The 223,342-nt window shown below is 61.4% G+C and carries 229 protein-coding genes, 2 tRNA genes, 1 other RNA gene and 3 pseudogenes (2 of these 235 only partly in view); 141 read left to right on the top strand and 94 right to left on the bottom strand.

Annotation, left to right across the window (positions count from 1 at the left end; translation table 11 throughout):
- The 3 genes in view from RWJ89_RS14245 to RWJ89_RS14235 are tightly spaced (at most 4 nt apart) and all read left to right on the top strand, a layout consistent with a single transcriptional unit that may run on beyond the window.
- On the top strand, positions 1-178 hold the 3' portion of the coding sequence (locus RWJ89_RS14245; RefSeq protein WP_206116858.1) for a di-heme oxidoreductase family protein. It extends 1,580 nt beyond the left edge of the window; only the last 178 of its 1,758 coding nucleotides appear in the window; the start codon falls outside the window, past its left edge; it ends in the stop codon at positions 176-178.
- Positions 178-1,278 carry an imelysin family protein gene (locus tag RWJ89_RS14240; RefSeq protein ID WP_077977309.1) on the top strand — a complete coding sequence of 367 codons (1,101 nt, stop codon included), beginning with the start codon at positions 178-180 and terminating at the stop codon, positions 1,276-1,278. Before RWJ89_RS14245 ends, RWJ89_RS14240 begins: the two co-directional genes overlap by 1 nt.
- A gap of 4 nt (positions 1,279-1,282) precedes the next feature.
- Entirely contained in the window at positions 1,283-2,362 is a 1,080-nt protein-coding gene (locus tag RWJ89_RS14235; RefSeq protein ID WP_168283980.1) for a DUF1513 domain-containing protein, read from the top strand.
- A 17-nt stretch (positions 2,363-2,379) separates the two neighbouring features.
- On the opposite strand, the gene RWJ89_RS14230 is transcribed toward RWJ89_RS14235, so the two are convergent.
- Complete coding sequence (locus RWJ89_RS14230) at positions 2,380-3,456, bottom strand: DUF2252 family protein (RefSeq protein ID WP_168283981.1); 1,077 nt, start codon at positions 3,454-3,456, stop codon at positions 2,380-2,382.
- Positions 3,457-3,726: 270 nt separating this feature from the next.
- Between RWJ89_RS14230 and RWJ89_RS14225 the strand changes: the two genes are divergently transcribed.
- Complete coding sequence (locus RWJ89_RS14225; protein ID WP_003544704.1) at positions 3,727-4,176, top strand: PaaI family thioesterase; 450 nt, start codon at positions 3,727-3,729, stop codon at positions 4,174-4,176.
- Positions 4,173-4,811, top strand: coding sequence for a 5'-methylthioadenosine/S-adenosylhomocysteine nucleosidase (locus RWJ89_RS14220; RefSeq protein ID WP_064248221.1), 639 nt, complete (start codon positions 4,173-4,175; stop codon positions 4,809-4,811). The genes RWJ89_RS14225 and RWJ89_RS14220 overlap by 4 nt, the downstream gene beginning before the upstream one ends.
- A gap of 334 nt (positions 4,812-5,145) precedes the next feature.
- Here the strand turns inward: RWJ89_RS14220 and RWJ89_RS14215 are convergent, their stop codons facing one another.
- From RWJ89_RS14215 to RWJ89_RS14205, 3 genes are all read right to left on the bottom strand, one after another.
- Positions 5,146-5,928, bottom strand: a complete 783-nt coding sequence (locus tag RWJ89_RS14215) for an ATP-binding cassette domain-containing protein (protein ID WP_020052552.1) — start codon at positions 5,926-5,928, stop codon at positions 5,146-5,148.
- Positions 5,921-8,176, bottom strand: a complete 2,256-nt coding sequence (locus RWJ89_RS14210) for an ABC transporter permease (protein ID WP_168283982.1) — start codon at positions 8,174-8,176, stop codon at positions 5,921-5,923. Before RWJ89_RS14210 ends, RWJ89_RS14215 begins: the two co-directional genes overlap by 8 nt.
- A 116-nt stretch (positions 8,177-8,292) precedes the next feature.
- On the bottom strand, positions 8,293-9,375 hold the full coding sequence (locus RWJ89_RS14205; protein WP_026265552.1) for a substrate-binding domain-containing protein: 1,083 nt from the start codon (positions 9,373-9,375) through the stop codon (positions 8,293-8,295).
- A gap of 284 nt (positions 9,376-9,659) precedes the next feature.
- On the opposite strand from RWJ89_RS14205, the gene guaA reads away from it, so the two are divergent.
- The gene (gene guaA, locus RWJ89_RS14200; RefSeq protein ID WP_020052549.1) at positions 9,660-11,222 is read left to right on the top strand and encodes a glutamine-hydrolyzing GMP synthase; all 1,563 of its coding nucleotides are present in this window, start codon (positions 9,660-9,662) and stop codon (positions 11,220-11,222) included.
- Positions 11,223-11,283: 61 nt separating this feature from the next.
- On the opposite strand, the pseudogene RWJ89_RS14195 reads toward guaA, so the two are convergent.
- Positions 11,284-11,561, bottom strand: a pseudogene (locus RWJ89_RS14195) (helix-turn-helix transcriptional regulator).
- An 873-nt stretch (positions 11,562-12,434) separates the two neighbouring features.
- Between RWJ89_RS14195 and RWJ89_RS14190 the strand changes: the two are divergent.
- From RWJ89_RS14190 to RWJ89_RS14170, 5 genes are all read left to right on the top strand, one after another.
- Positions 12,435-13,244: an alpha/beta hydrolase family esterase gene (locus RWJ89_RS14190; protein WP_316031059.1), complete on the top strand. Its 810-nt coding sequence runs from the start codon at positions 12,435-12,437 to the stop codon at positions 13,242-13,244.
- A gap of 132 nt (positions 13,245-13,376) precedes the next feature.
- Positions 13,377-13,919 (top strand): hypothetical protein, encoded by a 543-nt coding sequence (locus RWJ89_RS14185; protein WP_316031058.1) that lies wholly within the window; start codon positions 13,377-13,379, stop codon positions 13,917-13,919.
- A 65-nt stretch (positions 13,920-13,984) separates the two neighbouring features.
- On the top strand, positions 13,985-14,440 hold the full coding sequence (locus RWJ89_RS14180) for a DoxX family protein (RefSeq protein WP_316031057.1): 456 nt from the start codon (positions 13,985-13,987) through the stop codon (positions 14,438-14,440).
- A 72-nt stretch (positions 14,441-14,512) separates the two neighbouring features.
- Entirely contained in the window at positions 14,513-15,142 is a 630-nt protein-coding gene (locus RWJ89_RS14175; protein WP_316031056.1) for a hypothetical protein, read from the top strand.
- Positions 15,143-15,216: 74 nt separating this feature from the next.
- The gene (locus RWJ89_RS14170; RefSeq protein ID WP_131662901.1) at positions 15,217-15,675 is read left to right on the top strand and encodes a YHS domain-containing (seleno)protein; all 459 of its coding nucleotides are present in this window, start codon (positions 15,217-15,219) and stop codon (positions 15,673-15,675) included.
- A 256-nt stretch (positions 15,676-15,931) separates the two neighbouring features.
- Here the strand turns inward: RWJ89_RS14170 and RWJ89_RS14165 are convergent, their stop codons facing one another.
- The 5 genes from RWJ89_RS14165 to RWJ89_RS14145 form a co-directional block, all read right to left on the bottom strand.
- On the bottom strand, positions 15,932-17,143 hold the full coding sequence (locus tag RWJ89_RS14165; RefSeq protein ID WP_316031055.1) for a CaiB/BaiF CoA transferase family protein: 1,212 nt from the start codon (positions 17,141-17,143) through the stop codon (positions 15,932-15,934).
- A 9-nt stretch (positions 17,144-17,152) separates the two neighbouring features.
- Positions 17,153-18,310 (bottom strand): OpgC family protein, encoded by a 1,158-nt coding sequence (locus tag RWJ89_RS14160; protein ID WP_025398393.1) that lies wholly within the window; start codon positions 18,308-18,310, stop codon positions 17,153-17,155.
- Positions 18,282-19,913, bottom strand: coding sequence for a thiamine pyrophosphate-binding protein (locus tag RWJ89_RS14155; RefSeq protein ID WP_316031054.1), 1,632 nt, complete (start codon positions 19,911-19,913; stop codon positions 18,282-18,284). Before RWJ89_RS14155 ends, RWJ89_RS14160 begins: the two co-directional genes overlap by 29 nt.
- 108 nt (positions 19,914-20,021) lie before the next feature.
- A complete protein-coding gene (locus RWJ89_RS14150) occupies positions 20,022-20,504 on the bottom strand; it encodes a hypothetical protein (RefSeq protein ID WP_020052531.1) in 483 nt (160 codons plus the stop codon).
- Between the two features lie 26 nt (positions 20,505-20,530).
- Positions 20,531-21,859 (bottom strand): tetratricopeptide repeat protein, encoded by a 1,329-nt coding sequence (locus RWJ89_RS14145; protein ID WP_316031053.1) that lies wholly within the window; start codon positions 21,857-21,859, stop codon positions 20,531-20,533.
- 254 nt (positions 21,860-22,113) lie between these two features.
- On the opposite strand from RWJ89_RS14145, the gene RWJ89_RS14140 reads away from it, so the two are divergent.
- From RWJ89_RS14140 to RWJ89_RS14090, 11 genes are all read left to right on the top strand, one after another.
- The gene (locus RWJ89_RS14140) at positions 22,114-22,833 is read left to right on the top strand and encodes an SDR family NAD(P)-dependent oxidoreductase (RefSeq protein WP_316031052.1); all 720 of its coding nucleotides are present in this window, start codon (positions 22,114-22,116) and stop codon (positions 22,831-22,833) included.
- 7 nt (positions 22,834-22,840) lie between these two features.
- Complete coding sequence (locus RWJ89_RS14135) at positions 22,841-23,056, top strand: hypothetical protein (RefSeq protein WP_020052528.1); 216 nt, start codon at positions 22,841-22,843, stop codon at positions 23,054-23,056.
- A 1-nt stretch (position 23,057) separates the two neighbouring features.
- Positions 23,058-23,222, top strand: coding sequence for a hypothetical protein (locus RWJ89_RS14130; protein ID WP_168306317.1), 165 nt, complete (start codon positions 23,058-23,060; stop codon positions 23,220-23,222).
- Positions 23,219-24,316, top strand: a complete 1,098-nt coding sequence (locus RWJ89_RS14125) for a Rieske 2Fe-2S domain-containing protein (protein WP_316031051.1) — start codon at positions 23,219-23,221, stop codon at positions 24,314-24,316. The genes RWJ89_RS14130 and RWJ89_RS14125 overlap by 4 nt, the downstream gene beginning before the upstream one ends.
- Positions 24,316-25,086 carry a hypothetical protein gene (locus RWJ89_RS14120; protein WP_020052525.1) on the top strand — a complete coding sequence of 257 codons (771 nt, stop codon included), beginning with the start codon at positions 24,316-24,318 and terminating at the stop codon, positions 25,084-25,086. Before RWJ89_RS14125 ends, RWJ89_RS14120 begins: the two co-directional genes overlap by 1 nt.
- Entirely contained in the window at positions 25,083-25,292 is a 210-nt protein-coding gene (locus RWJ89_RS14115) for a hypothetical protein (protein ID WP_131661997.1), read from the top strand. Before RWJ89_RS14120 ends, RWJ89_RS14115 begins: the two co-directional genes overlap by 4 nt.
- Before the next feature lie 117 nt (positions 25,293-25,409).
- Positions 25,410-26,018: a TetR/AcrR family transcriptional regulator gene (locus tag RWJ89_RS14110; RefSeq protein WP_316031050.1), complete on the top strand. Its 609-nt coding sequence runs from the start codon at positions 25,410-25,412 to the stop codon at positions 26,016-26,018.
- A 115-nt stretch (positions 26,019-26,133) separates the two neighbouring features.
- Complete coding sequence (locus RWJ89_RS14105; protein WP_025398402.1) at positions 26,134-26,688, top strand: sigma-70 family RNA polymerase sigma factor; 555 nt, start codon at positions 26,134-26,136, stop codon at positions 26,686-26,688.
- Entirely contained in the window at positions 26,685-27,320 is a 636-nt protein-coding gene (locus tag RWJ89_RS14100) for an NrsF family protein (protein ID WP_020052521.1), read from the top strand. The genes RWJ89_RS14105 and RWJ89_RS14100 overlap by 4 nt, the downstream gene beginning before the upstream one ends.
- 6 nt (positions 27,321-27,326) lie before the next feature.
- Positions 27,327-27,884, top strand: coding sequence for a chlorite dismutase family protein (locus RWJ89_RS14095; RefSeq protein ID WP_231285027.1), 558 nt, complete (start codon positions 27,327-27,329; stop codon positions 27,882-27,884).
- 75 nt (positions 27,885-27,959) lie between these two features.
- Positions 27,960-28,595: an NrsF family protein gene (locus tag RWJ89_RS14090; RefSeq protein WP_316031049.1), complete on the top strand. Its 636-nt coding sequence runs from the start codon at positions 27,960-27,962 to the stop codon at positions 28,593-28,595.
- Positions 28,596-29,146: 551 nt separating this feature from the next.
- On the opposite strand, the gene RWJ89_RS14085 is transcribed toward RWJ89_RS14090, so the two are convergent.
- Both RWJ89_RS14085 and RWJ89_RS14080 read right to left on the bottom strand, forming a co-directional pair.
- Entirely contained in the window at positions 29,147-29,608 is a 462-nt protein-coding gene (locus RWJ89_RS14085) for a GFA family protein (RefSeq protein ID WP_316031048.1), read from the bottom strand.
- Between the two features lie 41 nt (positions 29,609-29,649).
- On the bottom strand, positions 29,650-31,077 hold the full coding sequence (locus RWJ89_RS14080) for a coniferyl aldehyde dehydrogenase (protein ID WP_316031047.1): 1,428 nt from the start codon (positions 31,075-31,077) through the stop codon (positions 29,650-29,652).
- 97 nt (positions 31,078-31,174) lie between these two features.
- Here RWJ89_RS14080 and RWJ89_RS14075 point away from each other — a divergent pair, with 97 nt between their 5' ends.
- Entirely contained in the window at positions 31,175-31,786 is a 612-nt protein-coding gene (locus RWJ89_RS14075) for a TetR/AcrR family transcriptional regulator (protein ID WP_222011055.1), read from the top strand.
- Positions 31,787-31,940: 154 nt separating this feature from the next.
- On the opposite strand, the gene RWJ89_RS14070 is transcribed toward RWJ89_RS14075, so the two are convergent.
- Positions 31,941-32,330 carry a nuclear transport factor 2 family protein gene (locus RWJ89_RS14070; RefSeq protein ID WP_316031046.1) on the bottom strand — a complete coding sequence of 130 codons (390 nt, stop codon included), beginning with the start codon at positions 32,328-32,330 and terminating at the stop codon, positions 31,941-31,943.
- Between the two features lie 154 nt (positions 32,331-32,484).
- Between RWJ89_RS14070 and RWJ89_RS14065 the strand changes: the two genes are divergently transcribed.
- Positions 32,485-33,369, top strand: a complete 885-nt coding sequence (locus RWJ89_RS14065) for a helix-turn-helix domain-containing protein (RefSeq protein ID WP_316031045.1) — start codon at positions 32,485-32,487, stop codon at positions 33,367-33,369.
- A gap of 72 nt (positions 33,370-33,441) precedes the next feature.
- Here RWJ89_RS14065 and RWJ89_RS14060 read toward each other — a convergent pair whose 3' ends face one another.
- Entirely contained in the window at positions 33,442-34,041 is a 600-nt protein-coding gene (locus RWJ89_RS14060; protein ID WP_221959034.1) for an NADPH-dependent F420 reductase, read from the bottom strand.
- Between the two features lie 117 nt (positions 34,042-34,158).
- A complete protein-coding gene (locus RWJ89_RS14055) occupies positions 34,159-34,893 on the bottom strand; it encodes an SDR family NAD(P)-dependent oxidoreductase (protein ID WP_316031044.1) in 735 nt (244 codons plus the stop codon).
- Positions 34,894-35,157: 264 nt separating this feature from the next.
- Between RWJ89_RS14055 and RWJ89_RS14050 the strand changes: the two genes are divergently transcribed.
- Positions 35,158-36,054: a LysR family transcriptional regulator gene (locus tag RWJ89_RS14050; protein WP_131662886.1), complete on the top strand. Its 897-nt coding sequence runs from the start codon at positions 35,158-35,160 to the stop codon at positions 36,052-36,054.
- Between the two features lie 105 nt (positions 36,055-36,159).
- Here the strand turns inward: RWJ89_RS14050 and RWJ89_RS14045 are convergent, their stop codons facing one another.
- Positions 36,160-37,053: a LysR family transcriptional regulator gene (locus RWJ89_RS14045; RefSeq protein WP_316029066.1), complete on the bottom strand. Its 894-nt coding sequence runs from the start codon at positions 37,051-37,053 to the stop codon at positions 36,160-36,162.
- Positions 37,054-37,206: 153 nt separating this feature from the next.
- Here RWJ89_RS14045 and RWJ89_RS14040 point away from each other — a divergent pair, with 153 nt between their 5' ends.
- On the top strand, positions 37,207-37,854 hold the full coding sequence (locus RWJ89_RS14040; RefSeq protein WP_221949599.1) for a hydrolase: 648 nt from the start codon (positions 37,207-37,209) through the stop codon (positions 37,852-37,854).
- A gap of 306 nt (positions 37,855-38,160) precedes the next feature.
- On the opposite strand, the gene RWJ89_RS14035 is transcribed toward RWJ89_RS14040, so the two are convergent.
- Together RWJ89_RS14035 and RWJ89_RS14030 are read right to left on the bottom strand one after the other, a co-directional pair.
- Positions 38,161-38,691, bottom strand: coding sequence for a dihydrofolate reductase family protein (locus tag RWJ89_RS14035; protein ID WP_316029065.1), 531 nt, complete (start codon positions 38,689-38,691; stop codon positions 38,161-38,163).
- Positions 38,692-38,910: 219 nt separating this feature from the next.
- Positions 38,911-39,791: pseudogene (locus RWJ89_RS14030) on the bottom strand (AraC family transcriptional regulator).
- 288 nt (positions 39,792-40,079) lie between these two features.
- On the opposite strand from RWJ89_RS14030, the gene RWJ89_RS14025 reads away from it, so the two are divergent.
- Complete coding sequence (locus RWJ89_RS14025; protein ID WP_077977282.1) at positions 40,080-40,571, top strand: GNAT family N-acetyltransferase; 492 nt, start codon at positions 40,080-40,082, stop codon at positions 40,569-40,571.
- A gap of 103 nt (positions 40,572-40,674) precedes the next feature.
- On the opposite strand, the gene RWJ89_RS14020 is transcribed toward RWJ89_RS14025, so the two are convergent.
- The 3 genes from RWJ89_RS14020 to RWJ89_RS14010 all read right to left on the bottom strand — a co-directional run bounded on the left by RWJ89_RS14020 (position 40,675) and on the right by RWJ89_RS14010 (position 43,210).
- Positions 40,675-41,220: a YbhB/YbcL family Raf kinase inhibitor-like protein gene (locus tag RWJ89_RS14020; protein WP_316031043.1), complete on the bottom strand. Its 546-nt coding sequence runs from the start codon at positions 41,218-41,220 to the stop codon at positions 40,675-40,677.
- A gap of 38 nt (positions 41,221-41,258) precedes the next feature.
- Positions 41,259-42,113, bottom strand: coding sequence for a helix-turn-helix transcriptional regulator (locus RWJ89_RS14015; RefSeq protein ID WP_316031042.1), 855 nt, complete (start codon positions 42,111-42,113; stop codon positions 41,259-41,261).
- A gap of 200 nt (positions 42,114-42,313) precedes the next feature.
- Complete coding sequence (locus tag RWJ89_RS14010; RefSeq protein WP_316031041.1) at positions 42,314-43,210, bottom strand: LysR family transcriptional regulator; 897 nt, start codon at positions 43,208-43,210, stop codon at positions 42,314-42,316.
- A gap of 105 nt (positions 43,211-43,315) precedes the next feature.
- Here RWJ89_RS14010 and RWJ89_RS14005 point away from each other — a divergent pair, with 105 nt between their 5' ends.
- The 3 genes from RWJ89_RS14005 to RWJ89_RS13995 are packed head-to-tail and all read left to right on the top strand — an operon-like array spanning position 43,316 to position 45,390.
- The gene (locus tag RWJ89_RS14005) at positions 43,316-43,690 is read left to right on the top strand and encodes an Atu4866 domain-containing protein (RefSeq protein ID WP_316031040.1); all 375 of its coding nucleotides are present in this window, start codon (positions 43,316-43,318) and stop codon (positions 43,688-43,690) included.
- 58 nt (positions 43,691-43,748) lie between these two features.
- Positions 43,749-44,600 carry an oxidoreductase gene (locus RWJ89_RS14000; protein ID WP_316031039.1) on the top strand — a complete coding sequence of 284 codons (852 nt, stop codon included), beginning with the start codon at positions 43,749-43,751 and terminating at the stop codon, positions 44,598-44,600.
- A gap of 55 nt (positions 44,601-44,655) precedes the next feature.
- Positions 44,656-45,390, top strand: a complete 735-nt coding sequence (locus RWJ89_RS13995; protein ID WP_221998415.1) for an SDR family oxidoreductase — start codon at positions 44,656-44,658, stop codon at positions 45,388-45,390.
- A 35-nt stretch (positions 45,391-45,425) separates the two neighbouring features.
- On the opposite strand, the gene RWJ89_RS13990 is transcribed toward RWJ89_RS13995, so the two are convergent.
- A complete protein-coding gene (locus tag RWJ89_RS13990; RefSeq protein ID WP_221998414.1) occupies positions 45,426-45,989 on the bottom strand; it encodes a methylated-DNA--[protein]-cysteine S-methyltransferase in 564 nt (187 codons plus the stop codon).
- Between the two features lie 261 nt (positions 45,990-46,250).
- On the opposite strand from RWJ89_RS13990, the gene RWJ89_RS13985 reads away from it, so the two are divergent.
- The 4 genes from RWJ89_RS13985 (at position 46,251) to ybaK (ending at position 48,994) form a co-directional block, all read left to right on the top strand.
- On the top strand, positions 46,251-46,859 hold the full coding sequence (locus RWJ89_RS13985) for a 2'-5' RNA ligase family protein (RefSeq protein WP_131662877.1): 609 nt from the start codon (positions 46,251-46,253) through the stop codon (positions 46,857-46,859).
- Between the two features lie 98 nt (positions 46,860-46,957).
- Positions 46,958-48,019 (top strand): succinylglutamate desuccinylase/aspartoacylase domain-containing protein, encoded by a 1,062-nt coding sequence (locus tag RWJ89_RS13980; RefSeq protein WP_221944766.1) that lies wholly within the window; start codon positions 46,958-46,960, stop codon positions 48,017-48,019.
- A 119-nt stretch (positions 48,020-48,138) separates the two neighbouring features.
- Positions 48,139-48,489 carry an ArsC family reductase gene (locus RWJ89_RS13975; RefSeq protein WP_077977275.1) on the top strand — a complete coding sequence of 117 codons (351 nt, stop codon included), beginning with the start codon at positions 48,139-48,141 and terminating at the stop codon, positions 48,487-48,489.
- A gap of 31 nt (positions 48,490-48,520) precedes the next feature.
- Positions 48,521-48,994, top strand: coding sequence for a Cys-tRNA(Pro) deacylase (gene ybaK / locus RWJ89_RS13970; protein ID WP_221944768.1), 474 nt, complete (start codon positions 48,521-48,523; stop codon positions 48,992-48,994).
- Between the two features lie 63 nt (positions 48,995-49,057).
- Here ybaK and RWJ89_RS13965 read toward each other — a convergent pair whose 3' ends face one another.
- A complete protein-coding gene (locus RWJ89_RS13965; protein WP_131662873.1) occupies positions 49,058-49,501 on the bottom strand; it encodes a MarR family winged helix-turn-helix transcriptional regulator in 444 nt (147 codons plus the stop codon).
- An 82-nt stretch (positions 49,502-49,583) separates the two neighbouring features.
- Between RWJ89_RS13965 and RWJ89_RS13960 the strand changes: the two genes are divergently transcribed.
- Both RWJ89_RS13960 and RWJ89_RS13955 read left to right on the top strand, forming a co-directional pair.
- A complete protein-coding gene (locus RWJ89_RS13960) occupies positions 49,584-50,264 on the top strand; it encodes a glutathione S-transferase family protein (protein WP_131662872.1) in 681 nt (226 codons plus the stop codon).
- A 127-nt stretch (positions 50,265-50,391) separates the two neighbouring features.
- Positions 50,392-51,645, top strand: coding sequence for an aminopeptidase (locus tag RWJ89_RS13955; protein ID WP_221944770.1), 1,254 nt, complete (start codon positions 50,392-50,394; stop codon positions 51,643-51,645).
- On the opposite strand, the gene RWJ89_RS13950 is transcribed toward RWJ89_RS13955, so the two are convergent.
- Positions 51,593-52,504, bottom strand: coding sequence for an EamA family transporter (locus tag RWJ89_RS13950; protein ID WP_221944772.1), 912 nt, complete (start codon positions 52,502-52,504; stop codon positions 51,593-51,595). The two genes, RWJ89_RS13955 and RWJ89_RS13950, sit on opposite strands and share 53 nt — an antisense overlap.
- Before the next feature lie 81 nt (positions 52,505-52,585).
- Between RWJ89_RS13950 and RWJ89_RS13945 the strand changes: the two genes are divergently transcribed.
- Positions 52,586-53,086, top strand: coding sequence for a MarR family winged helix-turn-helix transcriptional regulator (locus RWJ89_RS13945; protein ID WP_221944774.1), 501 nt, complete (start codon positions 52,586-52,588; stop codon positions 53,084-53,086).
- Between the two features lie 3 nt (positions 53,087-53,089).
- Here the strand turns inward: RWJ89_RS13945 and RWJ89_RS13940 are convergent, their stop codons facing one another.
- Together RWJ89_RS13940 and xseA are read right to left on the bottom strand one after the other, a co-directional pair.
- Complete coding sequence (locus RWJ89_RS13940; protein ID WP_316031038.1) at positions 53,090-53,683, bottom strand: NAD(P)H-dependent oxidoreductase; 594 nt, start codon at positions 53,681-53,683, stop codon at positions 53,090-53,092.
- Between the two features lie 2 nt (positions 53,684-53,685).
- Positions 53,686-55,266 carry an exodeoxyribonuclease VII large subunit gene (gene xseA, locus RWJ89_RS13935; RefSeq protein ID WP_316031037.1) on the bottom strand — a complete coding sequence of 527 codons (1,581 nt, stop codon included), beginning with the start codon at positions 55,264-55,266 and terminating at the stop codon, positions 53,686-53,688.
- A gap of 341 nt (positions 55,267-55,607) precedes the next feature.
- Between xseA and RWJ89_RS13930 the strand changes: the two genes are divergently transcribed.
- Complete coding sequence (locus tag RWJ89_RS13930) at positions 55,608-55,853, top strand: hypothetical protein (RefSeq protein WP_131662867.1); 246 nt, start codon at positions 55,608-55,610, stop codon at positions 55,851-55,853.
- Between the two features lie 119 nt (positions 55,854-55,972).
- Here RWJ89_RS13930 and RWJ89_RS13925 read toward each other — a convergent pair whose 3' ends face one another.
- Complete coding sequence (locus tag RWJ89_RS13925) at positions 55,973-57,841, bottom strand: hypothetical protein (protein ID WP_316031036.1); 1,869 nt, start codon at positions 57,839-57,841, stop codon at positions 55,973-55,975.
- Positions 57,842-58,001: 160 nt separating this feature from the next.
- Here RWJ89_RS13925 and RWJ89_RS13920 point away from each other — a divergent pair, with 160 nt between their 5' ends.
- Positions 58,002-59,009: a glycosyltransferase gene (locus RWJ89_RS13920; RefSeq protein WP_131662865.1), complete on the top strand. Its 1,008-nt coding sequence runs from the start codon at positions 58,002-58,004 to the stop codon at positions 59,007-59,009.
- Positions 59,006-59,383, top strand: coding sequence for a GtrA family protein (locus tag RWJ89_RS13915; RefSeq protein ID WP_131662864.1), 378 nt, complete (start codon positions 59,006-59,008; stop codon positions 59,381-59,383). Before RWJ89_RS13920 ends, RWJ89_RS13915 begins: the two co-directional genes overlap by 4 nt.
- 102 nt (positions 59,384-59,485) lie before the next feature.
- Here the strand turns inward: RWJ89_RS13915 and RWJ89_RS13910 are convergent, their stop codons facing one another.
- The gene (locus RWJ89_RS13910) at positions 59,486-60,472 is read right to left on the bottom strand and encodes a Gfo/Idh/MocA family protein (RefSeq protein ID WP_168285029.1); all 987 of its coding nucleotides are present in this window, start codon (positions 60,470-60,472) and stop codon (positions 59,486-59,488) included.
- A 178-nt stretch (positions 60,473-60,650) separates the two neighbouring features.
- On the opposite strand from RWJ89_RS13910, the gene RWJ89_RS13905 reads away from it, so the two are divergent.
- Positions 60,651-61,598 (top strand): aldo/keto reductase, encoded by a 948-nt coding sequence (locus RWJ89_RS13905; protein WP_168285030.1) that lies wholly within the window; start codon positions 60,651-60,653, stop codon positions 61,596-61,598.
- 14 nt (positions 61,599-61,612) lie between these two features.
- The gene (locus RWJ89_RS13900) at positions 61,613-62,056 is read left to right on the top strand and encodes a GNAT family N-acetyltransferase (RefSeq protein WP_077977262.1); all 444 of its coding nucleotides are present in this window, start codon (positions 61,613-61,615) and stop codon (positions 62,054-62,056) included.
- Here RWJ89_RS13900 and RWJ89_RS13895 read toward each other — a convergent pair.
- On the bottom strand, positions 62,046-62,663 hold the full coding sequence (locus RWJ89_RS13895) for a hypothetical protein (RefSeq protein ID WP_168285031.1): 618 nt from the start codon (positions 62,661-62,663) through the stop codon (positions 62,046-62,048). The two genes, RWJ89_RS13900 and RWJ89_RS13895, sit on opposite strands and share 11 nt — an antisense overlap.
- A gap of 146 nt (positions 62,664-62,809) precedes the next feature.
- Here RWJ89_RS13895 and RWJ89_RS13890 point away from each other — a divergent pair, with 146 nt between their 5' ends.
- On the top strand, positions 62,810-63,307 hold the full coding sequence (locus RWJ89_RS13890; RefSeq protein WP_221944794.1) for a YciE/YciF ferroxidase family protein: 498 nt from the start codon (positions 62,810-62,812) through the stop codon (positions 63,305-63,307).
- Positions 63,308-63,351: 44 nt separating this feature from the next.
- Here the strand turns inward: RWJ89_RS13890 and RWJ89_RS13885 are convergent, their stop codons facing one another.
- Positions 63,352-64,260 (bottom strand): LysR family transcriptional regulator, encoded by a 909-nt coding sequence (locus RWJ89_RS13885; protein WP_316031035.1) that lies wholly within the window; start codon positions 64,258-64,260, stop codon positions 63,352-63,354.
- 234 nt (positions 64,261-64,494) lie between these two features.
- On the opposite strand from RWJ89_RS13885, the gene RWJ89_RS13880 reads away from it, so the two are divergent.
- Complete coding sequence (locus tag RWJ89_RS13880) at positions 64,495-65,490, top strand: aldo/keto reductase (protein WP_316031034.1); 996 nt, start codon at positions 64,495-64,497, stop codon at positions 65,488-65,490.
- Positions 65,491-65,581: 91 nt separating this feature from the next.
- Positions 65,582-65,941: a nuclear transport factor 2 family protein gene (locus tag RWJ89_RS13875; RefSeq protein ID WP_017962862.1), complete on the top strand. Its 360-nt coding sequence runs from the start codon at positions 65,582-65,584 to the stop codon at positions 65,939-65,941.
- A gap of 54 nt (positions 65,942-65,995) precedes the next feature.
- Here the strand turns inward: RWJ89_RS13875 and pheT are convergent, their stop codons facing one another.
- The 5 genes from pheT to infC form a co-directional block, all read right to left on the bottom strand.
- Entirely contained in the window at positions 65,996-68,419 is a 2,424-nt protein-coding gene (pheT, locus tag RWJ89_RS13870) for a phenylalanine--tRNA ligase subunit beta (protein ID WP_316031033.1), read from the bottom strand.
- Between the two features lie 16 nt (positions 68,420-68,435).
- Positions 68,436-69,518, bottom strand: coding sequence for a phenylalanine--tRNA ligase subunit alpha (gene pheS, locus RWJ89_RS13865; RefSeq protein ID WP_017962860.1), 1,083 nt, complete (start codon positions 69,516-69,518; stop codon positions 68,436-68,438).
- 149 nt (positions 69,519-69,667) lie between these two features.
- Positions 69,668-70,072, bottom strand: a complete 405-nt coding sequence (rplT, locus tag RWJ89_RS13860) for a 50S ribosomal protein L20 (RefSeq protein ID WP_003544622.1) — start codon at positions 70,070-70,072, stop codon at positions 69,668-69,670.
- A 38-nt stretch (positions 70,073-70,110) separates the two neighbouring features.
- Positions 70,111-70,314, bottom strand: coding sequence for a 50S ribosomal protein L35 (gene rpmI, locus RWJ89_RS13855; RefSeq protein WP_003544621.1), 204 nt, complete (start codon positions 70,312-70,314; stop codon positions 70,111-70,113).
- Positions 70,315-70,625: 311 nt separating this feature from the next.
- Positions 70,626-71,162 carry a translation initiation factor IF-3 gene (infC, locus tag RWJ89_RS13850; protein WP_072640862.1) on the bottom strand — a complete coding sequence of 179 codons (537 nt, stop codon included), beginning with the start codon at positions 71,160-71,162 and terminating at the stop codon, positions 70,626-70,628.
- A 177-nt stretch (positions 71,163-71,339) separates the two neighbouring features.
- Here infC and RWJ89_RS13845 point away from each other — a divergent pair, with 177 nt between their 5' ends.
- Both RWJ89_RS13845 and RWJ89_RS13840 read left to right on the top strand, forming a co-directional pair.
- Positions 71,340-72,179, top strand: a complete 840-nt coding sequence (locus tag RWJ89_RS13845; protein WP_025396749.1) for an alpha/beta hydrolase — start codon at positions 71,340-71,342, stop codon at positions 72,177-72,179.
- Positions 72,180-72,344: 165 nt separating this feature from the next.
- Complete coding sequence (locus RWJ89_RS13840; RefSeq protein ID WP_316031032.1) at positions 72,345-72,944, top strand: transglutaminase-like cysteine peptidase; 600 nt, start codon at positions 72,345-72,347, stop codon at positions 72,942-72,944.
- A gap of 447 nt (positions 72,945-73,391) precedes the next feature.
- Here the strand turns inward: RWJ89_RS13840 and mbfA are convergent, their stop codons facing one another.
- On the bottom strand, positions 73,392-74,375 hold the full coding sequence (gene mbfA, locus RWJ89_RS13835) for an iron exporter MbfA (protein ID WP_316031031.1): 984 nt from the start codon (positions 74,373-74,375) through the stop codon (positions 73,392-73,394).
- A gap of 171 nt (positions 74,376-74,546) precedes the next feature.
- On the opposite strand from mbfA, the gene RWJ89_RS13830 reads away from it, so the two are divergent.
- Positions 74,547-75,014: a group III truncated hemoglobin gene (locus RWJ89_RS13830; RefSeq protein WP_020052469.1), complete on the top strand. Its 468-nt coding sequence runs from the start codon at positions 74,547-74,549 to the stop codon at positions 75,012-75,014.
- Positions 75,015-75,020: 6 nt separating this feature from the next.
- On the opposite strand, the gene RWJ89_RS13825 is transcribed toward RWJ89_RS13830, so the two are convergent.
- From RWJ89_RS13825 to RWJ89_RS13815, 3 genes are all read right to left on the bottom strand, one after another.
- Positions 75,021-75,929 (bottom strand): EamA family transporter, encoded by a 909-nt coding sequence (locus tag RWJ89_RS13825; protein ID WP_131639998.1) that lies wholly within the window; start codon positions 75,927-75,929, stop codon positions 75,021-75,023.
- Positions 75,930-76,001: 72 nt separating this feature from the next.
- On the bottom strand, positions 76,002-76,577 hold the full coding sequence (recX, locus tag RWJ89_RS13820) for a recombination regulator RecX (protein WP_131639999.1): 576 nt from the start codon (positions 76,575-76,577) through the stop codon (positions 76,002-76,004).
- Between the two features lie 9 nt (positions 76,578-76,586).
- On the bottom strand, positions 76,587-77,612 hold the full coding sequence (locus tag RWJ89_RS13815) for a histone deacetylase family protein (protein WP_222037363.1): 1,026 nt from the start codon (positions 77,610-77,612) through the stop codon (positions 76,587-76,589).
- Positions 77,613-77,745: 133 nt separating this feature from the next.
- On the opposite strand from RWJ89_RS13815, the gene RWJ89_RS13810 reads away from it, so the two are divergent.
- On the top strand, positions 77,746-78,357 hold the full coding sequence (locus RWJ89_RS13810; RefSeq protein WP_316031030.1) for an HAD family hydrolase: 612 nt from the start codon (positions 77,746-77,748) through the stop codon (positions 78,355-78,357).
- A 15-nt stretch (positions 78,358-78,372) separates the two neighbouring features.
- Here RWJ89_RS13810 and RWJ89_RS13805 read toward each other — a convergent pair whose 3' ends face one another.
- Together RWJ89_RS13805 and RWJ89_RS13800 are read right to left on the bottom strand one after the other, a co-directional pair.
- Positions 78,373-78,891 (bottom strand): GNAT family N-acetyltransferase, encoded by a 519-nt coding sequence (locus RWJ89_RS13805; protein ID WP_132610969.1) that lies wholly within the window; start codon positions 78,889-78,891, stop codon positions 78,373-78,375.
- Between the two features lie 24 nt (positions 78,892-78,915).
- On the bottom strand, positions 78,916-79,482 hold the full coding sequence (locus RWJ89_RS13800; RefSeq protein ID WP_316031029.1) for a helix-turn-helix domain-containing protein: 567 nt from the start codon (positions 79,480-79,482) through the stop codon (positions 78,916-78,918).
- A gap of 137 nt (positions 79,483-79,619) precedes the next feature.
- Between RWJ89_RS13800 and tenA the strand changes: the two genes are divergently transcribed.
- The 5 genes from tenA (at position 79,620) to RWJ89_RS13775 (ending at position 83,237) form a co-directional block, all read left to right on the top strand.
- Complete coding sequence (gene tenA, locus RWJ89_RS13795) at positions 79,620-80,318, top strand: thiaminase II (RefSeq protein WP_168328993.1); 699 nt, start codon at positions 79,620-79,622, stop codon at positions 80,316-80,318.
- A 76-nt stretch (positions 80,319-80,394) separates the two neighbouring features.
- Positions 80,395-82,227 carry a translation elongation factor 4 gene (lepA, locus tag RWJ89_RS13790; RefSeq protein WP_168306280.1) on the top strand — a complete coding sequence of 611 codons (1,833 nt, stop codon included), beginning with the start codon at positions 80,395-80,397 and terminating at the stop codon, positions 82,225-82,227.
- 58 nt (positions 82,228-82,285) lie between these two features.
- Positions 82,286-82,516, top strand: coding sequence for a type II toxin-antitoxin system CcdA family antitoxin (locus tag RWJ89_RS13785; RefSeq protein ID WP_131666811.1), 231 nt, complete (start codon positions 82,286-82,288; stop codon positions 82,514-82,516).
- A 191-nt stretch (positions 82,517-82,707) separates the two neighbouring features.
- Positions 82,708-82,938 carry a type II toxin-antitoxin system CcdA family antitoxin gene (locus RWJ89_RS13780; protein ID WP_131666812.1) on the top strand — a complete coding sequence of 77 codons (231 nt, stop codon included), beginning with the start codon at positions 82,708-82,710 and terminating at the stop codon, positions 82,936-82,938.
- Complete coding sequence (locus RWJ89_RS13775; protein WP_112905724.1) at positions 82,938-83,237, top strand: CcdB family protein; 300 nt, start codon at positions 82,938-82,940, stop codon at positions 83,235-83,237. Before RWJ89_RS13780 ends, RWJ89_RS13775 begins: the two co-directional genes overlap by 1 nt.
- A 2-nt stretch (positions 83,238-83,239) precedes the next feature.
- On the opposite strand, the gene RWJ89_RS13770 is transcribed toward RWJ89_RS13775, so the two are convergent.
- The 3 genes from RWJ89_RS13770 to RWJ89_RS13760 form a co-directional block, all read right to left on the bottom strand.
- Entirely contained in the window at positions 83,240-83,692 is a 453-nt protein-coding gene (locus tag RWJ89_RS13770; RefSeq protein WP_131666813.1) for a GFA family protein, read from the bottom strand.
- Positions 83,693-83,781: 89 nt separating this feature from the next.
- Positions 83,782-84,330 carry a sugar O-acetyltransferase gene (locus tag RWJ89_RS13765; RefSeq protein WP_131666814.1) on the bottom strand — a complete coding sequence of 183 codons (549 nt, stop codon included), beginning with the start codon at positions 84,328-84,330 and terminating at the stop codon, positions 83,782-83,784.
- 11 nt (positions 84,331-84,341) lie between these two features.
- Complete coding sequence (locus RWJ89_RS13760) at positions 84,342-85,079, bottom strand: type 1 glutamine amidotransferase (protein ID WP_131666815.1); 738 nt, start codon at positions 85,077-85,079, stop codon at positions 84,342-84,344.
- Between the two features lie 128 nt (positions 85,080-85,207).
- Here RWJ89_RS13760 and RWJ89_RS13755 point away from each other — a divergent pair, with 128 nt between their 5' ends.
- On the top strand, positions 85,208-85,501 hold the full coding sequence (locus RWJ89_RS13755) for a SelT/SelW/SelH family protein (RefSeq protein WP_131666816.1): 294 nt from the start codon (positions 85,208-85,210) through the stop codon (positions 85,499-85,501).
- A 4-nt stretch (positions 85,502-85,505) separates the two neighbouring features.
- Here RWJ89_RS13755 and RWJ89_RS13750 read toward each other — a convergent pair whose 3' ends face one another.
- Positions 85,506-85,928 carry a BA14K family protein gene (locus tag RWJ89_RS13750; RefSeq protein WP_131666817.1) on the bottom strand — a complete coding sequence of 141 codons (423 nt, stop codon included), beginning with the start codon at positions 85,926-85,928 and terminating at the stop codon, positions 85,506-85,508.
- A 168-nt stretch (positions 85,929-86,096) separates the two neighbouring features.
- On the opposite strand from RWJ89_RS13750, the gene RWJ89_RS13745 reads away from it, so the two are divergent.
- A tRNA-Leu gene (locus RWJ89_RS13745) sits at positions 86,097-86,183 on the top strand.
- A 138-nt stretch (positions 86,184-86,321) separates the two neighbouring features.
- Here the strand turns inward: RWJ89_RS13745 and RWJ89_RS13740 are convergent.
- Positions 86,322-86,528 carry a hypothetical protein gene (locus tag RWJ89_RS13740; protein WP_206105953.1) on the bottom strand — a complete coding sequence of 69 codons (207 nt, stop codon included), beginning with the start codon at positions 86,526-86,528 and terminating at the stop codon, positions 86,322-86,324.
- On the opposite strand from RWJ89_RS13740, the gene RWJ89_RS13735 reads away from it, so the two are divergent.
- From RWJ89_RS13735 to RWJ89_RS13685, 11 genes are all read left to right on the top strand, one after another.
- Positions 86,479-86,730 carry a poly(hydroxyalkanoate) granule-associated protein gene (locus RWJ89_RS13735; RefSeq protein WP_316031063.1) on the top strand — a complete coding sequence of 84 codons (252 nt, stop codon included), beginning with the start codon at positions 86,479-86,481 and terminating at the stop codon, positions 86,728-86,730. The two genes, RWJ89_RS13740 and RWJ89_RS13735, sit on opposite strands and share 50 nt — an antisense overlap.
- 517 nt (positions 86,731-87,247) lie before the next feature.
- On the top strand, positions 87,248-88,021 hold the full coding sequence (gene rfbF, locus RWJ89_RS13730) for a glucose-1-phosphate cytidylyltransferase (RefSeq protein WP_020052449.1): 774 nt from the start codon (positions 87,248-87,250) through the stop codon (positions 88,019-88,021).
- Positions 88,012-89,076 (top strand): CDP-glucose 4,6-dehydratase, encoded by a 1,065-nt coding sequence (gene rfbG / locus RWJ89_RS13725; RefSeq protein ID WP_131666835.1) that lies wholly within the window; start codon positions 88,012-88,014, stop codon positions 89,074-89,076. The genes rfbF and rfbG overlap by 10 nt, the downstream gene beginning before the upstream one ends.
- A complete protein-coding gene (locus RWJ89_RS13720) occupies positions 89,073-90,308 on the top strand; it encodes a class I SAM-dependent methyltransferase (RefSeq protein ID WP_168283174.1) in 1,236 nt (411 codons plus the stop codon). The genes rfbG and RWJ89_RS13720 overlap by 4 nt, the downstream gene beginning before the upstream one ends.
- Positions 90,305-90,847, top strand: a complete 543-nt coding sequence (rfbC, locus tag RWJ89_RS13715) for a dTDP-4-dehydrorhamnose 3,5-epimerase (RefSeq protein WP_168283175.1) — start codon at positions 90,305-90,307, stop codon at positions 90,845-90,847. The genes RWJ89_RS13720 and rfbC overlap by 4 nt, the downstream gene beginning before the upstream one ends.
- Entirely contained in the window at positions 90,844-92,091 is a 1,248-nt protein-coding gene (locus RWJ89_RS13710) for a glycosyltransferase family 2 protein (protein WP_020052445.1), read from the top strand. Before rfbC ends, RWJ89_RS13710 begins: the two co-directional genes overlap by 4 nt.
- A gap of 103 nt (positions 92,092-92,194) precedes the next feature.
- A complete protein-coding gene (locus RWJ89_RS13705) occupies positions 92,195-93,328 on the top strand; it encodes a DegT/DnrJ/EryC1/StrS family aminotransferase (RefSeq protein ID WP_131666830.1) in 1,134 nt (377 codons plus the stop codon).
- 43 nt (positions 93,329-93,371) lie between these two features.
- A complete protein-coding gene (locus tag RWJ89_RS13700) occupies positions 93,372-93,911 on the top strand; it encodes a GNAT family N-acetyltransferase (RefSeq protein ID WP_245503951.1) in 540 nt (179 codons plus the stop codon).
- A 1-nt stretch (position 93,912) separates the two neighbouring features.
- On the top strand, positions 93,913-94,638 hold the full coding sequence (locus tag RWJ89_RS13695; RefSeq protein ID WP_316028975.1) for a WbqC family protein: 726 nt from the start codon (positions 93,913-93,915) through the stop codon (positions 94,636-94,638).
- Complete coding sequence (locus RWJ89_RS13690) at positions 94,635-95,495, top strand: phytanoyl-CoA dioxygenase family protein (RefSeq protein WP_020052441.1); 861 nt, start codon at positions 94,635-94,637, stop codon at positions 95,493-95,495. Before RWJ89_RS13695 ends, RWJ89_RS13690 begins: the two co-directional genes overlap by 4 nt.
- The gene (locus RWJ89_RS13685) at positions 95,492-96,649 is read left to right on the top strand and encodes a methyltransferase domain-containing protein (RefSeq protein WP_316028976.1); all 1,158 of its coding nucleotides are present in this window, start codon (positions 95,492-95,494) and stop codon (positions 96,647-96,649) included. Before RWJ89_RS13690 ends, RWJ89_RS13685 begins: the two co-directional genes overlap by 4 nt.
- A gap of 43 nt (positions 96,650-96,692) precedes the next feature.
- Here the strand turns inward: RWJ89_RS13685 and RWJ89_RS13680 are convergent, their stop codons facing one another.
- Positions 96,693-97,025, bottom strand: coding sequence for a hypothetical protein (locus RWJ89_RS13680; protein WP_168328980.1), 333 nt, complete (start codon positions 97,023-97,025; stop codon positions 96,693-96,695).
- Positions 97,026-97,184: 159 nt separating this feature from the next.
- On the bottom strand, positions 97,185-98,795 hold the full coding sequence (locus tag RWJ89_RS13675) for a GumC family protein (RefSeq protein WP_222062312.1): 1,611 nt from the start codon (positions 98,793-98,795) through the stop codon (positions 97,185-97,187).
- A gap of 135 nt (positions 98,796-98,930) precedes the next feature.
- Here RWJ89_RS13675 and RWJ89_RS13670 point away from each other — a divergent pair, with 135 nt between their 5' ends.
- From RWJ89_RS13670 to RWJ89_RS13615, 12 genes are all read left to right on the top strand, one after another.
- Complete coding sequence (locus tag RWJ89_RS13670; protein ID WP_316031028.1) at positions 98,931-99,980, top strand: glycoside hydrolase family 5 protein; 1,050 nt, start codon at positions 98,931-98,933, stop codon at positions 99,978-99,980.
- A gap of 2 nt (positions 99,981-99,982) precedes the next feature.
- A complete protein-coding gene (locus RWJ89_RS13665) occupies positions 99,983-101,275 on the top strand; it encodes a hypothetical protein (protein WP_222062309.1) in 1,293 nt (430 codons plus the stop codon).
- A gap of 40 nt (positions 101,276-101,315) precedes the next feature.
- The gene (locus RWJ89_RS13660; protein ID WP_131666556.1) at positions 101,316-102,335 is read left to right on the top strand and encodes an acyltransferase family protein; all 1,020 of its coding nucleotides are present in this window, start codon (positions 101,316-101,318) and stop codon (positions 102,333-102,335) included.
- Positions 102,336-102,551: 216 nt separating this feature from the next.
- Complete coding sequence (purU, locus tag RWJ89_RS13655; protein WP_168283180.1) at positions 102,552-103,436, top strand: formyltetrahydrofolate deformylase; 885 nt, start codon at positions 102,552-102,554, stop codon at positions 103,434-103,436.
- A 113-nt stretch (positions 103,437-103,549) separates the two neighbouring features.
- The gene (locus RWJ89_RS13650) at positions 103,550-106,471 is read left to right on the top strand and encodes an aminotransferase (protein ID WP_316031027.1); all 2,922 of its coding nucleotides are present in this window, start codon (positions 103,550-103,552) and stop codon (positions 106,469-106,471) included.
- Positions 106,472-106,992: 521 nt separating this feature from the next.
- Positions 106,993-107,187, top strand: coding sequence for a hypothetical protein (locus tag RWJ89_RS13645; RefSeq protein WP_003544544.1), 195 nt, complete (start codon positions 106,993-106,995; stop codon positions 107,185-107,187).
- Between the two features lie 233 nt (positions 107,188-107,420).
- Positions 107,421-108,416 carry a P1 family peptidase gene (locus RWJ89_RS13640; protein ID WP_168268060.1) on the top strand — a complete coding sequence of 332 codons (996 nt, stop codon included), beginning with the start codon at positions 107,421-107,423 and terminating at the stop codon, positions 108,414-108,416.
- Between the two features lie 56 nt (positions 108,417-108,472).
- Positions 108,473-109,393 (top strand): LysR family transcriptional regulator, encoded by a 921-nt coding sequence (locus RWJ89_RS13635; RefSeq protein WP_131666559.1) that lies wholly within the window; start codon positions 108,473-108,475, stop codon positions 109,391-109,393.
- Positions 109,394-109,544: 151 nt separating this feature from the next.
- Positions 109,545-111,074: an ABC transporter substrate-binding protein gene (locus RWJ89_RS13630; protein WP_206105945.1), complete on the top strand. Its 1,530-nt coding sequence runs from the start codon at positions 109,545-109,547 to the stop codon at positions 111,072-111,074.
- Positions 111,075-111,370: 296 nt separating this feature from the next.
- Positions 111,371-112,318, top strand: coding sequence for an ABC transporter permease (locus RWJ89_RS13625; RefSeq protein ID WP_131666561.1), 948 nt, complete (start codon positions 111,371-111,373; stop codon positions 112,316-112,318).
- Between the two features lie 3 nt (positions 112,319-112,321).
- Positions 112,322-113,185, top strand: coding sequence for an ABC transporter permease (locus RWJ89_RS13620; protein WP_316031026.1), 864 nt, complete (start codon positions 112,322-112,324; stop codon positions 113,183-113,185).
- Positions 113,186-113,221: 36 nt separating this feature from the next.
- Positions 113,222-114,613, top strand: a complete 1,392-nt coding sequence (locus RWJ89_RS13615) for an amidase (protein ID WP_131666563.1) — start codon at positions 113,222-113,224, stop codon at positions 114,611-114,613.
- On the opposite strand, the gene RWJ89_RS13610 is transcribed toward RWJ89_RS13615, so the two are convergent.
- From RWJ89_RS13610 to RWJ89_RS13600, 3 genes are all read right to left on the bottom strand, one after another.
- Entirely contained in the window at positions 114,614-115,471 is an 858-nt protein-coding gene (locus RWJ89_RS13610; RefSeq protein ID WP_131666564.1) for a C40 family peptidase, read from the bottom strand.
- 11 nt (positions 115,472-115,482) lie between these two features.
- Positions 115,483-115,833 (bottom strand): MarR family transcriptional regulator, encoded by a 351-nt coding sequence (locus RWJ89_RS13605; protein ID WP_131666565.1) that lies wholly within the window; start codon positions 115,831-115,833, stop codon positions 115,483-115,485.
- Between the two features lie 141 nt (positions 115,834-115,974).
- Positions 115,975-117,366: a leucyl aminopeptidase family protein gene (locus RWJ89_RS13600; protein WP_131640026.1), complete on the bottom strand. Its 1,392-nt coding sequence runs from the start codon at positions 117,364-117,366 to the stop codon at positions 115,975-115,977.
- A gap of 144 nt (positions 117,367-117,510) precedes the next feature.
- Here RWJ89_RS13600 and RWJ89_RS13595 point away from each other — a divergent pair, with 144 nt between their 5' ends.
- A complete protein-coding gene (locus RWJ89_RS13595; RefSeq protein ID WP_131666566.1) occupies positions 117,511-118,338 on the top strand; it encodes a tetratricopeptide repeat protein in 828 nt (275 codons plus the stop codon).
- Between the two features lie 51 nt (positions 118,339-118,389).
- On the opposite strand, the gene RWJ89_RS13590 is transcribed toward RWJ89_RS13595, so the two are convergent.
- The 9 genes from RWJ89_RS13590 to RWJ89_RS13550 form a co-directional block, all read right to left on the bottom strand.
- A complete protein-coding gene (locus tag RWJ89_RS13590) occupies positions 118,390-119,022 on the bottom strand; it encodes a LysE family translocator (RefSeq protein ID WP_168283185.1) in 633 nt (210 codons plus the stop codon).
- A 200-nt stretch (positions 119,023-119,222) separates the two neighbouring features.
- A complete protein-coding gene (locus RWJ89_RS13585; protein WP_168283186.1) occupies positions 119,223-120,209 on the bottom strand; it encodes a type II secretion system F family protein in 987 nt (328 codons plus the stop codon).
- Between the two features lie 15 nt (positions 120,210-120,224).
- On the bottom strand, positions 120,225-121,232 hold the full coding sequence (locus RWJ89_RS13580; RefSeq protein WP_168283187.1) for a type II secretion system F family protein: 1,008 nt from the start codon (positions 121,230-121,232) through the stop codon (positions 120,225-120,227).
- A 5-nt stretch (positions 121,233-121,237) separates the two neighbouring features.
- Positions 121,238-122,713, bottom strand: a complete 1,476-nt coding sequence (locus RWJ89_RS13575) for a CpaF family protein (RefSeq protein WP_168283188.1) — start codon at positions 122,711-122,713, stop codon at positions 121,238-121,240.
- Between the two features lie 132 nt (positions 122,714-122,845).
- Positions 122,846-124,123, bottom strand: a complete 1,278-nt coding sequence (locus tag RWJ89_RS13570) for an AAA family ATPase (RefSeq protein WP_168283189.1) — start codon at positions 124,121-124,123, stop codon at positions 122,846-122,848.
- A gap of 14 nt (positions 124,124-124,137) precedes the next feature.
- A complete protein-coding gene (locus RWJ89_RS13565; RefSeq protein WP_168283190.1) occupies positions 124,138-124,893 on the bottom strand; it encodes a CpaD family pilus assembly protein in 756 nt (251 codons plus the stop codon).
- Positions 124,890-126,389, bottom strand: a complete 1,500-nt coding sequence (locus tag RWJ89_RS13560; protein WP_168283191.1) for a type II and III secretion system protein family protein — start codon at positions 126,387-126,389, stop codon at positions 124,890-124,892. The genes RWJ89_RS13565 and RWJ89_RS13560 overlap by 4 nt, the downstream gene beginning before the upstream one ends.
- Before the next feature lie 11 nt (positions 126,390-126,400).
- Positions 126,401-127,216: a Flp pilus assembly protein CpaB gene (gene cpaB / locus RWJ89_RS13555; protein WP_168283192.1), complete on the bottom strand. Its 816-nt coding sequence runs from the start codon at positions 127,214-127,216 to the stop codon at positions 126,401-126,403.
- A 110-nt stretch (positions 127,217-127,326) separates the two neighbouring features.
- On the bottom strand, positions 127,327-127,785 hold the full coding sequence (locus tag RWJ89_RS13550) for an A24 family peptidase (RefSeq protein ID WP_313903537.1): 459 nt from the start codon (positions 127,783-127,785) through the stop codon (positions 127,327-127,329).
- Between RWJ89_RS13550 and RWJ89_RS13545 the strand changes: the two genes are divergently transcribed.
- Positions 127,736-127,903, top strand: coding sequence for a hypothetical protein (locus RWJ89_RS13545; protein WP_313903538.1), 168 nt, complete (start codon positions 127,736-127,738; stop codon positions 127,901-127,903). The genes RWJ89_RS13550 and RWJ89_RS13545 overlap by 50 nt on opposite strands.
- 34 nt (positions 127,904-127,937) lie before the next feature.
- On the opposite strand, the gene RWJ89_RS13540 is transcribed toward RWJ89_RS13545, so the two are convergent.
- Entirely contained in the window at positions 127,938-128,117 is a 180-nt protein-coding gene (locus tag RWJ89_RS13540; RefSeq protein WP_017962804.1) for a Flp family type IVb pilin, read from the bottom strand.
- 380 nt (positions 128,118-128,497) lie between these two features.
- On the opposite strand from RWJ89_RS13540, the gene RWJ89_RS13535 reads away from it, so the two are divergent.
- The 7 genes from RWJ89_RS13535 to RWJ89_RS13505 all read left to right on the top strand — a co-directional run bounded on the left by RWJ89_RS13535 (position 128,498) and on the right by RWJ89_RS13505 (position 134,061).
- Positions 128,498-128,908: a pilus assembly protein N-terminal domain-containing protein gene (locus tag RWJ89_RS13535; protein WP_222062296.1), complete on the top strand. Its 411-nt coding sequence runs from the start codon at positions 128,498-128,500 to the stop codon at positions 128,906-128,908.
- Between the two features lie 115 nt (positions 128,909-129,023).
- Complete coding sequence (locus RWJ89_RS13530) at positions 129,024-129,659, top strand: TadE/TadG family type IV pilus assembly protein (protein ID WP_222062295.1); 636 nt, start codon at positions 129,024-129,026, stop codon at positions 129,657-129,659.
- Positions 129,659-130,240, top strand: coding sequence for a TadE/TadG family type IV pilus assembly protein (locus RWJ89_RS13525; RefSeq protein WP_020052409.1), 582 nt, complete (start codon positions 129,659-129,661; stop codon positions 130,238-130,240). Before RWJ89_RS13530 ends, RWJ89_RS13525 begins: the two co-directional genes overlap by 1 nt.
- Before the next feature lie 205 nt (positions 130,241-130,445).
- Complete coding sequence (locus RWJ89_RS13520; protein ID WP_168283196.1) at positions 130,446-131,666, top strand: phosphopentomutase; 1,221 nt, start codon at positions 130,446-130,448, stop codon at positions 131,664-131,666.
- Positions 131,663-132,631, top strand: coding sequence for an adenosine deaminase (locus RWJ89_RS13515; protein ID WP_316031025.1), 969 nt, complete (start codon positions 131,663-131,665; stop codon positions 132,629-132,631). The genes RWJ89_RS13520 and RWJ89_RS13515 overlap by 4 nt, the downstream gene beginning before the upstream one ends.
- 105 nt (positions 132,632-132,736) lie before the next feature.
- Complete coding sequence (gene upp, locus RWJ89_RS13510; protein WP_003544477.1) at positions 132,737-133,366, top strand: uracil phosphoribosyltransferase; 630 nt, start codon at positions 132,737-132,739, stop codon at positions 133,364-133,366.
- A 125-nt stretch (positions 133,367-133,491) separates the two neighbouring features.
- Positions 133,492-134,061 (top strand): TIGR02281 family clan AA aspartic protease, encoded by a 570-nt coding sequence (locus RWJ89_RS13505; RefSeq protein WP_316031024.1) that lies wholly within the window; start codon positions 133,492-133,494, stop codon positions 134,059-134,061.
- 6 nt (positions 134,062-134,067) lie between these two features.
- Here the strand turns inward: RWJ89_RS13505 and deoA are convergent, their stop codons facing one another.
- The 9 genes from deoA to RWJ89_RS13460 all read right to left on the bottom strand — a co-directional run bounded on the left by deoA (position 134,068) and on the right by RWJ89_RS13460 (position 142,764).
- On the bottom strand, positions 134,068-135,375 hold the full coding sequence (gene deoA / locus RWJ89_RS13500) for a thymidine phosphorylase (protein ID WP_222062292.1): 1,308 nt from the start codon (positions 135,373-135,375) through the stop codon (positions 134,068-134,070).
- Position 135,376: 1 nt separating this feature from the next.
- Positions 135,377-136,153, bottom strand: coding sequence for a deoxyribose-phosphate aldolase (gene deoC, locus RWJ89_RS13495; RefSeq protein WP_025396691.1), 777 nt, complete (start codon positions 136,151-136,153; stop codon positions 135,377-135,379).
- A 103-nt stretch (positions 136,154-136,256) separates the two neighbouring features.
- The gene (locus RWJ89_RS13490) at positions 136,257-137,057 is read right to left on the bottom strand and encodes a purine-nucleoside phosphorylase (protein ID WP_168283201.1); all 801 of its coding nucleotides are present in this window, start codon (positions 137,055-137,057) and stop codon (positions 136,257-136,259) included.
- A complete protein-coding gene (locus tag RWJ89_RS13485; RefSeq protein ID WP_003544464.1) occupies positions 137,054-137,443 on the bottom strand; it encodes a cytidine deaminase in 390 nt (129 codons plus the stop codon). The genes RWJ89_RS13490 and RWJ89_RS13485 overlap by 4 nt, the downstream gene beginning before the upstream one ends.
- A gap of 1 nt (position 137,444) precedes the next feature.
- On the bottom strand, positions 137,445-138,416 hold the full coding sequence (locus RWJ89_RS13480; RefSeq protein ID WP_222062289.1) for an ABC transporter permease: 972 nt from the start codon (positions 138,414-138,416) through the stop codon (positions 137,445-137,447).
- Between the two features lie 10 nt (positions 138,417-138,426).
- The gene (locus RWJ89_RS13475; protein ID WP_222062286.1) at positions 138,427-139,530 is read right to left on the bottom strand and encodes an ABC transporter permease; all 1,104 of its coding nucleotides are present in this window, start codon (positions 139,528-139,530) and stop codon (positions 138,427-138,429) included.
- A gap of 7 nt (positions 139,531-139,537) precedes the next feature.
- Positions 139,538-141,049 (bottom strand): ABC transporter ATP-binding protein, encoded by a 1,512-nt coding sequence (locus RWJ89_RS13470; RefSeq protein ID WP_131666582.1) that lies wholly within the window; start codon positions 141,047-141,049, stop codon positions 139,538-139,540.
- Between the two features lie 88 nt (positions 141,050-141,137).
- Positions 141,138-142,130: a BMP family lipoprotein gene (locus RWJ89_RS13465; protein ID WP_017962791.1), complete on the bottom strand. Its 993-nt coding sequence runs from the start codon at positions 142,128-142,130 to the stop codon at positions 141,138-141,140.
- Between the two features lie 316 nt (positions 142,131-142,446).
- Positions 142,447-142,764, bottom strand: a complete 318-nt coding sequence (locus tag RWJ89_RS13460) for a hypothetical protein (protein WP_003544459.1) — start codon at positions 142,762-142,764, stop codon at positions 142,447-142,449.
- A 229-nt stretch (positions 142,765-142,993) separates the two neighbouring features.
- Here RWJ89_RS13460 and RWJ89_RS13455 point away from each other — a divergent pair.
- A tRNA-Ser gene (locus RWJ89_RS13455) sits at positions 142,994-143,083 on the top strand.
- 253 nt (positions 143,084-143,336) lie between these two features.
- Here RWJ89_RS13455 and RWJ89_RS13450 read toward each other — a convergent pair.
- The gene (locus RWJ89_RS13450; protein ID WP_231285013.1) at positions 143,337-144,149 is read right to left on the bottom strand and encodes a hypothetical protein; all 813 of its coding nucleotides are present in this window, start codon (positions 144,147-144,149) and stop codon (positions 143,337-143,339) included.
- A gap of 206 nt (positions 144,150-144,355) precedes the next feature.
- Between RWJ89_RS13450 and RWJ89_RS13445 the strand changes: the two genes are divergently transcribed.
- On the top strand, positions 144,356-144,565 hold the full coding sequence (locus RWJ89_RS13445) for a KTSC domain-containing protein (RefSeq protein WP_003555857.1): 210 nt from the start codon (positions 144,356-144,358) through the stop codon (positions 144,563-144,565).
- Positions 144,566-144,998: 433 nt separating this feature from the next.
- Positions 144,999-145,238 carry a CrpP-related protein gene (locus tag RWJ89_RS13440; RefSeq protein WP_131666597.1) on the top strand — a complete coding sequence of 80 codons (240 nt, stop codon included), beginning with the start codon at positions 144,999-145,001 and terminating at the stop codon, positions 145,236-145,238.
- Here RWJ89_RS13440 and pncB read toward each other — a convergent pair.
- The 7 genes from pncB to RWJ89_RS13405 all read right to left on the bottom strand — a co-directional run bounded on the left by pncB (position 145,220) and on the right by RWJ89_RS13405 (position 154,080).
- On the bottom strand, positions 145,220-146,524 hold the full coding sequence (gene pncB, locus RWJ89_RS13435) for a nicotinate phosphoribosyltransferase (RefSeq protein WP_168337785.1): 1,305 nt from the start codon (positions 146,522-146,524) through the stop codon (positions 145,220-145,222). The genes RWJ89_RS13440 and pncB overlap by 19 nt on opposite strands.
- Positions 146,525-146,711: 187 nt before the next feature.
- Positions 146,712-147,059: a hypothetical protein gene (locus RWJ89_RS13430; RefSeq protein WP_221999953.1), complete on the bottom strand. Its 348-nt coding sequence runs from the start codon at positions 147,057-147,059 to the stop codon at positions 146,712-146,714.
- A gap of 197 nt (positions 147,060-147,256) precedes the next feature.
- Entirely contained in the window at positions 147,257-148,216 is a 960-nt protein-coding gene (locus tag RWJ89_RS13425; RefSeq protein WP_131666583.1) for a 2-hydroxyacid dehydrogenase, read from the bottom strand.
- A 9-nt stretch (positions 148,217-148,225) separates the two neighbouring features.
- Positions 148,226-149,863 carry an ABC transporter ATP-binding protein gene (locus RWJ89_RS13420; protein WP_131666584.1) on the bottom strand — a complete coding sequence of 546 codons (1,638 nt, stop codon included), beginning with the start codon at positions 149,861-149,863 and terminating at the stop codon, positions 148,226-148,228.
- Complete coding sequence (locus RWJ89_RS13415; RefSeq protein ID WP_131666585.1) at positions 149,860-151,008, bottom strand: ABC transporter permease; 1,149 nt, start codon at positions 151,006-151,008, stop codon at positions 149,860-149,862. Before RWJ89_RS13415 ends, RWJ89_RS13420 begins: the two co-directional genes overlap by 4 nt.
- A complete protein-coding gene (locus RWJ89_RS13410; RefSeq protein ID WP_017962784.1) occupies positions 151,008-152,096 on the bottom strand; it encodes a microcin C ABC transporter permease YejB in 1,089 nt (362 codons plus the stop codon). The genes RWJ89_RS13415 and RWJ89_RS13410 overlap by 1 nt, the downstream gene beginning before the upstream one ends.
- Positions 152,097-152,247: 151 nt before the next feature.
- On the bottom strand, positions 152,248-154,080 hold the full coding sequence (locus tag RWJ89_RS13405) for an extracellular solute-binding protein (RefSeq protein WP_131666586.1): 1,833 nt from the start codon (positions 154,078-154,080) through the stop codon (positions 152,248-152,250).
- Between the two features lie 247 nt (positions 154,081-154,327).
- Between RWJ89_RS13405 and mepA the strand changes: the two genes are divergently transcribed.
- The 6 genes from mepA to RWJ89_RS13375 all read left to right on the top strand — a co-directional run bounded on the left by mepA (position 154,328) and on the right by RWJ89_RS13375 (position 160,346).
- Entirely contained in the window at positions 154,328-155,404 is a 1,077-nt protein-coding gene (gene mepA / locus RWJ89_RS13400; RefSeq protein WP_131666587.1) for a penicillin-insensitive murein endopeptidase, read from the top strand.
- 86 nt (positions 155,405-155,490) lie between these two features.
- Positions 155,491-155,871, top strand: a complete 381-nt coding sequence (locus RWJ89_RS13395) for a methylglyoxal synthase (RefSeq protein ID WP_131666588.1) — start codon at positions 155,491-155,493, stop codon at positions 155,869-155,871.
- 17 nt (positions 155,872-155,888) lie between these two features.
- A complete protein-coding gene (locus RWJ89_RS13390) occupies positions 155,889-156,914 on the top strand; it encodes a glucokinase (RefSeq protein WP_131640045.1) in 1,026 nt (341 codons plus the stop codon).
- A gap of 147 nt (positions 156,915-157,061) precedes the next feature.
- Entirely contained in the window at positions 157,062-158,849 is a 1,788-nt protein-coding gene (locus RWJ89_RS13385; protein WP_017962779.1) for an ABC transporter ATP-binding protein, read from the top strand.
- A 15-nt stretch (positions 158,850-158,864) separates the two neighbouring features.
- On the top strand, positions 158,865-159,689 hold the full coding sequence (gene dapB / locus RWJ89_RS13380) for a 4-hydroxy-tetrahydrodipicolinate reductase (protein WP_316028992.1): 825 nt from the start codon (positions 158,865-158,867) through the stop codon (positions 159,687-159,689).
- Between the two features lie 21 nt (positions 159,690-159,710).
- Positions 159,711-160,346: a 2,3-bisphosphoglycerate-dependent phosphoglycerate mutase gene (locus RWJ89_RS13375; protein WP_316028993.1), complete on the top strand. Its 636-nt coding sequence runs from the start codon at positions 159,711-159,713 to the stop codon at positions 160,344-160,346.
- Positions 160,347-160,385: 39 nt separating this feature from the next.
- Here the strand turns inward: RWJ89_RS13375 and phnF are convergent, their stop codons facing one another.
- Positions 160,386-161,123 (bottom strand): phosphonate metabolism transcriptional regulator PhnF, encoded by a 738-nt coding sequence (gene phnF / locus RWJ89_RS13370; protein WP_131640048.1) that lies wholly within the window; start codon positions 161,121-161,123, stop codon positions 160,386-160,388.
- 117 nt (positions 161,124-161,240) lie between these two features.
- Between phnF and phnG the strand changes: the two genes are divergently transcribed.
- The 15 genes and pseudogenes from phnG (at position 161,241) to RWJ89_RS13295 (ending at position 173,861) form a co-directional block, all read left to right on the top strand.
- Positions 161,241-161,717 (top strand): phosphonate C-P lyase system protein PhnG, encoded by a 477-nt coding sequence (phnG, locus tag RWJ89_RS13365; RefSeq protein ID WP_168268146.1) that lies wholly within the window; start codon positions 161,241-161,243, stop codon positions 161,715-161,717.
- Positions 161,717-162,325, top strand: coding sequence for a phosphonate C-P lyase system protein PhnH (gene phnH / locus RWJ89_RS13360; RefSeq protein WP_316028994.1), 609 nt, complete (start codon positions 161,717-161,719; stop codon positions 162,323-162,325). The genes phnG and phnH overlap by 1 nt, the downstream gene beginning before the upstream one ends.
- A gap of 4 nt (positions 162,326-162,329) precedes the next feature.
- Positions 162,330-163,436, top strand: a complete 1,107-nt coding sequence (locus RWJ89_RS13355; RefSeq protein WP_131666592.1) for a carbon-phosphorus lyase complex subunit PhnI — start codon at positions 162,330-162,332, stop codon at positions 163,434-163,436.
- The gene (locus RWJ89_RS13350) at positions 163,433-164,308 is read left to right on the top strand and encodes an alpha-D-ribose 1-methylphosphonate 5-phosphate C-P-lyase PhnJ (RefSeq protein WP_131640051.1); all 876 of its coding nucleotides are present in this window, start codon (positions 163,433-163,435) and stop codon (positions 164,306-164,308) included. Before RWJ89_RS13355 ends, RWJ89_RS13350 begins: the two co-directional genes overlap by 4 nt.
- Entirely contained in the window at positions 164,305-165,081 is a 777-nt protein-coding gene (phnK, locus tag RWJ89_RS13345) for a phosphonate C-P lyase system protein PhnK (RefSeq protein ID WP_003544413.1), read from the top strand. The genes RWJ89_RS13350 and phnK overlap by 4 nt, the downstream gene beginning before the upstream one ends.
- A 24-nt stretch (positions 165,082-165,105) precedes the next feature.
- The gene (gene phnL / locus RWJ89_RS13340) at positions 165,106-165,813 is read left to right on the top strand and encodes a phosphonate C-P lyase system protein PhnL (RefSeq protein ID WP_020052374.1); all 708 of its coding nucleotides are present in this window, start codon (positions 165,106-165,108) and stop codon (positions 165,811-165,813) included.
- The gene (locus RWJ89_RS13335) at positions 165,810-166,427 is read left to right on the top strand and encodes a DapH/DapD/GlmU-related protein (protein WP_131662149.1); all 618 of its coding nucleotides are present in this window, start codon (positions 165,810-165,812) and stop codon (positions 166,425-166,427) included. Before phnL ends, RWJ89_RS13335 begins: the two co-directional genes overlap by 4 nt.
- A gap of 119 nt (positions 166,428-166,546) precedes the next feature.
- The gene (phnC, locus tag RWJ89_RS13330; RefSeq protein ID WP_221944894.1) at positions 166,547-167,389 is read left to right on the top strand and encodes a phosphonate ABC transporter ATP-binding protein; all 843 of its coding nucleotides are present in this window, start codon (positions 166,547-166,549) and stop codon (positions 167,387-167,389) included.
- Between the two features lie 72 nt (positions 167,390-167,461).
- Positions 167,462-168,373, top strand: coding sequence for a phosphonate ABC transporter substrate-binding protein (gene phnD, locus RWJ89_RS13325; protein WP_131662148.1), 912 nt, complete (start codon positions 167,462-167,464; stop codon positions 168,371-168,373).
- 69 nt (positions 168,374-168,442) lie between these two features.
- Positions 168,443-169,423 (top strand): phosphonate ABC transporter, permease protein PhnE, encoded by a 981-nt coding sequence (gene phnE, locus RWJ89_RS13320; RefSeq protein WP_077977170.1) that lies wholly within the window; start codon positions 168,443-168,445, stop codon positions 169,421-169,423.
- Positions 169,423-170,775: a phosphonate ABC transporter, permease protein PhnE gene (gene phnE / locus RWJ89_RS13315; RefSeq protein WP_221999947.1), complete on the top strand. Its 1,353-nt coding sequence runs from the start codon at positions 169,423-169,425 to the stop codon at positions 170,773-170,775. Before phnE (RWJ89_RS13320) ends, phnE (RWJ89_RS13315) begins: the two co-directional genes overlap by 1 nt.
- Positions 170,776-170,895: 120 nt before the next feature.
- Positions 170,896-171,591: a DUF1045 domain-containing protein gene (locus tag RWJ89_RS13310; protein WP_168330627.1), complete on the top strand. Its 696-nt coding sequence runs from the start codon at positions 170,896-170,898 to the stop codon at positions 171,589-171,591.
- A 13-nt stretch (positions 171,592-171,604) separates the two neighbouring features.
- A complete protein-coding gene (locus tag RWJ89_RS13305) occupies positions 171,605-172,744 on the top strand; it encodes an alpha-D-ribose 1-methylphosphonate 5-triphosphate diphosphatase (protein WP_221999946.1) in 1,140 nt (379 codons plus the stop codon).
- Complete coding sequence (gene phnN, locus RWJ89_RS13300; protein ID WP_221999945.1) at positions 172,741-173,337, top strand: phosphonate metabolism protein/1,5-bisphosphokinase (PRPP-forming) PhnN; 597 nt, start codon at positions 172,741-172,743, stop codon at positions 173,335-173,337. Before RWJ89_RS13305 ends, phnN begins: the two co-directional genes overlap by 4 nt.
- A gap of 19 nt (positions 173,338-173,356) precedes the next feature.
- Positions 173,357-173,861: pseudogene (locus RWJ89_RS13295) on the top strand (GrpB family protein).
- Between the two features lie 35 nt (positions 173,862-173,896).
- Here RWJ89_RS13295 and RWJ89_RS13290 read toward each other — a convergent pair.
- Both RWJ89_RS13290 and polA read right to left on the bottom strand, forming a co-directional pair.
- Positions 173,897-176,224 (bottom strand): DNA translocase FtsK, encoded by a 2,328-nt coding sequence (locus RWJ89_RS13290; protein WP_316031023.1) that lies wholly within the window; start codon positions 176,222-176,224, stop codon positions 173,897-173,899.
- A 275-nt stretch (positions 176,225-176,499) separates the two neighbouring features.
- Positions 176,500-179,499, bottom strand: a complete 3,000-nt coding sequence (gene polA / locus RWJ89_RS13285; RefSeq protein WP_316029003.1) for a DNA polymerase I — start codon at positions 179,497-179,499, stop codon at positions 176,500-176,502.
- A 543-nt stretch (positions 179,500-180,042) separates the two neighbouring features.
- Between polA and RWJ89_RS13280 the strand changes: the two genes are divergently transcribed.
- Positions 180,043-180,459 (top strand): MarR family winged helix-turn-helix transcriptional regulator, encoded by a 417-nt coding sequence (locus RWJ89_RS13280; RefSeq protein WP_003544385.1) that lies wholly within the window; start codon positions 180,043-180,045, stop codon positions 180,457-180,459.
- A 123-nt stretch (positions 180,460-180,582) separates the two neighbouring features.
- On the opposite strand, the gene RWJ89_RS13275 is transcribed toward RWJ89_RS13280, so the two are convergent.
- Positions 180,583-182,967, bottom strand: a complete 2,385-nt coding sequence (locus RWJ89_RS13275; protein ID WP_316031022.1) for a bifunctional diguanylate cyclase/phosphodiesterase — start codon at positions 182,965-182,967, stop codon at positions 180,583-180,585.
- A gap of 214 nt (positions 182,968-183,181) precedes the next feature.
- Here RWJ89_RS13275 and RWJ89_RS13270 point away from each other — a divergent pair, with 214 nt between their 5' ends.
- The 7 genes from RWJ89_RS13270 to RWJ89_RS13240 all read left to right on the top strand — a co-directional run bounded on the left by RWJ89_RS13270 (position 183,182) and on the right by RWJ89_RS13240 (position 192,933).
- Positions 183,182-184,570, top strand: a complete 1,389-nt coding sequence (locus RWJ89_RS13270) for a dipeptidase (protein WP_221944905.1) — start codon at positions 183,182-183,184, stop codon at positions 184,568-184,570.
- 398 nt (positions 184,571-184,968) lie between these two features.
- Positions 184,969-185,610 carry an SH3 domain-containing protein gene (locus RWJ89_RS13265; protein ID WP_316031021.1) on the top strand — a complete coding sequence of 214 codons (642 nt, stop codon included), beginning with the start codon at positions 184,969-184,971 and terminating at the stop codon, positions 185,608-185,610.
- A 539-nt stretch (positions 185,611-186,149) separates the two neighbouring features.
- Positions 186,150-186,371, top strand: coding sequence for a hypothetical protein (locus RWJ89_RS13260; RefSeq protein ID WP_316031020.1), 222 nt, complete (start codon positions 186,150-186,152; stop codon positions 186,369-186,371).
- Positions 186,372-186,569: 198 nt separating this feature from the next.
- On the top strand, positions 186,570-188,906 hold the full coding sequence (locus RWJ89_RS13255; RefSeq protein ID WP_316031019.1) for a transglycosylase domain-containing protein: 2,337 nt from the start codon (positions 186,570-186,572) through the stop codon (positions 188,904-188,906).
- A gap of 384 nt (positions 188,907-189,290) precedes the next feature.
- Positions 189,291-191,207 carry a molecular chaperone DnaK gene (gene dnaK / locus RWJ89_RS13250; protein ID WP_027669117.1) on the top strand — a complete coding sequence of 639 codons (1,917 nt, stop codon included), beginning with the start codon at positions 189,291-189,293 and terminating at the stop codon, positions 191,205-191,207.
- Positions 191,208-191,292: 85 nt separating this feature from the next.
- Positions 191,293-192,420, top strand: coding sequence for a molecular chaperone DnaJ (gene dnaJ / locus RWJ89_RS13245; RefSeq protein ID WP_017962754.1), 1,128 nt, complete (start codon positions 191,293-191,295; stop codon positions 192,418-192,420).
- A 312-nt stretch (positions 192,421-192,732) separates the two neighbouring features.
- Entirely contained in the window at positions 192,733-192,933 is a 201-nt protein-coding gene (locus RWJ89_RS13240) for a hypothetical protein (RefSeq protein WP_003544370.1), read from the top strand.
- A gap of 159 nt (positions 192,934-193,092) precedes the next feature.
- Here the strand turns inward: RWJ89_RS13240 and RWJ89_RS13235 are convergent, their stop codons facing one another.
- Positions 193,093-193,458 carry a helix-turn-helix domain-containing protein gene (locus RWJ89_RS13235; protein WP_017962753.1) on the bottom strand — a complete coding sequence of 122 codons (366 nt, stop codon included), beginning with the start codon at positions 193,456-193,458 and terminating at the stop codon, positions 193,093-193,095.
- Between the two features lie 449 nt (positions 193,459-193,907).
- On the opposite strand from RWJ89_RS13235, the gene recF reads away from it, so the two are divergent.
- From recF to RWJ89_RS13220, 3 genes are read left to right on the top strand one after another with little or no spacing between them, the layout of a single operon-like run.
- Positions 193,908-195,032 carry a DNA replication/repair protein RecF gene (recF, locus tag RWJ89_RS13230; protein WP_020052354.1) on the top strand — a complete coding sequence of 375 codons (1,125 nt, stop codon included), beginning with the start codon at positions 193,908-193,910 and terminating at the stop codon, positions 195,030-195,032.
- On the top strand, positions 195,029-195,853 hold the full coding sequence (locus RWJ89_RS13225; protein ID WP_316031018.1) for a molybdopterin-synthase adenylyltransferase MoeB: 825 nt from the start codon (positions 195,029-195,031) through the stop codon (positions 195,851-195,853). Before recF ends, RWJ89_RS13225 begins: the two co-directional genes overlap by 4 nt.
- A complete protein-coding gene (locus RWJ89_RS13220) occupies positions 195,850-196,323 on the top strand; it encodes a GNAT family N-acetyltransferase (protein WP_222062269.1) in 474 nt (157 codons plus the stop codon). Before RWJ89_RS13225 ends, RWJ89_RS13220 begins: the two co-directional genes overlap by 4 nt.
- Before the next feature lie 33 nt (positions 196,324-196,356).
- Here RWJ89_RS13220 and RWJ89_RS13215 read toward each other — a convergent pair whose 3' ends face one another.
- Positions 196,357-197,358 (bottom strand): 2-hydroxyacid dehydrogenase, encoded by a 1,002-nt coding sequence (locus tag RWJ89_RS13215; RefSeq protein ID WP_011649963.1) that lies wholly within the window; start codon positions 197,356-197,358, stop codon positions 196,357-196,359.
- 185 nt (positions 197,359-197,543) lie between these two features.
- Between RWJ89_RS13215 and RWJ89_RS13210 the strand changes: the two genes are divergently transcribed.
- Positions 197,544-198,083 carry an SH3 domain-containing protein gene (locus tag RWJ89_RS13210; RefSeq protein ID WP_011649962.1) on the top strand — a complete coding sequence of 180 codons (540 nt, stop codon included), beginning with the start codon at positions 197,544-197,546 and terminating at the stop codon, positions 198,081-198,083.
- On the opposite strand, the gene RWJ89_RS13205 is transcribed toward RWJ89_RS13210, so the two are convergent.
- Positions 198,076-199,068, bottom strand: a complete 993-nt coding sequence (locus tag RWJ89_RS13205; protein ID WP_020052350.1) for an adenosine kinase — start codon at positions 199,066-199,068, stop codon at positions 198,076-198,078. The genes RWJ89_RS13210 and RWJ89_RS13205 overlap by 8 nt on opposite strands.
- A 490-nt stretch (positions 199,069-199,558) precedes the next feature.
- Between RWJ89_RS13205 and RWJ89_RS13200 the strand changes: the two genes are divergently transcribed.
- Positions 199,559-200,506: an AEC family transporter gene (locus tag RWJ89_RS13200; RefSeq protein ID WP_131665373.1), complete on the top strand. Its 948-nt coding sequence runs from the start codon at positions 199,559-199,561 to the stop codon at positions 200,504-200,506.
- A gap of 72 nt (positions 200,507-200,578) precedes the next feature.
- On the opposite strand, the gene RWJ89_RS13195 is transcribed toward RWJ89_RS13200, so the two are convergent.
- Positions 200,579-201,142, bottom strand: a complete 564-nt coding sequence (locus RWJ89_RS13195; RefSeq protein ID WP_131665456.1) for a c-type cytochrome — start codon at positions 201,140-201,142, stop codon at positions 200,579-200,581.
- 154 nt (positions 201,143-201,296) lie between these two features.
- Here RWJ89_RS13195 and RWJ89_RS13190 point away from each other — a divergent pair, with 154 nt between their 5' ends.
- Positions 201,297-202,052: a 3-deoxy-manno-octulosonate cytidylyltransferase gene (locus tag RWJ89_RS13190; RefSeq protein ID WP_316031017.1), complete on the top strand. Its 756-nt coding sequence runs from the start codon at positions 201,297-201,299 to the stop codon at positions 202,050-202,052.
- A gap of 10 nt (positions 202,053-202,062) precedes the next feature.
- The gene (locus tag RWJ89_RS13185) at positions 202,063-202,917 is read left to right on the top strand and encodes a prephenate dehydratase (RefSeq protein WP_168338041.1); all 855 of its coding nucleotides are present in this window, start codon (positions 202,063-202,065) and stop codon (positions 202,915-202,917) included.
- A gap of 252 nt (positions 202,918-203,169) precedes the next feature.
- On the opposite strand, the gene RWJ89_RS13180 is transcribed toward RWJ89_RS13185, so the two are convergent.
- The 5 genes from RWJ89_RS13180 to RWJ89_RS13160 all read right to left on the bottom strand — a co-directional run bounded on the left by RWJ89_RS13180 (position 203,170) and on the right by RWJ89_RS13160 (position 206,073).
- Positions 203,170-203,538 carry a VOC family protein gene (locus tag RWJ89_RS13180; protein ID WP_003555800.1) on the bottom strand — a complete coding sequence of 123 codons (369 nt, stop codon included), beginning with the start codon at positions 203,536-203,538 and terminating at the stop codon, positions 203,170-203,172.
- 136 nt (positions 203,539-203,674) lie between these two features.
- Entirely contained in the window at positions 203,675-203,935 is a 261-nt protein-coding gene (locus RWJ89_RS13175; RefSeq protein WP_131665375.1) for a hypothetical protein, read from the bottom strand.
- A gap of 71 nt (positions 203,936-204,006) precedes the next feature.
- Positions 204,007-204,702, bottom strand: a complete 696-nt coding sequence (locus tag RWJ89_RS13170) for a helix-turn-helix transcriptional regulator (protein WP_011649958.1) — start codon at positions 204,700-204,702, stop codon at positions 204,007-204,009.
- Between the two features lie 4 nt (positions 204,703-204,706).
- Positions 204,707-205,666: an NAD(+) diphosphatase gene (gene nudC, locus RWJ89_RS13165; protein ID WP_131665376.1), complete on the bottom strand. Its 960-nt coding sequence runs from the start codon at positions 205,664-205,666 to the stop codon at positions 204,707-204,709.
- Entirely contained in the window at positions 205,663-206,073 is a 411-nt protein-coding gene (locus RWJ89_RS13160; protein WP_131640071.1) for an HIT domain-containing protein, read from the bottom strand. The genes nudC and RWJ89_RS13160 overlap by 4 nt, the downstream gene beginning before the upstream one ends.
- Positions 206,074-206,162: 89 nt before the next feature.
- Between RWJ89_RS13160 and ffs the strand changes: the two genes are divergently transcribed.
- The 3 genes from ffs (at position 206,163) to RWJ89_RS13145 (ending at position 208,528) form a co-directional block, all read left to right on the top strand.
- Positions 206,163-206,259, top strand: an RNA gene (gene ffs / locus RWJ89_RS13155) — signal recognition particle sRNA small type.
- Between the two features lie 45 nt (positions 206,260-206,304).
- A complete protein-coding gene (locus tag RWJ89_RS13150; protein ID WP_131665377.1) occupies positions 206,305-208,182 on the top strand; it encodes a DNA polymerase III subunit gamma/tau in 1,878 nt (625 codons plus the stop codon).
- Between the two features lie 22 nt (positions 208,183-208,204).
- Complete coding sequence (locus tag RWJ89_RS13145) at positions 208,205-208,528, top strand: YbaB/EbfC family nucleoid-associated protein (RefSeq protein ID WP_003544342.1); 324 nt, start codon at positions 208,205-208,207, stop codon at positions 208,526-208,528.
- Positions 208,529-208,550: 22 nt separating this feature from the next.
- Here the strand turns inward: RWJ89_RS13145 and RWJ89_RS13140 are convergent, their stop codons facing one another.
- Positions 208,551-209,180 carry an MOSC domain-containing protein gene (locus RWJ89_RS13140; protein ID WP_131665378.1) on the bottom strand — a complete coding sequence of 210 codons (630 nt, stop codon included), beginning with the start codon at positions 209,178-209,180 and terminating at the stop codon, positions 208,551-208,553.
- Positions 209,181-209,237: 57 nt separating this feature from the next.
- On the opposite strand from RWJ89_RS13140, the gene recR reads away from it, so the two are divergent.
- A complete protein-coding gene (gene recR, locus RWJ89_RS13135; RefSeq protein ID WP_077977148.1) occupies positions 209,238-209,843 on the top strand; it encodes a recombination mediator RecR in 606 nt (201 codons plus the stop codon).
- A 174-nt stretch (positions 209,844-210,017) separates the two neighbouring features.
- Positions 210,018-211,289 carry a lytic murein transglycosylase gene (locus RWJ89_RS13130; RefSeq protein WP_316031016.1) on the top strand — a complete coding sequence of 424 codons (1,272 nt, stop codon included), beginning with the start codon at positions 210,018-210,020 and terminating at the stop codon, positions 211,287-211,289.
- 108 nt (positions 211,290-211,397) lie between these two features.
- On the opposite strand, the gene RWJ89_RS13125 is transcribed toward RWJ89_RS13130, so the two are convergent.
- Together RWJ89_RS13125 and RWJ89_RS13120 are read right to left on the bottom strand one after the other, a co-directional pair.
- Positions 211,398-211,853, bottom strand: coding sequence for a GNAT family N-acetyltransferase (locus RWJ89_RS13125; RefSeq protein ID WP_168283226.1), 456 nt, complete (start codon positions 211,851-211,853; stop codon positions 211,398-211,400).
- Positions 211,854-211,862: 9 nt separating this feature from the next.
- The gene (locus RWJ89_RS13120; protein WP_316031015.1) at positions 211,863-213,542 is read right to left on the bottom strand and encodes an MFS transporter; all 1,680 of its coding nucleotides are present in this window, start codon (positions 213,540-213,542) and stop codon (positions 211,863-211,865) included.
- Between the two features lie 198 nt (positions 213,543-213,740).
- Between RWJ89_RS13120 and rimP the strand changes: the two genes are divergently transcribed.
- From rimP to pnp, 9 genes are all read left to right on the top strand, one after another.
- Positions 213,741-214,346, top strand: a complete 606-nt coding sequence (rimP, locus tag RWJ89_RS13115; RefSeq protein ID WP_316031014.1) for a ribosome maturation factor RimP — start codon at positions 213,741-213,743, stop codon at positions 214,344-214,346.
- 59 nt (positions 214,347-214,405) lie between these two features.
- The gene (nusA, locus tag RWJ89_RS13110; RefSeq protein ID WP_003555785.1) at positions 214,406-216,007 is read left to right on the top strand and encodes a transcription termination factor NusA; all 1,602 of its coding nucleotides are present in this window, start codon (positions 214,406-214,408) and stop codon (positions 216,005-216,007) included.
- Complete coding sequence (locus tag RWJ89_RS13105; protein WP_017966459.1) at positions 216,004-216,696, top strand: RNA-binding protein; 693 nt, start codon at positions 216,004-216,006, stop codon at positions 216,694-216,696. Before nusA ends, RWJ89_RS13105 begins: the two co-directional genes overlap by 4 nt.
- Before the next feature lie 101 nt (positions 216,697-216,797).
- A complete protein-coding gene (gene infB, locus RWJ89_RS13100; RefSeq protein ID WP_168283228.1) occupies positions 216,798-219,551 on the top strand; it encodes a translation initiation factor IF-2 in 2,754 nt (917 codons plus the stop codon).
- 150 nt (positions 219,552-219,701) lie between these two features.
- On the top strand, positions 219,702-220,106 hold the full coding sequence (rbfA, locus tag RWJ89_RS13095; RefSeq protein WP_020052333.1) for a 30S ribosome-binding factor RbfA: 405 nt from the start codon (positions 219,702-219,704) through the stop codon (positions 220,104-220,106).
- A 13-nt stretch (positions 220,107-220,119) separates the two neighbouring features.
- The gene (truB, locus tag RWJ89_RS13090) at positions 220,120-221,052 is read left to right on the top strand and encodes a tRNA pseudouridine(55) synthase TruB (protein ID WP_131665383.1); all 933 of its coding nucleotides are present in this window, start codon (positions 220,120-220,122) and stop codon (positions 221,050-221,052) included.
- Positions 221,053-221,148: 96 nt separating this feature from the next.
- Positions 221,149-222,000, top strand: coding sequence for an alpha/beta fold hydrolase (locus RWJ89_RS13085; RefSeq protein WP_131665384.1), 852 nt, complete (start codon positions 221,149-221,151; stop codon positions 221,998-222,000).
- 153 nt (positions 222,001-222,153) lie between these two features.
- Entirely contained in the window at positions 222,154-222,423 is a 270-nt protein-coding gene (gene rpsO, locus RWJ89_RS13080) for a 30S ribosomal protein S15 (protein WP_003544317.1), read from the top strand.
- Positions 222,424-222,771: 348 nt separating this feature from the next.
- Positions 222,772-223,342, top strand: the 5' end (the start) of a protein-coding gene (gene pnp / locus RWJ89_RS13075) for a polyribonucleotide nucleotidyltransferase (protein WP_026265531.1). 1,568 nt of this gene lie beyond the right edge of the window; the window shows 571 of its 2,139 coding nt (coding positions 1-571); it begins with the start codon at positions 222,772-222,774; the stop codon falls past the right edge of the window.

Below are 223,342 nucleotides of genomic sequence, written 5' to 3'. Positions count from 1 at the left end.
TATAGGACTGACCCGGACTGTCAGCGGACACAGCTTTTTCCTGCATGACGGCCGTGCGCGGAGCCTCACCGAAGCGATCCTCTGGCACGGCGGCGAAGCTGAAAAGGCCCGCAACGCTTTCTCCTCCCTGCCGAAAGACGACAGGGCGGCCCTGATTACATTCCTGGAGTCACTTTGATGCGCCTTTGGCACCCCCTGCTCTGCCTTACTCTGATCGGCCTCGCGACATCCGCGGCCGCCCAGACTGTTGCTCCCCCGGCAGGGCTGAACGAGGATGCCGTTCCCGCCGTCATGCAGCGCGCCGTCGACGAGGTGATCCGTCCCGGCTATCGCAACATGCAGCAATCGGCTGCCCGGTTGACGACGGCGATGAAGGATCTATGCGCTGACGGTACGCAGCAGACGCTCGACAAGGCGAAATCCGCCTTCGACGATACGATCCGCTACTGGTCGATCATCGAGATCGTCCAGACCGGACCTGTCATCCAGGACAATCTCTTCGAGCACATCCTGTTTTATCCCGACCGCAAGGGCGTCGGCCTCAAGCAGGTGCAGGCGCTGATCGCCAAGGCCGATCCAAAGGATGCGACTGTCGATGCGATCGCCGGCAAGAGTGTTGCGCTGCAAGGCCTGACGGCGCTGGAATACGTGCTCTACGGCAATGGCTCCAACGATCTCGTCGGGCAGAAAAACGGCTTCCGTTGCCTTTACGGCGAGGCGGTCGCCGGCAATATCCAGCGTGAGGCCGGCGAAGTCGTCGCCGCCTGGGAAAAGCCCGACGGCGTGCAGGCGAGCTGGAAACATCCAGGCCCGCAGAGCAACGATTTCATGGATAACAAGGAAGCGGTGACCGCGCTGCTCGGCATTCTCGTCCATGGCGCGGAGAATGTCCGCGACCAGCGGCTGGAGCAATTCTACAAGGGCAAGGACACCGCGCCGCGGCCGCGCATGGCGATCTACTGGCGTTCCAAGAACACCTGGAAATCGATGGCCGCCAATCTGGAAGGCCTGCGCACGCTCTGGCAGAAGGCCGGCATGGCCGAACTTCTGCCGCCGGACAAACAGCCGATCGCCGCCTCGATCGACGAGGATTTCAAATCACTGCTCGACAGCGTGCCGAAGCTCAACCCCGACATCGACGTCGCCACAAGCGATGCGGAGAAGGCCAAGCTCGATACGCTGCTTGCCGAAAGCCGCGACCTGATCACCCGGATCAGCGACGAATATGGCGCAGCCATCGGCCTTTCGGCCGGCTTTTCCTTTTCGGACGGAGACTGAGACGATGATGCAAAGTGCCGCGATCAACCGACGCAGCTTCGTCAAGGCGGCGGGGCTCGGCTTCCTTGCCACCTTGACGCCAAGATCGCTGATGGCGCTGGAGGGGACTGATGTGGTCTATGCCTCGGGCATTCGGGCAGCCGACGGCTCCTTTGCCATTGCGACCGTGACCGAGCGCGGCGAGATCGTCGATCAGGTGGCGCTTCCCGCCCGCGCCCACGGCATGGCCTTCAGCGCCAGTACCGGCAAGACTGTCGCCTTCGCGCGCCGGCCGGGCACTTATGCGATGATCTTCGATCCCTGGAACAAAAGCGAGCCGATCGTCATCAGCTCCAGGGAAGACCGGCATTTCTACGGCCACGGCGCCTTCTCTCCCGACGGCCGTCTGCTCTACGCCAGCGAGAACGACTTCGACGGCAATCGCGGCATGATCGGCCTCTACGACGCCACCGACCGCTTCACCCGCATCGGCGAATTCGAAACCTACGGCATTGGTCCGCACGACATGACCGTTTCCGACGACGGACGCCTGCTCATCGTCGCCAATGGCGGCATCGAGACGCATCCGGATTTCGGCCGCACCAAGCTCAATCTCGGAGAGATGCAGCCGTCGCTGGCGCTGATCGATGCGGCAACCGGTGCGCTGGTCGAAAAACATGTGCTGCCGGCAGAATGGGCAGAACTCTCCACTCGCCATGTCGATCTCGATGGCGCGGGCCGCATCTGGTTCGCCTGCCAGTATGAAGGCCACCGCAAGGATTTGCCGCCGCTTGTCGGCCATTTCGCCAAGGGGGAGGATCTTACCTTCATCGACCTGCCGGAGGAGACGACGCGCAGGCTTGCCAATTACGTCGGGGCGATCGCCGTCAATCGCAGCGAAGGTCTCGTCGGCATAACCTCGCCGAAGGGCGGCGCCTCGGTGACCATCGACGCTAGGACGGGCAAGATGCTGGCCGAGACTTCCGTACCGGATGCGGCGGGCATCGCGCCGGCTAGAAGCGGCTTTGCCGTCTCCTCCTATGACGGCGATTTCCTGTCGACCCGCAGCGACGTCGCCTGGGATCAGCACATCGTGCGGATCTAGATCAGGGAAGGCAGGGCTTAACCGGAACGCGCATAGGCTTTCTGCTCGGCGCTGACGCTTGATGCCGCGGCTCTTGCCGCCTCGTGCAGCCATTCGTTTCCCCGCGCCGCCAAATCCTTCAGGATCGCTGCAACCGCAGCCGCATCGTCAGAATGGCAATTGGCGATCTCGAATCCCATCAATTCGAGCATCGTCGGCGAAAGCAGGATCTCGGGGTGCCGGTCGATTTCGATCTTGCAGCTGTTCGGCGAGAGCCGGCGCACGAGGGTGCGGCCGGAGACCCGGTAATGCGGATCGGCAGAGCGCGCCCGCCCATTGGCGATCTCGCTTGCATGAATCGCCAGGTCCCGCGGGTTGTAGCGAAGCGACCAGGCGGACGGCACCAGCGCCTTTGCCTCGCGCAGCACCGGCCCACCCTGCCATTCGGCATAGGCGACGAAACGCGGCCGGCCGAGGCTGCCGGTGCCGCCGCTGCGCGGCTTCGCCGCGAAGGGTCCTGCCCCCAACGGCAGCGCGTCTGCGAGCGCCTCGACGTAGGCTGCCGGTGGCGGCTTCTTGCCGGGCTGCAGCATTTCGTATTTCTCCCAGAATTCCCGGCGTTCGGAATTCGGCAGCAGCAGCGCCTTGCGCAGCCATTTGTGGTCGCGCTCGAGGATAACAGGCAGCGGATTTTCAAGGCCCCGGCGATAACCGCTCAAGATCAATTCGCCGATCATGCGAACCGACGGACCGTCGCCGCCGCGGGCCAGCACAGCGCTTGCCGCAAGGCGAACGAGATCCAGCGCATAGGGCATCACCGCCGCGTCGTCGAAATCATTGACGCCCCAGACGAGCCGGCCCTCGACATCGCGCCAGGTGCCGAAATTCTCCAGATGCGTGTCACCGATCGCCAGTACCTGAGGCGCGCCCGTCAGTTCCGGGCAGATATCGAGGATGATCTCGCACCAGCGCCAATAGGTGGCGCGCAGGAAGACGAAATCGTCGCTCCGCATCTTCTCATGCTTCTCGCGCAGATCCTCCTTGACGAGATCGTTGCCGAGTTCGCCGGCCAGCCATGTCTCGAAATTCCGGACCGATTGCGATATCGTCGTCATGCCGCCGGCGCTCCATCATTTCGCGACCCGGTGCGGAGAATACGCGCACCGCGCGAAGCTGCAATCGTCTTCGCATCGGAACGCCACAATCCAGCGGTACTGGCGAGCGGTGCCGGCCAGCTGTGCCGGCTTGCACGGCGACGGAAAGGTGAAGGGTTGCCGCGGCGACACGGTCTCGGGTTTCCATCGGCGCCCGGACCGATTTCAGCAATGTCCAGCTTGTCGAATGCGGCGCGCCATGCCACTTTCGCGGCTGCAAGAGGGGCAGACATGAGCGAGACTGACAGGGGCGATTTCCGCGCGCGAATCCGCCGCAATTTTGCGCGGCAGGCGGCGATGGAGACGATCGGCGCGGAGCTGACGCGCGTCGAGCACGGCGTCGTCGAGATCGAGCTTCCCTTCGACGTCAAACTGACACAACAGCACGGCATCCTGCATGCGGGCATCATTTCCGCAGCGCTCGATTCGGCCTGCGGCTTTGCCGCCTACAGCGTCATCGACCCGGAAGCCTCGATCCTGACGATCGAGTTCAAGGTCAACCTCATGTCGCCCGGGCGCGGCGATCGTTTCCTGTTTCGCGGGGAAATCACCAAACCCGGCTCCACCATCATCGTCGCCGACGGACGAGGCTACGCGATCAGCGACGGGCCGGCGAAACTCATCGCCTCCATGACCGGAACGATGATGGTGATCCGCGGTAGAGAGGGCATTACGGGATGAAGTTCGAACTGAAATCGGTCGCGGGGAAATCCATTCTTTTCGTCATGGCGGCGGAGGCCGAATACGGTCCCTTCCTGCGTTCGCGCATCGAACCGCTGATGACCGGCGTCGGCCCGGTCGAGGCAGCCATCGCGCTGAGCAAGACATTGGCGCGGCTGGACGCCGTCGACGACCTCCCCGATCTCGTCGTCTCCCTCGGATCGGCCGGCTCCGCGAAACTGGAGCAGACCGAAATCTATCAGGTGACCTCGGTTTCTTACCGCGACATGGACGCCTCGCCGCTCGGCTTCGAAAAGGGCAAGACACCCTTTCTCGACCTGCCGGCAACGCTCGAGCTGCCGCTGCGCATTCCCGGCATTGCCGAAGCAAGCCTTTCCACCGGCGGCAACATCATCTCGGGCACCGCTTATACCGGCATCGACGCCGACATGGTCGATATGGAGACCTATGCGGTGCTGCGGGCCTGCCAGGGCTACAAGCTGCCGCTGATCGGCCTGCGCGGCATTTCCGACGGCGCCGTCGAGCTGCAGCATATTTCGGGCTGGACCGAATATCTGCACATCGTCGACCGCAAGCTCTCCTATGGCGTCGACAGCCTGTTCACGGCGCTGGAGGACGGGGTTTTCTGGTTCTGAGCCCCTGAATGGATCGTGTCCCGGCAGGTGGCCATCGATGGCTGAACGCGTCATCGTGGCGCTGCAGTCCAGTAGGAAGGCTTGAGATCGGTGCGATGTTACCCTGGGCGTTCGCCAGCCACGCCTTTCCGAAACAAACCGTTTCTGACCGGCGCTTGCTCAGGAACGTGTTTGCACTGTGAACCTCTTCAGGGCCGCGAGCGTTTCCAGGCTGACATGATGCTCCATCGGCGCCGGTCGTGACCCCACCTGCGCGTCGAATTACGATTGACAATCAACATGATGCGTTTCACCAGACCGGTGTCAACCTTCGCTTCTGATTCACAGTGGCTATTCAAATGGATCTTGCCTCATCGGCTGTCAGCGCATTCTCTCGCGTGCCGGAAACGATAATCTCCAGCACTTCATGCTCGTCCGTGTTCCTGATGTAGCGATCGCCGACATATTCGCCGCGCTTGAGGACCATGACGCGATCGCCCACGGCAAAAATATCGATAAGGCGGTGTGAGATGATGATCTGGGCAACGCCTTGCTTCTTCAGCTCCAGCATGGTTTCGAGCAGCCGTTCGGTCGCCATCACGGAAAGGTTGGCGGTCGGCTCGTCGAGGATCACGACGCGCGGCTCGAACGAGATTGCGCGGGCGATCGCGACCGACTGCTGGCGGCCGCCCGACAGGCTTTCGACCTTCTGATAGACGGAGTTCACGTCGACCTTGAGCCGTTTCAGCACGCTGTCGGCTTCCGCATACATCTTCCGCCTGTTAACGAAAGGGCCTTTGAGCGGCCAGCGGCCAAGGAAGATATTCTGGCCGACATCCATGTTGCCGCAGAGCGCGAAATCCTGGTAGATCATCTCGATGCCGACGTCGCGGCTCTCGTGCGGGCTCTTGAACCGCACCGGTTGCCCGGCAACGAGGATATCACCCGCATCGCGCTGATAAGCACCGGTCAGGATCTTCATAAGCGTCGATTTGCCGGCCGAGTTGTCGCCGACCAGGCCGAGAATCTCGCCGGGATAAAGCGTCAGATCGACCTTGCGAAGCGCCTGCACGGCCCCGAAGGCTTTTTCGATGCCCCGCATTTCCACGATCGGCGCGGATGGTGTCGCGTCAGCCATGACTGCTGTCCCCTGTTGGCGCACCTCTTCTCAGCCGGGTGCGCAGGCGCCCGAAAATATTGGCCTGGCGCACCCATATATCGATCAGCACCGCGACGATGAGGATGACGCCGATAAAGACGTTGATCCAGTGCTGCGGCATGCTGAACCCCTGAACGTTGAGTTGAAGCAGCGCCCGCACGAGCGTGATGACGGCGGCGCCCGCAAGCGAGCCGATCATCGTGCCGTAACCGCCGAAGATCGATCCGCCGCCGATGATGACGGAAGCGATCGCATCGAGCTCGCGAAACTGGCCGGCAACCGGGTTGAAGCTGCGAAAATAGGCGACGTTGATGATCCCGGCCATGGTGGCGCAGAGCGCCGACAGCATGAGCGCGATGAAGCGCACGCGGTTGGTGTTGATGCCGGCATAAGCGGCGGCGCGCACGTTGCCGCCCGCCGCGCAGACCTTCAGCCCGAACGGCGTATAGGCAAGCACGATACCGGCGATCACGGCAACGAAAAACATCCAGATCGTCTGGACGCTGACGACCTCGGCCACCGAGCGAATGATCCCCGGCGGCAATGCAAGGCCGAAATGCAGGAGAACGTCATTCACCTTGCGCCCGAGCAGGTTATAGCCCTCTGACCAGCCGGTCAGCTGCTGTCCCGCGACGAACCAGGCGGCGAGCCCGCGGGCAATGTAGAACATGCCGAGCGTGGCGATGAAGGCAGGTAGTTTGAAGCCGACGACGACCATGGCGTTGACGGCTCCGGCGGTCATCCCCGCAAACAGGCCCATCGTCACGGCAGTGAGCGGATCGGCGCCGAGCACCTTCAGGAAATAGGCCGCGGTGCTGCCGGCAAGGGCAAGCACCGCGCCGACGGAGAGATCGATATCGCCGGCTGCGATGACATAGGTGAGCCCGACGGTGATGAGGGCCAATTCCGTGTAATTGAGCAGGATGGCAAAGGTGTTGGGCAGGTTCCACCAGTAGTCCGGCCTGAGCACGAGGCCCGTCAGCCACAACACGACGGTCAGGATGATGGCCAGTGCGTCGCGGCGGGCGAGAAACTTGCCGAGCCCGGTGGCAGACAGCGCCATGTCGGCCGCCATCGCCCCCTTGGTCTGCACACCTTCGATCGCCACGCCGCCGATCTCATAGGCCGGCGGCGGTGGCCGGCCGCGCAGCCATGCCCATAGCCGGGCCGCGACCTGGCGCCGAATGAGTAAGGGCTCGATCAGCACGGCGATGACGAGAAGCAGACCCAGGAAAACCAGAACGGCGCCTGCCGGCAACGTGAACTTGGCGCCGACCGAGACGTTTTCACCGTCGATCACGACGATGCGCGTGATCGGCCATCCCTCGCGCAGCACCTTATCGATCAGCACGACGACCGCAGCCCCCAGGCAAGACCCGATCACGCGCCCGCGCCCGCCAAGGATCGATGCTCCGCCGATGACGACCGATGCGATGACGGTGAGTTCCCAGCTGACACCATAGAGAGGGGTGACGCCCTTGTCCTGCGCGGCCGACAGGAGAGCTGCAAGGGTCGCGCAAAGCGAGGAGAGCAGATAGGCGCGAATGCGCACCCAGCGCGTGCGAATGCCGGCATAGGCCGCCGCCTGCTCGTTTCCGCCGGTGGCGAAAGTCTCATAGCCCCAGCGGGTCTTGGCAAGCACATAGGCCCCAACCATGGCGATGAGGAAGAAGATCGCGATCTGGTTGTTGAAGCCGAGGATATTCGTCTCGCCCAGGTGGAAGAACAGCGGATGGTCTTTCGCCTTGTCGGAGTAATAGATTGCCTGGCCATGCGTCAGCGCCAGCACGAAACCGCGGCCGATGAAGAGGATCGTCAGCGTCGCGATGAAGGCCGGCACTTTCAGGACGGTGACGAGCACGCCGTTGATCAGGCCGATCGCCGTGCCCAGCAGCACGCAGAGGATCGCCGACTGGATCACGCCGAAATCGAGAAAGCTCGGGGCAAAAAGCCTGGCGAAGACCACCGCGATCAGGCCGTAGGTCGAACCGACCGAAAGATCGAGATCCCTGTTGACGATGACGAAAGTCATCCCGACCGCGATGATGCCCACACGGGACGTATCGCGCAGAAGCGCGTGAAGGGCCTCCGTCGATCCGAAAAAGGCCGGATTGACGATTGCGCCGCCGAAATAGAGCAGCGCAAGGAACACGAGGAGCCCCGCCTCCCAGCCGCCGACGAGCTGGGGCGGCGCACGGCCGAGCGATGTCGTCGTGGCGGGCTCCATCAGTTTCTACCGAAAATGAATTTCTACCGAATGAGTTTCTACCGACCGATGCTTGCCTTCGCGTGGCGGGATGGCTCGCACCCTCCCGCCTTGATTTCAGACGTTTCGAACGGCAGTCAGTTCTCGAAGCGCTTGCCGACGTTGGCGACCGTTTCCTTCGTCACAAGCTGGGCACGCGTGTCGAGATTGGCAGCCGCGATACCGCGATCGATCTGCAGATAAAGCTGCATGACGGGCCAGAAGCCCTGCAGGAAGGGCTGCTGGCCGAGCGAGCCGGTCAGGTTCCCCGCTGCGATGCCTTCCTGCTGCGCCGGGCCGAGATCGAAACCATAAGCGCACAACTTGCCTGTCCGCCCCATCTGGGCAACCGCCTTGACGAGCGGCGGCGTAAAGACGTTGTTGGCTGTGAAGGCGCCGACCACGTCTCCACGGGACTCGAAGAGCGAAACAAGTGCGTTGACAGGGTCGTTCGGGTTCGTGTCGATGCCGACGTTCTCCGGACCGGCGTCAACCTTGAAGGCATCGAGCTTGCCGGCGTCCTTCAACGTCTTGACGATGGCATTGAAGGCGGCGGTGACTCGGTTGTTCACCTCGATGTTGCCCATCGCGGTGGAGGACGGCAGCACGATCGAGCCGCTGGTCGCGCCACTGGCAAGCACGCAAGTCGCGAGCGCCTCGCCGCCGATTGCCGCGGCCGACGCGTCCTGGCCGGTATGGCTGATCGCGCTCCGGTGCAGTATGGTGCCGTCGAACGAGTTGGTCGTCGCGATCGGGATGCCGGCCGCCTCGGCAGCCTTGACGATGTCGTTATAGGCGCCGACCTGCGGCGTCGTCATGATGATGCCGTCGATCGTCGGGTCCTGAACGATCTGGTTCAGGATCTCGATCTCGCGGGCGGGGTCGTCCACCGGCGATTCCGAACCGAGCAGCAATATCTTGGCACCGATCATATTGCCGGCGACGGTCGCGCCGACATAGACAGGGTCAAAGAAGCCATTGCCTGCCGTGTGCGTCACGATCGCGAAGGTCAAATGACCGTCAGCCGAATGGAAATCCTTCGTGCCGGGGGCCTCTTTTGCCGCTTCCTCGAAGTTATAGCCGCCAACCGCTTTCTCGACGCCGCCCGACTGCGCAAATGCATGCGAGACACCGAGCGACAGTATCGCGGCCGATGCCGCGTAGAACAATACCCGCCTCATGATTGGTCCTCCCTTGAAACCAAGGGAGGAAAGCCGTTCCGGCGCAATGTATCGAGAGTGGGCCGAAGGCTTATCCTCCCATTTGCTAATATTCCGCGCAATTCTGGTTCAAGTAAACCGCAAACCCATCCTACTTGTGAATTTTTTGCTTTTGGAAGCGTCCGATAACCGTTTTTGAATGGCAGGTGACAGGTTGGTGGGGTCGGGACAATTGGAACAATAAAAACCCGATGCCTTCGATTTCCCGGATTGCCAGGCGAAGCGCTTTTCATTAAAGCCTCGCCATGACCCAGACAGCACATCCCGACTCCGTTCTCATCGTCGATTTCGGCAGCCAGGTGACCCAGCTCATCGCACGACGCGTGCGCGAGGCCGGCGTCTATTGCGAGATCGTCCCCTTCCAATCGGCCGAAGAAGGCTTCCACCGCCTGCAGCCGAAGGCCGTGATCCTGTCCGGCAGCCCGGCTTCCACGGTGGACGAGGGATCGCCGCGAGCGCCTCAGATCATCTTCGACAGCGGCCTGCCGGTGTTCGGCATCTGCTACGGCCAGCAGACGATGTGCATGCAGCTCGGCGGCAAGGTCGAGAGCGGCCATCATCGCGAATTCGGCCGCGCCTTCCTCGATGTCGACAGGGACTGCCAGCTGTTCGAGGGCCTCTGGTCCTCCGGCTCGCGCCATCAGGTTTGGATGAGCCATGGCGACCGCGTCACCGCGCTGCCGGATGGTTTCGAGGTGGTCGCCACCTCCTCCAACGCGCCCTATGCCTTCATCGCTGACGAGAAGCGCAAATATTACGGCGTGCAGTTCCACCCGGAAGTCGTGCATACGCCTGACGGCGCCAAGCTGATCGGCAATTTCATTCACAACATTGCCGGCATCAAGGGCGACTGGTCGATGTCGGCCTATCGCCAGAAGGCGGTCGAGCAGATCCGTGCGCAGGTGGGCGACAAACGCGTCATCTGCGCGCTTTCGGGCGGCGTCGACAGCTCCGTCGCAGCCCTCCTGATCCACGAAGCCGTCGGCGACCAGCTGACCTGCATCCTCGTCGACCACGGGTTGATGCGCAAGGACGAGGCGGCCGGCGTCGTCGCCATGTTCCGCGAGCACTACAATCTGCATCTGCTGCACGTCGATGCCGCCGATCGTTTCATCGGCGAACTCGAGGGCGTCAGCGACCCGGAAACCAAGCGCAAGATCATCGGCAGGCTGTTCATCGAGACCTTCGAGGAAGAGGCAAAGAAGCTCGGCGGCGCCGACTTCCTCGGCCAGGGCACGCTCTATCCCGACGTGATCGAAAGCGTTTCCTTCACCGGCGGCCCGTCGGTGACGATCAAATCGCACCATAATGTCGGCGGTCTGCCGGAGCGCATGAAGATGCAGCTCGTGGAACCCTTGCGCGAGCTCTTCAAGGACGAAGTGCGCGCGCTTGGCCGCGAGCTCGGCCTGCCCGACAGCTTCATCGGCCGCCACCCCTTCCCCGGCCCGGGCCTTGCCATCCGCTGCCCCGGCGGCATCACCCGCGAAAAGCTGGAGATCCTGCGCGAGGCCGATGCGATCTATCTCGATGAAATCCGCAAGGCCGGCCTCTACGACGCCATCTGGCAGGCCTTCGCCGTGCTGCTGCCCGTCCAGACCGTCGGCGTCATGGGCGACGGGCGCACCTATGAATTCGTCTGCGCACTACGCGCCGTCACCTCCGTCGACGGCATGACGGCCGATTTCTACCACTACGACATGGAATTCCTCGGCCGCGCCGCCACCCGCATCATCAACGAGGTGCGCGGCATCAACCGCGTGGTCTACGATGTTACGTCGAAACCGCCCGGTACGATCGAGTGGGAATAATCGGACATCATTGACGCGTGGGTGGCGGGACGTAAACACACACCCGGGCTCTTGCCGCCGGCTATGCCTCTGATGGAGCTTGATCCCGCCCTTTGACTGGCCGCGTTTTACGCTTTGAAACGTCCGGCTGCTGAGCGCGTCGGCGCGGCGCGCCAGCAGCCAGGCCTCAACTTCAGCTAAGTCCCAGACGATGCATCTAGGCGATAGTGCAAAACGGCGCGGAAATTCACCACGCTGCTCCATTTCGTAGATGGTGCTGTCAGCGAGTGGGATCATCTCGCGCAGCTGATGGCGCCGTATAGTCCGGCGTAGTGCATCGTCGGCATTTGCCTTGGCCATGCTTTGCCTCCTGCTGCTCGGGGGGCCCGAGATAGAAAGCAATAGGTCGAGGAAGATGGAAGGCCCCACAGCGCTGCGTGCGGGAATATCGCATCATAGCGTGCAAATCGGACGGGCGGTCTCAAGGGGCAGGCGTCGTCTAGGACATCCAACCACGGCACGCCCGAGAGAAGATCGCCATACCGATCGGTAAAGATCTTTGAAGATTAGCCTTGCCTAATCTTTACTGACCGGTAATTGAGCGGATGCGGTCCACATAGCCAAGCTGCTTTCAACCAACGCCTCAAGCTCACGTTGGTTTGCGCCGGCCCCTCCCTGCATGAGGATGCCGTGCATCAGGGATTGGAGGACGTCGCCAAGGCAGAAGCGCAGGTTGCACCAGATTTTCGATATGGTTGTCAGAGCAGCGCATGCGTCGATAGGAACGAGCGAACGCGACGATACCGCATGGCCGCGGCGTCGCCGTTCAGCCCATCGACCAAAATTCCGCCCGAACGTCCTCATTATTTTTACGGTCCGATGTAACAATCAGAGACCCGAGTGCGAAATATCTGCTGTGACTCGGTCTTCCTACCTCCTTCCCGATCACCGGGGGGCCGGAACCTTTTTGGGCCGTGCGCAGATTCACCGCAACTTGAAGGAATAACTTATGGGCACCAATCTCGCTGCGCTCGCCCACAGGACAGGTCGAAGCGTCCTTACTCCCCTATGCAAAAAGGAGCGTATTTCCCTTCCGGCAACGTCCAAAAAAAATTCCCAGACGTGACCCCGTCTGCTGCGCTCGCACGCTATTGCAATATGCCTTGCGCAAACTGCTCACCACCCACCAGGACTCTGGCAGACTTCTCATTATAAACACCGGTGATACCCTTCATGCGCACATGCCCACTCGCTCCTCTCCTCCTCATCGCCGTCATGCCTCTTACTGTTTCTTCCGCAATGCTCTGCGGAGTGCAGACTGCTTGTACGGTCAAGGACGGAAACTATCGGATCGAGTTGCCGCAAGATGGCGACATTCGCGGCGTCTTTGTCTATTTCCATGGTTTCAAAAGTTCCGCCAGGTTGCAGATGCAGCAACGCTCCCTGGTCGAGATGACGCTCGCGCATCATCTGGCCTATGTAGCCGTCGATGGCATCGACGGGAGTTGGTCTTTTGCCCACGGTCCCAACCAGGGTCGCGATGAAAAGGCGTTCATCACGAATGTCTTTGATGACCTGCGGCAACGTTACGGTTTTACCCCGGACCGGACGGTGATCGGTGGTTTTTCCATCGGCGCATCGATGGCTTGGTACACCGCCTGCCAGCAGGGGGAGAAAACCGCGGCGATGGTGACTTTCTCCGGCGTGTTCTGGAATCCTCTTCCAAAACCGGAGGACTGCGTTGCCGATCTTCCTCCAATGGCACATTTTCATGGGACCGCGGATCAGACATTTCCGCTCGCCGGTCGGGCGATTGGCACCGAATTCCATCAGGGCGATGCTCTCAAGAGCTTGGCCATTCTGCGTGAGCGCGCCAAATGCGACATGAAGGCTGCGAAGAAAGTCACGCTGGATAGCATCGAGTGCGACGATGTACCGGACTGCATTCGGGGCGACAGTATCATGTGCATCCACAACGGTGGCCACGAGGCCCGGTCCGATATGCTCGACGCTGGCCTGACAGCGATGGGTTTTCCCAAGTGAGCCGGGCTGCAAATAAAGAAGATCCTTTGTAACAACCGCCTGCATTCCCACGAATTAGCAGGCAGCAAGGTCGCAAAACCTGGTCCGACGCGATGCTGACGGATCGTTCGAGGATTACAAAGGAACACCCTCATGCTGCAGTCAATCACATGTCCAAATATCGGCCATGATATCGTTCATCACTTCGGAGAGGGCGCGGCCGTCTGGGGGCAGACAATTACTCCGAGCATTGCTCATCTGGTTCAGGCGCAGCGGGAGTTGGCGATCGATTATTCCCGGATACGCCCCGGGATTGTGTTCGAGACCGTATCGAGTGTTGCGATGCTTCCCCATGTCATCGATGGATCCACGTTTCGCGCGCACGTCGAAAGCACGGCGTTTCGCCGAACCGTTGTTCGACGCGAAGCGGCGGTGGAAGCCTTCATCCGCTGCGATGCAGGCGCCGAATGCACTCTCAAGCTTTGGGGACGCGTCGCATCGCAGCGGTCAGATCACTTGCTAGCTACCGACGATAAAGATGCCGCCACCGTACCTGTGATTTTCACCGTGGCCTTCTGGGAGATCTCGCGCGCACCTGACGCCCGCATGGAGCAAATGATCAGGGAAGCTTCCGAGAAAGATCGCAAAATCCGGGAGCTGGAAGGGAAGGCGGCGCTCTCAATGTGTTCGCAATGAACCCGATGTTCAGACAGATGCGTACGCAGTCGTAGAATTGATTGTTCCATATGAGGGAGTTTACCATGCAGAATTCAGACAGGCCGACGATAAAGAATGAGGCGGAATCAACCTGGATCCCCCGGGCAGAGCAGTCCGCACCGCGCTGGCGTCAAATCGGACTGTGGAGCGTCAAGCTTCTCCTTGCTGCGACCTTCATCGCCGCCGGCAGCGCCAACCTCTACGGCCTGCCGATGTTGGTTCAGAACTTCGAGCAGATCGGGCTCGGGCAGTGGTTTCGGTATTTCACCGGAACACTCGAGCTGATCGGCGCGGCCGCGCTACTCGTCCCGGCTGTGGCCTCGCTCGGTGCGCTTCTTCTCGCCGCGATCATGGTCGGCGCCACCTTGACCCATCTCTTCGTGCTGCCGGGCTCGCCCGTCCCCGCGATCGTGCTCTTCGCGCTGAGCGTGATGGTAGCCTGGGCGCATCGCGACCAGAACGCGGCGCTGGCCAGCAAGATCCTCGTCGACCGCGACTGAGGACACGAAGGTCGTCAACGCTCTCCCCTTCACGTTCTCAGGCTCATGTCATGTCACGGCTTGGACGTGCAGATGCTCGCCTTGGAGGATGAAGGTTTTGACGCGACTTTCTCGCTGATTGGCGCCAGCATCTTTCCTGACTGGCGGCGAGGGCTTGCGGAACAAGTTCGCGTGACCCGCACGGGCGGCAAAGCATGCGTCGCGACGTGGCGCAAGCTGCCTGGCGGTGGCCCCTTCCTTGTTATGGCGGAAGCGCTTCGTGCCGTTTATCCGAATATGGCGCCGCCGGCGCCGCCCGAAGGGTTCACAACGTTTGCGGACCCGGACCGACTGGGCGCGGAACTCAAGGGAGCAGGCCTCTCTGCGCCCGAGATCGAAGAGATCGAGGTCGTCTGGGAAATGCCTGCTGGCCAGTCCTACTTTGACGACGTTCGGGAATTGCACGGCTACATGGGTGCTTATGCCACGCTCGATGACAATGAACGTCGCCGGGTGGAGTGGCGCGATCTTAACGGTGGTCGACCGGATTGCAACGGACAACCGGCTTGTGCTGAGCTCGACTACGGTTCTGGCCGTGGGAACGAGACAGTGATCACTCATTCGAATTTGTCGCAAAGGTTGCGCAGACTGTTTCAAACCCTGGCGCGTAAGGCCTGCGCTTCGTTCTGCAATCGGTTTATCCCTCTCCACACAAAAGTGTGAACAACCTGAATGTAACGTCTACGCATCCCATGACGAAGAAGGCAGATCGCTTTCGTTCAACAAAGGATAAGACCATGACGATCTCATTACGCCCCATTCTGCCGCTTGCAACGGCTCTCACACTTTCCTTCGCCTCTGTCGGCTATTCCGCGGAGATTTTTACGACGAATGGTGTGGCCATCAACGGCTATGATCCCGTCGCCTATTTCACCGACCACAAGCCTGTGAAAGGGTCGGACAAATACGCGGCAACTTACCAAGGGGCGACGTTCCACTTTGCATCCGCCGCACATCGCGATGCGTTCACCGCCAACCCCCGGCATTTTGCTCCGCAGTATGGCGGCTATTGCGCCTTTGGAACGGCGCAGGGCCACAAGGCGTCAACCGAACCCCAGGCCTTTACCGTGGTCAATAAGAAGCTCTACCTCAATTACAATGACAGCGTCCTCAAGACGTGGAGGCAGGACGTCAGCGGGTATATCAAAAAGGCCAACGCAAACTGGGGTAAGGTCAGAGTACAACCTGATCCGTAAGTCCCGATGCCGACATGAATCACCTATTCGACCCATTGCGGATAGGTACCTTTTCAGGTTGATGACGACGACGCCGGCCGCCCAGAGCGAAGGTGACGCCAGGCTCAGCGAGATCGCGAATACAGTGCGTCACAAGCGAGATTACAATCAAACGCTCGCCCTCAACTTTGTCGGCACGTCGCCCTTGTCATCGGCAAGACGACCCATTCCAGCGTCCTTGGCAAAAACCATTTGCGCGACGCGATCAAGCGACAGTTTAAGTCCGGCGAGCAGCTTCGAGCATCGTGAGTTCGCGAAGGATGGCGTCCTTATCCTGATCGACATGCGGCGGCGCCCGATCGAAACGAACCGGGGTTGCGGACATTTTGAGCGGGTTGCCGAGCAGGTGGACGGTTTGTCCGTCCGCTGTTTCCATGGGCATGATCATTTCACGCGCCAAGGTATGCGGATTGGTCATGACCTGATCGATCGTGGCGACCCGGCCCGCAGGGATTTCGGCATGGACAAGGCGCTGCTCCCAGTTTTCGGCGGTGTCGGCTCGTAGAGCCTCGGTCACAAGCCGGTCCAGTGCATCGACATTGACAACGCGATCACGGTTGCGGCGAAACCGCTCGTCGCCCGCCAGATCGGGACAGCCGATCGCCGTACAGAAGCGGGCGAACTGCTGATCGTTTCCGACTGCGATGGCGATTTCACCGGCAGCCGTTGCAAAGGTCTGGTAGGGGGCAATGTTGGGATGCCGGTTGCCGATCCGATTTGGCACCTTTCCCGAAACCAGATGGTTCGTCGCGGCATTGATAAGCCAGGCAACTTGCGTGTCATAAAGCGCCAGATCGATATACTGGCCTTCGCCCGTGCGGTCGCGATGGCGGAGAGCGGCGAGGATGCCGACGGTCGCATACATGCCGCACATGACATCGGCGATGCCGAGGCCGACCTTGAGGGGCCGGCCACCGGCCGTATCGCTTTCGCCGGTGATGCTCATGATGCCGCCCATCGCCTGGACGAGAAAATCATAGCCGGTTCGCTCGGCATAGGGTCCGGTTTGACCAAAGCCGGAAATCGCACACCAGACGATATTCGGTTTGATCTTGCGAATATCCTCATAGCCCAGTCCGCGCCGGTCGAGATCGCCCGGCTTGTAGTTTTCGATCACCACGTCCGAGATAGCCACCAGCCGCTCGACAAGCGCAACACCTTCATCGCTGGCGAGATCGATGGCTATCGATCGCTTGTTGCGGTTGGCGGACAGGAAATAGGCGCTGAGATCACTGTCGCCGCCATCGGCATCCGGCACGAAGGGCGGTCCCCAGCTGCGCGTGTCGTCGCCAGTATCAGGCCGCTCGACCTTGATGACATCGGCCCCGAGATCGGCGAGCAGCTGCGTGCAGGTCGGTCCGGCGAGAATCCGCGACAGATCGAGGATGCGCAGACCGTCCAGGCTGGCGGGTTTTTGATGGTCAGACATTAGGGATTCTCACGATTTCCAGGGGGAACTCTTGAACCAGCGTACGAGATAGGCGGTTCCTACGAGAACGCCGAAGCCAATCAGGTTTCCAACTGCCTCTGCAGAAGTGGTGCGACCGGCATGATCAAGCGCAATACCGATCGGCTGAGCAATCACGATACCGGTGATGAAGACGGCGAGCGATTGCTGGCCTACCACCGTCAGAACGCGCACGGCAGGGCCGCGCAGCCGGAAACCCTTCTTGCCGACGAGATGTACGGCGATGTAGCAGAGCGCCATGAAATGAACGAAGCGCAACAGGCCGAAGTCGGTCTTGTCGGTGAGGGGAAAAAGCGTGGTAGCGGCCATTTGGAAGGCTGGATGCGCATCGTGGAACCGTACCCAGGCAAACGGCACAGTCAGGATCACGACGGCAATCGCGAGCGCCATCAACCTGCGATCGAAGCCGGGCGCTGGAAGGCTGCCGCGCATCAGGAAGAAACCCGTGAAAAACAGCAACTGCCATCCGAAGGGGTTAAAGAACCACGGACGATCCGACCAGGGCTCGGCGGGCAGCCCCGTAAAGCCGAACTGCGTCGCCAGCCACAACGCTGTCATGAGCGCAAACGGCAGGAATCGCTGGATTTTCGACGCGAAGATCATCACCGGCATCAGCGCCAGGATGACGATGTACATCGGCAGGATATCGAAATAATTCGGCACGTAAGTCAGCGTCAGCAAACCGACGAGGAGGTTGCCGGGGTCCTCCATGAAAGGCACGAGGTTCAGGCTGTCGACATAGGTGACGCCGTCATAACGGGTTCCGGCAACAACCATGATGGCGGCGACGACAATGAAGACAACAATGTGGGCCCAGAAGATTTGCCAGATCCGCTGTGCAACGCGGGCGATGAGGGCAAGTGCGCCGCTGCGGTCGAAGGTCGAGCCGAAGGCGATGGCCGAGGCCATTCCCGATTGGAAGACGAACATTTCCGTGGCGTCGGAAAAACCGAAGCGCGCCGGAATCCACAGCGCCCATCCGTTGTTTGGGATATGGGCCAAAAGAATGATCAGCATGCCGACACCACGGAAAAAGTCGAGCCGCGGATCACGGGCGCGCTTGACCTTCTGAGGGGCTGAACCTGCCGCCTGGTTGGCCTCAGAAGGCGCCGTCGTAGGCGCTTGCATCGAATTTGCAGGCGATGAGGGTGAAGCCTTCGCGCTCGCGGGCTGCCTCAAGCTCGTTACGGAAGTCATCACAATTCTCCACATTGAAACCATAACCGCCGAAACCTCGCGCGACGGCGGCAAAGTCAGTTTCGCCGAGCGTGACGCCGGCCGGTTTCAGACCGGCGGATGCCTGCTTCAGAGCAATCAACGCCAGGCTGCGATCCTGAAAAAGCACGATGGTGATAGGCAGATTAAGATCGCGTAGCGTAGCCAGTTCGCCGATTCCCATCTCAAGACCGCCGTCGCCCATCACGGCGAAAACCGGACGTGATGGATCGGCGACCTTGGCGCCGATCGCAAGCGGCAAGGCCGCGTTCATGGTGCAAAAGCCCGCCGATTGCAGCAATGACATGGCCCGTGGCGCAACCCATTTCTGCGACAGGAGAATGCGATGCGCTCCGCTGTCGACGGTGACGATTGCTTCCTGACCGGCGACGGCATTGAGGGCCTCGATTATTGCGTGCGGTCCCCAACTGCCATTGCTTGCGAATAAACGGGCAAGTTCGTTTTTCGCGGCGGCGGGTTGGCCAGCCGTCCAGGTCTTGGGCCCCGCGTGAGTATCGGCCAGCGCCTGTAGAAAAAAGCGAGGTGCAGCCTGGATTCTGGTTCCGGCATGATGCATGCCGTGGTCCGGGGCAGTATCGGAAATCTCCACCAGCTTTGCTGGATCTCCGACGAAATCCAGCCAGCCGAGCCGCATTTCGATTGGGTCATACCCAATTGACAGGACCAGATCAGAATCCCGGACCAGGTTCAGAAGAATTTGATCCGCCAGCGGCGACAATCCGGCAGCGCCAACCGACAGAGGGTGGTTCTCGGGGATGATGCCCTTGGCCTTATAGGTTGTGATAACCGGTGCGCCAATTTTTTCGACCAGGTGCTGAAGTGCCGGACCGGCATGATCTCGCACGGCGTCAAGACCAGCGATAAAAAGCGGTCGTTGCGCCCGGCCAATCCTCTCGGCAAGTGTATGAACGGCCGGATCCGTCATTGTTACCGAGGGTTTCAGAAGCTTCGGAGGCGAAATGACATTCAAGGTTGGCGAGACCGCGGCAGCCGTCGCCGGAGACAGGTCGAGATGGACGGGACCCATCGGCTCCGTCATGGCAAGCGCGAGTGCACGAGCGACCGCGGAGGCAGCGCTCTCAGGCTCGATTTCGAAAGAAGCCTTGACCAGCGGTCGCAGCAACTGCGCATGGTCGATCACCTGATGGGTGTAACGCGCGCGGGTCGGACGGTCGACAATGCCGGATATGACGATCAAGGGGACGCGCTCCTGGGCAGCATCGGCGATGCCGTTGACCGCATTGGCAAGGCCCGGGCCCACGGTCGTCACGAGAAGTTCCGGGTTTTGCGTCATCGCGCTCGCGCCTGCCGCCATGATCGCTGCCGCGGTTTCGTGGCGTGCAAGGTGAAAGGCGATGCCTGAGGCCTCCAGGCCGTCTATCAGCGTGACCACTTCTCCGCCCGGCATGCCGAAAGCATGACGGACGCCATGGGCATGAAGCGTCCTGGCGACGATGTCGGCAACTCTCGGCGTTACGAAGCTTTCGGTGGTCACGATCAATCTCTCGAATCTGGTGAAGTGGGCTGTGCTCAGCGTTCACTGGAAAAACCTTGCACAGTTAGGAAACCTGCCCGATGGGGCAGGCCTAGTCTCACAACGGGTCTAGCGTTCCAGGCGGCGGACGACGAACGCGACAACCGTACCAAACAGCATGTGGCCGATCAGAGATGCCCAGGTGAGGGTGACAAAACCGAGAAATGCCGGTTGGCCGCCAAACAGGTGTGCCATGACGTAAAGGGCGAAGATCCAAAGACCGATGCCGAAGCCGATACCCGTCAATAGTAATGGCAGCTTGGGGATGATCAGCCGCTGCAACGGCCGGGCGATGAACAGGTAGCCGATCGGATAAAAAACGATGCCCACGATCGCGTGGATCGCTTCGGCCAGCAACAAATTGTTGAACCCGAACACCGATTGAACGAGAGCAGCGGGCTCCAGCGGTCCGCCAACCCACAGTGGCGTGATCAGCCGTGCCCAGATCTCCCAGGTAATATTGGCGGCAAGGCCGGAAAGAATAATCGTCCGGCCGAGGCTCGGTTGAATTTCAGGGAAGACGCTTGTCTTTTGCATTTCCATCATGGACATCGTGTTTTCCTTTCTTTGAGGTGAGATCAGGCGGATAAACTCATGCCAACCGAATGTTCGATGGATTTGAATAATCGGTCGTCGGCCTTCAGCCGCTGGCGAATCTGGCCGATACGCGAAACACCGACATTATTGCCGTCGGTCGCCATCGCCCTGGCGAGCGCGAGGACGAAAAAGTCGCGCTGTGCGTTGCTGCCGCCGATCTTCGGCAGGTTCGCCACCATGCGTTCGAGCATGTAGCGGTCCGCCGGAGCATGGAGACCCGTGAGAACGCGCGCCATCGGTACACCGATCTCGGCGGCGACGCGGCCCTGGTCATCCATACGAAGCGCCTTGGCTTCTATATGCGATACAAGCTCCACAGCCCCATCGCGGTCGCCAACGGCAACCATGGCGGCAAGATTATGCAGAGCTGCAAAAATCAAGGTCGTGTCCGCCTTTCGACGATGGGCTATTTCTGCCAGATCGGTCCAGCGATCACCGACATGAGCTCCCGATTGCTCCATCCGCCACAGGAGCGAGACAGCATTCGCCATGTCTCGGAAATCGTCGGTTTGCTGTGGGCGAACGTCGTCGTCGTAGATCTGCAGCACCCGATCATGATCGCCGCGTTCCAGGTGTAGCAGACCGAGATGCCAGGCCATATGGAAGGAGAAATTGTTGCAGCGCGACCAGGCCTTGCGGTTCGCCTCGAGCCAGTCAATGCCTTCTTCCGTATCGCCACGCATCTCGAAGACATGCGAGACGGCGTGAAGGCCCCAGGAATCATCGGGCTGCAGAGTAACCGCAAGCTGTCCCGCGGCAAGCGCCTCGGCATACCGACCATGCTCTTCAAGCGAAAACGCGTGGCAACCAAGAATAAAGCCCTTCGCCGTCGTGCTGGTGTCAAGGCGGGCGACTGCACGCGTGCTGGCCCGTAGCATGCCGCGGGCATCTCCAAGCATGAAACGCAGAGCCTGCGAAATCTTAAAGGGCAGGAACGTCACCGACCGATCCTCGAAACCATCGTCGAGAATATCCGTCGCACGCGAAAACGAGCCTTCGACGGCGGCCTCCAGTGCTTTCACAAGGGTGCGCTCGTCACCGGTTCCTCCGTCTCTGACCACCAGCGCTGCTTGCGCATCAACAAGTGCCTTGGCAGCCGGTTCGTCGAGCTCCGACCGCGCCAATATCAGATTTGCAAAGCCCTTCAGCGCATGGCCGGCAACATGATGCGGGTCGGCTGCCAAGGTTGACTGGATGGCCACACCAGTACTTGGCCGATGCGCTGCCAGACCAAAGACGGCATTCTCGAATGCCCGTTGTGCCTCGTTGCTGTCAGTGCTGGTCATGAGACCGTAAGCATCGCGCTTCATTCGTTTGCTCCTTCAGGAGGACGCCGATCGGAACCTTCGAGATCCCATTTACCCTTCGTCCGACAGAGACCTTTACGGTCGCGTCAGGTGGTTCGTTACAGCCGGTCCCGAATTTTTTCGCAGCCACAGCAAAATTTCCTGGCGTCGCATAGCGGGCGGGAATTTTTTAAGAACGTGTGTAACAAAACCATGTGCTGCCGCGAATTACGGGCGAGCCTTTGCAGGCGGCCTCAACTCGAAAGGGCGGGACCATCATGAGTGAAGCAACAGGAACAAGCACCGTTGTCATGGTTACGGGTGCTGCAGGAAACCTTGGAAGCGCCGTCGTCAGGGAGCTTGCGGCGAACGGTGCGCGGCTCGTCTGCGTTGAGCACAATTCGGAAGCCTTGGAAAAATTGGCAGATAGCCTGCCCGACAGCAGCGAAATCCTGCTGATCGGCGGCATGGATCTCGCCGATTTGACCTCATGCCAGGAAGCGGTCCAAAAAACGCTCGCGAGATTTGGCCGGCTCGATGCGCTCGCCAATACCGTCGGCGGCTTCCAGACAGGACCGGTCGACGAGACGGGCGTGCACCAGTGGGACCAGTTGTTTCAGATGAACGCCAGAACGGCTTATGCAATTAGTGCGGCGGTCCTGAAACCGATGCAGCAGGCAGGCTACGGCCGCATCGTCCATGTCGCGGCAGCGCCGGGACTAAAGGCCGGCGCCAATCAAGCCGCCTACGCCGCATCGAAAGGGGCGGTGATCCGGCTTACGGAAGCGATCGCCGCGGAAAACCGCGACAAGCGCATTACCGCCAACTGTATTTTGCCGGGCACGATCGACACGCCGCAAAACCGGTCGGCGATGCCGAATGCGAAGACGAACAGCTGGGTTCAGCCGACGGATATCGCCAAGCTTATCGGGTTCCTGATTTCGCCTGCAGCAGGCATCGTCACCGGTGCGGCCATACCGGCGACCGGCCGCATCTGAGGGTCCCATGGTTTCGATCTCCGATCCCGTCTCCGCAGGATTGATGCTTTGGGCCGGCATCGGTCTTGCCGTCGCCGTCGCCTTTCTGCTGTTCGGATTCGACAAGGTCGATCCGGGAGCACGTGACGCCTATGCGGTCCGGCCGCTCCTTATCCCCGGGCTCGTTCTTCTCTGGCCGCTGGTCGTCTGGCGGTGGACCAGACTTTCCAGGGGAGAGTCCTAGCATGCAGCGCCGTCACCGTCGCGCTCACACAGTGATCTGGACAGGCCTTGCGGTCGTTATCCCGATCATGCTTGTCGTCATCTTCGCGAGCGTCCCGAAACTGCCGGCCGATGCGCCGGCTGTGCGCCTTGATGCCACTGCAGCACAGGGGGATAAGCAACCGTGAGCGTGTCCTACAAGCCGGTCATCTGGAACAAGACCAAGATCATCTATGACGCGGTCATGCTGGCCGGGATCTTCATCTACATCCTCATTTTCCTGCGGCTGGGCCCAGTCATGTCCTCTGCGCTGCGGGATACCGACCTGCCGATCCAGCGGATGCGCGCCTTCGGGTCTCTGGCCCTGCTGATGCTGACCATCGTCCTCGCAATCGGGCCACTGGCGCGGATCGATGCCCGTTTCGTTCCGCTCCTCTACAATCGCCGCCATTTTGGCGTGATGACCGCGATCATCGCAGCCACGCACGCCTACTATGTGCTCGGATGGTATTTCTCCTTTAGTCCAACACCACAGCTCACGGCGCTCTTCACCAGCAATACCAGCTTCACGAGCATCGCCGGCTTTCCTTTCGAACTCTTCGGCGTCTTCGCGCTCGTCATTCTGGCGGTCCTTGCGGTAACGAGCCACGATTTCTGGCTTTCCTTCCTGACGCCGCCGGTGTGGAAGGCGATCCACATGAGCGTCTACTTCGCCTACGCTGCGGTCATCCTGCATGTGGCGCTCGGCGCTCTGATCGATCGCCGGGATCTTGCTTTGGCATTTTTGTCGCTCGGCGGATTGGCGACACTGTGCGTCCTGCACCTTGTCACAGGTCGGCGGGAGACATCGGCTGACGCGGCCGCGGCGCGAAAGGCCACCGAGGCGCCCTGGGTGATCGTCGGCGATGTCAGCGAGATTGCCGAAGGCAGGGCGATCATCGGGGTGGCACCGGGCGGCGAGCGCATCGCCGTCTTCCGTTCAAAGGGTGGTCTTTCAGCCGTATCCAATATCTGCTCGCACCAGAACGGCCCCATCGGCGAAGGCAAGGTCGTCATCGGCTTTATCACCTGCCCCTGGCATGGCTATCAGTATGGCCCCGAGGACGGTTGTTCGCCACCGCCGTTCCGGGAGCGGATCCGCAAATATCGCCTTCGCCTGGAGGGATCGAGCATTCTGGTTGATCCGGAACCTTTGCCTCTTGGTACAAAGCTGGAGCCGTTGGCCATCCCCGCGGAGTTGCTTCCCGCGGCTGCCGCGCCGAAGAATGGAGGAACAGTTTGATGCTGAGGCCCGTCGAACGCGGATTTTTTGTCGGTTACTTCAAGAAAGTCCCAGCCGATGTCAGGGTGCTGATGATCGGGTTCATCGTGTTCTTCATTGCCGCTATGGCGACGACTTCGGCGTTGCTGTCCCTGAATACCGAAAGTCCAGGCGCGGGCAGCTATGCCGACGAGCTCTCCGGCGAGCATTTGATCGGCACCATGGAGGTAAAGCCCTATCCGATTCTTCGTGTTCCCTCCGACGGCAAAAAGCCCGCGCGCGCTGTCATGCTGGCGGGCTCGGGCAAGTTCGGGGTGGACGACAGGGCGCTGACACTTGCGGGCAAAACCACACAGGCCGGTGGCATCTTCGTTAAGCGTGGAGACCTGGTCATGCTGCTGATCGGCGGCGAAGACGACCTGAAAGCAGCCGATCCGCAAATGCCGGCCCTGCCGGTCACGTCCGTGCCGGACAATCTCGGTCGGTGGCGTTTGACGGGCGAGATCTGTGATGGAAAATGCAGTGCTGGCGCCATGAAGCCGGGGACGGGCCTCGCGCACAAGGCCTGCGCCAATCTGTGTATTTCTGGAGGTGTTCCACCCGTCTTCGTTTCCACTGCACCCGTGGACGGCCACATCTTCTTTCTTCTCGCTTCCAAGGACGGAGGACCGATGCCGGCGGCCTTGCTCGACAAGACCGGTTTACCGGTGGTGCTTGAAGGCAATATCGAACGCCGCGACGATCTGCTGATTTTCAAGATCGACAGTTTCCGCGAGGTGGCGGGAGCATGACCCAGAATGGGGGAGGCTTCTGGCGCCATCTGTTCGGTCTATTGCTGGCGCTGATTGCTACGATCGTGATCGTCCTCGCATGGCAATATGGTCTGGACTATCTGAGCGGCACCCCGTTCGAAGAACTGCGCTACGTGATCTTCGGGGTTGCCGTTATCGGACTGCTCTCCGCCCTTAACAGCCTGACGCTGAGATTGATGAAGTAGAAAGCTGTCAAAGGTTGAACCACACAGGGTTGAATTTTAGATCGTATGTTCTAAAATAAATTGGCAATAAACCTTGGGCAGTCGCCCGTTCGATCCATGTTCTGGGAGACAGGATGCATGGCCAGACCCAGAGAATTTGATGAAGAAAAAGTATTGCTGCTGGCTGTAGAACGGTTTTGGGAACACGGCTACGAGGCAACGTCAATCCGCGATCTGGCCCAGGCAATCGGGCTGACCACCGCAAGCATCTACAATACCTTTGGCGACAAGCACGCATTTTATCGCAAAGCGCTCGATTTTTACGTCGAACGAAGCTTCGGCGACCGTGTCGGCCGGTTTGAGACGAAGCCGCCGCGTGAGGCGATCGGCGCATTCTTCAACGAGATCATTGAGCGGTCGTTGAGCGATACAAAGCGAAAAGGCTGCATGTTGGTCAATTCCGCGCTCGAGGTAGCACCACATGATGATGAGTTTCAGCGGGTGGTTGCACAAGTCCTGGTGCAGGTTGAGGCTTTCTTCAAGCGCTGCGTCGAAAGAGGCCAGAAAGACGGATCGATCAATCGTTGGCAAAAAGCATCGGACATGGCCGGCACGCTCCTCGGCACACTGCTTGGTATTCGTGTGCTAGCGCGCACGCGTCCAGAAAGAGACCTTCTGGAAGGTCTTATCCGGCCCATTTTTGCACTGCTGGAACCCCAATCACAGTCAGACAATCTTATCTCATGATCGATGACATGAACGTTCAAACGCTTGCACGTTTCGGCCCGATATCCCACACGCAAAAAAATGCGGCTGGTCTCTGTAACAATTGCACGAGAACCGCCGAAGAGGGATATGTCGGATGAAAGATCTGGCGCGTGAAAAGGAATGGGCATCCTGGCTGCGTTCCGCGATTGCGGGCGACAGCCATGCCTATCACAAATTCCTGACGGCCCTCACACCACATTTACGGGTGATGGCGCGGAAGCGTTGTGACCAGTTCGGTGCGCCGGCCAGCGAGGCTGAGGACGTGGTTCAGGAAGTGCTGCTTACTATCCATCTCAAGCGGGGGACATGGGATCCGTCACGGCCTTTGGGGCCATGGCTATCGGCAATCGTTCGCAACAAGGTGGTCGATAGCCTGCGGCGCCGTGGCAGTCAGTCAGTACCACTCGAGGACGTCGTTGCTACACTTAAAGCAGACGAACGCATCGCAGCCTCCGATCGCATCGATATCGAACAGATTCTAGGCAAGCTCAAGGATCCGCAACGAACGATCGTTCAATCGATATCGATTGAAGGGTCGAGTGTTCGGGAAACCGCCGATCGGCTGGAAATGACAGAGGTGGCGGTACGTGTTTCCCTGCATAGGGCATTGAAGGGGTTGGCTGCTCTCTATTCGGGGCGGGTGACATGAAAACTGATGAGTTGATCGAACTGCTCGTGCAGGATACCCCGGTTCGACTGAATCTTGATCATGCCCTGATGCATGCTGCCACTGCCGCTACATTGATCGCCGCCATTTTGTTCTTCGCGGTCATCGGCTTGCGTGCGGACTTCGTCACGGCCATCGAGACCGGCCGCTTCCTGTTCAAATTCGTGATCACGGGATCTCTCAGCTTGACCGGTGGGATGGTCATGTTCCGGATTGGAAGACCGGGCGTCCCGGTTCGGTTGACGGCATTGGGCTTAACGGTTCCAGCTCTGTTGATGAGTGCAGCGGCGATCTTTGAACTGTTGGTCATGCCGTCGGAGACATGGGTGACGCGCATGATCGGGCGCAATTCCAGCCTCTGCCTGACGATTATCCCTTTCTTATCGGTGGGTCCTCTTGCCTGTTTTCTCTACGCGCTTCGATCCGCTGCCCCCACCCGACCCGCGGTCGCCGGAGCTGTTGCCGGGCTCGTAGCGGCAGGGATTGCGGCGACATTCTACGCAGCCAATTGCGATGACGACAGCCCGCTCTTTGTAATGCTGTGGTATCCCATTGCCATTTCGATAGTTGCCGGAACCGGTGCTTTGCTTGGCCACAGACTGTTGCGCTGGTAGGTCACGATGGTGAAACCGACATACTTCGTGGCTGGTGAGAGTGGCCAATGGCAGGTCGAGGCAACGCGCGCCATTATTGGCAAGGGTCTGGATGTTGCGCCTCGTCTTAGTGTCATGGACACCGATCAGGTCATATTACCCGATTCGGCGGCCTGGGTTCTGCGCGGAACGGCCGGCAGCGCGCGATACACGACCCGTGTCGAACTCGATCAGCTTGGAGAACGCCAACCACCGTTGGGCCGCGCAACGGCCTGCCTTGCGGTCTTGATCCCGATCCGCAAGTCGGATCTTTGGTGGTCTCTTGCGCAGGACGAACGCCGGGCTATCATTCAGGAGAGGTCGGCGCATTTTCAGATTGGGATGGACTATTTGCCTGCTGTCGCTCGACGGCTCTATCACAGCCGTGATCTTGGCGAGCCTTTCGATTTTCTCACCTGGTTCGAATTCGCGGAGGAAAGTGCCCCTCAATTTGAGGCCATGCTCTTTCGATTGCGTGCGACCGAAGAATGGCGTTATGTCGAACGTGAGGTCGAGATCCGCTTGCGGATATGGCAAGATGAATAATGTTGTCAGACAGCCAATCTTTGCACAACGAAACGGGACGGTTCTCATCGGACCAGCCGCAAACGGAGTACTTGAGTGAACACGGAAGACCTGATCAATCTGATATCAGAGGACACACGGCGGCCCGTCAACCTCTCGAGGGCGCTTGCTCTGGCGACAGCTGCTGGCGCATTGGTAGCGGGATTGGTGTTCTTTTCGGTCCTGGGTGTTCGACCTGATTTTGCTCAAGCCATCCTGACTGCGCGCTTCGCATTCAAGTTCATTGCCACCTCGGCGCTGTTTTTTGTGGCGGCATCGCTGATGGAGAGCCTTATTCGTCCAGGAGAGAGCGCAACGGCCCGGCGCTGGTTACTGCTGCTGGCACCAGCGCTGTTGATCGCCGCCGCCACCATCGAGATGATCGTCACCCCGGCCGATCTTTGGGGAACCAGACTGTTGGGCCACAATGCGTTGCATTGCCTGACGGTTATCCCGATCCTCTCATTAGCGCCGGCCGTGTTCCTCTTTCTGGTGATGCGCCATGGTGCGCCGGATCACCCCGGTCAGGCTGGGGCAATCGCGGCATTGGCTTCCGCCGGTATTGCCGCTACGCTTTACGCCTCCAATTGCCCCGACGACAGTCCGTTGTTCGTCGCAACCTGGTATCCAATCGCCATACTCATTGTGGCCGTTGCGGGCTATTTTGCAGGCCGACGCTTTCTAAGGTGGTAGCTGCGACGAAGCAGTTGCAGTGCCAGGCCCTATCCGTCCGGCGAAAGTCGATGGCGTTCATTATGAACAATCGTCTGGAAGGGGGCGCTGATTGCAAGCCGACAGCTTTGGCTATTCCTGTTCGTAAAGCTGTTCGCGAGAAACCGTCACCATCCTTTGACGGTACTTTGTTGGCGGGCTAGATTCGACCTTCGCCGCCTACGGCACGCCGCGAAATGGTCGATTTCGTCAATAAAAACAGATGCTTGGTGTAGAAAAAATAATAGAGTGGAAGTAGGGGAATAGCGCAGCCTGGCGTAGGAAATCGTATTCTGTCATTGACAATACAACGATTTTCGAACTGTGCCGCGCACTATCCGATGCATCATAAACTGAACCGCTGATGTGCTTAAGCAACTGATTTGGTTAGAGTCGTCCGACGGCGATCGCGGGCGGCGAAAGTGTGGCGGATCTGTCTGACGGTACCTTTTTGCAATCACGGCCTTTGAGATCCAATGTGAAAGCTGCCCTTCACGTGGCTCTTCCGCGCGAACGGTCCTTTGGCTGGAGCCCTACAAACCACCCATGATCAGTCTCCCGACCGCGAACTCGCTCGCGAAATAACCGCTGTACTTGGGCAAACTGTCTGCCATGTCCATCACACGACGGTGATAGAAGATGTCCATCCGTACCGGCGGCAGCCGGGTTTCCGGGCCGAAGTTGCTGGTCGGAATGAACATCACCTTGAGTGGCCCCGCCCCCATCACCTCTACGACGGGATTGCCGCAAGTGCGGCAGAGCCCGCGATCGAAGTTCGGCGGTGAACGATACTTCTTGAACGAGATATTATCGGCACCTTTCAGTGTCACATCCTTGGCGCGAACAGCGACAACATCGGCGAACAGTTTGCCGTTGAATGCCTGGCAGATCAGGCAGTGGCACCGGAACCTGGCTTTCGGCGAGGTATGCACCTCGAACGAGCAAGCGCCGCATTCGCATGCGCCGCGTAGCCGCGACGACGTGTCCGTGGTCATGTGCTGATACTCCTGAGCTTGATTTGATGACGGCATGCTGATCACCGGAGCATCATTTTGAGGATGATATCGATCGGCTGTCTGAACGGGGCATGGAGCAGGTTGGAGAGGTTCCAATGGCCCTGCTCATAGATCCCCTTGGCATGGCTGAGGGTGCGGAAGCCTTCGATGCCATGGTATGCGCCCATGCCGCTGGCCCCGACGCCGCCGAAGGGCAAGTCATCCTGAGCGATGTGCATGATCGTGCCGTTCACGGTGACGTTGCCTGAGATTGTTCGGCTCAGCACCATGCGTCGGTCTTCATCATCGGCACCGAAGTAGTAGAGCGCGAGCGGCCGTGGCCGGGCGTTCACGTAGGCGATCGCTTCTTCAACGTCGCTGTAGGGAAAAATCGGTAGGACCGGGCCGAAGATTTCCTCGTGAGCGATGCGCATGTCGTCTGTGACGCCAAGCACCACGGTTGGCGCCAGCGTGTTGGGGCGACGGGATGCATCGCCGGGCCGGTTGCCGACCTCGATGATCCGCGCTCCTTTGGAGCGAGCATCGTCGATAAGGCTCCGGAGCCGGGAATAGTGCCGCTCGTTGATGATCGAGGTGAAGTGTTCACTCGTCGGACCGTCAGCATAAAGCGACGCCGCTTTCCGGTCATACGCCTTGACGAATGCGTCAACGTCGCTTTCGTGGACCAGTGCGTAGTCCGGGGCAATGCAGGTTTGTCCGGCGCTGAGCAGCTTCCCGTAGGCAATTGACGCCGCCGCCTGGTCGAGGGTGTGGCCCTTGGCGACGATGACCGGTGATTTGCCCCCGAGTTCGAGGGTAACCGGAACGAGGTTCTCGCTTGCGGCCTTCATCACCGATCGCCCTACTGCGGTGCTCCCGGTGAAGACGAGATGGTCAAACGGGAGGGCAGTGAATGCCGCCCCCACGACCGCATCGCCGGTGACGACCGCGAACTGATCTTCGGAGAAGATCTCGCCGAACATTTTTGCGAGCAGCGCATTGGTGACGGGCGTGAACTCCGAGGGTTTCAGCATCACCCGGTTTCCGGCGGCGATGGCGGTCGCGACCGGCATCAGCGCGAGGTTCACCGGATAGTTCCACGGCGACATCACGCCGACGACGCCAAGCGGCTGATATTCAATGCGGGCCTTGCCCATCCGCATGTGCAGAGCAACGTGGCGGCGGGTCGGCGTCATGAATTTGCGAAGGTTGCGGATCAGATACTTTGTACCCTCGGCGACCCCTCCAACCTCCATGATCGCCGTCTCGTACCTCGATCGATGCCCGAAATCGGCATTGATGGCATCTTCGATCGCTTTGCGGTGCCCGATGAGCGCGGCCCTCAACTTGGCCAGATCAGCGCGTCGCTGCGCCAACGAAGGCGCTCCCTCGCGCAGGAAGGCAGCGCGCTGGCCTGCGAGGAGACTGCCCAGCCGATTAGCCTCGGTGATATTTGCGGTTGCGTTCATGGTCCGCTCCAATGTAGACAAGAGAAACTTACGCCCTTGACATAAGCGCTTAAGTAGTCACTGTCAACAATGTAATCACAAGAAACTTTGAGGTATCATGCCGGACACATCCAGCCGCCCTTACCATCATGGTGATCTCCGTCGTGCGCTTATCGAGACGGCGTTGGATATGCTTGCCGAGGAAAAGGGCTGGCAGTTCACGCTGCGGGAAGTCGCGCGCCGGGCTGGCGTCAGCCACGGGGCACCCTACAAGCACTTTCCAGACAAAGGCGCGCTGCTCGCGGAACTCGCAATGATTGGCTTCGACCGCCTGCGGAAGTCCCTTTCGGCTGCGAAGCCCAAGGCGCCCAATTCTCTGCGCGACGAAATCACTCCGATAGCTCGTGCCTACGTCGCGTTCGGAACGGACAACCCGGCTCTCTACCGCCTGATGTTCAGCGCAGGGGAGGAGAAAGCCGCAGGGGTGCATCTCAACGAGCGGGCGCTCGCGGTCTTCGATGTGGCGCTCGAAATCCTCCAGCGCGGCCAGGCCGCGGGGAGCATACGCAAGCGGCCGATAGAAGGTCAGGCGGCAGCCTGGTGGGGGCTCATCCACGGCATGACCATGCTTGCGATCGATGGGCTCCTAGTGCCCGAGAAAGTCGGATCGGCCCCCTTGGATGCGGCTTTGAGCACGCTGGTGGAAGGGCTGGCGAGCCCGGCAACATGACACGACCTGCGCATGGTTGACCTCTTCTTCGTGAAGGTGAGCCGGCGTCGCAAGTAGTCCTTCGGCAGATCGTGATACGCGTTGGTGACGATACTTTCGAAGTGCGTCGCGTTGAGCAGGGTCGCTTTCGTTCCGCTGCTCCAGATGCGGTGACTTATTTACCCCAGAACCGGTCCTCTTCTTCCGGATCGGAGGAGAACAGCCAGACTTCGACGATCTTGCCATCCTGCACGCGCAGCAGATCGATACCGGGCTGGTCGACCTTGGCGCCTTCACGCTGACCGGCGAACTCGATCTCGATGTCAACCAGGTCGCCGTTGGCGAGATAGCGATGGGCATGGGTGATGGCGAAACTACCACCAGACTTTGCCATCATGGCGCCCATCATGGCACCAAATTCGGCAATGCCGTTCTTGGTGCCCGAGAACTGGTTATTGCCCGGCTGATGCCAAATGACCTGGGGCGAAAGCAGTTCGCCAAGCGTGGCCTGATCGCCGGTCTGGACGGCTTTGATATAAGCTTTTCCGATGTCGATAGTGGTCATTTCGGTCTCTCATTTGCAGATGTTGGAACCTGCTGCGAAGTGCCCTTCGCAGTTCATAAGAGTGATAATAATGGGTAGCATCCCATTCTGTCGTTCATAATCGCCGAAATATGATACTTATCGGACATGTCCGACCGGAACTGGCGCAACGCGAATGACAAAGAGCCGAGCGAAGCTGGATCAACTCAATTACCGTCCGAGTGGGCGCGATCTGGATGTTGAGATATTTCATTTTTCGGACTTGCGGCGCCGCGTGACCTCCGAGCAAATCCTGGCGCTGTACCATAATTCCTTCCACACGCTGATCTGCGTGACCGAGGGTGCGGTGACCCAGATCGTGGACTTCCAGCCGATCAATTGCGCGGCCGGATCCCTCCTCGTGTTGAGGCCCGGACAGGTTCACAGTTTCGGCAGTGATAAAGGCTGGGACGGGTGGATGGTCCTGTTCCGCGCAGAATTCCTCCCCTCGGAGACGCAAACGACTGCCGATCTGCTGCCTGTCCTGGGTCTGGATCGGCTACCCGATCACCTATCCCTATTCACTGCCGATTTCGGCGCTGTGAATGAGGCGATCGCCAGGATGCAGCAGGACGCAGGGAGCCCCGCCCCGCCCAAGGATGTACACGCGCTCTTGCGATACGAACTTTGTGCGCTGCTTCTGCGCCTTGCCATCCTGCAGGATAAGCACATGGGCATTGACGTCGCACAAAGCCCGGGGGTGCAGCGTTATGCCAGGTTTCGCAGGCTACTCGAACAAAACTATGCTGGCTGGCATCAGGTATCCGCCTATGCGGCAGCTCTAGGCTGTACCGAGAAAAGCCTGACGCGAGCGGCGTTGGAGGCGACCGGGCAAAGCGCCAAAAACGCCATCACGGCTCGTATCGCCTTGGAAGCCAAACGGCTCCTGGTCCATACCGACAGGCCCATCTACCTCATCGCAGAGGGCCTCGGTTTCGCGGAGGCAACCAATTTCGCTAAGTTTTTCAGCCGCGAAACCGGTTTCACCCCGATTAAGTTTCGCAAGCAATACAAGAACTGAACGCCTTAGGGATAGCACCTCAACCGCCACGGATAGCTTGGGGACGGCGTCGATCACACGGTTGTAGATCGATTACTGCTCCTTCTTGTACAAATCCTGGAAGATGAGCCGGCCCCAAGTGCGGCCGCGTGCGTGCACCAGCGCGCCACCCTCGTTGAGCTTTCCCAGCTTGACGGGTGCGAACCCGAGTTGTTTGGCCAAGGCCGCCACGGGAGTGATCGCGTCCTCGTCGTCGCTCGACAGAAAGACGACCCGGTGGCCGCCCTCAACGGCCGGATCGGCAGCCAGGGTGGCCGCAATCAGGTGATTGAACCCTTTCACGAGCTTGGCGCCGGAGAACGATTTCGCTACGAAGGCGGAGGACGGGAGGCCGTCCAGCTCTTCAGGGACGGGAAATGCGTTCATCGCATCGATGACTGTCTTGCCTTCCCAGCTCGGCAGAGCCTTCGCAACATCGCGATGCTCTCCGAACGGGACCGCCAGGATGATCGTGTCGGCCTCGAGTGCATCCCGCAGCGACTTGGCGACGACCGTGGGTCCAATAGCCCGAGCCTGCGGCGCCAACGCCTCGGGCGGCCGGCGGCTCGCGACGGCCACCTCGATGTTTTTACGCGCGAAGGCGTGGGCGAGGGCCTGGCCTATCTTGCCGAATCCTACAATTGCGTAGCTCATAATGCTTCTCCGATATTGTGTTGATATTGATTTCCCGGCCCTGGACGGCGCTGGGTTATCTGCCGAGCCCCACAGAGCTCCGAATAAGTGAACGGGCGCCTGGCCGGGTGCAGGGCGTCAGAGTTGGGCTAGGCCGCCGTCGACGGCTACCTCGCTGGCGGTCATGAAGCTGCTGTCCGGCGAGGCGAGGAAGGCCGCCGCCGCCCCGATCTCTGCCGGATCGCCCATGCGCTGAAACGCCGTCATTGAGCCGTAGGCCTTCAGGCCGTCCTCGCCGAGCGCTTCGGTCGCGAGTTCGGTCGCGATGGCCCCAGGCGACAGGACGTTTACCCGGATGCCGGTGCCCTTGAGATCCTCTGCCCAGGTTCGCGCGAGGTTGCGCACTGCCGCCTTGCTCGCGCTGTAGGCGGTGAATGCCGGGGCGCCCGTGGTACCGGCGCTCGATCCGGTCAGAATAATCGAGCCACCTTCGCCCATCAGCGGTAGCGCCTTCTGGACCGTGAAGATCGTACCCTTCACATTGACGTCGAAGGTTTCGTCGATGTGCTCGGCGGTGATCTCGCCGAGCTTAAGCTGGCTTCCTACCCCAGCATTGGCGAAGACGATGTCGAGGGTTCCGCGCTCGGTCTTCACCGCCGCGTAAAGTCGGTCGAGATCGGCCTCATCGGAAACCGAGCCCTGCACCGCGCGGGCATTGGATCCGACCTCGGCGACGGCGGCGGCGAGCGCATCCTGCCGGCGGCCGAAGATGAAGACGAAAGCGCCCTCCTCGATGAAGCGCTTTGCAGCGGCGAGGCCGATGCCGGTGGCGCCACCGGTGATCACGGCCGTCTTTCCATTCAGTCTGTTCATGTCATGCATCCTTTGATTGTCCAGGGACTCCTCCCGAGGCCCTCAAAATAGGTCCGCCGGAGTCAGGCGTTGAGTGCGGAAGCGCGCACATCGGTGGTGCAAAATCGATCCGGCTGGACGACTGACGCCAGCCGCGACGAGCGGTGCCCGCGTTCGGAATTGGGCCGTGCTCGTCGACATAAGCTATGATGACCGCCCGTTCTGCTGTACGAATGCGTTCGATACGGGCTTTGGAAGGCGCACCGAGCGGTGCCGGATTGCACCATGATCGACTGGGATGACATTCGCTACTTTCTTGCCGTGGCGCGCGGAGGCTCGGTGCGGGCTGCCGCCGAGGGCCTCGGGGTGTATCACTCGACCGTGCTGCGACGCATCGCCCAGCTCGAGGAACGCCTCGGGGCGCAGATGTTCGAAAAGCTGCCTTCGGGCTACCGCCTGACGGCTGCGGGCGACGAGGTCCTCGAACTCGCTAACCAGATGGAAGCGTCGTCGCACCAGCTGGAGACGCGTGTCTTCGGGCGCGACCAGAGCGTGCGCGGGCAGCTGCGGGTGACGTTGGCTCCAACCCTTGCGACGCACCTGCTCATGCCGGACCTCGCCGATTTCGCGCGTCAGCATCCTGATATCGAGATGGACATCTTGTCGTCCGGCGAGCTGGCAAATCTGACCAACCGAGAGGCCGATGTCGCGATCCGCGTCGTTTACGACCGCAAAACCCTGCCGCTCAATCTTCACGCCCTGAAGGGACCGGAGCTGTTCGGCGGCGTCTACATGTCCTGCGATCGACTGGCCGCGTGGCGCGCGGGCGCGCCGGATCCCATCCGGTGGATCGTCATAAGCATGTTTGGTATCCCGGACTGGGCCAGCGAGGGTGAGGTTCGCACCACGGGGGTTCCGTTCAGGACCACGGACGGCGAGGCGCAGATCGTTGCAGTACGGCAAGGGCTCGGGATCACAACACTGCCGTGCTTCGTCGGAGATGCCGACCCCCTGCTGGTGAGAGTGCCGGGCACCGACCTGCACATGCATGGAACGCTCTGGCTTCTCACGCAGGGGGAGACACGCAAGACGAAGCGCGTGCGGCTCTTCACGGAGTTCGTATCCCGCAGGCTCGCCGCGTACGCTCCGCTTCTCGCCGGGCTGTCCATATCGCGCGACTGACGTCCGGCAGGTCGCCGGCGGCGCTTGCCGTCATCCGGCCGGAAGCCGAGCTGCGATCGCTTGAAGCGGCGTCGTTCAATCCGCGAATGTTGCGCCGTTTGCGCTTTAGCGACCGACACCTGCAAAGTGCGGAGCCGGTTCGCAATACTCAATCAGCAATTCGGTGAGGACCCGTATCTTCCGTGCGGGATGCTGACCTGGCGGGCGGATGACATATGCACCTGCCGGGGGTGGTGGATAATGCGTCATGACCGGCACAAGCGCGCCGGAGGCTATAAATTCATGGGTAAGGCAATCGGGCAGGTAAGCGATCCCTAATCCTGCTGCCGCGGCGGCGACTAGAGCGGTGCCGTTGTCGGCTTTAAAGCGCCCCTGCGGACGAACCGTGATGATCTTGTCGCCATCCATGAGTTGCCAGGCTTCGGTGCCCTGCATGAGGGCCTCGTGAGCGACGAGCGCGTCCGGCGTCTCGGGAGATCCATGCACCTTGATGTAGTCCGGGCTCGCGACGAACTTCCCATAGATCGGTCCGACGCGTCTTGCGATCAAGTTGGAGTCCTGAAGATAGCCAACCCGGATCGCACAATCATAACCCTCTGTGATGAGATCGACGAAGCGATCACTGTAGCAGGTGTGGATGTGGAGCTGGGGGTGGCGGCGCGCCATTTCCGCGAGGATGGGAGCGAAGTGAGTCTGGCCGAAGGAAAGCGGCACGGCAACTCGCAAGCGGCCGCGAAGGTCACCGGCGGGTAGGATCGTTTCCTTGGCCACGTCGATCTCGGCGCAAACTCTCGCTGCATAATCTCGGAACGTGGCCCCTGCTTCCGTGAGAGCGGCGCCCCGAGTGGTCCGTGCAAGAAGCTGGACACCAAGTTCCGCTTCAAGCCGGGAGAGCCGCCGACTGACGATCGACTTGGAGACGCCGAGCCGGAGCGCAGCCGGCGAAACTCCCCCGGCATCAGCCACTTCCACGAAGGTTTGCAGTTCTTCGATGTCCATTTGGCGTTCCCCTTTTCGCGACATAGCTTGCCATAAAAGGGTGCTACCGCATCTCGAGTAGGAACGGCAATACTGCTTCCGGGCAACGTCGCCCCTGGCGCATGTCTCCCGCAAAACCAATGCCGCTCATGGGCGGCAGCAAAGGAAGTAATAATGACCTTTCGTAATGGCCTTGCTTCGCTTCTTCGTCCCGAAGATTCGGTACTCGTTCTGATCGACCACCAGCCTTACCAGCTCACGAACCTGAACAGCCACGATCCGCAGGCGGTGGTCAACAATTCGACGGCCCTGGCGAAGGCCGCGAGGGCTTTCGGTGTTCCCACCATCCTGACGAGCGTGATCGCCGATCGGGGCGGTCTGATCTTCCCGCAAATCACCGATGTCTTCCCGGGCCAGGAGGTGATCGACCGGACGTTCATCAATACCTGGGAAGACAGGAAGGTCGTGGACGCGGTCAGGGCGACCGGCCGCAAGCAGCTGATCATCGCCGGCCTGTGGACCGAGATATGCGTCGCGATGCCGGTGATCCAGGCGCTCGGCGAAGGCTGGGATGTGACTGTTATCACCGACGCGTCGGGGGGCACGTCGGTCGAGGCCCACGAGGTCGCCATCCAGCGCATGATCGCGGCTGGCGCGAACATGATGACCTGGCTGGCGCTGGCGTCCGAATGGCAGCGCGACTGGGCTCGGACCGAGCACGCTGCAGAGTTGACGGAGGTTCTCAAGCAGCACGCCGCTGGTAGCGGTATCGCGTACCTGTGGGAGCAGCAGCTGCTCAACACGCCTGTACCTAGAGCATGATGCCGAAAAGTGTCAGCGGTTTTCGGACGACATCATGCTCTAACTTTTAGAACAGGATTCAGATTTTAGGCCAATCTGGCCTAAAATCATCCCGTTCTGGCAACGCAGGCTGATCTGCACCCGGATCAGGCGCCCGTCCGCTATCGCAGGCATCACCTTTGCGACGGGCGCCCCTATGAATTCGTAGGCTGCGCGCCGTCACCTCCGTCGACGGCACGACGGCGCCGCCAAGCGGGCTGTTTCCGTCGCTTTGACCCAACCCAAGACCAGACTTTCGCGGCGATTTCCATCTGGCGAGTCCCGAGATCAAGCCGGAACGTAGGTCAACCTGATCACATCCTCGCCAATCCGGTCATGAGCCATCAGGCGGAGCGGCGGCCGGGGTCCGGCGAAATATGGCTTGCCGTAACCGAGCACGACGGGGTGCAGGTAGATGCGATACTCATCGATCAGGCCAAGTTCGGTGAGGCTTTGCGCCAAATGGGGGCCGGCAACTTCGATCTCCCCGTCACGTTCCGCCTTAAGCTCGCGGATCGCGGCCTCAAGGTCTTCCCCAACAAGCCTGGCGTTGGGACCGACCGACTTCAACGAGCGCGAGACGACCCATTTCGGCTGATTCCGCCACGCCGCCGCGAAAGCCCGTCGCTCTGCATCCCATTCAGGATGTTCGTCGTCCCAGTAACGCATGACCTCATACATCTGGCGACCGTACACACTGCCCGCCTGCCGCTCTGCCTCCTCGATGAAGTGGCGGAAGAGCGTCGGGCTTGGCCCAAACGCCATATGATCGACGTAGCCGTCCAGGGACTGGTTCATTCCGAATACGAGCTTAGCCATCCTCACTTCCTTTCCTTAAACGGCATATCCGTATATCTGATTGCATTATGCAATCGGTTGCGATTTAACTCAACTGGTTTTAAATCGCAATTTGTTTTTGGAGCAGCCTGAACGCCCACGCTCAGGCTGCCGACTAGTCTGCCTGTCAAGGCTACCTGGGTGGACAACGGCCTGTCCGCTTCCAGCGATCCGAAATGGACAAGCCATCGTCAGAGGGCGCTATTTCAGCGGCAGAAACAACTCCGCCACCGCCTCATGCTCCGGCACTTCGGGGAAGAAGCTCAGCCGCTGGCAATAGATCGGGAAGTCGCGTGCTTCCTCGCCGCTGGCCGGAAGCCAGTCGCGATAAAGGTAGAGCGCGGCGGGCTCCAGATTGTCGGTGTTGCCGACGACGCGCAGCACCGCGCAGCGTCCGCCAGGGATCTCGCCGGCTTTGATCTCTTCGCCGTTCGCCTGGATCGGTTGGTCGGTCCCGACACAAAGGTCGACGCTATAATCGGCAGGCGACTGAGGACGCCGCTCGGAACGCCAGACGTTAAAAGTCGGATTTGTCCTGGGGTGCAGGCCAGCGGCCTTGCGCCAGGCGATGAACCGCTGGATGGTGGCACCGAGCGTCGCCGGGTCGCCCCGATGCTCCATGATCGCCACCGGCGTGGCAGGGCACATTGCGAATTATCACGTCGTCAGTGGTAAAAGTCTTCTGCATGAGCTTGCTCCTTGCATTGTCGAGAGGCCCGAAGGCGGCAAGCCACAGCTCCCAGTCGGGAGACTTCCGAAACGACGAAGGCGATTGACCGAACCGTTGCCGAAAGGCGCGGGCGAAGGCATCCGGCGCATCGTAGCCGGCATCCATCGCTATATCGGTGACGCGTTCTTCGTCCCTGTAAGCCAGCCGGTATGAAGCGCGCTTCATGCGGGCAAGCTGGATATAGCGATGCACGGACAATCCGAAGGTCGCCGTGAACTGCCGGTGGAAATGAAACTTCGAGAAGGCTGCGACACTGCTCAAAACATCAAGAGAGATCGTCATCGAGGTGCCGGTCGATATAATCCAGCACTCGCTGCATCCGCTCATGATAGTTCCGAACCGCTGCGGTCATTCGTCTTGGTCTCCGTGGCAGCTCAAACTAGATCCCTCAGGCAACGCAGCGCTCGACCGATCTTGCGGTTTGGCATGCATCAGCAGGCGTGCCGCCCGATCGGCGCATCTTGCGATCCTCGCCCGACGCTGTTATTCGCATTTCCGTCTTAGAGGAGAATGCCTTTGTTTGCCGTCGCAACGATCCATAACTCACCGGCTGCGGCGGTAGGGATAAAGGCGCTCGGCATCGTGACCGAGCGCTGATCCTCGCTCTATCGCTCGGCCTTTAGCGCGCCAGTGCTGGCGCATGTCTAATGTCGAGAAGACTATGATTATCGAACTAACGTCTCATGATTTTGAAGCGCTGCTGAAGGGCATCGCGCCACGTCATCTGCGCCTTGTCCAAGACAGCGCCATTGCGCCTCCTGAAGTGCTGGCGATGTTGAACCGCCTCGCGGCTGACATCGGCGCGGAATTTTCGCCGTCGGCCTGGATGATCGTGGAGGATGACGAGATCGTCGGCCTTTGCTCTGTCCTCAAGGTTCCTCAGGATGGAAGGATGCATATCGGCTATGGGGTTGCGCCCACCCGCCAAAGCCGCGGATGCACCACGCGAGCCATAGGGCAGTTGCTCGCGTGGGCGCGGAACGACTCTCGCGTCGCCCTGGTCTCTGCGGAGACCGGAGTCGACAACATCGCGTCCCAGCGCGTTCTTAAGCGCAATGGCTTTATCCGGATCGGCGAGCGTATCGATGCCGAAGACGGTCCGCTGATCTGCTGGGAAGCAATGACCGTTTAGGTTGCAGGCGAGGGAGCCCAAACAGGAAACGGCCGGCGAGGTTCAGTCACCTCGGCCGGCCGTTGTCATGAAGGAAATGACGACTGCGGATCTGAAGCCGGCTTCAGCGGCCGTAGGTGACCTCGACGGAGGCCTTGGCAAGCGTATTGGCCCTTACATAGAAGCCAACCATGGCGGCCGGGACGGTCTCGGGAAGCGGGAACTTGTCCACCGAGAGCGCGTAGACCGTGAACTGGTAGTGGTGCGGCTGATCACCCGCCGGCGGGCATGCGCCGTCATATCCAGACATGCCAAAATCCGTGCGACCTTCGACAGCGCCTGCGGGAAGCTTTTTGTCACCGCTTGCGCCAGTGGCAACTTTCGAGGCATCCGCGGGAATGTTGAACACCGACCAGTGCCACCAGCCCGAGCCTGTGGGAGCATCCGGATCGTAAGCCATGATGGCGAAGCTCTTGGTCGCCTCCGGAGCACCCGACCAGGTCAGTTCCGGCGAGATGTTCTCGCCGGCGCAGCCGAAGCTGTTGAAGACCTGCGCGTCGGCCATGGACTTGCCGGCGGCCAGATCCTTCGAGGTGAGCTTCATTTCGGCCTGTGCGGCCGTCGCGCCGAAGACGGACGCGGCGAAAAGTACTGCTGTGATGAAACGCATGCTGTTTTCCTGCGGTTGATAATGCCGGAAAACTATCGTCACTGCGCAAGCGCATCTGCCCCACTACGCTCAACTTCTGCCCCGATCCGCTCAAAACGCTCGGAGCCGCCCCGCACATGGCGCGGATTGACGCCAAACCGGTCCTTGAACCGCGCCGCGAATTGAGAAGGGGAGTCGTAACCGACTTCAAGCGCAACCTGTGCCATCGGCAAGGTTGTGGTTTGAATGAGCCCCAAGGCGCGGTTCATCCTTGTATCGCTCAGGATCTCACTAAAGCCGGTATTCTCGGCGCCGAGCTTACGCCTCAGCGTCGCTTCGCTCATGTTGAACGAGCGCGCCGCGTGCCCCAGCGTCCAATCAAAGGCCGTATCACTTTCGATCATCTGCCGCAGCCGGTCCTCGAACCGAGGGCTTTGGCATTGGCCCAGCACCGCTCCGCAGAGCGCAAACCAGGTGATCAGCTCCATCAAACGAGCCTTGGCAATGGCGCCGGGAAGCCTCGTCAGATTGCCGGGCTGACAGCAATAGTCAAACAGCACCGCGGCTTCCTCCGGCAGCTTCGAGGTGCCTGCGGGGACAGGCCTTGATGGAACGGCGATCGATCCCATCCTGATATCGGCCTCCTCGAAGAGCTGTCGCGGAACAGGAAGCGCCAGGGTTTGATACTTCTGCGGCGCCTTGGGAATGTTCTCCATCGTCAGCGGTCGATAGTCGGGCAGCAAGCCATAGGCGCCGGCTTCGAGGCGCAAAGCCTTGTCATCGGCCATGACGATCTTCGTTCCCGATTGCACCTGTATCAACAGGGGGCTCGTATTGACCAGGCGATAGAAACAGGCTCGCCCGCCCTGACGGATTAAGGCCCTGGCCGGAACGGGAAAGACGTCGTCGAGCATATGTTCTCCGGCAAAAGGATGGACGCGCGGCAACCGATGGACCTTTATTGAACGCCCTGGCTCGCTGGCCTCGATGATCGGGGATATCAAAACCGAATGTCAGCGGCAACATTCAGCCCAAGCGGCAGGCTTTGAGCCCGTCCGACAGGCCTGAAATCGCCGTCATGGCTTACAAGCGGCAGGCCTGAGCCAAAGCAGCATTAGCGCCTGCCGGACCTCCTGACATAGTCGACCAATGCGCGCAGCTTCAACGGCTGCCTCTGGCGCCTGGGATAGTAGAGATAGAAGCCCGGGAAGGGCGGACAGAAATCCTCCAGCAGCAGTACGAGTTCCCCGCGGTCGATATAGGGCTGGAAGGTCTCCACCATGCCGAAGGTGATGCCGGCTCCGGCGCAGGCCATGCGGATCATCATGCCCATGTCGTTGGTCGTAACGGCGGGATCAACCGCGACGTCGAAGTCGCGGTCGTTTTCGGTGAACTCCCAGCGATAGGGTGCCGTATCCGGGCGTGGCCGCCATCCGATGCAGGCGTGGTTCTGCAACTCGCCGGGATGACGGGGATGACCGCGGCGCTCGAGATAGCTGCGGGATGCGGCCGCGCATTGTCGCTGCTCTTCGGAGACTGAAATCGCGATCATGTCCTTTTCGATCACTTCGCCGAGCCGGACACCCGCATCGAAGCCCGCCTCGACGATATCGAATTCGTCATCGGTGATGGTGATATCGAGTTTGATATCAGGGCAGGCTTCCATGAAGCCGGCCAGCAAGGTGCCGGACAGGAAGTTCTCGGCGATCGAGGAAACGGTGATCCGCAGCAGGCCGCTTGGGCGCGCCTGCATTTCCCGCACCGTCTGCATCGCATCCTTTACCTGGCGGACCGATGGACGAACCGCGTTGAAGAACACTTCGCCGGCTTCGGTCAGGCTGACGCTGCGCGTCGTGCGCTGGACCAAGGCGACGCCGACCCGATCCTCCAGGCGCTGCAGGGCCTGGCTGACGGCTGAGCGGGTGACGCCGAGCCGCTCGCCGGCGAGCCGGAAGTTGCGCGCCTCCGCCACCGCAAGAAAAACCGAAATGCCTTCGAGATCGTCGACCATTGGTTAGTCGTTCTAACCAAGGCATCCTGGATTGGCAACTTAATCACTCGAGTTCTCCGTACTATCTTTCAGTCGAAGTCAACGAAGGCTTCGAAAGGCAAGGCAATGCGAAGGATTTTCACAAGCCCCCTCCTGCGGTTTTTCACGGCGGTCACCCTGGCTGGCGTGGCGACCAGTTTGTCCGCCGCCGATACCGTGAACGACCGAGAAACTCAGCAACAACAAACAAGCGAGAGCACTATGCAGCAACATCCCTATGTCGGCATGTGGGTTACGAATGATGGCCGCGTCCGCCACGAACTTCTGCCCAATGGCCGCTACGACGAGGCCCGCGGCAGCCGGGAAAGCGCCTATCGGGGACGCTACGAAGTCACCGGAAGCCACATCGAATATTGGGATGACACGGGCTTCACCGCCGACGGCGATTTCGTCGACGGCAATACCCTCCATCATGGCGGCATGGTGCTTCGGCGCAAATGACGTGCCGCCCGAAAGGCAACACCACACAGAAGAAGGCCGCGTTTGCCGGCCGGAAAGGATGACGATCATGTCTTTCCCAACCCCCATCTGGTTCATCACAGGCGCATCGTCCGGCCTCGGCCGGGCACTTGCCGTAGCCGTCCTCTCCCGCGGCTGGCGCGCCGCCATGACGGCACGCAGACCCGAGACCCTGGCAGATCTCACGGCAGAGCACGGAGACCGCGCGCTTGCCCTTGCACTGGATGTGACGAACAGCCGCTCCATCGCCAGCGCGGTTCGTGACGCCGAAACGCATTTCGGTGCGATCGACGTCCTCGTCAACAATGCCGGCTACGGCTATCTCTCGGCGATCGAAGAGGGTAACGATGCGGAGATACGCGCCCAGTTCGAGACCAATGTCTTCGGACTGATCGATGTCACCAAGCAGGTTCTGCCGGGCATGCGCCGACGCCGGCAAGGGCATATCTTCAACGTCTCCTCGCTTGGCGGGCTCGTCGCTTTTGCCGCAACCGGCTACTATCACGCCACCAAGTTCGCGGTCGAAGCCTTGTCGGAATCGCTTTTCCATGAGGTCAAACCGCTCGGCATCGATGTGACGATCCTCGAACCCGGCGCCTTCCGCACGGATTGGGCCGGCCGGTCGATGGTCGAATCCAGCACGATCATCGAAGACTATGCGGAAACATCCGGCAAGCGGCGCCGGGCCACCCGCTCGATCTCCGGCAACCAGCCGGGCGATCCCGCGCGCGCGGCAACCGCGATCATATCGGCGTTCGAAACGGACGAACCGCCGCTGCGCCTGCTGCTCGGCGCACCGGCCCTGAAGATCGCCCGCGAACGGCTCGATGCGCTAAGCGCAAACTTCGACGCGTGGGCGGAAACAACGCTCAGCGCCGATTTTCCCACCTGACTACCAAAAACCCTCAGCCGCATCGCCAGGTGAGCGGCGTATAAAGGAGCTTGAAATGCCTGATATCAAAGGAAAAGTCATTGCCATCACCGGCGCCAGCAGCGGCATCGGAGAGGCGGCGGCAAAGGTGCTGGCTGCCGCAGGCGCCCATATCGTGATCGGCGCCCGCCGCACCGAGCGCCTCGAGGAACTCGCCGGCGAAATCGCCGCAAAGGGCGGGACGGTGCGCCTGCGACAGCTTGATGTCACCGACCGTTCCCAGGTGGAAGCCTTTGCAGGCTTTGCCTGCTCCGAATTCGGCCGACTGGATGTCATCGTCAACAATGCCGGCGTGATGCCGCTGTCGCCGCTCGATGCCCTCAAGGTCGACGAATGGGACCGGATGGTCGACGTCAACATCAAGGGCGTTCTCTACGGCATCGCGGCAGCGCTCCCGATCATGAAGGCGCAGGGATCAGGGCAGGTCATCAACCTGTCTTCGATCGGCGGCCACAGCGTCTCGCCGACGGCGGCCGTCTATTGCGCGACAAAATTTGCAGTGCGTGCCATCTCGGACGGATTGCGGCAGGAGACCGATCGTATCCGGGTGACTGTCATCTCTCCCGGCACGACGACATCGGAGCTGGCCGACACGATCACCGATCCGACGGCGCGGGACGCCATGAAGGCTTTCAGGGCGATCACGATCAGCCCCGAGACCATCGCCAATTCGATCCTCTACGCCGTCAGCCAGCCTGATGACGTCGATGTCAGCGAGATCATCATCCGGCCGACAGCCAGCCCTTATTGAGCGGCTGAGACTCAGTCAAAAAGCACCTCCGCCGCCTAAAATCCCAGCGACTGCTGGGCAGGCGGCGGCGGGGCGAGGTTGACGCCCTCGAGCTCCAGCATGCGGGTCTTCGATGACGAACCGCCGGGCGCGGAGAAGCCGCCGATCTTGCCGCCGGCCGCAAGCACCCGATGGCAGGGAATGATCAGAGCCACCGGGTTCTTCGCCATCGCCTGGCCAACGTCGCGGGCGGCTTCCGGCCCGACGCCGAGCTCCTTGGCCAGCGCACCGTAAGTGGTCGTGTGGCCCCAGCCGACACGCCTTGCCGCCGCATAAATATCCCGGAAGAAGGTATCCTGGCCGGCAAGGTCGAGTTCGACGCCGGAAAAATCCGTCTCCTCACCCTGGAAGTAACGTTTCACTGCAGCGACCGTCTCCAGTACGGCAGGCGTCGGCGCGCCGGGTTCGGCATCCGGCAGGCGGCGCAGCAGGAGCCGTTCGGTGGCCTCTGCTGACTTGGTCGGCAGCTGGAAACGGGTGATGCCGGCGTCGCTCCAGGCGATGCCGCAGAAACCGCCCGCGGTTTCGAAGATGAGATAGTGGTGCGTTGTCTCAGCCATGACACAGCCTCCGTGTTTTCGATGACCCTCAAAATCGTATGAGACGGCCGCTGTTTCAACCCGTTTCTTGCGCGCGTAAGGCGTCCGGGAAATATCGCGATGCGTCCCTCGCAATGTCGATCGAACATCCAAGTCATCCGTTCAGAGCGGATTGTATCGGAAGCTTATGTTCCCTTTCTGTTCTTGCCATCAATCCCACCGGAGTATCCTTCGCCGCGTTTTTGGAAACGACGAGGCGGGTCATGACGACCCTGAGAGCCGATGAACCAGATTTCCTTCGACTTCGAGGGTGGGCGAAGTCGGAGCGGGCGACCGCGCGAACACCATAGCGGCGGACACCGGCTTTTCTTCGCTCTCTGTCCACCTGGGGCGGTTGAGCGGCAGGCGGCTTCGATCTCCTGTGATTATGGCAAGGCTTTCTCCCTTTCGGCAAAGCCGCGGCTGAAGACGCTGCATTTGACGATCATCGGCATCGACGATTATCAGGAATTGCCGGAGGACGCGGTGTTTGCGGCGCGGCAAGCCGGCGCCACGGTGGAGGGCGCGCCGATTGCGATCACTTTCGACAGGATTATGAGCTTCAGGCGGGAAGGCAAGGCGCGACCGCTCGTGCTTTGCGGCGAAGGCGGGCGGAAGGCGCTCACCCGGCTGCATGTCCAGCTCGGCGTCGGCATGCACAATGCCGGACTGCGCCACAATATCCGCCGCGATTTCACGCCGCATATGACGCTACTCTACGACCGCAAGACCGTGCCGCCGACGAGCCTCGACGCACCCGTTTCATGGACGGCATCCGAATTCCTGCTCGTCCACAGTCTTCTCGGAAAAACCGAACATCGAATCATCGATCGCTGGCCGTTGCTCGGCTGAGGCAACGATGTCCTCCCTACTCCGGCTTGCGCTTGGCTGATTTACGCGCATAAAGCTCGGGAAACCTGTTCGGATTGCAGCCGGGGAGCGAAGACAAAATGGACGTTTCAGAGATCATCATCCCTGGAGATACGCCGGGAACGGAGTGGCGGTTGCCGGTACTGCGCTTTAAAGGCCACGATCCGAAGGCGCCGAAGACCTATATCCAGGCGGCACTGCATGCCGGCGAGCTGCCGGGAACGGTGCTGCTGCATTTCCTCTGCGAGCGGCTGCGGCGGTCGGAAAGCCAAGGCGGGATCGCCGGCGATATCACCATCGTGCCGCAGGCCAATCCGATCGGTGCGGCGCAATCGCATTTCGGCGAGCTGCAGGGCCGTTTCGACCTGGGCTCACGCACCAATTTCAACCGGGATTTCCCGCTGATCTCGATTGTCGATCGCGCCACGCTGATCGAAGATCTCGACGATTACCCGGCTACCGACAGATTGAAGCGGCAGCTGCTGCATATGGCGCTTGGCGCCGATCTGGTGCTCGACCTGCATTGCGACGATGAATCCCTGCAATATGCCTATATCGACGAGGCCTTCTGGCCGGAAGCCGCCGATCTTGCCGCTGCACTCGAGATGGAGGCCGTGCTGCTTTCGGATGGCGAAAGCTCGGCCTTCGAGGAGGCCGTCGGCTTTGCATGGAAATATGAAGTTCCCGGCGAGCGTCGGGCCCGGCTGCCCGGCAAACTCTCCGTCACAGTCGAGCTGCGCGGCAAACGCGACGTCGATCCGGTGCTGGCGAAAAAGGATGCGGACGGGCTCTGGCACTTCCTTGCGGCACGGGGGATCGTTGGCGATGGGAAGCCGGCGGCAACGGTATTTTCCGGTCCGGCCGTACCGCTCGACAATGTCGAGATCATCCGTACGCCAGAAGGCGGAGCCGTACTCTTCTATCGCGATATCGGCGAGAGGGTTGCGGAAGGCGATCTTCTGGCGACGATTGTCACCCGGCCGGGGCAGCCTGGCGGCACCATCGAGCTTACCGCGCCGCAGGACGGGCTGATCCTCACCCGAACCTCCGACCGGCTGGTGCGGCGGCGCGGCGACCTGATGAAGATCGCCTGCGACGAACCCAGCAAGGCTTCGCGCAAGGCCGGCACGCTGGAGAATTGAACGGGACCGGTTTTGTCCTGCTGCGATTGTCGAAGCGCTGGGGGATAAAAGGTCGCACGGCGTTTGCGCCGGCCTTCGTGCATGTTATCTCGCTGTCATCACAGGGAGATCGATCGGGCATGGCCGTCACCATCTATGGCATCAAGAATTGCGACACGATGAAGAAGGCCCGCAGCTGGCTGGAAGAACATCGCGTCGCCTATGAGTTTCACGACTACAAGGCGCTCGGTATCGACCGCGCCCATCTCGAAACCTGGATCGACCAAGCCGGCCTCGATACCGTGCTCAACCGCGCCGGCACCACCTTCCGCAAATTGCCCGATGCCCAGCGCGAGAACCTGACCCGGGAGAAGGCAATCCAGCTGATGCTCGATCAGCCGTCGATGATCAAGCGGCCCGTGCTGGAGGCGAAGGGCAAGCTGCTGGTCGGCTTCAAGCCGGAGATTTACGCCGGTGCATTCGGCGGCTGACGGCGGGCCGCTGAACTCACGAGGGAAAGAGATGTCCAAGGCCACGCGCGCGACACAGCTTCTTTCGCAGGCAGGCGTCGCCTTCACTGTCCATGTCTATGACTACGACCCCAATGCCGAGCGCGTTGGGTTGCAGGCGGCCGAAGCACTCGGCGAGGCGCCGCATCGGGTGCTGAAGACGCTGATGGCGGAGGTGGACGGCAAGCCGGTCTGCGTCGTCGTGCCATCGGATCGTGAAGTCAGCATGAAAAAACTTGCCAGCGCCTTTCGCGGCAAATCGGCCAACATGATGAAGCCTGCCGATGCCGAGCGGCTGACAGGTTATCATGTCGGCGGCATCAGCCCTTTCGGCCAGAAGAAGACCGTGCCGACGGCGATCGAGGAGGCCGCGCTTGGCGAACCGCTGGTCTACATCAATGGCGGGCAGCGCGGGCTGCAGGTGCGGCTCGATCCGAAGCATGCGTTGAAGGCGCTGAAGGCCGTCGCCGCGCCGCTGATTGCCTGATCGGAGCATGATGCCGAAAAGTGTGAGCGGTTTTCGGACGACATCATGCTCTTACTATTGAATCTAGAGGAAGCGGTCGAGCAGCCGGGCGATCGTCTTCGCCTCGTTTTCGGCAAGCTTGCAACCGATATGGGTCTCGATCGATTTGGCATAGACGGTCCACATGCGCTCGCGAAGCTTTCGGCCGGCATCAGTGATCACCACCCAACGGCCGCGCCCATCTTCAGCGAAGGCCTCGCGCCGGACCAGGCCCTCTTTTTCCAGCCGATCGATCAGCCGGGAAAGATTATACTGGGCCAGCAATGTCCGCTCTTCGATTTCGTAGGGGCGCAGCCTGCCGTCTTGCGAGCGCGCCAATTCCCACAGCACGTCATACCAGGCAAGCGGCGGCATGCCGGCCGCCTTCAGGTCGGCTTCGATGGCGCCAAGCAACCGCTCGCGGGCGCGCATGATGCTCGTCCAGGCAGAGGTGACCGCTTCGCTCGGATTCGACGGTTTTTCAGACATAAATGCAGTTACATCTATCTTGAATTCTGTTACAACCGATATTAGATGCATTTACATCTATCATATTGCCAAGGAGAGCGCCATGAGCAAGCTTACCCTCGTCAGCCATCATCTCTGCCCCTATGTGCAGCGCGCCGCGATCGCGCTGCTCGAAAAGGGCGTGCCCTTCGAGCGAATCAATATTGATCTTGCCGACAAGCCGGACTGGGTCCTGAAGATCTCGCCGCTCGGCAAGGTGCCGCTGCTGCGGATCGAGGAGGACGGCAGTCAGGCCGTGCTGTTCGAAAGCAGCGTCATCTGCGAATATCTGGAGGAAACGCAGCCAGGTGTGGCGCTGCATCCAAAAGACCCACTGACACGTGCCCGCCATCGCGGCTGGATGGAATTCGGCTCATCCGTGCTTTCCGATCTCTGGGGCTATGAGACGGCGCAGGTTGCGGACCAGCTGGACGCCAAGCGCACGGCGCTCATCTCCAAATTCGCAACGCTCGAGAACGTATTGACGGACGGCCCCTATTTCGCCGGCAACGACTTCAGCCTCGTCGACGCCGTCTTCGCGCCGGTCTTTCGGTATTTCGATCTCTTCGAGACGCTCGGCGACGGCGACATCTTCGAAGGGCTTGAGCGTGTAAAGCGCTGGCGCAAGGCGCTCTCCGAACGGGCGAGCGTCAAGGCCGCCGTTGGCGAAGACTACCCGCAGTGGCTGATGGAATTCCTCGAAAAACATAACTCGATCCTGCTCAGGCTGCCTGCCGCCGCCTGAAGCGCGCCCGGCGGCCGGACCTCTCATCCGGCCGCTTGCAATTCGGCGGCAATACGCTTCATTTTCGCCGCAAACGGGTCTAAGTCTTCCAGCCTCCCACCGTCGATGACAGAAGGCAGGTTGAATCATGACTTTCATGCCCCAGAGCCAGAGCACCGTTGATCCCGTCAAGCTGGAAAAGCTTGCGGAAGTCGCCGTCAAGGTTGGGCTACAGCTGCAGAAGGGTCAGGACCTGGTGATCACCGCGCCTGTCGTGGCGCTGCCGCTCGTTCGACTGATCACCAAACACGCCTATCTGGCCGGCGCCGGGCTGGTCTCCGCCTTCTATTCCGACGAGGAAACGACGCTGGCGCGCTATCAGTATGGCAGCGACGAGAGCTTCGACCGCGCCTCCGCTTGGCTCTACGAGGGCATGGCCAAGGCCTATGCCAACGGGGCGGCCCGTCTTGCGGTTGCCGGCGACAATCCGATGCTGCTCTCCGAGCAGGATGCCGGCAAGGTCGGCCGTGCCAATCGCGCCAACTCCACCGCCTACAAGCCGGCACTGGAGAAGATCTCGAATTTCGACATCAACTGGAACATCGTCTCCTACCCGAACCCCTCCTGGGCCAAGGTGGTCTTCCCCGACGATCCGGAACCGATTGGGATCGCCAAGCTCGCCAAGGCGATCTTTGCCGCCTCGCGTGTCGATGTCAGCGATCCGGTCGCCGCCTGGGCCGAGCACAATGCCAATCTTGGCAAGCGCAGCGCCTGGCTGAACGGCGAGCGCTTCGCCTCGCTGCATTTCCAGGGACCGGGCACCGACCTGACGGTCGGCCTTGCCGACGGACATGAATGGCATGGCGGCGCTTCCACTGCCAAGAACGGCATCACCTGCAATCCGAACATCCCGACCGAGGAAGTGTTCACCACGCCGCATGCGCTGCGCGTCGAAGGCCATGTTTCGAGCACCAAGCCGCTTTCGCACCAGGGCACGCTGATCGACAATATCCAGGTGCGCTTCGAGGGCGGGCGCATTGTCGAGGCCAAGGCCTCGCGCGGCGAAGAGGTGTTGAACAAGGTGCTCGATACCGACGATGGCGCGCGCCGGCTCGGCGAAGTGGCGCTGGTGCCGCATTCCTCGCCGATCTCGGCGAGCGGCATCCTGTTCTACAACACGCTGTTCGACGAAAACGCCTCGTGCCACATTGCGCTCGGCCAGTGCTATTCCAAATGCTTCCTCGATGGCGCGACACTGAGCCAGGAGCAGATCAAGGCACAGGGCGGCAATTCCAGCCTTATCCATATCGACTGGATGATCGGCTCCGACAAGGTCGATATCGACGGCATCAAGCCGGATGGTTCACGGGTTCCGGTGATACGGCAGGGCGAATGGGCCTGAGTGGCATCATCGTGCGCTGACTGAGCCAGACGCTGGCAAGCACCATGGCGAAACCGCCGATCTGCACTGGCGTGAGGCTCTGGCCGAGCGCCAGCCAGCCGAGCAGGGTCGCGACCAGCGGGCTCAAAAAGCCGAGCGAGGCAACCGCCGAGGGCTCGATGCGCGACAGGCCGCGGAACCAGAGCAGATAGGTGAAGGCTGCGCCGATCAGCCCGAGATAGGCGATGCCGGCGATGTTTGCAGCGGTCGGCATCGGCAGCGCCGGTTCCAGGAAAAGGGCGAAAGGCACCAGCAGCATGCCGCCCGCTGTCAATTGCCAAGCGGTGAAGGTGAGGTTTGAGACCGGCGGCGCCCAGCGGCGCGTCAGCACAGTGCCGAAGGCCATCGAGACGGCGCCGGCCAGACCGGCAGCGACACCTATCGGATCGAGCCCCGCCTTCGGCGTCAGCACCAGAAGTCCGACGCCGGCCATGCCGACGAGACCGGCCAGCACGGCCAGCGGCCGGATCGGGTTGCCGAGAAAAAGCCGCGACAAAGCGATGACGATCAGCGGCTGCACCGCGCCGACCGTTGCGGCAACGCCCCCCGGCAGCCTGTAGGCCGAGACGAAGAGCATCGCCCAGAAGAACGAGAAGTTCAGCGCGCCGAGAACGAAAGCCCTTCCCCACCAGATGCCGACAGGCAGCTTTCTGACCAGGAAGAGAAGCAGCAGGCCGGCCGGCAGGGCGCGCAGCATCGCAACCGTCAGCGGATATCCGGCCGGCAGGAAAGCGGTGGTGACGATATAGGTGCTTCCCCAGATCGCGGGTGCGAGCGCGGTTGCCATAAGATCGGCGACATAGCGTGAATTTGTCTTCATATCAAGAATCTCTATTTCAAGATAAATTCATCCTACACCTTCTTATCTTGACGTCAAGATAATGAATGGTATCGATGGAGCATGAGCGAAGAGGGCAAGATGGACCATGTCGACAAGATCCTGACGCAATGGCGGCGCGAGCGGCCGGACCTCGACGTCGAACCGATGGGCATCCTCGGACGTCTGAAACGCTTAAGTACCCATCTCGGCCGCGAAGTGGAGGCCGTGCTCATGCAGCAGGGGCTTTCGTCCTCCGCCTTCGACGTGTTGGCGACGCTGCGCCGCGCCGGGGCGCCCCACCGGCTTTCGCCGGGGGAGCTTCTGGAGATGACCATGGTCAGCTCCGGCACGATGACGAACCGCATCGACCAGTTGGAGAAGGCAGGTTACGTCGAGCGTATCCTCAATCCGGAGGATCGCAGGAGCGTGCTCATCGCGCTGACAGAAAAAGGGCTTGCGACGGTGGAGACCGCCGTCGATGCGCATGTCGCCAATCAGCACCGGTTGTCGAAAAATCTGAGCGCGGCCGACAAGGCGGAACTCGACAGGCTGCTGCGCAAGTTCCTTGCGGACTTCGAATAGCGGCTATCGAATTGCCGATAGCAGCTTGCGCACGCGATTGAGATGCGCCCTGCGCTTGGCATCGGTGGCCCGGTCCACGTCGTGCAGGCTGAGCATGCGGAAATTCAATCCCTTCGAGCAGAAGGCGGCGATGCCACGCTTCAACAGCCGGCGCACCGGATCGCCCATATAGAGACGCACCAGCCACCAGGGCGAGCCTGTCGTCGTCAGCGCATAGAGCAGCCTGATATTGGTCAGTTGCGGCACGATACGGCCGCCGGCGGCATCATGGCTGAAGGCAACGCCGGGAGCGAAAACACGGTCGAAGAAACCCTTCAGGATGGCGGGGAAATTGAACCACCATTGCGGAAAGACGAAGATCAGGCCTTCGGCAGCCTTCAGGCGGGCGACGATATCGGCAACGGCTGAGGTATCGTAGGGCTGATCGAAATAACCGCTGCGCTCGGCCTTCGAAAGGCGTGGATCGAAATTTTCGGCATAGAGATCGAGCAGGTCGACCGTATGGCCTGCTGCTTCCAGCGCCTCACGCGCAGTCCTTGCCACGGCGGCGGCGAAACTGTCCTCCAACGGATGGGCAAGCACCAGCAGGATTCGCATCGTCAGAACAGGCTTCCCTGCTTCGGCGGTTCGGCGGGTTTTGCGCTGCGCTTCTTGGCACCGGCCGGCGGTGTGCCACCTTCCGTGGTCATCGCGCCGACACGGCCGTCGGCGAATTCGATGGCGATGCCCATGCCGGCGGAGAGGTGAGCAGCCTGCGAGACCGGCCTGTTATCCTCATCGCGAATGACGGCGTAACCGCGCTTCAGCACATTCTTATAGGAGAGCGACTGGAGCACGCGGTCCTGCGCGGAAAGCTCGGCGCGCGCGCGGGTCAGCTGGTGGCGGACCGCCGTATCGGCATGGCGCGAAAGATTGCCGATGCGTTCGCGACCGCGGTCGGTCTGGGTCTTCAGCCGGGCTGGCAGCGAGGCGAGGATGGCTTCGGCGCGGTCGACGCGTGATTTCGAGCGGTCGATCAGCCGTTCGACCATGCGCTCGGCCCGGGCCATGCGCTCGTTCAGCGTCTGGCGGCGCTCGGCGATGCGATTGGACAGCACATCAGGACGCAGATGCGCGGCAACACGCTCGAAGCCGCGACGCTTGTTGATGGTGTTGAGCTCCAGTCCGCGGCCGAGGCCGATTGCCGCCTCGTCGAAACGGCGGCGCGGCAAGGCGAGAAGCTGATCGAGCGACGGCAATGCCCGCATCAGAGCACGCACCGACTGGCGGCGCTGATCCATCTGCCGGTTCATGCAACCCTGCAAGCGCGCGGCAAGAGCGGCGGCTTGCGCCTCCAGCTCCGCCTTGACGGGAACCGCCATTTCCGCGGCCCCCGTCGGCGTCGGCGCACGGATATCGGCGGCATAGTCGATCAGCGTCCAGTCGGTCTCATGGCCGACGGCCGAGATCAGCGGTATTGCGCTTTCGGCGGCGGCACGCACGACGATTTCGTCGTTGAAGCTCCAGAGGTCTTCCAGGCTGCCGCCGCCGCGCGCGACGATCAGCACATCCGGGCGCGGGATGGCGCCTGAGGGTTCCAGCGCGTTGAAGCCGCGAATGGCGTTTGCCACCTCCTCGCCGGAGCCCTCGCCCTGGACCTTCACCGGCCAGACGAGGACATGCACGGGAAAACGATCGGAGATGCGGTGAAGGATATCGCGGATCACGGCGCCGGTCGGTGAGGTGACGACGCCGATGACGCCGGGCATGAAGGGCAGCCGCTTCTTGCGGGCGGCATCGAACAGGCCCTCGGCGCCGAGCTTGCGCTTGCGCTCCTCGATCAGCGCCATCAGAGCGCCGGCGCCGGCCGGTTCCAGCGTCTCGATGACGATCTGATATTTCGAGGAGCCCGGAAAGGTAGTGACCTTGCCGGTAGCGATGACTTCCATGCCCTCTTCCGGGCGGAATTTCAGCCGTGAGAAGGTGCCCTTCCAGATGACGGCGTCGATGCGGGCGCGGTCGTCCTTCAGCGCGAAATAGGCATGGCCCGAGGAGTGCGGCCCGCGATAGCCGGAGATTTCGCCACGCACGCGAACCTGGTCGAAGGCGGTTTCGACGGTGCGCTTGATCGAGCCGGAAAGTTCCGAAACCGAATATTCGGCAAGGTTGGTCGGCGAATCGCCGTCGAAGACGTTGCTCATCCCTCTTTCTATGTCCATCCGCTGGAAACAGGAAGGGTGGCACGGGCTTTGGGATCGGTTTTCCCAGCCGTTGAAATCGTTGTGAGGAGGGGTTCGTCGCCATTGCATCAAGCACGCTCATCTCCTGGCATCCTGCACATGCATGCGTTGCGGCCAGGTGGACAAACAACAAAATCGTGTAAATATGTTTTGGTGCGGAACGGATAGTTAGAATACGCGTTTTACCCGAAAGGGATTGCTAACCACCGCAATACAAAGGCTTTTCGGCGAAGATCGCCGGTAAATCTTTGTTAGTTGGCGCTTCCTATGCTTCCCCTCGTTCTCTCTGGGAAGGTGCTGAAATGATTATTCTCACAGCAGCAGCATTGGGCGTCAGCGCCGGGCAGACGCGTTCGGCTGGCGTGATCGCGCTGGTCGCCGCGCTGATCGGAATGACATTCGCGTTGGCGGCGATCACCTCGCCCGGGCCGGTGTCTATTCTCGCATTCGTCTATGCCGTGCTCGGCTATAATGGCGGCCTCATGCTCTTCGTGCTCGGGCTCTATGCCAATCAGCGCCTTCGTCGCGCCATGCGCGTTTCAAACTGACAGCGCGTTTTCACACTGATAAGGGCGTCGCGATCCTTCAGATTGGCTTCCCGCGCTTGCTTTGTTTTTACGCATGTCGTTGTCGCGACATGGTTATCCCATCCTGAAGATTGCCGGCGTCAATTCGTCGCCGGCCGATAGCGGAAGAACTGAACGCCCACGTCCGCCGCCTTCGGAAGCGGTTCCAGATAGGGCGGGATATTGCCCTTGCCGAGCTCAGCATAGAGCCCATCCGGCTTCAGTTTGGTGATCTCGCGGGTCTGCAGATCGCCGAGGCAGAAGGCAAGCACCGTCACGCCGGTCCCCTTCAGGAAGGCTTCCGCCTCCCGCGGCTCCGCCATGCCGATATGCAGCTCCGTCAGCATGCCGCCCTGATTGCGATGATAGGGCGCGGAGAGAACCCGGTTCGCGGTGAAGCGGAGGATCGGCACGCCCATTTCTGAAGGCGCCGAGACCAGTCCGGCCGGTAGCCCGGCGAGCGGCGCCAGCGCCGCTTGCGATGTGCAGGAAATCTTCTTTGCCGGCTCTGCCGCCTTTTTCTGTGCAGCATTCTGCATCTGCAGCGAGATAAACCCGCCACCGACGGCCCAGGCGGCCGGAGCACTGGCGAGCACGGTGACGATATAGATGAAGGCGGCGGCGACATTCTCGCTGTCGCTGTTGGAGATGCGCCTGATATCGATGATCAGCAGAGCAAGCGGCAGGATCGAGATCAGGTTCGAGAACGTCGAACCGCGCACCTGGACCAGCGCGATAGCCCAGCTCGTCATCAGCAGGAAGAGCAGGACCAGGTGGATTTGCACGCGGTCACGCTGGACGACGCGGAAGATGCAGACGGCGATGCCGAACAGGCCGGCCGCATAGAAGGCACCGATCGAGAAGGGATCGGTGCGTGCGAGAGCAAAAATCGACTGCGCTTCCGAAACATTTCTGAGCCAGAGCTCGACCAGCATCGGGTCGAGACCGACCAGCGGATCGCTCAGGCATTGCGGTGCGATCACGATCGCCGAACCGAGAACGCCGGCGCCGACGACGGCGAGTGCGGCAAAGCGCAAGGGCCGGCGCAAGCGGCTGGCAAAAACCGCCGAAAACAACAGCAACCCGCCGCCGATCGCCGCCAGGCTGTAATAGCCGAGCGAGAGATTGTCGCAGGTGACCGTCGAATAAAGCCGGGGCGGCACCGTTGCGAAGAAAAGGATGCTGATCGCAATCGTGAGCGCCAGCCCGAAGGCCTTGGCGGCGGCGGCGAAATTTTCGCCCTCCCACGCCCAGAGCAAGGCAATGGTCAGGCAGACGGCGGCGACGAAGGGGGTCGTCTCGGCGCCGATGGCGATGGCAACGGCTGCCGCGATGCCGGCGACCGCGTAACTCCAGGCGCGACGCTCTGGATCCAGCAGCATCGCGATCATCGTCGCGACCAGCGCCAGCTGCGCATTGTGGTGATCGATGGCGCCCGGCGCGAAACGGTTTCCGGTGTAGATCGCAAGACCGGTCAAGCCGAGACTGATATGCATGGCGGCAACCCCGCCGATGCGCCGGCCGGCGACCGCCATGGCGAGCATGGCGGGCAGGATGAGCGATACCGGCCAGGCGGCGAGCGCCAGCGCTTCGGCCGTCTCGCGGGGCGCAAGCAGGCCGAAGAACCAGATGAGCGAGGCGATCGGCATATCGATCAGCCGCGACCAATGCATCAGCGTGCCGCCATCGAGGCCGAGACGGTATTGCATCAGATCGAACCAGCCCTGCCCGGCCAGAAAATCGCGAACCTCGACGAGACGCATTCCGTCATCATTGTCGGGGCCGACGTAATCGGTGGCGACGGAAAGCTTGGTGATGAGGATGGCGGCAGCAAGGATGACGCTATAGGCGATGACGGTTGGCCAGAGACGCGTCAGCAGGTCGCGCAGCCCGCCCCTGGGAGCGGGCAGCCCGCCCCTGGGAGCGTCGATCGCGGAGGATGCATGGGGGATCGGCTGCACAGCGTTCATTGTGGTTAGCGGTTCGTTTCGATACCCGAACTTTAGCCGTCGCCGATCAAGAAAGTGTAAAGCCGTTTGTGGCAGCCGCCGATTTTGCCTGCGTCATAGGGTCTTATTAACGGCGCATGATTTAGGCTGAGCGCGGCTTTCAAGTGTAACGAGTAGAGTCATGGCCCGATCGCGTACCGATAATCTGAATATTGCCGTCCTGCTCCCCTGCTATAATGAAGCGGCGACGATCGGCCCTGTCGTGCAGGGTTTCCGGGCGACGCTGCCCTATGCTGCGATCCACGTCTACGACAACAATTCCACCGACGGCACCGCGCTGCAGGCAATGCTTGCCGGCGCGCATGTCGTGCGCGAGCGGCGTCAGGGCAAGGGTCATGTCGTGCGCCGCATGTTTGCCGATATCGACGCCGACATCTACATCATCGCCGACGGCGATGGCACCTATGCGCCTGAGGATGCCGAGGAACTGGTGCGCACGCTTCTGACCGAGCGCGCCGACATGGTGGTCGGCACCAGGCGCGGCGTGCACGCCGATGCCGGCCGTCAGGGACATGCGCTCGGCAACCGGCTTTTCAACCTGCTCTACCGGATGATCTTCGGCCCCGACTTCACCGATATCTTTTCCGGCTACCGCGCGTTTTCGCGCCGCTTCGTCAAGAGTTTCCCGGCGGTATCTGGCGGCTTCGAGATCGAAACCGAGATGTCCGTGCATGCCTCGCGGCTGAAGCTGCCGGTCAGCGAACTGGAGCTCGACTACGGCCGCCGGCCGGAAGGCTCGCAGTCCAAACTTTCGACATTCCGCGACGGCGCCAAGATCCTCTGGATGTTTGCGATGCTGATGAAGGAAACCCGGCCCTTCGCCTTTTTCAGCGTGATCAGCCTCGCCTTCATGCTGGCCAGCCTCGGCTTCATGACGCCGGTGCTGGCGGAATATTTCGAGACGGGTCTCGTCAGCCGCATGCCGACCTGGGTGCTGTCGACGGCGCTGATGATGATCTCCTTCATGCTGTTCACCGCCGGCGTCATCCTGGATTCCGTTGCGCGCGCCCGCGCCGAACAGCTGCGTATCCATTATATGGGTCTGGAAACGCCGAACACCTTGAAGGCGCCGCTCAGTGCCGCAGGGCCGGTATCGCGTCCGCGTTCCGGCAAGGCGGATGCGGCATGAGGAAGATCGTCCGCTTCACCATCGCCGGCGGCATCGGCTTCCTCGTCGATGCCGGCATCCTGTCGGCGCTGCTCCATCTGACGTCGCTCGGGCCGTTTCTGGCGCGGCTCGTGGCGATCGTCTTCGCCATGGCCGCGACCTGGGCTTTCAACCGCAGCTTCACCTTCGATCGCTCCGGCCGTTCGCTTGCCGCCGAAGGCTTCCGCTATGGCTCGGTCGGGGTGACGGCAGCGCTCGTCAACTACGGGCTCTATTCCGCGCTGCTGTTGTCGCTGCCGCCGCTTCAGCCGCTGGCGGCCATGGTGATCGCCAGCATCGCCTCGATGATCTTCAGCTTCTTCGGCTATTCGCGCTTCGTCTTCCGCGCCGAGTGATTAGAGCGCCGCGCGTCCAATAGGACGCGCTAAGGACGCTCTAACCCTCTGAAGTGGCGCATAATCCTTTCCGAAAATCGATTCCTATTTTCGGGTTATGCGCTAGACTGCCTCCCAGCCGTCCTTCTCGCTGGCCCGGTAGATCGCATCGATCACCTTCTGGTTCAGCTTCGAATTTTCGAGCGTGACGATCTCTTCCTTGCCGTTCGTCACCGCCCGGGCGAAGGCCTCGACCTGCCGCTTGTACTGGCGGCTGTCCTGGAAGCGGAAGATGCGCGATTCAGTGTGGCTGCGGTCGGCAAGCTCGATCTCTTCCGGCCCCCAGCGATTGGCGTTGAAGGGCGACTTGACCTCGATGTACCCTTCGGTGCCGTGGAAGACCATGACCTGGCGGTTGGCCATCTGCGTCGAGATATAGAAGCTCAGCTCGAAATCGCCGAAATCGGCCTTGACGCTCGAATAGATATCCGTGCCGAAATCCGGATCGCGCTCGGTGATCGCCTGGATCCAGAGCGGCTCCTTGCCGGTGGAAAAACGCGTGCCCATAACGGGATAGACGCCGATATCGGGAAGGCCGCCGCCGCCGAGCTCGGGGACGTTGCGCATATTGGCGGGGTCGCGATTGAAATACGTGAAGGCGCCCTGTACATGCCGGAGCGAACCGATGGCGCCCTCGTCGATCAACGAGCGCACCTTCTGCCAGACCGGGGAATAGGTGATCATATAGGCTTCGGTGACAACCACCCGGTTGCGGTCGCGGGCGGCGATCAGATCGTCGATATCGCCTGATTTCAGCGCTAAGGGCTTTTCGCAGAGCACGTGTTTACCCGCATCTGCCGCCTTGATCGACCATTCGATATGCTGCGAGGTCGGCAGCGGGATGTAGACGGCGTCGATAAGGTCGGAGGCCAGCATCTCCTCGTAGGAGCCGAAGGCATGCGGCACCGAGAAGCGGTCGGCCATCTCTCTTGCGCGCCTGAGATCACGGCTGGCAATCGCCGTGACGACGCAATTCTCTGCATCCTGGATCGCCGGAACGACATTGTCGCGGCCGATTTTCGCCGTTGAAATGATACCGAAACGCAGCATGATCCAAGTCTCCCGAACTGATTTCCGCGAACCATATTCAGGCCTTAGCTGCGGCGCAATGGCGCGGCCCAAAATCACGGAAGTTTGCCTTCCCGGATGCGCGGATCGCACTAAGTTGCGCAAGGCGGCATCCTGCCGTATCCGCGATTTCAATTCCTTCACACTTCTGGAGAGCGTCATGGAAATGCGCCGACTTGGAAAAACTGGTCTTTCGATCGCGCCGATCGTCATCGGCGGCAATGTCTTCGGCTGGACGGCCGACGAAAAAACATCCTTCGCCATTCTCGATGCCTTCTTCGACGCGGGCCTGAACACGATCGATACGGCCGATGTCTATTCCTCGTGGGTTCCGGGCAACAAGGGCGGCGATTCCGAGGAGATCATCGGGCGCTGGCTGAGCCAAGCCAAGGTCTCCCGCGACAAGGCCGTTATCGTCACCAAGGTCGGCTCCGACATGGGGCAGGGAAAGACGCTGAAGGAGACCTATATCCTGAAGGCGGTCGAGGATTCGCTCAGCCGGCTGCAGACCGACTATATCGACCTCTATCTCTCGCACTGGCCGGATGAAGATACGCCGCACGAGGAAACGCTCGGCGCCTATGCCAAGCTGAAGCAGCAGGGCAAGATCCGCGCCATCGGCTGCTCAAACTATGATGCGACACTGCTTCAGGCTTCCTTCGCCGCTGCCGAGAAGGCCGGCCTGCCGCGGTACGATGTGCTGCAGCCGGAATATAATCTCTATGAGCGCGCAAGCTTCGAGGGGCCGCTTGCCGATCTCTGCGTCAAAGAAGACATCGGCGTCATCACCTATTTCAGCCTCGCCGCCGGCTTCCTCACCGGCAAATACCGCAGCAAGTCCGATACGCAGGGCCGCGCACGCGAGGGCCGAGTTTCGCAATATCTCGACGACAAAGGCCTGCGCATCCTGGCCGCGCTCGACACGGTTTCAAGCGAGACCGGTGCAGCGCCGGCAGAAATTTCGCTCGCCTGGCTGCTGCGCAAGAAGGGCGTGACGGCGCCGATCGCCAGCGCGACCAGTCTTTCGCAGCTTGAAAGCCTGGCGAAATCGGCGACACTGGCGCTTTCCGATGAGGCGATGGCGCTGCTCGACGAAGCCGGCGCCTGAAAGAAAGAGACGCCATGACCGTGACGATACGTGATGCCCGCCCCGAGGACGAAGCCCGCTGGCGCGAACTGTGGGCGGCCTATCTCGCCTTTTATGACGTCACGGTCGATGCCGATATCACGGATTCCACATGGCGCCGGGTCTTCGATCCGGAGTCGGCAATCGCGATGCGTGTCGCCGACGTCGACGGCAGGATCATGGGATTTGCGCTCTATCTCACCCATGAGGGCACGTGGATCCACGGCAGGGACTGCTATCTCGAAGACCTGTTCGTCGATGCCGATGCGCGTGGCAAAGGCGTCGGGCGGGCGCTGATGGACGATCTCGTTTCGACCTGCAGAGCCAAGGGCTGGTCGCGGCTCTACTGGCATACGAGCGAGCAGAACAGAACCGCGCGAGCGCTCTATGACAGCTATGTCGAGAGCGACGGCCATATCCGCTATAGGATCACCTTTTGAGCGATGGAAAATTCCCATACCATTCGGAATGATCGCCTTTCCAATTGGCCATACCCGGTTTGGTGAGTATGCCGCGCGGGCTGATATAGCTCTGGATCACCCGCTTCGGCCGTTCGTGCCACTGAATATTGAAGGCCCAGAGCTTGGGGAAAAAGCAGAGCGAGGCATAAGGCAGGTGGTCGTGAATCCACCAGGCGAGCCGCTGCCAGTCGCTTTCATCGTGGTAGTGGTCGATCATCCATGGCACGGCGATGCAGACGGCAGCACCCATGCAGCCGTCAAAATCCCTCATATCCCAGATGTGATGCGCTGATGTGGCGGCATTGGTCGAACAGTTCAGCTTGTTCTCGTTGCCGAACCTGTTGACCGTGGGCGAACGATAACCGGAACGGATGTGCAGGCGCCCGAACGTCGCTTCCAGTGGCTCCAGCAATTCCTCGCAAAGCCTCTTGCCCGCGTCGATCGCTAGATCGGGATCTTCGGGGATATTGGGGATGCGATGGAAATCGGCGATTTCGGAATGCAGGAAATCGCGGAGGAAGAAGTTTTGCGACAGCCGCACGCGGCCGAGATCCTCCAGACCTTTCATCGAACCCGGCTTTCGCATGACTTTACCTCCCATGTCGACGGTAAGAATCGTCGCCCCGCACCAATTTTCAGTCCACCCGAAATCGATCGGGAACAATTGGCGCGATCCTCGCTTCTTAATGTGTCGCCGCATTCGCGGTTTTTCCCAGAACAAGGATTGAGAAAATGGCCAAGGAAAAGACGTTGGAAGATCTCTTCTACGACACGCTGAAGGACATCTACTTCGCCGAACGGCAGATTTTGCGCGCCCTGCCGAAGATGGCGCGTGCTGCCCAATCCCCCGATTTGAAGGCGGGCCTTGAAAAGCACCGCGAGCAGACCGAAGGACATGTCGAGCGCCTGCAGCAGGTCTTCGAACTGATGGGCAAACGCGCGCAGGGCAAGACCTGCGAGGCGATCCAGGGCATCATCGCCGAGGGCGAGGAAATCATGGAGGAATTCAAGGGCACCCCGGCTCTCGACGCCGGCCTGATTTCGGCCGCCCAATCCGTCGAGCATTATGAAATCGCCCGTTACGGCACGCTGAAGACCTGGGCCGCGACCCTCGGCCTCAAGGATGCCGTCAGCCTGCTAGACCAGACGCTGCAGGAGGAAACGGCCACCGACAAGATCCTCTCTCAGCTCGCCACCACGGCGGCAAACCAGAAGGCAAAGGCTGCCTGATGGAAACGGCGCTCTGATGGTACGGGCGGCCCGGCTTCCATTCCTTACCGGCCGCCCGTATCCTGCTCGCTGTATCTGAAGAAATCGATGAAGGCGCGTAGCGCCGGCCGCATCTGCCGCCGGCTGGGGTAATAGAGAAACGGCCCGGAATAGGGCGCGCACCAATCCTCCAGCACCCGCACAAGTGTGCCGCCCGCCAGTTCGTCGTAGACCCGCATGTCGAACAGATAGGCAAGGCCGGCGCCGTTCAGCGCCGCAAGCAGGGCCAGCCGGTCCTCGCTGACGATCAGCGGTCCATCGACCGAAACGACGAGTTCCTGCCCGTCCTTTTCGAATTCCCAGCGATAGATCGAGCCATTGGTGAAGCGCCGCTTGATACAGCGGTGATGGACGAGATTGCGCGGATGCTCGGGCTTTGGATGATGCTCGAAATATTCGGGCGAAGCGGCGATCACCGTCGTCAGATTGGGCGAGACCCTGACGGCGATCATATCGGCCTCGAGGCTCTCTTCCAGCCGGATGCCGGCATCGAAACCCTCCTTGACGATATCGGTGAACCCATCCTCATTGGCGATCTCCAGGGTGATATCGGGATAGAGGTTGAGAAAGTCGCCGAGCCGGGGAGCGAGCAGCAGATCGGAGGCGAAGCGCGGGGCGGTGATGCGCAGGTTTCCGGCCGGCTTGGCGCGCGTATCGCGGACGGCCTCCAAGGCGATATCGATCTCCTCGAGTGCGGGACGAAGTCTTTCAAGTAGCAGGCGGCCCTCTTCCGTCGGCGCGACGCTGCGGGTGGTGCGCGCCAGAAGCCGCACCCCCAGACTTTCCTCGAGGCTCGATATCGCATGGCTGATGGCCGAGGGCGCGACGAGGAGTTCCTTCGCCGCCGCCCGGAAGCTGCGATGCTCCGAGACGGCGGCGAGAACGGCGAGTTGTGAAAGCTGTGTTCTGTTCATTGATCGAAATGATAGAACAACCTGTTAGAAACTGCATGTATTTTCTGATTGATAGCGCAGCGATATGGTCTGTCGGTACCGCAAGCATCCAGAACAGCGTGATTTCAGGCCGGTCGGCCTAAAATCTGAATCCTATTCTGAATTAAATAGTTAGAGCATAATGTCGTCCGAAAATCGCTCACACTTTTCGGCATCATGCTCTGGCGGCTCAAAATCAGCTCAGAGGAGCACATCATGAAAATCCGGAAACTCGGAAACGATCTGACCGTCTCTGCCGTCGGCCTTGGCTGCATGGGCATGAGCTTTGCCTATGGCGCCAGCGACGATGCGGAATCGATCAGGACGCTGCATCGCGCCATCGATCTCGGCGTCACCTTCTTCGACACCGCCGAAGTCTATGGTCCCTTTACCAACGAGGTTCTGCTCGGCAAAGCGCTGAAGCCGTTCCGCGACCGCGTGGTAATCGCCACCAAATTCGGCTTCAAGATCGATGCCAGCAAGCCGGGCGCTGCCGCCATCGCCGGCGTCGACAGCCGCCCCGAGCATGTGCGAGTCGTGGCCGAGGCCTCGCTGAAACGCCTCGGCATCGAGACCATCGACCTCTTCTACCAGCACCGGGTCGATCCCAACGTGCCGATCGAAGAGACCGTCGGCGCCATGTCGGAACTGGTGAAGGAAGGCAAAGTCCGGGCGCTCGGGCTTTCGGAAGCCGGTAGCGCCACCATTCGCCGCGCCCATGCGGTCCATCCGATCGCAGCCCTGCAGAGTGAATATTCGCTCTGGACGCGCGATCCCGAAGAGGAGGTGCTTGCCACCTGCCGCGAACTCGGCATCGGCTTCGTGCCCTACAGCCCGCTCGGCCGCGGCTTCCTGACCGGGGCGATCCGCAAAGTGGAGGATCTCGCTGCCGACGATTTCCGTCGGCAGGTGCCGCGGTTCCAGGCGGAAAATTTCGACGCCAATGCCGCCCTCGTCTCGACGCTCGAGCGGCTTGCCGCCGAGAAGGGCGTAACGGCGGCGCAGCTCGCGCTCGCCTGGGTATTGAGCCAGGGCGACGACATCGTGCCGATCCCCGGCGCCCGCAAGCTTCACCATCTCGAACAGAATGCGGCCGCTGCCGATATCGTGCTGAGCCGGGCGGAACTCGAGCAGCTCAGCGAAGCGATCCCCGCCGGACAGGTAGCCGGCAAGCGCTATTCGGACGCCTCGCTTGCCATGACGAATATCTGACCTGGAAAAGCCCGGTCGATCACAACCGGCCGGGCTTGCCTTCGGGGCTGGCGAAACTATCTAACGCCATCTCTGAGAACGGGATGACAATATGTCGGACAGGCAGGCAGTCGAACAGACGGTTCATCTCTATGTCGAAGGCATGGCCTTCGCCAATGAGGCAGCCTTGAAAAAGGCCTTTCATCCGAAAAGCTCGATCATCGGCCATTACGAAAATGCGGTCGAATGGCTGACGCGGGACGAATTCATCGCCGCGATCCTGCAGGAGGAGCCGGCGCCGCCCGGCACGCAGCCCTACATGGACATTCAGAGTGTCGATGTCGAGGGTGAGGCGGCAAGCGTCAAGGTCACCGACGATTTCGCCGGAATGCGCTTTACCGACTATCTCTCGCTGCTGAAGATCGACGGCCGCTGGACGATCGTCAGCAAACTCTTCCATCTGCATCGGTGAAAAGACCGGCCGCCATTCGCGACCGGTCCATTATCTGGCGACGTTGGATGAAGCTCAGCTTCTGAGAACACCGCCGGTAAATTTCATCACGCTGGCGACGATCTTCTGCGTCAGCGCCTCGAAATCCTCGTCCGTCAGCGTGCGCTCGACCGGCTGGATCTGAACCTCGATCGCCACCGATTTCTTGCCGTCGCCAACCGATGCGCCCTCGAAGATATCGAAGACGTTGACACCGGTCACCAGCTTGCGGTCTGCGCCAGTTGCGGCCTTGACGATGGCGCCGGCTTCCACCGTCTTGTCGACGACGAAGGCGAAGTCGCGCCGCACCAGCTGGAAGGGTGACAGCTCGAGCGCCGGCTTGGTGCGTGTCGCCTTGCGCTTGGCCTCCGGCATGGCGTCGACATAGACCTCGAAGCCGCATAGAGCGCCGGAGACATCAAGCGATTCCAGCGTCAGCGGATGGAATTCGCCGAAATAGCCGAGGACGACCTTCGGTCCCATCTTGATCGTGCCGGAGCGGCCGGGGTGATACCATTCCGGTCCACCCTGCTCGATCTGGATATTGCCCATCGGCAGGCCGCAGGCTTCGATGACGGCGAGCGCATCGGCCTTGGCGTCGAAGACGTCGACCGGCTTGCCACCGCCCTTGGCGGCGTTCGACCAGGCGCGACCGGCGCCGGCAAGCGAGGCCGTGCCGCGGCGGATGCCGCCGGCGACGCGGCGCTGACCGTCCGGCCTGTCGTTCTCATAAGTGCCGGAGACCTCGAAAAGCGCGACGTCGCCATAACCCTTATCGGCATTGCGCTGGGCAGCGGTCAGCAGGCCAGGCAGCAGCGACGGCCGCATATCCGACATTTCGGCGGCGATCGGGTTGGCGAGCTTGAGGGCGGGCGAGCCACCGCCGAAGAGCTTTGCCTGGTCTTCCGGAATGAAGGACCAGGTAACGGCTTCGAGCATGCCGCGCGCGGCGAGCGCGCGCTTGGCGAGGCGGCTGCGGATCTGCAGCGTCGTCAGAATCTTGCCGTTGACGGCCGCATGGCTTTCAAGCGGCGCCGGCTTGATATTGTCGACGCCGTGAATGCGCATGACCTCCTCGACGAGATCGGCCTTGCCGTCGATATCGGGACGCCAGGAGGGGACAGAGACGGAGACGCGCTCGCCGGAACCGGAGACAGTGAAGCCGAGGCGCGTCAGAATCGTGGCGCTTTCCTCATTCGAGACGTCGAGGCCGGTCAGACGCTTGACTTCCGAATAGAGGAAATCGACGATCTTCGGTTCGTAACCCTTGTAGCCGACGACCTCTGCCCTAGCAGCCGTCCCACCGCAAAGCTCCAGCACCAGCTCCGTCGTGCGCTCAAGACCCGGAACCATATATTCCGGATCGACGCCGCGTTCGAAGCGGTAGCGGGCATCGGTGATGATGCCGAGCGCACGGCCGGACTTGGCGATGTTCATTGGATCCCAGAGGGCGGATTCGATCAGCACGTCGACGGTGTTCTCGTCGCAGCCGGAATGTTCGCCGCCCATAATGCCGCCGATCGATTCGATACCATTCTCGTCGGCGATGACGACGTTGTTCGGGCCGAGCTTATATTCGCGCTGATCGAGCGCCATCACCGTTTCGCCTTCCTTGGCGCGGCGCACAGTCAGGTTGCCCTTGACCTTGGCGGCGTCGAAGACGTGCATCGGCCGGCCCTGATCGAAGGTCATGTAATTGGTGATGTCGACGAGCGCATTGATCGGGCGCAGGCCGATGGCGAGCAGCCGCTGCTGCATCCAGCGCGGGCTCGGGCCGTTCCTGACGCCGCGCACGAGGCGCAACGCAAAGCCCGGGCAGAGCTTCGGATCGTCGAGACCGAGCGTCAGCTTCACCGGCGTCTCGCCTTCGGCGGCGAAGGACGGGGCAGCCTGAGTCTTCAGCGTGCCGAGGCCGGAGGCGGCGAGGTCGCGGGCGATGCCGTGGATCGAGGTGCAGTCCGGCCGATTGGGCGTCAGGTTGATCTCGATGAGAGGATCGTCAAGATGAGCATAGGCGGCATAACTCTGGCCGACCGGCGCATCCTCGGGCAGATCGATGATGCCGTCGTGGCTGTCGGAGATCTGCAGCTCCTTTTCGGAGCACATCATGCCATGGCTTTCGACACCGCGGATATTGCCGACGGCAAGCGTCACGTCGATACCGGGAACATATGTTCCGGGCGCCGCGAAGGCGCCGACGAGGCCGGCGCGCGCATTCGGGGCGCCGCAGACGACCTGGACCGGTGCTCCGGAACCGGTGTCGACCATCAACACCTTCAGGCGATCGGCCTGCGGATGTTTTTCGGCCGAGACGACCCTGGCGATGACGAAGGGCTTGAATGCCGCCTTATCGTCGACATCCTCGACCTCCAGCCCGATTTCGGTGAGGCGCGTGCAGATTTCATCGAGGCCGGCATCCGTTTCCAGATGCTCTTTCAGCCAGGAGAGCGTGAATTTCATCGTCCCAATTCTCCGTTCAAGCGCTGAGGCCGCCGAACAGCGTCGGCATGTCGAGCGGGCGGAAGCCGTAATGCGTCATCCAGCGGACATCGGCGTTGAAGAAGTCGCGCAGGTCGGGCATGCCGTATTTCAGCATGGCGATGCGGTCGAGGCCCATGCCCCAGGCAAAACCCTGATATTCGTCCGGATCGAGCCCGCCGTAACGCAACACGTTCGGGTGAACCATGCCGCAACCGAGGATCTCCATCCAGTCGGTGCCTTCACCGAACTTGACGATCGGGCCGGAGCGGTCGCACTGGATATCGACCTCGAAGGAGGGCTCGGTGAAGGGAAAGAAGGACGGGCGGAAGCGCATCGTCACGCTGTCGACCTCGAAGAAGGTCTTGCAGAATTCTTCCAGCACCCAGCGGAGGTTGGCGACATTGGCCTTCTTGTCGACGACCAGGCCTTCGACCTGATGGAACATCGGCGAATGGGTAGCGTCCGAGTCCTGGCGGTAGGTCTTGCCGGGAATGATGATACGGATCGGCGGCGTCTGCGCCTCCATGGTGCGCACCTGCACCGGCGAGGTGTGGGTGCGCAGCACCTTGCGCTCACCATTCTCATCCGGGTTGAAGAAGAAGGTGTCGTGCATCTCGCGGGCCGGATGGCCCTCGGGGAAATTCAGCGCGGTGAAATTGTAATAATCGGTCTCGATGTCGGGACCTTCGGCGATCGAGAAGCCCATGTCGGCGAAGATCGCAGTGATCTCGTCGACGATCTGGCTGATCGGATGGATACGGCCGCGCTCGGCCGGCGAAGAGCGCACCGGCAGGCTGACATCAACCGTCTCGGCCTTCAGCCGCGCATCGATCGCCGCTTGCCGGAGCGTCGTCTTGCGGGCGGTGAGCGCCTCGGTCACCGCGTTCTTCAGGACGTTGATTGCCGCACCCTTGCTTTGGCGCTCTTCCGGCGTCATGGCGCCGAGCGTCTTCAACAGTTCGGAGACGGAGCCCTTCTTGCCAAGGGCGGAAACGCGCACGGCTTCGAGCGCCGTCTCGTCATCGGCGGCGGCGATTTCGGCGAGCAGCGATGCGTTGAGCTGGTCGATATCTGACATTGTCACTTCTTTCCGTCCAGTATCAGGCGGGCGATCGGGAGGTAGGCGTCGCCGGCCGGCGCCAGGAATATAAAGAAAGAAAAACCCGCGCTAGCCCAAACCAGCGCGGGTTTCCCAAATCATAAATTCAAAAGCTTGGGAAGCGCTGGTTACTTGACCGCGCCTTCAAACTCGTTCGCCGTGCCGGCTTCCTTGAGGTATTCAAGAGCCTTCTTGGCAGCGCTGACAAGCGCGCCGAATGCTTCCGGCTCGTGGATCGCCATGTCGGAGAGAACCTTGCGGTCGACTTCGATGCCAGCCTTGTTCAGGCCGTCGATGAAGCGGCCGTAGGTCAGGCCGAATTCACGCACAGCGGCGTTGATGCGCTGGATCCAAAGCGCACGGAAGTTGCGCTTGTTGACCTTGCGGTCGCGGTAGGCGTACTGCTTCGAACGATCGACAGCAGCCTTGGCGGTACGGATGGTGTTCTTACGGCGGCCGTAAAAGCCCTTTGCGGCCTTCAGAACCTTCTTGTGCTTGGCGTGAGAGGTGACGCCTCTTTTTACACGTGCCATATCATGATCTCCTTAAATCTAGCGTTCGCGGACGAGTCTCAGAGACCGTTCGGCAGGTAATTCTTGATAACCTTGCGGCCATCCGGTTCTGCGAGAACCATGGTGCCACGTGCATCGCGAATGAACTTGTTGGAACGCTTGATCATGCCATGGCGCTTGCCGGCAGCGGCAGCCTTGACCTTGCCGGTTGCGGTGATCTTGAACCGCTTCTTGGCAGAGGACTTCGTCTTCATCTTGGGCATTTTGCTACTCCTTCTGTCCTCCCTGCGCGCTTTATCAAAAAAGCCCTTCTCGCGAAGTCCGGTTCTCCGGCCGTCGCAACAAGGTGCGGGAGCGTTTGTTGTTGATCTGCGGCATCGGCGACGAACCGTTCCGCAAGCATTCGAAACTGCCACGGCATGCCCTGCCGGTCAGTTCGGACGCGCGCTTATAACCGCAGCGTCATGAAAGTGCAACGGGGCGGCGGAGGAATCTTCGCTGCTCCCAAAATACAGTGACAGAAAGCACAAAAGCCGCCCTTGCGGACGGCCCTGGGCGAAAAACTGCCTGGCGCTTATTTCGGCGCCAGCACCATCATCATCTGGCGGCCTTCGAGCTTGGGCTCGGCTTCGACCTTGGCGAACTCGATCGTATCGGCCTTGACCTGCTGCAGAAGCTTCATGCCGAGTTCCTGGTGGGCCATTTCACGGCCGCGGAACTTCAGCGTCACCTTGACCTTGTCGCCTTCGTCGAAAAAGCGACCCATCGCCTTCATCTTCACCTCATAATCATGGGTGTCGATGTTCGGGCGCATCTTGATTTCTTTAACTTCGACGATCTTCTGCTTCTTGCGCGCCTCGGCAGCCTTCTTCTGGTTGGCATATTTCAGCTTGCCCAGATCGAGGATCTTGCACACCGGCGGTTCGACATTGGGGGAAATTTCGACGAGATCGAGGCCGGCTTCTTCCGCCATTTTCAAAGCCTGGTCGGTGGGCACGATGCCGACATTCTGTCCATCAGCTCCGATCAGCTGAACTTTGGGAATGCGGATTTCACGGTTCGAGCGCGGTCCGTCCTTCACGGGCGCATCGGTTTTAAAAGGTCTGCGAATGGTCGTATTCTCCTCGCGTTGTTTTCGGAACGTTGCAGCCTCGCGCTCCCGATCAGGGGCACAAACGTGTCGCGTCATCGCTGCAACGGAGTCAATATCATCCTTTAGCGGAAAAATCACCCGCTGTCAGCCTGCCAAGAATCTGTTTTATAGGCCAAAACAACAGGAGTTTCGCCGATGTCCGATCAGATGCCCGATTCCGCGCCGCAGTTCCTGACGGTCGGCGAGGGCGAGGCGGCGCGTGAGATCGCCATGCTCGTCCGCCCGGCGCAAGCCGGCAATGGCGCGCCGACGCTTGTCTGGCTGTCCGGCTACCGCTCCGACATGAGCGGCACCAAGGCGGTTGAACTCGATGGGCTGGCGGCGGAGCTTGGGCTCGCCTGCATCCGCCTCGACTATTCCGGCCACGGACTTTCCGGCGGCAGCTTCGGCGACGGCACGATCTCGCGCTGGCTGGAGGAGGCGCTTGCCGTCATCCGCCATGTCGCGCCCGATCGGGTGATCCTCGTCGGCTCGTCGATGGGCGGCTGGATCGCGCTCAGGCTGGCGCAGGAGCTTGCGCGGCAGGGCGGCGTGACGCTCGAAGGCCCAAAGCTCGAAGGGATGGTGCTGATCGCACCCGCCCCCGATTTCACCTCGGAGCTGATCGAGCCGAACCTCAAGGCGAAAGAGCGCAAATCGCTGGCCGAGCGCGGCTATTTCGAAGAGCGTTCGCAATATAGCCCGGAACCCAACATCTATACGCGGGCGCTGATCGAGGACGGCCGAAAGAACCGGGTGCTCGACGGCATCATCGAAACCGGCTGCCCGGTGCACATTCTCCAGGGCATGAAAGACGCCGACGTGCCGCATGCGCATGCGATGAAACTGGTCGAACATCTTCCCGCCGACGACGTTGTGCTGACCTTCGTCCGCGACGGCGACCACCGCCTTTCCCGCCCCGGCGATATCGCGCTTCTCCTGAGTGCCGTCAAAGGCATCATCCGTTCATCAACAAATAGGCAGATGCCCGCTTGAACGGCAGAGGCGAATAAATTCGCCTGATGCAGGTCCCCCAACCCGTTGCATTTTAACCATATCGGCGGGTCGTAAGGTCCTCCCAAGAAGTAACGATTGACTCTTTTGGGCCCTCTCCATTAACACTTTGTTAATAAATAAGGGCGATGCAAGGAAAGAGCGGGCGTGCGGATCAAGGGTATCTTTGTGGCCATGATGGCCATGTTTGCGATGGCGACGGCCGCCATACCAGCCCCCAGCAGAAATGCTTCCATGGTGACAGGCAATGCCACCTCACAGCCGATCGGGCACTATGATTTCTGTCAGATTCACCGCATTGAATGCGGCGCAAATCGCAACGCCGGCCCCGTTGCCATGACCCCGGGGAAGTGGTCGCTGGTGCGTTCGCTCAACGCCACGGTCAACCGCACGATCACGCCGATGACCGACAAGGAAATCTACGGCAAGGATGAGGTCTGGGCCTATCCGACCACCGTCGGCGACTGCGAGGATTTCGCGCTGCTGAAGCGCCGCATGCTGATCCAGCGCGGCTTTCCGGCTGCCGATCTGCTGATGACCGTCGTGCGCAAGCCGGATGGTGAAGGCCATGCCGTGCTGACGTTGCGCACCGCCGAGGGCGATTTCGTGCTCGACAACCTCGCCGCCGACGTCAAGCCCTGGTTCGGGACCCCCTATTCCTTCGTCAAGCGCCAGTCGAGCTACAATGCCGGCCGCTGGGTCACCATCGAAAACGGCCGCGACGTCCTGGTCGGCGCGCTGCGGTAGGGGTTGCAATAGAGAATTTGGAAAAGGCCGGCGATTTTGCCGGCCTTTTTATTTTTGGGCGGTTCTTTATACAGGGAGGGCTGCCTTTCGCTTACGCTCAAGGCGTTCGTCGCTTACGCTCCTCACCCCCCTCATCTGCCCTGACGGGCATCTTCTCCCCGCTGGGGAGAAGGGGGAGCAATCCGCACGGGTGTCATTCCCAGACCAATGCCGCAAGGGGAACGAGGCGCCGCCACGAATCCGCTTCTCCCCAGCGGGGAGAAGATGCCGGCAGGCAGATGAGGGGGTGAGCGGCGAAGCCGCGAGTGCACTGAGCGCAAGCGAAGACAAGGAGCGCTTTGATGCCGAGGATGACGCACCGTCTCCCGGCCCTTCGCTTTGGCTCAGGGCGTTCGTCGCTGCAATCGATTCACTGGATCGATTGCTCGGGCTGTGCCCGACTGCAACTCACCCATTGCCGATCAGGATACCCGCTCCGAGCACCAGGCCGCCGCCCAGCACCACCTGGAAGGCGGCGCGCAGGAAGGGGGTTTCCATGTAGCGGTTCTGGATGAAGGCGATAGCCCAGAGTTCGAAGAAGACGACGATGGCGGCGGTGATCGTCGCCGTCCAGAAATGCGGGATCAGATAGGGCAGTGCGTGGCCGAGGCCGCCGAGCGCCGTCATGATGCCGCAGGCAAGGCCGCGTTTGACCGGCGAGCCTCTGCCGGAGATCTTGCCATCGTCATGGGCGGCCTCGGTGAAGCCCATCGAGATGCCGGCGCCGACGGAGGCCGAAAGACCGACGAGAAAGGTCTGCCAGGTATCCTGCGTGGCGAAGGCGGCGGCGAAGATCGGCGCCAGCGTCGAGACCGAGCCGTCCATCAGCCCGGCAAGACCCGGTTGCACGTACGTCAGCACGAATTGCCGATGCACCGTCGCGTCCTCGTCATGCTTGACGTCTTCGGGCGTATGTTTGTTGCCCAGTATGCGGGCGATATCCTCATGCCCCTGTTCGGCAAGGGCGAGATCGCCGAGAAGCTCACGCGTCGAGGCGTCCGAGGTTCGTTTTGCCGCCTCGACATAGAAACGATAGGCCTGCTCCTCCATCGCCTCGGTTTCTTCCCGCATCGCACCCAATGAAAGGTTTGCCCTGAGCCAGTCGGGCTTGCGCTCGTAGAAGCCCTGCACATGCTCGCGCCGGATCAGCGGGATGCGCTCGCCGAAACGCTGGCGATGGATCTCGATCAGCGATTTGCGATGCGTATCCTCGACCTCGGCCATATCCTCGAAGACCTTGGCCGAGGCGGGGAATTCGCGGCGCAGCCTGTCGGCATAGGCAAGATAGATGCGGGCATCGTCTTCCTCGGAAGCAATCGCCAGGGCTAGAATCTCCTGCTCGGACAGCGACTCGAAAGATCGTTTCGAGGATCTGAAAAATCGCGCCAGCATGATTTTCTCCAAGATTTAGAATTATTCTAAATCTAAAGAACGTGGTGATAGCGGTCAAGTGTGCGTGCAAGCCAACTGACAGATTGCCGCAAGCGGCACGGAGGACTTTGGCACGCTGCGATAAACACCTATATGGGAGGGCGCCGCATCACGCGGCGCCGGGGTTTTGGAATGGATAATGAGATTCAGGGCCGCCCTGCCCATGTCGCGGCGATCCGCGAAAGGGCGGAGGCGGAGATGCGGGAGATGGGCGTCGACGCAGCCTTCATCGACAGGCTGGTCGAGACCTTTTACGGGCGCGTGCTGACGCATCCCGATCTCGGCCCGGTGTTCGACGCCAGGTTGTCCGGCCGCTGGCCGGAGCATATGGCGAAGATGAAGAGCTTCTGGTCGGCCGTCGCCTTCCGCAGCGGCGCCTATGGCGGCAAGCCGGTGCAGGCGCACACGGGTGTCCAGAACCTGACGCCCGATCTCTTTCCGAAATGGCTGTCGCTGTTTGCCGCGACGCTCGACGATATCGCCCCAACGCCGGAAGCCAAGGCGTGGTTCATGGCAACGGCGGAGCGGATCGCCAAAAGCCTGACACTGTCGCTCTTCTACAATCCGGCACTCGACGATCCCGCGCGGAAACTCGCCTAAGAAATCTTAGGCCTTTTCCGCCGAGGCGGTGGCGCCGGCGCTGGCCGCCACGACGAGCGCCGTTCCCAGCATCTGCAGCGCGGTCATCGGCTGGGCGAGGATCAGAAAACCGGCGAGAGCGCCGAGCGCCGGTTCGAGGCTCATCAGGATGCCGAAGGATGCCGACGGCATGCGCCGCAGCGCCACCATCTCCAGCGCATAGGGCAAAAGCGGCACGAGGATGGCAAGGCCGAGAACTTCGACCAGTCCCTTCAGCGTGAAGGCGCCCCCTGTCTCGGCAAGACCGAAGGGAGTTGCGACGAGGCCGGCGACGATCAGCGACATCGACAGGCCTTCCAGCCCCTTGAAGGCAGCGCCGACCTTCTTCGTCAGCAGGATATACACCGCCCATCCCACAGCCGAGCCGAGGGCGAAGAGGACACCAGGGAGATTGCCGACCCAGCCTTCGCCGTCATGGGCGAGGAAGAGAATGCCGGCCGCAGCGATCAATGGCCATGTGAGCCGCCAGGTCAGGCCATAACCGAAGACGGCGACCGAGAGCGGCCCGAGGAAATCAATGGCGATCGCCAGTCCGAGCGGCAGCCGCTGGATCGCCGCGAAGAAACACAGCGTCATGGCAGCCGTCGTCGTTCCGAGCAGCAATGTCGCCCGCCATTGGGCGCCGCTATAACGCAGCACCGAAGGCCTGACGATAGCGGCAAGGATGATCGCCGCGAAAGCAAGCCGCAGCCAAGTGGCGCCGGCAACGCCATAAGTCGCAATGGCTGACGAAGATAGTGCCGCGCCGAACTGGATCGACGACATCGACATCAGGCACATCACGACACCGGCCGCCAAGCCGCCCGAAGCCGGCGATACACCCGGCTGCGCGATCAAGGCTGCGCCGTCCGTGTTCTCGAAGTTCTTGATATCCATGTGGCCCCCGATCCTGGCTCGGTTCTAGGCCGAAGACGTGTGAGAACCAAATTCAATCTTTTCATGCCGGGATCAAGAGCGCTGATGCTGAAGCGCCAAGGATCGGCCGGCAAGGATGATCTCTTCGGCGTCTTCGAAGCTCATGTCGAAGACCTTCCTGCCGATGTCGAAGCTGAAGCCGTTGCGGGCAAAAGCCGAGAGCTCTTTCGCCTTTCGCTTTTCGTCAAGCTCGACCCGGCGGAAGGGACCGAAGGCGCGCTTGCGGGCGAATATCGCTGCGGCATAGAGATCGTCAGCCTCTTCAAGTGCTGCCTCGACCCTGTCGCTGGAGACGCCCTTGGCAGCAAGCTTCTGGGCGATCGCGCGCTTCGATTTACCGCCGCGCACGGCAGAGCGCGTGCTGATCTCCGCATAGGCGCTGTCGTCGAGCACTTTGTTATCATAGGCAAATTTGACCGCGAAATCGGCAACGGCCTTCAGTTGTGCCGGGCTGATACCTTCGAATTTCTCCTTCGCCTTGCGGGTGATGGCGTCAAAGAGCTGCTTTTCCGTCATCATCCGCCGCTCGAGGCGATAGATAGCGGAATTGCGCGCCCAGCTCAGCATGCGTGATGTCGGGATATCGGATGGAACGGTCTCGTCGGTCATCGGCGGTGATCAGGCTTCCAGACCCTTGAGGACATTGGCAACGTTGAGGCCGATCTCCGGCACACCGTAGCCCCCCTCCATGCAGGCGAGCACCGGCAGCCCGGACGCTGATATCATCGCGCCCATGCGGGTGAAATCGTCGGAGGTGAGGCTGAAGAAGGAGATCGGATCGCGCTCGAAGGTATCGACGCCGAGCGCCAGGACGATCGCCTCGGCGCCGAAGGTCTTGATGCGGGCCAGTGCATCGGCAAGGGCCGAAGACCAGATATCCCAAGCCGTGTCCGGCGGCATCGGATAGTTGCGGTTGGCGCCGGCACCCTCCCCCTCGCCTTCCTCGTCGGCATGGCCGAGGAAATAGGGAAAGGCGTGCATAGGATCGCCATGCAGCGAGGCGGTGAAGACATCGCCTCTGTGATAGAAGAGATCCTGCGTGCCGTTGCCATGATGGAAATCGACATCCAGCACCGCGACTTTCCTCGCACCATGATCGAGCAGCCGCTGTGCGGCGACGCCCGAATTGTTGATGAAGCAATAGCCGCCGAAGAGATCGATGCCGGCATGGTGGCCGGGCGGGCGGCAGAGCGCGAAGGCGAAACGATTGTCTTCTGCCAGCCAGTCGGCGCCGCTGACGGCACAGCGCATGGAAGCGATCGCTGCCTCGTAGGAACCCTTGGTGATCGAGGTGTCGGCGGCATTGGCATAGTGGCCGATCGCACCGACGATATTGTCGGGCACGCGCTGGCTGGTGCGGCGAACGGCGAAGGAATTGGAGATCGCCTCGCCGGTAAAACCGGCCGCTACCCAGCGGTCCCAGACGGTGGCGAGAAAGTCCAGATAGGCGGGATCATGCACTTTTCGCGCCGTTCCCAACCCGTGCGCATCCGGTGCCACCACGTCGGTAAAGCCCGCCTCCTTGACCGCCGCGAGGATCCATTCGGCGCGGAACGGCGCCTCGAAGGGCGTCACCAGCTGGCCGGCGTGCAGCTCGGTCCTGGCATCGCGCAGCTTGTGATCTTCGGAATAGATGACGCGCATTTCAGATCCTGTCCTTGATTGACAATGGAGATTTACACGGCTCGGCCCTGACAAAAAAGCGGCGCGGGCCCTTGATCGTCTGGAATAATGACGCCACCTTCGCCGGTGTTTTGAGAACGAGGAAATTTTCCGCATGAAAGTGCTGATGGTCGATGTCGACGGCGTGCTCGTTCATGGTCGCCCGACTGATGGCCTGCCTCTCTTCACCTATCTGGAGCGCGATCTCGGCCTGCGCCTCGACCTGCTGCAGCAGGAATTCTTCCGGACGCACTGGGGCGATATCATCATCGGCCGCGAGGCACTGGAGCCGAAGCTCGCCGGCGTTCTCGTAAAGATCGCGCCCCACCTCAGCGCCGAAGCACTGATCGATTACTGGTTCGAGAACGATTCGCGCCTCGATCTCAATCTGCTGGAAGAACTCGCGCCTCTCAGGCAAAGCGGCATCACTCTCTTGCTGGCGACCAACCAGGAACATAGGCGGGCACGCTACCTTATGGAGCAGATCGGCCTTAACGCACATTTCGACGACATCATCTATTCCGCAGCACTCGGGCACAGCAAACCTTCGCCCGACTTCTTCCGGCTGGCGACCGAACGGGCCGGCGTGCTGCCCGGCGAGATCGCCTTCATCGACGATATGGCGGTAAATATCGAAGCGGCGCGGCAGTTCGGCTGGAACGCCGCGCAATGGACGGCGGGCGCGACGCTTGGCGGCGCGTTTCCGGTCTTCGCCAGGCCGGCCTGAGCGGGGCCGGCGCAATCAGGCGAGCCGCTTGTAGAACAGCGTGGTGGCGCAGAAGCCGCCTTCCGGCCACAGCGCATAATCCGGAATGACGCCGACGCGCTGCCAGCCCAGGCGCGGATAGATCGCCTCGGCATCGCTGCCGGTTGCCGTGTCGAGCACGAGCAGGGTCTTGCCGCGGCTTGCCGCCTCGCGCTCGGCGGCATCCATCAGCAGCCGCGCGAGCCCCTTGCCGCGGGCGGAGCGATGCACCAGCAACTTCTTCAGATCGCCGCGATGCGGCTGGTTCGGCATCTGCGCGGCACCCACCTGCACCGTGCCGACGATCCTGCCGTCGAGTTCTGCGACCAGCAGCAGATTGCCGCCGGTGGCAACGGCATCGGCGACATCGCGCCAATAGGGCTCGGCATCTTCAGGCCCATAGGGCTGCATGAAGCCGACGGAGGCGCCGCCCGCGACGCAATCAACAAGCACTTCCGATAGAGCCGGAATGGCGGCGCGGGCCTCCTCGACGGAAAGGGTACGAATAGCGGGCATGCTGTTCTCCTGAAATGAAAGCTGTTATCGGCCGCCGCGATCGAGCACGACGCAGTAACGCGCCGGCGCGTGGCCCGGATTGTGGAAGACGTGACCCTCTCCGACCGGCATGAAGAGGCAATCGCCCGGGCGCAGCCGGTAGACGATCTCAGCCGCCGTCATCTCCAGCTCGCCGTCGAACAGCCAGATATGCTGCGTCATGCCATGGGCGCTGGCATGCGGGGGGAAGCTGACGCGGGCGCCAGGGGGGAATTCGACCTCGACGATATCGACATCGGAAGCCGTGCCCGGGGGTGAAACAGAGCGTCTGAGATAACCGGTCTCCGGATCGCGCCAGACCTGCTGTTCCTGCCGACGGGCGAGCGGCGAGGCCCGCCCCTCCTCCGCAAAGAAGGCCGACAGCGACAGGCCGAGCGCGGCGCAGATCCTTGCCAGCAGCGAGGCGGTCGGGCTCGCCTCCGCCCGCTCGATGCGCGAGATCATCGCCCGGCTGACGCCGGAGGCCGCAGCAAGATCATCAAGCGTTAGAGCCTTTTCCTGCCGCAGCGTGCGGATGCGGATACCGATCGCCTGTTCGAGTTCCGGTTCCATTTTCCCGCTCCATGATTCCACTATAAGAGAAATACATTATCCGATGATGGAATCAAGGGCTACGAAAAGCGGCCAAACGCGCCTTGCTTTCGCCGCTGCGCCGTCCATATATGGCGGCGTAATCCGAGGAGAGAGTGATGGACGCCAGCACACAGAGCACGGACACGACGGGAAGCTTCACGGCTGCCGCCTGGGACAGGATCGCGCCGATCATGGCTGAAATCGAGGCGTTGCCGCTGCTGCAGCGGCTTTCGGACGGCACGCTGCCGCCGGAGGTCTTCCGGCATTACATCTTGCAGGATGCGCTCTATCTGAAGCATTATGCGCGATGCCTTGCGATCGTCGCGGCCAAGGCGCCCGACAATGCGCAGGTCCTGCGCTTCCTCGGTTCGGCGCAGAAGGCAATCACCGTCGAGCAGGGGCTGCATGCCGGCTTCCTCACCCAGTTCGGCATCACCTCCGCCGATGTCACATCAGCTGAGCCCTCGCCTGCCGGCTTTGCCTATACGAACTTCCTGCTTGCCACCGCCTATCACAGCTCCTACGCGGTGGCGCTGTCCTCGATCCTTCCCTGCTTCTGGATCTACTGGCATGTCGGCGAAGCGATCAAGAACCGGTCTGTTATCGAAGGCAATGCCTTCCAGGCCTGGATCAACACCTATGGCGATCCGCAATTTGCTGCCGGTGCCCGCGAAGTGATCGCGTTGACCGACATCGCCGCCCGCGCCGCGTCGCCGGTTGAGCGCGCGCAAATGACCGATGTCTTCGTACGCGCCTCGCAATATGAATGGATGTTCTGGGATTCGGCCTGGCGGCAGGAGACGTGGCCGGTCTGATACGCGTCCGACACAGGACGAAATAGCGTAAACAGCGGGATAATTACCGCTTTGCGGCAGGGGGCGGCGCTGCTATATGGCGCGCATGAGCACCAATTCCACCACTCCGCTGTCCCATATCCGCAACTTTTCGATCGTGGCCCATATCGACCACGGCAAATCGACACTGGCCGACCGCCTGATCCAAACGACGGGCGGCCTTGCCGAGCGCGAAATGTCCGAGCAGGTGCTCGACAATATGGATATCGAGCGCGAGCGCGGCATCACCATCAAGGCCCAGACCGTGCGCCTGCATTACCAGGCTGATAACGGCGAGAAATACATTCTCAACCTGATCGACACGCCCGGCCACGTCGACTTCGCCTATGAAGTCTCGCGGTCGCTATCGGCCTGCGAGGGCTCGCTGCTCGTCGTCGATGCCAGCCAGGGCGTCGAAGCGCAGACGCTCGCCAACGTCTACCAGGCGATCGACAACAATCACGAGATCGTCACCGTCCTCAACAAGATCGACCTGCCGGCCGCCGAACCCGACCGCATCAAGGAACAGATCGAGGAAGTGATCGGCATCGACGCTTCGGAGGCGGTGCTGATCTCGGCAAAGACCGGCCTCGGCATTCCCGACGTGCTGGAAGCGATCGTCCACAAGCTGCCGGCGCCGAAGAGCCCCGGCGGCGAGAAGGCGCCACTGAAGGCGCTGCTCGTTGACAGCTGGTACGACGCCTATCTCGGAGTCATGGTTCTCGTCCGCGTCATCGACGGCGTGCTGACCAAGGGCCAGACGGTGCGGATGATGGGCACCGATGCGAAATACCAGGTGGAGCGCGTCGGCGTGCTGACGCCGAAGATGGTCAATATCGACCGCCTCGGCCCCGGCGAGATCGGCTTCATCACTGCTTCGATCAAGGAAGTGGCCGATACCCGCGTCGGCGACACGATCACCGAGGATAAGCGGCCGACAGCGCAAGCGCTGCCGGGCTTCAAGCCGGCCCAGCCGGTTGTGTTCTGCGGCCTCTTCCCGGTCGATGCCGCCGATTTCGAGGATCTGCGCGCCGCCATGGGCAAGCTTCGCCTCAACGACGCCTCCTTCTCCTTCGAAATGGAATCGTCGGCGGCCCTCGGCTTCGGCTTCCGCTGCGGCTTCCTCGGCCTGCTGCATCTCGAAATCATCCAGGAACGGCTGGAGCGCGAGTTCGACCTCGACCTCATCGCCACCGCACCTTCCGTCGTCTACAAAATGTACATGACCGACGGCACGGAGCGCGAGCTGCACAACCCGGCCGACATGCCCGATGTCGTCAAGATCTCGGAAATCCACGAGCCGTGGATCCGCGCGACGATCCTGACGCCCGACGACTATCTCGGCGGCATCCTGAAGCTCTGCCAGGACCGGCGCGGCATCCAGATCGAGCTCACCTATGTCGGCACGCGCGCAATGCTGACCTACGACCTGCCGCTCAACGAAGTCGTCTTCGATTTCTACGACCGGCTGAAGTCGATCTCGAAGGGTTATGCCTCCTTCGACTATACGCTGACCGACCACCGCGAGGGCAACCTCGTGAAGATGTCGATCCTCGTCAATGGCGAACCGGTCGACGCGCTGTCGATGATGGTGCACCGGACGGCGGCCGAAAAGCGTGGCCGCGACATGTGCGAGAAGCTCAAGGAGCTGATCCCGAAGCACATGTTCAAGATCCCGATCCAGGCGGCGATCGGCGGCAACGTCATTGCCCGCGAGACGATCTCGGCGCTGCGCAAGGACGTGACCGCGAAATGCTACGGCGGCGATGCCACCCGCAAGCGCAAGCTGCTCGACAAGCAGAAGGCCGGCAAGAAGCGCATGCGCCAGTTCGGCAAGGTGGAGATTCCCCAGGAAGCCTTCATCGCAGCGCTGAAGATGGGCGACGAATAACGCTTCTCAACGTCATCTTATGCGCATATCATCTGCGCATAAGATTGAGGAGATTGTTATGGCTCAGCAGACGAGAACAGCAGCGAACCTGTCTCTTGACGAAGGTCTCGTCTCCCAGGCGCGCGAGCTCCAGATCAACATATCCCGGGCGGCGGAGGACGGTATTGCAAAGGCCATAAAGGCGGAGCGCGAGCGGCTTTGGCGTAGCGAGAACGCCGAGGCTATCCGTCTGGGAAACGAATATGTTGAAAAGCACGGCTTGCCCTTCGCCAAATACCGTCAGTTTTAGAGCGTTTCAACGTTCACGGAAGCGCAAGCTGCTGCACAGGTAGAGGGCCGGCAAGAAGCACCTGCGCCAGTTCGGCAAGATGGAGATCCCGCAGGTGGCCATCATCGCAGTGTCCAAGATGGGCGACGAATACCGCTTCTCAACGGCATCTTATGCGCATACGATGTGTGCATAAGAGCATGGAGATCGTTATGGCTCAGCAGACGAGAAAAGCAGCAAACCTATCTCTTGACGAAGGCCTCGTCTCCCAGGCGCGCGAGCTCCAGATCAATATATCCCGGGCGGCGGAGGACGGCATCGCAAAGGCCATAAAGGTGGAGCGAGAGCGGCTTTGGCGCATCGAGAACGCTGAGGCTATTGCCGCTTCCAATGCCTATGTCGAAAAGCACGGTCTGCCGTTTCAGAAATATCGACAGTTCTGATGGCTCGGTTTCATGTTTACAATCTCATGCATACCGACGCGCTCGCCCTTGATCTGCAGTCCGACTTGCTTGGTGAGCTGACAACGCGGACCATGGCGCCGATGCTTCCATTAGAAGCACTTCCCAAAATCATGCGTCAGCTCAATCCACAATTCGTGATTAATGACCTGCCCTATGTGATGGCTACCCAATTCACCGGCGCAATTTCCGTAAAGGAGATTGGAGGCGTGGTGGCAGATCTTACCGCCGACAGCGATCGCATTATCGCTGCCGTCGACTTTCTCTTCCAGGGCTTCTGAGATCAACTCCGCGCCATATACTCCTTCACCAGCCCCTCATAGGCCTCCATCTCCGGCAGCGCCGTGTAGCTGTATACCGCGCCGGTCTCCGCAAAGGACAGCTTCTCGCTCGTCCAGGTCTCGATGAAGGGCGTAAACCAGCTGGGGTCGTCGAGCATAGTCGCGCGCAGATTGACGAACCAGTCCATACCTTCCGGCCGGGTGAACATCCAGCTCATGCAATGCGGGCAGAAATAATGCTTCGTGACGCCATGCAGCCCGCCGATGACAGGCTCGCCTTGTGTCACCTCGAAGCCTTCGCTGGGGATCGCCGCACTCAGCGAATAGGCGCTTGATGTCATCTTCTGGCAGCCCGTGCAATGGCAGGCCATGGTGAGCAGCGGCGGGGCGCTGATCTTCAATCGCACCCGGCCGCAACGGCAACCGCCTTCCATCGGTAAATTCAGTTCGCTCATGATTCCCTCCCGTTTTGCCCTCTCATCTAGCGGAATGATCGCTGCTGTCGAGATGGCAAGATCATTGCGGAATGGCGGCTTTGCCGCCGTTAGCGGATGCGGGCCGGATTGCCGACCACGGTTGCGCCGGCCGGCACATCCCTGGTCACCACCGCGCCGGCGCCGACGATCGCACCGTCGCCGATGGTGACGCCGCCGAGGATGATGGCGCTGCCGCCGATCCAGACATCGCTGCCGATGCTGACCGGCCGGGCGATCTCCATGCCGGTGCTGCGACGTGCCGGATCCTTGTGATGCTCGGCGCAATAGATCTGCACCCCGGGGCCGAACATGCTGCGGTCGCCGATGCTCACGCGGCCGGAATCGAGGATGGTGCAGCCGGCATTGAGATAGACGCGTTCGCCGAGAACGATATTGATACCGTAGGAACAGTGAAACGGCGCCTCGATGAAGACATCGAATGCTGCCTGCGCAAACAGCGCCCTCAGGGCCGGCGCGACGGCGCCACGCTCGTCCGGCGGCAGCGTGTTATGCGCGTGGACGGCTAAGCGCGCCTGCCGGCGCAAGAGATCGAGTTCGTCATCGAGGCAGCAGTACCATTCGCCTGCCGCCATTTTCTCGCGTTCGCTTGCCGGCATCGCCTCAGCCCTCACGCCGAGGCCCGCGACAACATCGCGACCTCTTGCCTCTCGATCAGGCTGACCCAGGCGCGCGCGATGGCAAGGCCTGCGGCATCGGCGGCACCGGCGTGCCTTGCGGCCAGCTCGGCATGGTTCTCCAGCCAGCCCGGCGCGATGCGCGCGATCGTATCGGGAAATTCGGCCTTCCATTGCGCGACGACCGTTGAATTGGCCTCGAAATGGAACTGGGTGCCATAGACGGCGCGGCCGATGCGGAAGGCCTGGTTCTCAGCGACGGGGCTCGAGGCGAGGCGCACCGCGCCCTCAGGCAGCGAAAACGTATCGGCATGCCATTCGAAGATGGTGAATTCGCCGCCAAGCGCCGACAACAGCGGATCGGTCCGGCCATCGGCGGTGACGCCGATCCCGTGCCAGCCGAATTCGCGGGCAATTCCTAAGTGATTGTCGGCGCCGTAAGCGCGGGCGAGGATCTGGCTGCCGAGGCAGATGCCGAGCACCGCCTTGCCGGCATCGCCGAAGCGGCGCGTGAGCCGGACGAGTTCCGGCAGATAGGGGTGGGATTCATCATCCAGCGCGCTCTGCTCGCCGCCAAGAACGACCAGCGCGTCATGGCCCGATATGTCTAACGGCAGGATGCCGTCCTGCCATACCCGAAACCACTCGATCTCCGCTCCCGCCTCGTCGAGCGCTGCGGCAAGCGCGCCGAGGCCGGTATTCCGCATGTTTTCGATGACTGCGACGCGCATAGGCTCTTCCTGATATGACGACCACGGGAAAAGACCATGGCGCAGCGCGGCGTGCAAGACGCTTATGCGAGGGCGATTGCGCCCGCACGCCACAGGGCTTAAATCTCAGCAAACGAAAGGACATTGCCATGACCGAGAAAGCCCGCGTCACGATCCTCTACTGCACCCAATGCAACTGGCTGCTGCGCGCCAGCTGGATGGCGCAGGAGCTGCTGCACACCTTTTCCGACAGCCTCGGTGAAGTGGCGCTGATCCCTGCCACCGGCGGCAATTTCGAGATCCGCGTCAATGGCGACCTGATCTGGGAGCGCAAGCGCGACGGCGGCTTTCCCGGGCCGAAGGAGCTGAAACAGCGGGTCCGCGACATCGTCGAGCCCGGCCGCGATCTCGGCCATGTCGACCGCGCCGCGCTCGAAAGCTGACAGCTCAGCGGTAGGGCGAGCGGCAGGTCTTGTAGATGCCCTCATAGGTGAGGAAACGATCCGTCCTCGGATTGTAGGAACGGTACTCGTTGCTGCACCAGGCGGCATGGCTGTTCATATCGCGCGCCTTCGGCTGCACCCTTTGCACCGGCGGCGGATCATAGGTCAGCTGCGGTCGGCCGGCAGCCCCCGGCTGGTAATAAGTCGGCCCGGTCGCGCCGCGCGGACGGTAGTTCGGCTGGACATAGGCGGGGCGATGCCATTGCTGCGGCCCGAAACCGAAGCAGCCGCGAAAGTCGCAGAGCGTCGAGCCCGTGTTCAGCGGCCCAACCCCCGGCTTGCCGAGCTTTAGCGAATCAGCACCGGCGATGGCGGGCGTGAGAACGGCGAGAAGGCCGGCGAGCAGAAGCGTTCGAGCAGCGGGCATGAGGCATTCCTTTCGATATTTCCTTTATATAGGGCGTGACCACCGAAGCGCTATGCCCGCCTCGGGCCACTCCCGCCCATGTGATCGGCTGCTTTCTCGCCAACTGTCAGAAAAACTTCAAAAACCCAGTTGACAGTCAGGAGCCACCCCCTTACATCGCTCTCCGTCGCCCAGATGGCGGAATTGGTAGACGCGCCAGCTTCAGGTGCTGGTACCCGAAAGGGTGTGGAGGTTCGAGTCCTCTTCTGGGCACCATTCCATTCTTGATCGCTACCAAGATCAAGGAGTTAAGCCTTTCCAACCAAGTTGTACATTGGTGCCTTGTAGCAAAGGCCAGCCACGATGCACTTGAGTGCTTGTTCACTCGATAGCTCCCAAGAACTATCCGAATCCTCATTTCTGGACGCTTATTTCCACCGCTGGAGATTGCTGGCCTCCATTGACTCCCTCACTCCAAAATGTGAACATATAGCGAACATAATGGAGTCTTGCGATGATCCGATACGCCACGTCCGCAGCCGGCAACCCCCAGCCACCAAAGGCGCGCGAGGTGTCAGCCGCCGAAACGGCCGTTGAAATGCCGCGCACCAAACCGGTCATTGAGGTAGCTTCCGCCGGCGCGGTGCCTGCTGCCTACCCGCTGCTGCCCAGCTCCGAGGCAGACGAGCTCGGCTCCGACACTCTGCCGAAGACCACCAAGCGACCACGCCGTGCGGCAACAAAACGTAAGCCTAAGGTCGCCGAGGCAGACGATGCTTCACTCCAGCTCAGTCTAGAGACGCCAAGGTATGGCGGCGCGTAGAGAACTCCCACCATAATCTATATAGCACTTCGGAATCCCGAAATTGGTTGGGGGCCTGAAATCATTGGATGTTTCTCGGCGGCGACAGCCCGCGAAAGGCGGCGAATTTCGGGATCCCGAAGCGGGGGAATTTCGGGATTCCGAAGTGGGATTTTTTTCTTCGGGCCGAAGCGCCGGGCCTTTACCGGGGGTAATCGGCCGGCAGTATCCGACGTTTTCCTATCAGGATCGACCGCGTCTGGTCGGATCAATTGCGCCCGCTTGGCGCTCCTCGTAAAGCTGCAGGGACGTGCCTTCGGCCAAACGGGATGTCCCGAACGGCGAGCCTGTTCCATTGCTCAACGCACGGCCTGCGAAACGCGCGGCTGCCCGTTCCGATACCACCGCAAGCCTCGCACAAGAACGAAATCGGATACCGGGGCAAGGATGAACATACGGCCGTTCCGCCTGTAAAGAGCCCGGGGTGGCTCTGAGGGTGGTCGGGAAACCTGACTAGACACTCTGGAGTTCGCTTGGGATGAAAGTCGTAATTCTCGCCGGTGGCCTCGGCTCTCGTCTTGCCGAGGAAACCAGTATCCGACCCAAGCCTCTGGTCGAAATCGGCGGCATGCCGATCCTCTGGCACATCATGAGCATCTATGCTCATCACGGGCTCAATGATTTTATCATCTGCGCCGGCTACAAGGGCTATATGATCAAGGAATATTTCGTAAACCTTGTTCTGCACCACAACGACATCACCGTCGACCTCGCCTCCAACAGCATCAATTATCACGGCGGCACACGACCGAACTGGCGCGTGACCGTGGTCGATACCGGGATGTATTCGATGACTGGCGGCCGCCTCGGGCGCGTTCGCGACCATCTCACTCCCGGCGAGCCCTTCTGCTTGACCTATGGCGACGGCGTCGGCGACGTCGATATCGCCGCCGAGGTCGCGTTCCATCGCAGCCATGGCCTCAAGGCAACGATGTGCGCGGTGACGCCTCCCGGCCGATTCGGCGCTACCAATATCGAAAACAATGTGGTGACCGCCTTCATCGAGAAACCGAAGGGTGATGGTCAGCGCATCAATGGCGGCTTCTTCGTTCTTGACCCCTCGGTCATTGACCTCATTGGCGGAGACGAGACGATCTGGGAGGCGGGCCCGCTGGAATGGCTGGCGACGAACCAGCAGCTCGCCGCTTTCAAGCATGATGGTTTCTGGCAGCCGATGGACACGCTTCGTGAGCGTCACCAACTCGAGGAACTCTGGAGCTCCGGAAAGGCACCGTGGAAGCTATGGGCCTGACGGACTTCTGGAATGGCAGGCGCGTGTTCCTGACGGGACACACTGGATTCAAGGGATCCTGGCTGTCGCTGTGGCTGGAAAAGCTCGGTGCGGAAGTGACGGCGGTCTCGCTCGAACCCGAGACCAATCCCTCGCTCTATGGGCGGCTTGCGCCCTGGCACGGACAGGGCCATCACATTGCCGACATCCGCGACGCGGCGACGTTCAAGCAGCATTTCATCGATTTCGAGCCTGAGATCGTCATCCACATGGCAGCGCAGGCGCTGGTGCGGCGCTCCTATGAAAACCCGACCGAAACCTTCGCGACCAATGTGATGGGAACGGCTAACGTGCTTGACGCGGTGCGGGAAACGCCCTCGGTCAAGACGGCTCTCGTCGTCACCTCCGACAAGGTCTATGCCAACAACGGCAGCGGCGTTCCCTTCGTCGAGACGGATATGCTGGGCGGCAAGGACCCCTACTCCAACTCCAAGGCCTGCACCGAACTCGTCGTCCAGAGCTACCGCGACAGCTTCTTCAAGGGGCGCGATATCAGGCTTGCGACGGTACGTGCCGGCAATGTCATTGGCGGCGGCGACTGGTCGAAGGACCGGCTGATCCCGGACTTCATCCGCGCCTTCGAAAGCGGCCAGCCGATCCTGCTGCGCTATCCCGAAGCGATCCGCCCCTGGCAGCATGTGCTGGAGCCGCTCGGCGGCTATCTCGCCTTCGCCGAGGCCTTGACACTTGCCGGCGAGCAGGAGCTACCCGAAGCACTCAATTTCGGCCCAGACCCGCAGAGCTTCGCGACAGTCTCCAAACTTGCCGAGGCGCTCGGCCTTGCTCATGGCGTGAACGACGTCTGGAAGCCCGCGCCGGGAAAACATCTTCCGGAAGCGCCTGCCCTTACCTTGAGTTCGGCACTGGCGCTCTCCGCCATCGGCTGGCGTCCGCGCCTCGGCCTGAAGCAGACAATCGACTGGACATCCGCCTGGTACAAGGCCAACCGCGAGGGAGCCGACATGCGCGCCTTCTCGCTCGGGCAGATCGCGGCCTATGAGGAAACAGCATCATGACAGCGCATAATTGCCGGTTCTGCAACACTCCGCTGAAGCATCGTTTCGTGGATCTGGGCTCGACGCCGCTCGCCAATGCCTATCTGACGGAGGAGCAGCTCAAACTGCCCGAGCCCTCCTATCCGCTGCGCGCCTTCGTCTGCTCGGAATGCTGGCTGGTACAGGCCGATGCCTTTGTTCCGCCGGAGGATATCTTCGGCCACTATGCCTATTTCTCCTCCTACAGCGACGGCTGGGTGGAGCATGCCCGCCAGTTTACGATCATGGCGCGCGAGCGCTTCGGCCTCAGCGAGGCATCGCAGGTCATCGAAGTGGCGAGCAATGACGGTTATCTGCTGAAGCATTTCGTCGAAGCCGGCGTGCCGGTGCTCGGCATCGAGCCGGCCGAGAACGTCGCGGAAGTGGCACGGCAGATCGGCGTTCCCACGGAAGCGCGTTTCTTCGGCAAGGAAGCAGCTGCCGATCTCGTCTCCCGCGGGTTTGCCGCCGACATTGTCATCGGCAACAATGTGCTGGCGCACGTGCCTGACATCAACGACTTCGTCGGCGGGCTTTCGGCCGTGCTGAAGCCTGACGGTGTCGTCAGCGTCGAATTCCCGCATTTGCTGCGGCTGATGGAAAACATCCAGTTCGACACTGTCTACCACGAGCATTTCTACTATCTGTCGCTGCTCGCCGTCGAAAAAGTGTTCGCGGCGCACGGCCTCAAGGTGTTTGACGTGGAAGAACTGCCGACCCATGGCGGGAGTCTCCGCGTGCTTGCCTGCCATGCAACGTCCATGGCTCACGCAATCGGCCACGGTCTTGCCAAGGTGCGCACTGAGGAGGCAGCCGCCGGCTTCGATAAGGTCGAGACCTACGAGGCCTTTCAGAGCCGCGTGGCGCCGATCAAGGATGGCCTGCTCGCCTTCCTCGAACAAGCCAAACGTAGCGGCAAGAAGGTCGCCGCCTATGGCGCTGCCGCCAAGGGCAACACGCTGCTGAATTTCTGCGGCGTCGGCACCGATCTCATCGAATACGTCGTCGACCGCAATCCGCACAAGCAGGGGCATTACCTGCCGGGGAGCAAACTGCCGATCTACGCACCGGAGAAGATGGACGAGACGCAGCCGGACTACGTGCTCATCCTGCCCTGGAACATCAAGAATGAGGTCGTTGCGGCCAACAGCAGGATCGGCGCCTGGGGCGGACGCTTCGCCGTTGCCGTGCCGGAACTGACGGTGCTTGGATGAAGTTTCTTCCGACCGCGGTTTCGGGCGCCTTTGTCGTGGAAGTCGACGCGCGCTCCGACGACCGGGGAATGTTCGCACGAACCTTCGACGCGCAGACCTTTGCGGCGCAAGGTCTCGTGCCGGTCTATCCGCAGTGCAACGTCTCGCAGAACCACAGGCGCGGGACGCTGCGCGGCATGCATTACCAGGCCGAGCCGCGACCGGAGATCAAGCTGGTGCGTGCCACGCGCGGCAGGGTATTCGACGTGGCGGTCGATCTGAGGCCGGATTCGTCAAGCTATCTCAAATGGGCCTCTGTCGAGCTCGATGCGATCAGTCACAACGCCTTCTATATACCTGCCGGATGCGCGCACGGCTTCCTGACGCTCGAGGACAACTGCGAGCTCTTTTACCAGATGTCGGAATCCTACGTACCGGAACTTGCCCGTGGCGTCCGCTGGGACGATCCTGCCTTTTCCATCGCCTGGCCGTTCACGCCGAGCGTCATCAGCGAGCGCGACGCCGCGCTTGAGAGCTACAGCCAGGAGACACGCCTTTGAGTGGCATCAAACTCAGCGTCTGCATTCCGACGTACAATCGCGAAGCCTATCTGCGCAGCGCGCTCGACCGCTTCCTGACACATTATAAATTCGATTTCCCCTATGAGGTCGTGATCTCCGACAACGCCTCGACCGACAACACGACGCAGGTCGTGGAGGAATACATCGCCAAGGGCGTCCCGATCAGCTACCACCGGCGGGACACAAATGGCGGATCGCTCGCCAATACGATCTGCGCCTTCCACCAGGCCGTCGGCGAATATGCCATCTATCATGCAGATGACGACTTTCTCGCGCCCGACGGTCTGACAGAAGCCGTCAGCTATATGGACGTCAATCCCGACGTCTCGGTCTGCCAGGCGCCCTGGCATTTTTATGACGAAGTCAACGACAGGGACCTGTCCCAGTTCTACACGATCGAAAAGGAAGTAAAGTTCGCCCAGCGCAGCTTTGTTGAAGTCTTCCAGTTCGTGTGCGAGCGCCACATCTTTCCCGAAATCGGTCTCTACCGGGCTTCGGCGTTGCGCTCTTCCTGGGTTCCCCGCGAATTCTGCTTCTGGGCATTCTCCTATCTCGCGCATTTCCTCGATCAGGGTTCGGTCGTCTTCCTCCCGAAGCCGTTCTACCGATCCGTTGCGGTGTCAAAGATCGCTCCGAACCGGCAGCAGGCCGGCAACGACGACGTCATGACCTCCTGGGACAAGTATCGCGGCGGGCTGGAATACTTCCTGCATATCGCCTCCAAACGGGGCAGCCTAGCCCTTACAGGTGAGTCCCGTCTCGTGTTCGAAGAGCTCTGCAAGGCCTTCACGTTAAACCGCATGTCGGTGGCGATCCGCTTCTGGGCGCAGCGCAAAGATTTTATCAAGGTCTATGAGCTCTACACCCGTATGTCGATCGGCGGCATGCCGAATCATCCGGAAGTCGTGGGCCTGAAGGATCGGCTGCCGTTGATGGTGGCACTGCAGACGCTTGCCTACCATGCCACCGCAACGGCTGGGATCACGCATCTGATGCTATGCGGCGTGGCCGACAAGAAGGCCTTGGAGGATATGCTTTACGAACTCGGGCTTGCTGCCGAGATAAGGGTCGTCTCGGAACCGAAGGTTCACGATCCCGGCCAACTCAAAAGGACGGTCATCTTCCTTTCGAATGCGGCGCGCTATCAGCACTTTGTAGGGCTCGGCTACAAACCAAATCTCATTTTCACTGAACAGGACCTCACCGCGCACGTGATGATCTGACCGGAGCGACCGGCGCGCCCAAGCCTCGCGCCAGTTTCGTCGGCTAATCCAGATACAATCTGCCTCAGTTGCGAGTTTTGGGCGCATATTCAGAGAATCAGGCATGAGCAACAGAATCTTCTACACAAAGCCCTCGATTACCGAGCTTGAGACGCAGTATGCGGCGGATGCCGCCGCCAATGGCTGGGGTGCGCGTTGCTATGATTATATCATCCGCTTCGAGCGCGATTTCGTCGCCTATCTCGGCAGCACACATGCAATCGCTACATCCAGCTGCACCGGCGCCATGCATATGGGCCTTGCCGCCCTCGGCGTCGAGGCCGGCGATGAGGTCATTCTTGCCGATACGAACTGGGTGGCCACCGTCGCGCCGATCGTCCATCTCGGCGCCACGCCGGTTCTGGTCGACGTGTTACCCGATACCTGGTGCATCGATCCGCTTGGAGTCGAACGCGCCATAACTCCGCGCACGAAAGCAATCATCGCAACCCATATCTACGGCAATCTCTGCGATATGGACGCGCTGATGGACATCAGCCAGCGAACCGGAATTCCCGTTATCGAAGACGCAGCCGAGGCGATCGGCTCAGTCTGGCACGGTCGCCATGCCGGATCGATCGGCGCATTCGGGACATTTTCCTTCCATGGCACCAAGACGCTGACGACAGGCGAAGGCGGCATGTTCGTCACCAGCGACCCGGCACTTTACGAAAGGGTGCTGACGCTCAGCAATCATGGACGCGCACGCGGACAGACCAAGCAATTCTGGCCCGATGACATTGGCTTCAAGTACAAGATGTCGAACATCCAGGCCGCGATCGGCTGCGCCCAGCTGGAGCGTATCGAAGAGCTTGTCGCCCGAAAGCGCGAAATCCTCGCCTCCTATATGGTCCGGCTTTCTGCGTTGAACGGCATCAGCATGAATCCAGAATACACGGGTACACTGAATGGAGCCTGGATGCCGACTACCGTATTTCATCCCGCAACCGGCGTCTCGCGCGAGATGCTTCAGGCTGCGTTCAACGCAGCCGACATCGACGCGCGTGTCTTCTTCCATCCGCTTTCCAGCCTTTCGATGTTCGAAGACCGACTGGAAAATGTCAACGCCTGGAGCATTCCGGAACGCGCGATCAATCTGCCGAGTTATCATGATATGAGCGAAGCGGACATCGACCGTGTCGCCGATGTCCTTGTTGCCGCAGTAAGCGGCGCCGGCCGCGTCCGGCAATCGGCATGAAATGCGGCACGTGCTCAGTCATTTCCCAATGAGGGCTCATGCCATGAATCCACCTTTGGTTAAAGAGCCTCCTCCCACGATTACTTTCAGAGATATTACTGAAGAGCATTTACCGCAGCTTTTCGAAATGCGGCGCGACCTGTCTTTGCAGGCATTGTTGCTCACAATCCCGGACGGTCTTGATGAGACCACGCTGCGTGCTTGGGTGGAGCGCCGGAAGTCTGAGATCGGCGGCATGTTTCGGATTATTGTCGATACCGCCTGCGGGGAGGCCGTAGGGTTTATCCAGGTCAACAGTGTCCATCGCAAGAACCGTACAGGCTATGGCGGTATCTGCCTTGCAGCAAGAGCGCGCAACAGAGGCCTCGGCCAAGCGGCCCTGCGTGAACTCATCAAGGTTGCCGGGAATGAACTCGACCTCATCAAACTGCTGTCTGAGGTGCGAGCCGACAACTTCGCTGCACTCCGTGCCCACCTGTCTGTCGGTTATCGCCTTGTCGGGACGCTTGAGAACCATTTTACCGACAGCAAGGGCAAGTTATACAACGTGTTGCTGCTCGAACGCGTACTAGGTGGGGAATGACATGACAGCCGTTGTCATCACCCAACCGATGCTCTTTCCCTGGCCGGGCTTCTTCGAGCAGTTGATGCTGGCTGACAGCTATATTTATCTCGACGACATCCAGTTCTCGAAGGGTAGCTTCACCAACCGGATACAGCTTCTGCGCGGTAGCGACCGCTGCTGGATGACAGTTCCTCTTGCGGGGAAGGGTACGTTTCAAAAAATCTCCGACCTGCAAGCAGTTGGCGACGAGTGGAAGAAGAGCCATCGCGAACTTCTGCGCCAGTCCCTGGTGGGAGCCCCCTATATCAATGATGCACTGTCCATATTTGATAAGGCCTACAACCAGTCTTCGCTGATCGATCTTTTGATCGCCAGCATCGAAGAGCCAGCCCGCTACATGGGCATCGGCCCCAATCGCAAGATTTCCAGGACAAGTGATATGGAAATTCCCGGCACATCCTGGCGGCGCGTTCTCGATATCGTCCTGCGCGCCGGTGGTGATGAATATCTGACCGGCCACGGAGCAGCCAACTATCTCGACCACAACGTATTCGACGCTGAAGGCGTGCAGGTCAAATACATGAACTACAGCCGGACGACATGGCCCCAGCCGTGTGGTGCCTCAACACCTTATGTGTCGATCCTCGACCTTATCGCACGAATGGGTCCAGAGGCGCGTAACTGTCTCATCCCGGCCACTGTCGCGTGGCAAGACTTCCTGAAGGAGGAAACGGTAACATCATGACAATGATCAATAAAAACGTGCCCGACAATGCGGCAGACGAATTCGCTTCTAAAGGCTATATCCTTCTCAAGCAATTTTACGACCCGGCAACTCTCATCGCGCCGATCCATGAAGGCATCCGCAAGATCGTCGAGTTCGTCTGCAAGAAATACAATATCGATGCACCGACCGACACCGCCTTCGATGCCATGACCATCGCCTATCCGCAGGTCATTACTCAGAACCGCGCCTGGGGCGGCGAAATCTACGACGCCATCAAGCATATTCCGGCTTTCCTGCGTCTGGTCTCCGACGCAAGTAACGAAGACATCTTCCAGCGGCTTCGTCCTGGCAGCGTGCCGGGCATCACCACGACTGGCTACGGCATGCGCATCGACAACCCCGGCGAAGAAAAATTCCGCGCGCAGTGGCACCAGGAATTTCCTTCGCAACTTCGCAGCGTCGATGGCATCGTCTTCTGGACGCCGCTTCTGCCGATGAGCGAGGACATGGGCCCGGTTCAGATCGCCGAAGGTTCGCATGCCGAAGGCCTCGTTCCGGTCTATTCCGACGACGCAGGCGCCAGCAAAACCGGTGCATATGCATTGCATCTCGACCGTGCCGAAGAGAGGCTCGCCCGCTATAAGCATATCGCGCCGCTGACGAATCCCGGCGATCTCGTCCTCATGGATTTCCTCACGCTGCATCAGTCGGGCCATAATGTTTCCAAGATGCCGCGCTGGAGCATCCAGTTCCGCTTCTTCAACTATGCGGACCCGCTCGGCATCCGCATCGGTTGGCAGGGCTCCTTCATGGCAGGCGTCGACTTCAAGGTCGTTCTGCCTGAACTCGTTGCGACGCGCGAGGAAGCTGCATGAAAAACTGCCGCGTTTGCGGTGGAGTGATCGCGACGCCGGCCTATGAAACGCCGGCGCCAGCTCTCACATCCATCATGACGTTTCTGGATATTCCGACGCGCGTCTTCATATGCGACGGCTGCGGCCACGCACAATGCGACGATATTCCGGATATCCAGGCATTCTACGACACCGGCTATCGCATCTCGCTGAACAGCGACAATCACGACCAGATTTTCGCGGTGAAGCTCGATGGCTCGGTCATCTACCGAACCGATCACCAGACGGATATTTCGCTGCGGTTGCTCGACCTGCCTGCGGGCGCAACTTTGCTGGATTACGGGGCGGCAAAGGCCGATACACTCCGCAAGATGACCGTAGCGCGTCCGGATCTGAAGGCCCACGTCTTTGACGTCAGCGCTGACTACCAGGCCGCCTGGCAAGGTTGGGTGCCAGCTGAGGCGCAGGCCATCTACAACGCACCCGAGAGCTGGAAAGGCTTCTTCGACGCCGCGATGAGCCACTTCGTGATCGAGCATGTAGCCGATCCCGTCGGCTTCATCCGTGATATCGGTGCGCTGCTGCGGCCGGGCGGTCTGCTGCTTCTGTCGCTGCCCAACGTTTCGGCCAATCCGGGCGATATGACTGTTGCGGATCACCTCAACCACTTTAGCCATGCTTCGCTTCGCTACGCCGCCGCCGCCGCCGGCTTTACGCTGAAGACGATCGATGACACTTCTTTCCCCGGCGCCTTCTTCGCCGTTGCGGAGAAGTGCGCGGTGCCTGTCGCGCTCTTCGAGGATCGAGAGGCGGTCGCCGAAGCGGTGGCGCGCGCCCGCGAGATCTGCGACTTCTGGACGAAAGCCACCTTGCATCTCGACGATGCCGCAAGGCGGCTCTCCGGGAAGAGGGCGGCAATTTACGGGGCTGGCGCTTATGGGAGCTGGATCTGTAGCCGTATCGGCGAACATGTTGAGCTGACTGCGTTCCTCGACCAGAATCCGGGGCTGCAGAACACCGAACATTTCGGCCATCCAGTGATAGCGCCGCCTGCATTGGCGCACGACGCGGAAGCGCTGTTCATCGGCCTCAATCCTCTCAAGGCCCGCGCCGCGATCGGCAGCATGCCCTATCTGCAGAGGCCTGGGCTGGAATTCGTCTGGCTGGAGGCCTAAAACAAACAAGATCGGCAACAGGTCCGACCCCCGTCGCCGGCCCTCACCGCACCGGCTGATAGTGGCCGCGGAGCGGAACTTTGCCACCCGTGGTAACGAAGCCGTCGCGTTCGCAGACATACATCAGCGTCGGCATGCCGCCCGAGCGGAAGATCTCGTCGTAACGGCGGCGGACCTGGACGGTTTCGGTGCGGCAATTGTATGATTCCTCTTCCTTCTTGTCCGGCTGCGCCTTGACGCCGGGAAGATCCTTATAGGGATAGAGAGGTTGAACGCCCGAATCGACGGATTTCGTCCAGTCGACGGCAAGGGCGGACGCCGGAGCGAGGCCAGGCACGGCAACGAGCGATATCAGAAGCATCATCATTAGCCGCATGGGAGCTCTCCTGCCGGCTAGAGCGGTTCAGCCTTTCACGGAAACGCAGAACCGCTCTAACTTTTTGTTTTACACAATTCCGGGCGGAAAACCGCTTCGCACTTTTCCTGGAATTGCTCATAGGCCGCTTTCCCGATGTAGGAAAACCGACGACCGTCATCAAGCGGCCGCAGCGGGCGACTTCCTGAAATAACTTCTGATGACGGGATGGCCGAAGAGGCCGGCGAGGATCGCAAAGCCGGCGCCGACGACGAAACCGGCGAGAAAACCGCCGATGACGCCGGCAATCAATAGAATCGTCTTTCCAGGACCGTCGGCCTTGACCGGCGGCTCGGCCGGCGAGATGACGCGAATGTTACTCTGGTTGAGGCTCTGCTCCTCGCTCGTCTGGCTGGAGCGCTTCAGCACCGTCTCATAAATATTGCGCGCCGCGGTCGCCTTGCGCTGCAATTCGTTCAATTCCACCTGCTTGTCGGACGAAGTCGCGTGCAGCGCCTTCTGCACGGCAAGCTCCTTGGCGATGCTGTCCTCGGCGGCCTTGGCCTGCTCGTATTCGCCCCTTGCCGAGGTGGCGAGACGCTGCAATTCGCCCTTGATTTCGCCTGATATGCTCTGCAGCGACGAGCGAGCCGCCTGCAGGCGCGGATGACGGGTGCCCATCTGGCTTTCGAGGCTACCGACGGCGGCGGCCTGGGTGGCATATTGCTGACGCAGGCTGACGAGCGGCGAGGTGACGCCGCCCTCCATCTGGTTGCCGGCGACGATGTCCTCGACGCGGAGATTGGCGACGGCATCGGCGCGCGCCTTTGCCTGGATGGTCTTTTCCTGCGCCGTCACCAGCAGCGTGTTCAGCGAGACGAGCCGCTGATCGGAGATCAGGTTGCCTTCGGTCGCGGCCATGTCGTTGTCGGCGCGGAAGGTTTCGACGGCCTGCTCGGCTTCCAGCACCTTCTGGCGCAGGTCGTCGAGGCGTCCATCGAGCGTCGAGGAGGTGTTTTCGTAAATGCCGTTCGAGGCGCTGTTTTCTTCCTCGGTGAAGGAGGTGACGACCTGATTGGCAAGCCTTGCGGATTTTTCGGGATCGTTGGTCGTGGCAGCCAGCGAGACGACATAGGTGCTGGCCTCACGGGTGATGACCAGCGCCTTCTGCAGAGTGCCGATCACGGCGGCGCCATCCGCCCGGCCGCCGGTGAATTCGGGGTCCTGGTCGAGCTTCATGGCTTCGGCGACGCGGCGCAGCACATTGCCCGAGGTGAGGATCTGCACCTGGCTGTCGATCAGCGCCGAGATCATTTCCGGCGAGGGACCCGAAGATTGCGCTCCCGCATCGGCAAGGCCGATCTGGCGCGGGTCGAAATAGAGGCTGCTGACGGCGGTGAATTTCTGGGCGATGAGCGGCGCCATCGCCCCGCCGGCGAGGGCTCCGAAAAGCGCCAGGCCAAACACGATCAGCCGCCGGCTCCAGATCGCGGCGATACTCGAGCGGAGGTCGAGAAGCGGTGCGGCAGGCGCGAGCTCTGCATTCGGCGGCGCGTCCACGACCGGCGGTTTCGGAGGCGGAGGCGGTGCCGGACGCTCATATTGGCGGGTTTCGGCAATGCTTGGCGGCGGCACGAAGGGGGGCGGGGCGGGTTCGGGCGATGGCCGGACGAAATCATCCGGTCGGATGACAGGGCTGCGCATGCGCACACCTTCCGGCGCAGTCTGAGATGGCTCAAAACTGCGCCAGCCAGGGAGCCGGCTTACCCTGTTCCTGTCATACTGGTTCATACGCGCACTCGTGTCCTGCCCAGCGTGAAAGACTGAAGCCGAGGTGCCGATACTTTAGAAATTCTTAGCTAACGGACCGTTAAAATAAGCTCAGCGACGCCGATGTTGCGATTTGCCGCGATAGCGAGGATGCCCATGAAGACGACACGACATCTGACAGCGCTGCTGCTTGCAGCCGCTCTGATCCCGTCGCCGGCCCTTGCGACTGAGGCCCCCTGCTACCGCGGCGTCAATCTGTCCGGCGGCGAATATGGCGAGCGCGGCGGCATCTACGGCACCAATTACACCTATCCGAGCGAAGCCACGATTGGCTATTTCGCCGAAAAAGGCATGACGATCATCCGGCTGCCCTTCCGCTGGGAACGGTTGCAGCCGGCGCTCGGCGGGCGGCTCGACGAGGATGAGCTCAAGCGAATCAAAGATACGATCGGCCTGATCCGCAAACACGGCATGGCGGTTCTGCTCGACCCGCATAATTTCGGCTATTACGACAAGACCCAGGTCGGCACGGCGCCGGCGACGGATGCCGCCTTCGGTGACTTCTGGGCAAGGCTCGCCGTCGAATTCGCCAATCAGGACGGCGTTCTCTTCGGCCTGATGAACGAACCGCACGACATCAAGGCGACGGACTGGCTGGATGCCGCCAATGCCGCGATCCGCAGTATCCGCGCCGTCGGCGCGCGCAACCTCATCCTGGTGCCGGGCACGGCATGGAGCGGCGCGGGCAGCTGGGAAAAGGACGTGATCGGCGGCGCCAACGGCACGGTGATGCTCGGCGTACGCGATCCGCTCGATTTCTACGCGTATGAGGTCCACCAGTATCTCGACGCCGATTCCTCCGGCACCCATCCGACCTGCGAAGGCTCGACTGCTGCGGTCGAGGCGATCGCTGGGGTAACCGCCTGGCTGAAGCGGAACCACAAGCGCGGTTTTCTCGGCGAATTCGGCGCCTCCGCCGACACGGACTGCATGAGCGGGTTGACCGAAATCTACGCCACCATGTCTGATAATAGCGATGTCTGGCTCGGCTGGTCCTATTGGGCCGCCGGCGATTGGTGGCCGGCGAACGAGCCGTTAAACGTCCAGCCGCGCGAAGGCCCTGAGCGGCCGCAGATGCGGCTTCTTGCCGAGGTGGCAAAAGCCGGTGCCGGCACTTGCTCCGCGATCAAGCCTGCGGGGAAATGAGCATGGCGGTCGTCGATCAGAGGACAGCGACATTCACTGTAGCCGGCACCGTAGCCGGCAACCGGCTCGATGCCGCCGGCAGGGCATCGCGTACCGATCATACGGTGCTCTGGCTCGGCCTGCTCTCCGTGCTCTACAACGGCATTCTCGCCTTCATCAACCACAACATCGTGCCGCTCTCGATAACGCATGTCGCCGCCAGCGAAGGCCTGATCATGGCGAGCGCCATCATCTATATCCTGCATAAGGGGATCTACGAGACCGACCTGCCGGCCTTCCTGTTCCTGCTGTTCACACTCATCGTGACCATCTATGTCAGCGTGCTCAACCGCATGCTGTTCATCGATCACTTCCGCAACGTGCTGATCATCTTCTGCTTTACCGGGCTCGGCGGCTGGAGCAACGAGAAAACGATGAAGCTCGCCTTTCGCTGGGCAAGCCTTGCCGTCATGATCTTCCTGATCTTCGAGATCGTCAGCGTGCCGTTCTACGTCAGCATCGTCCACCCGTCCGATTATTTCGCCAATACGCGCGGGCTGCTGCCGCTGAGCTACAACACGACGGGCCTCTTCCAGAACGCGCTCGGCTTTCCCGAGCGCTTCTCCTTCGGCATCATCGACCACCGTTCCTCCTCGATCTTCCTCGAACAGGTGTCGCTTGCCAATTTCTGCGGCGTGATCGCGGTCTATCTGATTTCGATGTGGGAGAGGCTTGGCCGCTGGGACCGGCTGCTAATGATCGGCACGGCCGTGCTGATCCTGGTGACGAACGACACGCGCACGATGCTGATCTTCTGCTTTGCCTGCATCGTCGGCTATTTCGTCTTTCCGAAGATCCCGAAGAATTTCAATCTGGCGCTGATGCCGCTGATCGTCGCTGCGGGCTTCCTCGTCTATGTCCTGAAACCCAACGCGACCGGCGACAACTTCACCGGCCGCATCAACCTGACGATGAAGAAGATCATGGAACTCGATCCGCTCGCCGTCCTTGGGCTTTCGGTCGACCGGGTCGCCGAATTCGCCGACAGCGGCTATGTCTACCTGATCTACGCGGCGACGATCTTCGGCGTCATCGCCCTGTGGCTGTTCGTCTGCCTCTTTCCCGCCGGGCGCACGGCAGCGCAGCGGCGCTGCGCCCATTCACTTTCTCTTTTCATTTTTCTGAATATGATGATCGGGGGAACTGCGGTCTTCTCGATGAAGATCGCCGGTCTCCTGTGGTTCGTCGTCGGATTTATGCGCTTCCACGACAACCCGCGCATCCGGCAGGGTCGTCCGGCAGATGTATTGAGTTGACCGCAGCGGCGCGGCTGAGACCGACGCCCGAGGGAGCAAGATGCTTGTCCAGCTTCAGTATCTGCGCGCCATCGCGGCGCTGATGGTCGTCTATTTCCACGCGGTATTGCAGCTTGCCAAGGTCAATCCCGCAGTCGACGCCACCGCCTTCGTCTATGGCGAAACCGGCGTCGACATCTTCTTCGTCTTGAGCGGTTTCGTGATGTGGCTGACGACGAGCGGACGCGCGATGAGCCCGATCGATTTCGCCCGCCGGCGCATCAAGAGGATCGTGCCGCTCTACTGGCTGGCGACGCTGTTTTCGGCGACTGTGGCGCTGGTCGCTCCATCATTGCTGAAATCGACGGTGTTCGACCTGCCGCATCTCATCGCCTCGCTGTTCTTCCTGCCGTGGAGCAATCCTGCCGATCCCAGCACGATCACGCCTGTCGTCGTTCCGGGCTGGACGCTGAATTACGAAATGTTTTTCTACTTCGTCTTCGCGCTGCTATTGCCGCTACAGGAAGTTCGGCGCATCCCGGCGATGTTTGTCGTCTTTGCGGTCATCCTGATCGCCTGCCGGCTGCTGCCGGATACGACTGTGACCCGGTTCTACCGCGAACCGATCATGCTGGAATTCCTCGCCGGCGTCGTGCTCGGCTGGCTCTACGGACAGAAGGTGCTTCTGCCGAACCGCTGGGCCTGGGCGGCCCTTGCCATGGGCTTTGCGTTTCTCTCCATCAACGAGGCGCTGATGCCACCGGAAAGCCGGTTCTATGCCTGGGGAATCCCGGCGATCTTCATCGTCTACGGCGCGATCTCCATCGATTTTTCCAGGCTGCCGCTGATCGGATGGCTGAACTATCTCGGCGACTGCTCTTATAGCATCTATATCACCCACGCCTTCACGCTGGCTTTTCTCAGGGTCGCCGCCGACCGCCTGCCGATCGGCATCCTGCAGCAGCCGGTGCTCTTCGTGATCCTCTCGCTGGTGCTCTCGTCGATCGGCGGTGCGATCATCCATGAGATCACCTCGCCGCGCCGCCGGAAGGTCGCGGTGGCGAGCCGGCCGCCTGCCTAAAGCGCGTCGAAGGCGAGAATACGCATCCAAGCGGCGCTGACGGTACAGTTTTTCGCGCAACATCTCCTAAGCTTCAGACTGAGCAATGACAGAACTTGCACAAACGTGATGGTTTATCTTGCAATTTGTCGCATGAATGAAAGTGCGCCGGCCTATTCGCGGTCCGGGCTTTGATCTAAGCACAGCGGCGGCCTTGGAGAGGGAAGAGGGAAAGACATGACAAGTTACGTATTGACTGTATCCTGCAAGTCGACGCGCGGCATCGTGGCGGCGATTTCGAGCTATCTGGCCGACAAGGGCTGCAACATCGTCGATAGTTCGCAGTTCGACGATCTCGATACCGGCAGGTTCTTCACGCGCGTCAGCTTCATCTCCGAGGAAGGCGTACCGCTTGCCGAACTCAAGGAAGGTTTCGACCCGATCTGCAAACGCTTCGCCATGGATGCCGAGATCCATGACGGCAATGCCCGCATGAAGGTGCTGCTGATGGTGTCGCGCTTCGGCCATTGTCTGAACGATCTGCTCTACCGCTGGAAGATCGGCGCGCTGCCGATCGATATCGTCGGTGTCGTCTCCAACCATTTCGACTACCAGAAGGTCGTGGTCAACCATGACATCCCCTTCCACCACATCAAGGTGACGAAGGAGAACAAGCTGCAGGCCGAAGGCCAGATCATGGAGATCGTCGAACAGACGGGCACCGAACTGATCGTGCTGGCCCGTTACATGCAGGTGCTTTCGGATGCGATGTGCCAGAAGATGTCTGGGAAGATCATCAACATCCACCATTCCTTCCTGCCGAGCTTCAAGGGCGCCAATCCTTACAAGCAAGCCTATCAACGCGGCGTGAAGCTGATCGGAGCAACGGCGCATTACGTCACCGCCGATCTCGACGAAGGCCCGATCATCGAGCAGGACACGGCGCGCATCACCCATGCGCAATCGCCCGACGACTATGTCTCGATCGGCCGCGATGTCGAAAGCCAGGTGCTGGCGCGCGCCATCCACGCCCATATCCATCACCGCACCTTCCTGAACGGCAACCGCACCGTGGTCTTCCCGGCCAGCCCCGGCGGCTACGCCTCCGAACGCATGGGGTAAGCGCCGCCAACATCTCTTTTGCTGGCAAATGAACAATCCCCGTTGCCTGCCAGCGGCAAGTACTTGATTATCGCCTTCAATAGGTAATCGAATCATGCTGCGGGAGGGGTGTCGTGACCGACGAGGCGCTTGTTGATCGCATGGCGCTGCCGCGCCCCGACGTGACCTCCAGCGACGCGGAAGAGATCCTCCTTGCTCATTACAGCCTCTCCGGCACGCTTGTCGAACTCGGCAGCCAGCAGGATAGGAACTATCGCGTCGATAGCGATCGTGGCCGCTACGTCCTGAAGATCTGCCATGCAGCCTACGAGACCCGCGAGCTCGAAGCACAGAATGCGGCGATCCATCATCTCAAAAGCAAGCAAGATGCGCCGCGCGTTCCGAAGGTGATCGCCACCAATGACGGGCGGGAGATCGTCGTCCTTACCGTGCGCGGGCAGGGTTATCAGGTCCGGCTGCTCGAATATCTGGAAGGCCAGGGGCTGACGGAGCTGACCTATGTGGCGCCGGCTTCCGTGGCAGCACTCGGCGCGCTCTGCGCCAGACTGGCGCAGGCGCTTGGCGATTTCAACCATCCCGGTCTCGACCGCAGCCTGCAATGGGATCTCAGACGAGCAGGTCCCGTTGCCGTGCAGCTGCTTTCGGCCATCACCGACAGTGCGGCGCGCGACCGGATCGCCAAGACCATGGTGATGGCCGTCCGCCGCATCCAGCCATTGGCGCCGGCGCTTCGGCTGCAGGCCGTCCATCACGACGTCACCGGCGACAATGTCGTCGGCCACCGTGACGCCCATGGCCATATCATCCCCGACGGGGTGATCGATTTCGGCGACATCATCCGCGGCTGGCTGGTCGGCGACCTCGCCGTCACCTGCGCTTCGCTGCTGCATCAGGCGGATGGCGACCCTTTTCATATCCTGCCTGCCGTCACGGCCTATCAGGCGATCTATCCGCTGAGCGACGAGGAGCTGAAGGCGCTCTGGCCGTTGATCGTCGCCCGCGCGGTCATTCTCGTCGCCAGCGGCGAACAGCAGATTTCGGTCGATCCCGACAACGACTATGTCCGCGACAATCTCGACTGCGAACGGGCGATCTTCGATACGGCGATGTCGGTTCCCTTCGATCTCATGGAAGCGGCGATCCTCAAGGCAGCCGGCGCAGATGTCGCCACGCCGGAAACATCGGGATGGCTGCCGTTGCTGCCCGACATCGATCCCGCCGGGATCGCCTATGTCGATCTTGGGGTGCGGAGCCCGCATTTTTCCGCCGGCAACTGGCTAAATACCGACATGGACTGGCGGTTGCTTGCCCGCATGGCAACCGAAAACGGTACGGCAGCGACGCGCTACGGCGAATATCGGCTTTCCCGCGCGGGAACTGCGAAGGGACAGGCGACCTGCGCCCTGCATGTCGACATATGCCTTGCCGCAGGCAGCGCGATTGCCGCGCCCTTTGCCGGCCGCATCGGCTGGAAGGACCAGCATCTGACGCTCGTCGGCGACAACATGACCCTGCATCTCGATGGGCTCGACCTCTCGATCGAGGATGGAGCCGAGATTGCCGCCGGCGATTCGCTCGGCACGGTTTTCGGAGAGGCGTCGTCGCTCGGCGGGCTGCGCATTCAGCTTTGCAGCGTCGCCGGTCTCGAACCGCCGCTCTTTGCCACACCGCGCGCGGCGGCGGCCTGGTCGGTGCTCTGCCCTTCGCCCTCGCTGCTTCTCAGCCCGCAAGTGGATGCGCCGCAGCCTGAAACCGCCGCGCTCTTCGCCAGGCGGCGGGCGCATCTCGCAAGACCGCAGAAGAATTATTATGCGGCGCCGCCGCAGATCGAGCGCGGCTGGAAGGAGCATTTGTTCGATGTCGAGGGCCGCGCCTATCTCGACATGGTCAACAACGTCACCATTCTCGGCCATGGCCATCCCAAGCTCGCGGCGGCGATCGGCGCGCAATGGCTGCGGCTCAACACGAATTCGCGCTTCCACTATGCCGCGATCACCGAATTTTCCGAACGCCTCGCCGCTCTGTCGCCGGACGGGCTCGACGCGGTCTTCCTGGTCAACAGCGGCTCCGAGGCCAACGATCTGGCGCTTCGGCTCGCGCAAGCCCATAGCGGCGCGCGCAACATGCTCTGCCTGCTCGAAGCCTATCATGGCTGGTCGGCGGCGAGCGATGCCGTCTCCACCTCGATCGCCGACAATCCGCAGGCACCGACCACCCGGCCGGACTGGGTGCATACCGTCGTTTCGCCGAATACCTATCGCGGCGACTTCCGTGGTCCCGATACGGCAGCGGATTATCTCGGCATGGCGACGCCGGTGCTGGAGGCAATTGATGCTGCGGGCGAAGGCCTTGCAGGCTTCATCGCCGAATCGGTTTACGGCAATGCCGGTGGCATTCCACTGCCGGACGGTTATCTCAGGGAAATCTATGCGCAAGTGCGCGCCCGCGGCGGCCTTTGCATCGCCGATGAGGTGCAGGTCGGTTATTCCAGGCTCGGACATTATTTCTGGGGCTTCGAGCAGCAAGGGGTCGTGCCCGATATCATCACTATCGCCAAGGGCATGGGCAACGGCCATCCGCTCGGCGCCGTCATCACAACGCGGGAGATCGCGCAATCGCTGGAGAAGGAGGGCACTTTCTTTTCCTCCACCGGCGGCAGCCCGGTCAGTTGCGTCGCCGGCATGACGGTGCTCGACATCATGGCCGAGGAAAAGCTGCAGGAAAATGCCCGGACGGTCGGCGATCACCTGAAGGCGCGGCTTGCCGCGCTGATCGACCGCCATCCGATTGCAGGCGCCGTGCACGGCATGGGCCTCTATCTCGGCCTCGAATTCGTCCGCGACAGAACGACGCTGGAGCCGGCGACGGAAGAGACGGCTGCAATCTGCGACCGGCTTCTCGAACTCGGCGTCATCATGCAGCCGACCGGCGATCACCAAAATGTGCTGAAGATCAAACCACCGCTCTGCTTCAGCATCGACAGCGCCGATTTCTTCGCGGACATGCTGGAGAAAGTGCTCGAAGAAGGCTGGTGACACAGGGCTTCCAACATTAACCAAATCGGTCATTTCGAGGCATGTCGATTTTTAATGAAACGGCCATTGCCGGATACGACAAGGCTTCCTATGTCTGCCGCTGCGTTCAATCGAACTTCCGCTTCTGTCATACGAATTTAACGAAGAGCTGATATGTTTCTTTCTGTAAGTTCGGGCTACGACGGAATGAATTTTTTCGGATCGTCGATATTTTGACACGTTTCGGAATATGTTTCTGATAGGCTGCCGGGTAATCTCTACCAAGTTAGTGGATTATCGAAAGCAACCTTCACCGGCCCCGGGCTCTACCGGGACCACTCAAGTGCAACGCCAACACAAGGAACGAGCATGATAGATATCGATATTCTCGCCGATCTCCTTAGGCGATCTGTGCTTGGCAATGACCGTCCGGGCGCCCTCTCCCGCCCGAACTGTCGAATGTGACGTTCGTCCTCCTTTCAACGGTACCAGACAAGTCAATTCGCCATGGCTGCGCATATTGTGCGGCAGGAGTTCTATCTATGAAGAAGCAAGTTATCGAATATGCAGGCGTTCCCGTCGGGATCGTCATTCCCGATGAAGACCGGCTGAAATTCATCGCCGTGAAATTTCATGTCCACGACCTCGACGAGCAGCGTTTCGGCTCGCCGGACGAGGTGCGGCTGGCCATCCATGACCTGATGACCCGCCGTCATCCGAAGCCGCTTCATGCCTGAGGGCATGAGGCCGCGATCTGCATTCGCGGCTTTTCCCGATGTCCGACCGGTCCCGCCAAATGGGGCCGGTCTTGTTTTTTGAGGGCATTACAGCGCCGCGGGTCTTTATCAGACGCGCAAAGGACGCTGTAACACTTTGAATTGCTGCATAATTTTATCCTTAAATCGATTCCGATTTAAGGAATTATGCAGTACAGTCCTATCGGCAGCCTTTCCGTGATAAGGATCCGCCCGTGCCCGATCTTCTGAACCTCATCACCGACATCGAAGGCGTTTCCGTCGGCCATGCAACCGACCTTGCGCTCGGTTCCGGCGTCACGGTCATCGTCTTCGACGAACCGGCCGTCGCATCCGGCACGGTGCTCGGCGGTGCGCCCGGCGGGCGCGACACCGGCCTGCTCGATCCGTCGATGACCGTCAATGCCGTTGATGCCTTCGTGCTTTCCGGCGGCTCGGCCTTCGGGCTGGATGCCGCCGGCGGCGTGCAGGCGGGCCTGCGCGAACTCGGCCGCGGCTTTGCCGTCGGGTCGGTGCGCATTCCGATCGTGCCGCAGGCGATCCTGATGGACCTGCTGAACGGCGGCGACAAGGATTGGGGCCTTCACTCGCCCTATCGCGACATGGGTTATACGGCACTGCAGGCCGCGGCCAAGGGCACATTCGCGCTCGGCACGACAGGTGCCGGGACGGGAGCGACGACGGCCACCGTCAAGGGCGGGCTCGGCTCGGCCAGCGCCGTCAGCAGCGCCGGGCATCGTGTCGCAGCGATCGTCGCCGTCAATGCGCTCGGTTCGGCAACGATCGGCGACGGGCCGCATTTCTGGGCGGCACCCTTTGAAAAAGACGCGGAATTCGGCGGGCTCGGCATGCCTGATGTGGCCGACCACCGGATGCGGCTCAAGGGCATGAACACGCCGGCAACGACGATCGGCGCAGTGGTGACCGATGCGCAGCTGACAAAGACCGAGGCGCACCGGCTATCGCTTGCCGGCCATGACGGGTTTGCCAGGGCACTGCTGCCGGCGCACCTGCCGCTCGACGGCGATACCGTCTTTGCCGCTTCGACGGCCCAGCATCGAAGAGACGACATGGCAAGCCTGATGGAGCTGTGCCACCTTGCGACCCTCGTCATGGCGCGGGCAATCGCCCGAGGGGTCTACGCTGCGACCGCGCTGCCGGTCGAGGGCGCGCAAAAGGCCTGGCGCGACCGCTATGCGAGCAGCAGCTGATTGAATAGGGTCAGACTCTCTACAGATCCAATATGCCGAATGGCGGAGAGACGTGAATGCAGATCCGGGCGCTGATGTATTTCGACGAGCTGGTCAGGACCAATTCGATGCGCCAGGCGGCCGAGAACCTCAATGTCGCGCCGACGGCGATCAGCCGGCAGATCGAGAACCTCGAATATCATTTCGGCGCGCCGCTCGTCGAACGCAGCGCCCGCGGCGTCAAGCTGACGGCCGCCGGCGAGCTGCTTGCCGCCCGCGCCGGCCGGACGCTGCGCGAGCTCGATCATGTGCAGCAGTTGATCGAAGACCTCAAGGGCCTGCAGCGCGGCCGTGTCAGCATCTATGCCAATGGCGCCACCGTCGCCAATCTGTTGGCGCCGGCGCTTGCCGAATTCAGCCTGAAATATCCAAAACTGCGTTTTAACGTGACGATCACCAGCGCGCGGCAGGCGGTCGATGCCGTTAACAGCGCCGAGGCGGATATTGCGGTGACGCTGTTTGCGCCACCGATGTCCGGCACCAAGGTGCGGCTGCGCTCCGAGATCGCCTATGATCTCATTACCACGCCGCAGCATCCGGCGGCAGCACTTTCCGAGATCTCGCTGAGGACGCTTGCCGACTATGCATTGGCGCTGCCGGACCAATCCTTCGGCTTCCGCCAGGCCTTCGACGCGCTGTTCGAGAAGGAAGGGCTGAGCCTCGATCCCGTCTTCGTCACCAGCTCGCTCGAAATGCTGAAGGAACTGGTGCTCAGCGGGGCTGCCGCCACACTGCTACCGGCGCTGACCGTCCGCCGCGAGATCGAGGCGGGTCAGCTCCTTGCCATTCCGCTGGCCGGCAAAACCGGCATCCGCACCCATGTCGATCTCTGCGTCGCCCCGGATCGTCAACTATCCTTCGCCGCAACGAAACTGCTCGACTTCATCGAGAGGTTCATGCGCGAGCGCACGAACCGCCGGGCCGGTGTGAAAGACTGACGCTTCGAGCTTGTATCGCCCGCGGATTTACAGTGTAGCTTTTTCGGCTACACTGAGCACACAAAATCGTCATTGTGTGTGCACTAGCATAGTGTCACTCTATTCGCAAATAGGCCTTCGTCATCGACGCGCGGCCAGACAAGGGAACATGATGATCAAGCTTTCGTTTGCGCCTTCAGCGCGTTTCGCCCGGCGGCTTTCGCTCGGTGCCGCGCTTTCGGCCGGTCTGGTGATGACGGCGATGACGCCGGCGGAGGCGGCGAAGACCACCCTCAATCTCGGCATGAGCGTCGAGCCGACCGGTCTCGACCCCACGATCGCGGCACCCGTCGCAATCGGCCAGGTGACCTGGCAAAACGTGTTCGAGGGGCTGGTGACGATCGACCAGGCCGGTAAGATCCAGCCGCAGCTGGCGAAAAGCTGGGAGATCTCTCCCGATGGCCTGACCTATACGTTCAAGCTGCAGACCGGGGTCAAATTCCATGACGGCGAGGCCTTCGATGCCGCGAGCGCCAAGTTTTCGCTCGACCGCGCCCGCGGCGCGGACTCGGTCAATCCGCAGAAGCGTTTTTTCGCCTCGATCGCCTCGATCGATACGCCGGACGCCGAAACGCTGGTGCTGCATCTCTCGGCCCCGACCGGCAGCCTGATCTACTGGCTCGGCTGGCCAGCCTCGGTGATGGTCGCACCGAAGACCGCTGCCGACGACAAGACGACGCCTGTTGGCACCGGTCCCTTCAAATTCGTCAGCTGGGCGAAGGGCGACAAGGTCGAAATCGCCAGGAATGCCGATTACTGGAACAAGGATGCGGCCACCAAGCTCGACAAGGTGACCTTCCGCTTCATTGCCGATCCGCAGGCGCAGGCGGCTGCACTGAAATCCGGTGATCTCGATGCCTTTCCGGAATTTGCCGCACCCGAGCTGATGAGTTCTTTCGACGGCGATGCGAGGCTCGTCACCAGGATCGGCAATACCGAGCTCAAGGTCGTTGCCGGCATGAACACTGCCAAGAAGCCTTTCGACGACAAACGCGTCCGCCAGGCGCTGATGATGGCGATCGACCGCAAGACGGTAATCGACGGCGCATGGTCCGGCCTCGGCACACCGATCGGCAGCCACTACACGCCGAACGATCCGGGCTATCAGGACATGACAGGCGTGCTGCCCTACGACGTCGAGAAAGCGAAGGCGTTGCTTGCCGAAGCCGGCTACCCCAACGGTTTCACCTTCACGATCAAATCGCCGCAGATGGCCTATGCGCCGCGCAGCGCCCAGGTGATGCAGGCGATGTTTGCCGAGATCGGCGTAACGATGAATATCGAGCCGACCGAATTTCCGGCGAAGTGGGTTCAGGACGTCATGAAGGACCGCAACTTCGACATGACGATCGTTGCCCATGCCGAACCGCTCGACATCGACATCTATGCCCGCGATCCCTATTATTTCAATTATAAGAACCCTGCTTTCAACGCGCTGATGAAGAAGGTCCAGGAGACCGCCGATCCTGCCGCGCAGAATGCGATCTATGGCGAAGCGCAGAAGATCCTCGCCGAGGACGTGCCGGCGCTCTACCTCTTCGTCATGCCGAAGCTCGGCGTCTGGGACAAAAAACTGAAGGGCCTGTGGGAGAACGAGCCGATCCCTTCCAACGTGCTGTCTGGTGTTTCCTGGGACGAGTGAAGGTGGCAGGCTAGGCGGCGTACGATGAAGGTGATGGCCTTGGTGCCTGAAGCAGGACAGCCGGATTTGGTCGATTCACGCGAACCTCTCGCTCCCTCATTCCTGTGCCCTCAGGGCTTCGCCCGAGCGATGTCACAGGAATCCAGTGCGCCCAAGTCCTTGGGCGCGAGAGAACGACTTCATCGCATGAGAGTCTTTCACGGCGCCGACGCGCCGTGGCTGGATTCCTGTGACGAGCACAGGAATGACGGAGGAGAGGATGTGCCGCGTCCCATTGCGGCCGTGCTCAATCTGATATGATCCCACTCCTCGCCCGCCGCTTCACCGGTCTCATCGTCACGCTCGTCGTCGTCTCGCTGCTGATCTTCGCTGTCATGGACCTTCTGCCCGGCGATCCCGCCTCGATCATGCTCGGCACCTCGGCAACACCGGAAACCCTTGCAGCACTCCGTCACAGTCTCGGCCTCGACCAGCCGCTGCTGTTGCGTTACGGGCAATGGTTGGCCGGCGTGTTCTCCGGCGATCTCGGCAATTCGCTGACCTATGGCGTACCGGTCGCCGGGTTGATCGTCGAGCGGTTGGCGGTAACGCTGCCGCTGGCGCTGATGGCGATCGTGCTTTCGGTGGCGATTGCCCTACCGCTCGGCGTGCTGGCCGCTTCGCGCCGCGGCGGTGTCTTCGACGTCGTCGCGACGCTGTTTTCGCAGATCAGCATCGCCGTGCCCGCCTTCTGGGTGGCGCTGCTGTTGATCATCCTGTTTTCGACGATGCTCGGGCTGATGCCGGCCGGCGGTTTCCCGGGCTGGAGTGCCGGCCTCACGCCGGCATTGCAGGCGCTGATTATGCCCGCGGTCGCGCTGGCGATGCCGCAGGCGGGCGTGTTGACGCGGGTGGCGCGCTCGGCGGTGCTTGACACGATGCATGAGGATTTTGCCCGTACCGCGGTCGCCAAGGGGCTGTCACGCAGTGCGGTGCTGTGGCGTCATATCGTGCCGAATGCGCTGATCCCGATCCTGACGATGATCGGGTTGCAATTCACCTTTCTCGTCGCCGGCGCGGTACTGGTGGAAAACGTCTTCAACCTGCCTGGCCTCGGGCGGCTCGCCCTTCAGGCGCTCTCTCAGCGCGACATCATCGTCATGCAGGATGTCGTGCTATTCTTCGCAGGCCTGGTCATCGTGATGAATTTCATTGTCGATCTCTCCTACCTGGCGATCGATCCCAGGATGAGAAAGGCGGCCTGACGCATGGCACCGATCATGTCCACCGCCACCATCAGCCGCCGCCAGGTCTTTAGACTTAGCCGGCGAATGAACCTGATTTCGGGGGTCGTCATCATCGGCCTGCTGGTCGCCGTGGCACTGCTGTCGCTCGTCTGGACGCCGCTGCCGCCGGCGAAAATGCAGATCATCCATAAATTGCAGCCTCCGCTTGCCTTCGGCTTGCTCGGCACGGACCAGTTCGGCCGCGACGTGCTTTCGATGCTGATGGCGGGATGCTGGAATTCACTGTCGATCGCTATCACGGCGGTTGCGATCGGCGGGACGCTCGGCTCAATCGCCGGCATTTCGGCAGCGGCAATCCGCGGTCATTTCGAGGCGTTGCTGATGCGCATCTGCGACGTCATCTTCGCGCTGCCACCGATCCTGTCGGCCATGGTGCTCGGCGCCTTTCTCGGGCCAGGGCGGTTCACCGCGATCACCGCGATCGCCGTCTTCATGATCCCGGTCTTTGCCCGGGTGACGCTTGCGACCTCGCTGCAGGCCTGGAGCCGCGACTATGTGACGGCGGCGCGCGCCATCGGCAATACCCGCCTGACCATTTCGCTGCGCCATGTGCTGCCGAATATCATCAGCCAGATCATCGTGCACGGCGCGATCCAGCTGGGGCTGGCGATCCTCACCGAAGCGGGTCTCAGCTTCCTCGGGCTCGGCATGGCGCCGCCGGCGCCGACCTGGGGCCGGATGCTTGCCGATGCGCAAACCTATCTGGCGCTCGCCCCCTGGCTGGCGATCCTGCCCGGCCTTGCCATCGCGCTCACCGTCTTCGGCTTCAACATGCTCGGCGACGGTCTGCGCGATCTGCTCGACCCGCGCGAGGCAAGCCGCTGATGTTCTTCCAAGATGAAACGCCCGAAAGACCATGCCATGATCGAAACCGACCTTACCATTCGCGAACTCAGGCAGCACTTCGCCGATAAAAGCCTCTCCCCCCTCGAATACTGGCTCGCCCTCGAAGACCATATCGCCGCCTGGGAACCGTCGATTGCGGCACTCTACCTCTACGATCGGGAATTGGCGCGCGCCCAGGCGAAAGCGTCGACGGAGCGCTGGGCGAAGGGAGAAACGCTGGGTGCCCTCGACGGCATCCCGGTGACGCTGAAAGAGCTCATCGCCACAAAGGGCCAGCCGGTGCCATCAGGCACGAGGGCAGTGGAACTCAAACCCGCGGACGCGGATGCACCGGCCGCCGGCCGTCTTCGGGAAGACGGCGCGGTGATCTTCGCCAAGACCACCTGCCCCGATTACGGCATGCTGTCCTCCGGCCTTTCGAGCTTTCATCCTCTCAGCCGCAATCCCTGGGACATCACGCAGAATCCCGGCGGATCGAGCGCTGGGGCTTCCGCAGCGGCGGCGGCCGGTTATGGACCACTGCATATCGGCACCGATATCGGCGGTTCGGTGCGCCTTCCCGCCGGCTGGACCGGCATCTTCGGCTTCAAACCGAGCCATGGGCGTGTTCCAGCCGATCCCTATTATGTCGGGCGCTGCGTCGGACCGATGGCGCGCACCGTCGAGGATGCGGCCTTTTCGATGGCGACGCTGTCACGGCCGGACTGGCGCGACGGCACCAGCCTGCCGCCGAACGATTTCAACTGGATGGATCTCGATATCGACCTGTCAGGCATGAAGATCGGGCTGATGCTCGATGCCGGCTGCGGGCTTGCGGTGGACGATGAGATCAGGGCCGCGGTCGAAACGGCGGCGAAACAGTTCGAGGCGGCCGGCGCGACCATTCTATCGGTCCAGCCGGTGCTGACACGCGCGATGCTGGATGGGCTCGACAATTTCTGGCGGTCCCGGCTGTGGGGCGATATCGCCGATCTCGACGATAACAGGCGCGACAGCATCCTGCCCTATATCAGGGATTGGGCGAAGGGCGGCGCCGACATCCGCGGCGTCGATGCGGTCAGAGGCTTCAACCAGACGATCGAGATGCGCAAGAGCTGCGGACGGCTGTTTACCGAGATCGACGCCCTGCTTTCGCCGACCAATCCGATCATCTCCTATCCGGCCGAATGGGCATCTCCGACCAACGATCCGGCCCTGCCGTTCGAACATATCGGTTTCACGGTGCCGTGGAACATGTCGGAGCAGCCGGCCGCCTCGATCAACTGCGGTTTCTCCCGCTCGGGCATGCCGATAGGGTTGCAGATCGTCGGGCCGCGCTTCGACGACATGCGGGTACTGAGACTGTCGAAAGCCTTCGAGGACTGGACGGGCGGAGTGAGATCCTGGCCGCAGCCTCCGATCGGCTGATCAGCTGATCGGGCGGCGATAGCCGGTGGGTTGCTCGTAGAGCCAGCCGATGCGCTCGACCGCGGCCTCGAAATTCTCGCGCGCCACCGTCATGCTATGGCCGTTGGCGTGCAGAATGGTTTCCGGATCTTCGAAGACGGCGACATGACCCTTCCAGAATACCAGGTCGCCACGGCGGATTTCGGATCGGTCGATCGGCTGGCCGAGGCCTGCCGCCTGCATGTCGGTATCGCGCGGCGCAGCTCTGCCCGTCATCAGCATCGCCAGCTGGACGAGGCCGGAGCAATCGATGCCGAGGCCGGAACGTCCGCCCCAGAGATAGGGCGTTTCGAGGAAACGGGCGACGACCTCCACGTAATCGGCGCCGCCGAGAGCGCCGATCGGCTGGACATGCTTGGCGAAGATCGCCGTTCCGTCCTCGAGCACGACATAGCGATTGCCGCGCGCTTCCGCCTCGCCGGCTACATGAACGCGACTTCCCATCGACAGGATCGCCTGGTGGGGCTTGCGCAGTTCCGGTTCGGGATAGAGGAAGCTGCGCTGGACGGTGACGATATGGGTGGGCGCCGGCCGGCCTTCCAAGAGCGCGTCCGCCGCGATATAACCGACATAGCCGTCCGAGGCGGCTTTCACCCAGCACCAGCCACCGGCACGATCGAAAACCGTCACGTCCTCGCCGAGAAGCATTTCGGTATCGATGCCGCGGGCAAGGTCCGGTTCGGGACGCAAGGCCACGACCGGGACGGCGACGCGGGCCGGGGCGCCTTCCGTAAAACGCGACGCCTCGACCTTGCCTTCGAGCGCCGCTTCCGCGAGATCAGACCTATAGGCATGCAGGCGGCGGTCGAGCATCGTCATTCGCATTCCTTTCAGATCGGCAACCGGCGGGCCTGCTCTCGGATGAGATCGCCGACCTTTTCCAGATAAAGCGCACCGCCGACAGTGCGCTTGATGATCACATTGCGCCGGTCGGCATCGTCGCGCACACGATCAACCAGGCCCATCTCGCCCATCGTATCCAAGGCACGGGTAATGACCGGCTTGGTGACTTCAAGCGTGGCGGCAAGCCCGCGCACGGTGTGCGGCGGCGGCACCAGATAAATATGCAGCAGGATCGCCATCTGGCGCAACGTCAAATCGCGGTCGTCGTGGCGGACCTGATCGAGCGCCACGCCATGCCAGAGCCCCAGCGCCTGCGAGGCGGTCAGTTCGATCGGCACGGCCCCTCCGGAAGATCGTTACGCTAACGTTCCATTTTCCGGCAGTTGCCACGTACATGCAAGGGGCGGCAGAAATTGCCGCCCGGCAAGGTGAATAAAATTTTAACGATCGGCAGCGAGGCGACGCGCCTTAACATGGCGTCAGCGCAGGCTCTCGCGGATATGGTGAAAGAGCGCGCGGATCGCCTGAGCTTCGCCACCGCCCGGCGAATGCGGCCGTTCGGACGGAGCCCAGCCGAAAATATCGAAATGCACCCAGCTCTTCGCCTTGCTGACAAAACGCTTGAGGAAGAGGGCCGCAGTGATCGCACCCGCCATGCCGCCGGCCGGCGCATTGGTGAGGTCGGCGAATTTGGTGCGGATATCCTTTTCGTAGCCGGAATAGAGTGGCAGGCGCCAGAGCGGATCGTCGGTTTCCAGGCTCGCTTCGGTCAGGTCATGCGCCAGATTGGCGTCATCGGTGAAGAAAGGCGGAAGATCCGGACCAAGCGCAACGCGGGCGGCGCCGGTTAGCGTCGCCATGTCGATCAGCAGCTCGGGCTCTTCCTCGTCGGCATAGGCAAGCGCATCGGCAAGGATCAAACGGCCTTCGGCGTCGGTATTGTCGATCTGGACGGTCAGGCCCTTGCGGCTCCGGTAGATGTCGCCGGGCCGGAAGGCATTGGACGAGATCGCGTTTTCGACGACCGGAACGATAACGCGCAGGTCGACCTTCAGCTTGGCGTCCATGATCATCAAGGCAAGTCCCATGACATTCGCGGCGCCGCCCATGTCCTTCTTCATCAGCAGCATGGAGGCGGCAGGCTTGATGTCGAGACCGCCGGTATCGAAGCAGACGCCCTTGCCGACAAGCGTCACCTTGCGATGGCCCTTCTTGCCCCAGCGCAGCTCGAGAAGGCGCGGCGCATCGGCGCTGGCGCGGCCGACGGTATGGACCAGCGGGAAATTCTGTTTGAGCAGGTCGTCGCCCGTAATAACCGATAGCTCCGCCTTGTAATGCCCCGCCAAGCCGCGGAAAACAGCCTCGAGCTGGTTCGGACCCATGTCGTTCGTCGGCGTATTGATGAGGTCGCGGGCGAGAAAGACGCCGGCGAGCTGGCGCTTGATGTCGGCGGCGTCGGCATCGCGAGGGATCATCAGCGTGGCCGCCGGCGATTTTTCGGATTTGTAACGGTCGAAACGGTAGCTGCCGAGGCCAAAGCCGAGGGCCAGGCGATTTGCCGTCAGCGGCGCGGTCTCGATGTGCCAGTCGCCGGCCGGCAGCGCACGGGCGAGCCTGCCGGTGATGTAAGGCTGTTCGGATGGATTGGTGCCGAGGCCGTAAAGCGCGCCGCCGAGATGGCCTTCGGCCGTCGGAATCAGCAGCAGCGACCCGCTTTCAGCCTTGTAGCCTGCCCTGCGCGCCCATTCGAGCGCGATCGGATCGATCGTGCCGGTCTCGATATGGGCAGGCGTGACGGCAAAGATCGGCAGCGTCGAACCGCCCTTCGTGTTGAAAGAGGTTGGTCTCTCGATGAACTGATAGGGGGCCATGATTGTCCTTCGGCGGTCGCAAGGAATCGTTCCTTAACGGTCTGTTAGGGTTAACAGACTATTGCTGGAGCGAAGATTACGCGTCAAACCTTTCCCTGTTCCGCTTCGAGGTCAGGCGCCGATTTCGGAATCCAGGAACGCGTCATGCCTGCCTCGCTCACCACCACATTCACCAATCGTATCCTGCAGGGCGCTGCGGCATCGCTGCTCGTCTTGGCACTTGCCGGTTGCTCGACGACCAAGGACCGGATGACAACGGGCTCGGTGCCGAAACTCACCAAGCCGGTCGAAGAGATGGACGCGACCGAGCTGCGCTCGGCGACAGACCGGCTCGGCCAGGCCTATGAAAAGAACCCGCGCGATCCCGTCACCGGCGTCAGCTACGCCAATCTGCTGCGCATGAACGGCCGCGACACGCAGGCGCTCGCCGTCATGCAGCAGGTGGCGATCGCCAATCCCGGCGACCGCAACGTGCTGGCCGCCTACGGCAAGGCACAGGCGGCGGCCGGCCAGTTCCAGCAGGCGCTCGACACGATCGGCCGCGCCCAGACGCCGGATCGTCCGGACTGGAAGCTGATCTCGGCCCAAGGCGCGATCCTCGACCAGATGGGCCGGCCAAGCGATGCCCGGCAGCGCTACCGTGACGCGCTCGACATCCAGCCGAACGAGCCCTCCATCCTTTCCAACCTCGGCATGTCCTATGTGCTGACCGGCGATCTGCGCACGGCCGAAACCTATCTGCGCTCCGCCGCCAGCCAGCCGACCGCCGACAGCCGCGTCAGGCAGAACCTTGCCCTCGTCGTCGGTCTGCAGGGGCGTTTCCCGGAAGCCGAGCAGATCGCCCGGCGCGAACTTTCGCCGCAGCAGGCCGATGCCAATGTCGCCTATCTCAGAGGCATGCTCTCGCAGCCAAATTCCTGGCAGAAACTCGCCGCCAAGGATAAGGCGCCGAGTGACACCAATACCAACTGATCGGATCGCCTCCGAGCTTGAGAGCGGCCGAAGCCCAACTCGAGCGCCACCCTATCGATCACTTACGCCCGCGAGAATGAGCCGGAGGCCGAGGCCGGCCATGACCGCACCCGCGGTGCGGTCGATCCAGCTCTTGGCGGCAAGATAGAGCCGCCGCGGGTGGCGGGCCGAAAAGGCGAAGGCGACGATCGAATACCACCCCGCCTCCACGGCAAAGACGCCGAGCGGCAGCGCGAAAATCAGATCGAGCGGTACCGTCCTCGGCAGAAGTGCCGCAAAGAGGCTGGCATAGACAATGATGGTTTTCGGGTTGCTGAGCTGGGTCAGCAGCGCAGTCACGAAGCTCAATCTCAGCGCTCGGTTGCCGTTGACGGCGTCAGAGACTTCGAGCGGCTGACCGGCGCTCCTCCAGATATTGACGGCGATATAGACGAGATAGGCGCCGCCCGCGACCTTCAGCAGGACGTAGAGCCATTCGAACTGAGACAACAGCGCAGTCAGCCCGGCAAGCGCCAGCACGGCAAAAACGACACCGCCGGTGCCCATGCCGAGCGCGGCGGCAAGGCCATCCAGCCTTGAACGCGAGATGGCGATCCTGGAGACGACGACGAAGCTCGGGCCGGGGCTCATCGCGCCGACCGCCAGGGCTGCCATGATGCTGATGAAAATGCCGGCAGAAGACATCGGAAACCTCTCTTTTGGATTGAACGAGCGCCAGGCGCACTGCGGCTGCATCCGCGCGCTTGCCAATGCTCGTCCATCCCGTTTACCAGCTATGCTGGCGGCGGTCACGCGTGTTTGAAGGCCGCGATCGGCCGACGGTCTTTGAGGCAACAGCGTCTTCTCCCGAAAGCGGCATCCGCTTTCCGGGGCCGGCGCAATCGTCAGAACTTGTCCGCCACCTGGATGCCGGCCGGACCGAGAATGACGGCGATCAGCACCGGCAGGAAAAACAGGATCATTGGCACCGTCAGTTTCGGCGGCAGGGCGGATGCCTTCTTTTCCGCCTCGTTCATGCGTTCGTCGCGCCCTTCCTGGGCGAGAACGCGCAGCGCCTGCGCGATCGGCGTGCCGTAACGATCGGCCTGGACCAGCGCTTGAGTCACCGAACGCACCAACTCGATCTGAGTACGTGTGGCAAGATTTTCGAGCGCTACGCGGCGATCCGGCAGGAAGGAGAGCTCGGCCGTGGTCAGCACCATCTCCTCGGCGAGCGCCGGCGACTGCTCGCCGAGCTCTTCCGACACACGACGCATCGCGGCCTCGATCGAGATACCGGATTCGACACAGATCAGCATCAGGTCCAGCGCATCCGGCCAGGCGCGCTTGATCGAGTGCTGACGCTTGCCCATGCGGTTCGAGATATAGATGTTCGGCGCGTAGAAGCCGAGATAACCGATGCCGATGACGGCGAAGAGGCGGATGCCCATGCCCCGTTCAGCGAGATTACCGAGGCCGAAGACCCAGAAGGCCGCTAGCGCCAGGAAAAGGAAAGGGAGCAGGAAACGCGCCACGAGGAAGCTATTCAGCGCATTCTCCGAGCGGAAACCGGCGGCGCGCAGCTTGTTGACCGTGTTCTCGTCGACCAGCGCCTTGCGCAGGTTGAAACGCTCGACGATCTGACGAACCGAGCGGTTGTTCTGGCTCCTGAGCGAAGCCTTGCCGGCGCCGGTTTCCGCGTTCATGCGGGCGCGCTCGCGGGCGCGGATCTGCTCGCGCTCTGTGGAAACGGCCTTCATGCGCTTGGTGAGATCGCCGCGCTCGAAGAAGGGAACAGCGATCGTATAAAAAGTAGCGAAGACGGCAATCGCCACGAAAAGTGCGATCAGCATGCTCGGATTGGTGAGCGTTGCGGCAAGGTCCTGCGACACGGTGCTTCCTTCCGGCTAGATATCAAAACTGATCATTTTGCGCATGACGAAAATGCCGATCGACATCCAGATCGCCGAGAAACCCATGATGAAATGGCCACGCGGATCGGTGAAAAGGATCATCATGTAGCTCGGCGAGGTGAGATAGACGAGGGTCGCGACGATGAAGGGCAGAGCGCCGATGATGTAGGCCGACGCCTTGGCTTCCATCGAGAGCGCCGTAACCTTGGCCTTCATCTTCCTGCGATCACGCAGGACCTTGGAGAGATTGCCGATCGCTTCCGAGAGATTGCCGCCCGCCTGCGACTGGATGGCGATGACGATGGCGAAGAAATTGACTTCCTGAAGCGGCATGTGGATCGTCATGCGGGCGCAGGCATCAGGAATGCTGAGACCCACCTGCTGCGCTTCAATGACCCGCCGGAACTCGCTCTTAACCGGCTCGGTGCCCTCGGTTGCGATAAGACGGATCGCATCGTTGAGTGGCAAGCCCGATTTGATCGAGCGGATGATGACGTCAAGTGCATTGGGCAGCTCGTTGAGAAACTTGTTCTGGCGGCGCTTGATCAGGAAATCGACGACCCAGCGTGGCAGGCCGAAACCGGCGACGACGGCGACACCGACCATGACCATCCACGATACACCAACGATGAAGGCCACGAGCAGCAGCACGGAGGCGAAGATGGCGCTGACGAGATAGAATTTCGCCACCGTGATCGTCAGGCCGGCCTGCACCAGCCGGGATTTCATCGACAGGGTTTTCTTGGTCTTTTCGTGCTGACGCTTTTCCAGGTCCTTCAGGTTGTCCTGCACCGACTTGCGGCGCTTCGACAGCTCCTGCACCCGGTCGCGGGCAGCCTTGACCTTGACACGGTCGCTTTCGGCCGACTTGACGCGGTTGATGCGGCTTGCCGATTTCTTGTCGGCCTCGATCCGGGAAAACAACAGGGCATAGGCCACTGCCGCCGCGGAGACGGCCGCGAGAACGACGATTGCCAGCACTATCGGATCGAACCCGAACATCTCACCTAATCCTTCGTTTTCGCTTCCATCGCGTCGAGGGCGGCGGCAAGGCGTTTTTCCTCGTTGAAGTAACGAGCGCGATCCCAGAAATGCGGCTTGCCGACGCCGGTCGACATGTGACGGCCGATCAGGCGGCCGCTCGCGTCCTCGCCGTCGATCTCGTAACGCATCAGGTCCTGGGTGATGATGACGTCACCTTCCATGCCAACCACCTCGGTGATCTGGGTGATGCGGCGCGAACCATCGCGCAGGCGCGCTGCCTGGATGACGACATCAACCGAGGTGGAGATGATCTCGCGCACCGTCTTTGCCGGCAGGGTAAAGCCGCCCATGGCGATCATCGATTCGATACGGCTCAGGCATTCGCGCGGCGTATTGGCGTGGATCGTGCCCATCGAACCGTCGTGACCGGTGTTCATTGCCTGCAGCAGGTCGAAAACCTCCGGTCCGCGTACTTCGCCGACGATGATGCGCTCAGGACGCATGCGCAGGCAGTTCTTGACGAGATCGCGCATCGTGATCTCGCCCTCGCCTTCGATATTTGGCGGGCGCGTTTCGAGACGCACGACATGCGGCTGTTGTAGCTGCAGTTCGGCCGTATCCTCGCAGGTGATGACGCGCTCATCCCTGTCGATATAGTTGGTGAGGCAGTTCAGCAGCGTCGTCTTGCCCGAGCCCGTACCGCCGGAGATGATGACGTTGCAGCGTACGCGCCCGATGATCTGCAGCACGGTTGCGCCTTCCGGCGTGATTGCACCGAAACGGACGAGCTGATCGAGCGTCAGCTTGTCCTTCTTGAACTTGCGGATGGTGAGCGCCGGCCCGTCGATCGACAGCGGCGGCGCGATGACGTTGACGCGCGAACCGTCCGGCAGGCGGGCGTCGCAGATCGGGCTCGATTCGTCGACACGGCGGCCGACCTGGCTGACGATGCGCTGGCAGATCGAGAGAAGCTGTGCATTGTCGCGGAAGCGGATCTCGGATTCGATCGTCTTGCCGCCGACTTCGATGAAAGTCTGGCCGGCGCCATTGACCATGATGTCGGCGATGTCGTCGCGCGCCAGCAACGGCTCCAGCGGGCCGTAGCCGAGGACGTCGTTGCAGATATCCTCGAGCAGTTCTTCCTGCTCGGAGATCGACATCGCAAAGTTCTTGATGGTGATGATGTCGTTGACGATGTCGCGGATTTCCTCGCGGGCGCTTTCGCCGTCGAGTTTGGAGAGCTGCGAGAGATCGATCGTATCGATCAGCGCGGAAAAGACCTGCGCCTTGGTGTCGTAATATTCATCGGTGCGGGCCGGGCGCTTGCGCTGCGGCGTCTGCATCGGCGGCGGCGTCACCTGCTGGCGTGCGGACTCGCGCGAGGGTTCGACCAGAATGGAGGGGGAAGAGGCCGCAGGGGCGGCGGCCGGAACCGGCGGCGGCGGAGCAATCGCCCCCCCGACCTTTCCGGAACCTTCGTTTCCGCGTTTTCCAAACATGCCACTCGATCCAATCTGCTCGTTCTAGAGCATTTCCCGACCTCTCCGAGTCAAGGAAATGCACTATCTTTTTGTTTTCACGCAATTCCGGACGCAAAACCGCTGCACACTTTTGCTGGAATTGCTCATCGTCTACTTGCGCTTCAGGAGGCCCAGCAGGCCGCCCTTCTTCGCCTTCCTGATCGCGACACGGCCGGTGACGATGTGCGATATCTGCGAAAAGGTTTCCGCCGTCGGCGACTTCGGGTCGACTTCGGAAATCATCCGGCCGCTGTTGGCGGCGTTGCCGAAGAGATTGATGTCGAAGGGGATGATCGCGATCGGATCGATCTCCAGCGGCTCACAGAAATCCGACGGTGAAATCTCCGGGCGTTTCGGCATGCCGACCTGATTGAGGATGAGATGCGGCGGCCTGTCGTTCGGCCGCATCTTGCGCAGCGCGTCCAGCATGTTCTTGGCGTTGCGCAGATTGGCGAGATCGGGAACCGCTGCGATGACCACCTCGTCGACGCTCGACAGCACCGAGCGCGTCCATTCCGACCATGCATGCGGAACATCGAGCACGGTGACGGGCGCGCTGCGCTGCAGAACGTCGAGCACCGGCTGGAAGGCCTGGCCGTCGAAGTCATAGGCACGGTCGAGCAGCGAGGGTGCGGCAAGCAGCGACAGATGCTCGGAGCATTTCGTCAGGAGGCGATCGAGGAAGACCTCGTCGAGACGATCGGGTGCGAAGACCGCTTCGGCGATGCCCTGGGCCGGATCCTGATCGAAGTCGATGTTCGCCGTGCCATAGGGCAGGTCGAGATCGGCGAGGATCGTCTCGGTGGAGAAAAGATTGGAAATGCCGAACGCGCAATTATGCGCGATGGTCGAAGCGCCGGTGCCGCCCTTCGAGCCGATGAAGGCGATGCTGCGGCCGAGCGGCTCGGCGTCCGGATCGACAAAGATCGAGGCCATAGCCATAAGGATATCGGGCATGGCGACCGGCTGGACCATATATTCGGAAATGCCGTTGCGGATGAGCTCGCGATAAAGCCCGATATCGTTGTAATAGCCGATAATGACGACCTTGGTCGTCGGATCGCAGACGGCGGCGAGCGGCGCGAGTTCGTGGAGCAGGTTCGCGGCATTCGCCTTGGTCTCAAGGATGATGAGGTTCGGCGTCGGGGCACCGGAAAACATATTGGCGGCAGCGGCGATGCCGCCGCTGGTGATGCGCATGCTGACTTTCGCGACGCGCCGATCATTGGCGCAGCGTTCCATGACATGCTGCAAGGCCTCGCTCTCGCAGAAAGCATGCACGGAGATGCGCGGCAGCGGCCGCATGTTTTCCAGGTCCGCCATGCGCACCGCCTCCTCGGCATTGCGAAGCTCGCTGGGATTTCTGATTTCGTATTCGATCGCGCTCATCGTCCCGTTCCGCCTCAGAAGCTACTGTCGCTGCCGACATCGTCGATCGTCGTCGTTGTCGTCCGGTATTCCTGGATCGCATTGTTACGCCGCTGCGCGTCGATCGGGGTCATGCCGCGGGGCGCCACCAGATCTTCCGGATTGGCAATCTGGGCGGCAAGGTTGTTCTGCGAGGCGCAGCCGAAATTATAGTAGTTCTGGTTGGTCAAATCGTTCGATATGTCCTTCGGCCACTGACCGCATTGCGTGGTGACCGCGGTGGTGCCGGTAAAGCTCAGCCGGATCGGCGCCGCATCACCGGGACCGATCGCAGCATAGGAGGTGTTGACGATTTTCGAGCTTGCGATTCCCCTCGATGTCAGCTCGGCACGGACCTGATTGCGCAACTGATGGGCTGCCGCCGAATTGAGCGAGCCTTGCGGCGACAGCACGTAAACCGGGCCCGAGGCGCGCGAGATGTAGTTTGCGGCAAAGCCACGGATGAGGTCGCGCTGGGCGATGGTCAGGCGGCGATCGGTGGAGGCGACGGGTATATCCACCGTCTGCTCCGCCTCCGTGACGATGATCGGGTGGCGGGCGCGGTAATCGTCCGGAATGCCGCCGGTCGTCAGCTGGTCATGCGGGCCGGCGCATCCGGAAAGGACGGCCACCGAAATGGCGACCGTGGCAAAAAGCGCCTTCGAGATTCCGAGGCGGGGTGTCGTCGCATTCATATGGGCCATCGCCTGATCTCTGTTTTCTGCCATCGCTGCCGCTCGCGCCCCGCTCATTTGTAGATGAACCCGATCGAGCCGTGGAACTGCGCATCGGCGACGGGCGCCTCACGGCGGCCATAGACCTTGTTGACACGGTTGAGGAAGAAGGTCGCACCGTCATTCTCAGGGCTGAAATTGTCGTCCGGCCGGTTGAGCTGGTTGCGCGCCACCGGGCGCACCAGATAGGGCGTTGCGATGATGACTAGCTCGGTTTCCTGACGCTCGAACCCCTTCTGGCGGAAGAGCGTCCCGAGCAGCGGGATCTTCGAAACGCCGGGTGTGCCGCCCATCGTCTGGGAAATATTGTCGCGGATCAGGCCGGCGAGCGCGATCGAACCGCCCGAAGGCAGCTCCACCGAGGTCTCCGCCGAACGGCGCTGGTAAGTGGCGTTGCCGCTGCCGGCTACCGGTTCGGAGACATTGGTCTTGATCTGCAGGCTGATGCGGCCCGATGACAGCACGACCGGTTTGAAGGCGAGGTTGATACCGTAGTTGAACGGGACGACGGTGACGTTGCCGTCGTTGTCGGTCGTCGAATAAAGCTGCTGGCCGCCGGAATTGAAGGTCGCGGCCTGACCCGATATCGCCGTCAGCGTCGGTTCGGCGAGTGTCTTGACGACCTTGGCCTGTTCCAGCGCATTGAGGTAGGTCGAAATGTCGTATTTGCCGATCGAGCTCTTGAAGAGCGCCGCCAGGCCGCCGCCGACCGTCGCTGTCGCGCTGTCGGCGTTCGGACTGCCGAGTTGGGCGACCGTCATGCCGGAGGAATTGGAAACCAGATTGTCGAAGCCGAGCTGCTTCAGCACCTCGCGGCGGACCTCGGCGATCGTCACCTTGAGGGTGACCTGGTCCTCGCCCTCGATCTGCAGGAGGTTGACGACCTGCGAGCTCTGGCGACCTTCTGCAAAGAGCGCCACCGAGCTGTCGCCGCCGGTGCCGGATGCTGTTTCTGTTCTGGTCGTCGCCTCGCCGCCCTTCAGGAAGACCTGCGCCAGATCAGCGGCCTGCGTGGCATCCTGCGGCGTGCGCACCGTGCCGGTCAGCACGATGTTGTCGGAGACGATTTCGACGTTGATGTTGGAGTCGGGAATGAAGCGGCGGAGATTGACTTCGAGGCCGGAGACGTCGCGCTCGATCTCGATGTCGAGATTGACGATCTCCTGTCCACCGGCGCCGAAGACGAAGATATTCGTCTGGCCGACCTTCTTGCCGAACAGGTAGATACGCCGCGAGGTGCGGGTCACGGCATCGGCCATGGTCGGATCGGAGACGAGGATATCATGCGCGTCCTCCGGCAGATCGACGACGACGGCCTTGTTGAGCCCGAGCTTCAGCCGGCGATGGGCATTGGAGCCGGTCTGCGAGATCCGGACCAGGCTATCGGAATCGGCGCGCGCCTCGCCTGCTCCGAAAAGTGGGGCGAAAGAGGCCGGCACTATACCGGAGACGCCGACTGCCAGCGAAAGGCAGCCTGTCAGGAGAGGTCCGGCGCGCCGCGTTGAATTGCCCATTTGCACGTCCCTTACTCCGCCTTCGGCGCGGCGCTGGCATCCGTGACGATGGCGCCCGATTTGATGACCTGGATGATCGCACTGCCGTTGTCGCCACTCAGCAGATAGTCGGCGGCGCTGGTATCCTGCTCTTGCGCATCGGCGACCGAGCGCAGCGCAAGCGACAGTCGGTCTGCCATCTGCTGGGCGACGGCAAGAACCTTCGTTTGATCAGGGGTGAGCTCGAGCGTCGCGGTCGTGCCGACCACAGATTTCGAGCCGTCGTCCTTTTCCTGGATCTGCTGGTCGATGGCGAGGACGCGGACATTGCTCAGCACAGTTTCGGTGATGAGCTTGTCGGCCTCGGTACCCTTGCGGACCATGATGACGTCGACGCGATCATTCGGCAGGATGAAACCGCCGGCGCCCGTTGCCACCGATATCTCGGTCGCGACGGCGCGCTTGCCGGCCGGCAACAGCGAGGAGAGGATGCGGCTGCTGGAATCGGCGATCTTTTCCGGCCGGATCGGTTCGCCTTCGAAGATCGGCAGACGCACGACGGCGCCCTGCAGATCCTTGATCGCATCCGGCTTGTCGGCTTCGGTGATGAGGCCCTGGACGACACCGCCCTGCGGCCAGGCCATCCAATGCACCGACTTGTCGTCCAGCCTTGCACCGACCGACAGATTGGCGCTCGAGACGAGGATGTTGACGGTCGGTTCCTTCTCGATGACCGACTGGACCTGGGTAATGACACCGCCACTGCCCGCCATGCGCATTGCCAGGAGGCCGGCAAGGCCGGCTGCCGCCACGGCGACAGCTAGGATTATAAGGCGGGCCGGTTTCATCGATCATTCCTCAGGGCACGACATGTTCGCCCTGTAGAATGCTCAGCAATTGGTATAATTATAGTTAATGGAACGCTTACATTTTAAGTTAACGGGCATTTAAAATGCCGTCATTTCAGGCTTTCCAGCGCGGCGAGGAAGAGCGGCGAGGAGGGGAAAGCCATGAAGCCGCCGATCGCGATCGCGATACCGTAAGGAACCTTCTTGGCAAGCAGCAGCGAATTGGGGATGGGAAGGCCGATGGCCAATATCGTATTTGACTGTGACCGGATCAACAGGATCGCCAACGTGAGCAAGCCGCCGATGGCACTGACATAGGCCAGAAAAGTCAGCAGAACAGGCTCGCAACTAAACCAGAGCGCGGCCGCGCTCAAAAGTTTCGCATCTCCACCGCCCATCACATTGAGCGCAAACAGGGCAAAGCAAATGCCGAACACGATGGCGGCGCCCAGCGCATGCATTCCGATTGCCGGAAGAGCCACTCCACCCAATGGCGCCAACACAGCGAATGAAATCACCATGATCAACGATACCCTGTTCGGGATCGTCATCGTCAACAGATCGGATATGGCCGCGAAAGCAAGGCAGAGCGGAAAAACCAAAAGGATTGCGGCTACGACCATCTTCTCACCTGCCTCAAATTCTCATCTGCCCAATGCAGATAGGCTCACGGCATTTCGCTCGTGAGCCGATCTTCTAGACAGAGCTGCGCTCTGGCAAATTAGGGGGTGACAGCGTCGTCCAGCTTGTTGCCCAGCGTGGTGAAGGTGCTGTTGAGCTTGCCACCGAGCGTGGTAGCGCCAGTCACGAGCGCTACGGAAATGAGGGCGGCGATCAGGCCGTATTCGATTGCGGTCGCGCCGGATTCATCCTTCAGAAAACGGCTAAAAAGCTTGGTCATGGTAACTCCTAACTCCAGTTGATGTTCAGCACGTCCGCCAACTGTTTGCCGTTGATCGGATGACTGCAACCTAGCGAATGGCCGTTTCCATCGGCTTAAGGAAAAGAGTTAACGACACGTGAACGAGACAACATGCCTTTGTAGAGTCAGTAATTTCTTACGCACTTCGCTCAATATTTAACGATATTCATGGAATAACCGCTGTATTCATCCGGAAATAGCACATATTCTGCTTCCAACCGGGGCATGCGCCGTCTTAAAGCCGTACCAAATCGGATCATTACGCTTCATCCCGGAACAGAGCGGTGGCCTTAAGGCTTCGTTCACCAATTTTTTCCATTCTATGCGGATATTGCGCTGTGATCGTGAAAGAGGACCAAATGTCATCAAGCGGCAAAACCATTTTCTTTGCCGGCATGATCGCCGCTTTCGGTATTTCGGGAGTGTCCGCGGCCGCAGACGATGACATGCTGCGCGTCTATATGGATCACGCGCGCGTGCTGAAGCTCGACCGCCCTGTCAGCAAGGTGATTGTCGGCAATGCCGCAGTTGCCGATGCGACTGTGGCCGACGCCAAGACCATCGTGCTCACGGGACGCAGCTTCGGCACCACCAATCTGGTCCTCCTCGATGCCGACGGCAACGCGATCCTCGACGAACGCATCCTGGTGTCGATCGACGAGGGCAATACGGTGCGCGTCTACCGGCAGACCCAGCGCTCCGTGCTATCCTGCACGCCGAACTGCGAGCAGCATGCGCAGCAGGCGGCCACCGGGGCAACCTCGCCCTAAGTGGCTACCTTCAGCTTTCTCGACCATTCGTTAAAATCGTCGTGTCAGGTTGAAACGGAAAATCAACGAACGGACCTTAGTCTGACGACTGGAAAATGTCGCTCGGGTCCAGGCAATGACTGTAATTGATCAGAAGACGGATAAGGGGCGCGCTTTTGTGCCGTTCCGTTTCTTACGGCTTCGCGCTCTCGCCCGCTCACGCGAGGGTGCTGCGGCGATCGAATTCGCCCTGCTCGCCATTCCCTATTTCCTGGTGATTTTCGCAATCCTCGAAACTTTCGTCGCCTTCGCCGCCGAGGAACTCGTCTCCAACGGCGTTGATACGATGAGCCGCCGGATGCGAACCGGGCAGATCACCTATAATCTCGGCCGTACGACCGATATGAACCAGGCGCAATTCCGCCAGGCTTTCTGCGATGAGATCTCGATCCTGATCCGCTGCTCGGCGACCGAAGCCGCCACAGCGAGCAAGCTCTACCTGGATGTGCAGACGTTCAGCACCTTCTCGGCCATTCCGACGACGATCCCCAAGGTTTCCACCGACAAATATGCCGACCTCAACACGGCTGCCTTCAAATATGCGCCGGGCGGCGCCGGCACGATCAACATGCTGCGCGCTTATTATCGCTGGGAAATCACCGCGGACCTGGTCCGGCCTTACATCACCACCATACGTCCCACCGACGCTTCGATGCCGAGGCAATATCTGATCGTCGGGACCGCGGCCTTCCAGAACGAGCAGTATCCATAATGGCGTTGCGCAACCCGTTCACCAGATTGGTCCTGACGGTGCGGCGGCTAGCCCGCGACCGCAAGGGCGCCGGAGCGATCGAATTCGCGATCCTCTTTCCCGTGCTCGTCATGCTCTATATCGGCGCTTTCGAGATCACGGTCGGCCTCAGCGTCAGCAAGCGGGTGACACGCGCCGCAGGAACGGTGGCGGACCTCATCACCCAGCAGCAATCCGTCACCAAGAGTGCGCTTGCGCAAATGCCATCGGTCGCAAACGCAATCTTCCTGCCCTACAACACGACGTCGCTGACGATGAAGATCACCGGGATTAGCATCGACGCCGGCGCCAATGCGAAAGTGCTCTGGTCCTGGGCGCAAGACGGGACGGTGCCCTATGCCAAAAACGCCGCAGTGAGCGACGTTCCGTCAGACATGAAGACGGCGAACAGCTTCTTGGTCCGTACGGAGGTCAGCATCCCCTATACGATGTTCCTGTTCGCGCCGAACTTCATGCCGGACGGCATGCGCACGATCACCATCAGCCGCAATTATTTCTACCGCCAGCGGCAAGGTGACTCGATCCCCTGCGGCGACTGCTGACGGTCCTTCCCGCTCTTCTCTGCTGCATAGCTCCCTAAATCGAAATCGGGAGTTATGCAGCAATTCAAAGTGTTACAGCGTCCTTTGCGCGTCTGAAAAAGACGCGCGGCGCTGTAATTTGCCAAGCCGGCCGCAGCATTATATGGCTGGATCTCAGCCGCCTCCGACATTGCAGAGGCCGGCGATCGGCTCTCTCGGGTGTAAAATGGCGCGTGCCTTTCTTTTCGTTCTGGATTCTTTCGGCGTCGGCGGAGCGCCGGACGCGGCGGCCTATGGCGACGAGGGCGCCGATACGCTTGGCCATATCGCCGAGTTCTGCGCAGCCGGAGCCGCAGACCGCGCCGGATTGCGCCAAGGGCCGCTTTCCCTGCCCAACATGTCGGAACTCGGGCTGATGCATATCGCGCGATCCGCCTCCGGCAGGTTTCCGGCCGGCATGCCTCTCCCGGAGAAGGTCTACGGCATTTATGGTGCTGCCACCGAAGTTTCCCGCGGCAAGGATACGCCGTCGGGCCATTGGGAGATCGCGGGAACACCTGTCAGTTTCGATTGGGGATACTTCCCGATAGAGGGCGACGCCTTTCCTCAGGAATTCATCGAGGCGCTGTGCAGGGAGGCTGACGTGCCCGGCATCCTCGGCAACTGCCATGCCTCGGGAACGGAGATCATTGCCCGGCTCGGCGAGGAACATATCCGCACCGGCAAGCCGATCTGCTATACCTCCTCGGATTCGGTCTTCCAGGTCGCGGCGCACGAGGTGCATTTCGGCCTCGATCGTCTGCTCGCCTTCTGCCGTCTAGCCCGGGGGCTGCTCGATCCCTACAATATCGGCCGCGTCATCGCCCGGCCTTTCATCGGCCAGTCGGCCTCTACTTTCCAGCGCACCGGAAACCGGCGCGACTTCTCCGTCCTGCCGCCGGAGCCGACGCTGCTCGATCGGCTGATCGAGCATGGCCGGCATGTGCATGCTGTGGGAAAGATCGGCGACATCTTCGCACATCAGGGCATTTCCAGGGTCATCAAGGCGAATGGCAACGAGGCGCTGATGGATGCGTCGCTCTCGGCGATCGACGCGGCTGAGGACGGCGATCTCGTTTTCACCAATTTCGTCGATTTCGACATGATCTACGGTCATCGCCGCGACGTGCCGGGTTATGCCGCAGCACTCGAAGCCTTCGATGCGCGCTTGCCCGAAGTCCACAAGAAACTGAAGCCCGGCGATCTGGTCGTGCTCACCGCCGATCATGGCTGCGATCCGACCTGGCGCGGCACGGACCATACGCGCGAGCGCGTGCCTGTCATCGCTTATGGCCCCGGCATCCGGTCTCGTTCGATCGGCGTGCGCCGCAGCTATGCCGATATCGGCGAGAGCATCGCGCGGCATCTCGGCATCCCGGCCGGACCGCACGGGAGGAGTTTTCTGTGACATCGCATTTGAAGAAGGTCGAACTGCACTGCCATCTGGAGGGTGCGGCACCGCCAGCTCTGACCGCGGCGCAGGCACGGAAATATGGCGTCGACATCAGTGCGGAGCTTCGCGACGGCGCCTATATCTGGCATGATTTCGCAAGCTTCCTCGAATGTTACGACAAGGTTTCCGAGGTCTACAGAACCGAGGAGGATTATGCGCTTCTGACCGAAACCTATCTCGACGAACTCGCCGGCATCGATACGATCTACAGCGAGCTCATCGTTTCGCCCGAACACGGCAAGCGCATCGGGCTGGGAGCCGACGCCTATATATCCGGTATCTGCGAAGGCATCCGGCGGGCCAGGGAAAAGAGCGGCATCGAGGCCCGGCTGATCGTCACCGGCGAGCGGCATTTCGGTCCGGAAAGCGTAATCGGCGCTGCCGAATATGCAGCAAAGGCGGACAATCCTTTGATTACCGGCTTCAACCTTGCCGGCGAAGAGCGCATGGGCCGTGTGGCCGATTACGCACGCGCCTTCGATATCGCCCGCGATGCCGGCCTGGGGCTGACCATTCATGCCGGCGAGGTCTGCGGCGCCTTCAGCGTTGACGACGCGCTCAATGCGGTGCGCCCCTCGCGGATCGGCCACGGCGTGCGCGCCATCGAGGATCTCGACCTAGTGAAGCGGCTTGCCGACCTCGGCACCGTGCTCGAGATCTGCCCGGGCTCCAATATCGCGCTCGGGGTGTTTCCCGATTTCGCGTCCCATCCGCTGCGGCGACTGAAGGAAGCGGGCGTGCGGGTGACGATCAGCTCGGACGATCCGCCATTCTTCTATACTTCACTGAAGCGGGAATATGAACTTGCCGCCGGAGCTTTCGGCTTCAGCGACGCCGAGATCGATGCGATGACGCGCACGGCGATCGAAGCGGCCTTCGTCGACGAGCAGACGCGCAAGGACTTGCTCGCCCGGCTTTAAAGACCCCAGAGGCTGGGGAAGATCGACGCAAATTGGCCGCCACTCTTGCGGTCGGGCCAATTTCCGTGAAAGAAACATTCGATAGAAAGAATGAAAGGCTTCCCCATGGACGGCGTCACGGTCATCGATCATCCGCTTGTGCAGCACAAGCTCACCATCATGCGGCGCAAGGAGACATCGACGGGAAGTTTCCGGCGTTTGCTGCGCGAAATCTCGACGCTGCTCTGCTACGAAGTGACCCGCGATCTCGAACTGACGATGGAAACGATCGAGACGCCGCTGCAAACGATGGAATCGCCGATCCTCGAGGGCAAGAAGCTGGTCTTCGCCTCGATCCTGCGCGCCGGCAACGGGCTGCTCGAAGGCATGCTCGATCTCGTGCCGTCCGCCCGCGTCTCGCATATCGGCGTCTACCGCGACCACGAGACGCTGCAGCCGGTCGAGTATTACTTCAAGGCGCCGGAGGACGTGGCCGAAAGGCTGATCATCGTCGTCGACCCGATGCTTGCGACCGGCAATTCCTCGATCGCGGCGATCGACAAGCTCAAGGAGCGCGGCGCCCACAATATCCGCTTCCTCTGCCTGCTTGCCGCGCCGGAAGGCATCCGCAACTTCCGCGCCGCGCATCCCGATGTTCCCGTCTTCACCGCATCGATCGACAGTCATCTCAACGAGAAGGGCTACATCATGCCCGGCCTCGGCGATGCCGGCGACCGTATGTACGGCACCAAGTAATTTCAGCCTTCCTTTACCAAATCGAAAGACTTTACGGCCCGGAGGTTCGTTCCGGGCCTTTTGGCGTCGATCTTAGCAACTTATCAGCACTTGAGGTTTAGCAAGCTTGGAGCATGAGGCCCTGCATGAAGCCGGGTTTATACAGGAAGGATTTCTGTTTCATGCTCGTGCGTACCGTCCTATTCGCCAGCATCGCCGCAGTGCTCGCCACACAGGTGCCTTCCTTCTTCGGAAGCACCAGCCAGCAGCCCGCTGACGCTCTCTCCGCCAATTACGTATCGACCCAAACCGAGCAGCCGGTCGCACCGGAGCCGGCCTACGGCAGCAATGCGATCCGCCTTCAGGCCGATGCGCAGGGCCATTATACCGGCAGCTTCAAGATCAACGGCAAGCCGGTGCAGGGCCTGATCGATACCGGCGCCACCTATGTGGCGCTCAACGAGACGCTCGCCCGCCGGCTGGGCTTCACCGCCAGCCAGCTCGATTTCCGCTATGGGGTGAACACCGCGAACGGCCGGACGAAGGCCGCGCATGTGACGCTCGACCGGGTCGAGATCGGCGGTATTCGCGTGCGTGAGGTTGAAGCCTTCGTCCTGAAGGACGATGCGCTGACGACGACGCTGGTCGGCATGAGCTTTTTGCAGAAGCTCGCCTCCTATTCCGTCGCCGACGGTTCGCTCAGCCTCAAGCAGTAAACCGCGTCAGATCAGGCCGGCAATTACCGGTGTCAGCTCCGGCTTGTCCTCGGTGATGCGATAGTGCGCGGCAAGTGCCGCAGCTGCCCTTTCCGCCGCGGCTTCGTCGGCGGCATGAACCAGCGCGATCGGTTCGCCGGCATTGACGCGGGTGCCGAGCGGCAGGAGTTCGGAGAAGCCGACGCGATGATCAATCCGGTCCGCCGGATGGCGTCTTCCGCCGCCAAGATCGATGACACTGACCCCGATACCGCGCGCATCGCAGGCGGCAAGCCAGCCGGACCGGGCGGCCGGAACAGGCTTTGCGACCGGCGCCTTGGCCAGGTATCGGTCGGGGTTTTCGATGAGATCGGCCGGGCCGCCGAGCATGGACACCATGCGCGCGAAGACCTCGGCCGCCTTTCCCGATGACAGGGCTTGCCGCGCCATCCTCTCGGCTTCATCAGACGAGGCGGCGATACCGGATTTCACCAGCATCTCGGCGGCGAAAGCAAGAACGACGGTCTCAAGCCGCGTGTCGGCCTTCCTGCCCGCCAGGAAATCCAGGCAGTTGCGCATTTCGACAGCATTGCCGGCACTATCGGCGAGCGGTTGGTTCATGTCAGTGATCAGGGCCGAGGTCTTCACGCCTGCGCCATTGGCCACCTCGACCAGTGACTGCGCCAGGATCTCCGCCTGGCCGCGATCGGCCATGAACGCGCCGTTGCCGACCTTGACGTCGAGCACCAGCGTCTCGAGCCCCGCCGCAAGTTTCTTCGAGAGGATAGAGGCAGTGATGAGGGGAATGGAATCGACGGTGGCGGTCACGTCGCGCACGGCATAGAGCCTGCCGTCGGCGGGCGCCAAGGTCCCGGTCTGGCCGATGATGGCGCATCCCGCCTCCTTCACGACCTTGTGGAACAGGTTCGCATCCGGGGTGATCATATAGCCGGGAATGGATTCGAGCTTATCCAGCGTGCCGCCGGTATGGCCGAGGCCGCGCCCGGAGATCATCGGAACGGCGAGGCCGCAGGCAGCGGCGATCGGCGCCAGCATCAGCGAAACATTGTCGCCGACGCCACCGGTCGAATGCTTGTCGGCGATCGGGCGATCGATATCGGCCCATTGCAGCCTGTCGCCGGAATCGGCCATCGCCAGCGTCAAGGCCACGATTTCGGTCCGCGACATGCCCTTGAACCAGACGGCCATGGCGAATGCGCCGATCTGACCTTCCGACAACTGACCGGCGGCGAGTGCCGCGACGAAGGAGCTGATCTCGGCGGCGTCGAGTTCGTCGCCATCGCGCTTACGCCGGATGATCTCCTGCGGAATCATTTCAGTAGCCCGACGCCGCAGCCGGGGCCGACTGTGTTCCGCTCAGAACCGCCAGGATATCGTCGAGCAGGTCGGAAGCGCCGAAGCGGAACGTCGACGGCATCGCCCAGTCCGGTGTCATGATGGTCTCGGCAAGGCTCAGATAGAGCGCGGCATCGGTCACCGAGCCGATGCCGCCTGATGGCTTGAAGCCGACCTTGCGTCCACTTTCACGAATGGCGCGGATCATGATGTCGGCGGCTTCGAGCGTCGCATTTACGGCGACCTTGCCGGTCGAGGTCTTGATGAAATCGGCGCCGGCTTCGATGGCGAGTTCGGAGGCACGGCGGATCAATGCGGCATCCTTCAGCTCGCCAGTCTCGATGATGACCTTCAGCAGGACGGGGCCGGCGCATTCGGCGCGCACGGCCTTGACCATGTCGGTCACCGCCTTCTCATTGCCGGCGAGCAACTTGCGGTAGGGGATGACGAGATCGATCTCATCGGCACCATCGGCAATCGCCTCGCGTGCTTCGGCAGCGACATCGGCTACTTCCATATCGCCGGAAGGGAGGTTGACGACGGTCGCGATACGCACGGCGTGCCCAGTGCCAAGGATAGTGCGGGCCTGAGCGACGAACCGCGGCCAGATGCAGATCGCAGCGCTAGTGCCGTAGGGCGTCTGCGCACGGGCGCATAGCGCGTCGATCTGCGCCTCGGTGCAATCATCCCTCAAATTGGTGAGATCGAGAAGAGAAAGGGCGACAGCCGCTGTCTCCCGGTTGGAATGGCTATTCATCTTCGCTTCCTCTAGATCATGAAGCCGCAAAGTATGCGCGGTTTCGGCACCATGTTCTAACTATTAGAACAGGATTCGGATTTTAGGCCGACCCGGCCTAAAATCATCCTGTTCCAGCCGCAATCATGTCTTTCAATATCGCGGCGAGACAGGCGCCGCCGATGGGCGCCATGTCCTTGGTTTCTTCATGGCTGAGCTCATTGCCGGTCATGCCTGCCCCATAGTTGGTGATAACGGAGGCGGCTGCAACCCTCAGGCCCAGCATTCTTGCGATGATGACCTCGGGCACCGTCGACATGCCGACGGCATCGGCGCCCAGGATGCGCGCCATACGGATTTCGGCCGGCGTTTCGAAGCTTGGGCCGGAGAACCACATATAGACACCCTGCGCCAGCTCGATTTTAAGCTTTGCCGCTGCCCTTCGCATCGCCGCGGCAAGGCCCGCATCATAGGCATTGGTCATGCCGACGAAACGATGATCGCTTTCCTCGCCGATCAGCGGGTTCATGCCGGAATAGTTGATGTGATCGGTGATCTGCATCACCGAACCGGGCGGCATGTCGTCGCGCAGCGATCCGGCCGAATTGGTGAGGATCAGCGCTTCGACGCCGAGCGCCTTCAGCACCTCGATCGGCAGGCGCATGGCATTGGCATCGCCCTTCTCGTAATAATGCACGCGGCCGGAGAGCATGACGACAGGCACGCCGCCGAGACGGCCGGCAACGACTTCGCCTGCATGGCCGGAGACGGCGCTGACGGGAAAGCCCGGCAGGTCGCGATAGGGAATACGGACGGCGCCCTCCAGCTGGCTAACAAGGGAACCGAGGCCGGAGCCGAGCACGATGCCGTGGCGCGGTTTGATGGCGCCGACCAATGCGGCGAGCAGGTCGACCGTCGCCTTCATCCGAGTTCGGTCTCGAAGCTGAAGGGAAGAAGCTCTTCCATCGTCATGGTCTTCTTCACGCCCGCCTCATCGCAGAGGTAGATCTTCGTCTCCTTGGAGGCAAATTCGGAGATCTTCTGGCGGCAACCGCCGCAGGGCGGGCAGAGCGGGAGTTTTTCGGCAATGACCGCCATTTCGACGATCTTCTTGGCGCCGCCCATGATCATGGCGCCGATCGCCGTCGGCTCGGCGCACCACCCTTGCGGAAAAGAGAGGTTTTCGATGTTGGCGCCGGTATAGACCTTGCCGTCCTCGGCGCGGATCGCCGCGCCAACCGGGAATTTCGAATAGGGTGCATGGGCAAAGGCCATGGCGCCGCGGGCGGCTTCGAACAGATCGTGAGACATATCAACGCTCCTTCGTATAGGGCACACCGCCGGCTTTCGGCGGGGTCGCGACGCCGATGAAGCCGGCAAGCAGGACACAGGTAAGGACATAGGGCAGCGCCTGGAAGACCTGAACCGGCACTTCGCCGATCAGCGGCACCTGCTTTCCCTGCATGAAATTTGCCAGCGCATCGAGAAAGCCGAAGAGCAGGCAGGCAAACATGACTGGCACCGGCTTCCACTTGGCAAAGACGAGAGCGGCGAGCGCGATGTAGCCCTTGCCGGCCGACATGTCCTTGATGAAGGCGGCGGACTGGGCGATGGCCAGATAGGTGCCGGCAAAGCCGCAGAGAATGCCGGCACACATGACGGCGCGGTAGCGCAGCCAGGCAACGGAAATACCTGCCGTATCGACCGCGCCCGGATTTTCGCCGACGGCGCGCAGGCGCAGGCCGAAACGTGTGCGGTAAAGCACCCACCAGGAAAACGGTACGGCGAGGAAGGCGAGGTAGGTGAGGATATTGTTGCCGGATATGACATTGGCATAAAGCGGGCCGATGATCGGAATGTCGCGGGCGGCGTCGGCGCCCGGCAGGATGATCGGCGCAAAGCGCGAACCCGGCGCCAACTGCGGCGTGCGCCCGCCCTGGCCGAACCAGGCCTGACCGAGCACGATGGTGATGCCGGCAATGAAGAAGTTGATCGCCACACCTGACACAATCTGGTTGCCGCGATTGGTGATGGAGGCAAAGCCATGCACCAAGCTCAGCGCCACCGAGCAGAGGATGCCGGCACCGAGACCGAGCCAGGCCGAATCGGTGAGATAGGCGACGCAGGCTGCGGCAAAGGCCGAGCCCAGCATCTTGCCCTCCAGGCCGATATCGAAAATGCCGGCGCGTTCCGAAAACAGACCGGCAAGGGCGGTGAAGATCAGCGGGATCGACAGGCGGATGGTGGAGGCTAGAACGCTGATGAAGATGTCATAATAATCCATCGCCCGCTCCTTAACCGCGCTTGAACTGCTGATAGAGGCGCACCATCGCCGGCCGGAACATATATTCCAGCGCGCCGGCAAAGAGGATCACCAGACCCTGGATGACGAGGATCATCTCGCGTGTGATATTCGGCATTTCGAAGGAGATCCAGTCGCCGCCCTGATAGAGGATGCCGAAGAGGATTGCCGCCAGGATGATGCCGAGCGGATGATTGCGGCCCATCAGCGATACGGCGATGCCGACGAAGCCGGCGCCGCCGACGAACCCCACCTGCAGGCGGGCGGAGGCGCCCATAACCGGATTCAGCGCCATCATGCCGGCCAGCGCGCCGGAGAGCATCATCGCGATCATCACGATTCGTACGTAGGGAATACCGGCATATGAAGCAGCTGTCGGACTGACGCCTAGCGTGCGCATCTCGAAGCCAAGTTTCGTGCGCCAGATTAAAAGCCAGACGACGTAGCACATAACCAGCGCAATGATGAAAGAGACGTTTAACGGGGCAGCACCCAGCTTTGTCCCGAATATTTCCATCAGCCATGTTAGCTTCGGCAACTGCCCACCCTCGAGGAATGTGCGTGTTTCCGGCGCCATTTTGCCGGGCACGATCAATACGTGCACCAGCAGGTAGTTCATCAGCGAGGCGATGATGTAGTTGAACATGATCGTCGTGATGACGATATGGCTGCCCCGCTTCGCCTGAAGCCATGCCGGAATGAAGGCGGCAACCGCGCCGAAGAGTGCAGCGCCGACCACCGCAACCGGCATCGTCACATACCATGGCACGTAATTATCGAGCGAAAGCGCCACCAGTGCACAGCCGAGGCCACCCATGTAGGCCTGGCCCTCGGAGCCGATGTTGAAGAGACCGGCATGGATTGCCACCGCGACGGAAAGGCCGGTGAAGATGAAGCTCGTCGCGTAGAACAGCGTGAAGCCAATGAACTCGCCATTGCCGAGCGCACCCTCGATCAGCAGCGACAGCGCATCGAGAGGGCTTTCACCGATCAGCCAGACGACGAAGCCGGAGATCAGGAAGGCGACAGTGAGGTTCAAAATCGGGATGAGGCCGTAGTTGATCCAGTTTGGTAGCGGAACGGAAGCAGTGCTCATAAAGGCCTCACGCGGCAATGCCGGCCATCATCAGGCCGAGGGTCTGTTCACCGGCATCGGGCGTCTTCTCGCCGACGACATGGCCGGCAAACATGACAAGGATACGGTCCGAAAGGGAGCGGATTTCATCGAGCTCGACGGAGACGAGCAGGATCGCCTTGCCCGCATCGCGCATTTCGATGATCCGGCGGTGGATGAATTCGATAGCGCCGATATCGACGCCACGTGTCGGCTGGCCGATGATCAGCATCTTCGGATCGCGTTCGATCTCGCGGGCGACGACGATCTTCTGCTGGTTGCCGCCGGAGAAATTCGCCGTCTTAAGCCGCGGGTTTGGCGGGCGGATGTCGTACTTCTCGATCTTCTCCATCGCATCCTTGCGGATCGCTTCGAGATCGAGCAGCGGGCCTTTGCTGTAGGCCGGGCGGCGATGATAGCCGAGCACGGAATTTTCATATTCCTCGAATTTCAGCACCAGGCCCATATGGTGGCGGTCCTCGGGAATATGCGCGAGGCCGAGATCACGCAGGCGGGCGGGATCAGCCTTGTCGATCGTCTGGCCGTCGAGCAGGATTTCGCCGGAGGTCGGCTTGCGGATGCCGGCAATAGCCTCCAGCAATTCGGACTGGCCATTGCCGGCGACACCGGCGATGCCGACGATCTCGCCGGCGCGCACGTCGAAGGAGACATTGTCGACCATGGTGACGCCGCGATTGTCCTTGACCGTCAGGTTGCGGACGGACAGCACGGGAGATCCGGGGTTGGCCTCGCCCTTCTGCACGCGCAGCAGCACGCGGCGGCCGACCATCAGCTCGGCGAGTTCCTCCACCGTCGTCTCCGCCGTCTTGCGGGTCGCGACCATTTCGCCGCGGCGCATGACCGAGACCGTATCGGTGATCGCCATGATCTCGCGCAGCTTGTGGGTGATGAGGATGATCGTCTTGCCCTGGTCGCGCAGCACCTTGAGGATCCGGAAGAGATGATCGGCCTCTGCCGGCGTCAGAACGCCGGTCGGCTCGTCGAGGATCAGGATCTCGGCGCCGCGATACATCGCTTTCAGGATCTCGACACGCTGCTGCAGGCCGACCGGCAGCTCCTCGATCAGCGCGTCCGGATCGACCTCCAGGCCATATTCCGTTTCCAGCCGCTTGAGCTCGGCGCGGGCCGAGGCGACGCCCCTCGCCAACAGCATGCCGCCTTCGGCGCCAAGCATGATGTTCTCGAGCACCGTGAAATTATCGACCAGCATGAAATGCTGGTGCACCATGCCGATGCCGGTGGCGATCGCCGCCTGGCTGTCGCGGATGGTGACCGGATTGCCGTTGACCAGGATCTCGCCGCTATCGGCATGGTAGAAACCGTAGATGATCGACATCAGGGTCGATTTGCCGGCACCGTTTTCGCCGATGATGCCGTGGATCGTTCCCTTGGCAACGGTCAGGTTGATGTCCTTGTTGGCGTGGACGGCACCGAATTTCTTATCGATGCCGACAAGCTCGATAGCGGGCTTATCTGTCACTGCAGACTCCAAATAAGAAAAGGGCGTATGGCGAAAATCCCCTCCGCCATACGCCCGATCTCAATCGTCGATCACATACGGGCGCGGATCACTTCGGGCAAGCGTTGTCCGAGGTGTAATCGTGAACCTTGACGGTTCCCGCGATGATATCGGCCTTGGCCTTGTCGACGGCAGCCTGCATTTCCGGTGTGATCAGCGACTTGTTGTTGTCGTCGATCGCGGCGCCGACACCGTCTTCCTTGACGCCGAGCGCCTGGACACCGCCGGTGAACTTGTCGTTCTTGGTGTCGTTGTAGGCATTGTAGACGGCGAGATCGACGCGCTTGACCATCGAAGTCAGGACCGAGCCCGGATGCAGATGGTTCTGGTTGGAGTCGACGCCGATCGACAGCTTCTTGTTGTCGGCGGCGGTCTGCAGAACGCCGAGACCGGTGGCGCCGGCTGCCGCATAAACGACGTCAGCGCCCTGGTCGATCTGGTTCTTCGCCAACTCGCCGCCGCGGACCGGGTCGTTCCAGGCAGCGCCCGTCGTGCCGGTCATGTTCTGGAACACTTCGATATCGGCCTTGACGGAGCGTGCGCCCTGCTCGTAGCCGCATTCGAACTTGCGGATCAGCGGGATGTCCATGCCGCCGACGAAGCCGACCTTGCCGGTCTTGGAGGCCATGCCGGCGAGAACGCCGACGAGGTAGGAACCTTCTTCTTCCTTGTAGACAACCGAGCGGACGTTCGGCTTGTCGACGACGGAGTCAACGATGATGAACTTGGTGTCCGGGAATTCGGCTGCAACCTTCTCGATGGCCGAGGTCCAGGCGAAGGAAACGGCAACCACCGGATTGAACCCGCGGCTTGCGAAGTTGCGGATGGCCTGTTCGCCTTGGGTGTCGCCCGTCGGCTCGAAGTCGCGATAGGCAATGCCGGTCTCGGTCTTGAACTTCTCGGCGCCGTTATAGGCCGCCTCGTTGAAGGACTTATCGAACTTCCCGCCGGTGCCGTAAACCAGCGCCGGCTTGACATCGGCGGCAAGCGCCGTCGTCGACATGGCAGCCACGGCAAAGAGAGTGAGAAGGGATTTTTTCATTGTGCAGCCCTGTTGTTGCTATTCGTTAGGGGTCCTCCCGCAAGCCCTTTTCGGGCATGTCTGCGGAACCACCGACCTCCCCCCGGAGGCCTGGCTGCGTGCATCCTTGCATGGCTCACGGAAAAATTCACCAGAAATTTTTCAGGCGGTAAAGATTTGCAGCGATTGCCGAAAATCAGCTCTTCGGGACTGATTTTTGGACATTCTCTCCCTCAGAATGCGGATTTTCTAGCCAGCCCGGCGGTAGATACCGATGTCGAAGAGCAGGCTACGCCACCCGGATTTCTCACCGGGCCGTGCCGGCAAAACCACCTAGCTATGCGGTGAAGCGACCGGCCACCGGCGGCTTCTTGTAGCCGATCATCCACAGAAGCAGCGCGATCACCAGGAAAACGGCAAAGGCCGGCTGGAGCATCAGCCACTGGAAGATGAGGGTGTAGAAGCGCGGGTGGATATAATAGGAAAGGGAGGATTGCAGCGACGTCAGCGTCGTCGGGCTCACATCCTGCCAGGCATCGGAGATCGGCGTCATCACCACGGAGGACGCGGCAACCGATTGGATCGAATCGATGGTCCCGGCAATAACGGCCGCCGCAAGCGCGACAAGACTCGCCAGACGCAACAGGAAACGCATCAATTCCTCCGACGCTCGATATGCCGGACAATTCCGGCCGGCCGCGCCATTCTCCACCTTAGAGAATTACATAGTCATCGATGAGGTGAAGCACAATGGAGTGGTCGAGGCGAGTTTTATCGGAAGAAGTCAAAAAACTGTTAGATTTCGGTTGATCGGCAAAAATTCATCGGTATATATCGCGCCGTTCCGACGATTTGCTCCTACCCTGGGCGCGAACGCCAAAAAAGGACAGGTGGCCGAGTGGTTTAAGGCGCACGCCTGGAACGCGTGTGTACGTGAAAGCGTACCGTGGGTTCGAATCCCACCCTGTCCGCCATTTCTCTTTAAAACCCCCGATCCTTCCTTCGCACGGCCGTGCCAGCCTTCGTGACGATCTATTGTTTGTGGCGGCAGCCTCAACGCCCCTGCCGAGATTCCCGGACTTGCAGATATTGGAATGCCCGGCGGCGGCTCAGTATGATCACGACTAGCGCGTCGGCCCGAAAATCGGAATCGATTCGGGCCGACGCGTAGATTCAGAGTGTGCAGCGTCCTTTGCGCGTCTGAAAAGACGTGCGGCGCTGTAGGCCCTATTCGAAAATTTCCGAGACGCTCGTCGCTGCGACCGCATTCCCTTGACGTCCTCCGTTTGGAGGCCGCGGAGCCTCGGAACTCAGCAGTTTGCGAGCCAGGACGATCGAAACGTAGCACAGTCCGAATGTCGACGCCCATTGGCAAATCACCAGTATTGCCAAAGCGATGAGGTTCAGTTTTCCGTCCGAGAAGATGCTATCGGCTGTGTATGACATCGATGTTGCTGCCGTCATCAATATCAAAGCACCGATGAAGGGAAGAAACAGTCCGGCAAACAGCCGTAAAAAGGTGGGAACCAAACCGTGCTTCCCGCGGCTGAAGGCAGCTGAAAGCCCGCTTTTAGAGCCCGCAATTCCGGCAATAGGCCAGGTTCCGACAAGGGCAAGGAGCAGCGGAAGGATCATTGCGATTACCGCAAGACATAAGAGTAGAAATGCGTTCCTTGATAGAGAAGCGGCGCCGAATGCGACAGGGGCACCAATCCCGATTCCAATGACGACGAGGATGATAAGCAAGTTCTTCCAGATGTAGCCACCAAACCCACGCATGCCGCTGGTCAGGTTTGAAACTTTCCCGTCTCCATTTAATATTGCATTCTGGATGAAGAATCCAAAAGACAAAGAAACGAAAAATTGCGCTGAATTACTTTTGTTTCCACCGCTGTAATCATCAAAAGCGACCAATGCGCAATTGGCTGCAACAACAACACATACAAAAGACAGATTACGTCTTACAAAAGAAATCGCTTCACCGAACATTGCACCCCTGCCATCCCTCGCCTCTGGATGGAAGATATCGTCATTAAACATGGTGCTGTCAAACGTTGATCTTTCTTTTCAGCAAGTTCCCATACCGAACCCTGCAGAAGCCATCTTGGCCGTGTCGAGGTGTGGCGACGGTACCCGATTGACATCCCGACGACCTAAGATTCCTGATTTTTTACCATGCCGCTTCACCGCGTCTTTGCACGTTTGGGTTTATCTTTCTGCCAAACCAAAAAACGGAGATTAAACAGGTGGAAGAACTTTCGGTCAAATCGAAGATCATCAAATCCGTCTATTTCAGCCAGGAAGACGGGCGGCTCAGGATTTGCTTCAAGAATGGCGAGGAGCGGCTGTTCGAAGGCGTTCCCTCCTCGGAAGCCCATGCAATGACGGTGGCGCCCTCTCCAGGCCATTATTATCTCGACCGGATCAGAACCCGGTTTCGCAGATTGGCAGCCTGAAAACCCGATCCGAAACCGCCAGCGCGATTGCGGGAATGTCCGAGATCGCCACGAGACCGGTGGATATTAACCGGCTGTTAGCCCTAGATACCATCCGGGTTGGATCGCCGCTGTCGGAAAGCGGCAACGTGTCGGCGCTGCCGGCTTGTTCAAGATCGGCCAGCCGGGAGGCTCGGCGGCGGACCCCAGCCAGGAAGCCGAGCCTCCCCGTCACCGGTGCTCGGTGTGCGTGATGGCGAAGCGCATGAGCGGCTCTCGGACGTTGTTATGCTCCGCTTGTCTGATTGAGATGACGCCGGGCCGGTTGCGACCTGATCATCCCCGGGCTAGCGAATTGGGACTAATCCTGTGAAAAACCCGAATTATCGCATCCGGACTCGACAATGATTTATTAGAATGATTGCATAAATCGGGATAAAGACCGGGGGTAATGATGTTCGAGAATCTGCTTGAGATGCAGGCGCGTGGCGCACGGGACCGTGCGCGTGGCCGCAGCCTGGCCGACAATCCGATGTCGAAGCCGGATATCCTGCCGATCGCCGATTTTCAGGAATGGTACTCGATGTTTGATGCCTGGCGCTTCGGTTGGTCGATCGAGGATGCGATGGCGGGGCACATCAATATGCCCTGGGATAGCGGCACATTGGCCCAGACCTACACCAGAACGGTCTGATCGATCCTGTCCTCAGCGCCGAAGAATTTCAGGTAGCGTTCCACCTCGGCCGGGTCGCCGGTCGCCTTCTGCGGGTTGTCGGAGAGCTTCACCGCCGGACGGCCGTTGGCGTCGCTGACCTTGCAGACGACGGAGATCGGGTTGAGGCCGGAGATCTCGATCGGCGCGCAGCCGGAAAAATCGTTCGTCAGGTTCGTGCCCCAGCCGAAGCTCATGCGCACGCGGCCTTCGAAATGCCGGTAGGTATCGATGATGGCGTCGACATCGAGGCCGTCGGAGAAGATCAGCAGCTTCTGGCGCGGATCGCGGCCCATCTTCTTCCACCAGTCGACAATCTTCTCGCCGCCTTCGATCGGCGGGGCGCTGTCCGGGCGAAAGCCGGTCCAGTCGGCGACCCATTCCGGTGCGTCGCGCAGGAAAGCAGCGGTGCCAAAGGCATCGGGCAGCACGATCAGAAGGTTGCCGCCATAGAGCTTGTTCCAGTCGCGCAGGATCTTGTAAGGCGCGTTGCGCAACTGCTCGTCGGTTTCGGCAAGGGCGGCAGCCACCATCGGCAGCTCGTGAGCATTGGTGCCGACGGCCTCGAGATCGGAATCCATCGCCAGCAATACGTTGCTGGTACCGGCAAAGGCCGGGCCGATGCCTTCCTTCAGCGCCTCGACGCACCAGCGCTGCCAGAGGAAACTGTGGCGGCGGCGAGTGCCGAAATCGGAGATACGCAGGCCCGGCAATTCCTTCAGCCGTTCGACCTTCGACCACATCTTTGCCTTGGCGCGAGCATAGAGCACATCGAGGGTGAAGGGACCGAGCGCCTTCATCGCCGAGCGCGAGCGCAGCTCGTTGACGATGGCGAGCGCCGGGATTTCCCACATAGTGGTTTCCTTCCACGATCCGTGGAAATCCAGCACATACTGGCCGTCCTTCTTCGACAGCTCGTATTCGGGAAGCTGGAAATTGGAAAGCCAGGCAAGGAATTCCGGTTCGAAGATCTGCGCGCGACCATAGAAGCTGTTACCTGCAAGCCAGATCATTTCCTTCTTGGAAAGTCTCAGCGTGCGGGCATGATCGAGCTGCTCGCGCAGCTCGCCTTCGTCGAGCTCCTCGGCCAGACGCACCCGTTTGGTGCGGTTGATGAGGGTGAACGAAGCATTCACGTCCGGATAGAGCTTCCAGATCATCTGCAGCATCAAAAGCTTGTAGAAGTCGGTATCGATCAGGCTGCGGATGATCGGATCGAGTTTCCAGGCATGATTGTAGACGCGTCTTGCGATATCGGTCCTGGCCATCAAACTCCCGCCCCTGTCCACTCCGGTCAGGTGCTGCCAAATTCCCGGGTACTGCCAAGTTCCCAGCCGGCGCACAAAACCGGCTCGTGCGCCTTCTTATCGAAAAATCGGCGACTAAAGTCCAGACAAAACAATGAACGTCCCGCCGCAGTGTCGCGACGGGACGTGAACATGGTTTTGCTCACGATTATTGGGCCGGAGTTGCAGGCGCCACATTCGGAGCGGCCGGCGTGGTGTTCGGCGGTTCAGTTGGAACGGCAGTCCCGTTCTGTAGCGCCGGCGCGGGAGCCGGAGCAGGCTGCTGCGACTGAAGCTGCTGACCCGGCTGTTGCGGTGCCACTTCGTCTGCCTCGCGATTACCCCAGATTTCGACCGGGATCCAAACCACGAAGGCAAGCACCAACGCGACGATCAGCACCGTCAGGATGCGATAACCCATGCGTCCCTGCCTTGCCTTCACCGGCGGGATCTGCTGTTCCTTGTGAAGCTTGCCGTCCGACTTTTCCCAGCGTGTTTCCGTCTGATGGGCCATCATCGTCTCCTTCCGCTGTCTTGACGGGCCGATCCGGCCGCGAAGAATTTCCGCAGAAGAAACGGGTGGCTGTCTGGAAGGTTCCGAAAGCCTAAACTAAAGCGCGTCGCGATCTTTCAGATTCGCTCCTCGCGCTTTAGGTCCTTGTTTTTACGCATGTCGTTATCGCAAAACCGCTGCACACTTTTGCGCGACATGCTTTAGTAGCCGGCGGCGCGGTCGACCACGAATTGCAGCGGCTCGCCGCGCTCGAAACGAGCGATCTGCGTCTCGACATGACGGAACAGCGCGTTTTCTTCGGAGACCGCCGCATCGTGCGGCGTGATGAAGACGTTCTGCAAGTCCCACAATGGGTGGTCTGATGCAAGCGGTTCCGCCTCGAAGACATCCAGGGAAGCGCCGCCGAGGGTACCGTCACGGATGGCGGAGACGATATCGGCCTCGACCTGGCTCTTGCCGCGGCCGGCATTGATGAAGACCGGCTTTCCGAGCGCGCAGTCGCGGCGCAGCTTCGCAAACAGCCGGGCGTTATAGAAGCCTGTTGTTTCAGGCGTCAGCGGCAGCAGGCCGACGAGGATGTCGGTCCTTGCGAGGAAGCTGTCCAACTCGCTGGCATCGAAGGTTTCGACGCCATCGATCTGCTTGCGGTTGCGCGACCAGCCGATGACGTTGAACCCCATCACTCTCAGCTTGGCGACCGCATCCTGCCCGAGAATGCCGAGGCCCATGACGCCGACCGTCACTTCCGCCGCCTCCGGCGCGATCAATTTTGCCCATTGGCGCTGGCGCTGGTGGCTATCATGGGCGTATTGCCCGCGCAGATGCATCAGGCATTGCATGACCACCCATTCGCTCATGCGGGTCGTCAGGCTGCGGTCGACGAAGCGGACGATCGGGATCTCGGGCAGGCCCGCCATGCCGATGATATGGTCGACGCCGGCCCCACCCGAAAAGATCACTTTCAGGTTCGGCGCCCGCGCGAAAAGGTCGGCATCCGGTTTCCAGAGGAGCGCATATTCGACCGCGCGGAGATCGCGCGCCCGATCGGCCGGATCGGCGAGATTGATGCTGCCGCGGTCGGCAAAGGCCGTCTTCAGCACGCGGGCGACGCCTTCGGGATTGAACTTGATGTCGACGAGAACGGGGGGGCTTGCGGGCATGATCGTCTTTTATTGCTGTACGGCGGGTGTCGGCACCGCCTCGATGTTGAAAGCGGCGGCCATCAGCGCCCGGGTGTAATCGTCCTTCGGTGCGCGGAAGATTTCCGCTGACGGGCCCTGCTCCACCACCTTGCCGAAACGCATGACGATGACGTCGTTGGCGAGCGCCTTCACTACCTTCAGGTCGTGGCTGATGAAGAGATAGGCGAGATCGTGCTTCTTCTGCAGATCGCGCAGGAGATCGACCACCTGCGCCTGCACGCTCATGTCGAGCGCGGAGGTCGGCTCGTCGAGCATGACGAAGCGCGGCTTCAGCACCATGGCCCGGGCAATGGCGATGCGCTGGCGCTGGCCGCCGGAGAATTCGTGCGGGTAACGCCAGCGGGTCAGGGGATCGAGACCCACCTCCTCCAGCGCCCAGCAGACGCGCTGGTCGCGTTCTTCTGATGTCAGCGAGCGCTCATGCACCTTCAGCCCTTCGGCGACGATATCGCCGACCGACATGCGGGGGCTCAGCGATCCATAGGGATCCTGGAAGACGACCTGCAGCTGGTTGCGCAGCGGCCGCATCTCGCTGAATGAATAGCCGGCTATATCCTTGCCGACAAAGGCAATTCGCCCTTGCGAGGAGATCAGCCGTGTGAGCGCCAGGCCGAGCGTGGTCTTGCCGGAACCGGATTCGCCGACGACGCCGAGGGTCTGGCCGGCGCGCAGCGAAAGATCGATGCCGTCGACGGCCTTGACGTGATCGACGACGCGGCGCATCAGCCCTGATTTGATCGGGAACCAGACGCGGATGTCCGAACCTTCCATCACCAATGGTTTCGACGGATCGGCAAGCGGCGGCTCGCCGCGCGGTTCGGAGGCGAGAAGATGGCGGGTATAGTCATGCTTCGGATTGGAGAAGACCTCCTCGACGGTGCCGGTTTCGACGATCTTGCCCTTGGTCATAACGCAGACGCGATCGGCGAATTTGCGGACGATGCCGAGATCATGGGTGATGAACAGCAGCGACATGCCGTGGACGGCCTTCAACTGCCGGAGCAATTCGAGGATCTGCGCCTGCACGGTGACGTCAAGCGCCGTGGTCGGCTCGTCTGCAATCAGTAGCTCCGGCCGGTTGGCGAGTGCCATGGCGATCATGACGCGCTGGCGCTGACCGCCTGACAGTTCGTGCGGATAGGCCTTCAGCCGCTTTTCCGGTTCGCGGATGCCGACCTGGTTCAGCAATTCCAGCACGCGCTCGCGCGCCGGCTGGCCGGTAAGGCCCTGGTGCAGAGCGAGGATCTCGGCGATCTGCTTCTCGATCGTATGAAGCGGATTGAGCGAGGTCATCGGCTCCTGGAAGATCATGGTGATGTCGTTGCCGCGCACCTCCCGCAGGTCCCGCTCCGACGCCTTCAGGAGGTCCTTGCCCTTGAAGAAGATTTCGCCGGAGGGATGGCTCGCGGAGGGATAGGGCAAAAGCCGCAGGATCGAGTTGGCCGAGACCGACTTGCCGGAGCCGGATTCGCCGACCAGCGCCACGACCTCGCCTTTGGCGATATCGAAGGAGATATGATCGACGGCGAGCGAGGTTTCGCCGCCCTGATGAAAGGCAACCGAGAGATCGCGGACGGAAAGAAGGGGTTCTGTCATGTCGCTCATTGAAACGTCTTCCTCGGATCGAAGGCATCACGCACGGCTTCGCCGATGAAGATCAGCAGGGAAAGCATGATCGACATGGTGAAGAAGGCCGTCAGCCCGAGCCACGGCGCCTGCAGATTGGTCTTGCCCTGGGCGATCATCTCACCGAGCGAGGGGGAGCCTGGCGGCATGCCGAAGCCGAGGAAATCGAGCGAGGTCAGCGTCGTGATCGAGCCGGAGAGGATGAAGGGCAGGAAGGTCAGCGTCGCGACCATGGCGTTCGGCAGCATGTGCCGCCACATGATGGTGCGGTTGTTGACGCCGAGCGCGCGGGCGGCGCGGACATATTCGAAATTACGGGCGCGCAGGAATTCGGCGCGCACGATGCCGACGAAACCGACCCAGGAAAAGAGCAGCATGATGCCGAGCAGCACGAAGAAGCCTGGCGGCAAAATGGCGGCGATGATCAGCAGGATGTAAAGCACCGGCATCGACGACCAGATTTCGATGAGACGCTGCAGCAGGAGGTCGGTCCAGCCGCCGAAATAGCCCTGCACCGCACCTGCCGTGACGCCGATGATCGCCGAGCAGATGGTGAGCGCCAGGCCGAAGAGCACCGATATGCGGAAACCATAGATGACGCGGGCGAGCACGTCTCGGGCCTGGTCATCGGTGCCGAGCCAGTTGAGATTGCCGAGGGTGCAGGCGGGATCGTTCATCCCTTGCGGATAGCCGGCGCAGCGCTCCTCCTTCGTCATCAGCCAGAACGGGGCGGTGGGCGCCGAATGCGGAATGTTCGAATTGACCGAGCGGTAGGAATAACGGATCGGCGGCCAGACCATCCAGCCATTGGCGTTGATCTCGTCGGCAATCACCGAGGAACGATAGTCGGTTTCTGCGAGGAAGCCGCCGAACTTCTCCTCGGGATAGTCGATCAGCACGGGAAACAGGATTTCGCCCTTGTAGGAGGCGATGACCGGGCGGTCGTTGGCGAGGAATTCTGCAAACAGGCTTAGCCCGAACAGCAGCAGGAACAGCCACAGCGACCAGTAGCCGCGGCCGTTCGCCCGGAAATTCTTCCAGCGACGGATGTTGGTCGGCGACAGCAGCCCCTTGCGCGGCGGCTTGACGGGGGTTGCAGTGACAGGATTTGCGGCGGCGTCCATCAGACATCCCTCCGCTCGAAATCGATGCGCGGATCGATCCAGGTGTAGATCAGGTCCGAAATCAAGCTGACGAACAGACCGAGCAGCGAGAAGATGTAGAGTGTGGCGAAGACGATCGGATAATCCCGGTTGACCACAGAGAGATAGCCGAGACGGCCGAGGCCATCGAGCGAGAAGATATTTTCGATCAGCAGCGATCCGGTGAAGAAGGCGGAGATGAAGGCGCCGGGGAAACCGGCGATGATGATCAGCATGGCATTGCGGAAAATATGGCCGTAAAGCACCTGCCGCTCATTCAGACCCTTGGCGCGGGCGGTGACGACATACTGCTTCTTGATTTCCTCGATGAAGGAATTCTTGGTCAAAAGCGTCGTCGTCGCGAAGGCTGCAAGCGAAAGCGAGATCAGCGGCAGGGTGAGGTGCCAGAAATAATCGAGCGGCTTCTGCCACCAGGCGAGCTGATCGAAATTGTCGGAAACCAGGCCCCGCAGCGGAAACCAGTCGTAGAAGGAGCCGCCGGCGAAAAGTACGATCAACAGAATGCCAAAGAGGAAGCTCGGGACGGCGTAGCCGACGACGATGACACCCGAGGTCCAGACGTCGAAGGTCGATCCGTCCTTGACCGCCTTGCGAATGCCGAGCGGGATGGAAATGGCATAGGAGAAGATCAGGATCCAGATGCCAAGCGAGATCGACACCGGCAGCTTCTCCTTGATGAGGTCGAGCACGGAGGTGTTGCGGAAGAAGCTCTCGCCGAAATCGAAGCGGATGTAATTCCACATCATCTCGCCAAAACGCGTCAGCGGCGGCTTGTCGAAGCCGAACTGTTTTTCAAGCTTGGCGATCAGTTCCGGATCGAGCCCTTGGGCGCCGCGATATCTGGAGCCTTCGTCCCCTCCTCCGTCACCCATCAGGTCACCGCCACCGGACAGGCGCTGATCGGCGCCATCGGCCTGACCGGTCAATTGGGCGATCACCTGCTCGACCGGGCCTCCCGGTGCGAATTGAATGACGATGAAGGAAATCGCCATGATGCCGACGATGGTCGGGATCATCAGAAGCAGGCGGCGAATGACATAGGCGCCCATCAGCCTTCAGCCTCCGGAAATCTTCTTCTTGTCTGCCTGCCGTCCAGTCCGATGCTGCTCAATCCGCCAGCCTTCCCTTGCCGGCCGTACCGGCTTATCATTGATTCGCTTGCGCCATTTGGAGCCGAGGCCGCCTTCAATGCAAGCCCGCTCATTTCGCCGAGGTCGACCACCAGGCATCGGGGAAGCCTAGGCTATAGGCCGGGAATTCGGCGGGATGGGTGATCGTGTTCCAATAGACGATGTTCTGGGTACCGCGGTAGAACAGCGGAATGACGTAATGGTTTGCAAGCAGTACCCTGTCCATCGCCTTGATCGCCGCGACCTGCTCATCGCGGTTCGACGCGAAGATGATCATGCGAATGAGCTCATCGACGGCTGGATTGGCAATGCCTGCGTAATTTTGAGACCCCTGCTGATTGACCGAATCGGATCCCCAATAGTCGGCTTGCTCGTTGCCAGGGTTCATGGTCTGCGCCCAGACATTCCAGATCATGTCGTAATCGAAGCTGCGTTCGCGATTGACGGCTTGCGATGCATCGACCGTCCGGACTCGCGCATCTATGCCGATTTTCTTGAGATTGCTGGCATAGGGCACCGCCCAGCGCTCCAGCATGGGGCTCGACAACAGGATCTCGAAGCTCATCGGCTGACCGGTCTTGGTATTGACCATGCGATTGCCCTTGATCTCCCAGCCGGCTTCTTTGAGAAGCGCAATTGCCTTGCGGAGGTTATCACGGCTCTTCTGCGGATCGCCACCGACCGGATTGGCATAGGGCGTGGTAAAGATTTCTGCCGGAACCTTATCCTTCATGCCCTGCAGAATTTCCAGTTCTCTGCCCTGCGGAAGGCCGGACGAGGCGAGTTCGGTATTCCAGAAATAACTGTCGATGCGTTTGTAACTGTTAAAGGCAACGGTTCGGTTCAGCTCCTCAAAATCCAGTCCATAGTTCAGCGCCTCGCGGACCCTGATGTCCTTGAAGAGGTCACGTCGCATGTTGGGTACGAGAGCCTGCATGATGCCGGTGGCGCGTAGCGGATTTGCAACCTCCTCTTTTTTGACACGCCCTTCCTTCACTGCCGGAAAATCATATCCCGTCGCCCAGCGGGCAGCAGTCGTCTCCTGCCAGTAGTGGCTATTGCCGGCGCGAAAGGCTTCGAACTCGACGTCCCGATCACCAAAATAGGTGTAGATGACGTTGCGGAAATTGTTCTGGCCGACATTCACATTGAGGTCCTTGCCCCAATAGTCGTCACGCAGTTCATAGCGTATCGTCGCGCCGGGCGAGAAGGATGCAATCTTATAAGGTCCGGATCCCATCACCGGCTCAAGCGTCGTCTTTGAGATATCGCGGGGCTTGCCATCCGGCCCTTGCCCCTCCCACCAGTGTTTCGGCACGACGACCAACTGGCCGAGAATATTCGGGAGCTCGCGGTTGTTCTTCTCGTCGAAAGTGAAGGTGACGTCGCGTTCGCCGGTTTTCTCGGCCTTCGCGACGTGGCGGTAATAGTTCGCCGTGAGGGGATTTAATTCCTTGGTCTTATCCAGACTGAAGATGACATCCTCGGGCGTTACCGGCTGACCATCCGCCCATTTCGCTTCCTTGCGCAGGCGGAAGGTCGCGCTCGAGACGTCGGTGGGGAAGGACAGGCCTTCGGCGAGCAAGCCGTAGGAGACAAGCAGCTCGTCATCTGCCGCCTTCATCAGGGTGTCGTATACGAGCGTCAGGCCTACTCCCACCTGGCCTTTGGCAAGTACCGGGTTGAAGGTGTCGAAGGCCCCGCTCGCGGAGAGGCGCAGGTCTCCACCCTTCGGGGCATTAGGGTTCACATAGTCGAAATGAGTAAAGCCCGGCTTGTACTTCATCTCGCTGATGACCGAGCTTCCGATCTGAAACGGCTGGCCTTCAGCCAATGCCGTCCGCGGCGCCAGAGCACCCGCAAGCGACAGAAACAGACCGATTTTCGACCACAAAGCCGCCATTCCCATTTTCCCCTGAATATTGATGGATACGACAATACGAGAAATAGGGGCGAAAAACAGGAGAGAGTCTGGTTTTTGCCGGGCTCGCGAAATTTTGAGCCGCCAGCTCCTTTCAATGCCTGAGGCGCTGCGGCGTTCCGTCACCGGCCCCTCCTGCGCCCGTCCAGCCAAAACATCGATTCACCAAAATCGCTTTTCAGGATAGATTCGAGTGCAAATCACTTCGACATCGAATTAAGGGAACAGCATGGCTTTCGGCTTCGCCCAGGCTTTCAGGACATTAGGCACACTGGCGCTTGCAGGCGCGATCGGCGCAGGCCTTGCCGTTGGCGACGTCGGCGCTGAGCAGAAGACACCGAGCCCGGGCAGCGCCAAGGGGCAGTTCGGCGCCGTCGACCTGCCGACGCAGGGGCCGGCACAGCCGATCGGCTTTTACGCAAAGGGCTGCATGACGGGTGCGGTGGCGCTGCCGACCGACGGGCCGACCTGGCAGGCGATGCGGCTTTCGCGCAACCGTCGCTGGGGCAATCCGGCCATGATCGCGCTCTTGGAGCGGTTTTCGCAGGATGCGGTCAAATATGCCGGCTGGCCGGGCATCCTTGTCGGCGATATCGCGCAACCACGCGGCGGGCCGATGCTCAACGGCCATTCCTCGCACCAGATTGGCCTCGATGCCGATATCTGGTTTAGCCCGATGCCGGCGCGCCGCATGACGGCCGAGGAGCGCCAGGATCTGCCCTTCACCACCATGCTGCAGAAGGGCAAGTTCCTGACCGTCGACCCCAAGGTGTGGACTCAATCGCACGCGCGGCTGCTGATGCTCGCGGCGAGCTATCCCGAAGTGGAGCGCATCTTCGTCAATCCGGCGATCAAGAAGAAGATGTGCGACACCTGGGCCGGCGACCGCACCAACCTTGGTAAGCTCCGGCCGATATACGGTCATGACTCGCATTTCCACATCCGCATCAAATGCCCGCCGGGCGCTGCCGGATGCACGCCGCAAGCTCCTGTCCCCGCCGGCGACGGCTGCGACAAGTCGCTCGCCTATTGGTTCACGCCGGCGCCTTGGGCGCCGCCGAAACCGCCCAAGCCCGGTGCCAAGCCGCCCAAGCCGCCGCGTGAGATGATGGTCACCGATCTGCCCAACGCTTGCGCCGCCGCGCTCAACGCCGCTTCCGTCGCTTCGATGCAGGCCGCCACCTATGGCGGACCCTCCGCCGCAAGCGCGCTCGCCGCCGCTCCGGCAGCCGCGTCGGCTGACGGCGCCGATGGCGCGTTGCCGGATGTCGGCCCGGTTCCGAACGACAAGCCGGCGATCCAATGAAGGGGTGGATGCGCTGTCTTTCAAATCGCAGGCTCTTGGTATACAGCGGTCAAATCGATTGAACTGTGGGGGCGGGGATTCACTTCATGGCCGGCGGCAAATGCCTTGCGCTGATCGCGCATGACCAGAAGAAGGACGATATGGCGGCATTCGCCCGCGCCAACCGCGACATTCTCTCGCGCTGGAAGATCGTCGCGACGGGCACGACCGGCGGGCGGGTGCTCGACGCCGCTCCCGACCTCAACGTTACGAGGCTGAAAAGCGGACCGCTCGGCGGCGACCAGCAGATCGGCGCGCTGATTTCGACCGGCGAGGTCGACGCCCTGATATTTTTCGTCGACCCTTTGACGCCGATGCCGCACGATGTCGACGTGAAGGCGCTGATGCGGCTGGCGATCGTCTATGATATTCCGATGGCGCTCAACCACGCGACCGCTACAAAACTTCTTCCCACACTCGAAGCCTGATCAGCACGGAACCGGCCATGCCAAAACCGAACAACAGCACCGCTCCGCTGCCTTTCCCGATCCTGATCGGCGATATCGGCGGCACGAATGCCCGCTTCTCCATCCTGGCCGATGCCTATGCCGAGCCGAAGCAGTTTCCGAACGTGCGCACGGCGGATTTCGCCACGATAGATGAAGCGATCCAGCAAGGCGTGCTCGACAAGACTGTCGTGCAGCCGCGCTCGGCGATCCTCGCCGTCGCCGGCCCGATCAACGACGACGAGATCCCGCTGACCAATTGCGACTGGGTGGTGCGGCCGAAGACGATGATCGAGGGCCTCGGCATGGAGGATGTGCTCGTCGTCAACGATTTCGAGGCGCAGGCGCTGGCAATCGCCGCGCTTTCGGATGAAAACCGCGAACGCATCGGCGACGCCACCGGCGACATGATCGCCTCCCGCGTCGTGCTCGGACCGGGCACCGGCCTCGGCGTCGGCGGGCTCGTGCATGCCCAGCACAGCTGGATCCCGGTTCCCGGCGAAGGCGGCCATGTCGATCTCGGGCCGCGCAGCAAGCGCGATTATGAAATCTTCCCGCATATCGAGACGATCGAAGGCCGCGTTTCGGCCGAACAGATCCTGTGCGGGCGCGGCCTCGTCAACCTCTACCATGCCATTTGCGTGGTCGACGGCATCGAGCCGACGATGAAGGATCCCGCCGACATCACCTCGCACGCGCTTGCCGGCAGCGACAAGGCAGCCATAGAGACCGTCTCGCTGTTTGCCACCTATCTCGGCCGCGTGGCGGGCGACATGGCGATGGTGTTCATGGCGCGCGGCGGCGTCTATCTCTCAGGCGGGATTTCGCAGAAGATCATCCCGGCGCTGAAGAGGCCGGAATTCCGCATCGCCTTCGAGGACAAGGCGCCGCATACGACGCTGCTTCGCACTATCCCGACCTATGTGGTGACGCATCCGCTGGCGGCGCTTGCCGGGCTTTCCTCCTATGCGCGCATGCCGGCGAATTTCGGCGTCTCGACGGAAGGCCGCCGCTGGCGGCGCTAACCCCGGCATGCAAGGCAATAGAGCGTTCTTGGCGCGTCCCATCCGGACGCGCGGCGCTCTAGCCAAACCGGTCCCAACTCTTTATAGACCCCGGCAAAAGTGCGTGTCGCCCTCGCGGGGCGCTTGGCCCGAGACAGGAAACCCTATTTGGAAGCGGCGGAAAGCAGAACGCAGAGCGTCAGCAGCGATACCGTAACCGGCATCCTGAAGCGCATCATCGCTGAAAACGGCCGCGACCATCTGTGGGGCTATGTCTTTGCGATCGCCTGCCTCATCGTGGTGGCGCTTTCGACGGCGTTCACCGCCTGGATCATGCGGGCAATCATCGACGAGGCCTTCGCCAATCGGCGCGCCGACGTCGTCTGGATCATCTGTCTTTCGATCTTCATCGCCTTCGTGCTGCGCGGTTTTGCGAGCTATGGCCAGGCGGTGGCGCTTTCCAGGGTCGGCAACGATATCGTCGCCCGTTACCAGCGCCGGCTCTATGCGCATCTGATGACGCTTTCGGTCGGCTTCTTCAGCGAGGCGCGCTCGGCCCATATCGCCGCGCAGGTGAGCCAGAACGTCAGCGGCATCCGCGACGTGCTCAACCTGACGATCACCTCGACGGTGCGCGACCTGCTGACCTTCGTTTCGCTGCTCGCCGTGATGATCATCCAGGATCCGCTGCTCAGCCTTGCCGTGTTCATCATGGCGCCGCCGCTACTCTATGCACTGCGTTATGTTTCCAAGCGGCTGCGCTCGGCGACCCGCGAGGCCGTGCATCTGAACAGCCATGTTCTCGGCGCCATGCAGGAGACGATCCAGGGCATCGCCATCGTGAAAGCCTTCACGATGGAAGAAGAACTGGAACGCAAGGTCAACAAACTGATCAAGGGCGCCGAAAGCCGGGCGAACCGGATTGCCCGGCTTTCCGAACGCACCTCTCCGCTGACGGAAAGCTTCGCAGGTTTTGCCGTCGCCAGCGTGCTTGCCTATGCCGCCTACCGCTCGATCTACTTCAATGTGCCGCCGGGCGCCTTCTTCTCCTTCGTCACGGCGCTGCTGCTTGCCTATGACCCGGCCCGCCGGCTTGCCCGCCTGCAGGTTCAGATGGAGCGTGCCGTCGTCAATGCGCGGATGATCTATGAACTGCTCGACATGGAACCGCGCCAACGGGACCTGCCGGATGCCCGGCCGCTGACGGTGACGCAGGCAAGGATCGAATTCCGCAATGTTTCCTTCGCCTACGGCAATGAGAGCGTGCTCAGCGGCGTCAGTTTCACCGCCGAGGGCGGCGCGACCACAGCGCTGGTCGGTCCCTCCGGCGCCGGCAAGTCCACCGTCATCAGCCTCATTCCGCGCTTCTACGATCCGCGCGAGGGCGAAATCCTGATCGACGGACAGGACATCGCCCACATCACCAAGAAGTCGCTGCGCCAGCAGCTCGCCTATGTCTCGCAGCAGCCCTATCTGTTCGAGGGCACGATCCGCGACAATATCCGCTATGGCCGGCCGGAAGCGACCGATGCCGAGGTGGAAGAGGCGGCCCGGCTTGCCTATGCGCATGACTTCATCTCGGCACAGCCGCAGGGTTACGAGACACCGGTCGGCGAAAACGGCGTGACGCTTTCGGGCGGCCAGCGCCAGCGGCTATCGATCGCGCGCGCTTTGGTGCGCAATGCGCCGATCCTGCTTCTCGACGAGGCGACCTCGGCCCTCGACACCGAATCCGAGGCGGCCGTGCAGAAAGCGCTCGACGAAGCGATGAGCGGACGCACCGTCGTCGTCATCGCCCATCGGCTTTCGACCGTGGTGCGGGCCGACAAGATCGTCGTCATGCAGCAGGGCCGCGTCGTCGAGGAAGGCAATCACGAGACGCTTGCGAAGGTCAGCGACGGTCTTTACGCTCGCCTCAACAACCTGCAGAGGCCTTCGGCCTCCGATTCAAACTGACCTGGTGAGACTGACATGAGCGATGCTGCGATGAAACTGGTGGTGGTTGGCGCAGCAGGACGCATGGGGCAGACGCTGATCCGGCTCATCCATTCCATCGAGGGCGTGAGGCTGCATGCCGCGGTCGAGCGCGCCGGCTCGCCCTTCGTCGGCAAGGATGCCGGCGAGATCGCCGGTCTCGGCCCGACCGGTGTCACCATCGGCGACGATCCGCTCAACGCTTTTCTCGATGCCGAAGGCGTGCTCGACTTTACCTCGCCTGCCGCAACGGTAGAATTTTCAGGCCTTGCCGCGCAGGCCCGCATCGTCCATATCATCGGCACGACGGGCTGTTTACCCGACGACAATGCCAAGATCGCCGCGGCGGCGCGCCATGCCCGCATCGTCAAGTCGGGCAATATGAGCCTCGGGGTCAATCTGCTCGGCGTGCTCGCAGAGCAGGCAGCGCGTGCGCTTGATCCTGATGACTGGGATATCGAGATCCTGGAAATGCACCACAAGCACAAGGTGGATGCGCCGTCCGGCACCGCCCTTCTCCTCGGCGAGGCCGCGGCAAAGGGGCGCGGCATCGATCTTGCCTCGCAATCGGTCCGGGTGCGCGACGGCCATACCGGCGCCCGCGAGGCGGGCACGATCGGCTTTGCGACGCTGCGCGGCGGCTCCGTCATCGGCGAACATTCCGTGCTTTTTGCCGGAGAAGGTGAAATCGTCACCCTGTCGCACAGTGCGGCCGACCGCTCGATCTTTGCGCGCGGCGCCATCAAGGCCGCCCTTTGGGCGCGCGACAAGAAGCCGGGTCTCTATTCCATGCTCGACGTGCTCGGGCTTTCTTCCTCATAACGATACTACGGAGGCATATTCATGAGCGGTACCCTCGTCCTCGTTCGCCACGGCCAGAGTGACTGGAATCTGAAGAATCTCTTCACCGGCTGGAAGGATCCCGATCTGACCGAGCTCGGCATCCAGGAAGCCAATACAGGCGGTGCGGCGCTCGCCGAATACGGAATCAAATTCGACGTCGCCTATACCTCGGTGCTGGTGCGTGCGCAGCACACGCTGAAGCTCATCCTCGACAAGGTCGGCCAGCCCGATCTCCCGACGATCCGCGACCAGGCGCTGAACGAGCGCGACTACGGCGACCTCTCGGGCCTCAACAAGGACGATGCACGCGCCAAATGGGGCGAGGAACAGGTGCATATCTGGCGCCGCTCCTATGACGTGCCGCCTCCCGGCGGTGAAAGCCTGCGTGACACCGGCGCCCGCGTCTGGCCCTACTACCTCACAGAAATCCTGCCGCGCGTGCTCAGGGGCGAGAAGGTGCTGGTTGCCGCGCACGGCAATTCGCTGCGCTCGCTTGTCATGGTGCTCGACAAGCTCACCCGCGAAGGCGTGCTTGCCCTCAATCTCGCGACCGGCGTGCCGATGGTCTACACGCTGAAGGCGGATTCCACCGTCGCTTCCAAGGAAGTGCTCGGCGATATGTCGGGCGCACATTGATCTCAGCTGATCTTTCCCCGCTTCGGCGGGGAAAGGCGCTTAATTCTCGATGGTGAACTGTACCCGGTCGGCCGCGAAGCGGCTGACCGAATATTGCACCGGCACACCCTCAAGATCGGTATTCATCGCCTTGGCGATCAGAAGGATCGCGCCGGGGGTGAGTTCTAAGTCGGCCATATCGGCCGCACTGGCATGGGCGGCCGTCACCTCGGTCGTGGCGCGCACATAATCCGGCAGGCCGAGTTCGGCGAAAGCCTTGGTGATCGATTCCCCCGTCCGGTAAGCCTCACCGATACCGGCAAAGCGCTTGGCGGGAAACCAGCTCGTCGCCCTTGAAACCGGCCGCTTATCTGCCTGGCGCAATGTTTCCAGGCGGATCACCTGATCTCCTTGCTTCAGGCCCAGCCAGCGGGCGATCTCGGCACTCGCCTCCTCCTTCGCCTCATCGAGCAGAAGGCCTCGCATTTCACGGGCCTGATCGCCGATGCCGGCGGTGAAGCGCGTGCGCCTGGTGATCGGGAAATTCAGCCGCTCCTTGCGCTCGATCAGCGTGCCGCGGCCTTGTACCGCACGGACGATCCCCTCCTGCGCCAATGCCGCCAAAGCGCTGCGCACCGTATGCCGGTTGACGCCGAATTGCAGCGCCAGCATGGTTTCCGGCGGTACCATTCCCGTTTCGTCATAGGCTCCGGTGCTGATCGCCTCGCGAATCCGATCGGCGATCTGGCGCCAGAGCGCCACGCCGGTTTGCCTTTGCACCTGCTTCAATCCCGCCATTCCACCCCTGCCCACCCATTTAACTCGCGATGTCACACGCTTGTCACGACATCGATTTAGAGCTAAGTGTATCTTGTATAGTTGTCTATATCAATAGACATTTTAAGGGAAGCGGCGATGATATCAGCGGACAGGACAGACGCTGCGTCACAGACGGCATCCGGGCGCAAACGCGCCGCCGATCTGCTGGCGCGGGCGGAGCGGGGCGAACTTCAGGCGGTCTTCGATGCATTGCCGGAAAAGCCTGTGGCCCATCCGGTGCGCGGACCGGAGACCGGGCTGGTGATGGTGCGTGGACGCATCGGCGGCGGCGGCGCTCCCTTCAATCTCGGCGAAGTGACCGTGACGCGGGCGACGGTCCGGCTCGGCTCCGGTGCGGTCGGTCATGCGCAGGCGCTCGGCACCGACCGCGAGAAGGCCCGGCTTGCGGCGATCTTCGACGCGCTCTGGCAGGAGGAGGCGACGAAGGATTTCGTCGAACAGGCACTGCTTTTACCGATCACTGAGCGGATCGCCGATGCCGAACGCCGCAAGGCGGACGAGACGGCGGCAACCCGCGTCGATTTCTTCACCATGGTGCGGGGAGACAACTGATGGGCCTGAAGACAGAAGCTCTGACCGGCGGCTTTGCCGAGCCGGTCTTCCATGCCCAAAGCGTCTTCAAGATGCTGATGGACGGCATGGCCCGCCCCGGCACGATCCAGACGGTTCAGCCCGACGTCGCTCCGCCGGCGCCGCTCGGCATCGCCGCTGGCACGATCGCGCTGACGCTTTGCGACCACGACACGCCCGTCTGGCTTTCCCAGGGACTGGCGAGATCCGCCGTGCCGGAGTGGCTCGGCTTCCATACCGGCGCGCCGCTGACGACCGAAAAGGCCGAGGCGCGCTTTGCTTTCACCGAGGCTGGCACCGCACTTTCCTCCTTCGGCCTCTTTGCATCAGGTACGCAGGAATATCCCGACCGCTCGACGACCCTCGTCATCGAACTCGCCGAACTCGAGGGCGGCCGCATGCTGACGCTGATGGGTCCCGGCATCCAGAGTGTAGCGGAGATGGCGCCGGTCGGCCTGCCGGAGACCTTCCTGCGGCTCTGGACGGAGAACCGTGCGCTCTTTCCGCGCGGCGTCGACATCGTGCTGACGGCGGGTAAACGCTTCCTCTGCCTGCCGCGCACCACCAAGATCACAGCAACGGAGATCTGAGCTCATGTATGTTGCCGTCAAGGGTGGCGAGGCCGCCATTGCCAATGCCCACCGCCTGCTCGCCGACCGCCGCCGCGGCGATCGTTCGCTGCCGGCGATCGGCATCGACCAGATCGTGGCGCAGCTGGCACTCGCCGTCGACCGCGTCATGGCTGAGGCTTCGCTTTTCGACCGCACGCTCGCAGCCCTCGCCATCCGCCAATCGCGGGGCGACATGATCGAGGCGATCTTCCTGCTGCGCGCCTACCGCACGACGCTACCGCGTTTCGGCTATTCGAAGCCGCTCGACACGGCTGATATGACGATCGAACGCCGCATCTCGGCGACCTACAAGGATTTGCCGGGCGGCCAGCTTCTTGGGCCCACATTCGACTATACCCATCGCCTGCTCGATCCCTCGCTGCTTTCGGATGAGGCGGTGGAAACGCCCGCTCAGCGCCCCGCCGAGACCGGCCGCGTCATGCGCGTCTCCGAGATCCTCGGCGAGGAAGGCCTGATCGAGGCTGACGGCGACATGCCGGAAGATCACGAGATCGGCGACCTGACCCGCGAGCCGATGGAATTTCCGATGACCCGGGATCTCCGCCTGCAGGCGCTTGCCCGCGGCGACGAGGGCTTCCTGCTGGCGCTCGGTTACTCCACCCAGCGCGGCTATGGCCGCAATCACCCCTTCACCGGTGAAATCCGCATCGGCGACGTCGAGGTGGAATTCGACGTGCCGGAACTCGGTTTCGCCGTCTCGCTCGGCACGATCCAGATCACCGAATGCCAGATGGTCAACCAGTTCAAGGGTTCGGCCAAGGCACCGCCGCAATTCACCCGCGGCTACGGCCTGGTCTTCGGCCAGAGCGAGCGCAAGGCGATGGCGATGTCGCTGGTCGACCGGGCGCTTCGTGCCGAAGAGCTCGGCGAGGACATCACCGCGCCGGCCCAGGACGAGGAATTCGTCATCTCGCACTCCGACAACGTCCAGGCGACGGGCTTCGTCGAGCATCTGAAGCTTCCGCATTATGTGGACTTCCAGGCCGAACTCGATCTCGTCCGCCGCATGCGCCGCGAATTCGAAGCCGCCCGCAACGGTGGCGAAGACATGAAGGAAGCCGCCGAATGACCGATCTGGCCAGCTACAACTTCGCCTATCTCGACGAACAGACCAAGCGGATGATCCGCCGCGCCATCCTGAAGGCGATCGCCATTCCGGGTTACCAGGTGCCCTTCGCCTCGCGCGAAATGCCGATGCCCTATGGCTGGGGCACCGGCGGTGTGCAGGTGACGGCCTCGATCATCGGACCTGATGACGTGCTGAAGGTCATCGATCAGGGCGCCGACGACACGACCAACGCCGTTTCGATCCGCGCCTTCTTCCAGAAGGTCGCTAATGTCGCGGTGACGACGCATACCAAGGATGCGACGATCATCCAGACGCGCCACCGCATTCCCGAGGAAAAGCTTAGGCTCGGGCAGGTGCTCGTTTACCAGGTGCCGATCCCCGAGCCGCTACGTTTCCTCGAGCCGCGCGAGACCGAGACCCGCAAGATGCATGCGCTCGAAGAATACGGCCTCATGCATGTGAAGCTCTACGAGGACATCGCCCATAACGGCCGCATTTCGCGGACCTACGCCTACCCGGTGAAGGTCCATGGCCGCTATGTCATGGACCCGTCGCCGACGCCGAAATTCGACAATCCGAAGATGCACATGTCGGAGGCGCTGCAGCTCTTCGGCGCCGGACGCGAGAAGCGCATTTATGCGGTTCCGCCCTATACCGACGTCGTCAGCCTGGATTTCGAGGATTATCCCTTCGATATCCAGCGCTTCGACAAACCCTGCGCCCTTTGCGGCGCCGAGGACGTCTATCTCGACGAAGTGGTTCTCGACGATAAGGGCGGGCGGATGTTTGTCTGCTCCGATACCGATCATTGCGAAGACCGCCGCGAGCACGGCCATGTCGGCGAGATGCTGGCCCGGGAGGCTGCAGAATGAGCGACACCCCGCTTCTCAAAGTCCACGACGTTTCGAAATTCTACGGCAACCGCATCGGCTGCCGCGACGTCTCCTTCGAACTCTGGCCCGGCGAAGTGCTCGCCATCGTCGGTGAATCCGGCTCCGGCAAGACGACGCTGCTCAACTGCCTCTCCACCCGGCTGCTGCCGAGCACCGGCAGCGTGGAATATCACATGCGCGACGGAAGCTACCGCGATCTCTATCGCATGAACGAGGCCGAGCGACGTTTCCTGATGCGCACCGATTGGGGCTTCGTGCATCAGAACCCGGCCGACGGCCTGCGCATGACCGTTTCTGCCGGCGCTAATGTCGGCGAACGGCTGATGGCGATCGGCGACCGGCACTACGGCAAGATCCGCGCTTCGGCGATCGACTGGCTCGAACGCGTCGAGATCGACGCCGACCGCATCGACGACCAGCCGCGCGCCTTTTCGGGCGGCATGCGCCAGCGATTGCAGATCGCCCGCAACCTCGTCACCGGCCCGCGCCTCGTCTTCATGGACGAGCCGACCGGCGGCCTCGACGTCTCGGTGCAGGCGCGCCTGCTCGATCTCGTGCGCGGCCTCGTCAACGATCTCGGTCTCTCGGCCATCATCGTCACCCACGATCTCGCCGTCGCCCGCCTGCTCTCGCACCGGATGATGGTGATGAAGGACGGCTACGTTATCGAACACGGGCTCACCGACCGCGTGCTCGACGACCCGCGCGAACCCTATACGCAGCTGCTCGTCTCCTCGATCCTGCAGGTCTGAGGCCCGAAACCAAGGAAGAAGAATATGGCAACGCCCCTCGTCGTTTCCGAAGTCTCGAAGAGCTTCACCATGCATCTGCGCGACGGCATCAAGCTACCCGTCGTCTCCGATGTCGCCTTCTCCGTCGCATCGGGCGAATGCGTCGTGCTCGGCGGGCCATCGGGCATCGGAAAGAGCTCGCTGCTTAAGATGATCTACGGCAATTACGCCGTCGACACCGGCCAGATCCTCATTCGCCACGACGGACGCATCGTCGATCTCGCCTCCACCGATCCGCGCACCGTGCTCAACGTCCGCCGCAATACGCTCGGTTATGTCAGCCAGTTCCTGCGCACCGTGCCGCGCGTCGCGGCGATCGACGTGGTTGCCGAGCCGCTGGTGGCACGCGGCGAGGACGCCGTCACAGCACGGCAAAAGGCGGGCGCCCTGCTTGCCAGGCTCAATCTGCCGGAAACGCTCTGGCAGCTTCCGCCCGCCACCTTCTCCGGCGGTGAGCAGCAACGCGTCAACATCGCGCGCGGCTTCATCACCGAGCACACGATCCTGCTTCTCGACGAGCCCACGGCCTCGCTCGATGCCAGGAACCGTGCCGTCGTCGTCGGCATGATCGCGGAAAAGAAGAAGGCGGGTGTGGCCCTTCTCGGCATCTTCCACGACGAAGAGGTGCGCGAAGCCGTCGCCGACCGCATCCTCGACGTCCAGCAATTCTCACCCCGGAAGATCGCTGCATGAGCCGCAAGCTGGGCATTGAGCCCTACTTTCATGAAACGGCATCCGTCAGCGATTCCACTTTCGGGCGCTATACGGAGGTCTCTGAACGCTGCCGCATCAGCGAGGCCACGTTCGGCGACTATTCCTACATCATGCAGGATGGCTCGGTCTGGTGTGCGACGATCGGCAAGTTCGTCAATATCGCCGCCGCCGTGCGCATCAACGCCACCAACCATCCGACCTGGCGCGCGACACTTCATCATTTCACCTATCGCGCCGCCGACTATTGGCCGGACGGCGACATAGAGACGGACTTCTTCGCCTGGCGTCGCGCAAACCGCGTGACGATCGGCAACGATGTCTGGATCGGCCACGGGGCGACCATTCTGCCGGGCGTCAACATCGGCAATGGCGCGGTGATCGGAGCCGGCGCCGTCGTCTCGAAGGACGTCGCGCCCTATACGATCGTCGGCGGCGTGCCGGCAAAGCTCATCCGAGAGCGCTTTCCAAGAGAGGTCGGCGAACGGATGGACAGGCTTTCCTGGTGGGATTGGGAGCATGCCCGACTGCACCAGGCGCTCGAGGATTTTCGCAACCTGAACGCGGAAGATTTCCTATCCCGCTACGGCGGTTAAAACCCCCGATATAGGGGGCGAAGAATTGTGACAGGACTTACACAAATATGACATGCGAGGTTCATCAAGCGGGACTAATGCGATGCTGATCAAGGCATGGATTGCAAGGGAAGAGCATGATGTTCGAGCTGAAGAATGTCACACGTCGTTTCGGAAAAAAGCTCGCTGTCGATTCCGTCACGCTCGCCATTCCCCAAGGCCAGATGGTCGGCATCATCGGCCGCTCCGGCGCCGGCAAGTCGACGCTGCTGCGCATGATCAACCGCCTTCAGGAGCCGAGCTCCGGCTCCGTTCATTTCGCCGGCGTCGAGGTCTCCGGGCTTCGCGGCCAGGCGTTGCGCAACTGGCAGCGCGACTGCGCGATGATCTTCCAGCAGTTCAACCTGGTGCCGCGCCTCGACGTTCTCACCAATGTTATGCTCGGCCGCCTCAACCACCGCTCGACGCTTCTGAGCCTGCTCAACATCTTCACCCGCGAGGAACGCGTGCATGCCATCGCGGCACTCGAACGCCTCGGCATCGAGCAGACGGCGCTGCAGGCAGCCGGCACGCTTTCCGGTGGCCAGCAGCAGCGCGTGGCAATCGCCCGCGCGCTGATGCAGAACCCGAAAATGGTTCTCGCCGACGAGCCGATCGCCTCGCTCGATCCGCTGAATGCCAAGATCGTCATGGATGCGCTACGCGATATCAACGAGCGCGAGGGCATCACCGTCATCACCAACCTTCACACGCTCGATACCGCCCGCAACTATTGTGAGCGCATCGTCGGCATGGCCGGCGGCCGCGTCGTCTTCGACGGCCAGCCCTCGGAGCTGACCGCCGAAGCGGTGAAGGAAATCTACGGGACCGACAAGGATGGCGCCGGCATCGACGAAACGCTGACCTCGACCAGCCTCGAATCCAAGCGGCGCGCCGCGGATCTCTCATCCGGCAGGATGGCCAAAGCCGCTGCCGTGCACTGACCGTTTCCGGCCGACGGGACAACGGTCGGAAAAATAACTGACAAACAAACCATGTCACAAAAGGAGACTTCCATGTCTGCATTCCGCAAGATCATGATGGCAACCATCGCCGTCGCCGCCCTCGCCGGCAATGCCGCTGCCCAGGACGTCAAGGTCCTCCGCATCGGTCTCGATGGCGGTGAAAACGAAGCCGACCAGGTTCGCCGCACCGAATGCGTCAAGCCCGGCCTGATCGCTGCCACTGGCGTTTCTGAAGTTCAGCTCTTCCCGTCGCCGAACTACAACGGCGTCATCCAGGGTCTCCTTGGCGGCACGATTGACCTCGCCGTCATGGGCGCCGCCTCTTACGCCGCGGTCTATATCAAGGATCCGAACGCCGTCACCCCGGTTCTGACTACCAAGCAGGCAGACGGTTCGACCGGCTACTACTCGATCATGGTTGCCCGCAAGGACTCCGGCATCAAGACGCTTGCCGACGCCAAGGGCAAGAAGCTCGGCTTCGCCGATCCGGACTCTACCTCCGGCTACCTTGTTCCTAACGTTGCCCTTCCGAAGGCCACCGGCGCACCAGTCAAGCAGTACTTCGCTGAAACCGGCTTCGGCGGCGGCCACGAGAATCTCGTTCTCGGCGTTCTCGACAAAAAGTTCGATGTCGGTACCACCTTCGGTTCCGGTCAGGGCGACTGGGCGCAGGGCTACACGTCCGGCAACCTGCACCAGATGGTCACCAAGGGCTTGCTCGACATGGACGATATCGTCGAAGTCTGGAAGTCGCCGCTCATCCCGAACGGCCCGCTGATGGTTTCCCAGAAGCTGCCGGCCGACCTCCAGAAGAAGGTTACCGCCTATTTCGCCGAACTGCCGAAGACAGACAAGAGCTGCTTCGAATCGTTCACGGGCGGCGGCTACGTTGACTGGGCGCCGGTCGACCAGAGCTTCTACCAGACGATCATCGATGCCCGTAAGGCCGTTATCGGCGGCTGATCATCAAGTCTGAACAGTCTTGCGGCGGCATCATGATGATGCCGCCGTTTTCCAAGAAGGAAGCCACATATGGCGCACTCGGCCGGCGCGGACTCTCTGAGCGGATTGCAGGAGGGCTCACGCACCATCCTCGATCATTATCAGAGCCAGGTTCGGACGCGGCGGATCTATACCGTCGTTTCAATCGTGGTCTTCCTGATCATCCTCGGCGCCTCGCTCGACTTCGCCAACGGCGCCAATTCGGGTAAGTTCTTCGAGCGACTTCCCTATTTCTTCGACTTCATGAAGAGCTTCGTGCCGGACAGTCCGCTGGAGATCTTCCGCGCCATGTTCGACCTACCGTCGCCCTTCTCTGACGGTTCGATCAAATACGACTATACAAGCGACCGCGTCTGGATCACCGATAGTTTCTACATCCCGAATTTCTTCTACCAGCTCGCGATCACGCTCAACATCGCCATCGTCTCCACCATTCTCGGTGCGAGCGGCGCGTTCTTGCTCTGCTTTTTCGCTTCCACCAATCTGGTCGGTGCAGGCGTGACGCGCTGGGTCGTGCGGCGCATCATGGAAATCATGCGCGCCTTCCCGGAAATCGTCGTCGCCGGTCTTCTCGCCGCGATCCTGTCGATCGGACCGATTTCAGCGATCATCGCGGTATGGGTCCATACCGTCGGCGCGCTTGGGAAGCTGTTCTTCGAAGTCGTCGAGAATGCCGACATGAAGCCGGATGAAGGGCTGCGCGCCGCCGGCGCCAGCTGGCTGGAGCGTGTGCGCTTCGCGATCCTGCCGCAGGTGTTGCCGAACTTCGTCTCCTACACGCTGCTGCGGACTGAGATCAACGTGCGCGCCTCGACTATAATCGGCGCCGTCGGCGGCGGTGGCATAGGTGAGGTCTTCAGTCTGTCGATCGGACGCGACCATGCTGCCAAGACCTATGCGATCATCATCCTGCTGCTGATCACCGTCATTTGCGTCGACCAATTCTCCGCCTGGCTGCGCCGCCGGCTGATCGGCAAGCAGTCCTTCGAATTCGGACAGGGAGCAGCCTGATGTCCTCGGTTCCGACCATCAACGCCGCCGAGCGCGAACGACTGCTTTCCGCCTATCCGGACGTCTTCCATCGCAGCTTCATGCAACGCTGGGGTCTGCTCCTCATTTCAGCTGCGGTTTTCATTTATCTTGCCTTCTGCTTCGCCTTCTTCAACGTCATCCCCACCTTTGTGAACGGCAACTGGGACCGTGCTGCGATCTATGTCCAGGACTGGTATTCCTGGCGCGCCCAGCCGCGCCTGCGTTTCCAGAACGATCAGGTCGTCCCCCAATGGACGAGCCGCCGCCAGTATCCCGAGGGCGCCGATATCAACTGGCTGAAGCCCAATGCCGACAGCAGCCGATACACCGTCATCTTCGGTGGCGACGAGGACCGCATGGAAGTGACGCCGAGCCGCGTCGACGTCTATATCGGCGGCAAGCTCTATCCCGTGACCGTCACCCGCGATCGCGCCTCCCTGCCGGCCGATGCGCCTGCCCAGATGGAGCAGGACGACAACAAGGTGATCGTCTATTACGGCTTCGCGGGACAGGCGGAAATCCGTACCAGCCAGGTCTATGTCCAGCGCCGCTTTCTCGGCTGGGCGAACTTCTTCTTCGATACGCAGTCGCCCTTCTGGGGCCGGAACCTGCCTGAGGTGGTCGGCCTGATGTTCTCCGGCGAACGGCTCGATCCCAACCAGTCGAATGCCTCGCTGGCGTTCGACAACTTCCTGAATAACGCAAGCTGGCAGCATCGCGACATCCTGTCGAAGTTGATGCAGACGCTGGTCATGGCCTTTGTCGGTACGCTCTTCGGCACGCTGGTCGCTTTTCCGCTCGCCTTCATCGCCGCGCGCAACATAACGCGAAGCCGCGCTGCGAACTGGGCCACGAAGCGGCTCTTCGACTTCCTGCGCTCGATCGACATGCTGATCTGGGCGTTGTTCTTCACCCGTGCCTTCGGCCCAGGGCCGCTTCCGGGCATCGCGGCGATCTTCTTCACCGATACGGGCGCGCTCGGCAAGGTCTATGCCGAAGCGCTTGAGAACATTGACGACAAGCAACGTGAGGGCGTGAGATCGGTCGGTGCGGCACCGGTGGCCGTCCAACGCTACGGCGTCATCCCCCAGGTCCTGCCGGTGTTCATCTCGCAATCGCTCTATTTCTGGGAATCGAATACCCGCTCGGCGACCGTCATCGGTGCCGTCGGTGCGGGCGGCATTGGCCTCAAGCTGCTCGAATCCATGAAGACCAATTCGGACTGGGACAAAGTCGCCTATATGGTCCTGCTGATCCTCCTCGTGATCTTCGCCTTCGACAACCTCTCGAATGCGCTGCGTTCGCGCGTGATGGGAAAAAAGGGCCACTGACGAACTGACGCCATCATCATTCTGTCACGGAAATCTTTTAGCCGGGAGCCAGCTTGCGGTTCGCCGCCAAATCACTGCACAGTGCACTCCCCCGTTTGGACGATCTCCAGGATAAAAGCCTTGCGCTACGCTCTCTATTTCTCGCCGCCGAAGGATGATCCCCTGACCGGCGCGGCCTCGCTCTGGCTCGGCCGCAATGCCTTCACCGGCGAGACCTATCCTGCACCGGAACATGAGCAGCTGGGTGCTGCAGAACAGTTCGAGCTGACCGCCGACCCCCGCCGCTACGGCTTTCACGCCACGATCAAGGCGCCGTTTTCGCTCGCCTCCTCCGTCACCGAGAAGGATCTCATGGCCGTTGCCGAGGATTTTGCCCGGCGCACGCAAGCCTTCGAGATTCCTGAACTCGTGCTTGGCCAGCTCGGCCGTTTTTTTGCCCTCGTTCCCGGTTCTCTTCATCAACCGCTTCAGGATTTCGCCGCGAAGGTGGTAAGGTCGTTCGAGCCGTTCCGCGCAGCACTTTCCGAGGCCGATATGACGCGGCGCAACCCGGAGAAGCTCAGCGACAGCCAGCGCGCCCATCTGCAACGCTGGGGTTATCCTTACGTCATGGAGGATTTCGGCTTTCACATGACACTGAGCGGCCAGGTGCCCGAGACACGCGCCGCGGTGATGAAAGCGATCCTGACCGAGCGCTTTGCCGATTTCACCGGCCGGCCGCTTTCGATTTCCGGCCTTGCCGTTTTCATCGAGGAGACGCGCGGCGCCCCATTCAAAGTTCATTCCTGGCTGCCGCTTGCCGGCGCCAAAAGCTGAAAGACCTGACGCCATGAGCAAAGAGACCGTGTTTTCCAACGCCCGCATCGTTCTCGAGGACGACATCCTCTCGGGCTCGATCCTCATTCGCGACGGGAAGATCGCCGATATCTCCGAGGGCAACTCGGTAGCCGGCGAAGATTTTGAAGGCGACTACATCATTCCCGGCCTTGTCGAGCTGCACACCGACCATCTCGAAGGGCATTATCAGCCGCGCCCCGGCATCCGCTGGAACAAGACCGCCGCCATCCAGGCGCATGACGCCCAGATCGTCACATCAGGCATCACCACTGTGTTCGACTGCCTGCGCATGGGTGCGGACGAGGACGGCGGCTTCGAACATGGCGAAATGCGCGAGATGGCCGATGCCATCCAGTCGGCGGAGACGGAAGGCAGGCTGCGCGCCGAGCACCTCATCCACCTGCGCTGCGAGGTCTCGGCCGACAATGTGCTCGAACATTTCGCCGATTTCGAAAACGACCGGCATGTGCGGCTCGTCTCGCTGATGGATCATGCACCCGGCCAGCGTCAGTTCCAGACGATGGATCAGTATATTTTCTACTACCAGAAGAAGCGGGGGCTGAGCGACGAGGCCTTCGCCCGTTTCGTCGCCAAGCGCCAGGCAGAATCGGCGCGCAATTCGACGCCGCACCGCAACGCCATCGCCAAGGTCTGCGCCGAGCGCGGCATCACCGTGGCAAGCCATGATGATGCGACGCTCTCGCATGTCGACGAAGCGATCGACAACGGCGTGCGCCTGGCCGAATTCCCGACCAGCTTCGATGCCGCCCGGGCATCGCACGGACACGGCATGAGCGTACTGATGGGGGCGCCGAACATCGTGCGCGGTAAGTCGCATTCCGGCAATATCGCCGCCCGCGACCTTGCCGAAATGGGGGTGCTCGACGTGCTTTCCTCCGACTACGTACCGCTCAGCCTGCTGCATGCGCCGTTCATCCTCGCCGACGAGGTGGAGAGCATCAGCCTGCCGAAGGCGATCGCCATGGTGACGTCGACGCCCGCCCGCACCGTCAGTCTCGATGACCGCGGCCGGATCGCGGCGGGGCTGCGCGCCGATCTCGTGCGCGTCCACCGTTCGCACGGCGTGCCGGTGACACGCTCGGTCTGGCGCCAGGGACACCGTGTCGCATGATGTCGCACGAACCCCACCCCGGAGCCGGAGCCGAGCGCGGCATCATGGTCGTCGTCGTCGGACCGAGCGGCGCTGGCAAGGACACGCTGATGAACCTCGCGGCCCGGCGTTTCAAGGGCCGCGACGATGTGCATTTCGTCCGCCGCGTCATCACCCGTCACCGTGACGCCGGCGGCGAAGACCATCTTTCCGTCTCCCTCGAAGGTTTTGCCTCCATGGAGCAGTCAGGCTCCTTCGCCGTCTGGTGGGAAGCGCATGGCCTGAGATACGGTATCCCGGCCGAGGTCTCGGTGGCGCTGTCGAGAGGTCATGTCGTCGTCGCCAACGGCTCGCGCTCGGCGCTTCATCGCTTCCAGGCCGCCTTCCCGCGGCTGAAGGTCATCAACGTTACCGCCAGTCCAGAGGTGCTCGCCGGCCGGCTGGAGGCGCGCGGCCGCGAGACGCATGAGGATATCATGGCCCGGCTTGCCCGCGGACCACTGACGGTGCGCGGCGAATATGACGTGGTGGAGCTCGACAATAGCGGCTCGCTCGAAGAGGCCGAGCAGAAGATGATCGAGATCCTCGACGGATTGCTGACCAAGGCGCCCTGACCAGATCGAGAGGAAGGGCATGCGCGTCATCAAGGTGGTCGACTACGATCCTTCCTGGCCGCGGCTGTTTGCCGAGATCAGCACCGAGGTCTCCGCGTTGCTCGGCGACTGCCTGCTTTCCATCGATCATATCGGCAGCACATCAGTGGCTGGCCTGGCGGCCAAGCCGAAGATCGACCTCGATGCCGTGATGATAATCCGAGGCATTCCTGCCGGCGGCGATCGAGGTCGTGCGCGCGGCGGATTTCGTCTTCCACGGCGATACAGGAGAGCAACGCTGGGCCTTCACGCGCGATCGTGAAGGTTATGGCTTCAAGCTCTATCTTTGCGGGCCTAATAATCGCGCGCATCGGGAGCGCATTCTGTTTCGCGATTATCTCAGGGATCACACCGAGAGGGCCAAGGCCTATGCCGATCTGAAACGCCAGCTGGCTGCGGAGGCAGACGGCGATTGGGATTTTTATACCGGCGGAAAGACCGAGTTTGTCAGCGAGACGGTTCGGCTGGCTGCCTCGATGATGTAAAACAGGAATCCGTCAGACGCCCTGGCCGCCGGCGATTACTCGCCGTCGCCCCGTCCCGATACGATCTCGCGCTTGCCGACATGGTTGGCGGGGCCGACGAGGCCTTCCTTTTCCATGCGTTCCACCAATGAGGCAGCGCGGTTGTAGCCGATGCCGAGGCGGCGCTGGATGTAGGAGGTCGAGCATTTCTTGTCACGCATGACGACCTTGACCGCCTGCTCGTAAAGCTCGTTGCCATCCTCCGAAGCCATGGCGCTCTTGTCGAAGACGGCGCCGGCTTCTTCCTCTTCCGTCTCTTCCTCCTCGTCGGCGGTGACGGTGTCGAGATATTCCGGGCGGCCCTGGGTCTTCAGATGGGCAACGACCTTTTCGACCTCGACATCCGAGACGAAGGGACCGTGGACACGGGAAATCCGCCCGCCGCCCTGCATATGCAGCATATCTCCCTGACCGAGCAGCTGCTCGGCGCCCTGTTCGCCGAGAATGGTGCGGCTGTCGATCTTCGAGGTCACCTGGAAGGAGATGCGGGTCGGGAAGTTCGCCTTGATCGTGCCGGTGATGACGTCGACCGACGGACGCTGTGTCGCCATGATCAGATGGATGCCGGCGGCACGCGCCATCTGGGCGAGGCGTTGGATCGCACCTTCGATGTCCTTGCCGGCGACCATCATCAGGTCGGCCATCTCGTCGACGATGACGACGATATAAGGCATCGGCGTCAGGTCCAGTGCCTGGCTTTCCTCGATCGGAGTGCCGGTGCCCTTGTCGAAGCCGACCTGGACCATGACATGGATGGTCTCGCCCTTTTCGCGGGCCTGGGCGACGCGGTCGTTGTAACCGTCGATGTTGCGGACACCAAGGCGCGACATCTTGCGATAGCGCTCTTCCATTTCGCGCACGGCCCATTTCAGCGCCATGACCGCCTTTTTCGGATCGGTGACGACGGGCGTCAGCAGATGCGGGATGCCGTCATAGACAGACAGTTCGAGCATCTTCGGGTCGACCATGATCAGCCGGCACTGTTCCGGCGTCATGCGGTAGAGCAGCGACAGGATCATCGTATTGATGGCGACCGACTTGCCGGAACCGGTGGTGCCGGCGACGAGCAGATGCGGCATCTTGGCGAGCTCGGCAATGACAGGTTCGCCGCCGATGGTCTTGCCGAGGCCGAGCGCCAGCTTGTAGCCACTCTTCTCGAAATCCTGGCTCTCGATCATCTCGCGGAAGTAAACGGTTTCGCGTGTGACATTCGGCAATTCGATGCCGATGACGTTGCGGCCGGGGACCACGGCAACGCGGGCCGAGAGCGCCGACATCGAGCGGGCGATATCATCGGCAAGGCCGATGACACGCGACGATTTCACGCCCGGCGCCGGCTCGAATTCATAGAGGGTGACAACAGGGCCTGGACGGACATGGATGATTTCGCCCTTGATGCCGAAATCTTCCAGCACGCTTTCCAGAAGCCCGGCATTCTGCTCCAGTGTCTCCTGCGACATGATCTCGCCGAGGCGTTCCGGCGGTTCCTGCAACAGAGCGCGCGGCGGAAATTCATAGCCGGATGCGTCGATCCTTTCGGGCCTCACGGCCAGGCGCGGCGATGGCAGGACCGCAGCGACGGGCGGCGTGCGCTGCGGCGCCGGCGCGGCCTGAAGGGCCGATGCGATGTGAGGAGCCGGCGCAGCCCGGGGGGCCGGCGCGACCGGTGCCTCGACAGGAATGCGCCTGGGCTTTTCCAGGGATATGGCGGCCGCAGGGCGCACGGCGACCTTTGCGGAGACCGCGGCAGGCTGCCGGGCCGGGCGAGAGACGACGGGAGCCGGGGCCGGCCGGCCGGGGCGCCATTCCATGATCCGGAACAGCGACGTGATCGATTCGGGCGAGGTCTCGGTCTTCGGGAAGGATATCAACGGCGGCGCGCGAACCGGCTCTGCCTCTTCGAAGGCCATGACTTCCCAGAAGGCGAAATCCGAAATGGAGGAAAGCTCGGCGCTGGCGCGGAAAGCCGGCGCGCCGGGCTCGTCAAGCAAAGGTGACTGCTGCAGTTCGATCCTGTGCCGTGCTGCGGAAATGTCGTCCGGCTCCGGCAGATAGATATCGAACGGCACGTCGACGGCAACCGGCTCTGTCCGTATCGCCTGCTGTCCAATCTGCGAATCATCGCGAACCGGCTCATTCGGCGCGCGCCGCCTGCTGATCAGCGTTTCCGGCGTGCGGGTGAAACGGACATTGGGCGCGAGGGAAAAGTTGCTCTGCCAGATGGGTGCCGCCGGCTTCTCCCCTGGGTTTTCCTCCGGAAGGTCCGTTTCAATCTCGCTGGAAAAATCTCCGGCATCCGTCAAATTGGTTCTGGGAAAACGCATGCGTCCGCTACTCACTCATGCTTTGCAAATTACGACCCTACCGGGATAGAAAAGGAAGGTTAATAAGTTCCTTCCAGCCGTATCGTTCCGATACGACCCCTTGGGATAAATCGCTGCACTTTCAATGAGTTCTGGCAGTGAGAAAAATCTTTGCCAATTTAGGGGAGGTGCTCTGAAGCGCGTCGCAATCTTTCAGATCGCTGCTGGCGCTTTAGGCTTTATTTCCACGCATGTCGTTGTCGCAAAACCGCCGCACAGTTTTGCGCGACATGCTTTTAATGCGCCTCGTCCCAATTGGTGGCGGCGCGGGCATCGACCCTCAGCGGCACGCGCATTTCCAGCGCCGGCATGGTGGCGTTTTCCATGACCGAGACGATGACCGGCATCGCCTTTTCGACATCCTCGTCCTCGACCTCGAAGATGAGTTCGTCATGCACCTGCAGCAGCATGCGAACGCGATCGGCAAGGCCGACTTCAACAAGCGCCGGCTCTATCTTGATCATCGCCCGGCGGATGACGTCGGCAGCCGAGCCCTGGATCGGCGCGTTGATCGCCGCACGCTCGTTAAAGGCGCGCACGGATGGATTGGAAGAGCGGATTTCGGGATAGTTGATGCGGCGGCCGAAGATCGTTTCGACGTAACCCTTGTCGCGCGCCATGGCCTTTCGGCTTTCCATATAGTCGCGGATGCCGGGGAAACGCTCGAAATACTTCTTGATGTAGTCGCCGGCTTCCGAACGCTCGATCGAAAGCTGATTGGCAAGCCCGAAGGCCGAGATGCCGTAGATGATGCCGAAATTGATCGCCTTGGCGCGGCGGCGCACCTCGCCCGGCATACCTTCCACCGGCACGCCGAACATTTCCGACGCCGTCATGGCGTGGATGTCGACGCCATCTTCGAAGGCCTTGGTCAGTTGCGGGATCTCGGCCACATGGGCAAGCACGCGCAGTTCGATCTGGCTGTAGTCGGCAGAGATCAGCTTGTGGCCAGGCGTCGAGATGAAGGCGGTGCGGATCTTGCGGCCTTCGGCGGTGCGCACCGGAATGTTCTGCAGGTTCGGCTCGGACGAGGACAGGCGCCCCGTGGTCGTCGATGCCAGCGAGTAGGAGGTGTGGACCCGCTTTGTCTCGGGGTGAACGTAACCCGGAAGTGCGTCGGTATAGGTGGATTTCAGCTTGGTGACCTGGCGCCAGTCGACGATCTTGCGCGGCAATTCGAAACCGGCGGCGGCCAGATCCTCGAGCACCTGCGCGGAGGTGGACCATTGGCCTGTCTTCGTCTTGTTGCCGCCGGCAAGGCCCATCTTGCCGAACAGGATATCGCCCAGCTGCTTCGGCGAACCGATATTGAAGCGCTCGCCGGCCAGCACGTAAATCTCGTCCTCCAGCCTTGCTGCACTCTGGGCCAGCTCGCCGGAGAGGCGCGACAGGATCTGCCGGTCGACGGTGATGCCGCGCGCTTCCATGCGCGCCAGCACCGGCAATAGCGGCCGCTCCAGCCGTTCATAGACGCTGGTCAATCCCGCCGCCGCCAGACGCGGCTTCAGCACCAGCCAGAGGCGCAGCGTCACCTCGGCATCTTCGGCGGCATAGTGGGTGGCGCGGTCGATATCGACCAGATCGAAGGTGACGTTCGCCTTGCCGCTGCCCGCCACGTCCTTGTAGGGGATCGGGGTATGGCCGAGGAATTTTTCCGAGAGCGGGTCCATGCCATGCGCGCCGGTGCCGGCATCGAGCACGTAGGAGATCAGCATCGTGTCGTCGAAACTCCTGGTCTCGATGCCGTAGCGCTTCATCAGCAGGTAATCGTATTTCAGGTTCTGGGCGACCTTGAGAACCGATTCGTCTTCCAGCAATGCCTTCAGCCGTGGCAGGGCATCGCCCATGGGAATCTGGTTTTCGGCAAGGCCGCCGCCGAGCAGATCGCCGACGCCGTTCTTATGGACGAGCGGCACATAGGCGGCGCGGATCTTCGTGCCGGTGGGATCAGCCGTATTGTCGGCGATCGCCAGCGAAAAGCCGACAAGCTCGGCCTGCATCGCATCCAGCGAGGTGGTCTCGGTATCGAAAGCAACGAGGCCGGTGGCGCGCGCATCGGCAATCCAGCGGTCGAGCGTCGCCAGATCGCGGATCGTGGCATAGGTCGAATGATCGAAGGGCAGCGTCGCGAAGGCCTCGGCCCGCGCCTTGGCAAGATCGGCGGGCGAAAAGGCGCCTTCGACCGCGGTCTTCGCCTTTGCACGCGGCGGCACCGGCACGGATTCGCCGGAAACATCGGGGATGCCGCCGGCAACGGGCTCGGGCTCGGCCGCATCGAGATCCGGGCCGCGGGCCGTCTCACCCCATTCGATGCGGACGATCGCCGGTTCGATGGCGCTCGCATCGCAATCGCAGGCTTCGGCGACGCGGCGCGTCAGCGTGGTGAATTCCATCGTCTTCAGGAAGCCGATCAGCTTCGGACCGTTCTGCGGTTCAAGCACCAGCCCGTCGAGATCGAGATCGAGCGGCACATCGGTGCGCAGCCGCACGAGATCGCGCGAGAGCCTGGCCATGTCGATATTGGCGAGGATCGTCTCGCGGCGCTTGACCTGCTTGATCTCGGTGGCGCGTTCGAGCAGCGTATCGAGATCGCCGTATTCCTCGAGAAGTTGGGCGGCGGTTTTCGGGCCGATGCCGGGAATGCCGGGAACATTGTCGACCGAATCGCCGGTCATCGCCTGCAGGTCGATCATCTTTTCCGGCGGCACGCCCCATTTCTCGATGACATCGGGAATGCCGATCTGCTTGTCCTTCATGCTGTCATACATATGGACATTGGGGCTGACGAGCTGCATCAGATCCTTGTCGGAGGAGACGATGGTGACATCGGCGCCGGTCGCTTCGGCCTGGCGGGCATAGGTGGCGATGATGTCGTCGGCCTCGAAGCCTTCGGTCTCGATGCAGGGCAGATTGAAGGCGCGGGTCGCCTCTCTTATAAGGCCGAATTGCGGGATGAGTTCTTCCGGCGGCGCGGAGCGGTTCGCCTTGTAGGCGTTGTAGAGATCCTTGCGAAACGTCTTGGCGGAATAATCGAAGATGACGGCAAGATGCGTCGGGGTCACACCGACATCGGTATTGCGCGCGTCCCTCAGCAGCTTCCACAGCATGTTGCAGAAACCGGACACGGCGCCGATCGGCAGGCCGTCGGTCTTGCGGGTCAGCGGCGGCAGTGCATGAAACGCCCGGAAGATGAATCCGGAACCATCGACTAGGAAGAGGTGATCGCCTTTTTTCATGCGTGCATGGATAGCGCGGGCATGGGACGAGGTCCATATGGAGTTCGGCATAAAGTTCGGCGCGCGAAAAGGATTATGGCGCTCGGAGCGCTACGTCGCCGCGCGCATTTTCGGACGTGCAAAGGACGCTGGGCACTTGGCGTTGCTGCATAATTTTATCCTTCCATCGATTCCGATCTCAGGAATTGTGCGGCAGGGATTCCGGCTCACCAAACTGTTACCGATTTGTAACGATGGCCCTCCCTTGAAAAACCACATTCTAAGGCACAAATCCATGTCACCGGCGCTTGATTGCGCCGCGGGTCTGATTACCGGCTTGTCCCCCGCCGCGTCAGGCTTGGACAAAGGCCTTATCCCCCTCTCCGGGCCTTTGTCCCCACTTTAAAGTCGCCATGGCCAACCTCCAGGCCATGGCGATTTTTGTTTTTTCGAGACACTCGAAATTCTGATCGCCGCTTGCATGTTATGGAGCATCGTATGCGATTTGCTGCATTGTCTCCGGCATGGTTTTGAGCCTAACTTGCAATCATGGGATTTAACCGCATGGATTCGGGAGCCTACCTTGCCAGCCAGCTGGCGAAGGGTTTTGCCCGCTCGCTGCACCAGCGCGCGGTCGGGCTCGGTTTTTCTCCTGGGCAGTTCCCCATTCTGCTGGAACTCTGGGCCGAGGACGGGCTGACCCAGAAACAGCTTCTCGAGCGGGTCGATATCGAGCAGGCGACCATGGCCAATACGCTTTCGCGCATGGTCCGCGACGGCCTAATCGAACGCCGGCCGCATCCATCCGACAAGCGGGCGCAACTGCTCTTCCTGACGCCGAGAGCCCGCGCCATGGAGGCCGAGGCGATCGAGACCGCGCGTGAGGCCGATCTTGCGCTGTTTAAAGGGTTTCGGGTTTTCGAGCGCGAGCTGACGCTTGAATATATCCGCCGGCTTCTGGAAAACGCCAAGGCGCTTTGACCACTGCATAATTCCTTAAATCGGAATCGATTTAAGGGATAAAATTATGCGGCAGTCCACAAAGTGCTACAGCGTCCTTCGCGCGCGTCTGACGCGTCTGAAAAGACGCGCGGCGCTGTAAGATCACTCGCCAGCACCATGTGCGCCTCGCAATGAGGACACGCCGGTTTCGATCTGTGCGGTCAGGACGTTTTCGTGGGCGGCAAGCTTGATACTCGGCTCGATATCCGGCTTGCCGAGTAAAAGGCCCTGCACTTGCGCGCAGCCTTCCTCGACGACAATCCGGCGCTGCATCTCGGTTTCCACGCCCTCCGTCACGACAGGCATTCCGAGGCTATGACCAAGGCCGATGATGGCGCGCACGATCGAGCGTGCCGCCGCATCATGTTCCAGCACGCCGGTGAAACTGCGGTCGACCTTGATCTTGTCGAAAGGGAATGAACGCAGGTTGGAAAGCGAGGAAAAGCCGGTGCCGAAATCATCCATGACGATGTGCACGCCGAGCTTGTGCAGCCGCAGCAGCGTCGTCATCACCCGGTCGCGATCGCGAATGAGGGCCGCCTCGGTGATCTCGAGCTCCAGCCGGCTGGGCGCAAGCCCGGTTTCGGCGAGGATCGCCTCGATCCGCTCGCAGAGGTTCGGCAGCATGAATTGCACCGGCGAGAGATTGACGGCGATCATCAACGGCAGCGGCCAGCGCACAGCCTCCCTGCAGGCCTGCTGCAACACCCATTCGCCGAGTTGCACGATCGAGCCGCTTTCCTCGGCGATCGGGATGAAGATATCGGGCTCGGTCAAGCCGTGACCTGGCCGGTTCCAGCGCATCAGGGCCTCGTAGCCGCCGATCTCGCCGCTCAGCGCATCGAGGATCGGCTGATAGCTGACATGGATCTGGTTGCGGATGATTGCATGGCGCAGTTCGCTTTCGATCTGGCGGCGGTTCCGTGCCGTCTTATCCATTTCCGCGTCGAAGAAACAGACCTTGCCGCGACCGTCATGCTTGACGCGGTAGAGTGCAGTATCGGCATTGTTGCAGAGTTCTTCAGCAGCAGCCCCATCCGCAGGATAGAGTGCGATGCCGAGGCTGACGCCGACGGCGGTCGGGTCACGCGCCGTGTCCATCTCGGCGGCGAATTCGCCGAGGATATCAGCCGCAAGCTTTTGCGCCGCCGCCGGCTGCTGCCCGGCGGGCTGAATGATGGCGAATTCATCGCCGCCGAGGCGGGCGACCGTATCGCTCTCATCGGCCACGCGGCGCAGGATCGAGGCGACCTTGCGGAGAATGCGGTCGCCTTCGGCATGACCGAAGATATCGTTGACGGCCTTGAAGCGATCGAGGTCGAGATAGAAGAGGGCAACCTCGCTGTTCTTTCGTCCAGCCATCTGCAGCGCCTGCCGGATGCGGGTATCGAACAGCGACCTGTTCGGCAGATCGGTGAGGACGTCGTGGTGGGCGAGATGCTCGATCATCTCCTCGGCCTGCCTGCGCTCGGTGAGATCACGCACCGCCAGCACCTCGCAATTGTGCCCGCGATAGACGATCCTGCTCGCGGTCACTTCGACGGCGATCTCCCTGCCGTTCCTGGTGTTGAGCAGCGTCTCGCTGGGTCTGTTCTGCCCAGTCCCTTGAATAGCGGACAAAACAGCCAAAGGCGCCTTGCCGGCAAGATCGGCAAGTTTCCAGCCGGAAAGCCCCTGGAAACGTTCATTGGCATCGATGATTCGGCCTTCCCGCAGGATCAGCAGCCCTTCCTGCGAGGCATTCGCGAGCCCCCTCAGATCCGTCAGGTGGCTTTCGATAAAGACCGCTGCGAGCGCAATGAGAATGAGCGTCGTCGCCGCTACAACGACGATCGCAGCAAGCAGGCTGGCATCGAGCACCGTTGCCGGAACCTCTTTGCCGGGATCCGGCACGAGCGTGATGCTGGCCATCGAGATGAAATGGAGAGCGCAGATCGCGAGGACAAAAGTGATTGACGAGGCGAGGAGCCGCCTCAGTCCCTTCAATTGGAAAAAGGCGTGGAAGGCGGCGCTCGACAACAGCGCTCCTGCGAGAACCGCACTCAGCGTCATGAAGGGATCATAAAGGATTGCCGCCTGCGTTTCGATCGCCTGCATGCCGGTCAGGTGCATGGAGGCGATGCCGAGCGCCATCAGGACGCCGCCGCGGATGTGAGAAAACCTGCCGCGGCTTTCCGAAGCGACGAGGATCGCCGCCCACGAACCGACAACCGACAGGAGGAAAGAAAGCGTTGTCAGGCCCAGTTGGTAGCCGATCGGCATGCCGCCATCATAGGCCAGCATCGCGATGAAGTGCGTTGCCCATACGCCGGTGCCGAAAGCAAAAGCCGCAGCGCCGATCCAGAGCTTGCGCCGCCCGGCATCGCATTCCTGGGCGCGAGAAAGCAGCAGCATAGCCGCCATAGCGCCGACCAGGCAGACCGCGGCCGCCACAAGCACCAGCCGCCAATCGTGGTTGTCCCGAATACATGTAATGACCGAAAACATCCGAACCTCGCACAGCTGAATTCGGTCAGGCTATTTAGGTTGTGCTAAATAACTGTAAATTGAATTAGAATTCTCTTTTATATTATCCAGCAAACCTTCCTGATATTAATCTATTCCCGGCCGGCATTTCGCGCCGCCGATTTTTTGTTTTTCCGCCTCGCCTGCCTTTCTGGTTTGGTCTATCGTCCGGCCGAATCTCAAAAAGGAGTCGAAAATGACCGATGTAAGCCAGGTGCTTGCGCGCGCGGACCAGAACCTTTCATCGAGCCTCGACAAGCTGTTCGAGCTTCTGCGCATCCAGTCGATTTCCACCGATCCCGCCTATAAAGCCGAATGCCGGAAGGCCGCCGAATGGCTCGTCGCCTATCTCGGGACGCTCGGCTTTACTGGCTCGGTCCGCGACACGCCCGGCCATCCGATGGTGGTCGCCCACCATGCCGGCGCTTCCGCCGATGCGCCGCATGTTCTCTTCTACGGCCATTACGACGTTCAGCCGGTCGACCCGATCGAGCTCTGGGAAAACGACCCGTTCGAGCCATCGATCAAGGATGTCGGCGAGGGCCGCAAGATCCTGACTGGCCGCGGCACCTCCGACGACAAGGGCCAGTTGATGACCTTCGTCGAGGCTTGCCGCGCCTATAAGGAGATCAACGGCGCGCTTCCCTGCCGCATCACCATCCTCTTCGAGGGAGAAGAGGAATCCGGCTCGCCGTCCCTGAAGCCCTTCCTCGAAGCCAATGCCGCCGAGCTCAAGGCCGATTATGCGCTGGTCTGCGATACCGGCATGTGGGACCGCGACACGCCGGCAATCGCTGCAGCGCTGCGCGGCCTCGTCGGCGAGGAAGTGATCGTGACGGCCGCCGACCGCGACCTGCATTCCGGTCTCTTCGGCGGCGCGGCAGCCAATCCGATCCATATTCTCGTCGAGGCTCTTGCCGGTCTGCATGACGAGACGGGCCGCATTACGCTTGACGGTTTCTATGACGGCGTCGAGGAAACGCCTGAAAACATCAAGGCGTCATGGGAGACGCTCGGCAAGACCGCGGAGAGCTTCCTCGGCGAAGTCGGCCTTTCCATTCCATCGGGCGAAAAAGGCCGCTCGGTGCTGGAACTCACCTGGGCGCGGCCGACCGCCGAAATCAACGGCATCTGGGGCGGATATACCGGCGAAGGCTTCAAGACGGTGATCGCCGCCAAGGCTTCGGCGAAGGTTTCGTTCCGCCTCGTCGGCACGCAGGATCCGGCCGCCATTCGCGAGGCTTTCCGCAGCTATATCAGCGCGAAGATTCCCGCCGATTGCTCGGTCGAGTTCCATCCGCATGGCGGCTCGCCGGCGATCCATCTCTCCTATGATTCGCCTGTTCTCACCAAGGCGAAGAACGCGCTTTCCGACGAGTGGCCGAAACCCGCCATCGTCATCGGCATGGGCGGGTCGATCCCCATCGTCGGAGACTTCCAGAAGATGCTCGGCATGGAATCGCTGCTCGTCGGCTTCGGCCTCAGCGACGATCGCATCCACTCGCCGAACGAGAAATACGAGCTCGTCTCCTACCACAAGGGCATCCGCTCCTGGGTGCGGATTCTTCAGGCGCTCGCTGCCTGAACTGAAGTGGCACGCCTTGCATGCCGGCGTGCCAGCAAAGGCGCACAACAAAAAGGCCGGTTCGACCCGGCCTTTCGTCATCCGCTCATCTCAGTGCCAGTTCATCCGTGGTCAAGGAGCAAGCGGGTATTGCAGTGAGACTGCCGCCGAAAGGTTAACGGGCCGTTAACTGTATCGGCCCTTGCCGGAAGCACCACTCGCGGCTCCAGGAGCGATGACCGACATGTCGCCGTTCAAGCTACGTTCATCGCGAGCGACTATAAGCCATTGAAAGATAAGATGAATGATACCGCCCTAAACACCTGGGGGCGATCGCTCTATCTTTTGTTTCAGTGGCATATGCCAAGGAAACGCGGCCAAGCGCTGCCTGAAAAACGTGCCAACAAGGACTGAGAAGCGTGAAAAATCTCTTTGTTAAAATCGCAGCCGCCGGCCTGCTTATACTGGCTCCCGCCATAGCGCAGGCTGCCGAGGGCTACTCGACGGCGAATGTCAACATGCGTGCCGGTCCGAGCACCCGATATCCTGCCGTTGCCGTCATACCCGCCGGTTCTTCCGTCGAGATCCGCGGATGCCTTTCCGACGTCAACTGGTGCGATGTCGAATTCTACGGCGGCCGCGGCTGGGTTTCCGGCCAGTACGTGCAGGCCCTCTACCAGCAGCGCCGCATCTATGTCGGCCCGCAATATTACCGTCCGCTCGGCATTCCGGTTATCCGCTTCAGCGTCGACAATTACTGGGACCGCTATTATCGCAACCGTGATTTCTATCGCGACCGTGACCGCTGGAGCCGCGGCCCGGATTATTACTACCGCGACCGCGACAATCGGGATCGGGATAACCGGGATCGCGACCGCAACTGGCGCGAGCGGGATGGCAACCGCGATGGGCGCGACCGAGATCGTGACTGGCGCGACGACAATCAAAGGGACGATCGGCAAAGAGGTGAACGGCAGAGGGACGACCGGAGAGGCGATGATCGCAGGCCGGACCGCAGGGATTTTGATTGCCGCCCCGGCGATCCCACCTGCGACGAATGAATAGAAAGGGGCGGCCGCGCCGCCCTCCAAGTTTGCCAAGCCAAGGGCAAACATCCAAGAAAAAGCCCGGCGCTCCCTTGGGAGGGATGCACCGGGCCTGATGTCGATCGGCACGCGTTGAGGGGAGACGGCCGATCATTCGCGGGACGTGAGGGGCTGTCCCGCTTCTTCATAAACAATCGCGAAGCCTATTGGTTCCACCTGTTGCATAATTCCTTGAAGCAGAGCCGATTTGAGGAAACAAAATGTGGCAATTCAATGTGTTGCAGCATTTTTTATGTTTCTCGAAAAGACGCCCGGCACTGAAAAATGCGTCATATCATCAGTGATTCACGTGACGCACTTCAGGTCTTTTTTTCATGAGGCGTGCGGCTTGGCCGGTGAGCGCAAGACAGGAACCCCGGGGGAAGCATCGATCCTCGAATGCGGTCACCGACAATTTGATGTGAGGCCATCATGATGCTCTTGTTTTGCGGGATTGTTTATTGCATTTTTGTGAAGTTGCGGATCAATCTTGATCCGTTCGAGGCTGGACCCTGATGACGCAAGACTACCTGGCTTTCTTCGGGCTTTTCGCCCCTCGGGCGGCCGCCACAGATATTACCGTTTGGCATAAACACAACCCTATCCTACCTGTGCGCCTCACCGATGGGGCTAACCTCAACCCTTCCGGCCAGATCTGGCGCCGCTTTCACCTGGGCGAGTGGGAATATAAGCAGGACCCGGAAACGCTCGACGATTACGAAGCCCGCCAGTTTTGACAAGCGGCGCGATCTCCTTTGCTTTCCATTATTAACACCCCGTTAAATCGCCGCATTTACAGTTCAGTCGGATGATCACGGCGGCACTCAAAGTGCTCCAGCGTCCTTTGCGCGCCTGAAAAGACGCGCGGCGCTGGAGAAGAGCGCCGTTATGCGAAGTTGGCTTCGCGATCGAACATGGGGTGTGACCGGTCCGCGATGGCAGGCAGAGGCAGATCAGGCGACAGAATAGAACCCTCCTTCAGCGGCCGCCCGGCACGCGACGATGATGAATTCTCGCTCGATGCCGACGATCGCATCGCCGGAGGCCGATCTCCGCGCCGCGGCAACTCGAAACCCCCGCCGCAGCGTCCCGCCCCCCGGCGGCGGCGCGAGCCGCGGGAGCGTGAAGGCGGCGGATTGTTCGGCTTCATGCGCCGCATGATCTACTGGTGCGTCGTGCTTTTCATCTGGGCCGGCATCGGCGTTGCCGGGCTTGTGGTCTATTATGGCTCGCGCATGCCGAGCGCCAGCACATGGGCGATCCCGGAGCGGCCGCCGAACGTCAAGATCACCGCTGTCGACGGCAGCGTCATTGCCAATCGCGGCGCCACCGGCGGCGAGGCGCTGTCGCTCGAAAACATGTCGCCCTATATTCCGGAAGCCGTCATCGCCATCGAGGATCGGCGTTTCTATTCGCATTTCGGCGTCGACCCGCTCGGCCTCGGCCGGGCGATCGTGACCAATCTCACGGCTGGCCACATGGTCCAGGGTGGCTCGACGCTGACGCAGCAGCTTGCCAAGAACCTCTTCCTCTCGCCTGAAAGAACGCTGGAACGCAAGGTGCAGGAGGTGCTGCTGTCGCTGTGGCTGGAGCAGAACTACACCAAGGACCAGATCCTTGCGATGTATCTCAACCGGGTGTTCTTCGGATCGAACGCCTATGGCGTCGAGGCAGCCTCGCGCCGCTACTTCAACAAATCGGCGCGTGACGTAAACCTCGGCGAGGCCGCGGTGCTCGCCGGCCTGCTCAAGGCGCCGTCGCGGCTTTCGCCGGCCCGCGATGCGGAAGCTGCGAATGCACGCGCCCAACTCGTGCTCGCGGCGATGCGCGAACAGGGTTTCATCACCGATTCCGAGGTCAAGACGGCGATGTCGCAGACCCCGGCTTCGGCCAAGAGCTACTGGTCGGGCGCCGGGCACTATGTCGCCGACATGGTGATGGACGCGCTGCCGGGTCTGATCGGCGACGTCAAGGAAGACGTCATCGTCGATACGACCATCGACAAGTCGCTGGAAAAGAAGGCCGAGCAATCGCTGGTCGACGTACTCGACAAGGAGGGCGGCAAGCTCGACGCCTCGCAGGCGGCCCTGGTCTCGATCGACGGCACCGGTGCGATCCGGGCGCTGGTCGGCGGCAGGGACTATGCGACGAGCCAGTTCAACCGCGCCGTCAAGGCCAAACGCCAGCCGGGTTCCTCGTTCAAGCCCTTCGTCTATGCCGCAGCACTCGAGAAGGGGCTGACACCCTATTCGGTGTTTAACGACGCGCCGATCCGGATCGGCGACTGGACGCCCGAAAATTACGAGAAAAAATACAATGGCGAAGTGACGCTGGCGACCGCGCTTGCCAAGTCGCTGAACACGGTGGCCGCCCAGCTGGTGATGTATGACGGGCCGGATCAGGTGATCAAGCTTGCCCACCGGCTCGGCATCGAAAGCGAGCTGCAGCCGAACGCCTCGATCGCCCTCGGCACGTCCGAGGTGTCGCTGATGGAACTCACCGCCTCCTATGCCGCCTTCATGAACGGCGGCTACAAGGCGACGCCGCACGTCATTCGCCGGGTGACGACCGCCGAGGGCAAGGTTCTCTACGAAAATACCTATGACAGCCCGCCGCGCGTGCTGTCCGAGCAGATCGTCGCCCAGATGGATGCGATGATGATGGGTGTCATCGACAACGGCACCGGCAAGAGCGCCAAGATCCCCGGCTGGCAGGCGGCGGGAAAGACCGGCACCACCCAGAATTCGCGCGACGCGCTCTTCGTCGGCTTCACCAGCAATCTCACCACCGGGGTCTGGTTCGGCAATGACGACGGCAAGCCGATGAAGAAAGTGACCGGCGGCGGCTTGCCGGCCAAGGCCTGGAAGGAATTCATGATCGCCGCCCACAAGGGTCTTTCGCCGGCACCGCTCTTCGGCAACGGCCAGTTGATCGCCGATCCGAACAATGGTCAGCCGATGGCGCAGGCACCGGCCGATGGGCAGCTGGGCAGCGGACAACCGATGACGGCCGAGGCGCCGCCGTCGACGATCGGCGGCATCATTTCCGGCGTCTTCGGCGGTGACGACAATGCAAACCGCTATCCGCAAGCGCCTGCCCGGCAGCAGGCGGCGAGCTCCGGCAATGGCCCGGTTCCTCCTGCAGACATTGCCGAAGGCGGGGGTTCGAACTATGAGGGCATGGTTCCGCCTGGGGATGTCGGGGGCGCGCAGACGACCTCTTCCGTCCAGCCGCGGCGCACGACGCTGCTCGATCTGATCATGGGCCAGTGAGATCTTTGCTACATGCCCGGCGCACGCCCGATGCTCTAAAGCGCGCCATGATCTTTCGGATTCGCGCCTCGCGCTTGAGCTCCTTGTTTTACGCATGTCGGTGTCGCAAAAACGCTACACGGTTTTGCGCGACATGCTTCAGAAATCGGCCGGTTTCCGGACATAGGGCGACCTCTTTCCCGGCTACTGTCAAAATTGAATGCAACACATTCGTTTTGCTGGATTCCGGGCCATTTCTCGCCTTGCAGTCCAGAAAACCGCTCCTTATATACGCCGCATCACCGCAATCACGATTGCGTAATCTTAAGTAGACCCATCCCGTAAGGGGCTGTCAGGGAAATGCCTTCTCGGGGTTCCCACAGCTTGCTTCAAGGAGAGAATGACATGGCAAAAGTAATTGGTATCGACCTCGGAACGACGAATTCCTGCGTCGCAGTTATGGACGGCAAGGACGCGAAAGTCATCGAGAACGCGGAAGGTGCGCGTACGACCCCTTCCATGGTGGCATTTTCCGATGATGGCGAACGCCTCGTCGGCCAGCCGGCCAAGCGCCAGGCAGTCACCAACCCGACGAATACGCTTTTTGCTGTCAAGCGCCTGATCGGCCGCCGCTACGAAGATCCGACCGTCGAGAAGGACAAGCACCTCGTTCCCTTCACCATCGTCAAGGGCGACAATGGCGACGCCTGGGTCGAAGCCAATGGCAAGGGCTACTCGCCCGCACAGATTTCCGCGATGATCCTTCAGAAGATGAAGGAAACTGCCGAATCCTATCTCGGCGAGAAGGTCGAGAAGGCCGTCATCACCGTTCCCGCCTACTTCAACGACGCGCAGCGCCAGGCTACCAAGGATGCCGGCCGCATAGCCGGTCTTGAAGTCCTGCGCATCATCAACGAGCCGACTGCTGCGGCCCTCGCCTACGGTCTCGACAAGAAAGAAGGCAAGACGATTGCCGTCTACGACCTTGGCGGCGGCACCTTCGATATTTCGATCCTCGAGATCGGTGATGGCGTCTTCGAAGTGAAGTCCACCAACGGCGATACCTTCCTCGGCGGTGAAGACTTCGACATGCGTCTCGTCGAATATCTCGTTGCCGAGTTCAAGAGAGACAACGGCATTGACCTGAAGAACGACAAGCTTGCCCTGCAGCGCCTCAAGGAAGCTGCGGAAAAGGCAAAGATCGAGCTTTCGTCCTCGCAGCAGACCGAAATCAACCTGCCGTTCATCACGGCCGACGCCTCCGGCCCGAAGCATCTGACGCTGAAGCTGACCCGCGCCAAGCTCGAAAGCCTGGTCGACGATCTCGTCCAGCGCACGATCGCGCCGTGCAAGGCAGCGCTCAAGGATGCCGGCGTCACTGCTGCCGAAATCGACGAAGTGGTTCTCGTCGGCGGCATGAGCCGCATGCCGAAGGTACAGGAAGTCGTCAAGCAGCTGTTCGGCAAGGAGCCCCACAAGGGCGTCAACCCGGATGAAGTGGTAGCGCTTGGCGCCGCCATCCAGGCCGGCGTTCTGCAGGGCGACGTCAAGGACGTCCTGCTCCTCGACGTGACGCCGCTGTCGCTCGGCATCGAGACGCTCGGTGGTGTCTTCACCCGCCTGATCGAACGCAACACGACGATCCCGACGAAGAAGAGCCAGACGTTTTCGACCGCCGAAGACAACCAGCAGGCCGTGACCATCCGCGTCTCGCAGGGCGAGCGTGAAATGGCTGCCGACAACAAGCTGCTCGGCCAGTTCGATCTCGTCGGTCTGCCGCCGTCGCCGCGCGGCATGCCGCAGATCGAAGTCACCTTCGACATCGACGCCAACGGCATCGTCCAGGTTTCGGCCAAGGACAAGGGCACCGGCAAGGAACAGCAGATCCGCATCCAGGCGTCCGGCGGTCTCTCCGACGCCGACATCGAGAAGATGGTGAAGGATGCCGAAGCCCATGCCACCGAAGACAAGAAGCGCCGCGAGGCCGTCGAAGCCCGGAACCAGGCCGAAAGCCTGATCCATTCCTCGGAAAAGTCGCTGAAGGATTACGGCGACAAGGTTTCCGAGGCCGACCGCACCGCGATCTCGGATGCGATCGCCGCACTGAAAACGGCGTCGGAAGCGTCCGAGCCCGATGCCGACGACATCAAGGCCAAGACCCAGACGCTGATGGAAGTGTCGATGAAGCTCGGCCAGGCGATCTATGAAGCACAGCAGGCCGAAGGCGGCGCTGCCGGCGATGCCTCCGCGGAAAGCGGCGACAATGTCGTTGATGCCGACTACGAGGAAATCAAGGACGACGACCGCAAGAAGTCCGCGTAATCCGCGACGGCGTGGTTATGCTTCAACATCTGATCCGGCTGCTCACCATGGCAGCCGGAAATCCATTTCCGGGGTTTAATCCTTAATGGCAAAAGCGGACTTTTACGAAACTCTGGGTGTAGCCAAGTCGGCGGACGAGAAAGAGCTGAAGAGCGCCTTTCGCAAACTGGCGATGAAATACCATCCGGACAAGAACCCGGATGACAAGGACGCCGAACGGAAGTTCAAGGAAATCAACGAAGCCTATGAGATGCTCAAGGACCCGCAGAAGCGGGCGGCCTATGATCGTTATGGTCATGCGGCCTTCGAGCATGGCGGCATGGGCGGCGGTGGCGGCGGATTTGCTGGCGGCGGTTTCTCCGACATTTTCGAGGATATCTTCGGCGAGATGATGGGTGGAGGGCGCGCGCGCCAGCGCTCGTCGGGCGGCCGCGAACGTGGCGCCGATCTTCGCTACAACATGGAAATAACGCTGGAAGAGGCTTTTTCCGGCAAGACGGCGCAGATCCGCGTTCCGACGTCGATCACCTGCGACGTCTGTTCGGGTTCAGGCGCCAAACCCGGCACGCAGCCGAAGAACTGTGGCACCTGCCAGGGAACGGGGCGCGTGCGCGCGGCACAGGGCTTCTTTTCGATCGAACGGACCTGCCCGACCTGCCACGGCCGCGGCCAGATCATTCCCGATCCGTGTCCGAAGTGCCACGGCCAGGGCCGTGTGACGGAAGAGCGTTCGCTCTCGGTCAATATCCCGGCCGGCATCGAGGACGGCACCCGCATCCGGCTGCAGGGCGAAGGCGAGGCCGGCGCCCGCGGCGGACCGGCAGGCGACCTCTATATCTTCCTGTCCGTCAAACCGCATGAATTCTACCAGCGCGACGGAGCCGATCTCTATTGCGCCGTTCCGATCTCGATGACGACGGCGGCACTCGGCGGCACCTTCGACGTGGCGACGCTCGACGGCACCAAGTCGCGCGTCACCGTGCCCGAGGGCACCCAGGTCGGCAAACAGTTCCGTCTCAAGGGCAAGGGCATGCCGGTGCTGCGTTCGGTGCAGACGGGCGACCTCTACATCCAGATCCAGATCGAGACGCCGCAAAAGCTCACCAAGCGCCAGCGCGAACTGCTTCAGGAATTCGAGCAGCTTTCCTCCAAGGAGAACAATCCCGAATCGACGGGCTTCTTTGCCCGCATGAAGGAATTCTTCGAAGGCTGAGCCGCGATCGACATGCCCATTACGAAAGCCGGGGACGGAAACATCTCCGGTTTTTTTGTTCCCGGAATCTCGATTTGCGACATTCGCCGTCCATGCCGGCGAATCTGTCCCGGATCGATACGGCGGCGGGCGGGACGATGACTTGCGTTAACGCAGCCAGATGATGCCGCTTGCAAGTTTTCCAAATGAATTCAGTCTCTGCCGTCAGTGCATGACCCTGGGAGCCGGAATCGATTTCGGGGGCATGCACCAAATCAAAGTGATAGAGCGTCCTTAGCGCTAGCGGGAACAAACAAACCAAGGGTATCAGCCATGGCGCCAGCCTTTTCCTCTCAGTCCGAAGATGTCGACGTTCTCGCCGGCGCCATCTACACATGGTGCGCCGAGCGCAACATCAAGCTTCGCAGCCAGCAAGGCCTTTCCATTGCCAGCATCGCGATCGACCTCTATCATGCCGGCCACCAGACGCAGGACGATCTGCTGATGGCGCTGCACGAATGCGAGATTCACTGAAGCGCGCGGCATCAAACCTCAATCAGGCGGTCTGCTTCCGGTCTTTGTTCTGATGCAGGTCATCCTCCCAATATTGCTGCACACCCGCAGGCGTCCGGAAGCCATCCAGACCTTGAATAGGTCGTGCTTTCCGTGGGAACCGTGATTGCTGCAGTGGAATCAGGCGGTGGTTTCGGCCGCTTCCCCCGTCATGAGGGTGACGATGGTCTTGACCGCTTCCTTGCCTGCCGGTGAGTTCAGCTTGTCGTAGCTCAGCGCAAGCGCATAGGCGTCGGGGCTGAGTTCGACACGGCTGCCGAATGGCGACATGCCGGCACCCTCGAAGAGAGCAGAGATCTCGACGTCGAGAAAAACCGCGATCTGATGCAGCTTGCTGGCGGAAACGCGGTTCGCCCCCTTTTCGTATTTCTGGATTTGCTGGAAAGTCAGTCCGAGTGCTTCGCCAAGCTCGAGCTGAGAAACACGGCGAAGGGCGCGAAACTGTCTGACGTTGCGACCGACGATAATATCAACCGGATCTGGCACTTCATCACTCTCTTATACATAAACGGTCCGTTTACCATATCGTTTGCACCGGATAACTCAACCCTGCAGTTGCAAAATTCAACCAACTTTTTTTGGGCTTTACGTTACGTCAGTAGCCTTAGAGGATGGCGGCAAACCTTGAATATCCGGCGCTGGAACATTGGCAATGACTGTCGACGGGATCGGTTTGGCTATGCCAGGCCATCTCCGATGGTTGTATTTTTAACCGAATTTCGAAAGTGCCATGGCTGCTGTTCCATCGGGAGGATGTCGGACACAAGGGCTTCGGTCACAGGATCATCTGGAATATATGTCCTGCGTGGCGCCAGCCGCCGCGTCCTGACGTTCGGCAGCGGCGGCGGTACACGATCCCGCGGCCAAAAAGCTGCCAGCCTTGCCATCAGCGCCGCTTCGGCTTAGCTGTCACGCTTTACGATTCCGGACATTCGATGCCGCACAAGGTTTCTCTTTCCCGTCTGAAGCTGACAGACTTCCGCAACTATGTGGCGGCGGCCCTTACCCTTGATGGTCGGCATGCCGTGCTGACGGGAGACAACGGCGCCGGTAAGACCAATCTCATGGAGGCAGTCTCGTTGCTTTCGCCCGGCCGCGGTCTGCGCCGCGCTGCTTATGGCGACATTACCCGCGTCGGCGCGGCCGGCGGCTTTTCGATCTTCGCCGCGCTCGACGGCATGGAGGGCGACGTCGAGATCGGCACCGGCATCGAAACGGGCGAGGAGACCACCGCCCGCAAGCTGCGCATCAATGGCACGACGGCAAAGACTGCCGACGAACTGACCGATCATCTGCGTCTTCTCTGGCTGACGCCGGCGATGGACGGCCTCTTTACCGGCGCCTCTTCCGACCGGCGCCGCTTTCTCGACCGGCTGGTGCTATCGCTCGATCCCGCCCATGGCCGCCGCGCCAGCGATTTCGAGCGCGCCATGCGCAGCCGCAACAAATTGCTGGATGAAGGCCGCTTCGATCCCTCCTGGCTTGCCGGCATCGAGGAGCAGATGGCAAGCCTCGGCATCGCCATGGCGCTCGCCCGGCAGGAGATGCTCGGCCTGCTGACCCGGCTGATCGAGGAAACCCGCGAAACGTCGCCCTTCCCTTCGGCATCGCTGCAGCTCTCGGGCTTCATGGACGGTCAGTTCTCGCGCCCCTCGGTCGACATCGAGGACGACTACGCGGCGATGCTGGCGGAGAGCCGCTACCGCGATGCCGGCGCGGGGCGCACGCTTGAGGGGCCGCACCGGGCCGATCTCATCGTGCATCACCGCGAAAAGGCGATGGAGGCGGAGCGTTGCTCCACCGGCGAGCAGAAAGCGCTGCTTGTCGGCCTGGTGCTTGCGCATGCCCGGCTCGTCGGCAATCTCACCGGTCATGCGCCGATCCTGCTGCTCGACGAGATCGCGGCCCATCTCGACGAGGGCCGCCGCGCCGCGCTCTTCGACCTTATCGACGGGCTCGGCGGCCAGGCCTTCATGACCGGAACGGATCGCGCGATGTTTTCAGCACTCGGCGACAGGGCGCAATTTTTCACGGTGGCCGACGGAAGGGTGTTCGAATGACGGAGGCGGCTTTTCCCGGCGTCGGGCGTCATGATAACATCGGCGCCATGGAACCGCTCAGCCCGGAAGAAATCGCTCGCTATCACCGCCATATCCTGCTGCCCGAGATCGGCGGCGCCGGCCAGCAGAAACTGAAAGCCGCCCGCGTGCTGGTGATCGGCGCCGGTGGCCTCGGTGCGCCGGTCCTGCAATATCTGGCCGCAGCCGGTGTCGGCACGCTTGGGATCGTCGACGACGACCGGGTGTCGTTGTCGAACCTGCAGCGCCAGGTGATCCATGATTCCGGCACGATCGGCGAGCTGAAGACGGAGAGCGCTGCTTTCGCCATCGCCAGGCTCAATCCGCATGTCCGACTGATCCGCTTCGAGGAACGCTTCTGCCCGGAGGCCGCCCGCCGTCAGCTCTCGGGCTTCGATCTGCTGATCGATGGCTCCGACAATTTCGACACCCGTTATGCCGCCGCCGATGCGGCTGATGAAACGCGCATTCCGCTCGTCACCGGGGCCGTCGGGCGGTTCGACGGCTCGTTGACGGTTCTCAAGCCCTATGAAACGGCTGAAGACGGAACGCCCAACCCTAGATATCGTGACCTGTTTCCGGAAGCGCCGCCGGCCGGATTGATTCCCGCATGCGCCGAGGCCGGCATCATCGGCGCGCTGACCGGCGTCATCGGCACGATGATGGCGATGGAGGCGATCAAACTCGTCACCGGCATCGGCGAACCGCTGGTGGGACGGCTGCTGCTCTATGACGCGCTCTCGGCTCGCTTCGACACCATCCGCTACAAACGACGCCGTACGACACAGAGGCAGGCGGGATGAGGATTGTTGGGCTTGATCAGACTTTCACGCGCTGGGATGAACTGCTGACGCTGATCCTTTCCGCCTTCGCCTCCATGAATGGCAGGATCGACCCGCCATCTTCGGCGCTCAAGCTGACGACCGCATCACTGGCCGAAAAGGCCGGGACCGAGATCGGCCATGTCGCCATCGACGGCGAAAAACTGATTGGTTGCCTCTTCCTGCGGCCGGAGGCCGATTGTCTCTATGTCGGCAAGCTCGCCGTTCTGCCTGAGGTGCAGGGCAAGGGCCTCGGCAAACGGCTGCTGGCGATTGCCGAGGAGACCGCTGCGGCGCTCGGCCTTCCCGCCTTGCGGCTGGAAACGCGCATCGAACTCACCGACAATCACGCCGTCTTTGCCGCCTGGGGATTTTCCAGAACCGCCGAAAAGGCCCATCCCGGCTTTGCCAGGACGACGTTCATCGAGATGCGCAAGGTCCTTGCGTCTTGATGCACCTGGCGCGTCTCGATCCTGAGATGCGCTCTAACGCCCTGGCAGTACCCGATTCGGCGGCCTGTGACCGTCGATGAAGGTGCGGATATTGATGATGACCTTGTCGCCCATGTCGATGCGGCCTTCGATCGTCGCCGAACTCATATGCGGCAGCAGCACGACCTTGCCCTCATTGGCGAGCTTGATGAGCCTCGGGTTGACTGCAGGCTCGTTCTCGAAGACGTCGAGCCCGGCGCCGGCGATCCGTCCCTCCCTCAGGCACTTGATCAGCGCAGCTTCATCGACCACGTCGCCGCGCGCAGTGTTGACGAGATAGGCCGTCGGCTGCAGCAGCGCCAGACGACGAGCCGAGATCAGGTGGAAGGTCGCCGGCGTCGACGGACAATTGACCGAAACGATGTCGACGCGGGCAAGCATCTGGTCGAGGCTTTCCCAATAGGTCGCCTCCAGCTCGTCCTCGACGGCCGGATTGACGCGCTTGCGATTGTGATAGTGGATCGACAGGCCGAAAGCCTTGGCGCGGCGGGCCACCGCCGTGCCGATGCGGCCCATGCCGACGATGCCGATCCGCTTGCCGTGAATGCGCCGGCCGAGCATCCAGGTGGGCGACCAGCCTGCCCATTCGCCCGGCTTGTCGGTCAGCACGCGCGCACCTTCGCCGAGCCTTCTCGGAACAGCGAGAATCAGCGCCATGGTCATATCGGCAGTGTCCTCGGTCAGGACGTTCGGCGTGTTGGTGACGGTGATGCCCTTGCGCGCCGCCGCCTCGACGTCGATGTGATCGGTGCCGTTGGAGAAGCTCGCAATCAGCTTCATCTGCGGTCCCGCCTGTTCGATCAGCGCCGCGTCGATGCGATCGGTGACAGTCGGCACCAGCACGTCGGCGGTCTTGACCGCAGCGATCAGCTCGGGAACGGAGCGCGGCGCGTCGTCGATGTTCAGCTCGGCGTCGAAGAGTTCGCGCATGCGGGTTTCGACGGCATCCGGCAGCTTGCGGGTGATGTAGACCTTCGGTTTTTTCTTCGCTGTCATGGCTGCCTGTGGTGCCTTGTTCAGAGGTCTTTAACCAAGAGGGGTGATAATTTTCCCATTCCGGGCATTTTCTACCAGACCCGCACGCGAAGACAAACAAAACTCGTGGTGCAGCCGGGGAATGTCAGAGCCCGGAGCGCGAGCAGGCCGGGCCCGCCCGCGAATTCGAGCAAACGGAAACTTCCATGCGCAGCAAAGTCCTGAAGTCCTGCCTCGCCCTTGCCATCGCTCTGGCTGCATCCATGGGAAGCGTCGAGTTCGCCCATGCGCAGGCGGCCAAGGGGCCAAGCGGACTGCCATTGCCGCGTTTCGTCACGCTGAAATCCAAGCGCGTCAACCTGCGCATCGGTCCGGGAACGGATTACGCCGTGTCGTGGATGTACCTGAAATCCGGCCTGCCGGTGGAGATCATCCAGGAATACGACAATTGGCGCCGCATCCGCGATGCCGACGGCACCGAAGGCTGGGTCAACCAGTCGCTGCTGTCAGGCCAGCGCGCGGCGATCGCCGCCCCGTGGATGAAGACCAAGGGCAAGGGCATCTATGTCAATCTGCGCCGCGAGGCGCAGCCCTCCGCCTCGATCGTCGCGAAGCTCGAACCCGGCGTGATGCTGACGATCGGCGAATGCAACGGCGACTGGTGCCGCGCCGAATCCGACGGCGCCTCGGGCTGGGTGGCGCAATCGGAGATCTGGGGTGCCTATCCCGGCGAAGCCTTCAAATAAGTCCCGCCCGTTTGGCGGCCTCGGAAAGCGAGGTCATCGGGCGCGGGCCGATCTGCTGGATGACGATGCCGGCAGCCAGGCAGCCGAGCTTGCCGCAATCCTCGAGAGAGCGTCCCTGCGTGTAGCCATAGAGGAAGCCGGAAGCGAAAAGATCGCCGGCACCGGTCGTATCGACCACTTCCCTGATCCTGATCGCATCGACGTAAAAACGCTCGCGGCCCTTCAGGATGACGGCGCCATTCTCGCTCATCGTCACGGCGGCGATCTTGCAATCGGCGGCGATTCGGTTCAGCGCCTCCTCGAAATCATCGGTCTCGTAGAGCGACAGCGCTTCCTGGCGATTGGCGAAAACGATATCGACCTTGCCCGAGCGCATCAGATCGAGGAATTCGCCGCGATAACGGTCGACGCAGAAGCTGTCGGACAGCGTCATCGACATTTCACGGCCGTTTTCATGGGCGATGCGGGCACAATCGAGGATCGCTTCCTTGGCGCGTGGCGGATCCCAGAGATAACCTTCGAAATAGGTAACCTTGGCGTCGGCCACGACGTCAGTCTCAACGTCTTCCGGGCCGAGTTCGACGCAAGCGCCGAGATAGGTGTTCATCGAACGCTCGCCGTCCTCGGTGACGAAGATCATCGAACGCGCCGTCGGCGGGAAGGTGCCCTTCGGCCGGGTCTGGTAATGGACGCCCTGGGCGCGGATGTCGTGCGCGAAGATGTCACCGAGCTGATCTTGGGCGACGTTGCCGAAATAGGCAGCCTTGCCGCCGAGGCTCGCCACGCCCGCCGCCGTGTTGCCGGCGCTGCCGCCGGAAGCTTCGAGCGCCGGTCCCATGCGCGAATACAAGAGTTCGGCGCGTTCGGCATCGATGAGGTTCATCGCCGCCTTGGTGATCTGGTTGTCAATGAGGAACTGGTCGTCGCAACGGGCAATGATATCCACGATTGCGTTGCCGACTGTCAGAACATCGAATCTTGTCATGAAATGGGGGGTCCCGGAGTTTGTGATAGCCGGGGTTTGGTATTAGCGAAATTTCCGCGGTTTGGAAGGATAAATGGTGGATGGCTTCTCTATTTCTTCGCAAAAGTGCCGCCTGTTCGTCATGTCCCTGTCATTTTCAATATCTAGAAATACTCGCAGGAAGACCGGCATGAAGCAGCTTTCAGTTGCAGCCGGGCGCACGAGGGATGATCCCTTCGATCTTACCGGCGCGATGCTGACCACGGATGAACTGGCAGCTTCGTGATCCGGATATCCGGCAAAGGCCGGAGCGGAAAAGCGGGCTGTGCCCGCTTTTTTTGCTTTCGGATGCCCGGGCTGCCGGATCGGGCGGCTATTGCCTTTTCATTCCAAGCCGTTTGCTGCTACTGCATAATCCTTAATTCAAAAGTACTACAGCGTCCTTTGCGCCTCTCGAAAAGACGCGGCGCTGTAGAGGTCGTATACTCCCCCGCGCAGAGCAGCCTCCCCTATGTCAGCCATCATTTTCGACGTCCTTCCCGTCTTCATCCTGATTCTCATCGGTTGGGTGATCGTTCGCAGCGGATTGATGGCGTCGAATGTCGGCGAAGCGCTCAGCGAATTCGTCTTCAAGATCGCCGTACCGCTTCTGCTCTTCCGCACCATCGCCGAGGCAGATTTTCATGGCGCCTCGCCCTTCCGCCTCTGGATCGTCTATTTTTCCGGCGTCGCCATCACCTGGACGGCTGGCCATATCGCCGCCACCCGCCTCTTCGGCCGCGACGAACGGATCGGCGTGCTGGCCGGCGTTTCCTCGGCCTTCGCCAACAATATCTTCATCGGCCTGCCGCTGGTCGAGCGGACTGTCGGCGACGAAGGGCTGGTGGCCCTGTCGATCCTGCTTGCCGTGCATCTGCCCGTCATGATGGTCGCCGGCACGGTGCTGATGGAGCATGCCGAGCGCAAGATCGCCGGCAAAAGCGATCGCAGCATGATGCTCGTGCTCCGCCAGATCGCTGTCAATCTCGTGCGCAACCCGCTGGTGATCGGCCTTGCAGCCGGCATGGCCATGCACCTTTCCGGTCTCACCATGCCGACAACGCTGGCAACGGTCGTCGGGCAGATCGCCGGCATTGCCGGTCCGGCGGCGCTGATATCGCTCGGCATGGCGCTGGAGAGATACGGCGTCTCCGGCAATCTCGGCATCGCCAGCGTTACCTCGAGCCTGAAGCTGCTGCTGCTGCCCGGCTGCGTCTGGGCGGCGAGCCATCTGCTCGATCTCAGCCCCGAATGGACGGCAGCGATCGTGCTGACCTCCTCTGTCCCAACCGGCGTCAACGCCTGGCTGATCGCCAATCGCTTCGGCGTCGGTCACAGCCTCGCCGCCTCGACGATCACCGTGACGACGGCGCTGGGCGCCATCACGGTCTCGCTCTGGGCCTATTTCCTCGGCGCCTGAGCTGATATCCGCACCAAAGAAAAGCCCGGCTTGCGGGCCGGGCTTCGATGTCTTGCGATTGTCTGGCGCGCGTTACTGCGTCGCGGCGTTAGGATCCGGCAGCGGTCCCGGCGAATCGGCAAGCGTGTGCAGGTAGAGGATGACGTTGGCGCGCTCCTGATCCTTCGCCAGACCGGCGAAGCCCATGGCGGTGCCCGGAATGTCCTTCTTTGGCGCCAGCAGGAACTTGTTGAGATTTTCGAAGGTCCACTTCTCGCTGCCACCCTTGGAGAAATCCTTCATGGGAGCGGAATAGGCGAAGCCTGCATGCGAGGCGATCGGGCGATCTACGACACCAAAGAGGTTGGGACCGACCTTGTTCGGTCCCCCTTTGGTCCCGTCATGACAGGCCTGACACTTCTTGAAGGCAGTTTCACCGGCCTTGGCATCTGCTGAAGCGAGCAATTGAGCGATCGGAACGGCAACGGCAGGCGCAGCCTCACCGCCAGCAGCGGGCGCCTCTTCGGCAACGATCGCGAAACCTTCCTTTTCCGGTGCTTCGGAATGGAAGATCCCTTCGGACGCGATGGAGACAGACATCAGAACGAAAATCGTTCCGAGCAGCGCCCCAACGGCCGTATTGACGTATGAATTCATCTGCAATGCTCCCCTTGCAGCCGGCAGACCATAAACCGGACCATCTTGAAATCGCGCGGAACCTATGTCTTTTGGTTGATCGTTGCAACTGTCTAAATGGTCTTGTGCGTGAGACTTTTTGACACTTTTCAGCCCGGAATAGAAGGCCCGAACCATGAGTGATTCAAATTTAGACAGCGTGCTCGTATTGATCCCGGCGCGCATGGCCTCCACCCGGCTTCCGGGCAAGCCGCTGGCCGATATTTGCGGTCTGCCGATGATCGTGCAGGTGGCGATGCGCGCCAGGGAGGCAGTCATCGGCCGCGTCGTCGTCGCCGTCGACGACACAAGAGTGTTCGATGCCGTGGCCGCCGCCGGCTTCGAAGTCGTCATGACCCGTGCAGACCATCAATCGGGTTCCGATCGGATCTTTGAGGCGCTGACGAAAGTCGATCCGGAGGGAAGGGCGAAAATCATCGTCAACGTCCAGGGCGATCTGCCGACGATCGATCCGGGAACGGTGCGCGCGGCTTTGCGCCCGCTCGAGAACGAGGCGGTCGATATCGGTACGCTGACGACCGAAATCGACAATGAGGAAGACAAAACCGCGCCGCACATCGTCAAGATCGTCGGCTCGCCGATTTCCGCCAACCGGCTGCACGCGCTCTATTTCACGCGGGCAACCGCGCCTTACGGCCAGGGGCCGCTCTACCATCATATCGGCCTTTATGCCTATCGGCGCGCTGCGCTCGAACGGTTCGTCTCGCTCGGCCCCTCAACGCTCGAAAAGCGCGAATCGCTGGAGCAGCTGCGGGCGCTGGAAGCCGGCATGCGCATCGACGCCGAGATCGTTGACACGGTTCCGCTCGGTGTCGATACTCCCGCCGACCTCGAAAAAGCGCGGTGCATCCTCTCCGCAAAGTCGAACTGACGGAACCATCATGAACATCAAGACCAACAGGATCGCCTTTCAGGGCGAATTCGGCGCCAATTCCGACATGGCCAGCCGCGACATGTTTCCGACCATGGAGCCGCTGCCCTGCCAGACCTTCGAGGACGCTTTCACGGCGGTCGACAACGGCGACGCCGATATCGGGATGATCCCGATCGAGAACACGATCGCAGGGCGCGTCGCCGATATTCACCATTTACTGCCGGAGTCGCGGCTGCACATCATTGGCGAATATTTCATGCCGATCCGCTTCCAGCTGATGGTGCTGCCCGGTGTTACCAAGGACGAGATCCGCACGGTGCACAGCCATATCCACGCGCTCGGCCAGTGCCGCAAGATCGTTCGCGCCAATGGCTGGAAGCCGGTGATCGCCGGCGATACGGCGGGGGCGGCGAAACTCGTGCAGGAAACCGGCGACCGCTCGATGGCCGCCTTGGCGCCACGCCTTGCCGCCGATCTCTACGGGCTTGAGATCATCGCCGAAAATGTCGAGGATACGGAAAACAACGTGACCCGCTTCGTCGTCCTGTCCCGCGACGAGGAATGGGCGCAACGGAATTCGGCGGAAGAAAAGGTCGTCACCACCTTCGTCTTCAACGTCCGCAACATTCCAGCCGCGCTCTACAAGGCGCTCGGCGGCTTTGCCACCAACAACATCAACATGACCAAGCTGGAAAGCTATCAGCTCGGCGGAAAATTCGTGGCGACGCAGTTTTACGCCGATATCGAAGGCCATCCGAACGATCCGAACGTGCGCCGGGCGTTGGAGGAGCTGCGGTTCTTTTCCGAGAAAGTCCGCATCCTCGGCGTCTACACGGGGCATGCGATGCGAGGCCTGCTTTAAACAGCGGGTCCAGGGGTGCAAGTAGACCCCCCTCTGCCCTGCCGGGCATCTCCCCCACAAGGAGGGAGATCACAAGTGGGTTGGCCTTCCTGCTCATCTACCGTTTCGCCATGCTGCAACGCTGATTGCTTGGGAAGCCGGTGCGCCCAGCCAATCTCCCCACCTGTGGGGGAGATGCCCGGCAGGGCAGAGGGGGCGGATGTGGCACGACGAGATTGTGAGACAAAGCCCCCACAATCAGAGCGCCAAAATTCATTTATCCGGCTCACAGACACGCAGCCGATGGCCATCGGGATCGAGCACGACGAAGGTCGGGCCGAAATCCAGTTCGGTCAGTTCCTGGGCGATCGGCAGACCGCGCTGGCGCCAGTCTTCATAATGCCTGGCGACGGCATTTTCTCCTTCGACCATGAACGCCACTTCGCCTCGATTGCCGATGGCGGAGGGCTGCGGCTCGACCTTGCTGCGCCGCCAAAGGCCGAGCGTGAAGCCGCCCTCAAGCGGAAAGGCGACGAAATTCGGCGCTTCCACGGCCGGTTCGCGGTTCAAGAGGTTCCGGTAGAAGCTGGCGCTTTCACCCGGGTCCTTGACGTAAAGAATGATAAGATTGGGGCTGGTCATTTTGGTTCTCCCGTTGTTGTGGAATGGCGCGGCGAGAGATCACCTGCTGACAATGAATGGCAGCAGAGTGCACGGGACGCAGCGATCGCAACGCCCCGTTCTCGTCGGGTGGAATGTTAATAAGGATAGGCACGGCCTAAAGCGGAAAACGGTCCTCGCGGCGCGGGTCGCGTCCGTCGATGAAGCCGAGGTCGCGCTTCCGGTAATCCGGTGTCGCTTCAAGGTCGAGGCCGGTGCGGTCTCCTCTGCGAAATCGGAACATGTTCATGACCAGGTGCAGCAGGCCGGAGCGCGCTGACTGGTGGACATCGGCAAAAGTCTCGGCCGAAATGACATCGGCAAAGGACTCGGCCGCAAAACGGTCGTTGGTGAAATGAATGGCTGGAGGCGTTACCATGATCAGTACTCCTTCCTGGTGGATTGGCACTGATAATAACTCCATCTGCTGACAGTTTATGGCAGCAGCGTTCAGTTCTCCATCGGCACGTCCTGCGTCTCGCGCCATTCCTTGAGGAGCACTGTGCGGCGGCGCGGATAACGCACCTCGTGCAAGGCCATGTCGATGATGCGATCGGTACGGAAATGGCGGAAATCCTGGCGCAGTTCGCACCAGGCCATGAGGACGCGCACATGCTCGTAATAGCCGAGCCCGAAGGGCCAGACGCGGCGGCGCGAGATACGGCCCTGCTCGTCGCCATAATGCAGTTCGAGGATACGCTCCAGGCGGATCGCCCTGCGGATGGCCGAAACGTCAGCCTTGTCCTCGTCCCTGCGTTTGGGACCGACGAAAAGTGCCGCCGAATCGATCATCTCGCGCATGTCGGCCGGCAGCACGGCGGCAATCTTGGCCAGTGCATCGGCGCCGGCGCCGGCAAGGCGCGGCTCGGCGGCGCGGGCCACCCAGCGCGAGCCGAGCACCAATGCCTCCAGCTCTTCTTCGGAAAACATCATCGGCGGCAGCATGAAGCCGGGCTTCAGCACGTAGCCGATGCCGGCTTCACCTTCGATCATCGCGCCCTGGGCCTGCAGGCTGGCAATATCGCGATAGAGCGTCCGCAGGCTCACCCCGGTCTCTTGTGCCAGCACCGTGCCGGTCACCGGCCGCCGGTAACGCCGGAGCGTCTGGAGCAGCGTCAGCAGCCGTTCCGAGCGGGCGACCGGCATGGCGCTACCGCTTCCACTCCACCCAATCACGCATCAGGCGGTGGGCGATCGCCCCTTTCGGTGGCGAGGCCCTGCCTGTCGCGCTCGGGCGTTCCAGCATCTCGATCGTTTCCTCGCGGGTGAACCAACGGCAATCCTCCAGCTCGGTCTCGTCGCGGCTGATTTCGGTGGATTTCGCCTCGGCGTAACAGCCGATCATCAGCGAATGCGGCATCGGCCAGGGCTGTGAGGCGTGGTAACGGATACGGCCGGTGCGGATGCCCGATTCCTCCAGCGTTTCGCGGCGCACGGCGTTCTCGATGGTCTCTCCGGGTTCGACGAAGCCGGCCAAACAGGAGTACATGCCCGGCGCGAAATGCGGGCTTCGGCCGAGCAGGCAGAGATCGCGCTGCTCGTCGACCGTCAGCATGATGACGACGGGGTCGGTGCGCGGGAAGATCACGTGTTCGCAGGCGGCGCAGACACGCTTGTAGCCGCCAATGTGGATCTCCATCGCCGAGCCGCAGCGGCCGCAGAAGCGATTGTCGCCATTCCAGCGGATGAGGCTTGCGGCCTGGGCGAATTCGCCGAGCAACACCTCGTCGATCAGCATTTCGCGAAACAGCGTGCGACCGTCGGCAGGCTTATAGTGGCTGGTGAGGTCGTCGACGTCGATGCCGACGGGAACGGCAAGGCGCGGCTCGCCGGTCTTGCGGTAACCGAGAAGCACGGTCTCGTCCCAATCCGGCTGCAATTCCTGCAGCTCGTAGCGGGCAAAGAGCGGGTCGAGCACCTGGCCGTCATGCTTCAGCACCAGCTTATCCCTGGTGAAGGCGAAGATATGGGTGCCTTCCTTGGCCAGCGCCTTTTCGACGGATTGTTCGTCGCGATGCTCGGAATCGCGGTTGAGATCGTTGGCGGCAAAGGCCGTGAGATTGCTGGGTTCCGGATGCGGCACATCCGAATCGAAAAGCGAATGACTCATGATGACAGGGCTTCCCGCAGCTTCGCTGTAAATTCGTCTCTCTTTCCGTCCTCGTAGGGCTCCGCGCGCCCGAAGCCCCAGACGGGACCCGGCCAGTTGGCATCGCCTTCGAAGCGGGCAATGACATGAACATGAAGCTGGCGGACGATATTGCCAAGAGCCCCGATATTGATTTTTGTCGCGCCGGTGATCTTCTTCAGCGCCTTGGCGACCAGTTCCGTCTCGAAGGCAAGCAGCACCTGGTCGAGCGGCGTCAGCTCAAAGATTTCGGTGATATCAGCCCGGCGCGGCACGAGAATAAGCCAGGGCCAGCGGGCGTCCTTCGACAATCTCAGATCGCAGAGGCCGGTGACCATGATGCTGACGCTGTCATTTTCCAGCCTGGGGTCGAGCACGAAACCGTTCAAAGGGCATTCCTCCTGTCTTTTCCTACGACTAGCAGTTTTTTCGCATGTTGGCTTGCTTTTGATGACGATATTGCCGATATGTGCATCCGGGAGGTTGGTGGTGGACGAGCCACTCGCCAACCGGGTCAGGTCCGGAAGGAAGCAGCCCTAACGAGCCCGGCACGGGTCATCGTGCCAGCCTCCCACCTTCTCTCCACGAAGTGCCCGACGATCCGGGCGACAAGCAGGGCGATGAGCGACACCGAGCGACAATCAAAAGATGCCGCCTCGACGGGCACCGGATACCGAGTGCTGGCTCGCAAATACCGCCCCAAGGATTTCACGGACCTGATGGTCGGCCAGGAGCCGATGGTCCGCACCCTCACCAACGCCTTCGAGACCGGCCGCATCGCGCAAGCCTACATGCTGACCGGCGTGCGCGGCGTCGGCAAGACGACGACGGCGCGCATCCTGGCGCGGGCGCTGAACTACAAAACATCGGAAATCGACAAGCCGACGATCGACCTTCGCACGCCGGGCGAGCACTGCCAGGCGATCATGGAAGGCCGGCATGTCGACGTGATCGAGATGGATGCCGCTTCTCATACCGGTATCGACGATATCCGCGAGATCATCGAGCAGGTGCGTTACCGGCCGGTTTCGGCGCGCTACAAGGTCTATATCATCGACGAAGTGCACATGCTGTCGACACAGGCTTTCAACGGCCTGTTGAAGACATTGGAAGAGCCGCCGGAGCATGTGAAGTTCATCTTCGCCACCACCGAGATCCGCAAGGTGCCGATCACCGTGCTGTCGCGCTGCCAGCGCTTCGATCTGCGCCGCATCAGCGCTTCCGATCTCGTCGGGCTGTTCACGACGATCGCGGCCAAGGAAGGCATCGAGGCGGAAGCCGACGCGCTGGCGATGATCGCGCGTGCGGCCGAAGGCTCGGCGCGCGACGGCCTGTCGCTGCTCGACCAGGCGATCGCTCATGGCGCGGGCGTCGTGCAGGCGGAAGCCGTGCGCGGCATGCTCGGCCTTGCCGATCGCGCCCGGATCGTCGATCTCTTCCAGTATATCGTCAAAGGCGATGTGGCCGCCGCCCTCGGCGAGTTCCAGAACCAATACGAAGCCGGCGCCAATCCGGTGGTGGTGCTGACCGATCTTGCCGATTTCACCCATCTGGTGACGCGGCTGAAATATGTGCCGGATGCGGCAAACGATCCTTCGCTCAGCGAGGTCGAGCGCACCAAGGCGGCGGAATTTGGGAAGAGCGTTGCGGTGACGACGCTGTCGCGCATCTGGCAGATGCTGCTCAAAGGCATTCCGGAAACGGAAGGCTCGTCGCGGACGGCAGGGGCGGCCGAGATGGTGCTGATCCGGCTTGCGCATGCCGCGCATCTGCCGGCGCCCGAGGACGCGGCGCGGCGGCTTGCCGAATTTTCCGGCGACAATGCCGGGACACGGCCCTCCTCCTCGCCGTCCGGCAATGGCGGCGGCAACGGTACACGGGTTCCCTACCAAAGCAGTGTCGCGGCGCGTGCAGCGGAAACCGCACCGAGCCAGCCGCCGTCTTCCGCGCCGGTGGCGATGCTGCGCGCCGTGCCGAGCAGCCAGCCGGAGACCATGCCTGTCGGGCGGATCGAGCCAAAACCGGCGGAAGCATTAAAGCCGCTCGTCCCGGTCAATTCGGTCAATGATATCGTCAACCTCGCCACCGAGAAACGCGATCCGAAGCTGAAGGCGATGGTGCGCACCTTCCTGCGCCCGGTCCGGATCGAAGCCGGCCGGCTCGACGTCAGCCTGGCTCCCGGTGCGCCGACCACACTGCTCAACGAGCTTGCCGTCAAGCTGAAGGAATGGACCGGCATCCATTGGATCGTCAGCCTCAGCCGCGACGAGGGCCAGCCGACGCTTGTCGAAGCGGAGGCCAGGACGCGGGAACAGCATGTGATCGACGCGCGCCAGGACCCTGACGTGGCGGCAATCCTTGCACATTTTCCCGGTGCTAAGATCATCGACGTGCGCGTGCGGGCGCCCGAACCGGAGGAGGAAGGCGAGGCGACGCCACCGGCCGCCGCCGAATCCGAGGAAGGTGACATCCTGCCGGGCGACGACATAGAATTCTGAGGTTTCAAGAAGGAGCGAGACGATGCGCGACATCATGGGCATGATGGGCAAAGTCAAGGAAATGCAGGCCAAGATGGAGCAGATGCAGGCGGAGATCGCCGAGCTCACGGCCGAAGGCAAAGCGGGCGGCGGTCTCGTCGCCGTGGTCATCACGGGCAAAGGCGAGCTGAAGAGCCTGAAGATCGATCCGTCGCTGTTCAAGGAAGACGATGTCGAGATCCTCGAGGACCTGATCGTCGCCGCCCACAAGGACGCCAAGGACAAGGCCGAGGCGCTGGCCGCCGAAAAGACCAAGGCGCTGACGGCAGGCCTGCCGATCCCGCCGGGCTTCAAGCTGCCGTTTTGAGGCGATGAAAAGCTGAACCGCTCTAGGGCGCTTCGCCGGCTTGGAATTCCAGCATGGCCCGAAGCTTGCAGTGAATTGGGGCCGCGAGATATCGCGCCCGATCTGCGCCCTGAAGCCTTCGGCCGAAGGTCTCCATTAGCTCGGGCATCGTAATCTTGTCTCCCGAAAAAGACGTGTATTCCATCGGCATCCCGGGCTCGACCACGCCGCCCCGGATGACGCGGCAATAGATGCCGGGACGGGCGGCGGCAGTGTAACGCTTGACGAATTTCGGATCGGCCATCCTGGCGGCGAAGGTGGCGCAGGGCATACGGCATGCCGTGACCTCGAGGATGAGATCGCCAGCGGCGAAGCGGTCGCCGACGGCGACGTCGCGATTGTCCAGATCTGATATCACCATGTTCTCGCCAAAAGTACCGGCCTCGTAAGGTCGACTCAGCTCCTGCGCCCACCAGTCGAGCGTCAGCGATCCCTCGACATAGACCGCCTGGTCGACGCCGCCATGGTGTTTGCGGTTGCAGATCGCATCGCCGACGAGACCTTCGGCGTCGATCATCACCGCGCCATTGACGGCGTGTTTGAAGATGCCGGTCTTGTAACTCTTGCCCGGTAGTCTTTCCGGATTGCCGGTGCACAGGGCCAGGATTTTCATGGGATGGCCGATCCTTCCACGATTCCGTTTTCGTTCCATATCAGTTAAGAACGGCGCATGGCAAAACGAGTCACCGGACCCGAAATCGAAAAACTCATCCAGCTTCTGGCGAAGGTGCCGGGCCTTGGGCCGCGCTCGGCGCGCCGGGCGGCACTGCATCTGATCAAGAAGAAGGACCAGCTGCTCGGCCCGCTGTCGAATGCGATGGGCGAGGCCTATGACAAGGTGAAGATCTGCTCGCGCTGCGGCAATGTCGATACGGTCGATCCCTGCATTGTCTGCACCGACGCGCAACGCGATCAATCCGTCATCATCGTCGTCGAGGACGTATCGGATCTCTGGGCGCTGGAGCGGGCAGGCGCGATGAACGCCGCCTATCACGTGCTCGGCGGCACGCTGTCGCCGCTCGACGGGGTCGGTCCTGACGATCTCAACATTCGCGGGCTGATCGACCGGGTCGGCGAAGGCGGCATCCGGGAGTTGATCATCGCGGTCAATGCCACGGTCGAGGGACAGACGACGGCGCATTATATCACCGACCAATTGCAGGGGCTCGACGTGAAGATCACGCGGCTGGCGCATGGCGTGCCTGTCGGCGGCGAGCTCGACTATCTCGACGAGGGCACGCTTGCGGCGGCACTTCGAGCGCGGACGGTGATATAGGGAGGCTTGCGTATGTTGCACCACACCCCCCTCTGCCCTGCCGGGCATCTCCCCCACAAGGGGGGAGATCACAAGTGGCTTTGGTTTCCCGCTTCATTGTCAGTTTGCCGCGCAGAAACGTCGACTATCGGCGGAAACCTCCGCGCCCAGCCAATCTCCCCACCAGTGGGGGAGATGCCCGGCAGGGCAGAGGGGGGTGTTCCACGGCGGCTGCGGATATTCGCACTCACATTAGCGGCAGCTCTCCTGCCCCTCTGCTGTTACGCGGCCCCTTCAAAAACCGATGTCGAGGTGCAGTTCGAAAAATGGGTGCAGAGCGACCTCTGGCCGGAGGCGAAGGCGAACGGCATTTCGGAGAGGGTCTTTCAAGCCGCTTTCTCCGGCATCACGCTGAACTGGAACCTGCCCGATCTCGCTCCGCCGGGTTTCCCGCCGCCGAAGGAGCAGAAGCAGACGCAGGCCGAATTTTCCTCGCCCGCTCCCTATTTCAACGAGGACCAGTTGAAGAAGCTTGCCGCAACGGGACGCGGCTTTGCCGCCCAATACGGCTCGACGCTGAAGCGGATCGAAAAAACCTATGGCGTGCCAGGCTCGATCGTGCTTGCCATCTGGGGCCGGGAGACGGGCTTCGGTGCGGCGAAGATCCCGAATTCGGCGATCGAGGTGCTGGCGACCAAGGCCTTCATGTCGACGCGCAAGGAGATGTTCCGCACCGAGTTGGTGGCCGCACTCCATATTCTCGACGGCGGTGACGTCACACCTGCCAACTTCAAGGGTTCGTGGGCGGGCGCACTCGGCCAGCCGCAGTTCATGCCGACGAGCTATCTGAAATATGCCGTGGATTTCGATGGCGACGGTCACCGCAATATCTGGACCTCGGTGCCCGATACGCTCGCCTCGATCGCCAATTACCTGGTCAAGAAAGGCTGGCAGCGCAACCGCGACTGGGGCTTCGAGGTGTTGATACCGGAGGCTGTCTCCTGCGCGCAGGAGGGACCCGATCTGGCAAAGCCGCTGTCGCACTGGGCCTCGCTCGGCATCGACCGCATCTCCGGCAAGGGCTTTCCCTCCGGCGAAATGAAGGCTGAGGGCATGATGCTGGTTCCGGCCGGCCGCGACGGGCCGGAATTCATCGTCACGCCGAATTTCTACATCATCAAGGAATACAATAATTCCGACCTCTACGCGCTCTATATCGGCAATCTTGCCGACCGGATCGCCTATAATGGCGGCGCCTTTGAGGGCAGATGGGGCGATGTCGGCAAGATGCTGCGCTCGGATGTCGCCGCCATGCAGAAGGCGCTGGAACGGCAGGGTTATGATGTCGGCGGTTCCGACGGTCTGCCGGGCTACAAGACGCGGCGTTCGATCGGCCAGTGGCAGGCAAAGAACGGCATGAAGCCGACATGCTTTCCGGAAGCGACGATGAAGGGCAAGCTGAAGTAATCGGCTTTAGAGCGGTTCAGCTTTTCATGGAAACGCTGAACCGCTCTAACCTTTTGTTTTGACGCAATTCCGGACGGAAAACCGCTTCGCACCTTTCCTGGAATTGCTCTAGAGAGTGCGTTTCAGCCCTTCATGGCTGGCAACGAAACCGAGCCTCTCGTAGAAGCGGATCGCATCCTGTCGCGTCTTGTCCGATGTCAGCTGCACCAAGCCGCAGCCGCGCTCGGCGCACTGAGCAATCGCCCATTCGATGAATTGCGCGCCGAGGCCCGAGCCGCGAAGATCCCTTGCCACACGCACGCTTTCGATCTGGCCGCGCCACATACCCGTCCTCGAAAGACCGGGAAGAAAGCTCAGTTGCAGACAGCCGACGACCTGGTCGGCCGCATCGGTCGCGACAGCCAACAGCTGGTTGGCATCCGCCTCGATCGCGGCGAAGGCCGAGAGATAACGTGCATCGACGGGATCGGAGACGATTTCTCTGGCGCCGCCGAGATCGTCATCGCCAAGAAGCCTGACGATGGCGGCAAGATCGGATAAGCGGGCGAGCCTGAAATTATGCATTGACTGTTCTCAATGATGCAGATCGATCGGCGCTTTGTGGAAGACATCGTCACCTGGCGCAATGGCCTGGCGCTCGATCATGCGGTGAACATGAGGCGGGCCTTCGCCGCGATGGAGCGCGCGCAGCCTGTCGATATTTTCGGCATCGGCCTGCGTGCGCCGCTGGTTGTGTCTTATATATTCGACCCATGTCGGCGTATGATAGCTCTCCGTCCACAGCCCCGGATTTTCAAGATCGCGCATCAGCGCCCAATTGCGGGCGCCGTCGCGGATGCGGATGCGGCGGCGCTCGCCCATCAGCGCCATGAATTCCGCAAGGTCGTCGTCGGCAATCTCATAGTCGACCTGGATGACGATCGGGCCGCTGCGCGGCGTGATGTCGAGGCTGAGCGCCGGCGCTGTGAAGCGGTTCAGCGGATCGAGGTTCAGCGAGGCGAAGGCCGGCATCGAAAAACGCAGACCGATCGCGATGCCGAGCAGCATGACGACGGATGACATCAGCAGCGCATCGGCGACGCCGTAGCGATCGGCGGCAATGCCCCACAGCCAGCTGCCGCCGGCAATGCCGCCGAAGGTGACGGTCTGATAAAGCGACAGCGCCCGGCCGACCACCCAGCGCGGCGTCGAAAGCTGGACGATGGTGTTGAACAGCGAAAGTGCGGAGACCCAGCAGGCGCCGGAAACGAGCAGCCCGGCGGAGGTCAAGACGGCGCTCGGGCTCACGGCTGCAATAACCGCGCTCAATGCGAAGCCGGCAAAGGACAGCCGGATGATCATCTCGCTGGAAAGCACCTGGCGAAGCCTCGCATTCAGCACCGCACCGCCAATCGCGCCGATGCCGAAGGCGCCGAGCATGAAACCATAGGTCAGCGGGCCGCCGGCGACGAGATCGAGGGCGACGACCGGCAGCAGCGCCAGGATCGAACTGGCGCCGATGCCGAAGAGCAGCCCCCTGACGAGGACCTTTTCGAGATTGGGCGACATCGAGACATAACGCAGGCCGGCAAAGATGGCGCTGCCGAGTGCCTCTCGCGGCAGGGTCGAGACAGGCGCGGCTGGCCGCCAGCGCAGCAGGGCGTAGATCAGGGCGAGGTAACTCAGCGTGTTCACCGCGAAGGCCGCGGCCGCGCCGGCAGCCGCCACGATGACGCCGCCGATCGCCGGGCCGACGCTGCGGGTGATGTTGAAACCCATGCTGTTCAGCGTGACCGCTGCCGGCAGATCGGCACGCGGCACCATATCGCCGACCGAGGCCTGCCAGGAGGGATTGTTGAGCGCGGTGCCGCAGCCGATCAGGAAGGTGAAGAAGAGCAGCAGCCAAGGCGTGATCCAGCCGAGCAGGGCTGAGGCCGTCAGCAGCGCCGAGACGGTGAGCATTATGCACTGCGCCGTCAGCATGACCCGGCGGCGGTCATAATTGTCGGCCAGCGCACCCGATATCAGCGAAAACAGCATGATCGGCAGCGCCGTCGAGGTCTGCACCAGCGCCACCATGTCCTCCGAGGCGGTGATCGTCGTCATCATCCAGGCCGCACCGACTGCCTGGATCAGGCCGCCGAAATTCGAGGAAAGGCTCGCGAACCAGATGGTGCGGTAGGTATCGTGCCGCAAAGGCGCCAATGTCGACGAAGTGTAGGCCACGATTTCTCCCGCTTTTGTTATTGCGCGCCAGCGGCAATATATGCGCAAGACAGGCGCCGGCCATAGGCCTCATCACGTCGCCGGAAGCGAATTGGCCGAATCGGTCGCAGACCTTGCAATTTCGGAAAAACCCGACTATATGCCTCTCAAATTCTTGATCGCTTGATGAAGAGTGGGCCGCAAGGACCCGCTCTTTTTTATTAGCGCGATCGCCGAAAAAGCATGAAATTGCGAGGAGCGCACCGCTTGTCGGATCTGACAAACGCAGACAATGAACGTGAGCCGCGGCTGATTACCGAAACCGGGCTCGACCAGCGTCTTGCCGATATCATCGAACCCGTTCTCGTCGATCTGGGCTTCCGCCTTATCCGCGTCCGCATGATGAACCAGAACGGTGCGACGATGCAGGTCATGGCCGAACGCAACGACGGCACGATGACGGTTCAGGATTGCGAAGAAGTCTCGATGGCGATTTCTCCCGTCCTCGATGTGGAAGATCCGGTCGATAAAGAGTATCATCTGGAAGTGTCTTCGCCCGGCATCGACCGTCCGATGGTACGGAAATCCGATTTCGTCCGCTGGCAGGGCCACCTTGTGAAATGCGAGACGTCGATCTTGCTCGACAATCGCAAGCGCTTCCGCGGCAAGATCGTCGAGGCAGGCACAGATGGTTTCACGCTCGAGCGTGACCAGGTCGCCTATGGGGAAGAGCAGAAGGTCACTATTCCCTTCACGGCGCTTAGCGATGCGAAGCTCATTCTGACCGACGACCTGATCCGCGACGCGTTGCGCGCCGACAAGCTGGCGAAAGCCCAGGCCGCCAACCAGAACGAAGCGGACGACGAAGAATAACCGATCAACAGACCGCTCCAGGGACGGGAACCCTAGGGTAAAGACGGAGAAACAAGACAATGGCAGTCAGTGCGAACCGGCTCGAACTTCTGCAGATCGCAGATGCAGTGGCGCGGGAAAAGGTCATCGACCGCGAGATCGTGCTGGCCGCAATGGCCGACGCCATCCAGAAGGCGGCACGCTCCCGTTACGGCACCGAGTCCAACATCCGGGCCGACATCAATCCGAAGACCGGCGAAATCCGCCTGCAGCGCCTGCTCGAAGTCGTCGAAAAGGCCGAGGATTATTCGACGCAGATCCCGCTGGAGTTGGCCCGCGACCGCAACCCGGACGCCGCTCTCGGCGATTTCATCGCCGATCCGCTGCCGCCGATGGATTTCGGCCGCATCGCCGCACAGTCGGCCAAGCAGGTGATCGTGCAGAAGGTGCGTGAAGCCGAGCGCGACCGCCAGTTCGACGAATTCAAGGATCGCGTCGGCGAAATCGTCAACGGTACCGTCAAGCGCGTCGAATACGGCAACGTCATCGTCGATCTCGGCCGTGGCGAAGGCATCATCCGCCGCGACGAAATGATCCCGCGCGAAAATGTCCGCTACGGCGATCGCGTCCGTGCCTATGTCTATGACGTCCGTCGTGAGCAGCGCGGCCCGCAGATCTTCCTGTCGCGCACGCATCCGCAATTCATGGTGAAGCTGTTCACCATGGAAGTGCCGGAGATCTACGACGGCATCATCCAGGTGAAGTCGGTCGCCCGCGATCCGGGTTCGCGCGCCAAGATCGCGGTGATCTCGAACGACAGTTCGATCGATCCGGTCGGCGCCTGCGTCGGCATGCGCGGCTCACGCGTCCAGGCCGTCGTCGGCGAGCTTCAGGGCGAAAAGATCGACATCATTCCGTGGAGCCAAGATCCGGCGACCTTCGTCGTCAATGCCCTGCAGCCGGCCGAAGTCGCCAAAGTCGTTCTCGACGAGGATGCCGAGCGTATCGAAGTCGTTGTTCCCGACGAGCAGCTGTCGCTTGCGATCGGCCGCCGCGGCCAGAACGTCCGCCTCGCTTCGCAGCTGACCGGCTGGGATATCGACATCATGACGGAGGCCGAGGAATCGGAACGCCGCCAGAAGGAATTCAACGAGCGCACCAACCTGTTCATGGATTCGCTCGATGTCGACGAGATGGTCGGCCAGGTTCTGGCTTCGGAAGGTTTTGCCGCGGTTGAAGAACTGGCTTATGTCGATCTCGACGAAATCTCTTCGATCGACGGTTTCGACGAGGAGACGGCGCAGGAAATCCAGCAGCGCGCCCGCGAATTCCTCGAGCGTCTCGAAGCCGAGATGGACGAGAAGCGCAAGGCGCTCGGTGTCCAGGACGAACTGCGTGAGATCAACGGCATGACCGCCCAGATGATGGTGGCGCTCGGCGAAGACGGCATCAAGACGATCGAGGACTTTGCCGGCTGCGCTGCCGACGATCTCGTCGGCTGGTCGGAGCGCAAGAACGGCGAAACGAAGAAGTTCGAGGGCCTGTTCTCGAAGTTCGACGTCTCGCGCGTCGAAGCAGAACAAATGATCGTCCAGGCCCGCCTTTCGGCTGGCTGGATCACGCAAGAGGACCTGGCGAAGGGGACCGAAGAAGAGGTCACCGAAGCCGAACAAGAAGCATGATGACCGCGCATGAACCGGACGCTCCTCTCGAGGACGACGATCTTGCAGGTTATGACGTGAACGGACGCATGTGCATCGTGACGCGCGAAAGCGGATCGCCGGAAGAGCTGATCCGCTTCGTCGCCGCTCCCGATGGAACAGTTGTCGCCGATCTGAAGCGCGAGCTTCCGGGACGCGGATGCTGGGTGAAGATCGACCGGTCACTGGTCGACAGGGCGGTGGCGAAGAAGCTCTTCGCCCGCGCGCTGAAGACGGACGTGAAGGCGGCGGACGATCTCGGCGCGAGTGTCGATCGGCTGCTCGCGGCGCAATTGATGCAGATGATGAACATGGCGCGGAAAGCCGGCCAGTTCGTCAGCGGGTCCTCGAAAGTGGATGCCGCGGTCAGAAGCGGAGCAGCCCTTGCGGTGTTCCACGCGACTGGCGCAGCGGACGACGGCGTCCGGAAAATCGACCAGGCCCGCAAGGCCTGGCACCTCGGAATGGAGACCGAGGAGGAGATACCTTCCTTCCGTCTCTTCTCGGAGAGCGAAATGGAAGGCCTGATGGGCCAGAATGCTTTTATCCATGCCGCAGTGCTTGCAGGGCAGGCGGGTGAAGGTGTAGTGAAGCGCGCAAAGATGCTCGAACAGTACCGTAATGGCGGTCAGTCCCGGGCAGCGGGCGGCGCTGGCCGGCAAAAACAATGAGGCGGTCACCGGCATCGGCCGGTCCCATACTCATTGATCGACAGTATTGAACGACAGGGTCTGATCTAGTCATCGCTCCCTGTCCGAAGGAACGGGAACGAATGACTGATAGTAACGACGACAAGACAATCAGCGTAGCGGGCAAAAAGACACTCACCCTGAAACCATCGGGGATGAGCCAGGGCACCGTTCGCCAGGATATGGGTCGAGGTCGCACCAAGGCGGTCGTCGTCGAGACCCGTAAGCGGCGTCCGATGCGCCCGGAAGACGAAAAGCCGATCACGCCCGTCGCTCCGGCGGCCCCCGTGCGCGCAGCCGAACCGGCGCCCGCACCCGTGCAGGCGCGTCCGCAACAGCCGACGCCGGCTCCGCGGGTCCAGCAGGGCAACAACAACCAGACGAACCAGCGTCCGCCGCAGCAGTCTCACCAGCCGCCGCGCCAGAACGATCGTCCGCGCCCGGTGGTGCTGAACCATCTGTCGCCGGAAGAGATGGATGCCCGCCGCCGCGCGCTTGCCGACTCCCAGGCGCGTGACGCCCAGGATGCGATCCGCCGCGCCGAGGAAGAAAAGCGCCGTGCCGCCGAAGAGGTTGTCCGCAAGGCAGCCGAAGCGGAAGACGCTGCCCGCAGGGCCGCTGAAGAGGCTATCCGGCAGGCTGAGGCACCCGCTGTTGCTGAATCCGCAGCCGCAGAACCGGCTCCGGCCGAAGCACGCACCGATGCGGCACGGCCGCAGCAGCCTGCATCGCCGGCACCGGCCGCACGCCGTCCCGATGCGGCTGGAGCACCTGCTGCCCGTCCGGCACCCGGCGCTGCCGTCCCCGGCGCCGTTCGCGGCCGCCGTGACGAAAAGGAAGAAGACGATCGTGGCGCAGCGCGCGGCGGTCCCGTCCGTGGCCGCGTCGTTCGCCCGGAACCCGCAAAGCCGGTCACGACTCGTCCGAAGACGGATGAAGAGCGCCGTCGCGGCAAGTTGACGATCACCACTGCCAACGTCGACGGCGAGGACAATGCCCGCGGCCGTTCTCTCTCGGCGATGCGTCGCCGGCAGGAGAAGTTCCGCCGCGGTCAGATGCAGGAAACCCGCGAGAAGATCTCCCGCGAAGTGGTTCTGCCCGAGACCATCACCATTCAGGAACTGTCGCAGCGCATGTCCGAACGCGCCGTCGACGTCATCAAGTACCTGATGAAGGAAGGTCAGATGATGAAGCCGGGCGACGTCATCGACGCCGACCTCGCGGAAATCATCGCAGGCGAATTCGGCCATACGGTCAGGCGCGTGTCGGAATCCGACGTCGAACTCGGGATCTTCAACGTGTCCGACGACGATGGCGAACTGGTTTCCCGCCCGCCCGTCGTTACCATCATGGGCCATGTCGACCACGGCAAGACCTCGCTGCTCGACGCCATCCGCCATGCCAACGTGGTCTCCGGCGAAGCCGGTGGCATCACCCAGCATATCGGCGCCTATCAGGTGGAGCAGAACGGTCAGAAGATCACCTTCATCGATACGCCCGGCCACGCCGCCTTCACGGCAATGCGTGCCCGCGGTGCGCAGGCGACCGATATCGCGATCCTGGTCGTCGCAGCCGACGACAGCGTGATGCCGCAGACGATCGAATCGATCAACCACGCCAAGGCGGCTGGTGTTCCGATCATCGTGGCGATCAACAAGGTCGACAAGCACGAGGCTGATCCGCAGAAGGTCCGCAACCAGCTGCTGCAGCACGAAGTCTTCGTGGAATCTATGGGCGGTGAAGTGCTTGACGTCGAGGTTTCGGCCAAGACCGGCAAGAACCTCGACAAGCTGCTCGAGGCGATCCTGCTGCAAGCGGAAATTCTCGATCTCAAGGCGAATGCGAACCGGACCGCCGAAGGCACTGTCATCGAAGCTCAGCTCGATCGTGGCCGTGGTTCCGTCGCGACCGTGCTTGTCCAGAAGGGTACGCTGCGTCCGGGCCAGATCATCGTCGCCGGCGATGTCTGGGGCCGCGTGCGCGCTCTCGTCACCGACAAGGGCGACCATGTGAAGGAAGCAGGTCCGGCAACGCCGGTCGAGGTTCTCGGTCTTTCCGGCACGCCGCAGGCCGGAGACAAGTTCGCCGTCGTCGAAAGCGAAAGCCGCGCCCGCGAAATCTCGGAATATCGTCAGCGTCTGGCCCGCGACAAGGCGGCTGCCCGCCAGTCGGGACAGCGCGGTTCGCTGGAACAGATGATGATGCAGCGCCAAAGCGTCGGCATCAAGGAGTTCCCGCTGGTCATCAAGGGTGACGTGCAGGGCTCGATCGAAGCGATTGCCGGCGCACTGGAGAAGCTCGGCACCGACGAAGTCCGCGCCCGCATCGTCCATTCGGGCGCCGGCGGCATCACCGAGTCGGATATCTCGCTCGCCGAAGCCTCGAACGCGGCCATCATCGGCTTCAACGTTCGTGCGAATACGCAGGCACGCCAGTTCGCCGAACGCGAAGGCATCGAAATCCGCTACTACAACATCATCTACGACCTCGTGGATGACGTGAAGGCAGCGATGTCGGGCCTCTTGTCTCCGGAGCGGCGCGAAACCTTCATCGGCAATGCCGAGATCCTCGAGGTGTTCAACATCACCAAGGTCGGCAAGGTCGCAGGCTGCCGTGTCGTCGAAGGCAAGGTCGAACGTGGTGCGGGCGTCCGCCTCATCCGCAACGACGTCGTCGTTCACGAAGGCAAGCTCAAGACGCTCAAGCGCTTCAAGGACGAAGTGTCCGAAGTGCCGATGGGTCAGGAATGCGGCATGGCCTTCGAAAACTACGAGGACATGCGCGCCGGCGACGTCATCGAGTGCTTCCGCGTCGAGCATATCACGCGCACGCTCTAAGCTGCTGCGCCTGAACTTTTCCGAAAGCCATCCGCCAGCCGGCGGATGGCTTTCGGGCATCTGCTGACTTGACCTTTTCGACCAAAAGAGTCATGGACGCTCTCCTTTGACGGGTTCGATTCCCAGCCGCATCGGCAAATAGAGATAACAATGACCAGACCAACTTCTTCCGCGCCTTCGCAGCGCATGCTGCGCATTGGCGAACAGGTTCGCGCCGCGATCACCCAGGTGCTGCAGCGCGGCGAAGTGCGTGACGACGTCATCGAAGCGACCGTGATCTCGATCTCGGAAGTGCGCATGTCGCCGGACCTCAAGATCGCCACCGCCTATGTGACGCCGCTCGGCGTTTCCGACCACAGCATTGTCATCCAGGCGTTGAACCGTCATGCAAGGTTCATCCGTGGCCGGCTTGGGCCGCAGCTTCGGCAGATGAAATACATGCCGGAGGTGCGCTTCCGCGACGATACCAGCTTCGACAACTACAAGAAGATCGACGAGCTGCTGCGTTCGCCCGAGGTGAGCCGCGACCTCGACGGCGATAATGACGAACAATAAACAGAAGAGACGCATGTCCAAACCACGCAAACCCAAAGGCCGGCCGATTTCCGGCTGGCTGATCCTCGACAAGCCGGTGGATTTCGGCTCGACGGAAGCCGTCTCCAAGATCAAGTGGCTCTATAAGGCTGAGAAGGCCGGTCATGCCGGCACGCTCGATCCGCTCGCCTCCGGCATGCTGCCGATCGCGCTCGGCGACGCGACAAAGACCGTTCCCTACGTGATGGATGGCCGCAAGATCTATGAATTCACGGTGAGCTGGGGCGAGGAGCGCGCGACGGACGATCTCGAGGGCGAAGTGACCAAGAGTTCGGACAAACGCCCGAGCGAACAGCAGATCCGCGATATCCTGCCTGGATATATCGGTACCATCAGCCAGGTGCCGCCGCAGTTTTCCGCGATCAAGATCGCAGGTGAACGTGCCTATGATCTGGCGCGCGAAGGCGAAACCGTCGAAATCCCCTCGCGCGAAGTCGATATCTTCCGGCTGACCTTGCTCGCCTGCCCGGACACCGATAGCGCGCATTTCGAAGTGGAATGCGGCAAGGGCACCTATGTCAGGGCGCTGGCGCGTGATTTCGGCCGCGAGCTCGGCTGCTACGGCCATGTGTCCGGGCTGCGGCGCACCTTCGTCGCCCCCTTCGCAGAAGAGGCCATGGTGCCGCTCGCGGATCTCGTGGCATTGGAAGCGATCGAGGATATGGACGAGCGCCTGGCGGCCCTCGACGCGCTGCTGATCAACACCTGCGAAGCGCTATCCTCCCTGCCCCATCTCGTCATCAATGACGACCAGGCGCACCGGTTGAAGATGGGCAACCCGATCCTGGTGCGTGGCCGCGATGCGCCGGTTGCCGAAAGCGAAGCCTATGCGACGGCCCGCGGCAAGCTGATCGCGATCGGCGAGATCGGCCAGGGTGAGTTTCGCCCGAAGCGGGTTTTCGCCTGAGCCTATCTGGCTTTCTGACAACGACAGCGATTGTCAGGCGGTAGCGATGCGATATCTTCCCTGTCGGGCCATGGGGGCCTGACAGAGGGAAAGATCATGCGCCGAACTGCTATCGGAATCCTGACGTTCTTTTCGATGTTTCTCGCCGTTGCCGGCGCCCGATCCGCCGAGCGCTGGGCCGAGCTTCCGGCCTTTCCTTCGATGCCGGCGGCAAAGACGAGCGGCATGGCCGAGGTGAACGACATCAAGATGTATTACGCCGAATATGGCGAAGGCGACCCCATCCTGTTCATTCATGGCGGTCTTGGAAATGCCGAGGTCTGGGGTCACCAGGTCGTCGATTTTGCGAGGGATCATCGGGTCATCGTTGCCGACAGCCGCGGACATGGGCGCTCGACGCGCAGCCAGCAGCCCTTCGGTTACGACCTGATGACGTCTGACTACGTCGCCCTTCTCGACTATCTGAAGATCGACAAGGTGACGCTTGTGGGATGGTCGGACGGCGGCATCATCGGCATCGACATGGCGATGAAAAATCCGGAGAAGCTGACGCGCGTCATTGCCCAGGCCGCCAACGTCACGACCGACGGCGTCAAGGCCGACGTGATGAACAACAAGACCTTCAACGACTACATCAACGTCGCCGGCGACTATTACCGGAAGCTGTCGCCGACGCCGAACGAATACGACGCCTTCGTCAAACAGATTTCTCACATGTGGGAGACCCAGCCGGCCTGGACGGCAGCGGATCTTGGAAAGATCACGGTGCCGGTCACGCTCGCCATCGGCGACCATGATGAGGCCGTAAAGCTCGACCATACGGAGATGATGGCGAAAGACATTCCGGGCGCCAAGCTCGTGATCCTGAAAGATGCCAGCCATTTCGCCATGCTGCAGGATCCCGCGGGTTACGATGCGATGATCCGGGACGCCATGGCGGGCCGCTGAAAACCGCTGCGGGAGCTCCCCTCTTTCCATTGCTGCTTATTTGGTTTATAGGCAGCGCCAGCGTCAGGTTTGCCTGCTCGCATTCACGGCCAAAGCTGGACGACATCCCGGCTTTTGGCGACTTTATCTCCTCCTCTTAGAAAGGATCACCCGATGTCGATCACTGCTGAGCGCAAGTCTGCGCTGATCAAGGAATATGCGACCGTTGAAGGCGATACCGGTTCTCCGGAAGTCCAGGTCGCGATCCTGACCGAACGCATCAACAACCTGACCGAACACTTCAAGGACCACAAGAAGGATAACCATTCCCGCCGTGGCCTGCTGACGATGGTTTCGAGCCGCCGCTCGCTTCTTGATTATCTCAAGAAGAAGGATGAAGGCCGCTATTCCAAGCTGATCACCAGCCTGGGTATCCGCCGCTAAGATTGTCCGGCGGGCGCTTTCCGAGCGCCCGCTGGATGTGTTTCGGGATACGGCTCCCGATGAAATGTTCCAGCCGCGCCCTATCTTTTAGCGGTGGAAAGACCGGCAGACCCGGATGGGCCGGTTCTGCCAAACCAACCGTTGACCTGTCATGGGGCAGGATTGCCGGATGCTTTCGGCCAAGGCTTGTCAATGAGCTTTGGCCCGGTTTCTCTGGAAAGCCTGAGGAAACCGAGGATGAAAAGCCTCCCGTTGTCTTGCCCGTGATACGTCACATTGATTGCGGTCGACTGTGCGCTGCGCCTTGATATCGGCGATGGCGCGTGCTCCCGCATTGAAGGACAAGACATGTTTGATACACACACAGTCGAAATCGAGTGGGCCGGCCGCCCGCTGAAACTCGAAACCGGCAAGATCGCCCGTCAGGCCGACGGCGCGGTTCTCGCCACCTACGGCGAAACCGTCGTTCTCGCCACCGTCGTCTCGGCCAAGGCGCCGAAGGCCGGCCAGGACTTCTTTCCGCTCACCGTCAACTACCAGGAAAAGACCTATGCGGCCGGCAAGATTCCCGGCGGCTATTTCAAGCGCGAAGGCCGTCCGAGCGAAAAGGAAACCCTGGTTTCCCGCCTGATCGACCGCCCGATCCGCCCGCTTTTCCCTGAGGGCTACAAGAACGACACGCAGGTTGTCGTTACCGTTATCCAGCATGACCTCGAAAACGACCCGGACATCTTGTCGATGGTCGCTACCTCGGCAGCGCTGACGCTGTCCGGCGTTCCCTTCATGGGCCCGGTCGGCGGTGCACGCGTCGGCTACATCAACGGCGAATACGTTCTCAACCCGCATCTCGACGAGATGGACGAATCGAGCCTCGACCTCGTCGTCGCCGGCACCTACGACGCCGTGCTGATGGTGGAAT

It is taken from the genome of Rhizobium sp. 10PS4 (assembly GCF_032464805.1).
Lineage (GTDB): Bacteria > Pseudomonadota > Alphaproteobacteria > Rhizobiales > Rhizobiaceae > Rhizobium > Rhizobium laguerreae.
Note: the sequence above shows the minus strand (reverse complement) of the source record. Positions and strands in the feature narration are given on the sequence as shown.

Excerpts from the sequence above, each read along its gene's own strand:
- RWJ89_RS13125 (WP_168283226.1), bottom strand. The coding sequence starts at position 211,853 with ATGCATAATTTCAGGCTCGCCCGCTTATCCGATCTTGCCGCCATCGTC.
- RWJ89_RS13965 (WP_131662873.1), bottom strand. The coding sequence starts at position 49,501 with ATGTCTGAAAAACCGTCGAATCCGAGCGAAGCGGTCACCTCTGCCTGG.
- RWJ89_RS13570 (WP_168283189.1), bottom strand. The coding sequence starts at position 124,123 with ATGAGCGCGATCGAATACGAAATCAGAAATCCCAGCGAGCTTCGCAAT.
- RWJ89_RS13880 (WP_316031034.1), top strand. The coding sequence starts at position 64,495 with ATGAAAATCCGGAAACTCGGAAACGATCTGACCGTCTCTGCCGTCGGC.
- RWJ89_RS13465 (WP_017962791.1), bottom strand. The coding sequence starts at position 142,130 with ATGAAAAAATCCCTTCTCACTCTCTTTGCCGTGGCTGCCATGTCGACG.
- RWJ89_RS13705 (WP_131666830.1), top strand. The coding sequence starts at position 92,195 with ATGAGCAACAGAATCTTCTACACAAAGCCCTCGATTACCGAGCTTGAG.
- RWJ89_RS13660 (WP_131666556.1), top strand. The coding sequence starts at position 101,316 with ATGCTTGTCCAGCTTCAGTATCTGCGCGCCATCGCGGCGCTGATGGTC.
- RWJ89_RS14140 (WP_316031052.1), top strand. The coding sequence starts at position 22,114 with ATGAGTGAAGCAACAGGAACAAGCACCGTTGTCATGGTTACGGGTGCT.
- rfbC (WP_168283175.1), top strand. The coding sequence starts at position 90,305 with ATGAAGTTTCTTCCGACCGCGGTTTCGGGCGCCTTTGTCGTGGAAGTC.
- RWJ89_RS13175 (WP_131665375.1), bottom strand. The coding sequence starts at position 203,935 with ATGGTAACGCCTCCAGCCATTCATTTCACCAACGACCGTTTTGCGGCC.
- RWJ89_RS13420 (WP_131666584.1), bottom strand. The coding sequence starts at position 149,863 with ATGAGCGACATGACAGAACCCCTTCTTTCCGTCCGCGATCTCTCGGTT.
- RWJ89_RS13825 (WP_131639998.1), bottom strand. The coding sequence starts at position 75,929 with ATGGATATCAAGAACTTCGAGAACACGGACGGCGCAGCCTTGATCGCG.
- RWJ89_RS14225 (WP_003544704.1), top strand. The coding sequence starts at position 3,727 with ATGAGCGAGACTGACAGGGGCGATTTCCGCGCGCGAATCCGCCGCAAT.
- RWJ89_RS13800 (WP_316031029.1), bottom strand. The coding sequence starts at position 79,482 with ATGGAACCGGAACTCGAACAGGCGATCGGTATCCGCATCCGCACGCTG.
- RWJ89_RS13425 (WP_131666583.1), bottom strand. The coding sequence starts at position 148,216 with ATGCCCGCAAGCCCCCCCGTTCTCGTCGACATCAAGTTCAATCCCGAA.
- mbfA (WP_316031031.1), bottom strand. The coding sequence starts at position 74,375 with ATGCTGGCGCGATTTTTCAGATCCTCGAAACGATCTTTCGAGTCGCTG.
- rfbG (WP_131666835.1), top strand. The coding sequence starts at position 88,012 with ATGGGCCTGACGGACTTCTGGAATGGCAGGCGCGTGTTCCTGACGGGA.
- RWJ89_RS13395 (WP_131666588.1), top strand. The coding sequence starts at position 155,491 with ATGGCCGGCGGCAAATGCCTTGCGCTGATCGCGCATGACCAGAAGAAG.
- RWJ89_RS13995 (WP_221998415.1), top strand. The coding sequence starts at position 44,656 with ATGCCTGATATCAAAGGAAAAGTCATTGCCATCACCGGCGCCAGCAGC.
- RWJ89_RS13685 (WP_316028976.1), top strand. The coding sequence starts at position 95,492 with ATGAAAAACTGCCGCGTTTGCGGTGGAGTGATCGCGACGCCGGCCTAT.
- RWJ89_RS13625 (WP_131666561.1), top strand. The coding sequence starts at position 111,371 with ATGATCCCACTCCTCGCCCGCCGCTTCACCGGTCTCATCGTCACGCTC.
- RWJ89_RS13810 (WP_316031030.1), top strand. The coding sequence starts at position 77,746 with ATGAAAGTGCTGATGGTCGATGTCGACGGCGTGCTCGTTCATGGTCGC.
- RWJ89_RS13415 (WP_131666585.1), bottom strand. The coding sequence starts at position 151,008 with ATGGACGCCGCCGCAAATCCTGTCACTGCAACCCCCGTCAAGCCGCCG.
- ybaK (WP_221944768.1), top strand. The coding sequence starts at position 48,521 with ATGTCCAAGGCCACGCGCGCGACACAGCTTCTTTCGCAGGCAGGCGTC.
- lepA (WP_168306280.1), top strand. The coding sequence starts at position 80,395 with ATGGCGCGCATGAGCACCAATTCCACCACTCCGCTGTCCCATATCCGC.
- RWJ89_RS13540 (WP_017962804.1), bottom strand. The coding sequence starts at position 128,117 with ATGACCAAGCTTTTTAGCCGTTTTCTGAAGGATGAATCCGGCGCGACC.
- RWJ89_RS13885 (WP_316031035.1), bottom strand. The coding sequence starts at position 64,260 with ATGAACAGAACACAGCTTTCACAACTCGCCGTTCTCGCCGCCGTCTCG.
- recX (WP_131639999.1), bottom strand. The coding sequence starts at position 76,577 with ATGACCGACGAGACCGTTCCATCCGATATCCCGACATCACGCATGCTG.
- RWJ89_RS13375 (WP_316028993.1), top strand. The coding sequence starts at position 159,711 with ATGAGCGGTACCCTCGTCCTCGTTCGCCACGGCCAGAGTGACTGGAAT.
- RWJ89_RS13290 (WP_316031023.1), bottom strand. The coding sequence starts at position 176,224 with ATGCGTTTTCCCAGAACCAATTTGACGGATGCCGGAGATTTTTCCAGC.
- RWJ89_RS14190 (WP_316031059.1), top strand. The coding sequence starts at position 12,435 with ATGCGCACATGCCCACTCGCTCCTCTCCTCCTCATCGCCGTCATGCCT.
- RWJ89_RS13695 (WP_316028975.1), top strand. The coding sequence starts at position 93,913 with ATGACAGCCGTTGTCATCACCCAACCGATGCTCTTTCCCTGGCCGGGC.
- RWJ89_RS14095 (WP_231285027.1), top strand. The coding sequence starts at position 27,327 with ATGGTGAAACCGACATACTTCGTGGCTGGTGAGAGTGGCCAATGGCAG.
- RWJ89_RS14205 (WP_026265552.1), bottom strand. The coding sequence starts at position 9,375 with ATGAGGCGGGTATTGTTCTACGCGGCATCGGCCGCGATACTGTCGCTC.
- rbfA (WP_020052333.1), top strand. The coding sequence starts at position 219,702 with ATGACCAGACCAACTTCTTCCGCGCCTTCGCAGCGCATGCTGCGCATT.
- RWJ89_RS14085 (WP_316031048.1), bottom strand. The coding sequence starts at position 29,608 with ATGACCACGGACACGTCGTCGCGGCTACGCGGCGCATGCGAATGCGGC.
- RWJ89_RS13905 (WP_168285030.1), top strand. The coding sequence starts at position 60,651 with ATGGAAATGCGCCGACTTGGAAAAACTGGTCTTTCGATCGCGCCGATC.
- purU (WP_168283180.1), top strand. The coding sequence starts at position 102,552 with ATGACAAGTTACGTATTGACTGTATCCTGCAAGTCGACGCGCGGCATC.
- RWJ89_RS14060 (WP_221959034.1), bottom strand. The coding sequence starts at position 34,041 with ATGAGCTACGCAATTGTAGGATTCGGCAAGATAGGCCAGGCCCTCGCC.
- RWJ89_RS13775 (WP_112905724.1), top strand. The coding sequence starts at position 82,938 with ATGGCTCGGTTTCATGTTTACAATCTCATGCATACCGACGCGCTCGCC.
- RWJ89_RS13805 (WP_132610969.1), bottom strand. The coding sequence starts at position 78,891 with ATGCCCGCTATTCGTACCCTTTCCGTCGAGGAGGCCCGCGCCGCCATT.
- RWJ89_RS13335 (WP_131662149.1), top strand. The coding sequence starts at position 165,810 with ATGAGCCGCAAGCTGGGCATTGAGCCCTACTTTCATGAAACGGCATCC.
- RWJ89_RS13875 (WP_017962862.1), top strand. The coding sequence starts at position 65,582 with ATGTCGGACAGGCAGGCAGTCGAACAGACGGTTCATCTCTATGTCGAA.
- RWJ89_RS13405 (WP_131666586.1), bottom strand. The coding sequence starts at position 154,080 with ATGGCGGCTTTGTGGTCGAAAATCGGTCTGTTTCTGTCGCTTGCGGGT.
- RWJ89_RS13410 (WP_017962784.1), bottom strand. The coding sequence starts at position 152,096 with ATGGGCGCCTATGTCATTCGCCGCCTGCTTCTGATGATCCCGACCATC.
- RWJ89_RS14070 (WP_316031046.1), bottom strand. The coding sequence starts at position 32,330 with ATGACCACTATCGACATCGGAAAAGCTTATATCAAAGCCGTCCAGACC.
- RWJ89_RS13185 (WP_168338041.1), top strand. The coding sequence starts at position 202,063 with ATGAACATCAAGACCAACAGGATCGCCTTTCAGGGCGAATTCGGCGCC.
- RWJ89_RS13580 (WP_168283187.1), bottom strand. The coding sequence starts at position 121,232 with ATGTTCGGGTTCGATCCGATAGTGCTGGCAATCGTCGTTCTCGCGGCC.
- RWJ89_RS13355 (WP_131666592.1), top strand. The coding sequence starts at position 162,330 with ATGTATGTTGCCGTCAAGGGTGGCGAGGCCGCCATTGCCAATGCCCAC.
- phnH (WP_316028994.1), top strand. The coding sequence starts at position 161,717 with ATGGGCCTGAAGACAGAAGCTCTGACCGGCGGCTTTGCCGAGCCGGTC.
- RWJ89_RS13220 (WP_222062269.1), top strand. The coding sequence starts at position 195,850 with ATGAGGATTGTTGGGCTTGATCAGACTTTCACGCGCTGGGATGAACTG.
- rfbF (WP_020052449.1), top strand. The coding sequence starts at position 87,248 with ATGAAAGTCGTAATTCTCGCCGGTGGCCTCGGCTCTCGTCTTGCCGAG.
- phnN (WP_221999945.1), top strand. The coding sequence starts at position 172,741 with ATGATGTCGCACGAACCCCACCCCGGAGCCGGAGCCGAGCGCGGCATC.
- RWJ89_RS13950 (WP_221944772.1), bottom strand. The coding sequence starts at position 52,504 with ATGAAGACAAATTCACGCTATGTCGCCGATCTTATGGCAACCGCGCTC.
- RWJ89_RS14165 (WP_316031055.1), bottom strand. The coding sequence starts at position 17,143 with ATGTCTGACCATCAAAAACCCGCCAGCCTGGACGGTCTGCGCATCCTC.
- RWJ89_RS13440 (WP_131666597.1), top strand. The coding sequence starts at position 144,999 with ATGTTCGAGAATCTGCTTGAGATGCAGGCGCGTGGCGCACGGGACCGT.
- RWJ89_RS13590 (WP_168283185.1), bottom strand. The coding sequence starts at position 119,022 with ATGTCTTCTGCCGGCATTTTCATCAGCATCATGGCAGCCCTGGCGGTC.
- RWJ89_RS13895 (WP_168285031.1), bottom strand. The coding sequence starts at position 62,663 with ATGCGAAAGCCGGGTTCGATGAAAGGTCTGGAGGATCTCGGCCGCGTG.
- nudC (WP_131665376.1), bottom strand. The coding sequence starts at position 205,666 with ATGAGTCATTCGCTTTTCGATTCGGATGTGCCGCATCCGGAACCCAGC.
- RWJ89_RS13630 (WP_206105945.1), top strand. The coding sequence starts at position 109,545 with ATGATCAAGCTTTCGTTTGCGCCTTCAGCGCGTTTCGCCCGGCGGCTT.
- RWJ89_RS13780 (WP_131666812.1), top strand. The coding sequence starts at position 82,708 with ATGGCTCAGCAGACGAGAAAAGCAGCAAACCTATCTCTTGACGAAGGC.
- nusA (WP_003555785.1), top strand. The coding sequence starts at position 214,406 with ATGGCAGTCAGTGCGAACCGGCTCGAACTTCTGCAGATCGCAGATGCA.
- phnD (WP_131662148.1), top strand. The coding sequence starts at position 167,462 with ATGTCTGCATTCCGCAAGATCATGATGGCAACCATCGCCGTCGCCGCC.
- RWJ89_RS13755 (WP_131666816.1), top strand. The coding sequence starts at position 85,208 with ATGACCGAGAAAGCCCGCGTCACGATCCTCTACTGCACCCAATGCAAC.
- RWJ89_RS13430 (WP_221999953.1), bottom strand. The coding sequence starts at position 147,059 with ATGATGGCCCATCAGACGGAAACACGCTGGGAAAAGTCGGACGGCAAG.
- RWJ89_RS14020 (WP_316031043.1), bottom strand. The coding sequence starts at position 41,220 with ATGCGTTTCATCACAGCAGTACTTTTCGCCGCGTCCGTCTTCGGCGCG.
- upp (WP_003544477.1), top strand. The coding sequence starts at position 132,737 with ATGGACGGCGTCACGGTCATCGATCATCCGCTTGTGCAGCACAAGCTC.
- RWJ89_RS13925 (WP_316031036.1), bottom strand. The coding sequence starts at position 57,841 with ATGAACGCTGTGCAGCCGATCCCCCATGCATCCTCCGCGATCGACGCT.
- RWJ89_RS14110 (WP_316031050.1), top strand. The coding sequence starts at position 25,410 with ATGGCCAGACCCAGAGAATTTGATGAAGAAAAAGTATTGCTGCTGGCT.
- RWJ89_RS13560 (WP_168283191.1), bottom strand. The coding sequence starts at position 126,389 with ATGGGCAATTCAACGCGGCGCGCCGGACCTCTCCTGACAGGCTGCCTT.
- deoA (WP_222062292.1), bottom strand. The coding sequence starts at position 135,375 with ATGATTCCGCAGGAGATCATCCGGCGTAAGCGCGATGGCGACGAACTC.
- rplT (WP_003544622.1), bottom strand. The coding sequence starts at position 70,072 with ATGGCACGTGTAAAAAGAGGCGTCACCTCTCACGCCAAGCACAAGAAG.
- RWJ89_RS13505 (WP_316031024.1), top strand. The coding sequence starts at position 133,492 with ATGAAGCCGGGTTTATACAGGAAGGATTTCTGTTTCATGCTCGTGCGT.
- RWJ89_RS13670 (WP_316031028.1), top strand. The coding sequence starts at position 98,931 with ATGAAGACGACACGACATCTGACAGCGCTGCTGCTTGCAGCCGCTCTG.
- RWJ89_RS13610 (WP_131666564.1), bottom strand. The coding sequence starts at position 115,471 with ATGACGATGCTCGACCGCCGCCTGCATGCCTATAGGTCTGATCTCGCG.
- RWJ89_RS13275 (WP_316031022.1), bottom strand. The coding sequence starts at position 182,967 with ATGTTTTCGGTCATTACATGTATTCGGGACAACCACGATTGGCGGCTG.
- RWJ89_RS13940 (WP_316031038.1), bottom strand. The coding sequence starts at position 53,683 with ATGCGAATCCTGCTGGTGCTTGCCCATCCGTTGGAGGACAGTTTCGCC.
- RWJ89_RS14010 (WP_316031041.1), bottom strand. The coding sequence starts at position 43,210 with ATGGTCGACGATCTCGAAGGCATTTCGGTTTTTCTTGCGGTGGCGGAG.
- RWJ89_RS13180 (WP_003555800.1), bottom strand. The coding sequence starts at position 203,538 with ATGACCAGCCCCAATCTTATCATTCTTTACGTCAAGGACCCGGGTGAA.
- RWJ89_RS14135 (WP_020052528.1), top strand. The coding sequence starts at position 22,841 with ATGGTTTCGATCTCCGATCCCGTCTCCGCAGGATTGATGCTTTGGGCC.
- RWJ89_RS13305 (WP_221999946.1), top strand. The coding sequence starts at position 171,605 with ATGAGCAAAGAGACCGTGTTTTCCAACGCCCGCATCGTTCTCGAGGAC.
- RWJ89_RS13635 (WP_131666559.1), top strand. The coding sequence starts at position 108,473 with ATGCAGATCCGGGCGCTGATGTATTTCGACGAGCTGGTCAGGACCAAT.
- RWJ89_RS13205 (WP_020052350.1), bottom strand. The coding sequence starts at position 199,068 with ATGACAAGATTCGATGTTCTGACAGTCGGCAACGCAATCGTGGATATC.
- RWJ89_RS13815 (WP_222037363.1), bottom strand. The coding sequence starts at position 77,612 with ATGCGCGTCATCTATTCCGAAGATCACAAGCTGCGCGATGCCAGGACC.
- RWJ89_RS13645 (WP_003544544.1), top strand. The coding sequence starts at position 106,993 with ATGAAGAAGCAAGTTATCGAATATGCAGGCGTTCCCGTCGGGATCGTC.
- RWJ89_RS13490 (WP_168283201.1), bottom strand. The coding sequence starts at position 137,057 with ATGAAGGCGACGGTCGACCTGCTCGCCGCATTGGTCGGCGCCATCAAA.
- RWJ89_RS13545 (WP_313903538.1), top strand. The coding sequence starts at position 127,736 with ATGATCAACGATACCCTGTTCGGGATCGTCATCGTCAACAGATCGGAT.
- dapB (WP_316028992.1), top strand. The coding sequence starts at position 158,865 with ATGAGCGATGCTGCGATGAAACTGGTGGTGGTTGGCGCAGCAGGACGC.
- phnE (WP_077977170.1), top strand. The coding sequence starts at position 168,443 with ATGGCGCACTCGGCCGGCGCGGACTCTCTGAGCGGATTGCAGGAGGGC.
- pheS (WP_017962860.1), bottom strand. The coding sequence starts at position 69,518 with ATGTCAGATATCGACCAGCTCAACGCATCGCTGCTCGCCGAAATCGCC.
- RWJ89_RS13675 (WP_222062312.1), bottom strand. The coding sequence starts at position 98,795 with ATGAACCAGTATGACAGGAACAGGGTAAGCCGGCTCCCTGGCTGGCGC.
- RWJ89_RS13450 (WP_231285013.1), bottom strand. The coding sequence starts at position 144,149 with ATGTTTAATGACGATATCTTCCATCCAGAGGCGAGGGATGGCAGGGGT.
- RWJ89_RS14015 (WP_316031042.1), bottom strand. The coding sequence starts at position 42,113 with ATGCTCGACGACGTCTTTCCCGTTCCGGCCAGGGCCTTAATCCGTCAG.
- RWJ89_RS14175 (WP_316031056.1), top strand. The coding sequence starts at position 14,513 with ATGCTCGCCTTGGAGGATGAAGGTTTTGACGCGACTTTCTCGCTGATT.
- RWJ89_RS13975 (WP_077977275.1), top strand. The coding sequence starts at position 48,139 with ATGGCCGTCACCATCTATGGCATCAAGAATTGCGACACGATGAAGAAG.
- RWJ89_RS13765 (WP_131666814.1), bottom strand. The coding sequence starts at position 84,330 with ATGCCGGCAAGCGAACGCGAGAAAATGGCGGCAGGCGAATGGTACTGC.
- RWJ89_RS13200 (WP_131665373.1), top strand. The coding sequence starts at position 199,559 with ATGTCAGCCATCATTTTCGACGTCCTTCCCGTCTTCATCCTGATTCTC.
- RWJ89_RS13960 (WP_131662872.1), top strand. The coding sequence starts at position 49,584 with ATGAGCAAGCTTACCCTCGTCAGCCATCATCTCTGCCCCTATGTGCAG.
- RWJ89_RS13830 (WP_020052469.1), top strand. The coding sequence starts at position 74,547 with ATGGATAATGAGATTCAGGGCCGCCCTGCCCATGTCGCGGCGATCCGC.
- RWJ89_RS13615 (WP_131666563.1), top strand. The coding sequence starts at position 113,222 with ATGATCGAAACCGACCTTACCATTCGCGAACTCAGGCAGCACTTCGCC.
- RWJ89_RS13480 (WP_222062289.1), bottom strand. The coding sequence starts at position 138,416 with ATGGATTATTATGACATCTTCATCAGCGTTCTAGCCTCCACCATCCGC.
- RWJ89_RS14215 (WP_020052552.1), bottom strand. The coding sequence starts at position 5,928 with ATGGCTGACGCGACACCATCCGCGCCGATCGTGGAAATGCGGGGCATC.
- RWJ89_RS13270 (WP_221944905.1), top strand. The coding sequence starts at position 183,182 with ATGACCGATGTAAGCCAGGTGCTTGCGCGCGCGGACCAGAACCTTTCA.
- RWJ89_RS13460 (WP_003544459.1), bottom strand. The coding sequence starts at position 142,764 with ATGCGTTTCCTGTTGCGTCTGGCGAGTCTTGTCGCGCTTGCGGCGGCC.
- RWJ89_RS14100 (WP_020052521.1), top strand. The coding sequence starts at position 26,685 with ATGAAAACTGATGAGTTGATCGAACTGCTCGTGCAGGATACCCCGGTT.
- pheT (WP_316031033.1), bottom strand. The coding sequence starts at position 68,419 with ATGAAATTCACGCTCTCCTGGCTGAAAGAGCATCTGGAAACGGATGCC.
- deoC (WP_025396691.1), bottom strand. The coding sequence starts at position 136,153 with ATGAATAGCCATTCCAACCGGGAGACAGCGGCTGTCGCCCTTTCTCTT.
- RWJ89_RS13700 (WP_245503951.1), top strand. The coding sequence starts at position 93,372 with ATGAATCCACCTTTGGTTAAAGAGCCTCCTCCCACGATTACTTTCAGA.
- xseA (WP_316031037.1), bottom strand. The coding sequence starts at position 55,266 with ATGAGCAACGTCTTCGACGGCGATTCGCCGACCAACCTTGCCGAATAT.
- RWJ89_RS13990 (WP_221998414.1), bottom strand. The coding sequence starts at position 45,989 with ATGGCTGAGACAACGCACCACTATCTCATCTTCGAAACCGCGGGCGGT.
- dnaK (WP_027669117.1), top strand. The coding sequence starts at position 189,291 with ATGGCAAAAGTAATTGGTATCGACCTCGGAACGACGAATTCCTGCGTC.
- RWJ89_RS14115 (WP_131661997.1), top strand. The coding sequence starts at position 25,083 with ATGACCCAGAATGGGGGAGGCTTCTGGCGCCATCTGTTCGGTCTATTG.
- RWJ89_RS14180 (WP_316031057.1), top strand. The coding sequence starts at position 13,985 with ATGCAGAATTCAGACAGGCCGACGATAAAGAATGAGGCGGAATCAACC.
- RWJ89_RS13920 (WP_131662865.1), top strand. The coding sequence starts at position 58,002 with ATGGCCCGATCGCGTACCGATAATCTGAATATTGCCGTCCTGCTCCCC.
- polA (WP_316029003.1), bottom strand. The coding sequence starts at position 179,499 with ATGAAAAAAGGCGATCACCTCTTCCTAGTCGATGGTTCCGGATTCATC.
- RWJ89_RS13525 (WP_020052409.1), top strand. The coding sequence starts at position 129,659 with ATGGCGTTGCGCAACCCGTTCACCAGATTGGTCCTGACGGTGCGGCGG.
- RWJ89_RS13140 (WP_131665378.1), bottom strand. The coding sequence starts at position 209,180 with ATGAAAATCCTGGCCCTGTGCACCGGCAATCCGGAAAGACTACCGGGC.
- RWJ89_RS14055 (WP_316031044.1), bottom strand. The coding sequence starts at position 34,893 with ATGAACAGACTGAATGGAAAGACGGCCGTGATCACCGGTGGCGCCACC.
- RWJ89_RS13980 (WP_221944766.1), top strand. The coding sequence starts at position 46,958 with ATGGACGTTTCAGAGATCATCATCCCTGGAGATACGCCGGGAACGGAG.
- RWJ89_RS14005 (WP_316031040.1), top strand. The coding sequence starts at position 43,316 with ATGCGAAGGATTTTCACAAGCCCCCTCCTGCGGTTTTTCACGGCGGTC.
- RWJ89_RS13740 (WP_206105953.1), bottom strand. The coding sequence starts at position 86,528 with ATGACCGGTTTGGTGCGCGGCATTTCAACGGCCGTTTCGGCGGCTGAC.
- RWJ89_RS13520 (WP_168283196.1), top strand. The coding sequence starts at position 130,446 with ATGGCGCGTGCCTTTCTTTTCGTTCTGGATTCTTTCGGCGTCGGCGGA.
- RWJ89_RS13575 (WP_168283188.1), bottom strand. The coding sequence starts at position 122,713 with ATGTTTGGAAAACGCGGAAACGAAGGTTCCGGAAAGGTCGGGGGGGCG.
- RWJ89_RS13105 (WP_017966459.1), top strand. The coding sequence starts at position 216,004 with ATGATGACCGCGCATGAACCGGACGCTCCTCTCGAGGACGACGATCTT.
- RWJ89_RS13535 (WP_222062296.1), top strand. The coding sequence starts at position 128,498 with ATGTCATCAAGCGGCAAAACCATTTTCTTTGCCGGCATGATCGCCGCT.
- RWJ89_RS13595 (WP_131666566.1), top strand. The coding sequence starts at position 117,511 with ATGCCTGCCTCGCTCACCACCACATTCACCAATCGTATCCTGCAGGGC.
- phnE (WP_221999947.1), top strand. The coding sequence starts at position 169,423 with ATGTCCTCGGTTCCGACCATCAACGCCGCCGAGCGCGAACGACTGCTT.
- RWJ89_RS14160 (WP_025398393.1), bottom strand. The coding sequence starts at position 18,310 with ATGCAAGCGCCTACGACGGCGCCTTCTGAGGCCAACCAGGCGGCAGGT.
- RWJ89_RS13170 (WP_011649958.1), bottom strand. The coding sequence starts at position 204,702 with ATGCCGGTCGCCCGCTCGGAACGGCTGCTGACGCTGCTCCAGACGCTC.
- RWJ89_RS13350 (WP_131640051.1), top strand. The coding sequence starts at position 163,433 with ATGACCGATCTGGCCAGCTACAACTTCGCCTATCTCGACGAACAGACC.
- RWJ89_RS14065 (WP_316031045.1), top strand. The coding sequence starts at position 32,485 with ATGACAAAGAGCCGAGCGAAGCTGGATCAACTCAATTACCGTCCGAGT.
- RWJ89_RS13475 (WP_222062286.1), bottom strand. The coding sequence starts at position 139,530 with ATGAGCACTGCTTCCGTTCCGCTACCAAACTGGATCAACTACGGCCTC.
- RWJ89_RS13785 (WP_131666811.1), top strand. The coding sequence starts at position 82,286 with ATGGCTCAGCAGACGAGAACAGCAGCGAACCTGTCTCTTGACGAAGGT.
- RWJ89_RS13945 (WP_221944774.1), top strand. The coding sequence starts at position 52,586 with ATGAGCGAAGAGGGCAAGATGGACCATGTCGACAAGATCCTGACGCAA.
- RWJ89_RS13750 (WP_131666817.1), bottom strand. The coding sequence starts at position 85,928 with ATGCCCGCTGCTCGAACGCTTCTGCTCGCCGGCCTTCTCGCCGTTCTC.
- mepA (WP_131666587.1), top strand. The coding sequence starts at position 154,328 with ATGGCTTTCGGCTTCGCCCAGGCTTTCAGGACATTAGGCACACTGGCG.
- RWJ89_RS14230 (WP_168283981.1), bottom strand. The coding sequence starts at position 3,456 with ATGACGACGATATCGCAATCGGTCCGGAATTTCGAGACATGGCTGGCC.
- RWJ89_RS14105 (WP_025398402.1), top strand. The coding sequence starts at position 26,134 with ATGAAAGATCTGGCGCGTGAAAAGGAATGGGCATCCTGGCTGCGTTCC.
- RWJ89_RS13900 (WP_077977262.1), top strand. The coding sequence starts at position 61,613 with ATGACCGTGACGATACGTGATGCCCGCCCCGAGGACGAAGCCCGCTGG.
- RWJ89_RS13620 (WP_316031026.1), top strand. The coding sequence starts at position 112,322 with ATGGCACCGATCATGTCCACCGCCACCATCAGCCGCCGCCAGGTCTTT.
- RWJ89_RS13845 (WP_025396749.1), top strand. The coding sequence starts at position 71,340 with ATGTCCGATCAGATGCCCGATTCCGCGCCGCAGTTCCTGACGGTCGGC.
- RWJ89_RS13215 (WP_011649963.1), bottom strand. The coding sequence starts at position 197,358 with ATGACAGCGAAGAAAAAACCGAAGGTCTACATCACCCGCAAGCTGCCG.
- RWJ89_RS13930 (WP_131662867.1), top strand. The coding sequence starts at position 55,608 with ATGATTATTCTCACAGCAGCAGCATTGGGCGTCAGCGCCGGGCAGACG.
- RWJ89_RS13770 (WP_131666813.1), bottom strand. The coding sequence starts at position 83,692 with ATGAGCGAACTGAATTTACCGATGGAAGGCGGTTGCCGTTGCGGCCGG.
- tenA (WP_168328993.1), top strand. The coding sequence starts at position 79,620 with ATGGACGCCAGCACACAGAGCACGGACACGACGGGAAGCTTCACGGCT.
- RWJ89_RS13085 (WP_131665384.1), top strand. The coding sequence starts at position 221,149 with ATGCGCCGAACTGCTATCGGAATCCTGACGTTCTTTTCGATGTTTCTC.
- infB (WP_168283228.1), top strand. The coding sequence starts at position 216,798 with ATGACTGATAGTAACGACGACAAGACAATCAGCGTAGCGGGCAAAAAG.
- phnG (WP_168268146.1), top strand. The coding sequence starts at position 161,241 with ATGATATCAGCGGACAGGACAGACGCTGCGTCACAGACGGCATCCGGG.
- RWJ89_RS14185 (WP_316031058.1), top strand. The coding sequence starts at position 13,377 with ATGCTGCAGTCAATCACATGTCCAAATATCGGCCATGATATCGTTCAT.
- guaA (WP_020052549.1), top strand. The coding sequence starts at position 9,660 with ATGACCCAGACAGCACATCCCGACTCCGTTCTCATCGTCGATTTCGGC.
- RWJ89_RS14240 (WP_077977309.1), top strand. The coding sequence starts at position 178 with ATGCGCCTTTGGCACCCCCTGCTCTGCCTTACTCTGATCGGCCTCGCG.
- RWJ89_RS13910 (WP_168285029.1), bottom strand. The coding sequence starts at position 60,472 with ATGCTGCGTTTCGGTATCATTTCAACGGCGAAAATCGGCCGCGACAAT.
- phnL (WP_020052374.1), top strand. The coding sequence starts at position 165,106 with ATGGCAACGCCCCTCGTCGTTTCCGAAGTCTCGAAGAGCTTCACCATG.
- RWJ89_RS13600 (WP_131640026.1), bottom strand. The coding sequence starts at position 117,366 with ATGGCCCCCTATCAGTTCATCGAGAGACCAACCTCTTTCAACACGAAG.
- RWJ89_RS14130 (WP_168306317.1), top strand. The coding sequence starts at position 23,058 with ATGCAGCGCCGTCACCGTCGCGCTCACACAGTGATCTGGACAGGCCTT.
- phnC (WP_221944894.1), top strand. The coding sequence starts at position 166,547 with ATGTTCGAGCTGAAGAATGTCACACGTCGTTTCGGAAAAAAGCTCGCT.
- RWJ89_RS14045 (WP_316029066.1), bottom strand. The coding sequence starts at position 37,053 with ATGGACATCGAAGAACTGCAAACCTTCGTGGAAGTGGCTGATGCCGGG.
- recF (WP_020052354.1), top strand. The coding sequence starts at position 193,908 with ATGCCGCACAAGGTTTCTCTTTCCCGTCTGAAGCTGACAGACTTCCGC.
- RWJ89_RS14220 (WP_064248221.1), top strand. The coding sequence starts at position 4,173 with ATGAAGTTCGAACTGAAATCGGTCGCGGGGAAATCCATTCTTTTCGTC.
- RWJ89_RS14235 (WP_168283980.1), top strand. The coding sequence starts at position 1,283 with ATGATGCAAAGTGCCGCGATCAACCGACGCAGCTTCGTCAAGGCGGCG.
- RWJ89_RS14150 (WP_020052531.1), bottom strand. The coding sequence starts at position 20,504 with ATGTCCATGATGGAAATGCAAAAGACAAGCGTCTTCCCTGAAATTCAA.
- RWJ89_RS14120 (WP_020052525.1), top strand. The coding sequence starts at position 24,316 with ATGCTGAGGCCCGTCGAACGCGGATTTTTTGTCGGTTACTTCAAGAAA.
- RWJ89_RS13225 (WP_316031018.1), top strand. The coding sequence starts at position 195,029 with ATGACGGAGGCGGCTTTTCCCGGCGTCGGGCGTCATGATAACATCGGC.
- RWJ89_RS13280 (WP_003544385.1), top strand. The coding sequence starts at position 180,043 with ATGGATTCGGGAGCCTACCTTGCCAGCCAGCTGGCGAAGGGTTTTGCC.
- RWJ89_RS13955 (WP_221944770.1), top strand. The coding sequence starts at position 50,392 with ATGACTTTCATGCCCCAGAGCCAGAGCACCGTTGATCCCGTCAAGCTG.
- RWJ89_RS13485 (WP_003544464.1), bottom strand. The coding sequence starts at position 137,443 with ATGTCTCACGATCTGTTCGAAGCCGCCCGCGGCGCCATGGCCTTTGCC.
- RWJ89_RS13240 (WP_003544370.1), top strand. The coding sequence starts at position 192,733 with ATGGCGCCAGCCTTTTCCTCTCAGTCCGAAGATGTCGACGTTCTCGCC.
- RWJ89_RS13530 (WP_222062295.1), top strand. The coding sequence starts at position 129,024 with ATGACTGTAATTGATCAGAAGACGGATAAGGGGCGCGCTTTTGTGCCG.
- RWJ89_RS14145 (WP_316031053.1), bottom strand. The coding sequence starts at position 21,859 with ATGAAGCGCGATGCTTACGGTCTCATGACCAGCACTGACAGCAACGAG.
- RWJ89_RS13145 (WP_003544342.1), top strand. The coding sequence starts at position 208,205 with ATGCGCGACATCATGGGCATGATGGGCAAAGTCAAGGAAATGCAGGCC.
- RWJ89_RS14000 (WP_316031039.1), top strand. The coding sequence starts at position 43,749 with ATGACGATCATGTCTTTCCCAACCCCCATCTGGTTCATCACAGGCGCA.
- RWJ89_RS14075 (WP_222011055.1), top strand. The coding sequence starts at position 31,175 with ATGCCGGACACATCCAGCCGCCCTTACCATCATGGTGATCTCCGTCGT.
- RWJ89_RS13690 (WP_020052441.1), top strand. The coding sequence starts at position 94,635 with ATGACAATGATCAATAAAAACGTGCCCGACAATGCGGCAGACGAATTC.
- RWJ89_RS13130 (WP_316031016.1), top strand. The coding sequence starts at position 210,018 with ATGCCCGGCAGGGCAGAGGGGGGTGTTCCACGGCGGCTGCGGATATTC.
- RWJ89_RS13260 (WP_316031020.1), top strand. The coding sequence starts at position 186,150 with ATGACGCAAGACTACCTGGCTTTCTTCGGGCTTTTCGCCCCTCGGGCG.
- RWJ89_RS14025 (WP_077977282.1), top strand. The coding sequence starts at position 40,080 with ATGTCTAATGTCGAGAAGACTATGATTATCGAACTAACGTCTCATGAT.
- RWJ89_RS13190 (WP_316031017.1), top strand. The coding sequence starts at position 201,297 with ATGAGTGATTCAAATTTAGACAGCGTGCTCGTATTGATCCCGGCGCGC.
- cpaB (WP_168283192.1), bottom strand. The coding sequence starts at position 127,216 with ATGAAACCGGCCCGCCTTATAATCCTAGCTGTCGCCGTGGCGGCAGCC.
- recR (WP_077977148.1), top strand. The coding sequence starts at position 209,238 with ATGGCAAAACGAGTCACCGGACCCGAAATCGAAAAACTCATCCAGCTT.
- phnK (WP_003544413.1), top strand. The coding sequence starts at position 164,305 with ATGAGCGACACCCCGCTTCTCAAAGTCCACGACGTTTCGAAATTCTAC.
- RWJ89_RS13760 (WP_131666815.1), bottom strand. The coding sequence starts at position 85,079 with ATGCGCGTCGCAGTCATCGAAAACATGCGGAATACCGGCCTCGGCGCG.
- phnF (WP_131640048.1), bottom strand. The coding sequence starts at position 161,123 with ATGGCGGGATTGAAGCAGGTGCAAAGGCAAACCGGCGTGGCGCTCTGG.
- RWJ89_RS14210 (WP_168283982.1), bottom strand. The coding sequence starts at position 8,176 with ATGGAGCCCGCCACGACGACATCGCTCGGCCGTGCGCCGCCCCAGCTC.
- pncB (WP_168337785.1), bottom strand. The coding sequence starts at position 146,524 with ATGGCCAGGACCGATATCGCAAGACGCGTCTACAATCATGCCTGGAAA.
- RWJ89_RS13565 (WP_168283190.1), bottom strand. The coding sequence starts at position 124,893 with ATGAGCGGGGCGCGAGCGGCAGCGATGGCAGAAAACAGAGATCAGGCG.
- RWJ89_RS14050 (WP_131662886.1), top strand. The coding sequence starts at position 35,158 with ATGATCGACTGGGATGACATTCGCTACTTTCTTGCCGTGGCGCGCGGA.
- RWJ89_RS14035 (WP_316029065.1), bottom strand. The coding sequence starts at position 38,691 with ATGGCTAAGCTCGTATTCGGAATGAACCAGTCCCTGGACGGCTACGTC.
- truB (WP_131665383.1), top strand. The coding sequence starts at position 220,120 with ATGTCCAAACCACGCAAACCCAAAGGCCGGCCGATTTCCGGCTGGCTG.
- RWJ89_RS13150 (WP_131665377.1), top strand. The coding sequence starts at position 206,305 with ATGAGCGACACCGAGCGACAATCAAAAGATGCCGCCTCGACGGGCACC.
- RWJ89_RS13915 (WP_131662864.1), top strand. The coding sequence starts at position 59,006 with ATGAGGAAGATCGTCCGCTTCACCATCGCCGGCGGCATCGGCTTCCTC.
- RWJ89_RS13665 (WP_222062309.1), top strand. The coding sequence starts at position 99,983 with ATGGCGGTCGTCGATCAGAGGACAGCGACATTCACTGTAGCCGGCACC.
- rpmI (WP_003544621.1), bottom strand. The coding sequence starts at position 70,314 with ATGCCCAAGATGAAGACGAAGTCCTCTGCCAAGAAGCGGTTCAAGATC.
- RWJ89_RS13985 (WP_131662877.1), top strand. The coding sequence starts at position 46,251 with ATGAACCAGATTTCCTTCGACTTCGAGGGTGGGCGAAGTCGGAGCGGG.
- RWJ89_RS13890 (WP_221944794.1), top strand. The coding sequence starts at position 62,810 with ATGGCCAAGGAAAAGACGTTGGAAGATCTCTTCTACGACACGCTGAAG.
- dnaJ (WP_017962754.1), top strand. The coding sequence starts at position 191,293 with ATGGCAAAAGCGGACTTTTACGAAACTCTGGGTGTAGCCAAGTCGGCG.
- RWJ89_RS13390 (WP_131640045.1), top strand. The coding sequence starts at position 155,889 with ATGCCAAAACCGAACAACAGCACCGCTCCGCTGCCTTTCCCGATCCTG.
- RWJ89_RS13210 (WP_011649962.1), top strand. The coding sequence starts at position 197,544 with ATGCGCAGCAAAGTCCTGAAGTCCTGCCTCGCCCTTGCCATCGCTCTG.
- RWJ89_RS13720 (WP_168283174.1), top strand. The coding sequence starts at position 89,073 with ATGACAGCGCATAATTGCCGGTTCTGCAACACTCCGCTGAAGCATCGT.
- RWJ89_RS13195 (WP_131665456.1), bottom strand. The coding sequence starts at position 201,142 with ATGAATTCATACGTCAATACGGCCGTTGGGGCGCTGCTCGGAACGATT.
- RWJ89_RS14170 (WP_131662901.1), top strand. The coding sequence starts at position 15,217 with ATGACGATCTCATTACGCCCCATTCTGCCGCTTGCAACGGCTCTCACA.
- RWJ89_RS13680 (WP_168328980.1), bottom strand. The coding sequence starts at position 97,025 with ATGCGGCTAATGATGATGCTTCTGATATCGCTCGTTGCCGTGCCTGGC.
- RWJ89_RS14080 (WP_316031047.1), bottom strand. The coding sequence starts at position 31,077 with ATGAACGCAACCGCAAATATCACCGAGGCTAATCGGCTGGGCAGTCTC.
- RWJ89_RS13255 (WP_316031019.1), top strand. The coding sequence starts at position 186,570 with ATGGCAGGCAGAGGCAGATCAGGCGACAGAATAGAACCCTCCTTCAGC.
- rpsO (WP_003544317.1), top strand. The coding sequence starts at position 222,154 with ATGTCGATCACTGCTGAGCGCAAGTCTGCGCTGATCAAGGAATATGCG.
- RWJ89_RS14040 (WP_221949599.1), top strand. The coding sequence starts at position 37,207 with ATGACCTTTCGTAATGGCCTTGCTTCGCTTCTTCGTCCCGAAGATTCG.